The sequence below is a fragment of the Pseudomonas sp. KBN12P06040 genome (assembly GCF_037574965.1).
Lineage (GTDB): Bacteria > Pseudomonadota > Gammaproteobacteria > Pseudomonadales > Pseudomonadaceae > Pseudomonas > Pseudomonas aeruginosa.
Genome location: NZ_JBBELS010000001.1, coordinates 5,792,653 through 6,023,338 on the forward strand (window position 1 = coordinate 5,792,653; position 230,686 = coordinate 6,023,338).

General features: G+C 65.9%; 192 protein-coding genes, 2 tRNA genes and 2 pseudogenes (2 of these 196 running past the window's edge). 96 read left to right on the forward strand and 100 right to left on the reverse strand.

Annotated elements, in window-relative coordinates; all coding sequences use genetic code 11:
* Nucleotides 1–671, reverse strand: the 5' portion of a protein-coding gene (locus tag VQ067_RS27330; RefSeq protein ID WP_003109888.1) for a LysR family transcriptional regulator. The gene continues 214 nt to the left of window position 1, outside the view; the window shows 671 of its 885 coding nt (coding positions 1–671); its start codon is at nt 669–671; its stop codon lies off the left edge, out of view.
* 84 nt (nt 672–755) lie between these two features.
* Here VQ067_RS27330 and VQ067_RS27335 point away from each other — a divergent pair, with 84 nt between their 5' ends.
* The 4 genes from VQ067_RS27335 (at nt 756) to VQ067_RS27350 (ending at nt 4,222) form a co-directional block, all read left to right on the forward strand.
* Entirely contained in the window at nt 756–1,088 is a 333-nt protein-coding gene (locus VQ067_RS27335; RefSeq protein ID WP_003095735.1) for a DMT family transporter, read from the forward strand.
* Between the two features lie 60 nt (nt 1,089–1,148).
* Nucleotides 1,149–2,324: an NAD(P)/FAD-dependent oxidoreductase gene (locus VQ067_RS27340; RefSeq protein ID WP_003109889.1), complete on the forward strand. Its 1,176-nt coding sequence runs from the start codon at nt 1,149–1,151 to the stop codon at nt 2,322–2,324.
* A complete protein-coding gene (locus VQ067_RS27345) occupies nt 2,321–3,133 on the forward strand; it encodes an aldo/keto reductase (RefSeq protein WP_003095738.1) in 813 nt (270 codons plus the stop codon). Before VQ067_RS27340 ends, VQ067_RS27345 begins: the two co-directional genes overlap by 4 nt.
* A gap of 168 nt (nt 3,134–3,301) precedes the next feature.
* Nucleotides 3,302–4,222 (forward strand): hypothetical protein, encoded by a 921-nt coding sequence (locus VQ067_RS27350; RefSeq protein WP_003114542.1) that lies wholly within the window; start codon nt 3,302–3,304, stop codon nt 4,220–4,222.
* A gap of 24 nt (nt 4,223–4,246) precedes the next feature.
* On the opposite strand, the gene VQ067_RS27355 is transcribed toward VQ067_RS27350, so the two are convergent.
* The 4 genes from VQ067_RS27355 to msbA form a co-directional block, all read right to left on the reverse strand.
* Entirely contained in the window at nt 4,247–5,455 is a 1,209-nt protein-coding gene (locus tag VQ067_RS27355) for an acyl-CoA dehydrogenase family protein (protein ID WP_003095742.1), read from the reverse strand.
* Nucleotides 5,456–5,503: 48 nt separating this feature from the next.
* Nucleotides 5,504–6,793 (reverse strand): acyl-CoA dehydrogenase family protein, encoded by a 1,290-nt coding sequence (locus VQ067_RS27360; RefSeq protein WP_074241111.1) that lies wholly within the window; start codon nt 6,791–6,793, stop codon nt 5,504–5,506.
* A gap of 127 nt (nt 6,794–6,920) precedes the next feature.
* Nucleotides 6,921–8,345 carry a bifunctional D-glycero-beta-D-manno-heptose-7-phosphate kinase/D-glycero-beta-D-manno-heptose 1-phosphate adenylyltransferase HldE gene (gene hldE, locus VQ067_RS27365; protein ID WP_003095747.1) on the reverse strand — a complete coding sequence of 475 codons (1,425 nt, stop codon included), beginning with the start codon at nt 8,343–8,345 and terminating at the stop codon, nt 6,921–6,923.
* Between the two features lie 40 nt (nt 8,346–8,385).
* Nucleotides 8,386–10,197, reverse strand: coding sequence for a lipid A export permease/ATP-binding protein MsbA (gene msbA / locus VQ067_RS27370; protein WP_003095749.1), 1,812 nt, complete (start codon nt 10,195–10,197; stop codon nt 8,386–8,388).
* Nucleotides 10,198–10,304: 107 nt separating this feature from the next.
* Between msbA and VQ067_RS27375 the strand changes: the two genes are divergently transcribed.
* Nucleotides 10,305–10,955: a hypothetical protein gene (locus VQ067_RS27375; RefSeq protein WP_003109893.1), complete on the forward strand. Its 651-nt coding sequence runs from the start codon at nt 10,305–10,307 to the stop codon at nt 10,953–10,955.
* Between the two features lie 7 nt (nt 10,956–10,962).
* A complete protein-coding gene (locus VQ067_RS27380) occupies nt 10,963–12,162 on the forward strand; it encodes an O-antigen ligase family protein (RefSeq protein WP_003109894.1) in 1,200 nt (399 codons plus the stop codon).
* Between the two features lie 24 nt (nt 12,163–12,186).
* On the opposite strand, the gene wapR is transcribed toward VQ067_RS27380, so the two are convergent.
* The 15 genes from wapR to glnE all read right to left on the reverse strand — a co-directional run bounded on the left by wapR (nt 12,187) and on the right by glnE (nt 30,527).
* Nucleotides 12,187–13,071, reverse strand: coding sequence for an alpha-1,3-rhamnosyltransferase (gene wapR / locus VQ067_RS27385; RefSeq protein WP_003095756.1), 885 nt, complete (start codon nt 13,069–13,071; stop codon nt 12,187–12,189).
* Between the two features lie 160 nt (nt 13,072–13,231).
* A complete protein-coding gene (locus VQ067_RS27390) occupies nt 13,232–14,188 on the reverse strand; it encodes a glycosyltransferase family protein (protein ID WP_003114548.1) in 957 nt (318 codons plus the stop codon).
* Between the two features lie 72 nt (nt 14,189–14,260).
* Entirely contained in the window at nt 14,261–15,679 is a 1,419-nt protein-coding gene (locus VQ067_RS27395) for a PIG-L deacetylase family protein (protein ID WP_033989924.1), read from the reverse strand.
* Nucleotides 15,680–15,682: 3 nt separating this feature from the next.
* Nucleotides 15,683–16,579 (reverse strand): antimicrobial resistance protein Mig-14, encoded by an 897-nt coding sequence (locus tag VQ067_RS27400; RefSeq protein WP_023092698.1) that lies wholly within the window; start codon nt 16,577–16,579, stop codon nt 15,683–15,685.
* Nucleotides 16,573–17,709, reverse strand: coding sequence for a glycosyltransferase (locus VQ067_RS27405; RefSeq protein ID WP_023096227.1), 1,137 nt, complete (start codon nt 17,707–17,709; stop codon nt 16,573–16,575). Before VQ067_RS27405 ends, VQ067_RS27400 begins: the two co-directional genes overlap by 7 nt.
* Nucleotides 17,693–19,450 (reverse strand): carbamoyltransferase family protein, encoded by a 1,758-nt coding sequence (locus VQ067_RS27410; RefSeq protein ID WP_003095766.1) that lies wholly within the window; start codon nt 19,448–19,450, stop codon nt 17,693–17,695. The genes VQ067_RS27405 and VQ067_RS27410 overlap by 17 nt, the downstream gene beginning before the upstream one ends.
* A gap of 103 nt (nt 19,451–19,553) precedes the next feature.
* Nucleotides 19,554–21,032 (reverse strand): lipopolysaccharide kinase InaA family protein, encoded by a 1,479-nt coding sequence (locus tag VQ067_RS27415; protein WP_023096228.1) that lies wholly within the window; start codon nt 21,030–21,032, stop codon nt 19,554–19,556.
* Nucleotides 21,029–21,787: a lipopolysaccharide kinase InaA family protein gene (locus VQ067_RS27420; RefSeq protein ID WP_003095770.1), complete on the reverse strand. Its 759-nt coding sequence runs from the start codon at nt 21,785–21,787 to the stop codon at nt 21,029–21,031. The genes VQ067_RS27415 and VQ067_RS27420 overlap by 4 nt, the downstream gene beginning before the upstream one ends.
* A complete protein-coding gene (locus VQ067_RS27425) occupies nt 21,784–22,518 on the reverse strand; it encodes a lipopolysaccharide kinase InaA family protein (protein WP_003095773.1) in 735 nt (244 codons plus the stop codon). Before VQ067_RS27425 ends, VQ067_RS27420 begins: the two co-directional genes overlap by 4 nt.
* A complete protein-coding gene (gene rfaP, locus VQ067_RS27430; protein WP_003095775.1) occupies nt 22,518–23,324 on the reverse strand; it encodes a lipopolysaccharide core heptose(I) kinase RfaP in 807 nt (268 codons plus the stop codon). The genes VQ067_RS27425 and rfaP overlap by 1 nt, the downstream gene beginning before the upstream one ends.
* Nucleotides 23,321–24,442, reverse strand: a complete 1,122-nt coding sequence (locus VQ067_RS27435) for a glycosyltransferase family 4 protein (RefSeq protein WP_003109903.1) — start codon at nt 24,440–24,442, stop codon at nt 23,321–23,323. Before VQ067_RS27435 ends, rfaP begins: the two co-directional genes overlap by 4 nt.
* A complete protein-coding gene (waaC, locus tag VQ067_RS27440; protein ID WP_003095779.1) occupies nt 24,439–25,506 on the reverse strand; it encodes a lipopolysaccharide heptosyltransferase I in 1,068 nt (355 codons plus the stop codon). The genes VQ067_RS27435 and waaC overlap by 4 nt, the downstream gene beginning before the upstream one ends.
* Complete coding sequence (gene waaF / locus VQ067_RS27445) at nt 25,503–26,540, reverse strand: lipopolysaccharide heptosyltransferase II (protein ID WP_003109905.1); 1,038 nt, start codon at nt 26,538–26,540, stop codon at nt 25,503–25,505. Before waaF ends, waaC begins: the two co-directional genes overlap by 4 nt.
* A gap of 59 nt (nt 26,541–26,599) precedes the next feature.
* Entirely contained in the window at nt 26,600–27,523 is a 924-nt protein-coding gene (ilvE, locus tag VQ067_RS27450; protein WP_023096229.1) for a branched-chain-amino-acid transaminase, read from the reverse strand.
* A gap of 55 nt (nt 27,524–27,578) precedes the next feature.
* Nucleotides 27,579–30,527: a bifunctional [glutamate--ammonia ligase]-adenylyl-L-tyrosine phosphorylase/[glutamate--ammonia-ligase] adenylyltransferase gene (gene glnE, locus VQ067_RS27455; protein ID WP_003109906.1), complete on the reverse strand. Its 2,949-nt coding sequence runs from the start codon at nt 30,525–30,527 to the stop codon at nt 27,579–27,581.
* A gap of 281 nt (nt 30,528–30,808) precedes the next feature.
* On the opposite strand from glnE, the gene aceE reads away from it, so the two are divergent.
* The 4 genes from aceE to msrA all read left to right on the forward strand — a co-directional run bounded on the left by aceE (nt 30,809) and on the right by msrA (nt 39,104).
* The gene (gene aceE, locus VQ067_RS27460) at nt 30,809–33,457 is read left to right on the forward strand and encodes a pyruvate dehydrogenase (acetyl-transferring), homodimeric type (protein WP_003114556.1); all 2,649 of its coding nucleotides are present in this window, start codon (nt 30,809–30,811) and stop codon (nt 33,455–33,457) included.
* 144 nt (nt 33,458–33,601) lie between these two features.
* Nucleotides 33,602–35,245, forward strand: a complete 1,644-nt coding sequence (aceF, locus tag VQ067_RS27465) for a dihydrolipoyllysine-residue acetyltransferase (RefSeq protein WP_033989919.1) — start codon at nt 33,602–33,604, stop codon at nt 35,243–35,245.
* 417 nt (nt 35,246–35,662) lie between these two features.
* Nucleotides 35,663–38,362, forward strand: a complete 2,700-nt coding sequence (dipA, locus tag VQ067_RS27470; RefSeq protein WP_003110189.1) for a phosphodiesterase DipA — start codon at nt 35,663–35,665, stop codon at nt 38,360–38,362.
* 94 nt (nt 38,363–38,456) lie between these two features.
* Nucleotides 38,457–39,104, forward strand: coding sequence for a peptide-methionine (S)-S-oxide reductase MsrA (gene msrA / locus VQ067_RS27475; RefSeq protein WP_003095789.1), 648 nt, complete (start codon nt 38,457–38,459; stop codon nt 39,102–39,104).
* 3 nt (nt 39,105–39,107) lie between these two features.
* Here the strand turns inward: msrA and VQ067_RS27480 are convergent, their stop codons facing one another.
* Complete coding sequence (locus VQ067_RS27480; RefSeq protein WP_003095790.1) at nt 39,108–39,944, reverse strand: 23S rRNA (adenine(2030)-N(6))-methyltransferase RlmJ; 837 nt, start codon at nt 39,942–39,944, stop codon at nt 39,108–39,110.
* Between the two features lie 301 nt (nt 39,945–40,245).
* On the opposite strand from VQ067_RS27480, the gene VQ067_RS27485 reads away from it, so the two are divergent.
* The 8 genes from VQ067_RS27485 to VQ067_RS27520 all read left to right on the forward strand — a co-directional run bounded on the left by VQ067_RS27485 (nt 40,246) and on the right by VQ067_RS27520 (nt 53,052).
* The gene (locus VQ067_RS27485; RefSeq protein WP_340080948.1) at nt 40,246–42,048 is read left to right on the forward strand and encodes an acyl-CoA dehydrogenase; all 1,803 of its coding nucleotides are present in this window, start codon (nt 40,246–40,248) and stop codon (nt 42,046–42,048) included.
* A 292-nt stretch (nt 42,049–42,340) separates the two neighbouring features.
* Nucleotides 42,341–44,083 (forward strand): potassium/proton antiporter, encoded by a 1,743-nt coding sequence (locus VQ067_RS27490; RefSeq protein ID WP_033989917.1) that lies wholly within the window; start codon nt 42,341–42,343, stop codon nt 44,081–44,083.
* Nucleotides 44,084–44,174: 91 nt separating this feature from the next.
* Complete coding sequence (gene mscK, locus VQ067_RS27495; protein ID WP_003095799.1) at nt 44,175–47,531, forward strand: mechanosensitive channel MscK; 3,357 nt, start codon at nt 44,175–44,177, stop codon at nt 47,529–47,531.
* Between the two features lie 66 nt (nt 47,532–47,597).
* On the forward strand, nt 47,598–49,058 hold the full coding sequence (selO, locus tag VQ067_RS27500) for a protein adenylyltransferase SelO (RefSeq protein WP_003116144.1): 1,461 nt from the start codon (nt 47,598–47,600) through the stop codon (nt 49,056–49,058).
* A 150-nt stretch (nt 49,059–49,208) separates the two neighbouring features.
* Entirely contained in the window at nt 49,209–50,183 is a 975-nt protein-coding gene (locus tag VQ067_RS27505; protein ID WP_003095804.1) for a sulfite exporter TauE/SafE family protein, read from the forward strand.
* A gap of 120 nt (nt 50,184–50,303) precedes the next feature.
* On the forward strand, nt 50,304–51,581 hold the full coding sequence (locus VQ067_RS27510; RefSeq protein ID WP_033989916.1) for a bifunctional O-acetylhomoserine aminocarboxypropyltransferase/cysteine synthase: 1,278 nt from the start codon (nt 50,304–50,306) through the stop codon (nt 51,579–51,581).
* A 90-nt stretch (nt 51,582–51,671) separates the two neighbouring features.
* Nucleotides 51,672–52,124, forward strand: a complete 453-nt coding sequence (locus tag VQ067_RS27515; protein ID WP_003114565.1) for a YiiD C-terminal domain-containing protein — start codon at nt 51,672–51,674, stop codon at nt 52,122–52,124.
* Nucleotides 52,125–52,236: 112 nt separating this feature from the next.
* Nucleotides 52,237–53,052: a universal stress protein gene (locus tag VQ067_RS27520; protein WP_003095811.1), complete on the forward strand. Its 816-nt coding sequence runs from the start codon at nt 52,237–52,239 to the stop codon at nt 53,050–53,052.
* A 21-nt stretch (nt 53,053–53,073) separates the two neighbouring features.
* Here VQ067_RS27520 and VQ067_RS27525 read toward each other — a convergent pair whose 3' ends face one another.
* Both VQ067_RS27525 and VQ067_RS27530 read right to left on the reverse strand, forming a co-directional pair.
* The gene (locus VQ067_RS27525; protein WP_003103688.1) at nt 53,074–53,841 is read right to left on the reverse strand and encodes a ParA family protein; all 768 of its coding nucleotides are present in this window, start codon (nt 53,839–53,841) and stop codon (nt 53,074–53,076) included.
* A 90-nt stretch (nt 53,842–53,931) separates the two neighbouring features.
* Nucleotides 53,932–54,837 carry a LysR family transcriptional regulator gene (locus VQ067_RS27530; RefSeq protein ID WP_003095817.1) on the reverse strand — a complete coding sequence of 302 codons (906 nt, stop codon included), beginning with the start codon at nt 54,835–54,837 and terminating at the stop codon, nt 53,932–53,934.
* Nucleotides 54,838–55,012: 175 nt separating this feature from the next.
* Here VQ067_RS27530 and VQ067_RS27535 point away from each other — a divergent pair, with 175 nt between their 5' ends.
* The gene (locus VQ067_RS27535) at nt 55,013–56,329 is read left to right on the forward strand and encodes an MFS transporter (RefSeq protein ID WP_003103690.1); all 1,317 of its coding nucleotides are present in this window, start codon (nt 55,013–55,015) and stop codon (nt 56,327–56,329) included.
* Nucleotides 56,330–56,356: 27 nt separating this feature from the next.
* Here the strand turns inward: VQ067_RS27535 and VQ067_RS27540 are convergent, their stop codons facing one another.
* On the reverse strand, nt 56,357–57,286 hold the full coding sequence (locus tag VQ067_RS27540) for an oxidoreductase (RefSeq protein WP_019486040.1): 930 nt from the start codon (nt 57,284–57,286) through the stop codon (nt 56,357–56,359).
* A gap of 111 nt (nt 57,287–57,397) precedes the next feature.
* Between VQ067_RS27540 and VQ067_RS27545 the strand changes: the two genes are divergently transcribed.
* Together VQ067_RS27545 and VQ067_RS27550 are read left to right on the forward strand one after the other, a co-directional pair.
* Nucleotides 57,398–58,471 (forward strand): AraC family transcriptional regulator, encoded by a 1,074-nt coding sequence (locus VQ067_RS27545; protein WP_021263522.1) that lies wholly within the window; start codon nt 57,398–57,400, stop codon nt 58,469–58,471.
* Nucleotides 58,472–58,544: 73 nt separating this feature from the next.
* Nucleotides 58,545–59,525, forward strand: coding sequence for a hypothetical protein (locus VQ067_RS27550; RefSeq protein WP_031636802.1), 981 nt, complete (start codon nt 58,545–58,547; stop codon nt 59,523–59,525).
* 120 nt (nt 59,526–59,645) lie between these two features.
* Here VQ067_RS27550 and hemE read toward each other — a convergent pair whose 3' ends face one another.
* From hemE to pilM, 11 genes are all read right to left on the reverse strand, one after another.
* Nucleotides 59,646–60,713 carry a uroporphyrinogen decarboxylase gene (gene hemE / locus VQ067_RS27555; protein ID WP_010793690.1) on the reverse strand — a complete coding sequence of 356 codons (1,068 nt, stop codon included), beginning with the start codon at nt 60,711–60,713 and terminating at the stop codon, nt 59,646–59,648.
* A gap of 176 nt (nt 60,714–60,889) precedes the next feature.
* On the reverse strand, nt 60,890–62,323 hold the full coding sequence (locus VQ067_RS27560; RefSeq protein WP_003095829.1) for an FAD-dependent oxidoreductase: 1,434 nt from the start codon (nt 62,321–62,323) through the stop codon (nt 60,890–60,892).
* Between the two features lie 28 nt (nt 62,324–62,351).
* Nucleotides 62,352–66,797 carry a glutamate synthase large subunit gene (gene gltB, locus VQ067_RS27565; protein ID WP_019486036.1) on the reverse strand — a complete coding sequence of 1,482 codons (4,446 nt, stop codon included), beginning with the start codon at nt 66,795–66,797 and terminating at the stop codon, nt 62,352–62,354.
* 224 nt (nt 66,798–67,021) lie between these two features.
* The gene (locus VQ067_RS27570) at nt 67,022–68,683 is read right to left on the reverse strand and encodes an AAA family ATPase (protein ID WP_023083248.1); all 1,662 of its coding nucleotides are present in this window, start codon (nt 68,681–68,683) and stop codon (nt 67,022–67,024) included.
* Between the two features lie 6 nt (nt 68,684–68,689).
* Complete coding sequence (gene aroB / locus VQ067_RS27575) at nt 68,690–69,796, reverse strand: 3-dehydroquinate synthase (protein WP_033989914.1); 1,107 nt, start codon at nt 69,794–69,796, stop codon at nt 68,690–68,692.
* Between the two features lie 49 nt (nt 69,797–69,845).
* Complete coding sequence (aroK, locus tag VQ067_RS27580; protein WP_003095833.1) at nt 69,846–70,364, reverse strand: shikimate kinase AroK; 519 nt, start codon at nt 70,362–70,364, stop codon at nt 69,846–69,848.
* Between the two features lie 11 nt (nt 70,365–70,375).
* Complete coding sequence (gene pilQ / locus VQ067_RS27585) at nt 70,376–72,508, reverse strand: type 4a pilus secretin PilQ (RefSeq protein ID WP_033989912.1); 2,133 nt, start codon at nt 72,506–72,508, stop codon at nt 70,376–70,378.
* 53 nt (nt 72,509–72,561) lie between these two features.
* Nucleotides 72,562–73,086 (reverse strand): type 4a pilus biogenesis lipoprotein PilP, encoded by a 525-nt coding sequence (gene pilP, locus VQ067_RS27590; protein WP_003116136.1) that lies wholly within the window; start codon nt 73,084–73,086, stop codon nt 72,562–72,564.
* On the reverse strand, nt 73,083–73,706 hold the full coding sequence (pilO, locus tag VQ067_RS27595; RefSeq protein WP_003116135.1) for a type 4a pilus biogenesis protein PilO: 624 nt from the start codon (nt 73,704–73,706) through the stop codon (nt 73,083–73,085). The genes pilP and pilO overlap by 4 nt, the downstream gene beginning before the upstream one ends.
* The gene (gene pilN / locus VQ067_RS27600) at nt 73,703–74,299 is read right to left on the reverse strand and encodes a type 4a pilus biogenesis protein PilN (RefSeq protein WP_003141783.1); all 597 of its coding nucleotides are present in this window, start codon (nt 74,297–74,299) and stop codon (nt 73,703–73,705) included. Before pilN ends, pilO begins: the two co-directional genes overlap by 4 nt.
* Entirely contained in the window at nt 74,299–75,363 is a 1,065-nt protein-coding gene (gene pilM / locus VQ067_RS27605; protein WP_003110888.1) for a type IV pilus assembly protein PilM, read from the reverse strand. Before pilM ends, pilN begins: the two co-directional genes overlap by 1 nt.
* A gap of 184 nt (nt 75,364–75,547) precedes the next feature.
* Here pilM and VQ067_RS27610 point away from each other — a divergent pair, with 184 nt between their 5' ends.
* Nucleotides 75,548–78,019 (forward strand): penicillin-binding protein 1A, encoded by a 2,472-nt coding sequence (locus VQ067_RS27610; RefSeq protein WP_003095841.1) that lies wholly within the window; start codon nt 75,548–75,550, stop codon nt 78,017–78,019.
* Between the two features lie 95 nt (nt 78,020–78,114).
* On the opposite strand, the gene VQ067_RS27615 is transcribed toward VQ067_RS27610, so the two are convergent.
* From VQ067_RS27615 to rpmE, 4 genes are all read right to left on the reverse strand, one after another.
* Nucleotides 78,115–79,383: a malic enzyme gene (locus tag VQ067_RS27615; RefSeq protein ID WP_003095842.1), complete on the reverse strand. Its 1,269-nt coding sequence runs from the start codon at nt 79,381–79,383 to the stop codon at nt 78,115–78,117.
* Between the two features lie 102 nt (nt 79,384–79,485).
* The gene (locus VQ067_RS27620) at nt 79,486–80,925 is read right to left on the reverse strand and encodes a M48 family metalloprotease (RefSeq protein ID WP_003095844.1); all 1,440 of its coding nucleotides are present in this window, start codon (nt 80,923–80,925) and stop codon (nt 79,486–79,488) included.
* A complete protein-coding gene (locus VQ067_RS27625) occupies nt 80,922–81,674 on the reverse strand; it encodes a thermonuclease family protein (protein ID WP_020750880.1) in 753 nt (250 codons plus the stop codon). Before VQ067_RS27625 ends, VQ067_RS27620 begins: the two co-directional genes overlap by 4 nt.
* 74 nt (nt 81,675–81,748) lie before the next feature.
* Nucleotides 81,749–81,964 carry a 50S ribosomal protein L31 gene (gene rpmE / locus VQ067_RS27630; RefSeq protein WP_003095846.1) on the reverse strand — a complete coding sequence of 72 codons (216 nt, stop codon included), beginning with the start codon at nt 81,962–81,964 and terminating at the stop codon, nt 81,749–81,751.
* 175 nt (nt 81,965–82,139) lie between these two features.
* Between rpmE and VQ067_RS27635 the strand changes: the two genes are divergently transcribed.
* From VQ067_RS27635 to VQ067_RS27680, 10 genes are all read left to right on the forward strand, one after another.
* The gene (locus tag VQ067_RS27635) at nt 82,140–84,359 is read left to right on the forward strand and encodes a primosomal protein N' (protein WP_003110891.1); all 2,220 of its coding nucleotides are present in this window, start codon (nt 82,140–82,142) and stop codon (nt 84,357–84,359) included.
* A 248-nt stretch (nt 84,360–84,607) separates the two neighbouring features.
* Nucleotides 84,608–86,371, forward strand: coding sequence for an arginine--tRNA ligase (gene argS / locus VQ067_RS27640; protein ID WP_003110892.1), 1,764 nt, complete (start codon nt 84,608–84,610; stop codon nt 86,369–86,371).
* Nucleotides 86,372–86,405: 34 nt separating this feature from the next.
* On the forward strand, nt 86,406–87,101 hold the full coding sequence (locus VQ067_RS27645) for an SPOR domain-containing protein (protein ID WP_003095850.1): 696 nt from the start codon (nt 86,406–86,408) through the stop codon (nt 87,099–87,101).
* A 118-nt stretch (nt 87,102–87,219) separates the two neighbouring features.
* On the forward strand, nt 87,220–87,753 hold the full coding sequence (gene hslV / locus VQ067_RS27650) for an ATP-dependent protease subunit HslV (protein WP_003095852.1): 534 nt from the start codon (nt 87,220–87,222) through the stop codon (nt 87,751–87,753).
* 28 nt (nt 87,754–87,781) lie between these two features.
* Nucleotides 87,782–89,125 (forward strand): ATP-dependent protease ATPase subunit HslU, encoded by a 1,344-nt coding sequence (gene hslU / locus VQ067_RS27655; protein WP_003095854.1) that lies wholly within the window; start codon nt 87,782–87,784, stop codon nt 89,123–89,125.
* Nucleotides 89,126–89,219: 94 nt separating this feature from the next.
* Entirely contained in the window at nt 89,220–89,591 is a 372-nt protein-coding gene (locus VQ067_RS27660; RefSeq protein WP_003095857.1) for a gamma-butyrobetaine hydroxylase-like domain-containing protein, read from the forward strand.
* Between the two features lie 418 nt (nt 89,592–90,009).
* Nucleotides 90,010–91,689, forward strand: coding sequence for a class II poly(R)-hydroxyalkanoic acid synthase (gene phaC, locus VQ067_RS27665; RefSeq protein ID WP_003095864.1), 1,680 nt, complete (start codon nt 90,010–90,012; stop codon nt 91,687–91,689).
* A 152-nt stretch (nt 91,690–91,841) separates the two neighbouring features.
* Nucleotides 91,842–92,699 carry a poly(3-hydroxyalkanoate) depolymerase gene (gene phaZ / locus VQ067_RS27670; RefSeq protein ID WP_340080949.1) on the forward strand — a complete coding sequence of 286 codons (858 nt, stop codon included), beginning with the start codon at nt 91,842–91,844 and terminating at the stop codon, nt 92,697–92,699.
* A 303-nt stretch (nt 92,700–93,002) separates the two neighbouring features.
* On the forward strand, nt 93,003–94,685 hold the full coding sequence (gene phaC, locus VQ067_RS27675; protein WP_003116130.1) for a class II poly(R)-hydroxyalkanoic acid synthase: 1,683 nt from the start codon (nt 93,003–93,005) through the stop codon (nt 94,683–94,685).
* 55 nt (nt 94,686–94,740) lie between these two features.
* Nucleotides 94,741–95,358 (forward strand): TetR/AcrR family transcriptional regulator, encoded by a 618-nt coding sequence (locus tag VQ067_RS27680; RefSeq protein ID WP_033953304.1) that lies wholly within the window; start codon nt 94,741–94,743, stop codon nt 95,356–95,358.
* Between the two features lie 43 nt (nt 95,359–95,401).
* Here VQ067_RS27680 and VQ067_RS27685 read toward each other — a convergent pair whose 3' ends face one another.
* From VQ067_RS27685 to VQ067_RS27695, 3 genes are all read right to left on the reverse strand, one after another.
* Nucleotides 95,402–96,331 (reverse strand): phasin family protein, encoded by a 930-nt coding sequence (locus VQ067_RS27685; RefSeq protein WP_033991486.1) that lies wholly within the window; start codon nt 96,329–96,331, stop codon nt 95,402–95,404.
* A gap of 10 nt (nt 96,332–96,341) precedes the next feature.
* On the reverse strand, nt 96,342–96,758 hold the full coding sequence (locus VQ067_RS27690; RefSeq protein WP_003103463.1) for a phasin family protein: 417 nt from the start codon (nt 96,756–96,758) through the stop codon (nt 96,342–96,344).
* 143 nt (nt 96,759–96,901) lie between these two features.
* Nucleotides 96,902–97,177 (reverse strand): polyhydroxyalkanoic acid system family protein, encoded by a 276-nt coding sequence (locus VQ067_RS27695; RefSeq protein WP_003095874.1) that lies wholly within the window; start codon nt 97,175–97,177, stop codon nt 96,902–96,904.
* 135 nt (nt 97,178–97,312) lie between these two features.
* Between VQ067_RS27695 and ubiE the strand changes: the two genes are divergently transcribed.
* The 11 genes from ubiE to VQ067_RS27750 all read left to right on the forward strand — a co-directional run bounded on the left by ubiE (nt 97,313) and on the right by VQ067_RS27750 (nt 106,113).
* Nucleotides 97,313–98,083, forward strand: a complete 771-nt coding sequence (gene ubiE / locus VQ067_RS27700; RefSeq protein ID WP_033991488.1) for a bifunctional demethylmenaquinone methyltransferase/2-methoxy-6-polyprenyl-1,4-benzoquinol methylase UbiE — start codon at nt 97,313–97,315, stop codon at nt 98,081–98,083.
* Nucleotides 98,084–98,097: 14 nt separating this feature from the next.
* Entirely contained in the window at nt 98,098–98,724 is a 627-nt protein-coding gene (locus VQ067_RS27705) for a ubiquinone biosynthesis accessory factor UbiJ (protein WP_003110866.1), read from the forward strand.
* Entirely contained in the window at nt 98,721–100,322 is a 1,602-nt protein-coding gene (gene ubiB / locus VQ067_RS27710; protein ID WP_003116128.1) for a ubiquinone biosynthesis regulatory protein kinase UbiB, read from the forward strand. The genes VQ067_RS27705 and ubiB overlap by 4 nt, the downstream gene beginning before the upstream one ends.
* Before the next feature lie 115 nt (nt 100,323–100,437).
* The gene (gene hisI, locus VQ067_RS27715; RefSeq protein WP_003110867.1) at nt 100,438–100,842 is read left to right on the forward strand and encodes a phosphoribosyl-AMP cyclohydrolase; all 405 of its coding nucleotides are present in this window, start codon (nt 100,438–100,440) and stop codon (nt 100,840–100,842) included.
* Nucleotides 100,835–101,170 (forward strand): phosphoribosyl-ATP diphosphatase, encoded by a 336-nt coding sequence (locus VQ067_RS27720; RefSeq protein WP_019486260.1) that lies wholly within the window; start codon nt 100,835–100,837, stop codon nt 101,168–101,170. Before hisI ends, VQ067_RS27720 begins: the two co-directional genes overlap by 8 nt.
* A gap of 25 nt (nt 101,171–101,195) precedes the next feature.
* Nucleotides 101,196–101,444, forward strand: coding sequence for a twin-arginine translocase TatA/TatE family subunit (locus VQ067_RS27725; RefSeq protein ID WP_003095893.1), 249 nt, complete (start codon nt 101,196–101,198; stop codon nt 101,442–101,444).
* Nucleotides 101,445–101,457: 13 nt separating this feature from the next.
* Entirely contained in the window at nt 101,458–101,883 is a 426-nt protein-coding gene (gene tatB, locus VQ067_RS27730) for a Sec-independent protein translocase protein TatB (protein WP_033991491.1), read from the forward strand.
* Entirely contained in the window at nt 101,880–102,683 is an 804-nt protein-coding gene (tatC, locus tag VQ067_RS27735; RefSeq protein ID WP_003095896.1) for a twin-arginine translocase subunit TatC, read from the forward strand. The genes tatB and tatC overlap by 4 nt, the downstream gene beginning before the upstream one ends.
* Nucleotides 102,680–103,387, forward strand: coding sequence for a 16S rRNA (uracil(1498)-N(3))-methyltransferase (locus VQ067_RS27740; protein WP_003095898.1), 708 nt, complete (start codon nt 102,680–102,682; stop codon nt 103,385–103,387). Before tatC ends, VQ067_RS27740 begins: the two co-directional genes overlap by 4 nt.
* Nucleotides 103,388–103,598: 211 nt before the next feature.
* Nucleotides 103,599–105,542 (forward strand): methyl-accepting chemotaxis protein, encoded by a 1,944-nt coding sequence (locus VQ067_RS27745; RefSeq protein ID WP_033991492.1) that lies wholly within the window; start codon nt 103,599–103,601, stop codon nt 105,540–105,542.
* 109 nt (nt 105,543–105,651) lie between these two features.
* Nucleotides 105,652–106,113, forward strand: a complete 462-nt coding sequence (locus tag VQ067_RS27750; RefSeq protein WP_003135810.1) for a UPF0158 family protein — start codon at nt 105,652–105,654, stop codon at nt 106,111–106,113.
* A 7-nt stretch (nt 106,114–106,120) separates the two neighbouring features.
* On the opposite strand, the gene VQ067_RS27755 is transcribed toward VQ067_RS27750, so the two are convergent.
* The 7 genes from VQ067_RS27755 to pip all read right to left on the reverse strand — a co-directional run bounded on the left by VQ067_RS27755 (nt 106,121) and on the right by pip (nt 114,930).
* On the reverse strand, nt 106,121–106,855 hold the full coding sequence (locus VQ067_RS27755) for an amino acid ABC transporter ATP-binding protein (RefSeq protein WP_003095906.1): 735 nt from the start codon (nt 106,853–106,855) through the stop codon (nt 106,121–106,123).
* The gene (locus tag VQ067_RS27760; protein WP_003103450.1) at nt 106,848–107,810 is read right to left on the reverse strand and encodes an amino acid ABC transporter permease; all 963 of its coding nucleotides are present in this window, start codon (nt 107,808–107,810) and stop codon (nt 106,848–106,850) included. The genes VQ067_RS27755 and VQ067_RS27760 overlap by 8 nt, the downstream gene beginning before the upstream one ends.
* A gap of 65 nt (nt 107,811–107,875) precedes the next feature.
* Nucleotides 107,876–108,676 (reverse strand): transporter substrate-binding domain-containing protein, encoded by an 801-nt coding sequence (locus VQ067_RS27765; RefSeq protein WP_003095910.1) that lies wholly within the window; start codon nt 108,674–108,676, stop codon nt 107,876–107,878.
* Nucleotides 108,677–108,913: 237 nt separating this feature from the next.
* Nucleotides 108,914–111,499, reverse strand: a complete 2,586-nt coding sequence (gene mdoH, locus VQ067_RS27770; protein WP_003135824.1) for a glucans biosynthesis glucosyltransferase MdoH — start codon at nt 111,497–111,499, stop codon at nt 108,914–108,916.
* Nucleotides 111,492–113,069, reverse strand: a complete 1,578-nt coding sequence (locus VQ067_RS27775) for a glucan biosynthesis protein G (RefSeq protein ID WP_033991493.1) — start codon at nt 113,067–113,069, stop codon at nt 111,492–111,494. Before VQ067_RS27775 ends, mdoH begins: the two co-directional genes overlap by 8 nt.
* 455 nt (nt 113,070–113,524) lie before the next feature.
* Nucleotides 113,525–113,962, reverse strand: coding sequence for a D-aminoacyl-tRNA deacylase (dtd, locus tag VQ067_RS27780; RefSeq protein WP_003095916.1), 438 nt, complete (start codon nt 113,960–113,962; stop codon nt 113,525–113,527).
* The gene (gene pip / locus VQ067_RS27785) at nt 113,959–114,930 is read right to left on the reverse strand and encodes a prolyl aminopeptidase (RefSeq protein ID WP_003095918.1); all 972 of its coding nucleotides are present in this window, start codon (nt 114,928–114,930) and stop codon (nt 113,959–113,961) included. Before pip ends, dtd begins: the two co-directional genes overlap by 4 nt.
* Before the next feature lie 181 nt (nt 114,931–115,111).
* Here pip and VQ067_RS27790 point away from each other — a divergent pair, with 181 nt between their 5' ends.
* Nucleotides 115,112–115,588 (forward strand): NUDIX domain-containing protein, encoded by a 477-nt coding sequence (locus tag VQ067_RS27790; RefSeq protein WP_003095920.1) that lies wholly within the window; start codon nt 115,112–115,114, stop codon nt 115,586–115,588.
* Between the two features lie 4 nt (nt 115,589–115,592).
* On the opposite strand, the gene VQ067_RS27795 is transcribed toward VQ067_RS27790, so the two are convergent.
* The 3 genes from VQ067_RS27795 to VQ067_RS27805 are packed head-to-tail and all read right to left on the reverse strand — an operon-like array spanning nt 115,593 to nt 118,160.
* Nucleotides 115,593–116,492 (reverse strand): transporter substrate-binding domain-containing protein, encoded by a 900-nt coding sequence (locus tag VQ067_RS27795; protein WP_003115039.1) that lies wholly within the window; start codon nt 116,490–116,492, stop codon nt 115,593–115,595.
* Nucleotides 116,493–116,534: 42 nt separating this feature from the next.
* Complete coding sequence (locus tag VQ067_RS27800) at nt 116,535–116,885, reverse strand: RidA family protein (protein WP_003095925.1); 351 nt, start codon at nt 116,883–116,885, stop codon at nt 116,535–116,537.
* A gap of 24 nt (nt 116,886–116,909) precedes the next feature.
* On the reverse strand, nt 116,910–118,160 hold the full coding sequence (locus VQ067_RS27805; RefSeq protein ID WP_003135827.1) for a D-amino acid dehydrogenase: 1,251 nt from the start codon (nt 118,158–118,160) through the stop codon (nt 116,910–116,912).
* A 64-nt stretch (nt 118,161–118,224) separates the two neighbouring features.
* Here VQ067_RS27805 and VQ067_RS27810 point away from each other — a divergent pair, with 64 nt between their 5' ends.
* Nucleotides 118,225–119,184 carry a LysR family transcriptional regulator gene (locus VQ067_RS27810; protein WP_074241107.1) on the forward strand — a complete coding sequence of 320 codons (960 nt, stop codon included), beginning with the start codon at nt 118,225–118,227 and terminating at the stop codon, nt 119,182–119,184.
* A gap of 62 nt (nt 119,185–119,246) precedes the next feature.
* Here the strand turns inward: VQ067_RS27810 and VQ067_RS27815 are convergent, their stop codons facing one another.
* The 20 genes from VQ067_RS27815 to hutC all read right to left on the reverse strand — a co-directional run bounded on the left by VQ067_RS27815 (nt 119,247) and on the right by hutC (nt 143,995).
* A complete protein-coding gene (locus tag VQ067_RS27815; RefSeq protein WP_073662715.1) occupies nt 119,247–120,116 on the reverse strand; it encodes a tetratricopeptide repeat protein in 870 nt (289 codons plus the stop codon).
* Between the two features lie 8 nt (nt 120,117–120,124).
* A complete protein-coding gene (locus tag VQ067_RS27820) occupies nt 120,125–120,946 on the reverse strand; it encodes a tetratricopeptide repeat protein (RefSeq protein ID WP_049862400.1) in 822 nt (273 codons plus the stop codon).
* 59 nt (nt 120,947–121,005) lie between these two features.
* Nucleotides 121,006–121,878: a tetratricopeptide repeat protein gene (locus tag VQ067_RS27825; RefSeq protein ID WP_003110163.1), complete on the reverse strand. Its 873-nt coding sequence runs from the start codon at nt 121,876–121,878 to the stop codon at nt 121,006–121,008.
* A gap of 3 nt (nt 121,879–121,881) precedes the next feature.
* Nucleotides 121,882–124,119, reverse strand: coding sequence for a type VI secrection system-dependent phospholipase D effector PldB (pldB, locus tag VQ067_RS27830; protein ID WP_033991494.1), 2,238 nt, complete (start codon nt 124,117–124,119; stop codon nt 121,882–121,884).
* The gene (locus VQ067_RS27835) at nt 124,116–126,488 is read right to left on the reverse strand and encodes a type VI secretion system Vgr family protein (RefSeq protein WP_021263509.1); all 2,373 of its coding nucleotides are present in this window, start codon (nt 126,486–126,488) and stop codon (nt 124,116–124,118) included. Before VQ067_RS27835 ends, pldB begins: the two co-directional genes overlap by 4 nt.
* Before the next feature lie 270 nt (nt 126,489–126,758).
* A complete protein-coding gene (gene hutG / locus VQ067_RS27840; RefSeq protein ID WP_003117997.1) occupies nt 126,759–127,559 on the reverse strand; it encodes an N-formylglutamate deformylase in 801 nt (266 codons plus the stop codon).
* Nucleotides 127,552–128,760: an imidazolonepropionase gene (hutI, locus tag VQ067_RS27845; RefSeq protein WP_033991495.1), complete on the reverse strand. Its 1,209-nt coding sequence runs from the start codon at nt 128,758–128,760 to the stop codon at nt 127,552–127,554. The genes hutG and hutI overlap by 8 nt, the downstream gene beginning before the upstream one ends.
* Nucleotides 128,757–130,289 carry an HAL/PAL/TAL family ammonia-lyase gene (locus VQ067_RS27850; RefSeq protein ID WP_003101754.1) on the reverse strand — a complete coding sequence of 511 codons (1,533 nt, stop codon included), beginning with the start codon at nt 130,287–130,289 and terminating at the stop codon, nt 128,757–128,759. Before VQ067_RS27850 ends, hutI begins: the two co-directional genes overlap by 4 nt.
* A complete protein-coding gene (locus tag VQ067_RS27855; protein ID WP_003101756.1) occupies nt 130,286–131,116 on the reverse strand; it encodes a quaternary amine ABC transporter ATP-binding protein in 831 nt (276 codons plus the stop codon). Before VQ067_RS27855 ends, VQ067_RS27850 begins: the two co-directional genes overlap by 4 nt.
* A complete protein-coding gene (locus VQ067_RS27860; RefSeq protein WP_003095946.1) occupies nt 131,113–131,964 on the reverse strand; it encodes an ABC transporter permease in 852 nt (283 codons plus the stop codon). The genes VQ067_RS27855 and VQ067_RS27860 overlap by 4 nt, the downstream gene beginning before the upstream one ends.
* 24 nt (nt 131,965–131,988) lie before the next feature.
* Entirely contained in the window at nt 131,989–132,957 is a 969-nt protein-coding gene (locus VQ067_RS27865; RefSeq protein WP_021263291.1) for an ABC transporter substrate-binding protein, read from the reverse strand.
* 117 nt (nt 132,958–133,074) lie between these two features.
* On the reverse strand, nt 133,075–134,478 hold the full coding sequence (locus VQ067_RS27870; RefSeq protein WP_015503788.1) for an amino acid permease: 1,404 nt from the start codon (nt 134,476–134,478) through the stop codon (nt 133,075–133,077).
* A gap of 62 nt (nt 134,479–134,540) precedes the next feature.
* On the reverse strand, nt 134,541–136,070 hold the full coding sequence (hutH, locus tag VQ067_RS27875) for a histidine ammonia-lyase (protein WP_033991499.1): 1,530 nt from the start codon (nt 136,068–136,070) through the stop codon (nt 134,541–134,543).
* 96 nt (nt 136,071–136,166) lie between these two features.
* Nucleotides 136,167–137,609, reverse strand: a complete 1,443-nt coding sequence (locus VQ067_RS27880) for a purine-cytosine permease family protein (RefSeq protein WP_031640881.1) — start codon at nt 137,607–137,609, stop codon at nt 136,167–136,169.
* A gap of 107 nt (nt 137,610–137,716) precedes the next feature.
* Nucleotides 137,717–139,396 (reverse strand): urocanate hydratase, encoded by a 1,680-nt coding sequence (gene hutU, locus VQ067_RS27885; protein WP_003095958.1) that lies wholly within the window; start codon nt 139,394–139,396, stop codon nt 137,717–137,719.
* Nucleotides 139,397–139,721: 325 nt separating this feature from the next.
* A complete protein-coding gene (locus VQ067_RS27890) occupies nt 139,722–140,519 on the reverse strand; it encodes a phosphate/phosphite/phosphonate ABC transporter substrate-binding protein (protein ID WP_003095961.1) in 798 nt (265 codons plus the stop codon).
* Nucleotides 140,520–140,537: 18 nt separating this feature from the next.
* Nucleotides 140,538–141,476 carry a fatty acid desaturase gene (locus VQ067_RS27895; protein WP_023096252.1) on the reverse strand — a complete coding sequence of 313 codons (939 nt, stop codon included), beginning with the start codon at nt 141,474–141,476 and terminating at the stop codon, nt 140,538–140,540.
* Nucleotides 141,477–141,491: 15 nt separating this feature from the next.
* Entirely contained in the window at nt 141,492–142,514 is a 1,023-nt protein-coding gene (locus VQ067_RS27900) for an ABC transporter substrate-binding protein (protein WP_003101766.1), read from the reverse strand.
* Between the two features lie 141 nt (nt 142,515–142,655).
* Complete coding sequence (locus VQ067_RS27905; RefSeq protein WP_024947545.1) at nt 142,656–143,246, reverse strand: HutD/Ves family protein; 591 nt, start codon at nt 143,244–143,246, stop codon at nt 142,656–142,658.
* On the reverse strand, nt 143,243–143,995 hold the full coding sequence (gene hutC, locus VQ067_RS27910) for a histidine utilization repressor (protein ID WP_003095970.1): 753 nt from the start codon (nt 143,993–143,995) through the stop codon (nt 143,243–143,245). Before hutC ends, VQ067_RS27905 begins: the two co-directional genes overlap by 4 nt.
* 100 nt (nt 143,996–144,095) lie before the next feature.
* On the opposite strand from hutC, the gene VQ067_RS27915 reads away from it, so the two are divergent.
* Complete coding sequence (locus VQ067_RS27915; protein ID WP_033991500.1) at nt 144,096–145,457, forward strand: formimidoylglutamate deiminase; 1,362 nt, start codon at nt 144,096–144,098, stop codon at nt 145,455–145,457.
* A gap of 142 nt (nt 145,458–145,599) precedes the next feature.
* On the opposite strand, the gene VQ067_RS27920 is transcribed toward VQ067_RS27915, so the two are convergent.
* The 9 genes from VQ067_RS27920 to VQ067_RS27960 form a co-directional block, all read right to left on the reverse strand.
* A complete protein-coding gene (locus VQ067_RS27920) occupies nt 145,600–146,169 on the reverse strand; it encodes a lipocalin family protein (protein WP_003110174.1) in 570 nt (189 codons plus the stop codon).
* A complete protein-coding gene (gene bamE / locus VQ067_RS27925) occupies nt 146,166–146,423 on the reverse strand; it encodes an outer membrane protein assembly factor BamE domain-containing protein (RefSeq protein WP_003095983.1) in 258 nt (85 codons plus the stop codon). Before bamE ends, VQ067_RS27920 begins: the two co-directional genes overlap by 4 nt.
* Before the next feature lie 71 nt (nt 146,424–146,494).
* Entirely contained in the window at nt 146,495–147,097 is a 603-nt protein-coding gene (locus tag VQ067_RS27930; protein ID WP_003101790.1) for a DUF924 family protein, read from the reverse strand.
* Between the two features lie 4 nt (nt 147,098–147,101).
* Nucleotides 147,102–148,112: a class 1 fructose-bisphosphatase gene (locus tag VQ067_RS27935; protein ID WP_003110175.1), complete on the reverse strand. Its 1,011-nt coding sequence runs from the start codon at nt 148,110–148,112 to the stop codon at nt 147,102–147,104.
* A 139-nt stretch (nt 148,113–148,251) separates the two neighbouring features.
* A complete protein-coding gene (gloA, locus tag VQ067_RS27940) occupies nt 148,252–148,782 on the reverse strand; it encodes a lactoylglutathione lyase (protein WP_003141835.1) in 531 nt (176 codons plus the stop codon).
* A 153-nt stretch (nt 148,783–148,935) separates the two neighbouring features.
* Nucleotides 148,936–150,876, reverse strand: coding sequence for an esterase EstA (gene estA, locus VQ067_RS27945; protein ID WP_003115524.1), 1,941 nt, complete (start codon nt 150,874–150,876; stop codon nt 148,936–148,938).
* A gap of 108 nt (nt 150,877–150,984) precedes the next feature.
* A complete protein-coding gene (locus VQ067_RS27950; protein WP_031636826.1) occupies nt 150,985–152,379 on the reverse strand; it encodes a DUF3999 domain-containing protein in 1,395 nt (464 codons plus the stop codon).
* On the reverse strand, nt 152,376–155,981 hold the full coding sequence (locus tag VQ067_RS27955; RefSeq protein WP_033991501.1) for a DUF2339 domain-containing protein: 3,606 nt from the start codon (nt 155,979–155,981) through the stop codon (nt 152,376–152,378). Before VQ067_RS27955 ends, VQ067_RS27950 begins: the two co-directional genes overlap by 4 nt.
* A 138-nt stretch (nt 155,982–156,119) precedes the next feature.
* On the reverse strand, nt 156,120–156,704 hold the full coding sequence (locus VQ067_RS27960; RefSeq protein WP_033991502.1) for an SAM-dependent methyltransferase: 585 nt from the start codon (nt 156,702–156,704) through the stop codon (nt 156,120–156,122).
* Between the two features lie 83 nt (nt 156,705–156,787).
* Between VQ067_RS27960 and VQ067_RS27965 the strand changes: the two genes are divergently transcribed.
* A complete protein-coding gene (locus tag VQ067_RS27965; protein WP_003114472.1) occupies nt 156,788–157,213 on the forward strand; it encodes a helix-turn-helix domain-containing protein in 426 nt (141 codons plus the stop codon).
* Between the two features lie 83 nt (nt 157,214–157,296).
* Here the strand turns inward: VQ067_RS27965 and typA are convergent, their stop codons facing one another.
* Both typA and thiI read right to left on the reverse strand, forming a co-directional pair.
* On the reverse strand, nt 157,297–159,114 hold the full coding sequence (gene typA, locus VQ067_RS27970) for a translational GTPase TypA (protein WP_003096009.1): 1,818 nt from the start codon (nt 159,112–159,114) through the stop codon (nt 157,297–157,299).
* A gap of 216 nt (nt 159,115–159,330) precedes the next feature.
* Nucleotides 159,331–160,785 carry a tRNA uracil 4-sulfurtransferase ThiI gene (gene thiI, locus VQ067_RS27975; RefSeq protein ID WP_019485018.1) on the reverse strand — a complete coding sequence of 485 codons (1,455 nt, stop codon included), beginning with the start codon at nt 160,783–160,785 and terminating at the stop codon, nt 159,331–159,333.
* Nucleotides 160,786–161,121: 336 nt separating this feature from the next.
* Between thiI and glnA the strand changes: the two genes are divergently transcribed.
* On the forward strand, nt 161,122–162,531 hold the full coding sequence (gene glnA / locus VQ067_RS27980; protein WP_003096016.1) for a glutamate--ammonia ligase: 1,410 nt from the start codon (nt 161,122–161,124) through the stop codon (nt 162,529–162,531).
* Between the two features lie 147 nt (nt 162,532–162,678).
* The gene (locus VQ067_RS27985) at nt 162,679–163,083 is read left to right on the forward strand and encodes a hypothetical protein (RefSeq protein ID WP_023876104.1); all 405 of its coding nucleotides are present in this window, start codon (nt 162,679–162,681) and stop codon (nt 163,081–163,083) included.
* Here VQ067_RS27985 and VQ067_RS27990 read toward each other — a convergent pair.
* A complete protein-coding gene (locus VQ067_RS27990; protein WP_003096022.1) occupies nt 163,080–165,287 on the reverse strand; it encodes a mechanosensitive ion channel family protein in 2,208 nt (735 codons plus the stop codon). The two genes, VQ067_RS27985 and VQ067_RS27990, sit on opposite strands and share 4 nt — an antisense overlap.
* A 287-nt stretch (nt 165,288–165,574) precedes the next feature.
* Between VQ067_RS27990 and VQ067_RS27995 the strand changes: the two genes are divergently transcribed.
* The 4 genes from VQ067_RS27995 to ntrC all read left to right on the forward strand — a co-directional run bounded on the left by VQ067_RS27995 (nt 165,575) and on the right by ntrC (nt 169,445).
* Nucleotides 165,575–166,096, forward strand: coding sequence for a DUF4124 domain-containing protein (locus tag VQ067_RS27995; RefSeq protein ID WP_021204967.1), 522 nt, complete (start codon nt 165,575–165,577; stop codon nt 166,094–166,096).
* Complete coding sequence (locus tag VQ067_RS28000) at nt 166,093–166,665, forward strand: DUF4124 domain-containing protein (RefSeq protein ID WP_003096027.1); 573 nt, start codon at nt 166,093–166,095, stop codon at nt 166,663–166,665. The genes VQ067_RS27995 and VQ067_RS28000 overlap by 4 nt, the downstream gene beginning before the upstream one ends.
* Before the next feature lie 270 nt (nt 166,666–166,935).
* Nucleotides 166,936–168,012: a two-component system sensor histidine kinase NtrB gene (ntrB, locus tag VQ067_RS28005; RefSeq protein WP_003096033.1), complete on the forward strand. Its 1,077-nt coding sequence runs from the start codon at nt 166,936–166,938 to the stop codon at nt 168,010–168,012.
* Between the two features lie 2 nt (nt 168,013–168,014).
* Nucleotides 168,015–169,445, forward strand: coding sequence for a two-component system response regulator NtrC (gene ntrC, locus VQ067_RS28010; RefSeq protein ID WP_003104661.1), 1,431 nt, complete (start codon nt 168,015–168,017; stop codon nt 169,443–169,445).
* Nucleotides 169,446–170,256: 811 nt separating this feature from the next.
* On the opposite strand, the gene VQ067_RS28015 is transcribed toward ntrC, so the two are convergent.
* Nucleotides 170,257–170,724, reverse strand: coding sequence for a hypothetical protein (locus VQ067_RS28015; RefSeq protein ID WP_003096038.1), 468 nt, complete (start codon nt 170,722–170,724; stop codon nt 170,257–170,259).
* On the opposite strand from VQ067_RS28015, the gene trmL reads away from it, so the two are divergent.
* A complete protein-coding gene (trmL, locus tag VQ067_RS28020) occupies nt 170,723–171,184 on the forward strand; it encodes a tRNA (uridine(34)/cytosine(34)/5-carboxymethylaminomethyluridine(34)-2'-O)-methyltransferase TrmL (protein ID WP_019485014.1) in 462 nt (153 codons plus the stop codon). The two genes, VQ067_RS28015 and trmL, sit on opposite strands and share 2 nt — an antisense overlap.
* Nucleotides 171,185–171,242: 58 nt before the next feature.
* On the opposite strand, the gene secB is transcribed toward trmL, so the two are convergent.
* From secB to VQ067_RS28035, 3 genes are read right to left on the reverse strand one after another with little or no spacing between them, the layout of a single operon-like run.
* Entirely contained in the window at nt 171,243–171,734 is a 492-nt protein-coding gene (gene secB / locus VQ067_RS28025; RefSeq protein ID WP_003096050.1) for a protein-export chaperone SecB, read from the reverse strand.
* A gap of 36 nt (nt 171,735–171,770) precedes the next feature.
* Nucleotides 171,771–172,025, reverse strand: a complete 255-nt coding sequence (gene grxC, locus VQ067_RS28030; protein WP_003096057.1) for a glutaredoxin 3 — start codon at nt 172,023–172,025, stop codon at nt 171,771–171,773.
* A gap of 1 nt (nt 172,026) precedes the next feature.
* Nucleotides 172,027–172,446: a rhodanese-like domain-containing protein gene (locus VQ067_RS28035; RefSeq protein WP_003096058.1), complete on the reverse strand. Its 420-nt coding sequence runs from the start codon at nt 172,444–172,446 to the stop codon at nt 172,027–172,029.
* A gap of 324 nt (nt 172,447–172,770) precedes the next feature.
* Between VQ067_RS28035 and gpmM the strand changes: the two genes are divergently transcribed.
* The 6 genes from gpmM (at nt 172,771) to VQ067_RS28065 (ending at nt 180,548) form a co-directional block, all read left to right on the forward strand.
* Nucleotides 172,771–174,318, forward strand: a complete 1,548-nt coding sequence (gpmM, locus tag VQ067_RS28040; RefSeq protein ID WP_003096060.1) for a 2,3-bisphosphoglycerate-independent phosphoglycerate mutase — start codon at nt 172,771–172,773, stop codon at nt 174,316–174,318.
* Nucleotides 174,319–174,631: 313 nt separating this feature from the next.
* Nucleotides 174,632–175,450, forward strand: coding sequence for a CPBP family intramembrane glutamic endopeptidase (locus tag VQ067_RS28045; protein WP_003096062.1), 819 nt, complete (start codon nt 174,632–174,634; stop codon nt 175,448–175,450).
* Nucleotides 175,451–175,599: 149 nt separating this feature from the next.
* A complete protein-coding gene (locus VQ067_RS28050) occupies nt 175,600–176,886 on the forward strand; it encodes a murein hydrolase activator EnvC family protein (RefSeq protein ID WP_023876105.1) in 1,287 nt (428 codons plus the stop codon).
* Nucleotides 176,887–176,914: 28 nt separating this feature from the next.
* Nucleotides 176,915–178,225: a proteolytic complex protein CptA gene (gene cptA, locus VQ067_RS28055; RefSeq protein WP_003096067.1), complete on the forward strand. Its 1,311-nt coding sequence runs from the start codon at nt 176,915–176,917 to the stop codon at nt 178,223–178,225.
* Complete coding sequence (locus tag VQ067_RS28060) at nt 178,225–178,998, forward strand: divergent polysaccharide deacetylase family protein (RefSeq protein WP_003096069.1); 774 nt, start codon at nt 178,225–178,227, stop codon at nt 178,996–178,998. Before cptA ends, VQ067_RS28060 begins: the two co-directional genes overlap by 1 nt.
* A gap of 68 nt (nt 178,999–179,066) precedes the next feature.
* The gene (locus VQ067_RS28065; RefSeq protein ID WP_020750962.1) at nt 179,067–180,548 is read left to right on the forward strand and encodes a hypothetical protein; all 1,482 of its coding nucleotides are present in this window, start codon (nt 179,067–179,069) and stop codon (nt 180,546–180,548) included.
* A 37-nt stretch (nt 180,549–180,585) separates the two neighbouring features.
* Here VQ067_RS28065 and VQ067_RS28070 read toward each other — a convergent pair whose 3' ends face one another.
* The 8 genes from VQ067_RS28070 to hisB all read right to left on the reverse strand — a co-directional run bounded on the left by VQ067_RS28070 (nt 180,586) and on the right by hisB (nt 186,314).
* Complete coding sequence (locus VQ067_RS28070) at nt 180,586–181,341, reverse strand: substrate-binding periplasmic protein (protein WP_003096075.1); 756 nt, start codon at nt 181,339–181,341, stop codon at nt 180,586–180,588.
* A gap of 149 nt (nt 181,342–181,490) precedes the next feature.
* A complete protein-coding gene (locus VQ067_RS28075; RefSeq protein ID WP_003106330.1) occupies nt 181,491–182,243 on the reverse strand; it encodes a substrate-binding periplasmic protein in 753 nt (250 codons plus the stop codon).
* A 90-nt stretch (nt 182,244–182,333) separates the two neighbouring features.
* On the reverse strand, nt 182,334–183,080 hold the full coding sequence (locus VQ067_RS28080; protein WP_003111636.1) for a substrate-binding periplasmic protein: 747 nt from the start codon (nt 183,078–183,080) through the stop codon (nt 182,334–182,336).
* A gap of 171 nt (nt 183,081–183,251) precedes the next feature.
* Nucleotides 183,252–184,022 (reverse strand): imidazole glycerol phosphate synthase subunit HisF, encoded by a 771-nt coding sequence (hisF, locus tag VQ067_RS28085; protein ID WP_003106334.1) that lies wholly within the window; start codon nt 184,020–184,022, stop codon nt 183,252–183,254.
* Nucleotides 184,023–184,032: 10 nt separating this feature from the next.
* On the reverse strand, nt 184,033–184,770 hold the full coding sequence (gene hisA / locus VQ067_RS28090; RefSeq protein WP_003106336.1) for a 1-(5-phosphoribosyl)-5-[(5-phosphoribosylamino)methylideneamino]imidazole-4-carboxamide isomerase: 738 nt from the start codon (nt 184,768–184,770) through the stop codon (nt 184,033–184,035).
* 48 nt (nt 184,771–184,818) lie between these two features.
* Nucleotides 184,819–185,079 (reverse strand): DUF2164 domain-containing protein, encoded by a 261-nt coding sequence (locus VQ067_RS28095; RefSeq protein ID WP_033991503.1) that lies wholly within the window; start codon nt 185,077–185,079, stop codon nt 184,819–184,821.
* Between the two features lie 3 nt (nt 185,080–185,082).
* The gene (gene hisH, locus VQ067_RS28100; RefSeq protein WP_023092720.1) at nt 185,083–185,721 is read right to left on the reverse strand and encodes an imidazole glycerol phosphate synthase subunit HisH; all 639 of its coding nucleotides are present in this window, start codon (nt 185,719–185,721) and stop codon (nt 185,083–185,085) included.
* On the reverse strand, nt 185,721–186,314 hold the full coding sequence (hisB, locus tag VQ067_RS28105; protein WP_003096088.1) for an imidazoleglycerol-phosphate dehydratase HisB: 594 nt from the start codon (nt 186,312–186,314) through the stop codon (nt 185,721–185,723). The genes hisH and hisB overlap by 1 nt, the downstream gene beginning before the upstream one ends.
* Before the next feature lie 160 nt (nt 186,315–186,474).
* On the opposite strand from hisB, the gene VQ067_RS28110 reads away from it, so the two are divergent.
* The 8 genes from VQ067_RS28110 to VQ067_RS28145 all read left to right on the forward strand — a co-directional run bounded on the left by VQ067_RS28110 (nt 186,475) and on the right by VQ067_RS28145 (nt 193,274).
* Entirely contained in the window at nt 186,475–186,873 is a 399-nt protein-coding gene (locus VQ067_RS28110) for an acetyl-CoA sensor PanZ family protein (RefSeq protein ID WP_003135903.1), read from the forward strand.
* A gap of 36 nt (nt 186,874–186,909) precedes the next feature.
* Entirely contained in the window at nt 186,910–187,146 is a 237-nt protein-coding gene (locus tag VQ067_RS28115) for a hypothetical protein (RefSeq protein WP_011666785.1), read from the forward strand.
* Entirely contained in the window at nt 187,143–188,249 is a 1,107-nt protein-coding gene (locus tag VQ067_RS28120) for an NAD(P)/FAD-dependent oxidoreductase (RefSeq protein ID WP_023876106.1), read from the forward strand. The genes VQ067_RS28115 and VQ067_RS28120 overlap by 4 nt, the downstream gene beginning before the upstream one ends.
* Before the next feature lie 93 nt (nt 188,250–188,342).
* The gene (locus VQ067_RS28125) at nt 188,343–190,595 is read left to right on the forward strand and encodes an AsmA family protein (protein ID WP_023876107.1); all 2,253 of its coding nucleotides are present in this window, start codon (nt 188,343–188,345) and stop codon (nt 190,593–190,595) included.
* Complete coding sequence (gene mutY, locus VQ067_RS28130; RefSeq protein WP_003096098.1) at nt 190,592–191,659, forward strand: A/G-specific adenine glycosylase; 1,068 nt, start codon at nt 190,592–190,594, stop codon at nt 191,657–191,659. The genes VQ067_RS28125 and mutY overlap by 4 nt, the downstream gene beginning before the upstream one ends.
* A 43-nt stretch (nt 191,660–191,702) precedes the next feature.
* Nucleotides 191,703–191,975 (forward strand): oxidative damage protection protein, encoded by a 273-nt coding sequence (locus VQ067_RS28135; RefSeq protein ID WP_003096100.1) that lies wholly within the window; start codon nt 191,703–191,705, stop codon nt 191,973–191,975.
* 27 nt (nt 191,976–192,002) lie between these two features.
* On the forward strand, nt 192,003–193,085 hold the full coding sequence (locus VQ067_RS28140; RefSeq protein WP_003096102.1) for an oxidoreductase: 1,083 nt from the start codon (nt 192,003–192,005) through the stop codon (nt 193,083–193,085).
* A gap of 113 nt (nt 193,086–193,198) precedes the next feature.
* Nucleotides 193,199–193,274, forward strand: a tRNA-Phe gene (locus VQ067_RS28145).
* A 56-nt stretch (nt 193,275–193,330) separates the two neighbouring features.
* Here the strand turns inward: VQ067_RS28145 and VQ067_RS28150 are convergent.
* On the reverse strand, nt 193,331–194,068 hold the full coding sequence (locus VQ067_RS28150) for an SDR family NAD(P)-dependent oxidoreductase (RefSeq protein WP_003096148.1): 738 nt from the start codon (nt 194,066–194,068) through the stop codon (nt 193,331–193,333).
* A 157-nt stretch (nt 194,069–194,225) separates the two neighbouring features.
* Here VQ067_RS28150 and VQ067_RS28155 point away from each other — a divergent pair, with 157 nt between their 5' ends.
* From VQ067_RS28155 to VQ067_RS28220, 14 genes and pseudogenes are all read left to right on the forward strand, one after another.
* Nucleotides 194,226–194,915, forward strand: a complete 690-nt coding sequence (locus VQ067_RS28155) for a DUF502 domain-containing protein (RefSeq protein WP_009314455.1) — start codon at nt 194,226–194,228, stop codon at nt 194,913–194,915.
* A gap of 248 nt (nt 194,916–195,163) precedes the next feature.
* Nucleotides 195,164–195,937 (forward strand): ABC transporter ATP-binding protein, encoded by a 774-nt coding sequence (locus VQ067_RS28160; protein ID WP_003096153.1) that lies wholly within the window; start codon nt 195,164–195,166, stop codon nt 195,935–195,937.
* A 14-nt stretch (nt 195,938–195,951) separates the two neighbouring features.
* A complete protein-coding gene (locus tag VQ067_RS28165) occupies nt 195,952–196,704 on the forward strand; it encodes an ABC transporter substrate-binding protein (RefSeq protein WP_003096156.1) in 753 nt (250 codons plus the stop codon).
* 61 nt (nt 196,705–196,765) lie between these two features.
* Nucleotides 196,766–197,461 carry an ABC transporter permease gene (locus VQ067_RS28170; protein ID WP_003105543.1) on the forward strand — a complete coding sequence of 232 codons (696 nt, stop codon included), beginning with the start codon at nt 196,766–196,768 and terminating at the stop codon, nt 197,459–197,461.
* Nucleotides 197,458–198,150, forward strand: a complete 693-nt coding sequence (locus VQ067_RS28175; protein ID WP_003096163.1) for an ABC transporter permease — start codon at nt 197,458–197,460, stop codon at nt 198,148–198,150. Before VQ067_RS28170 ends, VQ067_RS28175 begins: the two co-directional genes overlap by 4 nt.
* Nucleotides 198,151–198,218: 68 nt before the next feature.
* The gene (locus VQ067_RS28180; protein WP_010792271.1) at nt 198,219–199,439 is read left to right on the forward strand and encodes a methyltransferase; all 1,221 of its coding nucleotides are present in this window, start codon (nt 198,219–198,221) and stop codon (nt 199,437–199,439) included.
* Between the two features lie 398 nt (nt 199,440–199,837).
* Entirely contained in the window at nt 199,838–200,308 is a 471-nt protein-coding gene (locus VQ067_RS28185; RefSeq protein ID WP_003110596.1) for a MarR family winged helix-turn-helix transcriptional regulator, read from the forward strand.
* Nucleotides 200,309–200,311: 3 nt separating this feature from the next.
* Nucleotides 200,312–201,790 carry an efflux transporter outer membrane subunit gene (locus VQ067_RS28190; RefSeq protein ID WP_033991293.1) on the forward strand — a complete coding sequence of 493 codons (1,479 nt, stop codon included), beginning with the start codon at nt 200,312–200,314 and terminating at the stop codon, nt 201,788–201,790.
* Between the two features lie 14 nt (nt 201,791–201,804).
* The gene (locus VQ067_RS28195; protein WP_003110594.1) at nt 201,805–202,989 is read left to right on the forward strand and encodes an HlyD family secretion protein; all 1,185 of its coding nucleotides are present in this window, start codon (nt 201,805–201,807) and stop codon (nt 202,987–202,989) included.
* A 10-nt stretch (nt 202,990–202,999) separates the two neighbouring features.
* Nucleotides 203,000–204,529 carry a DHA2 family efflux MFS transporter permease subunit gene (locus VQ067_RS28200; protein ID WP_003096173.1) on the forward strand — a complete coding sequence of 510 codons (1,530 nt, stop codon included), beginning with the start codon at nt 203,000–203,002 and terminating at the stop codon, nt 204,527–204,529.
* A gap of 73 nt (nt 204,530–204,602) precedes the next feature.
* Nucleotides 204,603–204,678 (forward strand) — tRNA-Thr (locus tag VQ067_RS28205).
* 162 nt (nt 204,679–204,840) lie between these two features.
* A pseudogene (locus VQ067_RS28210) lies at nt 204,841–206,085 on the forward strand (tyrosine-type recombinase/integrase).
* A gap of 928 nt (nt 206,086–207,013) precedes the next feature.
* A complete protein-coding gene (locus VQ067_RS28215; protein WP_033991292.1) occupies nt 207,014–207,994 on the forward strand; it encodes an integrase domain-containing protein in 981 nt (326 codons plus the stop codon).
* Nucleotides 207,991–208,264 (forward strand): annotated as a pseudogene (locus tag VQ067_RS28220) (hypothetical protein). The gene VQ067_RS28215 and the pseudogene VQ067_RS28220 overlap by 4 nt, the downstream one beginning before the upstream one ends.
* A gap of 450 nt (nt 208,265–208,714) precedes the next feature.
* On the opposite strand, the gene VQ067_RS28225 reads toward VQ067_RS28220, so the two are convergent.
* Both VQ067_RS28225 and VQ067_RS28230 read right to left on the reverse strand, forming a co-directional pair.
* Nucleotides 208,715–210,271, reverse strand: a complete 1,557-nt coding sequence (locus tag VQ067_RS28225; protein ID WP_125093635.1) for a P-loop ATPase, Sll1717 family — start codon at nt 210,269–210,271, stop codon at nt 208,715–208,717.
* An 843-nt stretch (nt 210,272–211,114) separates the two neighbouring features.
* Nucleotides 211,115–212,271 (reverse strand): IS3 family transposase gene (locus VQ067_RS28230; protein WP_105446839.1). Its coding sequence is split into 2 segments (ribosomal slippage): nt 211,115–212,013 and nt 212,013–212,271, totalling 1,158 coding nucleotides; the frame shifts between segments, so codons are not numbered across the junction.
* Between the two features lie 414 nt (nt 212,272–212,685).
* On the opposite strand from VQ067_RS28230, the gene rfbB reads away from it, so the two are divergent.
* The 14 genes from rfbB (at nt 212,686) to fabY (ending at nt 230,450) form a co-directional block, all read left to right on the forward strand.
* Complete coding sequence (rfbB, locus tag VQ067_RS28235; RefSeq protein WP_003096179.1) at nt 212,686–213,744, forward strand: dTDP-glucose 4,6-dehydratase; 1,059 nt, start codon at nt 212,686–212,688, stop codon at nt 213,742–213,744.
* Nucleotides 213,741–214,649: a dTDP-4-dehydrorhamnose reductase gene (gene rfbD, locus VQ067_RS28240; RefSeq protein ID WP_003110592.1), complete on the forward strand. Its 909-nt coding sequence runs from the start codon at nt 213,741–213,743 to the stop codon at nt 214,647–214,649. Before rfbB ends, rfbD begins: the two co-directional genes overlap by 4 nt.
* Nucleotides 214,646–215,527: a glucose-1-phosphate thymidylyltransferase RfbA gene (rfbA, locus tag VQ067_RS28245; RefSeq protein WP_003096181.1), complete on the forward strand. Its 882-nt coding sequence runs from the start codon at nt 214,646–214,648 to the stop codon at nt 215,525–215,527. The genes rfbD and rfbA overlap by 4 nt, the downstream gene beginning before the upstream one ends.
* A complete protein-coding gene (gene rfbC / locus VQ067_RS28250) occupies nt 215,527–216,072 on the forward strand; it encodes a dTDP-4-dehydrorhamnose 3,5-epimerase (RefSeq protein WP_003105520.1) in 546 nt (181 codons plus the stop codon). The genes rfbA and rfbC overlap by 1 nt, the downstream gene beginning before the upstream one ends.
* Nucleotides 216,073–216,131: 59 nt before the next feature.
* Nucleotides 216,132–217,970: a two-component system sensor histidine kinase DctB gene (gene dctB, locus VQ067_RS28255; RefSeq protein WP_003141891.1), complete on the forward strand. Its 1,839-nt coding sequence runs from the start codon at nt 216,132–216,134 to the stop codon at nt 217,968–217,970.
* A complete protein-coding gene (gene dctD / locus VQ067_RS28260) occupies nt 217,967–219,355 on the forward strand; it encodes a two-component system response regulator DctD (RefSeq protein WP_003096187.1) in 1,389 nt (462 codons plus the stop codon). Before dctB ends, dctD begins: the two co-directional genes overlap by 4 nt.
* A 240-nt stretch (nt 219,356–219,595) precedes the next feature.
* Nucleotides 219,596–220,591 carry a C4-dicarboxylate TRAP substrate-binding protein DctP gene (gene dctP, locus VQ067_RS28265; protein ID WP_003105525.1) on the forward strand — a complete coding sequence of 332 codons (996 nt, stop codon included), beginning with the start codon at nt 219,596–219,598 and terminating at the stop codon, nt 220,589–220,591.
* Nucleotides 220,592–220,609: 18 nt separating this feature from the next.
* The gene (gene dctQ / locus VQ067_RS28270) at nt 220,610–221,242 is read left to right on the forward strand and encodes a C4-dicarboxylate TRAP transporter small permease protein DctQ (RefSeq protein ID WP_003096191.1); all 633 of its coding nucleotides are present in this window, start codon (nt 220,610–220,612) and stop codon (nt 221,240–221,242) included.
* On the forward strand, nt 221,239–222,522 hold the full coding sequence (gene dctM, locus VQ067_RS28275) for a C4-dicarboxylate TRAP transporter large permease protein DctM (RefSeq protein WP_003096192.1): 1,284 nt from the start codon (nt 221,239–221,241) through the stop codon (nt 222,520–222,522). Before dctQ ends, dctM begins: the two co-directional genes overlap by 4 nt.
* Before the next feature lie 798 nt (nt 222,523–223,320).
* A complete protein-coding gene (gene arcD, locus VQ067_RS28280; RefSeq protein ID WP_003141893.1) occupies nt 223,321–224,769 on the forward strand; it encodes an arginine-ornithine antiporter in 1,449 nt (482 codons plus the stop codon).
* A 21-nt stretch (nt 224,770–224,790) separates the two neighbouring features.
* Entirely contained in the window at nt 224,791–226,047 is a 1,257-nt protein-coding gene (arcA, locus tag VQ067_RS28285) for an arginine deiminase (protein WP_003111744.1), read from the forward strand.
* A 79-nt stretch (nt 226,048–226,126) separates the two neighbouring features.
* Nucleotides 226,127–227,137 carry an ornithine carbamoyltransferase gene (locus VQ067_RS28290; RefSeq protein WP_003096197.1) on the forward strand — a complete coding sequence of 337 codons (1,011 nt, stop codon included), beginning with the start codon at nt 226,127–226,129 and terminating at the stop codon, nt 227,135–227,137.
* A 60-nt stretch (nt 227,138–227,197) separates the two neighbouring features.
* Nucleotides 227,198–228,130, forward strand: coding sequence for a carbamate kinase (gene arcC / locus VQ067_RS28295; RefSeq protein WP_003100033.1), 933 nt, complete (start codon nt 227,198–227,200; stop codon nt 228,128–228,130).
* 415 nt (nt 228,131–228,545) lie between these two features.
* Nucleotides 228,546–230,450 carry a beta-ketoacyl-ACP synthase FabY gene (gene fabY / locus VQ067_RS28300; protein WP_003114068.1) on the forward strand — a complete coding sequence of 635 codons (1,905 nt, stop codon included), beginning with the start codon at nt 228,546–228,548 and terminating at the stop codon, nt 230,448–230,450.
* A 49-nt stretch (nt 230,451–230,499) separates the two neighbouring features.
* Here fabY and cysQ read toward each other — a convergent pair whose 3' ends face one another.
* Nucleotides 230,500–230,686 carry the final stretch of a 3'(2'),5'-bisphosphate nucleotidase CysQ gene (cysQ, locus tag VQ067_RS28305; protein WP_031686198.1) on the reverse strand. Its footprint extends 635 nt past the window's final position, so the window shows 187 of its 822 coding nt (coding positions 636–822); the start codon falls outside the window, past its right edge; its stop codon occupies nt 230,500–230,502.

Here is a 230,686-nt window from a genome sequence, read left to right on the forward strand (position 1 = left end):
ATGGAATAGAAGCTGTCCAGCCGCCACACCTGCGGGCTGATCTGCTCGCCGCCCGGATAGCCGCTCTGCTGGGGCACGATCAAAAGTTGCCGGTGCTGTGCCAGCTCGCGGCGACTGACCCGTTGCAGCCCGGCCAGCGGGTGGCCGGCGCCGCACACCGTGACCATCTCGACGCTGCCGAGGCGCCGCCGCTCCAGCGACTCAGGCATGCGCTCATGGTGGAACAGCAGGCCGAGGTCAGCCTGCTCCTCGAGCAAACGACGGGTCACGTCGCCCTGGCCGCCGCTGGACACCTGCACCTCCAGACTGGGAAAGCGCTGCGCCAGCGCTTCCAGGCTGTCCAGCACCGGCTGGTAAGGCATCGCCTCGTCCTGGGCCAGGCGCAGCCGCGGCTCCTCGCCGCGCGCCAGGCCCAGCGCGCGCCCCTGCAGGCGCTCGCACTGGCGCAGCACCTCGCGCGCCTCCGCCAGCAGCACCCGGCCCTCGTCGGTCAGGCGCGGCTGACGTCCGCTGCTGCGTTCGAACAGGGTGACGCCGAGGTCCGCCTCCAGCAGCGCGATGCCGTTGCTCACCGCCGATTGCACCCGCTTCAGTTCGCGGGCGGCGGCAGAGAACGACTGGCGCTCGGCGACGCTGACGAACAGGCGGATCTGCTCCAGGTTCCACTGCATAACCTATCTCCAATACAGATAGGTAAAGACTTTATCCCATCCGCCGGCTCCCTAGAATGGCCGCAGTTTCCGGAGGACCCCACCATGACCAACTATCTCTACCTCGCCATCGCCATCGCCGCCGAAGTGGTCGCCACCACCTCGCTGAAAGCCGTCGCCGGATTCAGCAAGCCACTGCCGCTGCTGCTGGTGGTGGGCGGCTACGTGCTCGCCTTCAGCATGCTCGTGCTGGTCATGCGCACCCTGCCGGTCGGCGTGGTCTACGCCATCTGGTCCGGACTGGGCATCGTCCTGGTCAGCCTGGTGGCGATGTTCGTCTACGGCCAGCGCCTGGACCCCGCGGCCCTCCTCGGTATCGGCCTGATCATCGCCGGCGTGCTGGTGATCCAGTTGTTCTCCCGCGCTTCGGGGCACTGAACGACCGTCGCGGGCTCAGGTTGTATACTGCGCCCTTTCCGTTCCCGATAAGGCAGCCCCATGCCCCAAGCCCTTTCCACCGACATCCTCATCGTTGGCGGCGGTATCGCCGGCCTCTGGCTGAACGCCCGCTTGCGCCGGGCCGGCTACGCCACCGTGCTGGTGGAAAGCGCCAGCCTCGGCGGCGGACAGAGCGTGAAGTCGCAGGGGATCATCCACGGCGGCGCCAAGTACGCCCTGCATGGCGCCCTGACCGGCGCCTCCGAAGCCATCGCCGACATGCCGCGGCGCTGGCGCGCCTGTCTCGGCAGCGACGGCGAACTCGACCTGCGGGGCGTACGCCTGCTTTCCGAGGCGCACTACCTGTGGTCGCCGGGCGGCCTGGCCGGCAGCCTTACCAGCTTCTTCGCCAGCAAGGCGGTGCGCAGCCGGGTCGAGCAGGCCAAGGGCGAGGATTTGCCTCCGGCGCTGCGCGACAAGGGGTTCAAGGGCAAGGCCTACCGCCTCACGGAAATCGTCTTCGACGTCCCCGACCTGATTCGCCGCCTGGCGGAACTGGCCGGTGACAGCCTGCTCGCCGGCGAGCGCATCGAACCGCTGCGCGAAGGCCGGGAACTGGCCGGCCTGTGCGTCGACGGCCGGGAGATCCGTGCCCAGCGCGTGGTGCTCAGCGCCGGTGCCGGCAACGAGGCGCTGCTCCGCGAACTGGGCCTGGAACAACCGGCCATGCAGCGGCGGCCGCTGCACATGGTGATGGTCAAGGCGGCGACCCTGAAACCGCTGTACGCCCACTGCCTGGGGGCCGGGCCGAAGCCACGGATCACCGTGACCACCCATCCGACCCGCGACGGCCAGTCGGTCTGGTACCTCGGCGGCGACATCGCCGAAGCCGATGGCGTGGCCCGCGACGAAGCCGCGCAGATCGCCGAAGCACGTCGCGAACTGGCAAAGCTGCTGCCCTGGATCGACCTCGGCCAGGCGCAGTGGGCCACCTTGCGGGTGGATCGCGCCGAGCCGGCACAGTCCAACCTGTTGCGCCCGGACAACGCCTTCCTCGCCGAACAGGGACGCCTGCTGGTCGGCTGGCCGACCAAGCTGGCGCTGGCCCCTGACTTCGCCGACCGGGTCTGCGCCCGCCTGGAAGAAGACGGCATCCGCCCCAGCGAACATGCCGCGCTGCCGCAACTGCCGCGTCCGCCGCTCGCCGAACCGGCCTGGGAGGTAGCCTTCGCATGATCAGGGATACCCTCCACGACCTGCACCGCCCGCTGGGCGACACCGGCCTGGCCGTTTCGCCGCTGGGCCTGGGCACCGTCAAGTTCGGCCGCGACCAGGGAGTGAAGTACCCTTCCGGCTTCACCATCCCCGACGACCGCGAAGCCGCCGACCTGCTGGCCCTGGCCCGCGACCTCGGCATCAACCTGATCGACACCGCCCCGGCCTACGGCCGCAGCGAGGAACGCCTCGGCCCGCTGCTGCGCGGCCAGCGCGAGCATTGGGTGATCGTCAGCAAGGTCGGCGAAGAGTTCGTCGACGGCCAGTCAGTCTTCGACTTCTCCGCCACGCATACCCGGCGCTCCGTCGAACGCAGCCTGAAGCGCCTGGAGACCGAGCGGATCGAGCTGGTGCTGGTGCATTCCGATGGCAACGACCTGGATATCCTCGAGAACAGCGAGGTCTACCCGACTCTCGCCGCGCTCAAGCGCGAGGGCCTGATCGGCGCCTACGGACTCTCCGGCAAGACCGTCGAAGGTGGCCTGCGCGCCCTGCGCGAGGGCGATTGCGCGATGGTCACCTACAACCTGAACGAGCGCGCCGAGCGCCCGGTCATCGAGTACGCCGCGGCCCATGCCAAGGGCATCCTGGTGAAGAAGGCGCTGGCCAGCGGGCATGCCTGCCTGGGCGCCGGACAGGACCCGGTGCGCGCCAGCTTCGAACTGGTCTTCGACCAGCCGGGCGTCGCCGCCGCCATCGTCGGCACCATCAATCCGCTGCACCTGGCCCATAATGTCGCGATGGCCGCGCAAGCCCTGAAAAAGGCCTGAACCATACATCGGCTGCAACATCCGCGGGTTGACACCCGCGGTGCATTCCGCTGCCATGTTCCTCCCGAACGAGCCGTATCCTGCCTGCCGCCCTCGCCTCCGGTGGCCGGTGCATCGAACGTGAGCCTCCGTCCCGCCCCGGCGCGATGACCCGACAAGGAGCCCCGTATGCCCCGTATGCTCGCCCGCAAGGATCCGTCCGCCTTCAAGACCCTGCCGCTGCTGGTGGAGGCCTCCCCGGACGGGCTGGTCTACCAGGCCCTCGGCCTGCCGCTGAACTTCCAGCAGATGCTCGTACGCCGCCGCCGCATGGAGGTAGCCGACCCGCAGCGCTTCGTCGCCGAGCTGGCCAACCTGGGGGTCTCGGTGCGCTTGACCCTGAACTGGCAGGGCCGCGACTACTGGGTGCTGGTCCGTCAGCGCCGGCTGGACCGCGGCGATACCGTGCTCAAGCTGATCTCCGGCTACGTACCGGCCCACGAACTGAACCTGCCGCTGCTCACGGCGATCCAGGAAGTCGCCGAGGAATGCCTGGTGGAGACCGCCGGCGGCTGGCTCGGCGGGCGCTTCGGCGACACCTGGCTGCCGACGCCCTACCAGGGTTCGCTGCGCTACCGGGAGAACAGCCACTTCGTCCTCACCCCGCTGTCCGGCGCCGCCCGTCCGGTGCAAGCCGGCAGCCTGCGCTTGCTGGAGCGCCCACGCGCCTACGTACACCTGCCCACGGCCTCGCTGCAACTGGTCTACGACATGCGCCTGGAGCTGCCGCGCGATGCGCGCGAGCCGAGCCTCTACCATGTCGACGAGCGGCTCGAGAGCGGTCCGCTGGTGGCGCGCCTGGACCGTCGGCGCCCCGATCTCTACCTGCTGCCGCTGGACCAGGGGCGCCCCACCGGCGACCTGTTCACCCTGCGCAAGGGCCAGTTGCGCCCTGCGGCCACCCGCGGCCTGTGGTTGGCCGAGAGCTTTGCCGTACAGGACGGCTGGCTGGTGCATGAGGAACGCATCCGTTTCCGCGACTGGCTGGCACTGTGGCCATCCAGCAACGGCGACCAGGCCGGCGGTGGGCGCGACCGCGCCAGCGCCTGAACCGGGCGGGCTTTGCCGCCCTTTCTACTTCAACTGGCTGGAAGACTTGCCGAGCAGGCGGCGAGCGACGATGAGCAGCTGGATCTGCTGGGTGCCCTCGAAGATGTCGAGGATCTTCGAGTCCCGCGCCCACTTCTCCAACAGCTCATCCTCGGCGTAGCCGAGGGCGCCAGCCAGCTCCACGCACTTCAGGGTGATCTCGTTGGCCACCCGTCCAGCCTTGGCCTTGGCGATGGACGCTTCCTTCGAGTTGGGCAGCTTGTTGTCGGCCATCCATGCCGCCTTCAAGGTCAACAGGCGCGCTGCCTCCCACTCCGCCTCCAGGCGATAGAGAGTGGCCTCGGCGTGGCTGACGGTGAGCAGCGGTTTCCTGTAGTCGAACTTGCAGCCAGCCTTCTTCAGCAATTCGCGGGTCCGGTCCAGCGCCGCCTTGGCCACCCCGACGGCCATGCCGGCCACCAGCGGGCGGGTATTGTCGAAGGTCTCCATGACCCCGGCGAAACCCTTCTGCACGTCGACCTCGGCGTTGCCCAGCAGGTTCGCGGCCGGCACCCGGCAATCATTGAAACTGATCGAAGCGGTATCCGAAGCCTTGATCCCGAGCTTCTTCTCCAGGCGCGTCACGGTCATCCCCGGCGTGCCCTTCTCGACCACGAAGGACTTGATCGCCGCCCGCCCCAGGTTGCGGTTCAGGGTGGCCCAGACCACCACGGCATCGGCCCGCTCGCCGGAAGTGACGAAAATCTTCTCGCCGTTCAGTACATAGTGGTCGCCATCCTGGGTCGCGGTGGTGCGAATCGCCGCCGAGTCCGAGCCGCAGCCCGGCTCGGTGATCGCCATCGCCGCCCAGGTGCCGCCGAACCGCTGCAACTGCTCCTCGTTGGCCACCGCGGCGATCGCCGCGTTGCCCAGCCCCTGGCGCGGCATGGCCAGGAGCAGGCCGACGTCGCCCCAGCACAGTTCCATCACGCCGAGCAATGCCGACAGGTTGCCGCCGTTCTTGATGCCCTCCTCTACCTGCTTGCCGGCGCGCTTGCTCGCCGAGGTCGCGCCGACAGCCTCGGGCGAGCCGCTGTTCATGCCGTCCAGCAAGGCCGCGAGCAGGTCCAGCTCCTTCGGATAGGCGTGTTCGGCCTTGTCGTACTTGCGCGAGATCGGCCGGAAATAGTTTTCCGCGACCTGATGCGCCTGGTTAGCCAGGCTGCGGAATTTCTTCGGGGTTTCCAGGTACATGTCGATTCCTCGTTCACTCGTCGCGGCGGACCGCGCACTCGCTGGGGTTCACAGGTGCAGGCCGCCGGCCATCAGCGCTACCGCGCGCAGGTCGCGGTACCAGCGCTCGGCCGGATGCTCCTTGGTGAAGCCGTGGCCGCCGAGCAGTTGCACGGCGTCGGTGCCGATCTTCATCGCCTTCTCGGCGCACAGCAGACGCGCCAGGTAAGCCTCGCGCTGGAACGGCTGGCCGCGCTCGGCCAGGGCGCAGGCGCGCCAGACCATCAGGCGCATGGCGTCCAGTTCGATGGCGATGTCGGCGACCATGAAGGCGACCCCCTGGCGATGGCTGATCGGCTCGCCGAAGGCCTCGCGCTCGTTGCAGTAGGCGATCACGTAGTCCAGCGCCGCCTGCCCGGTGCCCAGCGCCAGGGCACACCAGGCCAGGGCCGCGTGATCGAGGAAGGCCCGGTAGTCGAAATGCTCGGCGGCCAGGCGGTTGTCCGCCGGCACCTTGACGCTCTTCAGGCGCAACCGGGCGGTGCCGCCGGCCTTCAGTCCCATCGCCGGCTCGGCACGTCGCTCGACGCCCTTGGCGGAGGCTTCCACCAGGAACAACGCAGGCCCCTCGTCGGTCTTCGCCGCGACGATCAGGCGGCTGGCCTCCAGGCCGCGCAGGACCAGGCATTTCTCTCCGGAAAGCAGGTAGTGACTGCCCTTGCGCCGGGCGCGGGTCGCCAGTTTCTGCGGGTCGAACAGCAGACTCGGCTCGTTGACCGCGATGGCGGTGAGCGGCGCCCCCTCTTCGCTGACGAACGCCGGCAGCCACTGCGCCTGCTGCGAGGGGCTGCCCCAGCGGCGGATGCAGTTGGCCGCCGACAACGGCACCAGCAGGGCCGCCGCCAGCGACAGATCGCCCTTGGCCAGGGCCTCGGCGATAAGGGCAGTGGTCACCGTGGTGCGCTCACCGGCCATGCCGCCGTGCACCTCGCCGACCCCATAGTGGGTCAGGCCCAGCTCCAGCGCCTGGTTGAGCAGTTCCGCCGCCAGGCTGGCCTCGGCATCCGCGTCATGAGCCCGCGGACGCAACACCTCCAGGGCGAAGCCTTCGAGCATGTCCACCAGCATCTGCTGGTCGTCGGAGAACGACAGGTCGAACAACCCGTCCGGATCGGCCTTGCGCGGTCCCTTCGCTTGCTTCGCCGAACGCTCGCTGGCCAGGCGGAAGCCGGTACGGCTGCCGCTGTAGAGCAGCTTCTCGAAGGGTTTGCGAAGATTGAAGCGATCCGGCCAGTCGGCCTGGGCGACACGGTTCAGTACAGCCAGGGCACGGCCCTGTACATCGGTGCTCATGGGCATCTTGCTCCACGCAGGATGGGATGCCCGGATCATGCGCCGCCGCATGGGCAGCGCCTATGACCGTCTCGCCGAAGGGAGTTGTCAGACCAGCCAGTCATCCGCCAGGGGCGACCGGCCGGGGAAAGGCTCAGCCTTTCTGGCGGATCTTCTCGACGATGGCGGTGGTGGAGCTGTTCTCCACCAGGCCGAGCACCCGTACCTCGCCGCCGTAAGCCTTGACGATCTGCGCGCCGACCACCTGCTCGACGCCGTAATCGCCGCCCTTGACCAGCACGTCCGGACGCACCTGCTCGAGCAGGCGCTCGGGAGTGTCTTCGGCGAAGCTCACCACCCAGTCCACCGCGCCGAGCCCGGCGAGTACCGCCATGCGCCGGTCCACCGAGTTGATCGGCCGGCCAACGCCCTTCAGGCGAGTGACCGAGGCGTCGTCGTTGACCCCGACGATCAGGCGGTCGCCCTGGGCGCGCGCCTGTTCGAGGTAGGTCACGTGGCCGGCGTGAAGGATGTCGAAGCAGCCATTGGTGAAGACGATCTTCTCGCCGTGGGCGCGGGCGTCTTCGATTGCCAGCAGCAGTTGCTCCAGGCCCAGCACGCCACGCTCGGAACCCTGCTCGCGCTGCACCGCGCGACGCAGTTCGGGCGCGCTGATCGCCGCGGTACCCAGCTTGCCGACCACGATGCCGGCGGCCAGGTTGGCCAGGCCCACCGCGGACGGCAGCTCCTCGCCGGCGGCAAGCGCCGCGGCCAGGGTGGAGATGACCGTATCGCCGGCACCGGTGACGTCGAACACTTCCCGCGCCCGCGCCGGCAGGTGCAGGGCCGGCTGGCCATGGCGGAGCAGGGTCATGCCATGCTCGCCGCGGGTCACCAGCAAGGCGCCGAGGTCGAGTTCGCTCATCAGCGCCTGGCCCTTGGCGACCAGTTCGGCTTCGTCGGCGCAACGGCCGACGATGGTCTCGAATTCGGACAGGTTCGGGGTGATCAGGCTGGCGCCGCGATAGATGGCGAAGTCCTTGCCCTTGGGATCGGCCAGTACCGGAATGTTGCGCGCCCGTGCCGCCTGGATCAGCACCTGGTGGTTCTGTAGCGCGCCCTTGCCGTAGTCGGACAGCACCAGCACCTTGACCTTGGCCAGCAGCGACTCGACGTCCACGGCCAGGGCCGCCGCGTCGGTGCGGAACGGTTCCTCGAAGTCGACACGCAGCAGTTGCTGGTGACGACTCATGACCCGCAGCTTGACGATGGTCGGCTGGCTATCGATGCGCTGGAAGCGCGCGTCCACTCCAGCGGCCTTGAGGCTGTTGGCCAGGCTGTCGGCGGCCTCGTCGCGGCCGGTGACGCCGACCAGCAAGGCCTGTGCGCCCAGCGCGGCGATGTTCAGCGCGACGTTGGCGGCGCCGCCGGGGCGGTCCTCGTGCTGTTCGACGCGGACCACCGGCACCGGGGCCTCCGGCGAAATGCGCGAAGTCGCGCCATGCCAGTAGCGGTCAAGCATCACATCACCGACCACCAACACCGGGGCCTGGTCGAAACGGGGCATGGACAACTTCATGGGAACTCCAAACAACCTCTCGGGGCAGACGCCCAGTTTATCAGCCGACAGGCGCCGGCGCCTGCTCATCCAGTCCCATCGCGTGCAGCCGCGCATAGTGGCCGTTCTGCGCCAGCAGCTCGGCGTGGCTGCCGCGCTCGACGATCTGCCCCTGGTCCATCACCAGGATCAGGTCGGCCTTCTCGATGGTCGACAGGCGGTGGGCGATCACCAGGGTGGTGCGCCCTTTCATCACTTCGTCCAGCGCCGCCTGGATATGCCGCTCCGACTCGGTGTCCAGCGCCGAGGTCGCCTCGTCGAGGATCAGCAGGGGCGCGTCCTTGAGCAGCGCCCGGGCGATCGCCAGACGCTGGCGCTGGCCGCCGGAAAGCAGCACGCCATTCTCGCCGACCTCGGTGTCGAAGCCTTGCGGCAGGTTGTCGATGAATTCCTTGGCGTTGGCAGCCTTCGCCGCCCGCTCGATTTCCTCGCGCGGCGCGCCAGCCAGGTCGCCGTAGGCGATGTTGTTGGCCACGCTGTCGTTGAACAGCGTGACCTGCTGGGTCACCAGGGCGATGTGGCGGCGCAGGTTACGCAGGCGATAATCCTCGACCTCAACGCCATCAAGCATGATCTTGCCGTCATTGTGCTGATAAAAGCGCGGAACCAGGTTGGCCAGGGTCGACTTGCCGCTACCGGAACGGCCGACCAGGGCGATCATCTGCCCGGGTTCGGCGACGAAACTGATGTCATCCAGCACCTGCTTGTCGGTTCCGGGATAACGGAAGCTCAGGTTGCGTACTTCCAGGCGCCCGCTGACCCGCTCCTTCTCGACGCTCCCCTGGTCTTCCTCCGCCGCTTCGTCGAGCTGCTCGAAGATGCTCTCGGCGCCGGCGACGCCGCGCTGGACCGTGGAACTGACCTCGGAAAGCTGGCGGATCGGTTTGGGCAAAAGGCCCGCCGCGGTGATATAGGCCACCAGGTCGCCGGCCGAGGCGTCCCCGCGCAGCCACAGCACGAGGAACATCAGTATCGCCATGGCGACGTAGATCACCAATTGCAGCATCGGCGTGTAGACCGCGCCGGTCTTGGTCATCCGCAACTGCTTGTCGGTATTGCTCTGGCTGGCGTCGTGGAAGCGCTTCTCTTCATAGGCTTCGCCGCCGAAGCTGCGCACCACCCGGTAGCCCTGGATAGTTTCCGAGGCGACGTGGGTGACGTCGCCCATGGCCACCTGGATCTTCTTGCTCTGCTTGCGGAACTTGCGGCTGGCAGTAGTCACCATCACCGCGATGACCGGCAGGATCGCCAGCATCACCAGGGTCAGCTTCCAGTTCATCCACAGCAGGTAGAGGAACAGGAAGACCACGGTCAGGCCTTCACGGATCACCACCTTGATGGCATCCGTGGCCGCTCCGGTAACCATGGTCACGTTGAAGGTGATGCGCGAGATCAGGTGGCCGGAGCTGTGCGTGTCGAAATAGCGGTTCGGCAGCACCAGCAGCTTGTTGAACAGGGCGACCCGCAGGTCATGCACCAGCCCCAGGGAAACCTTGGCCAGGAAGAAGTTGCCGAGGAACGAGCCCAGCCCCTGCCAGGCAGCGATCAGGATGATCAGCAACGGCACCGCGTAGACCAGGTGCAGGTCGCGCAACCAGGGCCACTGCACATTCGGAAACAATGCCGCGTCAGGATTGGAGAGGCCGTCGACGAAATACTTGAGGATGCCCGCCAGCATCGGCTGGGTCGACGCGAAGATCAGGAAACCGACGATGCTGAGTAGGAACATTCCGATGTAGGGCTTCACGTAGCCCAACAGGCGGAAATAGATCTTGAGACTGGAAGGTCCGGGATTCTGAGGACTATCGCTCATGGTTTCTTACATGCTGAAAAGGTCCCGGAGTGTAGCACAGGACCTCCATCACTCTGCCTGGAAGGCGTGTTGGGGTAAGATGGCGGGCCGTTCGTTCAGGAGCTCGCATGCGAGTCATAGACTACCCCTCCTACTTGCAGTTGCGTGACAACGCAGAAGTGCTGGAAGCCGATGGTCATGGGGACAAGGTACTGCGTCTGCGCGACGGGTCCTTCCTCAAGCTGTTTCGCCGCAAGCGCCTGATTTCCTCCGCAGCCCTGTTCCCCTATGCGGAGCGCTTCGCCCGCAATGCCAGCGAACTGGCGCGGCGCGGCATCGTCTGCCCGAAGGTGCTGGACGTACTGCGGATCCCACATATCCAGCGCGACGCGGTGCACTACGAGCCGCTACCGGGGCAGACCCTCCGCCAACTCGACCGCAACGACCCGGAGTGCGGCGATACAGTCCGGACGCAACTGGGCGAGCTGATCGCCGCGCTGCACGCCAAGGGGGTGTACTTCCGCTCGCTGCACCTGGGCAACGTGGTGCGCACGCCGGAAGGCCGGATGGGCCTGATCGACATCGCCGACCTGCGGGTCCAGCGCTCGGCGCTCAGCGCCGCCCAACGCATTCGCAACTTCAAGCACCTGCTGCGCTACGAACAGGATCGAACCTGGTTCCTCGACGACAGCGAGCACCTGGTGCTCAAGGCCTATCTCCGCAGCAGCCAGGTCCACTGGACACTCGAGCAGCTCCTCAAGCAACTGCAACTGGATTGAGCAAGGAATGTTCGCAGCTACCCGACTGACCCGTCTTCGCCACGATACCAGCCACATCCTCAGCCACTGGATCCTGCCGCTGGGCTGGCTGGCCCTGCTCACCGGAATGTTCTGGGTCGGCGACCGCTCCGACTATCACCGGCTTTTCTACATCCTGCTTGCAGCCCCGACGCTGCTTTTCGTGATTATCCAGCCGCAACTGTTACGTCCACTGACCCGCTCGCCGCTGCTCATCGCCATTCTGGCCTTCAGCGCTTACATGATGCTCAGCCTGCTCTGGTCAACGCCGGAAAACTCGGCGGGTTCGCTGTTCAAACGGCCGCTGTACATCGTTCTACTGCTCTTCTGTGTGGGGATACTGGCGCTACAGGCACCCGAACGCCTACGCAACATTACTTGGCTGGCGGCACTGGGAGCAGTTTTCGCCGCCGCGGTCACGGTGGTCCACTACCACCTCCAGACACATCCTGCATGGATGCGCTTGTCCGGATACGGGGCTCTCTACAACCCACTGCTGAGTGCCCATGTATATGGCGCATTCACTGTGGTCTGGCTGGTTTACTGGATGCAATCACGCCATCTTCTTGCGCCACTGCCGCTGCTGTCCTTGGCGATACTATGCTGCCTGTTGCTGTCGACCGGCTCACGCACCCCATTGATCGCAATCACCGCCTGCCTGGGCTGGCTGTTGATCGCCGGCAATCAGAAAAAGACCCTGATCGTCATAGGGTTGGCAGCGCTGGGCATGATCGTGGCTTATATCTTCAATCCAGAGCTGCTCACCCAGCGTGGCGTCTCCTTCCGCCCGGAAATCTGGAGCGAATCCCTGCGCCAGATCGGCGAGCACCCCTGGCTTGGCCATGGCTACGATCACCCGATGCGGATCAAGCTGGCCAACGGCATGCTGCTGGCCGATCCGCACAACATCGAGTTGGGCGTGCTGTTCGCCGGCGGGATCGTCGGCCTGCTGCTATGGTCTGCGATCTACGCCCTGGCCTTCATCTTCGCCTGGAAGAACCGTCGCGACCCCATGGTGCTGCTGGCGTCTACCTGGCTGGTCTTCGGACTGGCTTCCGGCCTCACGGAAGGCAACGCGTTCATGTCCCGCCCCAAGGAGCACTGGTTCCTGATCTGGATTCCATTGGCCCTGCTGTACGCCCTGTGGGTGCAGAAAAGCGCCCGCGACAAAAACGAAACCGCCTCCTGAGGAGGCGGTCCGGGTTCATCCGAGCTAGGAGAAAAACAGCCGCGCAATGCCGCGGAAGGTCTTCTCGTTCCAGTACTTCAGCGGCAAGCCGGAGAGCAGCTCCCGGGCCAGCACCTTGTCCCGGTTCGAGCACTTGAGGAACATCGAATTGCGGAAGCGCATGATCACCTGCTCGTAATCGGGGTGATCGCTGAACTGGCTGTACGTCTTGAATACGTTGTCCACCATGAAACGGGCGTTCTTGTACGTATTGGTGGGATGCTTGCGGTACTGGGCGAGGACCTCGCCAAGAATGTCGATGACGTAGCCAGCCTTGGTCACCGCCAGTTCGATATAGACATCTTCCAGGCGTATGTCCGGATCGAAACCGCCGACCTTCTCCAGGGCTTCCCGGCGGAACATCAGGGTGGGCGCCATCGGGCCCGGCTTGCGGTCCAGGAACAGGTCATCGAAGTCGAGGCGGCGGAAAGGCAGGTCGCGTTTGCGCTGCTCCTTACCCGGCATGACCCGGCCATTGGAGTCGATGATCTCGATATTGCCCGCGCAGATACCTACCTCGGGCTTGTCCCACATGTGTGCCACCTGTTTCTCCAGGCGTTGCGGCAACATGATGTCGTCCGAACCGAAAGGCACGATGAGATTTCCCCGGGCCCTGGCGATCGCCTCGTTGAGCGTTTTCGACAGTCCCTGGTTCTGCTGGACCCTGAGGTCGAAGCCGTACTTCGCCTGGAGCCCGCGCAAAAGCTCGACGCTGCCATCGCTGGAACCATCGTCCACCACCAGCAGTTCCACGTTGCGGTATGTCTGCGCAGCCACGCTGGCGATGCTCGCTTCTATATACTTTTCGTGGTTATAGGAAGCGATGATCACGGAAACCAATGGCTGCGAACCATCATCGACGAGCGCCATAGCTACAACCTTACCTGTCCTTCACGTCCTCATTCAAAGCGCCAGACATGCATGAGCGATCCTGCGATCTTCATCGGTCCTACACCTCCCCCCAGCCCGGAAAAACAAGCTGAACAATAGCAAACACGCCTGAAGCCCCAGCTCTTTTCGGCTGCTACTCTCAGGTAAAAATACGTCGCCAGGTCTTCTCCAGCCATCCGGGACGCTCCGGCTCGCGCAACGCGGGCCGCATGGCCTCGACGATACTCTGACCGACAGCGGCGAAGCTGAATCGTTCGATGGCCAGCGCCTGGCCGCTTCGCGCGATCCGCTCGGCGAGGGCCGTATCGAGGCGCAGGATCGCGAGCTTTTCCTGGATGTCCGCCACCGAGCGATACAGCACGATATTCTCCATGTCCCGGAAACCCAAGGCCTCGTTTTCCCGCTCGCCCTGGTCGTAGGCCAGCAGTACGCAACCGCAGGCCATCGCCTCGAAATTCTTGATCATGTATTCGCCCATGCCGACATCCGCGCTGACGAAGAAACGGATGCGGTTGAGCGTACGCAGGTACTCCTCGCCGGACTTGGTCTTGGTCACCAGCAGGTTCTCCACTCCGCCCAACTCGTCGAGCAGCGCCTTGCGTCCACTGTAGGCCACGCTGCCGGTACTGCCGACGAAGCCCAGCTCGATATCGCGCGCCAGGCCGAGGTCATGCAACAGGGTCTGGTCGTAGCCCTTGGGCACGAATACCGCGTCGAATCCCTCCTGGCGCAGGCGTTCGCTGACCGTATGGCCCGAACTGATCACCCGTGCCCAGGGCAGGCGCCGGTAATGGGCGCTGAACTTGCCGGTGTACTTGCAGGGAATGTAGTTCTGGTAGGCATCGTGCTCGAGGATCACCAGGTTGGGCACGCTGCGGATGAAACGGACCTGGCGCATTTCCTTCTTGAAGCGGAGGAAGAACAGGATGCGGTCGTAGCGCGAGACATCCACGTGCTTGCGGAAGTAGCCGCGCAGGTCGGCCTGCTCCTCGCTGCTCAGCCAGCGAGTATCGCACTCGCAGTGGGCGGCGATGCCGTCGTACAGGCGATCCAGGATCGCGCGCTGCTCTTTCTGGACCAGAAACAGAACTTTCATCAGACCTTCATCCTCGCGGCTGCTCCGAAGCAGCATGGCGGCTCGAACCTTGCCGAACGCTCGACCCAAGCATCACGCCTCCCCATCCAGCGACTCCACCCAGAACAACTCGTGCCGACGCACCGCCTTGCGCATGAACTCGTCCTCGCCGTATGCCGGCCAGCGACGACCGGCGAGCCAGCCCTGCAGACGGCGGCGCAGACGGCGCTTGAACGGCGGCCTGGGTTGCAGGTCGTGCATCATGCCCAAGGCCATGGCCTTGTCCACTTGGCGCGTGCGCTCCAGCGCCAGCGTCCATGGCAGCAACGGCGAGCATTCTTCGGTCAGCGGCGGCAGGCTGACCCCCATGTGCGCATCGCCCATCGGCCAGCGATCGTTGTCGTGCAGGTGATTGGCATAGTGCAACAATGCCTGCGGCTGCCAGTCCAGACCCTGGAGCGCCTCGCGCACGGCCTCCTGGGCGCGGACATGGTCCGGGTGCGGATCGAAATGCGGATGAGGCAGGACGATGACCTCGGGACGTGCCAGCAGGATCAGCTCGCGGAGATCGGCCAGCAGATTGTTCCAGGTCGACAGGCCGTCGGCATCGCTGGCCAGGCGCAGGCGGTTGAACTGGCGGAACGGACGGATATCGGCGAGATCGGCCTCACGGGACGGCACCACCTCGCCCGGGTTCGCCTGCATGGCAGGCAATTGCAGGCAGAAATAACCCAGTTGCACGCAGCGCTCGGCCGGCACCCCACCCCACGCCGGCACGGCCTGGCTATCCCAGGCGCGCAGGCGGCCCTTCAGGCGCGCCGCAGCTATTCCGTCGAGGCCCATGCGGCGGTAATGCTCGGTTTCGATCTCGCCGGCGGTCAGGGTCACGATCCAGGCCTCGCGTGCCTGGCTGTAGAGGCCGAAGGCGGCCAGCTCGGCGTCGTCGGCATGCGGAGCGATGACCATCACCCGCCGGTCACGGTAGTCGGGATGGCGCGCACGCCACAGGGTCGGTTCGCCGACCAACCGGCAATGCCGGCCGCGCAGGCGAATCCGGCCCTCGCCCAGCGGCCCGGCCAGTCCCGTCAGGTTCAGGTAGCGCAAGCCGTTCACCCCACGTTCGAAAGCCTGGGCATCGGCCTCCGCGCCACCTTCCAGCAGTACCGAGGGTTCGAGGAAACGCCCCAGCCAGCCAGCGCGCACGCCGATGCCAAGCACCAGCGTATCGCCTTCGCGCAGCTCGCCGTCGACTCGCAGACGGCCATCCGCCAGGCGTACCGGCAGCGACTCGACCCCTTCCGCGAAACGGTAGCGGTAGTCCTCGCCCGGCGAATAGAACAGGTGATCGGCGAACCAGGCTTCGTGGGCGACCCACAGGGCCACGAGGAGGATCGGCAACAACCAGGGGCTGACCAGCAGACCGACGGCCAGCAATGCCAGCAGCGCAACCAGTAGGCCGATCCGCTTGTTGCGTCGATGACGCTTGAGCAACTGCTGCTTGCGTGCGCTCATGCTTCAGACCTGGAAGACCGGAGAAGGATGGCACCAGCGATCCTTGTATTCGCGGTCGGCGCGACCGAACGAATAGCGCAGGGGTTTGCCCAGCGCTCGCGCATCCTCCCAGGCGGCCTGGGTGTTCAGGTAACTGAGCACGCTGCCAGGGCTGAACTCGCGGGTCTGCGGATCGACGCCGCCGTTGATGTACTCGACGCTGAGCCAGCCCGGCGCTTCGGCGCGATACAGTACCTGGACCGCGATGGGCTGGTCGTTGAGCAGCAGGACCGAGCCGCGCAGCAATTCGCGCAGCCGCTCGAAGACCTCGGCCATGCGCTCCGCGCCGGTGGCCGGGAAACCCCAGCGACGCTGGAACAGTTCGAGATAGATGGCGGCGAACTCGGCCGGGGCGAAGCTGTCTGCCTGGCGCACCTGGCCACCGGCCTCCTCCACCAGGCGCACTTCGCGCCGCTGGTTGTAGCGGAACTTCTTGGAGAAATCCTCGGGGGCGCGAGCGAAAGCCAGTTGCTCGGCCTGCGGGCGCAGCGTGACGATGTTCCGCTCATGCAGCACCGACAGGTAGCGTCCCCCATGGCGGAGGGCGATGCGGGCATCGCCAGCCACCGGCAGGATCAGTTCGGCGTTGCCCAGGTCGTACAGGCCCTTCTTGCCGCGCCGCTTGAGCACGTCCTTGGACAACGCCAGGTGGCGGCCCCAGGTCGGGATCGCCGCAACCAGTTCGCCAGCGCTCTCCCAACCCAGGTAACGCACCGGGATTCCAGCCATTTCGGCGAGCTGCTCGACCACCAGCGGGTGGGTCGCGACGCTGCCGCCGAAACGCTGCCAGGCCTGGGCGTAGGTCAGCGCATCCACTTCGCGCCAACCGCGTTCGCGGAAGGCGCGCAACCTGTTCAGCATGCAGACTCCGAAGCGAAGCCGGCAATCGTCGGCAGGCGCCAGAATTCGCGGCGCACCGCGGCGTCGGAGAAGCGTGTCTCCAGGCGCTCGAGCATGAGCCGCGCACAGGCCTCGCGCTGGCGGCGGTCGAGCGCTGCCAGGTGGGTCAGACCCTCGGCCAGGGCCGTCTCGTCGCCCAGCGGGAAGAGGATGCCGACCCCCTCCACCACTTCGCGGGCGCCGCCACAGGCGGTGGCGATCAGCGGTACGCCGGCGACCATGGCCTCCAGCAGGACCATGCCGAACGGCTCGTGGTCGGAACTCAGGGCGAAGGCGTCGAACGCCTTGAAGTAGCGCCGTGCCTCTTCGACCTGGCCGAGGAACAGCACGCGCTCGCCGATGCCCAGTTCGCAGGCCAGGTCCTTGAGCTGCTCTTCCAGGCGGCCGCTGCCGAGGATCGCCAGCAGGCTGTTCTGTGGCAGGCGCGGCAGCGCGGCGGCGAAGCCGCGCAGCAGAGTAGCCTGGTCCTTGTCCGGATGCAGGCGGCCAACGTTGCCGACCACCCAGGCCTCGTCGGGCAGGCGCAGTTGCCGGCGCGCACTCAGGCGCTCGACCTGCTCGGCCTGCAGCGCAGCGACGTCGATGCGGTTGTAGAGCGTCTCGACCCGCTCCGCCGGCCACTTCGGCAGGCAACGGCGGATATCGTCGCGCACCGCGTCGGACACCGCCAGCAGGCTCAGGCGCTTGCTCATCAGGCCGGCGAAGACCTTGCGCGACAACCGCTGGTAATCGCCGAAGGCGTGGTGCACGCCAACGATCGGCAGACGAGTGGCCAGGCTGGCGATCCAGATCGGCTTGAAGCGGTGCGCGATGCAGAAGCGGAAGTCGCGCGAACGGGCGATCTCGCGCAAGTCGCGGATCGCCTTCAGCTTGAGGCCACGGATGTCCCTGGAGCCGTACTCGAGGAACAGTACCTCGTCGGAGGCGCAACGCGCCGCCACCTCAGGATCGGAACGCCCGGTGAGGAACACCGTGGTGACCTTGTACGGGGTTCCGGCGAACAGGCTGGCGTACTGACGGGCACAGTCGAGGAAAGGCCCGTCGTAGCCGTGACAGAACTGCAGGACGCGAGGTTCAGCCGACCGAGTCATACCAGTCCACGCCCTCCTTCACGACCAGGATGTCCTCCATGATCAGGTACTGCAGATCGGAGCCGAAGAACATGTTCAGAGCGTCGGTCGGCGAGCAGATCATCGGTTCGCCACGACGATTGAGCGAAGTGTTCAGGGCCACGCCGTTGCCGGTGAGGTTCTCCAGTTCCTTCATCAGGTCGTAGTAGCGCGGGTTGTACTCGCGCTTCAGCACCTGGGCGCGGGAGGTGCCGTCCTCGTGCACCACTTCCGGCACTCGCTCCTTCCACTCTTCGTTGACTTCGAAGGTGAAGGTCATGAACGGGGCCGGGTGGTCGATCTTGAACATCTGCGGGCCGACGGTATCCAGCATCGACGGGCAGAAGGGTCGCCAGCGCTCGCGGAACTTGATCTGCGCATTGATCCGGTCGGCCACGCCCGGCACGCTCGGGCAGCCGAGAATGGAGCGGCCACCGAGGGCACGCGGACCGAACTCCATGCGTCCCTGGAACCAGGCCACCGGGTTGCCGTCGGCAAGGATCCTGCCGATACGCCGGCTGCGGTTGTCGATCTTCTGCCACTGCGGCCTGGCCTCGTGACGGGCGCAGGCGGCGATGACGTCCTCGTTGGAATACTCCGGGCCGAGGTAGACGTGCTCCATCTTCTCCACCGGCACGCCGCGCTGGTGCGACACGTAGGCCGCCGCGCCGACCGCGGTGCCGGCGTCGCTGGCCGCCGGCTGGACGAACAACTCCTTCACTTCGGGGCGGGAGATGATCTTCTGGTTGAGCTTGACGTTCAGCGCGCAGCCGCCGGCGAAAGCGACCTTGCCGGTCTCGCGGATGATATCGCCGAGGTAGTAGTCCATCATCTCCAGCGCGAGCTTCTCGAACAGCGCCTGGATGCTCGCGGCGTAATGGATGTAGGGATCGTCGGCGATATCGCCTTCGCGCTTGGGCCCCAGCCACTCGATCAGCTTGGGCGAGAAGTAGTAGCCCTTGCCTTTCTCCTTGTAGCGGCGGAAGCCGATGACGTTGGCATAGTCGGTGTTGATCACCAGTTCGCCGTTCTCGAACTTGGCGAGACGGGAGAAATCGTACTTGCTGGCGTCACCGTAGGGCGCCATGCCCATGACCTTGAACTCGCCGTCGAGCATGTCGAAGCCGAGGTACTCGGTGATCGCGCCGTACAGGCCGCCCAGCGAATCCGGATCGTAGAACTCCTTGATCTTGTGGATCCGACCGTTCTCGCCCCAGCCGAAGAAAGTGGTGGCGTACTCGCCCTTGCCGTCGATGCCGAGGATCGCGGTCTTTTCCTTGAACCCCGAGCAATGGTAGGCGCTGGAGGCGTGGGCAAGGTGGTGCTCGACCGGCTGGATCTTGATTTTCTTCAGGTCGAAGCCGAGTTGTTGCAGGCACCACTCGATGCGCTTGTAGTAACGCTTGTAGCGGCGGTTGCCGAGCAGGATCGCATCCAGCGCGCGATCCGGCGCGTAGGCGTAGCGCTTGGCGTAGTGCCAGCGGGCCTTTTCCATGATGCTGATGGGAGCGAAGGGAATCGCCACCACGTCGACATCGGCCGGCTCGATCCCTGCCTGCTCCAGGCAGAACTTCGCCGATTCGTAGGGCATGCGGTTCTTCGCGTGCTTGTCGCGCACGAAGCGCTCTTCCTCGACGGCCGCGACCAGCTTGCCGTCGATGTACAGGGCGGCGGACGGGTCATGGCTTACGGCGCCAGACAGGCCTAGGACGGTCAATGCCACGGTAGAACCTCTTCAAAGCAGCTCGCGGTTGCGGAGTGGGACCGACAACCGCGGCTTTCGTTTAACTCGTCGACCGCCGCAGGCGGTGGTCGTCGCTTGTCGTTCAAGCCCCGGCGGCGTCGCCGAGGCGGGGAATCCGTTGCTCCAGCAGCCGGTAGAGGCCGCTGTCCTGCGGCCAGTTGCGCAGGAAGCGCGCGCGGTCGCGGGCGTAGGCGCGGGCAAAGGACACCTGGCTGTGATGCTTGCGCATCGCGTCCAGGTCGATCAGCGCCCATTCGCCGCCTTGTTCATGGGCCTGCCAGAACAGGTTGTGTCCCTTCAGGTCGCCGTGGCTGATGCGTTCGCGGATCAGCGTCGAAAACAGCCGATCCAGTGCCGCCAACTCGGCTTCCGGTGGCGAAACGGCGCCATCGGGCATGTCCAGGCAAGGCTTAAAACGAGCGATTATATCCTGACCGCCGAGATAATCGGTAATCAGGTAGGCGCGCCCGCGCAGCCAGCACCAGCGCCGCTCCAGCATCGCCAGCGGACGGGCGGTGGCGATGCCGAGGAATTCCAGGCGGTTGCCTTCGCGCCAGGAGGCCCAGGCCCGGCTCGGCCGCCAGAAGCGCTTCAGCCAATGGACCCAGCCCTTGATGTTGTAGCGCTTGATGATCAGCGTGCGGCCGTTCGCTTCGACCCGGGCGACGGTGGCCGCGCCGCCGTCCTTGTAGACGTGGCCGGCGGCGATCAGGCGGTCCGCGTCCGCCAGCAGGGGCGCCATCGTCTCGGCCTCGCTGCGGCGGGCGGCGAACAGGCGGAACGGACCGCGCACGACGCTGAACAGGCTACAGTCGCGACCGACCTTCCTCAGCAGGTCGCGCACCCGCCAGCGGCGAACCTTGGCGATTTCCTTCTGCAAGGCTTCGAGCGGCAGCGCATGCTCGCCGTTGGCCAGCAGGTAATGCACCAGCAACTCCTCCAGGAAAGGATCGAGGAGCGCCGGCAACTGGGCGAAGAACACCCCGAGGTTTTCCAGCACTTTCTGTCGCGACAGCGGCTGGCCGGGAGTTTCCGCACGCACGCCGCCACCGTCGATGAGATACAGGCGGCCGGCGTGGCGCAACAGGTTGCCCAGGTGCAGGTCGTCCTGCCAGAGGCCCTTTGCATGCAGCTCGCCAATGGCTGCCAGGGCTTCGCCGAGCACCGCTTGCTGGGCATCGCCCAGCGGCGCCTGTGCCTCCACCGCACGCCAGGCGTCACCGAGGCTCTGCGCCGCGTCGAGGTAGTCGAACAGCAACCAGCCGCCCTCGCCCTCCTGCAGCCCGTCGGCCAGCAGCGCCGGGGTGGTCAGCCCCTGGGCCGCGAGCAGACGCGCCCCTTCCAGTTCGCGCTGGAAATGCCGTGCGGCCTTGCCGCCCACCAGCAGCTTGGCCAGCACCTTGCGCCCACGCCATTCGCCGGCACCGACGTAGCGCTGCCCGGGCAGCACCCGCAGCAGACTGTCCAGGCGCAATTCGGCAGCGCCAGCGCCATCCGCCAGGGTCACCCGCAATGGCAGTTGCGGGTGGCGCCCGGCGGCTTGCAGTTCGGCCAGTCTCATCGGCGCGACTCCTTGCGCCGACGGCGCTGGTCGAGAAGGCGATACCACTGCTCGACCTCGGCCGAGTCGAGGGGTTCGTCGACATAGGCGGAGATGAATTCGTGCACGTCCGCTTCGCTCCAGTCCGGGGCGCGGCGCAGCATCGGCTCCAGGTCCTTGACCTGGTCGCGGCGGCCGAACCAGATCGGGCGGGTCTTCTCCAGGTCGATCAGGCAGGCCTCGAAGACACCATCGGCCCCCTCGCGGAGGAATACATGCTTGGGATAGAAGCAACCATGCATCTGTCCGGCCGCGTGCAGCTGGCGCGCCAGCCTGCCAACCGCCCGGAGAATCGCCCGGCGCCGCTCTTCGGCCAGGTCGTGCCAGGACGCCAGCCAGGTGTCCAGGTCCTGCCAACCGTCCAGGGCACGGGTCAGGAGGATCGCCTGGCGCTCTCCGCCGACCGCCTGCTGGGCGAAGAACGCCGCCTGCAGGGCGGGAATGCCCAGCGCCCGGTAGCGCTCGATGTTGCGGAACTCGCGGGCGAAGGTCGGCTCGCCCAGCGGATGGCGCAGGCTGCGGGTCAGGTGGTTGCTCTGGCGCTTCAGGTAGTAGGCGGAGTCGCCCAGGTCGAGGCGGTAGACGCTGCTCCAGCCACCCCGCTCGGTATTCGGTTCGTCCACGGCGTCCAGCTGCAAGGCCCACAGGGCGTCGAAGCTGTCCAGACGGTTGCGCTGGAGCAGGTCGTGGTCCTGCGCGGCGATGAAAACGCTCATTCGCGCCCCTCGAAGAAAGCCACCACCTGGCGAATACGCTTCTTGTCGGATTCGTTCAGGTGCCGGCGACGGCGATATTGCAGGTAGAAGCGCAGGCGCTGGGTGCGCGACAGGTGGTACTTGGCCACCTTGTCCAGGCAGGCCAGGTCCTTGGTGATCCGGTAGCGCAGCATGAAGCTCCACCAGAACGCGCCGTTCGGGCAGTCGATGAAATACACCAGCGGCTGGTCGTCCACCAGCAGGTTGCGCCACTTCAGGTCGTTGTGGGTGAAATGCTGGTCGTGCATCAGGCGCGTAGCCTTGGCGATCTGCCGGCTGACGCCGTCCACCCAGCGCGGGTCCTTCAGGCGCGGATCCCGGTTGCAGGCGAGCACCGACAAGTCCTCGGTGCCCGGCAGCTCGCGGGTGATCATGGCGCCGCGCTGGAAGGCGCCGGCCTTGCGCTCCAGCCCCCAGGCGACCACTTCGGCGGTGGGAATGCCCCACTTCTCGAAGCGCTTGAGGTTCTGCCACTCGGCCTTGATCCGCGGTCGCGCCAGGTAGCGGCGCAGGCCCTTGCCGGCGCTGCGGTAGCGCTTGACGTAGTAACGCACGCCGTCGCGCTCGATGCGGATGACCTCGGACAACGGGTCGCGGGTCAGGCGCTCGCCCTCCAGGGCGAACACGCTATCGAGGCTACCGAAGTCGGCGGCCAGGTGACGGTAATCGGGCTCGAGGGTCCACCCCGCCATCAGAGCAGGTCTCCGTAACGCTGCTTGCGTTCGTAGAGTTTTTCCGCCTTGCGTTCCATCCAGGCCAGCAGGCCGGCCTCGTCGCGCAGTATCTCGCGCAACGGCCGGCGGAAATAGGTGCGCAGGAAGCGTAGCTTGTCGCGACGCGTCAGTCCGATGTCCAGCGCAGAGAAATACAATGCCGCCAGATCCTTGTTACGCCAGCGTTTCGGCGTGGCGTCGCGGGTCTGGGCACGGTGCAGGTCGATCACCGAGAGGCGGAAATCGTCCGCGCTCACCGGCTTGTCGGTGTGCAACAGGAAATGACAGATGTAGCAGTCGCGATGGTTGACTCCGGCACGGTGCATGTCGCCGACCATCCGCGCCACCGCCTCGACCAGCGCGCGCTTGAGCCGCGGCGGTGGAGGACGTTCGCGCCAGTCCTGGGAGAACACCTCGAGGTCCACGGTCGGCGCCAGTTCCTCGGTGACGATGAAGGAATGCTGCCGCGCCGGATCGCTGCCGCGCTCGCCGTAGGCGACCGCGGTCATGGTCGCTACGCCGGCCTCGTGCAGGCGCCGGATGGCCTGCCACTCCTGGCGCGCGCCGAGCACCGGGAGCTTGGCGGTGAGCAGGTTCTTGGCGATCTCGCCCCAGCCGATGCCACGGTGGATCTTGACGAAGTAGCCGCGCCCGTCGACCTCGGTGCGCAGGGTGCGGCGCCCCTCCAGTTCGCGGTAGACCTTGCCTTGCAGCGCCTCCACCGCCTCGAACGGATCGCGCCCGCTCCACAGGCGCTTGAACGGCTCTTCCAGCACCAGCCTCATGAGGCCTCCTCGAGGATCAGGTCGGCGGCGCGCTGCGGCATGCTGTAGAGGTCGGCGTGATCGGCGTAGGCCAGGCCATTGCGCGACCAGGCGGCGCGCGCCGGAGCGTTCTCCAGCATTTCCGCGAGCAGGCGGTTGAGACTGTCCTGCTCGAACGGACTCGGCAGCACCCGCCCGGCGTCGGCCTCGGCGATGTAGTGGGCATAGCCACAGACATCGGTCACCAACACCGGCAGGCCGGAGACCAGCGCCTCCAGCAGCACCGTACCGGTGTTCTCGTTGTAGGCTGGGTGGATCAGCAGGTCGGCGCCGAGCAGGAAGCGCGGGATATCGCTGCGCCCCTTGAGGATCTGTACCTGGTCGTTGAGACCGAGGGCGGCGATCTGTAGCAGGAACGGCTTGGGATCGTCCTGGCCGATGGCGATCAGCCGGGTACGCCTGCGCAACGCCTTGGGCAGCGCGGCCAGCGCCTTCAGGCTGCGATCCAGGCCCTTGGTCTTGAAGCCGGAACCGATCTGCACCAGCAGCAGGTCGTCCTCCTCCAGGCCGAACTCGCGGCGGAATTCCGCACGCACGTCCGCGGCGTTGGCCGGCGCCCGGCGATCCTGGCTGATCCCCGGCGGCAGCAGATGGAAACGCTCGGCCTGGGTGCCGTAGTGCTTGACGAAGAGCGGCTGCTGCACCTCGGAGATCATCAGGATCTCGGTCTTCGAGGCCGGGTCGAACACTGCCCGTTCGTAGCCGGCGAAGTGGCGGTAGCGGCCCCACTGGCGGTACAGCGGGTTGCGCAAGGTCTGGGCCTTTTCCTCGAAACAGGCGTCGGCGGCGTAGTAGACATCCAGTCCGGGCATCTTGTTGAAGCCGATCACCCGCTGCACCGGGCGCCTGGCCAGGTCGGCGCGGACCCACGCGGTGAACTTCTCGTTGCGCCGGTGGTTGAAGATCGAGCGCACCGGGGCCACCAGCACTTCGAAGCCGTCCGGCACGTCGCCCTCCCAGATCAGCGTATAGACGCGGATGTCGTGCCCGCGCCGCTGGCATTCCAGGGCGATGCGCATGAAGTCACGCTGCAGGCCGCCGAAGGGGAAGTATTTGTAGAGGATGAACGCCAGGGTCATCGGAGGGTCTCCGGGGCCAGCAGCATGGCCTCCAGCTGGGTGGCCACGCGCTGGGGATTCAGCCGGGTGAAGCACAGCGGCTGCTCACGCTTGAGATCGAACAGTTTGCGATCCTCTTCGGTCGGCTGGTAGGTACAGGTCTTCTTCAGGCACGGCGCACAGGGGAAGTCGCTGCCCAGGTGGACCTGGGAGCGCCCGTAGGCGCCGGTGAAGCCAGGATTGGTCGGGCCGAACAGCGACAGCGTCGGCACGTCCAGCGCCGCCGCCAGGTGACCGAGGCCGGTATCCACCGCCACGCAGGCGCGCGCGCCGGCAAGCACCTTGGCCATGCCGGCCAGGGATAATCTGGGGAGTACCGCGGCATTTTCCAACCCCGCCGCCAGGCGCCCGGCCCGCTCCCGCTCGGCGGCGCTGCCCCAGGGCAGGCGCACCGACCAGCCGCGCTCGCACATGCGCTCGGCCAGTTCGCGCCAGTAGGCTTCCGGCCAATGCTTGGTGACCCAGGTAGTACCGTGCAGGAACACCAGGTACGGCGCTCCAGGGTCGGCGTCGGCCAACTGCTCGCGGTCCAGGCCATAGTCACCGACCGACTCGGGCAACGGGTAGTCCAGCGCCTGGGCGAACAACTGGCGCGTGCGCTCCACCGCATGCTGTCCCCAGGCGACCGGATAGGCACGGCGATAGAAGCGGCTGGCGAGCGGCTCGCGCGCCGAATCGCGATCGAGACCGGCGACCGGCGTCTTGCCCACGTAGCGGGTCAGCCAGGCACTCTTCAGCAGCCCCTGGGCGTCGATCACCAGGTCATAGTCGACTTCCTTCAGGCGCTGCTTGAAGCGCCGCCATTCGCCGTTGCGCAGGGTCTGCCAGAGGTTCTTGCGCCAGCGCCGGATCGCCACCGGGATCACCCGCGCCACCGCCGGATGCCAGGCGGGAATCTCGGCGAAACCTTCCTCCACCACCCAGTCGAACTGGATGCCGGGAATCGCCCGGGCGGCGTCGGTAAGCGCCGGCAGGGTGTGGATCACGTCGCCGAGGGACGAGGTCTTGACCAGCAGTACCCTCATCCGGCGACCTCGGCAGGGTCGCCGACCAGCCGCTCCAGGGCTTGCAATACCAGGCCAGGCGGCAGCTCGCGGAGGCAATTGTAGTGGCCGAAGCGACAGGTGCGCTCGAAGCACGGGCTGCACTCGAGACCGAGGCGGACGATCTCCACCCGGTCCGCCAGCGGCGGGGTGAACTGCGGCGAGGTGGAGCCATAGACGCCCACCAGCGGGCGATCCAGCGCGGCCGCCACGTGCATCAGGCCGGAATCGTTGGACACCACCGCGCCAGCGCAGGACATCAGGTCGATGGCCTCGGCCAGCGAAGTCTCCCCGGCAAGATTGAAGGACTCCTCGCGCAACCCCGGAATCAGGCGCTGGCGAATCTCCTCTCCACCGGGATGGTCGTTCTTCGAGCCGAACAGCCAGACCTGCCAGCCGGCACGGATCTTCGCCTCGGCGACCGCGGCGTAGTGTTCCGCCGGCCAGCGCTTGGCCTCGCCGAACTCGGCGCCGGGACAGAGCGCCAGCACCGGGCGGTCCAGGCTCAGGGCGAACTTGTCGAGCGCCGCCTGGCGGCTGCCGTCGTCGATCCGCAGGCGCGGCTGCGGATAGGGCTTCGGCAACTCCACGCCCGGCTCGAAGGCCAGGGCCATGAAGCGTTCGATCATCAGCGGATAGCGCTGCTTGTCGAGCTTGCGGATGTCATTGAGCAGCCCGTAGCGCATCTCGCCGCGCCAGCCGGTGCGCTTCGGTATTCCGGCGAACCAGGGCACCAGCGCCGACTTCAGCGAGTTGGGCAGCAGGATCGCCTGCTCGTACTGACCGCGCAGGCCGCGTCCGATCCGGCGCCGGGTGGCGACGTCCATCACCCCGTGGCCGAGCGGGAAGCTCAGGGCCTGGCGCACCTCGGGCATGCGCTCGAGGATCGGTCGGCTCCATTCGGGCGCCAGCACGTCGATCACGCACTCGGGATGCCGCTGGCGCAGACACTGGAACAGGGTCTGCGCCATCACCATGTCCCCCACCCAGGAGGGACCTACGATCAGAATTCTCATTCAGGCTCCGGAAATGATCAGGGAGGCTTTCGCCTCCCTGTCACACCCTTCTTCGGTGCTTACTTGACCAGGGTACGCCACTCGGCGTGGGCCTCGGTCTTGCCGCTGACCAGGTCGAAATAGGCTTTCTGCAGCTTTTCGGTGACCGGGCCACGGCGGCCGGCGCCGATCTTGCGCCCGTCCACTTCGCGGATCGGCGTGACTTCCGCGGCGGTGCCGGTGAAGAAGGCCTCGTCGGCGATGTACACCTCGTCGCGGGTGATGCGCTTCTCGACCAGTTTAAAACCGTGTTCGGCGGCCAGGGCCAGGATAGTGTTACGAGTGATGCCGTTCAGGCAGGCGGTGACTTCCGGGGTGTAGATCACGCCATCCTTGATGATGAAGATGTTCTCGCCAGAGCCTTCGGCCACATAGCCTTCCGGATCGAGCATCATGGCCTCGTCGGCGCCGCCGGAGATCGCCTCCTGGAGGGCCAGCATCGAGTTGATGTAGGCACCGTTGGACTTGGCGCGGGTCATCGAGATGTTGACGTGGTGGCGGGTGAAGGAACTGGTGCGCACCTTGATGCCTTGCTGCAGGGCTTCCTCGCCCATGTAGGCGCCCCAGCTCCAGGCGGCGATGATCACATGGACCTTCAGGCCGCTGGCGCGCAGGCCCATGCCTTCGCTTCCGTAGAACACCATCGGGCGGATATAGGCGCTTTCCAGGTTGTTCTCGCGCACGGCGGCGCGGGTCGCCTCGTTGATCTCGTCGCGGCTGTACGGGATCTGCATGTTCATGATGTGCGCGGAGTCGAACAGCCGGTCAGTGTGCGCCTGCAGGCGGAAGATCGCCGTGCCCTGCGGGGTGTCGTAGGCGCGCACGCCCTCGAACACGCCCATTCCATAGTGCAGGGTATGGGTCAGCACGTGCGTGGTCGCGTCGCGCCACTGCACCAGTTCACCGTCATACCAGATCACGCCATCACGATCGGCCATCGACATAGTTGCCAGCTCCTTCAGATATTCGTTACGTACTTGCGTTACGTGCCTGAGTGGATCAGCCGAGCCGCAGCTCGCGCCAGATCCTGATCACTTCTCGCCGCTCCGTCTGGAAGTGCTCGCCGCTCACGACCCCGGCCTCCTTCTGTAGTGCCAGGCGGTGTGCGGCTGCGCGATAGGCCTTGTAGGCCTCCTGCAGGAGACGGACGTCCTCGCTGGCGATCAGGCCAGCCCGTTCCAGTCCTTCCAGAATGCGGATGTTATCGGTGAATTCGAGCAGCGCCGGGTGTTCTCCGGACCAAGCTAGAACCGCATATTGCACCATAAATTCGATATCGACGATACCACCGGCATCGTGCTTGAGATCGAAGGCTGCCGTGGCCTCGAAGGCATTCGAGGCGGTGCCGGCGGCGGTCGCGCGGGTTCCCAGGTTGTCGCGCATCTTGGCGCGCATTTCGCTGACTTCGGTGCGCAACGCGTCGAGATCGCGCGGCCTCGCCAGCACCTCGGCACGTACCGCCTCGAAGCTCGCCTGCACCCGCCGGCAACCGGCCAGCACCCGGGCGCGGACCAACGCCTGGTGCTCCCAGGTCCAGGCCTCCTGCTCCTGGTAGCGCTGGAAGGCGCCCAGCGAACTCACCAGCAGGCCGGCCGCGCCGCTCGGACGCAGGCGCATGTCGACCTCGTAGAGGGTGCCGGATGGCGTCTGCGCGGTGAGGAAATGGATGATCTTCTGCCCCAGGCGGGTAAAGAACTGCGCGCCATCGATGGATTTGCCGCCATCGGTCTCGCAGTGGGGGTCGCCGTCATGGATGAACACCAGGTCGAGGTCCGAGCCATGACCGAACTCCAGCCCGCCGACCTTGCCGTAGCCGACGATGACGAAGTCCGGATCGCACGGCGTGCCGTCGGCGCGCAACGGCCGGCCGTGACGCTGCACCAACTGCCGCCAGGCCAGTTCGAGGACCTCGACGAGGATCGCCTCGGCCAGCCAGGTCAGGTAGTCGCTGACCTTCATCAACGGCAGCGTGCCGGCGATCTCCGAGGCCGCCACCCGCAGCCCGTGGGCCAGCTTGAAGTGACGAAGGGTCTCCATCTGCTGCTCGAGGTCGTCCTCGGGAATCCGCATCAGCCGTTCGCGCAGCTCGGCGGCCAGCTCGGCGGCCTGTGGAGGACGGAACAGGCGCCCCTCGTTGAGCAGTTCGTCGAGCAGGATCGGGAACCGCGCGATCTGCTCGGCAACCATCGGGCTGGCCGCGCAGAGGGTCAGCAGGCGCTCCAGCGCGCCAGGGTTCTCGGTCAGCAACACCAGGTAGGCGGAACGCCGCGCCACCGCTTCCACCAGCGGCAGGACCCGCTCCAGCACCAGGTCCGGCTGGGGGTTTTCCACGGTCATCGCCAGCAGGCGCGGAACGAAGGCATCCAGGCGCTCCCGGCCGAGACGCTGCATCGCTCGCACCTGGGGGCCGTGGCGCAGATCGCTGAGACGCTTCCAGGCCGCCTCGGCATCGACGAAGCCGGCGTCGGCCAGTTGCCGGCTGGCCGACTCCTCGTCCAGCGCCTCCTCCCACAGCGGGATCCACTCGGCGCCGACGCTGCCGCAGGCCGCCTCGCCGCTTTCGTCCTCGTCCGGGTCGGCGATCACCTGGCGGAAGTGCCAGTCGATGCGCGCCCGCCAGTGGCTCAGGCGCTCGTGGAATGCGGCCCAACTGGCGAAGCCCATGATGAAGGCCACGCGGATGCGGTCGTATTCGTCGCTGGGCAGCATTTGCGTCTGCCGGTCGGCCAGCGCCTGGATGGCATGCTCGGCGTAGCGCAGGAACTCGTAGCCGCCGCGCAGCTCCTCGACCACCGCCGGCGGCAGGTAGCCCTGCCCCTCCAGGGTCGCCAGCACCTTCAGCAGCGGTCGTTGCTGCAAGCTCAGGTCGCGCCCGCCATGGATCAACTGGAAGGCCTGGGCGATGAACTCCACCTCGCGGATACCGCCTTCGCCCAGCTTGATGTTTTCCGACATCCCCTTGCGCCGGACCTCCTGCTGGATCAGCTGCTTCATGGTGCGCAGCGCCTCGATGGCGGAGAAGTCCAGGTAGCGCCGATAGACGAACGGCCGCAGCATGCCGAGCAGTTGCTCGCCTGCCTGCTGGTCGCCGCCGACCACCCGCGCCTTGATCATCGCGTAGCGCTCCCAGTCGCGCCCCTGGTCCTGGTAGTACTGCTCCAGCGCGGCGAAGCTGTAGACCAGCGGTCCGCTGGAGCCGTAGGGACGCAGGCGCATGTCGACGCGGAAGACGAAGCCGTCGACGGTGATCGCATCCAGCGCCTTGATCAGCTTCTGCCCCAGGCGGGTGAAGAATTCCTGGTTGTCCAGCGAACGCTTCGCCCCCTCGGTCTCGCCGCCCTCCGGGTAACCGAAGATCAGGTCGATGTCCGACGACAGGTTGAGCTCCACCGCGCCCAGCTTGCCCATGCCGAGGACCACCATCCGCTGCGGTTCGCCGGAGCGCCGGCCGATCGGCGTGCCGAACTGCTCGCACTGGCGCCGATGGAGCCACTCGCAAGCCAGGTCGATGCAGGCGTCGGCCAGGGCCGACAGGTCGCGACAGGTTTCCGCCAGCGCGGCGCGGCGGGTCAGGTCGCGCCAGATGATGCGCAGTTGCTGGCGTGTGCGGAAACGTCGCAGGCGCCGACCGAGTTCGTCCTCGTCGGCGCAATCCTCCAGCCGCGCCTGCAACTGGCTGCGCAATTCGCCGGGCGCGTGGGGGTTCTCCAGCTCGCCGCGTTCGGCCAGATCCAGCAGCATCGCCGGGTCGCGCACTGCCTGCTCGGCGACGAAATCGCTGGCCGCAGCGACCCGTCGGAAATCCTCCAGGCGCTCCTCGGGCCAGGCCTCCAGGCGGGCCAGGGCGGCGGCATCGAGGGCGGCGACAGCGGAGCGGAGGGCAGTCCCGGCGCGTTCGGCGGCGGGCAGCAGGGTGGCCGGCAGATTCGCCAGCGAAGGCAGGCTCATGGTCTATCCTGTTTGGGCTTCCGACCGAAGACCACAGGCTCGACGCACAACGTCGAAAAGGCTCTACATCGGGCCTTATAGCCTGACAGCGACAATCGAAATGTAGTTTTACTACTAAAAATTGTATCCAGAGGGCTGTTTCTCAGACTGATCTGTAGTAAAACTACAAGTCGCCGGGTACACCCCCGGAGAACATCCAAGAATTAGCTGCGGTCGCCCACGAGGCCGGCCGCTCACCTATGGCATCCGATTCTGGAAGCCTTTCCGCCCTGGAGCAAGCCATGCAAGACCTCGATCCCGTCGAAACCCAGGAATGGCTGGACGCCCTGGAGTCCGTACTCGACCGCGAAGGTGAAGACCGCGCTCATTACCTGATGACCCGCATGGGCGAGCTGGCCAGCCGTAGCGGCACCCAACTGCCCTACGCGATCACCACGCCCTATCGCAACACCATTCCGGTAACCCACGAAGCACGCATGCCCGGCGACCTGTTCATGGAGCGCCGGATCCGCTCCCTGGTGCGCTGGAACGCCCTGGCGATGGTGATGCGGGCGAACAAGCACGACCCGGACCTGGGCGGCCACATCTCCACCTTCGCCTCCTCGGCGACCCTCTACGACATCGGCTTCAACTATTTCTTCCAGGCTCCCACCGACGAACATGGCGGCGACCTGGTGTTCTTCCAGGGCCACGCGTCCCCCGGCGTCTACGCCCGCGCCTTCCTCGAAGGCCGCATCAGCGAGGAACAACTGGAGAACTTCCGCCAGGAAGTGGACGGCAACGGCCTGTCCTCCTATCCGCACCCCTGGCTGATGCCAGACTTCTGGCAGTTCCCCACCGTATCCATGGGCCTTGGCCCGATCCAGGCGATCTACCAGGCACGCTTCATGAAGTACCTGGAAAGCCGCGGCTTCATCCCCGCCGGCAAGCAGAAGGTCTGGTGCTTCATGGGCGACGGCGAGTGCGACGAGCCGGAATCCCTCGGCGCGATCTCCCTGGCCGGCCGCGAGAAACTCGACAACCTGATCTTCGTCATCAACTGCAACCTGCAGCGCCTCGACGGCCCGGTCCGCGGCAACGCCAAGATCATCCAGGAACTGGAAGGCGTGTTCCGCGGCGCCGAGTGGAACGTCAACAAGGTCATCTGGGGTCGCTTCTGGGACCCGCTGTTCGCCAAGGACACCGCCGGCCTGCTGCAGCAGCGCATGGACGAGGTCATCGACGGCGAATACCAGAACTACAAGGCGAAAGACGGCGCCTACGTGCGCGAGCACTTCTTCGGCGCGCGTCCGGAACTCCTGGAAATGGTCAAGGACCTTTCCGACGAGGAAATCTGGAAGCTCAACCGCGGCGGCCACGACCCCTACAAGGTCTATGCGGCCTACCACCAGGCGGTCAACCACAAGGGCCAGCCGACCGTCATCCTGGCCAAGACCATCAAGGGCTACGGCACCGGCAGCGGCGAAGCGAAGAACATCGCGCACAACGTGAAGAAGGTCGACGTCGACAGCCTGCGCGCGTTCCGCGACAAGTTCGACATCCCGGTCAAGGACGCCGACCTGGAGAAGCTGCCGTTCTACAAGCCTGAAGAAGGCAGCGCCGAGGCCAAGTACCTGGCCGAGCGCCGCGCCGCGCTGGGCGGCTTCATGCCGGTGCGCCGGCAGAAGAGCATGAGCGTGCCGGTTCCGCCGCTGGAAACCCTGAAGGCCATGCTCGACGGCTCCGGCGATCGCGAGATCTCCACCACCATGGCCTTCGTGCGGATCATCTCGCAGCTGGTCAAGGACAAGGAACTCGGCCCGCGCATCGTCCCGATCGTCCCGGACGAGGCCCGTACCTTCGGCATGGAAGGCATGTTCCGCCAGCTCGGCATCTACTCCTCGGTCGGCCAGCTCTACGAGCCGGTGGACAAGGACCAGGTGATGTTCTACCGCGAGGACAAGAAGGGCCAGATCCTCGAGGAAGGCATCAACGAGGCCGGCGCCATGTCCAGCTGGATTGCCGCCGGTACCTCCTACAGCACCCACAACCAGCCGATGCTGCCGTTCTACATCTTCTATTCGATGTTCGGCTTCCAGCGCATCGGCGACCTGGCCTGGGCCGCCGGCGACAGCCGCGCGCACGGCTTCCTGATCGGCGGCACCGCCGGTCGCACCACGCTGAACGGCGAAGGCCTGCAGCACGAGGACGGCCACAGCCACCTGCTGGCCTCGACCATCCCGAACTGCCGCACCTACGATCCGACCTACGCCTACGAACTGGCGGTGATCATCCGCGAAGGCTCGCGGCAAATGATCGAAGAGCAGCAGGACATCTTCTACTACATCACCGTGATGAACGAGAACTACGTCCAGCCGGCCATGCCGAAGGGCGCAGAGGAAGGCATCATCAAGGGCATGTACCTCCTCGAGGAGGACAAGAAGGAAGCCGCTCACCACGTGCAACTGCTGGGCTCCGGCACCATCCTGCGCGAAGTCGAGGAAGCGGCCAAGCTGCTGCGCAACGACTTCGGCATCGGCGCCGACGTCTGGAGCGTGCCGAGCTTCAACGAGCTGCGTCGCGACGGCCTTGCCGTCGAGCGCTGGAACCGCCTGCATCCGGGCCAGAAGCCGAAGCAGAGCTACGTCGAGGAGTGCCTGGGCGGCCGTCGCGGCCCGGTGATCGCCTCCACCGACTACATGAAGCTCTACGCCGAGCAGATCCGCCAGTGGGTTCCCTCCAAGGAGTACAAGGTGCTCGGCACCGACGGCTTCGGCCGCAGCGACAGCCGCAAGAAGCTGCGCAACTTCTTCGAAGTGGATCGTCACTGGGTGGTGCTGGCCGCGCTCGAAGCGCTGGCCGATCGCGGCGATATCGAGCCGAAAGTGGTGGCCGAGGCCATCGCCAAGTACGGTATCGATCCGGAGAAGCGCAACCCGCTGGATTGCTAATTCGCTCCATACTCCCCTCGGCAGCGAGGGGTTTCGAGCACGCCGGCGCCGCCAACGGGCGGCGCCGGCTCACAACGAACCAAGGACCAAAAGTCTTTGTTTTGCGCGCCGCACAGCGGTGGTGGCACGTAAAAGGAGAGGAATGTGAGCGAACTCATTCGCGTACCCGACATCGGCAACGGTGAGGGTGAAGTCATCGAGCTGCTGGTCAAGCCCGGCGACAAGGTCGAGGCCGATCAGAGCCTGCTGACCCTGGAATCCGACAAGGCCAGCATGGAAATCCCCAGTCCCAAGGCCGGGGTAGTGAAAAGCATCAAGGCGAAGGTCGGCGACACCTTGAAAGAAGGTGACGAAATCCTCGAGCTGGAAGTGGAAGGCGGCGAACAGCCTGCCGAAGCCAAGGCCGAGGCAGCGCCCGCCCAACCGGAAGCGCCGAAAGCCGAAGCGCCTGCTCCCGCCCCGAGCGAGAGCAAGCCGGCCGCCCCCGCCGCAGCCAGCGTCCAGGACATCAAGGTCCCGGACATCGGCTCGGCCGGCAAGGCCAACGTCATCGAAGTGATGGTCAAGGCCGGCGACACGGTCGAGGCCGACCAGTCGCTGATCACCCTGGAATCCGACAAGGCCAGCATGGAGATCCCCTCGCCGGCCTCCGGCGTGGTGGAAAGCGTCTCGATCAAGGTCGGTGACGAAGTCGGCACCGGCGACCTGATCCTCAAGCTGAAGGTGGAAGGCGCCGCTCCGGCAGCCGAAGAGCAGCCGGTAGCCGCTCCGGCCCAGGCCGCGGCGCCCGCCGCCGAGCAGAAGCCCGCCGCGGCGGCCCCTGCGCCAGCCAAGGCCGATACCCCGGCTCCGGTCGGCGCACCCAGCCGCGACGGCGCCAAGGTCCACGCCGGCCCGGCGGTGCGCATGCTGGCGCGCGAGTTCGGCGTCGAGCTGAGCGAAGTGAAAGCCAGCGGTCCCAAGGGCCGCATCCTCAAGGAAGACGTCCAGGTCTTCGTCAAGGAGCAACTGCAGCGCGCCAAGTCCGGCGGTGCCGGCGCCACCGGCGGAGCCGGCATCCCGCCGATCCCGGAAGTCGACTTCAGCAAGTTCGGCGAAGTGGAAGAAGTGGCGATGACCCGCCTGATGCAGGTCGGCGCCGCCAACCTGCATCGCAGCTGGCTGAACGTGCCGCACGTGACCCAGTTCGACCAGTCGGACATCACCGACATGGAAGCCTTCCGCGTTGCCCAGAAGGCCGCGGCGGAGAAGGCCGGGGTCAAGCTGACCGTACTGCCGATCCTGCTCAAGGCCTGCGCCCACCTGCTCAAGGAACTGCCGGACTTCAACAGTTCGCTGGCCCCCAGCGGCAAGGCGCTGATTCGCAAGAAGTACGTACACATCGGCTTCGCCGTGGACACTCCGGACGGCCTGCTGGTCCCGGTGATCCGCGATGTCGACCGGAAGAGCCTCCTGCAACTGGCCGCCGAGGCCGCCGAGCTGGCCGACAAGGCCCGCAACAAGAAGCTCTCGGCCGATGCCATGCAGGGCGCCTGCTTCACCATCTCCAGTCTCGGCCACATCGGCGGCACCGGCTTCACGCCGATCGTCAACGCGCCGGAAGTGGCGATCCTCGGTGTGTCCAAGGCGACCATGCAGCCGGTATGGGACGGCAAGGCCTTCCAGCCGCGCCTGATGCTGCCGCTGTCGCTGTCCTACGACCATCGCGTGATCAACGGCGCCGCCGCGGCGCGCTTCACCAAGCGCCTGGGCGAGCTGCTGGCGGACATCCGCACCCTGCTCCTGTAATACCTGCGCCGCTCCCCACGGAGCGGCCAGCCCCTCTCGCGAGCATGCCACGCTCGTCTCTCGGCCCCACCGGATGGTGGGGCTTTTTTTGCCTGCCTGACGGCTCGGCGAAACTGCGTCCCGTCGTACCGCCAGCGAATGCCACAGGACCCGCAGGCGCGAGTTCGGCGCGCACGATGACAGGCGCTCGACGCCAACCCTCCCGGCGAAGCCAACCCTACGAAAAACAGGGCTTTTCCAGCGGCGCCGCAGACCTCCGACCGTCCAGCGGTTTTTTCCCGGATACGCTTAACTTGGGCCCTGCCGGGCCGATACAGAGTTACTTGTCAGACCAATCGGCATAATGCACCCTTTGCCTGCACCCCATCGAAACGGGTCGAGGCCTCCCCCTCGCTCAGTACCTGGAATCAGCCTCGCATGAAAAGTCATCCCGATGCCGCCAGCCGTTCGGCGGCCGAGGTTGTCACGCAGCTACCCGTGCCGTCGCGGCTCGGGCTGCTGCGTTTCGAGCGGCTGAACGAGCCGAGCTGGGCACTGCTGTTCCTCGATCCTGCCTGCGAGCGCCAGCTCGGGCTGCCGGCGACTACCCTCTGCGCACTGCTCGATGCGCCTTACGCCAGCCTGATGGAACCCGAGGCCCGCCACCGCCTGCACGAGCAGATCCAGCAGCAACTGGTGAAGCGCCCGCACTACCAGGTGAGCTACAAGCTGCACACACCCAACGGCGTGCTGACCATGCTGGAGTTCGGCGAAGCCTTCCAGCAGCATGGCCGCCAGTTGCTGCACGGCTACCTGATGGTCGAGGAGCGACAGGAGAGCGCCGAGCGCAGCGAACAGTTGCTCGACCTGGAATCGCAGAACCTGCGCCTGAAGGCGTCCCTGGACCTCTACCAGCGCTCCCAGGACGACCACCTGCAACACCTGCTGCGCTCGCGCACCCAGCAGAACCTGATCGTCCGCCTGGCCCGCCATCGCTACCTGTCCAGCGACCCGCTGCTGGAAGCCGCGCAACTGATCACCCAGGCCGCCTGCGAAGCCTACGGCACCGCGCGCGCCGGCATCTGGCGCCTGCTCGACGACCAGCGCCTGGAAGCGGTGACCGTCTACCGCCGCGACCTCGACCAGTACGAGAAGCCCCAGAGCATCGACGCCAGCCGCTACCCCGCCTACCTCGAGGCGGTACACAGCGGGCGCGCCATCGACGCCCACAACGCCCAGCGCGACCCACGCACCCAGGAACTCTACAAGGACTACCTGAAGCCGCTGGGCGTCAACGCCCTGCTCGACGCCACCATCCGCATCGGCGGCGAGGTGGTCGGCGTGCTGTGCCTGGAACACGCCGGCGAGAACCGCATGTGGCAGAGCGACGAGATCGCCTTCGCCGGGGAACTCGCCGACCAGTACGCGCAGGTCCTGATGAACCACGAGCGACGCAATGTCTCCAGCGCCCTGCACCTGTTCCAGCGCGCGGTGGAACAGAGCGCCAGCGCCTTCCTGCTGATCGACCGCGACGGCGTGGTGGAATACGTCAATCCGAGCTTCACCTCGATCACCCAGTACAGCGCCGACGAAGTGCGTAACCGACGCCTGTCCGAGCTTCCGGCGCTGGAGAACCTCAGCGAGCTGCTGTTCGACGCGCGTTCCGCGCTGACCCAGCAGAACAGCTGGCAGGGCGAGTTCCGCAGCCGCCGCAAGAACCACGAGCCTTACTGGGGCCAGTTGTCGCTGTCGAAGGTCTACGACGATCTCGGCGAGCTGACCCACTACATCGGCATCTACGAAGACATCACGCAGAACAAGCTGGCCCAGCAGCACATCGAGAAACTCGCCTACCGCGACAACCTCACCGGCCTGGCCAACCGGCACTATTTCATCGGCGCCCTCGAGGAACGCCTGGAAAGCAGCGGCGACCGCCCGCTCAGCCTGCTGCTGGTGGACATCGACAACTTCAAGCGGATCAATGACAGCCTCGGCCACCAGACCGGCGACAAGCTGCTGGTCAGCCTGGCCCGGCGCTTGCGCAGTTGCCTCGGCGACGGCGCCACCCTGGCGCGCTTCGCCAGCAACGAGTTCGCCGTGCTGCTCGACGACACCGCGGTGGAAAAGGGCGAAAGCATTGCCGCGCAGGTCCTGCACATGCTCGACAAGCCGCTGTTCGTCGACAACCAGTTGATCAACATCACCGGCTCCATCGGCCTGGCCAGCGCCCCGCAGCACGGCTGCGACCCGCAGACCCTGATGAAGTACGCCGGCCTGGCGCTGCACAAGGCCAAGGCCAACGGCAAGCACCAGGTCCAGGTGTTCACCGAGGCGCTGACCGCCGAGGCCAGCTACAAGCTGTTCGTCGAGAGCAACCTGCGCCGCGCCCTGGCGCAGAACGAACTGGCGGTGCACTACCAGCCCAAGCTGTGCCTGCGCAGCGGCCAGTTGCTCGGCCTGGAAGCCCTGCTGCGCTGGCAGCATCCGGAAAAAGGCATGATCCGCCCGGACCGCTTCATCAGCGTGGCCGAGGAAACCGGGCTGATCGTGCCGATCGGCAAGTGGGTGATCCGCGAAGCCTGTCGCCAGGCCCGCGAGCTGGCCGAGGCCGGGCTGGGCGAGCTGCAGATCGCCATCAACCTGTCGCCCAAGCAGTTCACCGACCCGGACCTGGTCGGCTCGATCGCGGCGATCCTCCACGAAGAGAACATCCCGGCCAGCCAGCTGGAACTGGAGCTCACCGAAAGCCTGCTGCTGGACGCCACCGACGATACCCGCCAGCAACTCGAACGCCTGAAGAGCCTCGGCCTGACCCTGGCGATGGACGACTTCGGCACCGGCTACTCGTCACTGAGCTACCTGAAGAAATTCCCCATCGACGTGATCAAGATCGACCGCAGCTTCATCAAGGACATCCCGGACAGCCAGGACGACATGGAAATCACCTCGGCGGTGATCGCCATGGCCCACAACCTCAAGCTCAAGGTAGTCGCCGAAGGCGTGGAGAGCGCCGAGCAACTGGCCTTCCTCCGGCGCAACCGCTGCGACATCGGCCAGGGCTACCTGTTCGACCGGCCGATCCCCAGCGACCTGCTCAATACCAGCCTGCTGCGCTATCCCTGCCGCACCCTGCACTGATCGCCCCAGGCCTCCCCCGCCGGCGCGGAAAGGCTGTACTCTCTGTGCTCATCCGCGAGTCATTCGCCTACCCCCTGAGCAGGAGACGAGAGCCATGGTTCTGCGTTCTGAAATCCTCACCAAGAAAAGCGAGCTGCCCACGCCGGACCAGGCCCTGCCGGGTCGCGAAAGCGCCATGCCGGTGCCCGAAGCGCACTTCGTCAACGGCCGCCCGCTGACCGCGCCATTCCCCGCCGGCCTGCAACAGGTGCTGTTCGGCATGGGCTGCTTCTGGGGCGCCGAGCGTCGCCTCTGGCAGCAACCGGGCGTCTGGGTGACCGCGGTGGGTTATGCCGGCGGCTACACGCCGAACCCGACCTACGACGAAGTCTGCTCCGGCCTGACCGGCCACAGCGAGGTCGTGCTGGTGGTCTACAACCCGCAGGAGACCAGCTTCGAACAGCTGCTCAAGGTATTCTGGGAAGCCCACGACCCGACCCAGGGCATGCGCCAGGGCGGCGACATCGGCACCCAGTACCGCTCGGTGATCTACACCTTCGACGCGGCCCAGAAGGCCGCGGCCATGGCCAGCCGGGAGAGCTTCCAGGCCGAACTGGCGAAAGCCGGCTACGACCGCATCACCACCGAGATCGCCGACGTCCCGCCCTTCTACTACGCCGAGGCCTACCACCAGCAGTACCTGGCGAAGAACCCCAACGGCTACTGCGGCCTGGGCGGCACCGGGGTGTGCCTGCCGGCCTGACGACTATTCCGCCACCAGCCAGTCGAGACGCCAGCCGCCCTGGCTCTGGGCCATGACCTCGGCCAGCCAGGGCAGCAGGTCGCGCAGTTCGTCCTCCAGCGGCCACGGCGGATTGACGATGGCCAGCCCGGAGCCGTTGAAACGCTCGGCGTCGTCGATCGGATGCACGTGCAGCTCGGCACGCAGCAGCTTCGGCGCGACGCTACGTTCCAGGGCCTGGTAGAAACGCTTGAGCTGGCGCTCGTCCTTGATCGGATACCAGATCACCACCACCGTCTGGCGCATCCGCCCGATCGCCTCGTCGAGCGCAGCGACACAACGCTGCAATTCGTCGGCCTGCTCGAACGGCGGATCGATCAGCAGCACCGCGCGCTTTTCCGGCGCCGGCAGGAACGCCCGCGGCAGCAGCCAACCGTCGCCCTGGTGCACGGCGACCCGCCGTTCGCCAGCCATGTTGGCCTTGAGCAGGCGGCCGTCCTCGGGATGCAGTTCGTTGAGCAGCACGCGGTCCTGGGCGCGGGTCAGGCGCCGCGCCAGTTCCGGCGAGCCCGGGTAATAGCGCAGGGAGCCGTCCGGGTTCAGGTGACGGATCACGTCCAGGTAATCGTCCAGTTGCTCAGGCAGGCCTTCGCGCTCCCACAGGCGGGCGATGCCCTGCTCCCACTCGCCGGTGCGGCTGGCCTCGTCACCCTGCAAGTCGTAGAGGCCGACCCCGGAATGGCTGTCCAGGTAGGCGTACGGCGTGTCCTTGCGCCCCAGCAGGGCGAAGATCCGCGCCAGCACCAGGTGCTTGAAGACATCGGCATGGTTGCCGGCGTGGTAAGCGTGACGATAGTTCATGATGACTGCTCCTTGGACAGCGCCAGGCAGCGCTGCTAGCCGGACCGCCCGGCCCCGGCGGATTCGCGCCGACCCCGCGTCGGCACAGGCCCTCGCCCATGGGCGAGGGGCGCGGATTCTACCAGCCTCCCGAGGCTTCGGCAGCGGTCTCGCCGTCGCAGGTTTGGCCCTTGTATCACGCATATCGATGTTGGTTGGCGACCTTCATTCACCAGCCTAGACTCGCTGGCACCCTGGCACCGCCTGCGACGGTCGATGCCTTCGCCGCGCCGCCCCACGATCCCCTTTCGCCGAGGTCGTCATGTCCGAAACCCTGCTCAGTTCCCGCAACCTGGCGTTCGAGCTGTACGAAGTCCTCGATGCCGAAGCCCTGACCCAGCGCCCGCGCTTCGCCGAACATAGCCGCGAAACCTTCGATGCCGCCCTCGGCACCGCGCGGAGCCTGGCGGAAAAGCTGTTCGCCCCGCACAACCGCAAGGGCGACGAACACGAGCCGCTCTATGAGAATGGCTCAGTCACGCTGATTCCGGAAGTGAAGCCGGCAGTGGATGCCTTCCTCGACGCCGGCTTCCTCAACGCCACCCGCAGCTTCGAGCAGGGCGGCATGCAGTTGCCGACCCTGCTGTCGCAGGCCTGCTTCGCCCACTTCCAGGCGGCCAACGTCGGTAGCTCGGCCTATCCGTTCCTGACCATGGGTGCCGCCAACCTGATCGAGAGCTTCGGCAGCGAGGAGCAGAAGCAGCGCTTCCTGCAACCGATGATCGAGGGCCGCTTCTTCGGCACCATGGCCCTCACCGAGCCGCACGCCGGCTCCTCCCTCTCCGACATCCGCACCCGCGCCGAACCGGCTGCCGACGGCAGCTATCGGATCAAGGGCAACAAGATCTTCATCTCCGGCGGCGACCACCCGCTCTCCGAGAACATCGTGCATATGGTCCTGGCCAAGCTGCCGGATGCACCGCCGGGGGTGAAAGGCATCTCGCTGTTCATCGTGCCGAAGTTCCTGGTCAACGCCGACGGCAGCCTAGGGCCGCGCAACGACGTGATCCTCGCCGGCCTGTTCCACAAGATGGGTTATCGCGGCACCACCTCCACCGCGCTGAACTTCGGCGACAACGGCGCCTGCGTCGGCTACCTAGTGGGCAAGCCGCACCACGGCCTGGCCTACATGTTCCAGATGATGAACGAGGCGCGCATCGGCGTCGGCATGGGCGCGGTGATGCTTGGCTATGCCGGTTACCTCTATTCGCTGGAGTACGCCCGCGAACGCCCGCAGGGCCGCCTGCCGGACGGCAAAGACCCGAGCGCGCCACAGGTGGCGATCATCCGCCACGCCGACGTGCGGCGCATGCTGCTGACCCAGAAGGCCTATGTCGAAGGCGCTTTCGACCTGGGCCTGTACGCCGCGCGCCTGTTCGACGACAGCCAGACCCTGGAGGACGACGAACAGCGCCGCCAGGCCCACGAACTGCTCGACCTGCTGACCCCGATCGTCAAGTCCTGGCCCTCGGAGTTCTGCCTGAAGGCCAACGAGCTGGCGATCCAGATCCTCGGCGGCCACGGCTACACCCGCGAATACCCGGTGGAACAGTACTACCGCGACAATCGCCTGAACCCGATCCACGAAGGCACCCACGGCATCCAGTCCCTCGACCTGCTGGGACGCAAGGTCGGGCAGAACAACGGCGCCGGCCTGCGCCAGCTGACCCGCCTGATCCAGGACGCCTGCCGGCGCGCCGAAGCCCATCCATCCCTGGCCGCCCTGCGCCAGCCGCTGGAACGGCTGGTGGCGCGGCTGTCCGAGGTGACCCTGGCACTGCTCGGCGACCTGATGCAGGGCCAGGTCAACCAGGGCCTGGCCAACTCGGCGCTGTACCTGAAGGTGTTCGGCCATGCGGTGATCGGCTGGCGCTGGCTGGAGCAGGCGATCCGCGCCGAGGAAGGGCTGGCTCGCGGCGACTGCGCCGACGCCGACTTCTATCGCGGCAAGTTGCAGGCCGCTCGCTACTTCCTGACCTGGGAAGTGCCTGGCTGCCACCACGAACTGGCGCTGCTGGAGGCCCGCGACGACGTGTGTTCGAGCATGCAGGAAGAATGGTTCTGATCCTGCCTGCCCTTTCCCGCCCCGGTCACGTCCGGGGCTTTTTTATGTCCGGGCATGAACGCCGGGTTGCCGTTGCCTGGCGGCCACGCCAGCGAGTTCGCGCGCACTCGCCCGGACAACGCGAAAGCCTCGGAATTCCTTCGAAAAAAACCGCCGACGCCCCTTTACAGTCCGCCAAATCCGCAGGTTAGAATCACTTGGCATGCGGCCTGCATCCTGTCTACGTAATTCCCCTACGTAAAACCGACCCGTAGCGTCGCCTTCCCCCTGTCCCGCCGCGAGGAGGCCGACCTTGGACGCCGTCACCGTCAATAATTTCTTCCTGATCGGGGCGGTGCTGGTCGGCATGAGCATCCTCGTCAGCTCGCTGTCCTCCCGCCTGGGCATCCCGATCCTGGTGATCTTCCTCGCCGTCGGCATGATCGCCGGCAACGATGGGGTCGGCGGCATCGTCTTCGACAACTATCCGGTGGCCTACCTGGTGGGCAACCTGGCGCTCGCCGTGATCCTCCTCGACGGCGGCCTGCGCACCCGCGTCTCCAGCTTCCGCGTGGCGCTCTGGCCGGCATTGTCGCTGGCCACCCTGGGCGTGTTGGTGACCACCGGCCTGACCGGCATCGCGGCGGCCTGGCTGTTCGACCTGCACTGGATGGAAGGCCTGCTGATCGGCGCCATCGTCGGCTCCACCGACGCCGCCGCGGTGTTCTCCCTGCTCGGCGGCAAAGGTCTCAACGAGCGGGTCACCGCGACCCTGGAGATCGAATCGGGCAGCAACGACCCGATGGCGGTATTCCTCACCGTGACCCTGATCGAGATGCTCGCCAGCGGCCAGACCGGCCTCAGTTGGGGCTTCGTCCTGCACCTGGTGCAGCAGTTCGGTCTCGGCGCCCTGCTCGGTCTCGGCGGCGGCTGGTTTCTGCTGCAACTGATCAACCGCATGCACCTGGCCGGCGGCCTCTACCCGCTGCTGGTGATCAGCGGCGGCCTGCTGGTGTTCGCCCTGGCCAACGCCGTCGGCGGCAGCGGCATCCTGGCCATCTACCTGTGCGGCCTGCTCCTCGGCAACCGGCCGATCCGCAGCCGCCACGGCATCCTGCACATGCTCGACGGCATGGCCTGGCTGGCGCAGATCGGCATGTTCCTGGTCCTCGGCCTGCTGGTCACCCCCCACGACCTGTGGCCGATCGCCCTGCCGGCACTGGCCCTGGCGCTGTGGATGATCCTGGTGGCACGACCGCTGTCGGTACTGATCGGACTGATCCCGTTCCGCGCCTTCCACGACCGCGAGAAAGCCTTCATCGCCTGGGTCGGCCTGCGCGGCGCGGTGCCGATCATCCTCGCGGTGTTCCCGCTGATGGCCGGCCTGCCGAACGCCCAGCTGTTCTTCAACGTGGCCTTCTTCATCGTCCTGGTCTCGCTGCTGGTGCAGGGCACCAGCCTGCCCTGGGCGGCCAGGCTGCTGCGGGTGGTGGTGCCGCCGGACCCGGCACCGATATCCCGCGCCGGCCTGGAGATCCACCCGACCAGCGAGTGGGAGCTGTTCGTCTACCACCTGAACAAGGAAAAGTGGTGCATCGGCGCCGCCCTGCGCGAGCTGAAGATGCCCGGCGGGACCCGGATCGCCGCGCTGTTCCGCGGCACCGAACTGCTCCACCCGTCGGGCAGCACCATCCTCGAGGCCGACGACATCCTCTGCGTGATCGGCCACGAACACGACCTGCCGGCCCTCGGCAAGCTGTTCAGCCAGGCGCCCGACCGCGGCCTCGGCGCGCGCTTCTTCGGCGACTTCGTGCTGGAAGGCGATGCCCAGCTGTCGGCGGTGGCCTCGCTCTACGGCCTGAAGCTCGACGGCATCGACGGCGAGCAAGCGCTGGGCCGCTTCATCGCCCACGAGATCGGCGGCGAAGCGGTGATCGGCGACCAGGTGGAGTGGAACGGCCTGACCTGGACCGTGGCCGCCCTGGAAGGCAACCGTATCCGCAAGGTCGGCGTGAAGTTTCCGGAAGGCCGCCCAGGGCCCGGACTTTTCCTCTGATTTCCTGTCGAATCCCCGTTCCGTGACGCCTTGCGGCGTCCCGGAGCCACCACTAACCTGCATTCACCCTTCTTCGAGTCTCTTCTCGACCATGCCTGCCCTCCGCTCCCTGATCGCTACTCTTTTCCTCGGCCTCTGCCTTGCCAGTCCGCCGCTCCTCGCCCAGTCCGAGCCGCCCTCGGCCGAAGCCGTCCAGCAAAGCCTCGACAAGCTGGCCGAACGCAAGCTCGCCGAAGCCGACCAGAAGGTCGTCAAGGCCAGACTCGAACAGACCCTCAAGTTCCTCGCCGCGCGCGACGAAGCGCTGCAGAGCCTGGAAGACCTGAAAAAGCGCCTGAGCGACGCGCCCCGGCAGATCGAGGATAACCAGCGCGAACTGGAGCGCCTGAAGAAGACCCGCGAACGCCCGGTCAGCGAGCGCTACAGCGGCGAGAGCGTGGCCCGCCTGGAGATGCTGCTCAACGACCGCACCACCCAGCAGGCCGAGTGGCAGAAGGCCCTGGGCGAGGCCAACAGCCTGTCGATCACCGCCGAGACCCGCCCGGAACGAGCCCAGGCCGGCATCAGCAGCATGCAGGCACGAATCCTGGAGATCGGCTCGCTGCTCAAGGCCGGCAAGGAAAGCGGCAAGGCGATCAACGCCGACCGTCGCGGCGAGCTGCTCGCCGAGCAGGCCGCGCTGACCGTGCAGAGCCAGCTGTTGCGCCAGGAGCTGGCCGGCAACAACCTGCTGCAGGACCTCGGCAAGAGCCAGCACGATCTGCTCACCGAGAAGATCTCGCGCCTGGAAAAGGAAACCCTCGACCTGCAGGCGCTGATCAGCGAGAAGCGCCGCGAGCAGTCGGAAAAGACCGTCGCCGAGCTGTCCAAGGAAGGCGCCCAGGGGGCCGGCACCGACAGCCTGCTGAGCCAGGAGAACGCCAAGAATCTGCGTCTCTCCGACTACCTGCTGCGCGCCACCGACCGCCTCAACGTGCTCACCCGGCGCAACCTCGAGACCAAGCAGCAACTGGACAACCTGACCCAGTCCAACCAGGCCCTCGAGGAACAGATCAACGTCCTGCGCGGCAGCCTGCTGCTGTCGCGCATCCTCTACAAGCAGAAACAGGCGCTGCCGAAGATCAAGACCGACCAGAGCCTGGCCGACGAGATCGCCGACCTGCGCCTCGGCCAGTTCGAACTGAACCAGGAACGCGACAAGCTGGCGACCCCGCAGCAATACCTGGACGACCTGCTCGCCCAGCAGCCCAGCGAGCAGGTCACGCCGGAACTGCGCAAGGATCTCGACACCCTGCTGGCAACCCGTTCCGAGCTGCTCGAACGGCTCAACCACGAACTCAACGCGCTGCTCAACGAAGCGATCACCTTGCAGTTGAACCAGAAGCAGTTGCTTTCCACCAGCGAGAGCCTGCGCACCACCCTCGACGAGCAGATGTTCTGGATTCCCAGCAACCAGCCGCTCGACCTGTCCTGGTTCAAGATGACCCCGACCCTGCTGAAGAACCAGCTCACCGAGATCCCCTGGGGCTCCGGGGTGCGTGAACTGGGCGAAGGCCTGGTCGATCGGCCGCTGCTGTTCTTGCCGCTGTTCCTGCTGATCGCCGCGCTGCTGTGGAAACGCCGCTACCTGTACGACAAGCTGGCGGAGCTGAACGACGACATCGGCCACTTCAAGCGCGACAGCCAGCTGCATACCCCGCTGGCGATCCTGATCACCATCCTCCTCGCCCTGCCCGGCACCCTGACCTTCGCCGTCGCCGGCCTGGCCCTGCTGCTGGACGCCCGCGGCCAGAACGCCACCCTCGGCAGCGCCCTGCTGGAAATGGCTCAGGTCTGGCTGCTGTTCTACACCGCCCATCGCATCCTCACCCCGGGCGGCATCGCCGAGCGGCATTTCCACTGGAGCCGCGAACAGGTCGGCTTCCTCGACAGGCACCTGGTCCGCCTCGGCGTTGTGGTCCTGGCGCTGGTCGGCGTGGTGACGGTGGCCGAGCACCAGCCGGCGAGCCTGGCCGACGACGTGATCGGCATCGCCGTGGTCCTGCTCGGCTACGCGGCCATGGCCTGGCTGCTCAGCCGCCTGCTGTTCAGCAGCCCCGGCGACGAGCGTCCGTCGCTGATCAAGATGATCGTCGGCCTCCTCTTCACCGCGCTGCCGCTGGTGCTCTTCGTCGCGGTCTGCTTCGGCTACTACTACACCTCGCTGAAGCTCACCGACCGTCTCATCGATACCCTCTACCTGCTGCTGCTCTGGTTCGTCATCGAAGCCGCCTTCGTCCGCGGCCTGGGCGTGGCGGCCCGGCGCCTGGCCTACGCCCGGGCCCTGGCGAAACGGCAGAACGCGGCGAAGGAAGGCGTCGACGGCGAGACCAACGTCGAGGAGCCGACCCTCGGCATCGAGCAGATCAACCAGCAATCGCTGCGGCTGATCCGCCTGGCCCTGCTGATCGGCTTCATCGTCTGCCTGTACTGGGTCTGGGCCGACCTGATCAGCGTGATCTCCTACCTCGACAACGTCACCCTGTACCAGTACACCGCCGGCACCGGCGAAGCGGCCACCAGCGTGCCGATCAGCCTGCGCGACTTCCTCGCGGCGCTGGCCATCGCGGTGGTCACCGTGGCCCTGGCGCGCAACCTGCCCGGCCTGCTGGAGGTATTGGTGCTACAGCGCCTGACCCTGGCCCAGGGCAGCGCCTACGCCACCACCACCCTGCTTTCCTATGCCATCAGCGGCATCGGCATCGTCAGCGCCCTGTCCACCCTCGGGGTCAGCTGGGACAAGCTGCAATGGCTGGTGGCGGCGCTCTCGGTAGGCCTCGGCTTCGGCCTGCAGGCGATCTTCTCCAACTTCGTCTCCGGCCTGATCATCCTTTTCGAGCGTCCGGTGCGAATCGGCGACGTGGTGACCATCGGCAACCTGTCCGGCACGGTCAGTCGGATCCGCATCCGCGCCACCACCATCACCGATTTCGACCGCAAGGAGATCATCGTCCCGAACCAGACCTTCATCACCGGGCAGTTGGTGAACTGGTCGCTGAGCGATACCGTGACCCGGGTCACCATCAAGATCGGCCTGGCCTACGAGACCGACCTGCCGCTGGCGCGCAAGCTGATGATGCAGGCGGTCAAGGAAAACCCGCGGGTACTGCGCGACCCGGAGCCGCTGCTGTACTTCCTGACCATCAGCGCCAGCACCTTCGACTACGAGCTGCGCTTCCACGTCCGCGAACTGGGCGACCGCAACCCCTCTACCGACGAGATCCTGACGAAGATCGCTACCAGCTTCCGCGAACACAAGATCGACATGGCTTTCAACCAGGTCGATGTGTTCGTCAAGAACCTCCAGGGCCAGCAGGTCCAGCTGTTCGTCGGCGAGCCGCAGCACAGCGGCGTCGGCAATCCGCCCGCGCTCAAGGGCCAGGACGGTCCCGCCGAACCGACCCGCTGAACCTCCGGGCCTGGACGCCCTCCGGCAATTCCCAGCACAATGCTCGGGAATTGCCGGAGGCCTCTCTTGAAATCACTCGACGACCTCGACTTCGACAACCGCTTCGCCCGCCTGGGCGACGCCTTCTCCACCGAAGTCCTGCCCGACCCCATCGCCGAGCCGCGCCTGGTGGTAGCCAGCCCCGCCGCCCTGGCGCTGCTCGACCTGCCAGCGGAAACCAGTGACGAAGCGCTGTTCGCCGAGCTGTTCGGCGGGCACAAGCTGTGGTCGGAGGCCGAGCCGCGGGCGATGGTGTATTCCGGCCACCAGTTCGGCTCCTATAACCCGCGCCTGGGCGACGGCCGCGGCCTGCTGCTCGGCGAGGTGATCAACCAGGCCGGCGAGCACTGGGACCTGCACCTCAAGGGCGCCGGCCAGACCCCCTACTCGCGGATGGGCGACGGGCGCGCCGTGCTGCGCTCGTCGATCCGCGAGTTCCTCGCCTCCGAAGCCCTTCCGGCACTGGGCATTCCCAGCAGCCGGGCGCTCTGCGTGATCGGTTCGAGCACGCCGGTCTGGCGCGAGAAGAAGGAAAGCGCGGCGACGCTGCTGCGCCTGGCGCCCAGCCACGTGCGCTTCGGTCACTTCGAATACTTCTACTACACCCGCCAGCACGACCAGTTGAAACAGTTGGCGGCGTTCGTCCTGGAACACCACTTCGCCGACTGCAACGCAGCCGAGCGGCCGTACGCGGCGATGTTCCGCCAGGTCGTCGAGCGCAACGCCGAACTCATCGCCCGCTGGCAGGCCTATGGCTTCTGCCACGGGGTGATGAACACCGACAACATGTCGATCCTCGGCATTACCTTTGACTACGGGCCCTACGCCTTCCTCGACGATTTCGACGCCAATCACATCTGCAATCACTCCGACGACGCCGGCCGCTACTCCTTCAGCAACCAGGTACCGATCGCCCATTGGAACCTGGCCGCCCTGGCCCAGGCGCTGACGCCACTGGTGGAAGTGGACGAACTGCGCGCCAGCCTCGACCTGTTCCTGCCCCTCTACCAGGCCCACTACCTCGACCTGATGCGCCGGCGCCTGGGCCTGGGCGTCGCCGCGGAGAACGACCAGGCCCTGGTCCAGGAACTGTTGCAGCGCATGCAGGGCAGCGCGGTGGATTACTCGCTGTTCTTCCGCCGACTCGGCGAGGAGACTCCGGAGCGGGCGCTGGCCAGCCTGCGCGACGACTTCGTCGACCGCGAGGCCTTCGACCGCTGGGCCGAGGCCTACCGCCGGCGCGTCGAGGAAGAAGGCGGAGACCAGGAGTCGCGGCGCCGGCGCATGCACGCGGTCAATCCGCTCTATGTGCTACGCAACTACCTGGCACAGCAGGCTATCGAAGCGGCCGAGCAGGGCGACTACACGGAAGTCCGCTTGCTGCACCAGGTGCTGAGTCGCCCGTTCGAGGAACAGCCGGGCATGGAGCGCTTCACTCGGCGCCCACCGGACTGGGGGCGGCACCTGGAAATCAGTTGCTCCTCCTGACGGGATGCCCTGACAGAACGGCGGCCGATAATGCCGCAATGGAATAAATACCTTCGGAAAACTTCTTAGACGCACTAAGAAAAGCCGATTATCTTCGCCGCCACACTTATTCCAGCCTGTTCTACCACCTCCTGTCAGGCGCCTTGCCGCATGAAGATACGCGACCTCGATCTCAGCCAGAGTTCGATCAACACCGAACACCAGGCGCTAGGTCTGCCTCCTGTCGAAGATTTCGTCACCCATCCGGACGACCACCCGGTACTGCGCGCCGCCATGTGGGCGGCGGTGCTGATCCTGGTCGGCCTGCTCGCCTTCCTGGCCTGGCGCCTGTTCTTCGACAACGGCGGCAGCAACGGCTTCGAGATCATCGAGCAGGCCCTGACCAGCCGGGGTTTCTGGAGCGCGGTGGCGGTGGGCTTCTTCGCCCAGGTGATCGACGGTGCGCTGGGCATGGCCTATGGCATCACCGCGACTACCTTCCTGCTCAGCGCTGGTGCCACGCCGGCCGCTGCCAGCGCCAGCGTGCACATCGCCGAAGTGTTCACCACCGGCTTTTCCGGGATTTCCCACGTCAAGCTCGGCAACGTCAACAAGTCACTCTTCCTCCGCCTGCTGCTGCCGGGAATGATCGGCGCGGTGCTCGGCGCCGTGCTGATCACCCGCTTCGACGGCCACCAGCTCAAGCCCTTCATCTCCGCCTACCTGCTGCTGATGGGCCTGTACATCCTGAGCAAGGCCTACCGCCACGTGATCAAGCGCCGGGCACCGCGCCACGTGGCCAAGCTGGCACTCTTCGGCGGCTTCGTCGATGCTGCCGGCGGCGGCGGCTGGGGCCCGGTGGTCACCAGCAGCCTGATCGGCTCGGGTAGCGACCCGCGCACCACCATCGGCTCGGTGAACTTCGCCGAGTTCTTCCTGACCATCGCCAGCGCCACCTCCTTCATCCTCCTCGCTGGCCAGCCGGACACCTGGAAGATGGTCGCCGGGCTGGTCTTCGGCGGCCTGTTCGCCGCACCGTTCGCCGCCCTGCTGTGCAAGAAGCTTTCGCCGCGCACCCTGCTGGTCATCGTCGGCACCCTGATCACCCTGATCAGCGCCTACAACATCTACATCGGCCTGCGCTGACAGGCATAAGCGGCGAACACAACGGTCTAACCAGGCACGCTTTTCCTTGCCCGGGCGCATTGACCCGCCCGGCGCGCTTTCCCATGCTGCGTCCTTCCAATCTGCCCGAAGGAACGCTGCATGAAACTGGAAACCCTGGCCGTCCACGCCGGCTACAGCCCTGACCCGACCACCCGCGCGGTGGCGGTGCCGATCTACCAGACCACCTCCTACGCTTTCGACGACACCCAGCATGGCGCCGACCTGTTCGACCTGAAGGTACCGGGCAACATCTACACACGGATCATGAACCCCACCAACGACGTACTGGAACAGCGCGTCGCGGCGCTGGAAGGCGGGGTCGGGGCGCTGGCGGTGGCCTCGGGGATGGCGGCCATCACCTACGCGATCCAGACCGTCGCCGAGGCCGGCGACAACATCGTCTCGGTGGCCAAGCTCTACGGCGGCACCTACAACCTGCTGGCCCACACCCTGCCACGCATCGGCATCCAGGCGCGCTTCGCCGCCCACGACGACATCGCCGCCCTGGAAGCGCTGATCGACGAGCGGACCAAGGCCGTGTTCTGCGAAACCATCGGCAACCCGGCGGGCAACATCATCGACCTGCAGGCACTGGCCGACGCCGCTCACCGCCACGGCGTACCGCTGATCGTCGACAACACGGTAGCCACCCCAGTGCTCTGCCGGCCGTTCGAGCACGGTGCCGACATCATCGTGCACTCGCTGACCAAGTACATGGGCGGCCACGGCACCAGCATCGGCGGGATCGTGGTCGACTCCGGCAGATTCGACTGGGCGGCGAACAAGTCGCGCTTCCCGCTGCTGAACACGCCCGATCCGTCCTACCACGGCGTCACCTACACCGAGGTCTTCGGACCCGCCGCCTTCATCGGCCGCTGCCGGGTGGTACCGCTGCGCAACATGGGCGCGGCGCTCTCGCCGTTCAACGCCTTCCTCATCCTCCAAGGCCTGGAGACCCTGGCGCTGCGCATGGAGCGCCACTGCGACAACGCCCTCGCCGTGGCCCGCTACCTGCAGCAGCATCCGCAGGTGGCCTGGGTGAAATACGCCGGCCTCGCCGACAACCCCGAGCACGCCCTGGCCCGGCGCTACCTGGGGGGCCGCCCGGCGGCGATCCTGTCTTTCGGCATCCAGGGCGGCAGCGCCGCCGGCGCGCGCTTCATCGACGCCTTGAAGCTGGTGGTGCGGCTGGTCAACATCGGCGACGCCAAGTCCCTGGCCTGCCACCCGGCGAGCACCACCCACCGCCAGTTGAACGCGGAGGAACTGGCCCGCGCCGGAGTCTCCGACGACATGGTGCGGCTGTCGATCGGCATCGAGCACATCGACGACATCCTCGCCGACCTCGACCAGGCCCTGGCCGCCGCCGCACGCTGAGCGGATCGGTCAGTCCGGGCGAGCGTTTCGGTCCTTGCCCGGCCTGGCCGGCCGGCTAGTCTGGCTGGGATCCCCGACATGGAGAGCGCCATGCCACTGCCCACCGAACTCGCCAGGCACCTGACCGAAGAAAAGATCGCCTTCGTCCAGCGCAGCGGACTCAGGGCGGAAGTCCTCGAACCCGGCTACGTGCGCCTGCGCATGCCGGGCGCCGGCAACGAGAACCACATCGGCAGCATGTACGCCGGGGCGCTCTTCACCCTCGCCGAACTTCCCGGTGGCGCGCTGTTCCTGACCAGCTTCGACAGCGCCCGCTTCTATCCCATCGTCAAGGAGATGACCTTGCGCTTCCGCCGTCCGGCCAAGGGCGACATACGCGTCGAGGCACGCCTGGATGCCGAGCGCATCCGCCAACTGGAAACCGAGGCCGGGGAGCGCGGCAAGGCCGAATACAGCCTCGAACTGCAACTCACCGACGAGCAGGGCGAGGTAGTGGCGGAAAGCGCCGCGCTGTACCAGCTACGCAGCCACGCGCGACCCTGACTGGCAGATTTCGCAGGGCCCGGCGAAGGTTTTTTCTGCCGTGGATCAAGGTCCGTAGCGAGTTGCGGCGCGACAGTGGGGAAGCCAGCGTAGCCATCCCACGGAGTCCGCCATGATCCGCCACCTCCTGGTCGCCCACGACCTCACCCCGGAAGCCGACGTCGCCCTCGCCCGCGCCGCCCAGTTGGCCCGCCAGCACGATGCGCGGGTCAGTCTGCTGCACGTGTACGACCCGGGGCTATCGGCGTCGGCGGTGAAGACCGTCAGCGCCATGCTGCAACTCAAGCGCAAGGAGGCCGGCCTCGACGAGGACAGCGCCATCCACCTGTTCAGGGGCCAGCCGATCGACGGCATCCTGCAGCAGACCCGGGCGCTCGAACCGGACCTGCTGCTGATGGGCGCACACCACCAGAAGACCTTCGAACGCTTCGGCAACACCACCCTCGACCAAGTGGTGCGGCGCAGCCGGGTGCCGGTGCTGCTCGCCGTGCGCGAGGCGGACGAACCCTACCGCCAGGCGCTCAGCGCCCTGGACTTTTCCCAGTGCGCCTGTACCGCGCTGCGCCAGGCCTACCGCCTGCTGCCGGTGGAAGCCGACCTGCACGCCCTGCACGTGTTCGAGTCCCCCGACGACGGCGTGCTCGGCCTGCCCCGGCAGAATGCCGCGCACCTAGCCACCCAGGCCGGGCTGATCGAACAATTGCTGAGCGACGAGCAGGAGCGCCTGCCGGGCGTCGGGCCGCAGCTGAGCCACGAAGTGGTTCCCGGCGTGCTGCCGTACAGCCTGGACGCCGCGTTGAAGCAGCGCCAGCCGGAGCTGCTCGCCCTCGGCCGGCACAGCCGAAACGCGCTGATGCAGGCGCTGCTCGGCAACCTGGCGCAGCGTTACCTGCGCCAGCCGAGCTGCGACGTCCTGGTTACCTCGTAGAAGCGCTGCCGCAGAGGCTGCTCAGCTTTCGAGCAGCCCGTGCAACTCGACGAACTGCTGGGTCAGCTTGTGCCGCGGTTCGAGGAAGATCAGCGGGGTGCAAGCCTGGTGCGACTCGCGCATCTTCACCGAACTCATCAGGTACACCGGCAGCACCGGCAGTTCCTCCGCCACCAGCTCGTCGAGCAGTTGCTGCGGCAGGCTGGCGCGCGGCTGGAACTGGTTGACCACGATGCCCTCGACCTGCAGGTCTTCGTTGTGGTCGTCGCGCAGTTCCTCGATCTCCTGGAGAAGGCCATACAGCGCCTGGCGGGAGAAGCTGTCGCAATCGAAGGGAATCAGGCAGCGATCGGCAGCGATCAGCGCAGATACCGTGTAGAAATTCAGTGCCGGCGGGGTATCCAGGTAGATCCGGTCGTAGTCTTCGTCCAGTTCGTCCAGCAATTTGCGCAGCTTGTTGATCTTGTGCTTCGACTCCAGCTTCGGCTGCAGGTCGGCCAGTTCGGGGCTGGAGGTGACGATGTGCAGGTTGTCGAACGGCGTCTCGTAGATCTCGACCCTGCCCTTCTTGCTGAAGGGCCCGGAAGACAAGGTCTGCTTGAAGAAGTCGGCGATCCCCACCGGCAGGTCCTCGCCGGTCAGTCCGGTCAGGTAGTGCGTGGAGTTGGCCTGGGCGTCCAGGTCCACCAGCAGGGTGCGATAGCCCTCCGCCGCGCTGACCGCCGCCAGGTTGCAGGCGATGCTGGACTTGCCTACCCCGCCTTTCTGATTGAACACCACGCGCCGCATGGGAAATCTCCGTGAGCCGAGCCTGATCCCGGATGATAGGCAAAGCCGCGGGCAAGCGCGAGCGCCGTCTCGGTCCTGACATAGAGCGGTTCAGCGCCGGCGCAGGCTGGCCGCCTCGCGGGTCACCAGGTCGATGAAGGACAGCGCCAGCGGCGAGCCCTCGTTCTGCCGGCGGACCAGCCATACCGCAGTCGTCGCCTCGGGATCGCTCAGGGTGCGGTAGACCACGCCGTCGACCCGGGTGCGGCGGAACGACGCCGGCAGGATCGACACCCCCAGTCCGGCCGAGACCAGGCCGATGATGGTCATCGCCTCGCTGGCCTCCTGGGCGATGCGCGGGCTGAAGCCGGCCTGTCGGGTCAGGGCGATGACCTGGTCGTAGAGCCCGGTGCCGTAGCTGCGCGGGAAGAACACGAAGGGCTCCTCGGCCAGGGCGGCGATGGCCAGGCCATCCTCGCTGCCGGCCGCCAGCGGATGGTCGGCCCGCAGCACCGCCACCAGCGGTTCGCGGAACAACTCCACCCAATGCACCGCATCCGGCAGCGCCAGCGGGCGGATCACGCCCACCTGCAGGCTTTCCTCGAGCAGCGCCTTGAGTACCTGGCGGCTGCTCATTTCCTGCAGGTCGAGGTGTACGTCCGGATAGGCCTTGCGGAAGGCATGGATGCTGCTGGGTATGGTCGAGGTGAAGGGTGCCGAGGAAGTGAAACCGATCTTCAGCTCGCCCAGTTCCCCCAGGTGGGCGCGACGCGCCAGCAGCACCGCCTTGTCTACCTGGGCCAGCACCTGGCGGGACTCGTCGAGGAACAGCCGGCCGGCGTCGGTGAGTTCGACGCGGCGGTTGGTGCGCTCGAACAGGCGCGCACCGATTTCCTCCTCCAGCGCCTGGATCTGCTGGCTCAACGGCGGCTGGGAGATCCCCAGGCGCTCGGCGGCGCGGCCGAAGTGCAGCTCCTCGGCGACGGCGATGAAATAGCGCAGGTGCCTGAGTTCCACGCGGCCCCTCCAATTAGGTCTTTTTACATATCAATCGTGTCGATCAATATATTGGAAATCATATAAACCTATCTATATCCTTTGCCACATAACCTCCAACAACGACCCCTTGTCCCTGAAATCCAGGTGGCGCGGCCTCGTTGTGCCTGCTCGCCACCGTCCCCAGAGGTGCCCCGTGAGCAATCCGCAAGTCCGGCCACAGGCCGAAGAAGAACCCGCGTTAATCGAGGCGGCCCGCGAAGCAGCCAACGAGGTGCTGGAAGCCGCCACCGAAGTCGAACGCTATATCGAAAAAGGCACCCCGCAGTTCATGCGCACCTCGCTGGCGCTGTTCTCCGGCGGTTTCGCCACCTTTGCCCTGCTCTACTGCATCCAGCCGATGATGCCGGTGCTGTCCAAGGCGTTTTCCATCAGCGCCGCGGAAAGCAGCCTGGCATTGTCCGTCGCCACCGCCATGCTCGCCCTTGGCCTGCTGGTCACCGGCCCGATCTCCGACGCGATCGGCCGCAAGCCGGTGATGGTCGTCTCGCTGCTGGCCGCCGCGCTGTTCACCCTCGGCAGCGCGGTGATGCCCACCTGGCATGGCGTGCTGCTGATGCGCGCGCTGGTCGGGCTGTCCTTGAGCGGCCTGGCCGCGGTGGCGATGACCTATCTCAGCGAAGAGATCCATCCGCAGCACATCGGCTTGTCGATGGGCCTGTACATCGGCGGCAACGCCATCGGCGGGATGAGCGGACGCCTGATCAGCGGCGTCCTGGTCGATTTCATCTCCTGGCATGCCGCACTGGCGGTCCTCGGCGGCCTGGCCCTGGTCGCCGCGCTGGTGTTCTGGCGCGTGCTGCCCGAGTCGAAACACTTCCGGCCGGCACCGCTGAAGCCGGCGACCCTGCTCAACGGCTACCGCTTGCACTTCCGCGACGCCGGACTGCCCTGGCTGTTCCTGATCGGCTTCCTGCTGATGGGCAGCTTCGTCACCCTGTTCAACTACATCGGCTACCGCCTGCTGGCCGAGCCCTACCACATGAGCCAGGCGGTGGTCGGCGTGCTCTCGGTGGTTTACCTCTCGGGCATCTACAGCTCGGCCTGGGTCGGTTCGCTGGCCGACAAGCTGGGGCGACGCAAGGTGCTCTGGGCGGTCATCCTGCTGATGCTCGGCGGCCTGCTGCTGACCCTGTTCGAGCCGATCCCGCTGATGCTCGCCGGCCTGTTGCTGTTCACCTTCGGCTTCTTCGGCGCGCACTCGGTGGCGAGCAGCTGGATCGGGCGCCGCGCCCTGCGCGCCAAGGGCCAGGCCTCGTCGCTCTACCTGTTCAGCTACTACGTCGGCTCGAGCCTGGCCGGCACCCTCGGCGGGGTGTTCTGGCATTACTACGGCTGGAACGGCATCGGACTGTTCATCGGCTCGCTGCTGGTGGTCGCGGTATTGGTCTCGCTGCACCTGGCGCGCCTGCCGGCCCTGCCTGGCAACACTCTGGCGCAGGCCGCCCACTGAGTTCGAGGCGCCGGTCTCCCGGCGCCTTCACTCCGACCAGAAGCGTACTCCGGTCAGTTCTTCCGATAGCGCCCACAGCCGCGCGGCCAGCCCCAGGTCGCGCGCATTCCGCGGAATCCGCGCCGCCGCCGGATAACCGCGGGTTTCCAGCCAGCGATCTGGGCCGACATAGGCGCCGCCATACCAGCGCTGTTCGGTCAGCGCGGAAAGTGCCGGCAGCGCCCCCATCTCAGCCGATTGCGCGAACGCTCCGTTGGCCACCTTCATCGCCCAGCGTCCCAGGCGCGAACCAGACATCGCCGGCGCCGCGTACTGCAGGTTGGTCGCCGCGTAGCCCGGATGCGCCGCCAGGCTCTGCAGAAGCACGCCCCGCTGGCCGGCGCGGCGCTGCAACTCCAGGCTGAACAGCAGATTGGCCTGCTTGCTGTGGCAATAGGCGAGATAGCGGTTGTAGCCGCGCTCGGCGTTGAGGTCGTCGAGCGGCAGCCGGCCGAACTGGTTGAAACCGCTGGTCATGCCCACCACCCTGGGCCGTGGAGCGGCCAGCAACGAGTCCAGCAGCAGTCCCGTAAGCGCGAAGTGGCCAAGGTGATTGGTGCCCATCTGCATCTCGAAACCGTCGCGGGTACGCCGCAGGGGCAGGAACATCACTCCGGCGTTGTTGAACAAGAGATCGAGGCGTTCGTGGCGCTGGCGGAAACCGGCGGCGCAGGCGCGGATCGAGGCGAGGTCGGCCAGGTCGAGATCGGCCAGCTCCAGGCGTGCCTGGGGATACTCGTCGAGGATCGCCCGCCGCGCCCGCTCCGCCTGTTCGCGATTGCGGCAGGCCATCACCACGGTCGCCCCTTTGCCGGCCAGCGTGCGCGCCGCCTGCCAACCCAGGCCGCTGTTGGCGCCGGTGACCAGCGCCAGGCGCCCGGCCAGTTGCGGAATGTTGCGTCGTACCCAGGGATGCATCGCTCGTTCTCCGCTTGACTGCGTTGCCGGGCAGTATCGCGGCGCCAGCCAATGCAGCGGCAGACGCGCTCGCGCCAGACTGCCGATCATTTCGGGCCAGGACACGCCAGCATGAGCCGCCGCACGGACTCCGACGCACCGACCATCACCGCCGCCTATCCGCGCCTGCTGCTCGGCCTGCTGGAGGAACGCGGCCTGGACGGACGCGCGCTGCTGCGGGAAATCGGTCTGTCGACGCTGCGACTGGAAGAGCCGGAAGCACGCGTAACATCGCAGCAGTACCAGGCGATCGCCGCCACGGCGCTCGCGCTGAGCGGCGACCCCGGCCTGGGCGCACAGCTCGCCTTGCGCACGCCTCCCACCGCCCATGGCAGCCTGGGCTACGCGATGATGGCCTCGGCGACGCTCGGCGATGCCTTGTGCCTGGCGCTGCGCTACATGCCGCTGCTGCAGGGCAACGTCGAAATCAGCCTGCTGCGCGAGGACGAGCAGGTGATCCTGCGCCTGCTGCCAGGCCCTGCGCTCCCGCCGGCGCTGCACCGGTACTTCAGCGAAGCCCTGCTGATCGGCCTGTATCGCTCCGGCGCCTGGCTGCTCGGCGAACCGGCCCTGGCCGGCAGGCTCGACTTCGACTATCCCGAACCTGCCGTGCCTGTGCCGCTGCCGCAGTGCCGCTACGACCAGGCCCACGTCCAACTGGTGTTCCCCGCCATCCTGCTCGCCCGCTCGCTACCGATGGCCGATCCGGCTGCATTGCGCCGCGCCCGCGAACACTGCGAACGCGAACTGGCGCTGCTCGATGCCGGCCGCCGGGACATCTGCGCCCGCGTGCGGCTGGAGCTGGAACGGCAGGAACAGCGTTTCCCCAACCTGGAGGAAGTAGCCACGCGCCTGCACCTGTCCAGCCGCAGCCTCAAGCGGCATCTGCATGACGCCGGCACCAGCTTTCGCCAGTTGCTCGGCCAGGCTCGCCAGCGCCAGGCCTTGCGATTGCTGCGGCGTCCCGAGGTGTCGTTGCAGCGTATCGCCCTGTACCTGGGCTACAGCGATCCAACCAACTTCACCCGCGCCTTCAAGCGCTGGACCGGCGAGCCGCCGAGCGACACCCGCGCCCGCCTGCTGGGCGGGCAACCAGTTTCACGAACAAATGCCAAGCGCTCGACAAATCCCTCGCGTTTCCCTTGAGCGCGGCAAGCGCTGTCCTATGCTGCTGCGGCCGGCATCCGGCCGGCCTCGACAGCGATATGAAAGGGACTTTATGAAACCAGCGATCAAGCGCGCCTGCCTGCTCGGCACGGCACTGTTCTCCCTCTGCGCCAGCGCAGCCCAGGCGGCCGGCGTTCTGGTAGGAACCTGGGACCTGCGGGGCAACGGCCAGCTCGCCGCGGTCTACCGCGACGGCGCCAACCTGCAGGTGGTGGAAGGCGGCAGCACCCGCAACTACAGCTTCGGCAACGTGGTCTGGTCGGTCTTCGGCGCCACCGATACCGACGGCCAGCCCGGCGCGGAAATCCTGGTCAAGGCCGGTCCCGACCTGGTGATCGTCTCCCACGCCAGCACCACCCAGCGCAAGTACCCGGTAGGCAACGTCTCCTGGGCGATCATGCGTGCCACCGACGTCGACAACGTCGCCGGCGACGAAGTCATCCTCAGCATCGGCAACGGCGTGCGCACCGTATTCGATCGCACCCGTACGCAACGCGACGCCACCTTCAGCTACAACGGCACCTGGGGCCTGTTCGACGTCGCCGACGTGGACGGCGCGCCGGGCAAGGAACTGGTGCTGAACATGGGCAACGGCGTCAAGGTCATCGACCCGCGCACCAGTGGCGCCAAGGACTTCACCTTCAGCGGCTACCACGCGCTCGCACAGATCGCCGACCTCGACGGCCAGCCCGGCGCGGAGATCATCGGCCGCACCAGCACCGGCATCTACGTGATCAGCAACGCCACTTCCCGCAAGGAATACAGCATCGGCGCCAGCGCCTGGGCACTCTATGGCGGCACCGCGGACACCGACGGCAAGCCGGGCAACGAGCTGATCGTGGTGATGCAGGGCAAGGTGCGGGTCATCCACCACGCCAGCGGCGCCAGCAACGACTACCGCATCGGCGACGTCAACTACAGCATCGATTCGGTGGCCGACATGGATGGCCAGCCGGGCGCGGAAATCCTCGTGCGCGACGCCAACGGCAAGCTGTTCGTGATCAACGACCGCACCGGCAAGGTAAGCAGTTGAGCCGGGCGGGTTGCGTAGGGCGGGTACGCCACCGGCGCGACCCCGCCAACCAACGCGCCGGAGGGCCGTCGGCCCGCGCATGAAAAAGGGGAGCCTCGGCTCCCCTTCTTTCGTTCCGGCTCAGCCGTGGTACTGCGCCGACAGCTCGTGCACCGCCTCGAAGAAGGCGCCGGCATGGGCCGGGTCGACTTCCGGGGTGATGCCGTGGCCGAGATTGAACACATGCCCCGTACCCTTGCCGTAGGCCGCCAGGATCCGCGCGACTTCGGCGCGTATCGCCGCCGGATTGGCGTAGAGCACCGAGGGATCCATGTTGCCTTGCAGGGCTACACGCTCACCGACACGGGCCCGGGCGCTGCCGATGTCGCAGGTCCAGTCCAGGCCCAGCGCCTCGGCGCCGACCTCGGCCATCGACTCCAGCCACAGGCCGCCTCCCTTGGTGAAGAGGATCACCGGCACCCGGCGTCCGTCGTGCTCGCGGATCAATCCATCGACGATCTTGCGCATGTAGGTCAGGGAGAACTCCTGGTAGGCCGCCGCCGACAGGCTGCCGCCCCATGAGTCGAAGATCTGCACCGCCTGGGCGCCGGCGCGGATCTGCCCGTTGAGGTAGCTGGTCACCGATTGCGCCAGCTTGTCCAGCAGAGCGTGCATGGCCTTCGGGTTGTCGTAGAGCATCGCCTTGGATTTGCGGAAGTCCTTGCTCGAGCCGCCCTCGACCATGTAGGTGGCGAGGGTCCAGGGGCTGCCGGAGAAGCCGATCAGCGGTACGCGGCCGTTCAGCTCGCGGCGGATGGTGCGCACGGCGTCCATCACATAGCCCAGGTCCTGTTCCGGATCGGGAACCGGCAGCGCCTCGATGTCGGCCAGCGACGAGACCACCTTGCGGAAGCGCGGGCCTTCGCCGGTCTCGAAGTACAGGCCCTGGCCCATGGCATCGGGAATGGTCAGGATGTCGGAGAAGAGGATCGCGGCGTCCAGCTGCGGGTAACGGTCCAGCGGCTGCAGGGTCACTTCGCAGGCCAGCTCCGGGTTCATGCACAGGCTCATGAAATCGCCGGCCTTGGCACGGGTGGCACGGTATTCCGGCAGGTAACGACCGGCCTGGCGCATCATCCAGACGGGGGTGACATCGACGGGCTGCTTGAGCAGGGCACGGAGGAAGCGGTCGTTCTTCAGGGCAGTCATAACGGCATCCGATCAAAGGCTGCTGGCTTCACGCGGGCACGTGCGGAAGAGGGTTATCCACAGGCCGGCGGGCGAAAAGGGCCGCTATTGTCGCAAAGCACAAAACAAAAGGCACGGCGGGGGCCGTGCCTTTTGTCTATCGCGGTGATTTGTCGCAGCACCGGTGGCGCCGCGGGTCAGACGCCAAGGTAGTCGAGGATGCCTTCGGCCGCGGTACGTCCTTCGAAGATCGCCGTCACCACCAGGTCGGAACCACGGACCATGTCGCCACCGGCGAAGATCTTCGGGTTGCTGGTCTGGTGCTTGAACTGCGCCTGCGCCGGAGCCACCACGCGGCCCTGGCTGTCGGTGGCGATCTCGAAGCGCTCGAACCACGGCGCCGGACTCGGCCGGAAGCCGAAGGCGATCAGCACGGCTTCCGCCGGGATGATCTCCTCGGAACCGGGGATCGGTTCGGGGCTGCGGCGTCCGCGGGCGTCCGGCTCGCCGAGACGGGTCTCGACCACCTTCACGCCTTCCACCCGGTCCTCGCCGACGATGGCGATGGGCTGGCGGTTGAAGAGGAACTTCACGCCCTCTTCCTTGGCGTTCTTCACTTCCTTGCGCGAGCCCGGCATGTTTTCTTCGTCACGGCGATAGGCACAGGTCACCGACTTGGCGCCCTGGCGGATCGAAGTGCGGTTGCAGTCCATCGCGGTGTCGCCGCCGCCCAGGACCACCACGCGCTTGCCCTTCATGTCGACGAAGTCCTCGGCCGACTTCTCGAAGCCGAGGTTGCGGTTCACGTTGGCGATCAGGAAGTCCAGGGCGTCGTGTACGCCCGGCAGGTCCTCGCCGGGGAAACCACCCTTCATGTAGGTGTAGGTGCCCATCCCCATGAACACGGCATCGTACTCATCGAGCAACTGCTCCATGGTCACGTCCTTGCCGATCTCGGTGTTCAGGCGGAACTCGATGCCCATGCCGGTGAACACCTCGCGGCGACGGCTGAGGACGTGCTTCTCCAGCTTGAACTCGGGAATGCCGAAGGTCAGCAGGCCGCCGATCTCCGGGTTGCGGTCGAACACCACCGGGGTCACGCCGTTGCGCACCAGCACGTCGGCGCAGCCGAGGCCGGCCGGGCCGGCACCGATCACCGCGACGCGCCTGCCGGTCGGCTTGACCTTGGACAGGTCCGGGCGCCAGCCCATGGCGAAGGCCGTATCGGTGATGTATTTCTCCACCGAGCCGATGGTCACCGCGCCAAAGCCGTCGTTGAGGGTACAGGCACCCTCGCAGAGGCGGTCCTGCGGGCAGACCCGGCCGCAGACTTCCGGCAGGGTGTTGGTCTGGTGCGACAGTTCGGCGGCGGCCAGGATGTTGCCTTCGGAAACCAGCTTCAGCCAGTTCGGGATGAAGTTGTGCACCGGGCACTTCCACTCGCAGTAGGGGTTGCCGCAGCCCAGGCAGCGGTGGGCCTGGTCGGCGGCCTGCTGCGGCTTGAACAGGTCGTGGATCTCCACGAACTCGCGCTTGCGCTGGCGCAGCAGCTTCTTCTTCGGGTCCTTGCGCCCGACTTCGATGAACTGGAAGTCGTTGTTCAGGCGGTCGGAATTCAGACGTTCAGACATATCGAAACCTCATCACAACTTCGGGCGCTTATTGCGGGTTGGCACGGGTGCTGGTCAGCAGCGAACCGAGGCTGGCCGCCTTCGGTTTCACCAGCCAGAACCGACGCAGGTAGTCATCCAGGTTTTCCAGGATGTTCGCGCCCCACTCGCTTGCCGTTTCGTTCACGTACTCGACCAGGACCTTGCGCAGGTGGCTGCGATAGGCCTCCATCGCCTCGCCGCTGATCCGCTGGATTTCCACCAGCTCGTGGTTCACGCGGTCGACGAAAGTGTTGTCCATGTCGAGGACGTAGGCGAAGCCCCCGGTCATGCCGGAGCCGAAGTTGTAGCCGGTCTTGCCCAGCACGCAGACGAAACCGCCGGTCATGTATTCGCAGCAGTGGTCGCCGGTACCTTCCACCACCGCATGGGAACCGGAGTTGCGCACGGCGAAGCGCTCGCCGGCGGTTCCGGCGGCGAACAGCTTGCCGCCGGTGGCGCCGTACAGGCAGGTGTTGCCGACGATGGCCGATTCCTGGGTCTTGAACGGACTGCCCTTGGGCGGGGTGATCACCAGCTTGCCGCCGGTCATGCCCTTGCCTACGTAGTCGTTGGCGTCGCCTTCCAGGTACAGGTGCAGGCCACCGGCGTTCCACACGCCGAAGCTCTGTCCCGCGGTGCCCTTGAAACGGAACACCACCGGTGCCTTGGCCATGCCCTGGTTGCCGTGCAGGCGGGCGATCTCGCCGGATACCCGCGCGCCGATGGATCGGTCGCAGTTGCAGATGTCCAGCTCGTACTCGCCGCCGCTCAGGCCTTCGATGGCGGCCTTCGACAGCTCGACCATCTTCTCGGCCAGCAGGCCCTGGTCGAACGGCGGGTTTTTCTCCACCTCGCAGAACTGCGGCTTGTCGGCCGGGATCAGCTCACTGCCCAGCAACGGAGCGAGATCCAGGTTCTGCTGCTTGGCGGTCTCGCCGGGGAGGATCTCCAGCAGGTCGGTGCGGCCGATCAGCTCGCCCAGGCTGCGCACGCCGAGGCGCGCCAGCCACTCGCGGGTTTCCGTGGCGATGAAGGTGAAGAAGTTGATCACCATCGCGGTGGTGCCGATGAAGTGGTCCTTGCGCAACTTGTCGTTCTGCGTCGCCACGCCGGTGGCGCAGTTGTTCAGGTGGCAGATGCGCAGGTACTTGCAGCCCAGGGCGATCATCGGCGCGGTGCCGAAGCCGAAGCTCTCGGCGCCGAGAATGGCCGCCTTGATCACGTCCAGGCCGGTCTTCAGGCCGCCATCGGTCTGCACCCGGACCTTGCCACGCAGGTCGTTGCCGCGCAGGGTCTGGTGGGTTTCCGCCAGGCCCAGTTCCCAGGGCGAGCCGGCGTACTTGATCGAGGTGATCGGCGAGGCGCCGGTACCGCCGTCGTAGCCGGAGATGGTGATCAGGTCCGCATAGGCCTTGGCCACGCCGGCGGCGATGGTGCCGACGCCCGGCTCCGACACCAGCTTCACCGATACCAGCGCCTGCGGGTTGACCTGCTTGAGGTCGAAGATCAGTTGCGCCAGGTCTTCGATGGAGTAGATGTCGTGGTGCGGCGGCGGCGAGATCAGGGTCACGCCGGGCACCGCATAGCGCAGGCGGGCGATCAGGCCGTTGACCTTGCCGCCCGGCAACTGGCCGCCCTCGCCGGGCTTGGCGCCCTGGGCCACCTTGATCTGCAGGACCTCGGCGTTGACCAGGTATTCCGGGGTCACGCCGAAGCGGCCGGTAGCCACCTGCTTGATCTTCGAACTCTTCAGCGTGCCGTAGCGCGCCGGGTCCTCGCCGCCCTCGCCGGAGTTGGAGCGACCGCCCAGGGTGTTCATCGCCTCGGCCAGCGCCTCGTGGGCCTCCGGCGACAGCGCGCCGAGGGAAATCCCGGCGGCATCGAAGCGCTTGAAGATGGCTTCCAGCGGCTCCACCTCGTCGAGCGCCAGCGGCTGCGCGGCGGTCTTCACCTGCAACAGGTCGCGGATCATCGACACCGGGCGCTGGTCCACCAGCGCGGTGTATTCCTTGAACTTCTCGTAGTCGCCCTGCTGCACGGCAGCCTGCAGGGTATTCACCACATCCGGGTTGTAGGCGTGGTATTCGCCGCCATAGACGAACTTCAGCAAGCCGCCCTGCTGGATCGGCTTGCGGTTGCTCCAGGCCTCGGCGGCCAGGAGCTTCTGCTCGTTCTCGATATCGACGAAGCGCGCACCCTGGATGCGGCTGGCGACTCCGGTGAAGCACAGGTCGGTGACCTCGTCGGACAGGCCCACCGCCTCGAACAGCTGCGCGCCACGGTAGGACGCGACGGTGGAGATGCCCATCTTCGAGAGAATCTTCATCAGGCCCTTGGAGATCCCCTTGCGGTAGTACTTGAACACCTCGTAGAGATCGCCCAGCACTTCACCGGTGCGGATCAGGTCGGCCAGCACCTCGTAGGCGAGGAACGGATAGACCGCCGAGGCGCCGAAGCCGATCAGCACCGCGAAATGGTGCGGATCGCGGGCGGTGGCGGTCTCCACCAGGATGTTGGAGTCGCAGCGCAGCCCGGTCTGCACCAGGCGGTGATGCACCGCACCGACGGCCAGGGCAGCATGCAACGGCAGTTTGCCGGGAGCGATATGGCGGTCGCTGAGGATCAGCAGCACCTTGCCGCCGCGCACGGCCTCCTCGGCCTGGTCGGCGATGTTGCGCACCGCGGCCTCCAGGCCCATCGACTCGTCGTAGTTGAGGTCGATGAAGTGGCGGTCGAAGCCCGGGCGGTCCAGGGTCATGATGGTCCGCCACTTCGCCGGCGAGATCACCGGAGTGGTGAGGATCGCCTGGTTGGCATGGTGCGGGGCTTCCTCGAAGATGTTCTGCTCGACGCCCAGACAGGTTTCCAGGGACATCACGATGGCTTCGCGCAGCGGGTCGATCGGCGGGTTGGTGACCTGGGCGAATTGCTGGCGGAAGTAATCGTACGGAGAGCGGATGCGCCGGGAGAGGATCGCCATCGGCGTATCGTCGCCCATGGAGCCTACCGCTTCCTGGCCCTGCTCGCCGAGCGGACGCAGCACCTGGTCACGCTCCTCGAAGGTGACCTGGAACATCTTCATGAATTGCTTGAGCTGGTCGGCGTCGTAGCTGGCCACGCCATGGTCGTCGTCCAGGGTCGCCTGGATGCGCAGGGCATTCTGCCGCAGCCATTGCTTGTAGGGATGGCGCGACTTCAGGCGGTTGTCGATGTCGTCGCTGTGCAGGACCTGGCCGGTCTCGGTGTCCACCGCGAGGATCTGCCCCGGACCGACGCGACCCTTGGCGATGACGTCCTCGGGCTTGTAGTCCCAGACGCCGATTTCCGAGGCCAGGGTGATGTAGCCGTTCTTCGTGGTGACCCAGCGCGACGGGCGCAGGCCATTGCGGTCGAGCAGGCAGACGGCATAGCGACCGTCGGTCAGCACGACGCCGGCGGGGCCATCCCAGGGCTCCATGTGCAGCGAGTTGTACTCGTAGAACGCGCGCAGGTCGGCGTCCATGGTCTCGACGTTCTGCCAGGCCGGCGGGATGATCATGCGCAGGCCGCGGAACAGGTCCATGCCGCCGGTGACCATCAGTTCGAGCATGTTGTCCATGCTCGACGAGTCGGAGCCGACGCGGTTCACCAGCGGGCCTAGCTCTTCCAGGTCGGGGATCAGTTCGTTGGTGAACTTGGTCCGCCGTGCCTGGGCCCAGTTGCGGTTGCCGGTGATGGTGTTGATCTCGCCGTTGTGGGCGAGGAAGCGGAACGGCTGCGCCAGCGGCCATTTCGGCAGGGTGTTGGTGGAGAAGCGCTGGTGGAATACGCAGATCGCGGTCTGCAGGCGCTCGTCGCCAAGGTCCGGATAGAAGGCGGCCAGGTCGGCCGGCATCATCAGGCCCTTGTAGATGATGGTCTTGTGCGAAAAGCTGCAGATGTAGTGGTCGCTGTCGGCGGCGTTGGCCACCGACGAGCGGCGCCGTGCGCTGAACAGCTTGATGGCGAAGTCCTGGTCGCTCAGGCCGGCGCCTCCGATGAACACCTGTTCGATCTGCGGCAGGCGCTCCAGCGCCAGGCGGCCGAGAACGCTGGTATCGATCGGCACCTTGCGCCAGCCGACCAGCTCCAGTCCGGCGGCGACGATCTCGCGATTCATGTTCTCGCGTGCCGCCTCGGCTTTCACCGGGTCCTGGTTGAAGAACACCATGCCCACCGCGTATTGCTCGGGCAGGTCGACAGAAAAGGCTTCCCTGGCGACGGCACGCAGGAACAGGTCGGGCTTCTGGATCAGCAACCCGCAGCCGTCCCCGGTCTTGCCATCGGCATTGATCCCACCGCGGTGGGTCATGCAGGTCAGTGCTTCGATTGCGGTTTGCAGAAGTTGATGGCTCGGCTCGCCCTGCATATGGGCGATCAGGCCAAATCCGCAGTTATCCTTGAACGTTTCAGGATGGTACAGACCTGCTTTCATAAGGAACTCTCACCGGCAAAACTTTTTTAGTCATCTACTTCGCCTGTCACCCGCTCATGCGGCGAGTTTTCGACAGGCAAAGGGAGGCCATTGTACATAGGTGCACAAGGCCTCACAAATTTTGCGGCGAGAAAATGAAATTCAATGTCGCCAAAATGAAAGACGAAACCCACCAGTCATGCTAACGACTAGCGAGTTTCGTCAAGAGGCGACGACAGGTCGGATCAATGCGCCTGGCCGATCTCCTGCTGGATGCTGGCGAAGGTACGCGGCCACGGCTTGCCGGCCTGCACCTTGGACGGCAGTTTTTTCACTGCGGCCAGGGCGGCGGCACGATTCGGGAAGCTGCCATAGGTGACGACGTAGAACGGCTTGCCTTGCAGGGTTTTCTTGAAGTAGCGGAAATCGCCGCCGCCCTGCTGGCGAATGAACGCCTGGGCATTGGCTTCGGAGCCGGTACCGAGGATCTGCAGGGCGAAGTTACCACCAGACTGGTTGCGATACCACTGGCTTCCCGCACCGCCACCGCTGGCCGGCTTGGCGGCCGGAGCCGGGGCCGGCTTCGCCGCGGCGGTGGTGGCCGGCTTGCTCGCCGCCGGCTTGGCCGGAGCGGGGGCCGGGGCCGGCTTGCTGGCCGGGGCGCTGGCGACCGGCGCGGCCGGTGCCGGGGTCTGCGCCGGAGTCGGAGTCGGGGTCGCCGCAGGCGCGGTCGGTTCGGTCGGCGCCGGCGGCACCGGATGCATCGGCGTGACGCCGTTGTTGGCCAGCGGCGTCACCGGAGGAGCCGAGCTGGAAACGGTAGGCGGCACCGCGGCGGACGGCAGGCCGCCTTCGTCGTCGCCACCTTGCCCGGCGGCCTGGGCCAGCGGCTCGCGAATGACCGGCTGCGACTCGCCGACCAACGGTAGCGGCAACGGCTGGCTGGAGCCGTTGAACTCCACGGCCGGGCCGCTGCCCGGCTGCTGGGCCTGGGCCGGCGTAGCGCCATTCATGGACAATTCGGTAGAGGCGGTCTGCGGCGCCTCCGGCTTGCTCTTGCCTTGCATGAACCAGGCGGCGATCACGCCGATGGCCACGACCGCAAGAATCACCAGATGCTTCTTGGGCAAGTTGAAAGACCCTCCGGTTGCCTTGCGCGCTGCGCCACGATTGGCCAGCATCGCTTCGATCAGGGCATCGCGGGCGACCTGGTTGATCGCTCCCGGCCAGCCTTCCGACTGCTCGTGGATGTCCACCAGCAGGTCGTTGGAAATCAGCTCGATGCCCTGCCCGGCGCCCTCGAGACGCTGGGCCAGGTAGTCGCGGGTTTCCTCTTCGCTGTATGGCTGCAACTCGATGGCATGGAAGCGCTCCTCACCCTCGGAAAACACCTCCAGGCGCGGCAGCAACGACGGCTCACCGAACAGGAATACATGCAGGCGTCCCTCGTTGGTGCCGGAAGCCAGCAGCAACAGCACTTCCAGCGCGCTGTCCTGGAGCTGCTCGGCATCGTCCACCATCAGGTAGACGTCCTGCCCGGTGATCGCCAGCTGCGCCACCTTGGTCAGGATCGCCTCCAGGCTCGCCTGGTTGATGCTCAGGCCCTGCGCCACCTGGCGCAGCAACGAAGTCTCGTCGGCGGCGGTGCGCGCCGAGATCACCACGCTGAGGACCGCATCCTTGTTGGTGCTGGCCACCAGCGCCTGGCGCAACAGGGTCTTGCCGCTGCCCAGGGGCCCGGTGACCAGCAGCAGGAGCTGGCTGTAGCGGGCCAGATGGTGCAACTGGCCGAGCACCGGCTTGCGCTGCGCCGGGAAGAACTTGAAACCCGGAACGCGCGGCGCGAACGGGTCGTGACTGAATTGGTAGTGGCCCAGGAAGGCCTCATCGGCATGCAAGCTGGTCATGGGACCTCATTCATCTCCAAGCTGGTCGGCCAAGGCCCGATAGTCGGTGCGCAGGGTCGCGTCCAAGATCTCACGGGGAAAATCGCCGGTGACCACGGCATTCCCCAGTCCTTGCAGCAAAACCAGACGCAGGCGGCCATCGAGCACTTTCTTGTCGACGGCCATGTGTTCCATAAAATCTTCCGCCGTCATCTCGGCTGGCGGTACCACGGGCAGGCCAGCCCGGCGCAGCAGACGGATACCGCGATCGCGCTCGGCGACGCTCAGCCAACCCAACCGATGCGACATCTCGAGTGCCATCACGGTTCCCGCCCCTACCGCTTCGCCGTGCAACCAGACGCCGTAACCTTGCTGGGTCTCGATCGCGTGACCGAAGGTATGGCCGAGGTTCAGCGTGGCACGCACGCCCGACTCGCGCTCGTCGGCGCCCACCACGCGGGCCTTCGCCGCGCAAGAGCGCTCGATGGCCTCGGTGACAACGGTCGGCTCCAGTGCCAGCAAGGCATCCATGTGCTCTTCCAGCCAGGTGATGAACGGTTCGTCGCAAATGAAACCGTACTTGATCACCTCCGCCAGCCCGGCGGACAGCTCGCGGGACGGCAGCGTCTTCAGCGACGCGGTGTCGATGACCACCGCCTGGGGCTGGTAGAACGCACCGATCATATTCTTGCCCAACGGATGGTTGATCCCGGTCTTGCCGCCCACCGAGGAGTCGACCTGGGACAACAGGGTGGTCGGCACCTGGATGAAGTTGACCCCACGCTGGTAGCAGGCCGCGGCGAAACCGGCCATGTCACCGATGACGCCGCCACCCAGGGCGATCAGGGTAGTCTTGCGGTCATGCCGCTCCTTCAGCAGGGCATCGAAGATCAGTTGCAGGGTTTCCCACTGCTTGTAGGCCTCGCCGTCGGGCAGCACCACAGGGGTGACCTCGTGGCCTTGCAGTGCCTTGAGCAGGGTTTCCAGATAGAGAGGAGCGACCGTTTCGTTGCTGATCACCGCGACCCGGCGACCGACGATATGCGGCGCGAACCAGCGGGCGTCGCCCAGCAGGTTTTCACCGATGTAAATGGGATAGCTACGCTCGCCTAGATCGACGTGAAGTGTGCGCATGAGGCCCCCAGACAGGAAAGGGCAATAGGATAACGCAATTCGCCGCGCCTCAGCGGGGCGGCAACTTGCGCAGGCGTTCGAGAATTTCCTGGACGACCAGGCGCGGCGGCCTTTCGTCGGTCTCCACCACCACATCGGCGATTTCGCGGTAGAGCGGGTCGCGCAGCGCCATCAGGTCGCGGAGGATCTGTCCCGGGTTGGGCTTCTGCAACAAGGGGCGGTTGCGGTCCCGCGCCGTGCGCGCGATCTGGTGCTCGACCGAGGCATGCAGGTACACAACCCGGCCACCGGCGCGCAGCACCTGGCGGTTACCGTCGCGCATCACCGCCCCGCCGCCGGTGGCGATCACCATGCCGTCGGCGGCGCAGAGTTCGGTGAGCATGGCCTGCTCGCGCTCGCGGAAACCGACCTCGCCCTCGACATCGAAGATCCATGGGATATTCGCGCCGCACCGCTGTTCGATCTCCTTGTCGGAGTCCTTGAACGCGAGATGCAGCTCCTTGGCGAGCAGGCGCCCGATGGTGCTCTTTCCAGCACCCATCGGGCCGACGAGGATCAGGTTGACCACGTTGTTCGATATCAGCGACCGATTGCGATGGCCTGATTATTCATGATCCGCGGTGTCAGGAAAACCAGAAGTTCGTTTTTCGTGTCGGAGACCGTATCGCGGCGGAACAAACGGCCCAAGTAAGGCAGGTCACCGAGGAAGGGTACCTTGTCGACAGCCTTTGTCTGGGTGTTGCTGAATACACCGCCGATAACGATGGTTTCACCATCGTTGACCAGAATCTTGGCGTTAACCTCGTTCTTGTTGATCGGAGGAACTCCATTCAAAGCATTCTGGAAGTCGGGAGCATCCTTGGTCACCTTCACCTCAACGATGATCCGATTGTCTGGAGTGATCTGCGGCGTCACCTCCAGAGAAAGAGCGGCCTCCTTGAACGAGGTGCTGGTCGCACCACTGGAACTGGCCTCCTGATATGGGATCTCCGATCCCTTTAGGATCTTCGCGGTTTCCTTGTCAGAAGTTACGACCTTGGGTTGCGAAACCACTTCGCCGTTCCCGGTTTTCTCCATGGCCGATAATTGCAAGTCAAGAATGATGTTATCGGTGATAAAGCCAATACCGATACCGGAAGTAGCATCCTTGGCCCCCATATCCACAAATGGGGTCGGAGAATTATCTCTGGTCGGGAACGTACACTGCCCCTGGAACGGCCCGCAGTTGTAACCTTCCTTATCCTTGATGCCCATGTTGCCGTTCTTGCCGTAGCTGTTCCAGTTGCCATTGTGGTAGGCACCACCCCAACGCACACCAAGACTCTTGTCGTACCCCACGTTGGCCTCGACGATACGGGCCTCGATCATCACCTGACGAACCGGGATGTCCAACTGGGAAACGATTCGGCGTAGCTCGTCCAGCCGCTCCTGCGGCTGATAGGCAATGATGCTGTTGGTACGGTCATCTACGGTAATCGAACCACGAGAATTTTCTTTCTCTTCGCCACTACTAGTAACCGACTGGAACAGCTTGGCAATGTCCGCGGCCTTGGCGTAGTTCACCTGGATCAGTTCCCGACGCAGTGGCGCCAACTCGGCGATCTGCTTCTGCGCTTCCAGCTCCTGGCGCTCACGGGCGGCGATCTCGTCGGCCGGGGCCACCAGCAGCACGTTGCCGAGCTTGCGCTTGTCCAGGCCCTTGGTCTTCAGCACCAGGTCCAGCGCCTGGTCCCACGGCACGTTCTGCAGGCGCAGGGTGATATTGCCCTGCACGGTATCCGAGGCCACCAGGTTCAGGTCGGTGAAGTCGGCGATCAGCTGCAGTACCGAACGCACGTCGATGTCCTGGAAGTTCAGCGACAGTTTCTCACCGGTATAGGCGAAATTGTCCTTCTTGCGCCGCTCGGCGTCTTCCGTGGTCATCGGCTTGATGCTGACGGTCAGGCGATTGTCGGTCTGGTAGACCAGATAGTCGTAGAGCCCGCTCGGTTCGATGGTGATGCTGGTACGGTCGGATTGCGCGCTGGCGTTGACGAACTGCACCGGCGTGGCGAAGTCCTTGACGTCCAGGCGAACCCGCAGCGCATCCGGCAGCTGGGTCTTGGCGAAGTCCAGGCGGATCTTGCCGCCCTGTTCTTGAATATCCGGGCTCAAGGTCGGGTCGGACAGGTCGATGACCACGTTGCCCTCGCCCTTTTCGCCACGCTGGAAATCGATGTTGCGGATGGCACGACCCGCCGGCACGTACGGCTTGGGCTTGATCGGCTGGGCATAGCTGGCCGGAGCCGGGCTTGCCTTGACCGGAGCGGCGGAAGCGACGCTGGCGCCGGCCGGCGAATTGCCGACCACCACGAAGAGGTTGTTGCCTTCCACCCGGGTGGTGTAGGACGACAGCGTGGTCAGGTTGATGATCAACCGTGTGCGATCCTTCGCCTCGACCACCGTGACGCTGCGCGTATTGCCCACGCTCAGCTCGCGATTCTTGGTGCCGAGTTTGTTCTGCACCCCCGGCAGATCGAGGGCGATTCGCGCCGGCTGCTCGATGGTATAGCCACGCGGCGCGGCGACGGGCTCGTCGAACTGCAGCTTTAGCTCGACCCGGTCGCCAGGCAGTGCCGCCACGTCGAGTTTCTCCAGGTCCGCGGCGAGCAATGCCGGCGCGAACATGGCAGCCAGCAAAGCGATCCCGAGGCGCGAGAGGCCACTGTTCATCGTCCGACTCCGTTGTACAGACTGCTGTTGGTTATGCATGTTTTTCCCCGCCCTCAGGAGCGTTCCTTGAGAGTCAGGCTGCGCGGACGCTCCAGCCAGTTCCCCTCTCCGTCAGGAACGATTTCGATCACGTCTATTTTTCCTTCGCTGATGCCGACGACCTTGCCGTCGTTGCGCCCCAGGTAGTCCCCGACCCTCACCCGGTGCACGCCACCCGCGCCCTTCACCAGGGCGAAGGTGCCCTGGGCGTTGGACAGGGTGCCGACCATCTCGAAGGTTTCGATGTTGAAACCTTCCAGGAACTGCTTGACCCGTGTCTCGTCGGGTTTAACCACCTTGTTGCCTTTCTGCCGCACGGTCAGGTCGATCTTCACCGGCGGCTGGAACGGACTACGCAGGTTCGAAGCGCTATAAGTAAAAGCTTCATATGGCTGAAACTTCGGCAGAGGCTCGATATTGCCCTTAGGTCGAGCACGTACCTCGTTCATATAGGCTTGAAGATCGCCGAACTCGGAATTCGCGCCGCAACCGGCAAGCATGGTGAGCAGCAAGCTGCTCAGAATCAGGCGGGCTCTCATTTCTTCAGCCCCTTGTCGTTGTAGCGGTAGGTCTTGGCCAAGATGCTCATGCGCAGCTTCGAGGTGTTATCGGGCGAAGCCGGCTTGATCTCGAAGTCATGCAGGGTAACGATCCGCGGCAGGCTGGACACGCCGCTGACGAAGGTCGCCAGGTCGTGGTAGCCGCCGACCACGCTGATCTGGATCGGCAGCTCGATATAGAACTGCTGAGTGACTTCAGGGAGCAGCTTGATCTCCTCGAACTCCAGGCCGCTGCCCAGACCGGTACGAGTGATGTCCTCGAGCAGCCCGGGTACCTCGGTGTCGCTGGGCAACTGCCGCAGCAAGGCGCCGAAGGACTCCTCCATCTCCTTCATCTGTGCCTTGTAGGCTTCCAGGTTCGCGGCCTGGAACGCTTTGGTAGCAAATTGCTGCTTGAGCGATTCTTCTTGCGCAGCCTGCTGTTCGAGCTGTGTTTGCAAGTCACGGAGATGGAAGTTGTAGCCCAGCGCCAGGACCGCCGCGGTCAGCAGCACGCAGACGATGACCTTGACCGCCGCCGGCCAGGAACCGATGTTGTTCAGATCGAGGTCGTTTACGTCGATCTTGCGCAGACTTTCCAGGGAACTGGCCAGACTCATTTCTTGGCTCCTTGCGCAACCCCATGCTTCGCCTTGGCGTCTTCCTCGCCGGGCTGCGTCTGCTGCACGGTCAGTTGGAACACGTTGGCCTGGTCCACCGCGCCCTGGGTCACCGCCTTGACCTCGTTCAGGGTCGGAGCGGTCAGCCACTCGGACGCGTCCATGTTGCGCATGAGATTGGAAACGCGGTTGTTGGACTCGGCCGCGCCGGCGATGGCGATGTTCTTGCCGGTCATCTTCAGGTCGGTGAAATACACACCGTCAGGCAAGGTGCGCACCAGTTGGTCGAACACCCGACCAATGATCGGGCGGTTGCCCTGCAGGTCCTGAATGATCTTCATCCGCTCGAGCAACTGCTGGCGCCGCGATCTCAACTCGCTGATTTCCTTGATCCGCGCATCCAGCACAACGATCTCCTTGCGCAGGAAGTCGTTGCGCGCGCCCTGATGCTCAATTGCAGTGTTGAGATATTGGCCACCAAGAAACACCAGTGCGCCGGAAACCAAAAGGACGCCGCCAAGAATCACCAGGAACTGCTGCTTGCGCTGCTCGCGCAGCTCTTCGCGCCAGGGTAGAAGGTTGATCCGTGCCATCAGTCGAAACTCCTCAACGCCAGGCCGCAGGCGATCATCAACGCCGGAGCGTCGCTGGCCAGGGCGCCGGCATTCACCTTGCCGTTCAGCGCCATGTCGGCGAACGGGTTGGCGACCAGGGTCGGGGTGCCGATCTTCTGCTGGATCAACCGATCGAGATCCTGGATAGACGCCGTACCGCCCGCCAGGACGATGTAGTCGACGTCGTTGAACTGTCCGGCGGCGAAGAAGAATTGCAGCGAGCGGGAAACCTGCTGCACCACGGCGTCCTTGAACGGACGCAGAACTTCGCTGTCGTAGTCATCCGGAAGACCACCCTGCTTCTTGGCGAGACCGGCTTCCTCCACCGAGAGTCCGTAACGCCGCTGGATCTCCTCGGTGAGCTGGCGACCGCCGAACAGCTGTTCGCGGGTATAGATGGTGCGTCCGTTGTGCAGGACGCTCAGGGTGGTCATGGTCGCGCCGATGTCCACTACCGCCACGGTCAACTGGTCGGTGTCGGCACCCAGCTGGCTGCTCAGCAGCGCATAGGAGCGCTCCAGCGCGTAGGCCTCGACGTCGACCACCTTGGCGGTCAGGCCGGCCAGCGCCAGGGCCGCTTCGCGAACCTCGACGTTCTCTTTCCGACAGGCGGCCAGGAGTACGTCCACGCGCTCGGGATTGCGCGCGGAGAGCCCCTGGACCTCGAAGTCGATGGCGACTTCCTCCAGCGGATAGGGGATGTACTGGTCGGCCTCGATCTTCAGCTGGTTTTCCAGTTCATCCTCGGAAAGCCCGGCCTCCATCTCGATGGTCTTGGTGATCACCGCCGAACCGGCGACGGCGACCACGGCCGACTTCAGGTTGGTTTTCGCCTTGACCAGCACCCGCGACAACGCCTGGCCGACCCCTTCCAGCTCGACGATGTTCTTTTCCACGACTGCATTCGGCGGAAGCGGCTCGACGGCATAGGCCTCCACTTTGTAGCGGCCTCCGGAGCGGCTCAACTCAAGGAGCTTTACCGAGGTCGAGCTGATGTCGATCCCCAGCAAGGTGTTCGCTTTCTTCTTTATGAGCCCTAGCACGACCAATTCCCTATTAGCGTTCAATACTTACGAACGATTCTTCTTTTTTCACATTAGATACCAGAGCCGAAGGCCAGGCAAATGGCTAGGTCACAGAAAAATTGCTTATAATGTGAACAGCTTTTGCCTTTTTCCTGTCCTATTCGCTTAACTCTTTCTTTTTCCTGGAAATCCGAAACTACCCATGCGCCTGCTGAAGTTCCTGTGGTGGACTTGCGTCACCCTGATTTGTGGAGTGCTGCTCAGTTTCAGCGGCGCCTATCTCTATCTGAGTCCCAGCCTGCCCTCGGTGGAAGCTCTGCGTAACGTCCAGCTGCAGATCCCCCTCAAGGTCTACAGCGAGGACGGCAAGCTGATCTCCGAGTTCGGCGAGATGCGCCGGACACCAATCCGCTTCGCCGACATCCCGCAGGACTTCATCCATGCCCTGCTGTCCGCCGAGGACGACAATTTCGCCAACCATTATGGCGTCGATGTGAAAAGCCTAATGCGCGCCGCCGCGCAATTATTGAAAAGCGGTCACATCCAGACTGGCGGCAGCACCATCACCATGCAGGTAGCGAAGAACTACTTCCTTACCAATGAAAGAAGCTTCTCGCGAAAGATCAATGAAATCCTCCTGGCTCTGCAGATCGAGCGACAGCTGACCAAGGACGAGATCCTCGAGCTTTACGTCAACAAGATCTACCTGGGCAACCGTGCCTATGGCATCGAGGCTGCCGCACAGGTCTATTACGGCAAGCCGATCAAAGACTTGAGCCTGGCCGAGATGGCGATGATCGCCGGACTGCCGAAAGCGCCCTCGCGCTACAACCCGCTGGTCAACCCGACCCGCAGTACGGAGCGGCGCAACTGGATCCTCGAGCGCATGCTCAAGCTCGGCTTCATCGACCAGCAGCGCTACCAGGCCGCCGTCGAGGAGCCGATCAACGCCTCCTACCACGTGCAGACCCCCGAACTGAATGCGCCCTACATTGCCGAGATGGCACGTGCCGAGATGGTCGGCCGCTACGGCAGCGAGGCCTATACCGAGGGCTACAAGGTCATCACCACGGTCCGCAGCGACCTGCAGAACGCCGCCAGCCAATCGGTCCGCGACGGCCTCATCGACTATGACCAGCGCCACGGCTACCGCGGCCCGGAGACCCGCCTGCCGGGCCAGACCCGCGACGCCTGGCTCAAGCACCTGGGCCAGCAGCGCAGCATCGGCGGCCTGGAGCCGGCGATCGTCACCCAGGTGGAAAAGAGCGGGATCATGGTGATGACCCGCGACGGCAAGGAAGAAGCCGTGACCTGGGACAGCATGAAATGGGCACGCCCCTTCCTCAGCAACAACAGCATGGGCCCGATGCCGCGCCAGCCCGCCGACGTGGCCCAGGCCGGCGACCAGATCCGCGTGCAGCGCCAGGAAGACGGCACCCTGCGCTTCGTACAGATTCCCGCCGCACAGAGCGCGCTGATCTCCCTCGACCCGAAGGACGGGGCGATCCGCTCGCTGGTCGGCGGCTTCTCCTTCGAGCAGAGCAACTACAACCGCGCGATCCAAGCCAAGCGCCAGCCGGGCTCCAGTTTCAAGCCGTTCATCTACAGCGCGGCCCTGGACAATGGTTTCACCGCCGCCAGCCTGGTCAACGATGCGCCGATCGTGTTCGTCGACGAGTACCTGGACAAGGTCTGGCGACCGAAGAACGACACCAACACCTTCCTCGGCCCGATCCCGCTGCGCGAAGCCCTGTACAAGTCCCGCAACATGGTCTCGATCCGCGTCCTGCAGGGCCTGGGCATCGAGCGGGCGATCAGCTACATCACCAAGTTCGGCTTCCAGCGCGACGAACTGCCGCGCAACTTCTCCCTGGCCCTGGGTACCGCGACAGTCACACCGATGGAAATCGCCGGCGCCTGGAGCGTATTCGCCAACGGCGGCTACAAGGTCAATCCGTACGTCATCGAACGCATCGAGAGCCGCGACGGACAGGTGCTGTACCAGGCCAATCCGCCCCGCGTGCCGGTGGAAGAACAGGTCGCTGCGCCGGATGCGGAAGACGCCGGGAATCCTGGCGACCCCGAGCATCCGGAGAGCGCCGAAGGCGAAGGTTCGATCGAAGCCCAGCAAGTCGCCGCCAAGGCCCAGACCACCTTCGAGCCGACCCCGGCCGAACGGATCATCGATGCCCGTACCGCCTATATCATGACCAGCATGCTGCAGGACGTGATCAAGCGCGGTACCGGGCGCCGCGCCCTGGCGCTGAAGCGCACCGACCTGGCCGGCAAGACCGGCACCACCAACGATTCCAAGGATGGCTGGTTCTCCGGCTACAACTCCGACTACGTGACCAGCGTCTGGGTCGGCTTCGACCAGCCGGAGACCCTGGGTCGCCGCGAGTACGGCGGTACCGTCGCGCTGCCGATCTGGATCAGGTACATGGGCTTCGCCCTCAAGGACAAGCCGATGCACACCATGGCCGAGCCGCCAGGCATCGTCAGCCTGCGCATCGACCCGGTAACCGGCCGTTCGGCCGCGCCGGGCACTCCCGGCGCCTATTTCGAGATGTTCAAGAACGAGGACACCCCGCCCTCGGTCAACGAACTGCCGCCGGGCAGCTTCCCTGGCAGCCCGCTGCCGGATGACGAAGGCGCGCCGATCGACCTATTCTGAACCGGCGCCTGCGCTTCGTCGACGACGACGGAGCGCGAGGCGCAGGCAAAAAGAAACCCCGCCAAGGCGGGGTTTCTTTTTATCCGGCGGATCGATCAGCCGTTGAAGACTTCGTCCACCGATTTCAGCGGATAGTTCTTCGGATACGGCAGGGTAGCCACGCCGGTCTCGATGGCAGCCTTGGCCACGGCATCGGAAACCACGGTGATCAGGCGCTTGTCCATCGGCTTCGGAATGATGTACTCGCGACCGAATTCCAGCTTGTCCACGCCATAGGCGGCGCAGACGTCCTCCGGGACCGGCTGCTTGGCCAGGTCGCGCAGGGCCAGGGCGGCGGCGATCTTCATCTCTTCGTTGATGCGCGTGGCACGTACGTCCAGGGCACCGCGGAAGATGAAGGGGAAACCGAGCACGTTGTTGACCTGGTTCGGATAGTCGGAACGTCCGGTAGCCATGATCACGTCGTTGCGGGTGGCATGGGCCAGTTCCGGCTTGATCTCCGGGTCCGGGTTCGAGCAGGCGAACACGATCGGGTTCGGCGCCATGCGCTTGAGGTCTTCCGGCTCCAGCAGGTTGGCGCCGGACAGGCCGACGAACACGTCGGCGCCCTCCAGGGCGTCGGCCAGGGTACGCTTGTCGGTCTCGGTGGCGAACACCGACTTGTACTGGTTCAGATCGTCGCGACCGGCGTGGATCACGCCCTTGCGGTCGATCATGTAGATGTTCTCGACCTTGGCGCCCATGCTCACCAGCAGCTTCATGCAGGAGATGGCGGCAGCGCCGGCGCCGAGGCAGACGATCTTCGCTTCTTCCAGCTTCTTGCCGGCCAGTTCCAGCGCGTTGAGCATGCCCGCCGCGGTAACGATGGCGGTGCCGTGCTGGTCATCGTGGAACACCGGGATGTCGCACTGTTCGATCAGCGCGCGCTCGATCTCGAAACACTCGGGAGCCTTGATGTCCTCGAGGTTGATACCGCCGAAGGTGATGGAAATACGCTTGACGGTATCGATGAAAGCCTGCGGGCTCTCGGCGTCGACCTCGATGTCGAACACGTCGATGCCGGCGAAGCGCTTGAACAGCACACCCTTGCCTTCCATCACCGGCTTGGAGGCCAGCGGGCCGAGGTTACCCAGGCCGAGAATCGCGGTGCCGTCGGAAATCACTGCCACCAGGTTGCCCTTGCCGGTGTACTGGTAGGCCAGCTCGGCATCGCGGGCGATTTCACGCACCGGCTCGGCGACACCCGGGCTGTAGGCCAGGGACAGGTCCCGGGCGGTAGCGGTGGGTTTGGTCAGCTCGACACTCAGTTTTCCCGGACGGGGTTGTGCGTGATATTCGAGGGCAGCGGTTTTAAGATCGGACATTTGGGCACTTCCGCTTTATTGCTTGTTGGACAGACGGGGCGACCGAGCATACGCAAGAAGACGACGCCCCACAAGATCGTCAGGACCCGGCTGTCAAGACCTCTAGCGTACGACTTTAAGCCAATCGCCCGGACGGGGTTCACCGCTCGGATAAAGGTCATTCAGCAGACGCAGACGAGCCACGGAGTCACTCAATGACCCCTCGCCGCCAGCCGCCAATTGCTCCAGCGTCTGCCCCGCCTTGACCTGCACCAGATGCAGGCGTCGCGGCTGCGCCAGGGCCCGCTCCTTGTCGCGCAGCGGACGGAAGCTGCGGATCACGCTGAGGAAGCGGTCGTCCTGGGTCTCCAGGGAACCGACCTTGACCACGCCGACGAACAGGTAGGCGCGGTCGCCCTGGTAGATCACAGCAACCCGTCGCGCCGGGTTGCCTGGCACCACCGCCGTGTAGCCGTTCAGCCCGGCCTGCTTCAGCGACTCTTCCTGGGCCAGCCGTTGCCCGGCGTTCTTGCGCAGGAACTCCGCGGGCGTCAGGCGGGAATCATGGGGCACCAGCTTCATGCCGATGAACGACTGCTCGTCCGCCGGATAGCCAAGCAGGGCGCTGGGCTGGTTGAGGATCTTCCAGCCCGCCGGATAGCTCAGGGTGAAGTCCAGCTCGGCATGGTAGAAGTTCTGCCCGCGACGCACCCCGGCCGATGCCGAGTCGCCGAACGGCATGCCTTCCAGATGGCGAAGAAAGACCTCGCGCCCCACTTCCTGCTGTCCGTTGGCCAGCTGCCGGGCCGGGCCGACCACTTCCTGCAGGCGCCGGTCGTTGTCCGGATGGGTATCGAACAACCCGTGGTAGCCGCCGGCCTGTACCGCCTGGCCATTACGCGCGGCCTCTTCGCGAGCGAAGTCCTCCTGGTTCTTCAGCACCCGCACCACCTGGATCATCGCCGTCGGATCGTAGCCGGCGCGGGCCAGGTACTGGGCGCCGAGACCATCGGCCTCCAGTTCCATGTCACGCCCGTAGCCGCGGACGAAGGCCGTGCCGAGCACGTTGGCCAGGTCGCCGGCGGCGCCGACCCCGGTGCCGATCGCCACCGCCTGGCCAAGGATGTTCCAGGCGCTGGCCTGACTCTGCTGGCGCACGCTGTGGCGCGCCGTGACATGGCCGACCTCATGACCGAGCACCGCGGCCAGTTCGGCCTCGGAGCCAAGGTAGGCGATCAGTCCGCGATGGATATAGATGTAGCCGCCCGGCAGGGCGAAGGCGTTGATGTCCGGCGAATCGATGACGGTGAAATGATATTGCAGGTTGCTGCGGTGGCTGCTGCGGGCGACCCGCTCGCCTACCCGTTGCACGTAGGCCTGGAGCTTTTCATCGTTGTAGCGGGGGAACTGCTTGAGGATTTCCTGGTTGTAGCGAGCGCCCATGCCGAGTTCCTGCTGCTCGCTCATCATCACGAAATCGCTCTTGCCGGTGGCCGGGTTCACCGCGCAGCCGCCCAGCGCGCCGACTCCCAGCAACAGCAGCAGGAGCCAGGCGGTCTTCATGGCAACCATTCCAGCATCGCCGGATCGGTCACCGACATCTGCCAGCGCGCCTTGCCGGCCGGCACAGCGCCACGGCGGGAACGATCGACCACCCAGCCACGCACTTCCAGCGAACGTCCCGCCATCTGCATCACCCGTTTCGCATCGAACGCCTTGAGCACCTTCGGCTCGATCCGCAGGACCAGCGGACCGTCCATCTCCAGCCAGATACCGCCCCGGTTGCGTTCGACCTCGAGCACCCGCCCGCGGACCACGGCGAAGCCGCTCTGCGCCAGTCGATCGAGCGAAAGCACCGGCGAACGCTTCCATACACCCAGATTAGCCGAACGCGCTGCACGTTCCGCCGCTTGCTGACAGGCCGTCAGCTCGGTGTTCGGCGCGACCGCCACCAGGTAGCCCAGGCCCTCGCCGAGCAGGCGCGCCTCGAGGTTGGCGCCGCTGGCATCGAACAGGTGCGCCAGGGTCCGCCCGTAGTGATCGCGGGGCTGGCGGCCCGGCTGCAGGGCGAGACGCCCGTCGCTGGCCGATACCAGCGCCTGCAGCCGCTGCTTCGCGGCTTCGGCGAAGGGCTCGGTGGTGCGGCCGTTGTGCGCCAGTTCAGGTGCATTGATACCGATCAGCCGCACGCTGCGGCCATCGCGCAGGCGCACGGTATCGCCGTCCACCACCCGCGCCACCTCGACGTTCTGCAAGGCACCGGTAGGCCGGCAGGCCTCCGCCGCACCGGCGAAGGCGGAAACCACGGACATGAAAAAGGCGCCCACCAGGGACGCCTTTCTCGGTACAGCGACAAGTAGCATTGCGCGCGTTCGCGGCAAGCGGCTTACTTGGTGGCGCCGAATACGCCGAAACGCTGCTTGAAGCGGTCGATACGGCCGCCGGTGTCCAGCACCTTCTGCTTGCCGGTGTAGAACGGGTGGCATTCGGAGCACACGTCCAGGTGGATCGGCTTGCACAGGGTGGAACGGGTCTTGATGACGTTACCGCAGCTGCAGGTAGCTTCGATAGCTTCGTAAGTCGGATGGATGTCCGCTTTCATGATTCAATCCTCGAGGCGTTGTGTGCCGCCACCCAGCGCGTTTACCAGGCACCGCACGTAATTAAGGGCGTGGATCATACCAGACCGATTCATCTATGCAAGCGACCCCGCCCGCCGGTCGTCTGCTAACATCGCCGGCCCAGTCCTCGTTTCCTTCATCCCCGGAAGCCGCTGAGTGTCAGACCTGATCCTACGCCTAGCCCTGCCTTCGCCACTCCGCCGCCTGTTCGACTACCGCGCGCCCCGCGGCATTCCGCGCAGCGCCCTACAGCCGGGGATTCGCCTGCTGCTGCCGTTCGGGCGCCGGGAGCTGGTTGGCGTTCTGATAGAGGTGACGGACCGTTCCGAAGTACCCGAAGACAAGCTCAAGCCTGCCCTCAGGGTACTCGACGCCAAGCCGCCGATGCCGGCGCACCTGCTCGAACTCTGTCGCTGGACCGCCCAGTACTACCAGCACAGCCTCGGCGACACCCTGTCCTGGGCGCTGCCCAACCTGTTGCGCCAGGGCGAGCCGGCCGAGGCGCGCCAGCAGCGCTTCTGGCATGCCACCGCGCAATCCAGCCTCGACGATCCGCGCCTGGCCCGGGCGCCGCGCCAGCGCCAGGCCCTGGCGATTCTCAAGCAGCATCCGCACGGGGTTTCCCATGAGTTGCTGAACCAACTGGAAATAAACAAGGACAGCCTCGACCTGCTCAAGGAAAAAGGCCTGGTCGAACTGGAGGTGCGGCGCCACAGCACCCCGCCGCGCGAAGGCGGCTGGCTGGCCCAGGCGGAGTTGCCGCTGAACCCCGAGCAGCGCGCCGCCTTCGAGGCGGTTCGCGCCAGCCACGGCGGTTTCCATTGCTTCCTGCTGGCCGGGGTCACCGGCAGCGGCAAGACCGAGGTCTACCTGCAACTGATCCGCGAAACCCTGGCCGCAGGCCGCCAGGCCCTGGTGCTGATTCCCGAGATCAACCTGGGCCCGCAGACCCTGGCGCGTTTCGAACGCCGCTTCAACGCGCGCATCGCCCTGCTGCATTCGGCCCTGACCGACCGCGAGCGCCTCGACGCCTGGCTCGCCGCCCGGGATGGCGAGGCCGACATCGTCATCGGCACCCGCTCGGCACTGTTCACGCCGCTGAAGCGGCCGGGACTGATCATCGTCGACGAGGAACACGACGCCTCCTATAAACAGCAGGACGGCCTGCGCTACCACGCCCGCGACCTGGCACTGGTACGCGCGCGCCTGGAGAACGTGCCGATCCTGCTCGGTTCGGCCACGCCCGCCCTGGAAAGCCTGCACAACGCCCAGGCCGGCCGCTACGGCCTGCTGCGCCTGACCCAGCGCGCCGGTGGCGCGCACCCGCCGAAGTTCATCCGCCTCGACGTGAAGAGCATGCCGCTCGACGCCGGCCTTTCCCGCCCGCTGCAACAGGCCATCGGCGATACCCTGGCGGCCGGCCAGCAGGTCCTGGTGTTCCTCAACCGCCGCGGCTTCGCTCCGACCCTGCTTTGCCACGACTGCGGCTGGATCAGCCAATGCCCGCGCTGCGACGCGCGGATGACCGTGCACCAGGGCAGCGGCGAGTTGCGCTGCCACCACTGCGACCACCGCCAGCGGCCGCCGATGAACTGCCCGCAATGCGGCAAGCTCGACCTGCGTCCGGTAGGCGCCGGCACCGAGCGCGCCGAGGAACGCCTGCGGATTCTCTTCCCGAACCATCCGGTGCTGCGCATCGACCGCGACAGCACCTCGCGCAAGCACGCCATGCGCGACCTCTTCGCCACCATCAACAGCGGTGAGCCATGCATCCTGGTCGGCACCCAGATGCTCGCCAAGGGGCACCACTTCCCACGGGTCACCCTGGTGGCGATCCTCGATGCCGACGGCGGCCTGTTTTCCGCCGACTTCCGCGCCAGCGAACGCATGGCCCAGCAGATCGTCCAGGTCGCCGGCCGCGCAGGACGCGCCGAGGAGCCCGGGCGGGTACTGATCCAGACCCACCTGGCCGATCACCCGCTGCTGGTCCAGCTCACCGAGGACGGCTACTTCGCCTTTGCCGAACAGGCCCTCAGCGAACGCCGCGCCGCCGGCCTGCCGCCCTTCGCCCACCTCGCCCTGCTGCGCGCCGAAGCGCACAAGCCGGGCCAGGCGGAAGCCTTCCTCGACAGCGCCTGCAGTGCCGCCGAGCAATTGCTCGAGCAGATGGGCGGACCGGAGGTGGAACTGCTCGGGCCGGTGCCCGCGCCCATGGAGCGGCGTGCCGGCAAGCACCGCGCGCAACTGCTGCTGCAGTGCATGAGCCGGGCGCCGCTGCATCGCCTGCTGACGCCCTGGCTGCAGAGCCTCGAACAGTTGCCCGGCGGGCGCCAGGTGCGCTGGTCGCTCGATATCGATCCGATCGACCTGTTCTGAGCGCCTTCCAGGAAGACGCCCCGCTTGACTGGGGTCAGCCGGAATCCGCGATGTCCGGCGCAAACTGTCGGCTAATCGCCGCAACGGTTGGCAACGCCTGTCCGCCCACGGATAATGCGCGGTTCTGAGCCTCGACCGGCCACCCCGCGCACATCGCGGGGAGTGAACTTCGGAGCGCCGCATCCGCCGGCCCTTCCCCTGCCCGACCGTCGCGCGCCGCCCCTCTGCCCGCGAGCACGGAGAGAACGATGAAAGACACGATTCGCCAGCTGATCCAGCAAGCCCTCGACCAACTGACCGCGGACGGCACCCTGCCCGCCGGCCTGACCCCGGACATCCAGGTGGAGAACACCAAGGACCGTAGCCACGGCGATTTCGCCAGCAACATCGCCATGATGCTGGCCAAGCCGGCCGGGATGAAGCCGCGCGACCTGGCCGCCAGGCTGGTCGAGGCAATCCCCGCCCACGAGCAACTGGCCAAGGTGGAGATCGCCGGCCCCGGCTTCCTCAACTTCTTCCAGGATCACGTCTGGCTCGCCGCCAGCCTCGACCGCGCCCTCGCCGACGAACGTCTCGGCGTGCGCAAGGCAGGCCCGGCGCAGCGCGTGGTGATCGACCTGTCCTCGCCGAACCTGGCCAAGGAGATGCACGTCGGCCACCTGCGCTCGACCATCATCGGCGACGCCGTCGCGCGCGTCCTCGAGTTCCTCGGCGACACGGTGATCCGGCAGAACCACGTCGGCGACTGGGGCACCCAGTTCGGCATGCTGCTCGCCTACCTGGAAGAGCAACCGGTCGACGCCGAGGCCGAGCTGCACGACCTGGAGGTCTTCTACCGCGCGGCGAAGAAACGCTTCGACGAGTCTCCCGAATTCGCCGACCGCGCCCGCGAACTGGTGGTCAAGCTGCAGGCCGGCGACCCCGACTGCCTGCGCCTGTGGACCCGCTTCAACGAGATTTCCCTGTCGCACTGCCAGAAGGTCTACGACCGTCTCGGCGTGAAGCTGAGCATGGCCGACGTCATGGGCGAGAGCGCCTACAACGACGACCTCGCCCAGGTGGTCGCCGACCTGACCGCCAAGGGCCTGCTCACCGAAGACAACGGCGCGCTGTGCGTCTTCCTCGAAGAGTTCAAGAACGCCGAGGGCAATCCGCTCCCGGTGATCGTGCAGAAGGCCGGCGGCGGCTACCTCTACGCCACCACCGACCTCGCCGCCATGCGTTATCGGCACAACGTGCTGCACGCCGACCGCGTGCTGTACTTCGTCGACCAGCGCCAGGCCCTGCACTTCCAGCAGGTCTTCGAAGTGGCGCGGCGCGCCGGTTTCGTTCCGGCCGGCATGGAGCTGGAGCACATGGGCTTCGGTACCATGAACGGCGCCGACGGCCGTCCGTTCAAGACCCGCGACGGCGGTACGGTGAAGCTGATCGACCTGCTGGAAGAGGCCGAGAGCCGCGCCTATGCGCTGGTCAAGGAACGCAACGAGCAGCGCGCCGAGCGTGGCGAGGAGCCGTTCGACGAGGTCCAGCTGCGCGAGATCGGCCGGGTGGTGGGGATCGACTCGGTGAAGTACGCCGACCTGTCCAAGCACCGCACCAGCGACTACAGCTTCAACTTCGAACTGATGCTCAGCTTCGAAGGCAACACCGCACCCTACCTGCTCTACGCCTGCACCCGCGTGGCCAGCGTCTTCCGCAAGCTCGGCCAGGGCCGCGAGCAACTGGGCGGGAAGATCGTCCTCGAGCAGCCCCAGGAGCTGGCCCTGGCCGCACAGCTGGCGCAGTTCGGCGACCTGATCAACAACGTCGCGCTCAAGGGCGTGCCGCACCTGCTCTGCGCCTACCTGTACGAGTTGGCCGGGCTGTTCTCCAGTTTCTACGAGCACTGCCCGATCCTCACCGCCGAGGACCCGGCGCAGAAGGACAGCCGCCTGCGTCTCGCCGCGCTGACCGGCCGTACCCTGGAACAGGGCCTGGAGCTGCTCGGTCTGAAGACTCTGGAACGCATGTAATCGAACCCGCCCGAACAGGAGTCCGGGAACCCCCATGGCAAAGAAGAAACCCGCCCCCAAGCGCGGCGCCAGCCGCTACCAGGCGCCCGCCGCGAAGAACGGCGTTCCCGGCTGGGTCTGGCTGGTCGCCGGCCTGGCCATCGGCGGCTTCATCATGTTCCTGATGAAGCTCGAACCCGGGCGCAAGGACGTCCAGCGCGAACGCCCGGACGCCCAGCGCCCAGCCGCCGTGCAGGGCAAGCAGCCGCAGCAGAACGGCCAGGCCCAGCAGCCCGCGCAAACGCAGACGCCGGCCCAGGCCAAGCCGAAGTACGAGTTCTACACCCTGCTGCCGGAGTCCGAGGTCGTGGTGCCGCCGGAAGCGGTACCGGAGAAGGCCCCGCCGCCGCCCACCCCCGCCGAGCTGGCCAAGGCCGACGAAGCGCGGGCCAAGGCCGCACTCGCCGGGCAGGTGCCACCGCCGCTGCCGAAAGCGGTGGTCGCCGCCAGCACGCAGTTCTTCCTGCAGGCCGGCTCGTTCCGCAAGCAGTCCGACGCCGACCGCGTGCGCGCGCAGATCATCCTGCTCGGGCAGTCGGTGAACGTCGAGGCCGGCAACGTCCGCGACGAGACCTGGTACCGGGTGATGGTCGGCCCGTTCAACAGCCGCGACCAGTTGTCCCAGGCGCAGAAGACACTGTCCTCCAACGGCTTCAGCAACCTGCTGTTACAGCAACGCAAGGCCCGCTGAACGCGGGCCACGCCGTGCGTTCCGACGCACGGCGGTGCGTGCGGTTGAAAAGCCGCGGATCGCCCCTATATCTCCCAGCATTCCGGGCATTCGGCCCCGCAGTGTGGAGATTTCCCCCTTGACCACCATCGTATCTGTCCGCCGCAACGGCAAAGTCGTCATGGGCGGCGACGGCCAGGTTTCCCTGGGCAACACCGTGATGAAAGGCAACGCCAAGAAGGTCCGGCGCCTGTATCACGGTCAGGTACTGGCCGGTTTCGCCGGCGCCACCGCCGATGCCTTCACCCTGTTCGAGCGCTTCGAGCAGCAACTGGAGAAACACCAGGGGCACCTGGTCCGCGCCGCCGTCGAACTGGCCAAGGACTGGCGCACCGACCGCTCCCTGAGCCGCCTCGAAGCCATGCTCGCGGTCGCCAACAAGGATGCCTCGCTGATCATCACCGGCAACGGCGACGTGGTCGAACCCGAACACGGCCTGATCGCCATGGGCTCCGGCGGCGGCTTCGCCCAGGCCGCGGCCCTGGCCCTGCTGCAGCACAACGCCGAGCTGAGCGCTCGGGAAGTCGCCGAGACCGCGCTGAACATCGCCGGCTCGATCTGCGTCTTCACCAACCAGAACCTGACCATCGAGGAGCTGGACAGCGCCGTCTGAAGCGCTCGTCCCCCGCTGGAGTAAACGAATGTCCATGACGCCCCGCGAGATCGTCCACGAACTCAACCGCCACATCATCGGCCAGGACGACGCCAAGCGCGCCGTCGCCATCGCCCTGCGCAACCGCTGGCGACGCATGCAACTGCCGGCCGAGCTGCGCGCCGAGGTCACGCCGAAGAACATCCTCATGATCGGCCCCACCGGCGTCGGCAAGACCGAGATCGCCCGCCGCCTGGCGCGCCTGGCGAACGCGCCGTTCATCAAGGTCGAGGCGACCAAGTTCACCGAGGTCGGCTATGTCGGACGCGACGTCGAGTCGATCATCCGCGATCTCGCCGACGCCGCGGTGAAGATGCTCCGCGAACAGGAGATCCAGAAGGTCAAGTATCGCGCCGAGGACGCCGCCGAAGAGCGCATCCTCGATGCCCTGCTGCCGGCCGCGCGTCCCGCCATGGGCTTCGGCGACGAGCCGGCACGCGAGGACAGCAACACCCGCCAGCTGTTCCGCAAGCGCCTGCGCGAAGGCCAGCTGGACGACAAGGAAATCGACATCGAGGTGGCCGACAACCCGGCCGGCGTGGAGATCATGGCCCCGCCCGGCATGGAGGAGATGACCAACCAGTTGCAGAACCTGTTCTCCGGCATGAGCAAGGGCAAGAAGAAGACCCGCAAGCTGAAGGTCGCCGAGGCCCTGAAGCTGATCCGCGACGAAGAGGCGGTGCGCCTGGTCAACGAGGAAGAGCTCAAGGCACGCGCCCTGGAGGCGGTCGAGCAGCACGGCATCGTCTTCATCGACGAGATCGACAAGATCGCCAAGCGCGCCAACGCCGGCGGCGCCGACGTCTCCCGCGAGGGCGTACAGCGCGACCTGCTGCCACTGATCGAGGGCTGCACGGTGAACACCAAGCTGGGCATGGTCAAGACCGACCACATCCTGTTCATCGCCTCCGGCGCCTTCCACCTGAGCAAGCCGAGCGACCTGGTTCCCGAGCTGCAGGGCCGCCTGCCGATCCGCGTGGAGCTCAAGGCCCTCAGCCCGAACGATTTCGAGCGCATCCTCACCGAGCCGCATGCCTCGCTCACCGAGCAGTACCGCGAGCTGCTGAAGACCGAGGGACTGGCCATCGAGTTCGCCGAGGACGGCATCAAGCGCCTTGCCGAGATCGCCTGGCAGGTCAACGAGAAGACCGAGAACATCGGTGCCCGCCGCCTGCATACGCTGCTCGAGCGGCTGCTGGAGGAGGTCTCGTTCAGCGCAGCCGACCTGGCCAGCGAGCATAGCGACAAGCCGATCCTGATCGATGCCGGCTACGTCAACAGCCACCTCGGCGAGCTGGCCGAGGACGAGGACCTGTCCCGCTACATCCTTTGACCACCGCCGCCGCCACGGCCAGCACCGTGGCGGCGGGCCGCGCGGTCCCGAACCGGGGTATCCTTGTACTCCGCCCTTCCGCGAGTCCGATGCGATGCGTATCCCTTCCGCCATCCAGCTGCACAAAGCCTCGAAGACCCTGACCCTGCGCTACGGCGAGGACAGCTACGACCTGCCCGCCGAGTTCCTCCGCGTGCATTCGCCCTCGGCCGAGGTCCAGGGCCACGGCAACCCGGTATTGCAGTACGGCAAGCTGAACGTCGGCCTGGTCGGCGTCGAGCCCGCCGGCCAGTACGCACTGAAGCTGAGCTTCGACGACGGCCACGACAGCGGCCTGTTCACCTGGGACTACCTGTACGAGCTGGCGACCCGCAAGGACCAGCTATGGGCCGACTACCTGGCGGAGCTGGCCAGCGCCGGCAAGTCGCGCGACCCCGACGAGTCGGTCGTCAAGCTGATGCTCTGAAGCGCCGGGCCGAGTGCCCCTTCGCGGCACACGGCATCCAGGCGATTTTTCCCCGCTGCCCCGAACGAGGGCACGTCATTTGCAACATTCGCCCCGCAGACTGCCAGACCAGACATCCGGTCGGCGCGGTCGCCACGGCGAATGTCCTACCCTGCACGGCAGCAACGCTCTAGTCCGCAGGTCGGCCGCTCGCCGGGCCAGCCACGCCGGCCACCGATGCTTCTGCCAGCTTGCACGCCAGCGGAAACTCGCGTAACCAAGGCGGTGCAGCCCCTTGTCCGGGTTCCCTTCCCTGACGTGCGTCCGCCCCGCCCTGAAACGTGCGGGTGGGCTGGTAGTCGAGCAGTAGCCGGCCGGACACCTGGTCCCCGGTTTCGTTGCGGTCCCCTGTTTCGCCTCGAACAATGGAGCGTTGCCGATGAGTCAAAAGAACAATAACGAGCTTCCCAAGCAAGCCGCGGAAAACACGCTGAACCTGAATCCGGTGATCGGCATCCGGGGCAAGGACCTGCTCACCTCCGCGCGCATGGTCCTGCTCCAGGCGGTGCGCCAGCCACTGCACAGCGCCAGGCACGTGGCGCATTTCAGCCTGGAGCTGAAGAACGTCCTGCTCGGCCAGTCGGAGCTGCGCCCAGGCGACGACGACCGGCGCTTTTCCGACCCGGCCTGGAGCCAGAATCCGCTGTACAAGCGCTACATGCAGACCTACCTGGCCTGGCGCAAGGAACTGCATAGCTGGATCAGCCACAGCGACCTGTCGCCGCAGGACATCAGTCGTGGCCAGTTCGTCATCAACCTGCTGACCGAGGCGATGTCGCCGACCAACAGCCTGAGCAACCCGGCGGCGGTCAAGCGCTTCTTCGAGACCGGCGGCAAGAGCCTGCTGGACGGCCTCGGCCACCTGGCCAAGGACCTGGTGAACAACGGCGGGATGCCGAGCCAGGTGGACATGGACGCCTTCGAGGTGGGCAAGAACCTGGCCACCACCGAGGGCGCCGTGGTGTTCCGCAACGACGTGCTGGAACTGATCCAGTACCGGCCGATCACCGAATCGGTGCACGAACGCCCGCTGCTGGTGGTGCCGCCGCAGATCAACAAGTTCTACGTCTTCGACCTGTCGCCGGACAAGAGCCTGGCGCGCTTCTGCCTGCGCAACGGCGTGCAGACCTTCATCGTCAGCTGGCGCAACCCGACCAAGTCGCAGCGCGAATGGGGCCTGACCACCTATATCGAGGCGCTCAAGGAGGCCATCGAGGTAGTCCTGTCGATCACCGGCAGCAAGGACCTCAACCTCCTCGGCGCCTGCTCCGGCGGGATCACCACCGCGACCCTGGTCGGCCACTACGTCGCCAGCGGCGAGAAGAAGGTCAACGCCTTCACCCAACTGGTCAGCGTGCTCGACTTCGAACTGAATACCCAGGTCGCGCTGTTCGCCGACGAGAAGACCCTGGAGGCCGCCAAGCGTCGCTCCTACCAGTCTGGCGTGCTGGAGGGCAAGGACATGGCCAAGGTGTTCGCCTGGATGCGCCCCAACGACCTGATCTGGAACTACTGGGTCAACAACTACCTGCTCGGCAACCAGCCGCCGGCGTTCGACATCCTCTACTGGAACAACGACACCACGCGCCTGCCCGCCGCGCTGCACGGCGAGTTCGTCGAACTGTTCAAGAGCAACCCGCTGAACCGCCCCGGCGCCCTGGAGGTCTCCGGCACGCCCATCGACCTGAAGCAGGTGACTTGCGACTTCTACTGTGTCGCCGGTCTGAACGACCACATCACCCCCTGGGAGTCGTGCTACAAGTCGGCCAGGCTGCTGGGCGGCAAGTGCGAGTTCATCCTCTCCAACAGCGGCCACATCCAGAGCATCCTCAACCCACCGGGCAACCCCAAGGCACGCTTCATGACCAATCCGGAACTGCCCGCCGAGCCCAAGGCCTGGCTGGAACAGGCCGGCAAGCACGCCGATTCGTGGTGGCTGCACTGGCAGCAATGGCTGGCCGAACGCTCCGGCAAGACCCGCAAGGCGCCCGCCAGCCTGGGCAACAAGACCTATCCGGCCGGCGAAGCCGCGCCCGGAACCTACGTGCATGAACGATGAAAAGCGACCAGCCTGAAGAACTGCCGCAGGAGCGATCCGCGGCCTCCGCCGACGAAACCCCGCCAGCGCCTCCGGCGCGGCCCCGCGCCGCGCGGAAGCCGGCCAGGCCCCGTATCGCCGAGCCCGCGGCTGCGCCGCCGAGGACCCCGAGCATGCCCCAGCCCTTCGTCTTCCGGACCATCGACCTCGACGGCCAGACCATCCGCACCGCAGTGCGGCCGGGCAAGGAAGGAAGCACTCCGCTGCTGATCTTCAACGGCATAGGCGCCAACCTGGAACTGGTATTCCCCTTCGTCCAGGCGCTCGCCCCGGAACTGGAGGTGATCGCCTTCGACGTTCCCGGCGTCGGCGGTTCCTCGACGCCCAGCGTGCCCTACCGCTTTCCCGGCCTGGCCAAGCTGGCGGCGCGGATGCTCGACTACCTGGACTACGGCCAGGTCAACGCGATCGGCGTGTCCTGGGGCGGCGCGCTGGCCCAGCAGTTCGCCCACGACTATCCGGAACGCTGCAAGAAGCTGATCCTCGCCGCCACTTCGGCTGGCGCGGTGATGGTGCCAGGCAAGCCGAAGGTACTGATGCGCATGGCCAGCCCGCGGCGCTACATCCAGCCCTCCTATGGCGTACACATCGCACCGGACATCTACGGCGGGGCCTTCCGCCGCGACCCCAAGCTGGCCATGGCGCATGCCAGCAAGGTGCGTTCGTCGGGCAAGCTGGGCTACTACTGGCAACTGTTCGCCGGGCTCGGCTGGACCAGCATCCACTGGCTGCATAGGATCCGCCAGCCGACCCTGGTGCTGGCCGGCGACGACGACCCGATCATCCCGCTGATCAACATGCGCGTGCTGGCCTGGCGCATTCCCAACGCCGAACTGCACGTGATCGACGACGGCCACCTGTTCCTGGTGACCCGCGCCGAATCGGTGGCGCCGATCATCATGAAGTTCCTCGCCGAGGAGCGCCGCCGCGCCGTCATGCACCCTCGTCCGTTCCTGCCCAAGACCGGCTGAACTGCTGCGCGGGCAACACCAGGGCAGCAGACACTGCTTCGTCATGGTGCAGGTGCATAGTCAATGTTCCGTAACGGCGCATGGCGCCTGGCTTCGCCGCGACAGCGCAAGCTCTGCGACGCCCCTCCCGGCGTTGTGGTACAGCGCTTGCTGCCCCACTGTCGGGCGGCATCCTCCCTGTTCAGGCAGGTGTGCGGTTCTGCCCCGGGTGAAACGGAATTCACAGGCTATAACTGAGTATTCCGAGCCAGGGGACTATCGCCCATGGCATCCAGACTGTGGTCCTACGACGGAGTGTGGTCCATGCGAGAAAAACAGGAATCGGGTAGCGTGCCGGTGCCCGCCGAGTTCATGAGTGCGCAGAGCGCCATCGTCGGCCTGCGCGGCAAGGACCTGCTGACGACGGTCCGCAGCCTGGCCGTCCACGGCCTGCGCCAGCCGCTGCACAGTGCGCGGCACCTGGTCGCCTTCGGAGGCCAGTTGGGCAAGGTGCTGCTGGGCGACACCCTGCACCAGCCGAACCCTCAGGACGCCCGCTTCCAGGATCCATCCTGGCGCCTCAATCCCTTCTACCGGCGCACCCTGCAGGCCTACCTGGCGTGGCAGAAGCAACTGCTCGCCTGGATCGACGAAAGCAACCTGGACTGCGACGATCGCGCCCGCGCCCGCTTCCTCGTCGCCTTGCTCTCCGACGCCGTGGCACCCAGCAACAGCCTGATCAATCCGCTGGCGGTAAAGGAACTGTTCAATACCGGCGGGATCAGCCTGCTCAATGGCGTCCGCCACCTGCTCGAAGACCTGGTGCACAACGGCGGCATGCCCAGCCAGGTGAACAAGACCGCCTTCGAGATCGGCCGCAACCTCGCCACCACGCAAGGCGCGGTGGTGTTCCGCAACGAGGTGCTGGAGCTGATCCAGTACAAGCCGCTGGGCGAGCGCCAGTACGCCAAGCCCCTGCTGATCGTGCCGCCGCAGATCAACAAGTACTACATCTTCGACCTGTCGCCGGAAAAGAGCTTCGTCCAGTACGCCCTGAAGAACAACCTGCAGGTCTTCGTCATCAGTTGGCGCAACCCCGACGCCCAGCACCGCGAATGGGGCCTGAGCACCTATGTCGAGGCCCTCGACCAGGCCATCGAGGTCAGCCGCGAGATCACCGGCAGCCGCAGCGTGAACCTGGCCGGCGCCTGCGCCGGCGGGCTCACCGTGGCCGCCTTGCTCGGCCACCTGCAGGTGCGCCGGCAACTGCGCAAGGTCAGTAGCGTCACCTACCTGGTCAGCCTGCTCGACAGCCAGATGGAAAGCCCGGCGATGCTCTTCGCCGACGAGCAGACCCTGGAGAGCAGCAAGCGCCGCTCCTACCAGCATGGCGTGCTGGACGGGCGCGACATGGCCAAGGTGTTCGCCTGGATGCGCCCCAACGACCTGATCTGGAACTACTGGGTCAACAACTACCTGCTCGGCAGGCAGCCGCCGGCGTTCGACATCCTCTACTGGAACAACGACAACACGCGGCTGCCCGCGGCGTTCCACGGCGAACTGCTCGACCTGTTCAAGCACAACCCGCTGACCCGCCCGGGCGCGCTGGAAGTCAGCGGGACCGCGGTGGACCTGGGCAAGGTGGCGATCGACAGCTTCCACGTCGCCGGCATCACCGACCACATCACGCCCTGGGACGCGGTCTATCGCTCGGCCCTCCTGCTGGGCGGCCAGCGCCGCTTCATCCTGTCCAACAGCGGGCACATCCAGAGCATCCTCAACCCTCCCGGAAACCCCAAGGCCTGCTACTTCGAGAACGACAAGCTGAGCAGCGATCCACGCGCCTGGTACTACGACGCCAAGCGCGAAGAGGGCAGTTGGTGGCCGGTCTGGCTGGGCTGGCTGCAGGAGCGCTCGGGCGAGCTGGGCGACCCTGACTTCAACCTTGGCAGCGCCGCGCATCCGCCCCTCGAAGCAGCCCCGGGCACCTACGTGCATATACGCTGAAAGACCCGGCCCGGGCGCCTGGAGCCGGGCACCTCGATCCCCAGAAGAAGTCCGGATGAAGACACGCGACCGTATCCTCGAATGCTCGCTGTTGCTGTTCAACGAACAGGGCGAACCCAACGTCTCGACACTGGAAATCGCCAACGCACTGGGCATCAGCCCGGGCAATCTCTACTACCACTTCCATGGCAAGGAACCGCTGGTGATGGCGCTGTTCGAGCGGTTCCAGGCCGAGTTGGCGCCGCTGCTCGATCCGCCCGAGGAGGTGCGCCTGGGCGCGGAGGACTACTGGCTGTTCCTGCATCTGATCGTCGAGCGCCTCGCCCACTACCGCTTCCTGTTCCAGGACCTGTCCAACCTGACCGGGCGCCTGCCACGGCTGGCTCGCGGCATCCGTACCTGGCTCGGCGCGCTGAAGCGGACCCTGGCCACCCTGCTGGCCCGCCTCAAGGCCGACCGGCAGTTGCGCAGCGACGCGCCGGCACTCGGGCAACTGGTCGAACAGATCACCCTGACCCTGCTGTTCTCCCTGGATTACCAGCGGGTACTGGGCAGCAAGGGCGAGGTGCGCACGGTGGTCTACCAGATCATGATGCTGGTCGCCCCGCATCTGCGCAGCGAGGCCCAACGCTCGGCGGAAAGCCTGGCGCAGCGCTACCTGGGACCGGAATGAAAAACGCCCGGCGAGTGCCGGGCGTGTGCGTTGCCGCCAGGACTCAGCCCTGGCTGCTCGGCGTCGCCGGAGCGTTCGCTGCCGGAGCGCTGGCAGCCGGTGTGGCGGCGGGGGCAGCGGGCGCGCCCGAAGACGCGGCGGGAGCGGCCGGTTTCGCCGCGGCGGGCTTGGCGGCCGGCTTCTTCGCCGCAGGCTTTTTCGCAGCCGGCTTGGCGGCAGGTTTCGCCGCGGGCTTGGCGGCGGTCGCAGCGGCCGGCTTGGCTGCCGGCTTCGCGGCGGGCTTGGCTGCGGCAGGTTTCGCAGCAGGCTTCGCCGCAGCCTTGGCTGCCGGCTTGGCCGCCGGTTTCGCGGCGGCCTTCGCAGCCGGTTTGGCGGCGGGCTTGGCTGCCGGCTTGGCGGCCGCGGTCTTCGCTGCAGGTTTTTTCGCCGCGGGTTTCGCCGCAGGCTTGGCGGCGGCCTTGGCTGCCGGTTTAGCTGCCGGCTTGGCCGCTGCGGTTTTCGCCGCGGGCTTGGCAGCCGGTTTCGCCGCAGGCTTGGCCGCTGCCTTCGCCGCCGGCTTGACGCTGACGCCGGTGAGTTTCTCGATCTGTCTGGTCAGCGTATCGACCTTGCCGTGCAGCTCCTTCACCTCGTTGCGGCTCGGCACGCCGAGACGCGAGATGGCGCTGTTCAGGCGCTTGTCGAAAGCTTCCTCGAGCTCGCTCCACTTGCCGAGCGCACGGTCCCGAACCTCGTCGACCTTGCTCTTCGCAGAGCGGGCGGAAGCCTTCGCCGCACCGACCTGCGCGTCCACATCGGACTTCGCTTCTTTTTCAGCCTTCTCGCCGTCTTTCACCAAGGTCTCGAACAGCTTGCTGCCGTCCTTGCTGACCTTCGAGTAGGCCCCCAGACCAGCCAGCCAGATCTGCCGCGAGTATTTCTCGATCTCGCCGATCCAACTGGACTCTTTTTCGCTCTTCTTCTTGCCAGCCATCCTGCTCTCCTTATTGGGTTCTCGCGACACGCTCGAGCACTGCGCTCAGCTCATCCAGCTTAGCAGAGAGTGCTTCGACATCGTTCCGGGAAGGTATGCCTATCCGGTTCAACGTGCTAGCGACACGGCTGTCGAATGCCTGCTCGATCCTGTCGAGCTGGTCTTCGACTTTTCCCTTCACCGAAGAGAGGCCGGTCTTGACACTGTCATTGGCCGAATCGACCTGACTTGTGACCAGCGATTTGCCTTTTTTCTCCAGGGCTTCGCCAGCTTTCACCAATTCCTTGAAGTAGTCGCTGCCTTCGGTGCCCAGGCGGGAATAGGCACCCAGGCCGGCAAGCCAGATCTGGCGGGCATAGTGGCGGATCTCGGAGACCAGGGAAGTGGATTCGGAAACGGTCTTTTTCTTCAGGGCAATCTTGGCCATGGGGCACCTCACGCTCGTTGGGTTGAAGAAACCGCAGGCGCCGCCGGAACGCTGGCAGCGTGAGAGCAAGGTATCGGGGAAAATTAGAAACCGCATACTAAGCGGAAGATGGGCGCCGCCAGGACGGCGAACGCCCGGCGGGATCAGGCCAGCGCCTTGTCCAGCGCCTTCTCGATCTCGCCCTTGAGCAGGCCGCTCATGGCCGACAGCATCAGGCCGAGCTTGACGTCCACCGCGACCTTGTCCGCCCCCACCGCGATCCTGCCGTCGACGCCGCTGCGCTTGAAGGTCAGCTCGTCGCCCTGCCATTCGCACTGCACGCCGTGCTCCTTCGCCAGACGTTCGGCCAGTTTCTCCGCCTTGGCCCGTGCGGCGTCCAGCCCCAGGCTGTGCGGACGTTCGATGTGGATACGCGACATGGATCGACTCCTGATTGCAGATCGGAAAACTATACTCGGCCAGACAAAACACCGCACCCGCGCCGTCGGACGGCGGCACAGCACTTTCCCCACATCCTGTTAGAATGCCCGGCATTCTTTCCAGGTGAGAACGTCATGAACGATCCCCGCAAAGGCGCCGACGCCGAACCCACCACCCACTTCGGCTACCAGAACGTTCCGGAAAGCCAGAAGGCGAAGAAGGTCGCCCAGGTATTCCACTCGGTGGCAGCCAAGTACGACCTGATGAACGACCTGATGTCCGGTGGCATCCATCGCCTGTGGAAGCGCTTCACCATCGAGCTGTCCGGCGTGCGCAGCGGGAACCGCGTGCTCGACATCGCCGGCGGCACCGGCGACCTGACCCGGCAGTTCTCGCGCCTGGTCGGCCCGACCGGCGAGGTGGTGCTGGCCGACATCAACGCCTCGATGCTCAAGGTCGGCCGCGACAAGCTGCTCGACAAGGGCGTCTCCGGCAACGTCAGCTTCGTCCAGGCGGACGCCGAGAAGCTGCCCTTCCCGGACAACCACTTCGACTGCGTGACCATCGCCTTCGGCCTGCGCAACGTCACCCACAAGGACGAAGCGATCCGCTCCATGCTACGCGTGCTCAAGCCCGGTGGCCGCCTGCTGGTGCTGGAGTTCTCCAAGCCGAGCAGCAACCTGCTGTCCAAGGCCTACGACGCCTATTCGTTCAGCCTGCTGCCGCTGATGGGCAAGCTGGTCACCAACGACTCCGAGAGCTATCGCTACCTGGCCGAGTCGATCCGCATGCACCCCGACCAGGAAACCCTGAAGGCGATGATGGTGGAAGCCGGCTTCGACCGCGTGACCTACCACAACATGACCGGCGGCATCGTCGCCCTGCACCGCGGTATCAAGCCTTAACCGGGGGCGCGCCGATGAGCTCGCTGCTGATCCAGGCCGTGCTGGCCGCCGCCGAAACCGGCATCAATCGCGTCCTGCGCCTCGACGGGACAGCGCTGCCGCGCCTGCGCAGGCTTTCCACCAAGGTCATCGAGGTCGACTGCTTGAGCCCGCCGCTGCGGGTCTTCATCCTGCCCGCCGGCGACGGCCTGCACTTCGCCGCGCAGCATGAGGCGGAGGTCGACTGCACCTTGCGTGCGCCGGCCGGCAACCTCCTGCACCTGGCCCTGGCGCGCGACAAGACCCGCGTCCTGCACAGCCCGGAAGTCAGCATGGACGGCGACAGCGCGGCCCTGCTGGAACTGGCCGGCATCCTGCAAAGCCTGGAGCTGGACTGGGAGTACGAACTGTCGCGCTGGCTCGGCCCGCTCGCCACCCAGGTGCTCGGCAGCGGCCTGCGCGACGCTTCGCGCTGGAGCGCGCAGAGCCTGCACAGCCTGCGCCTGAACCTGGCCGACTACCTTGCCGAGGAAAGCCGCACGCTGGTCGGCCAGCACGAAGCCGAAGCCCGCTTCGCCGAACTGGACCAGCTGAAGCTGGCCCTCGATCGTCTCGACGCGCGCGTCGGACGCCTCAGCCAAAAGACCAAGCCCGACGCATGAAGCTCCTCGCTTTCCGCCGCCTCCTGCGCATCCAGCGCGTCGTCATCCGCTACCGCCTGGACGACCTGATCCTCGAACTGCCGATGCTGCCCTGGTGGCTGCGCCTGCTCGGTGCCACCCTGCCCTGGCGCTGGCTGCCGCGGCGCAAGCTGGAACTGACCCGCGGCGCGCGCCTGCGCCTGGCGCTGCAGGACCTCGGACCGATCTTCATCAAGTTCGGCCAGATTCTCTCCACCCGCCGCGACCTGCTGCCCGACGACATCGCCAACGAACTGGCCTGGCTGCAGGACAAGGTGCCGCCCTTCCCGCCGGAGCTGGCGGTCAAGCGCATCGAGGAACAACTGGGCGCGAAGATCGAACAGGTCTTCGCCCGCTTCGAACGCGAACCGCTGGCCTCTGCCTCGGTGGCCCAGGTCCACGCCGCGCGGCTGAAGAGCGGCGAGGAAGTGGTGGTGAAGGTGATCCGGCCGAACCTGGAACCGGTGATCCGCTCCGACATCGCCTGGCTGTTCATCCTCGCCCGCCTCGCCGAGCGGGTCTCCAGCGAGGCGCGGCGCCTGCACCCGGTGGAAGTGGTCAGCGACTACGAGAAAACCATCGTCGACGAACTCGACCTGCTCCGCGAGGCAGCCAACGCCTCGCAGCTGCGGCGCAACTTCGAAGGCTCGCCGCTGCTCTACGTGCCACAGGTCTACTGGGACTGGTGCCGGCCCAAGGTGCTGGTGATGGAGCGCATCTACGGCATCCCGGTGACCGACCTGGAAACCCTGCGCGACCAACGCACCGACTTCAAGGCACTGGCCGAGCGCGGCGTGGAGATCTTCTTCACCCAGGTGTTCCGCGACAGCTTTTTCCATGCCGACATGCACCCCGGCAACATCTTCGTCAGCACCCGCGCGCCCTGGAGCCCGCAATACATCGCGGTGGACTGCGGCATCGTCGGCAGCCTGACCGACGAGGACCAGGACTACCTGGCGCGCAACCTGATCGCCTTCTTCAAGCGTGACTACCGCAAGGTCGCCCAACTGCATATCGACTCCGGCTGGGTCCCGGCGGAAACCAAGGTCAACGACTTCGAGGCGGCGATCCGTACCGTCTGCGAACCGATCTTCGAGAAGCCGCTGAAGGACATCTCCTTCGGCCAGGTCCTGCTGCGCCTGTTCCAGACCGCGCGCCGTTTCAACATGGAGATCCAGCCGCAACTGGTGTTGCTGCAGAAGACCCTGCTGAACATCGAAGGCCTCGGCCGCCAGCTCTACCCGGAACTCGACCTGTGGGCCACCGCACAGCCGTTCCTGGAGCGCTGGATGCGCGAACGGGTCAGCCCGAAGCAGTTGCTGCGCAATTTCCAGCAACAGGTCGAGCAGGTGCCGCACCTGTCGCAAATGGCCCGCGACACCCTCGAACGCCTGTCACAACCGCACGCCCACAATGCGCCGCCGCCGGAGTGGAAAGGTTCCCGCCACGACTGGCTCGGGCGCCTGGTGGGCGCGGTGCTGCTGGTCGGCGCCGCCGAGGTCGGCCTGGGTCAGCAGCTGGAAGCCTGGCCGGCGTGGGTGATGCTGGCCGGCGGGGTGTTCCTGATCCTGCGCCGCTAGCGCCGCGCACGGCCACTAGGCCCGCGCCGATAGCCAGTCGCGCTCCCGGCTGGCACACTACTCCCATTTCCGCCGGAAACGCACGCAACGTACCGGCAACGAACGTGGAAAGACCATGAAAGACTGGCTGGATGAGATTCACTGGAACGCCGACGGCCTGGTCCCGGCGATCGCCCAGGATCACGAGACCGGGCGCGTGCTGATGATGGCCTGGATGAACCGCGAGGCGCTGGCCCTGACCGCCAGCGAGAACCGTGCAATCTATTGGTCGCGTTCGCGTGGCAAGCTGTGGCGCAAGGGCGAGGAGTCCGGGCATGTGCAGAAGCTGCACGAACTGCGCCTGGACTGCGACGCCGACGTGGTCATCCTGATGGTCGAGCAGGTCGGCGGGATCGCCTGCCATACCGGCCGGGAAAGCTGTTTCTACCGCGTCTTCGAGAACGGCGCCTGGAAGACCGTCGATCCGGTGCTGAAGGACCCGGACGCTATCTACGAACACGCAGGACACCACCATGACTGACACCCTGACCCGCCTGGCGGCGGTGCTCGAGGAGCGCAAGAACGCCGCGCCCGACAGCTCCTACGTGGCCAGTCTGTACCACAAGGGCCTGAACAAGATCCTGGAGAAGGTCGGCGAGGAGTCGGTGGAAACCATCATCGCCGCCAAGGATGCCGCGGCCAGCGGCGACTGCCAGGACCTGATCTACGAAACCGCCGACCTCTGGTTCCACTCGCTGGTGATGCTCTCGGCCCTCGGCCAGCATCCGCAAGCCGTGCTGGACGAACTGGAGCGCCGCTTCGGCCTTTCCGGCCACGCCGAGAAAGCCGCCCGCCAACCATCGGCCTGAACCTACACATTGCGAGGAATACGACATGGGCATTTTTGACTGGAAACACTGGATCGTCATCCTGATCGTCGTGGTACTGGTGTTCGGCACCAAGCGCCTGAAGAACCTCGGTTCCGACGTCGGCGAAGCGATCAAGGGCTTCCGCAAGGCGGTGAACACCGAGGAAGACGACAAGAAGGACCAGCCCGCCGCCCAGCCGGCCCAACCGCTGAACCAGCCGCACACCATCGACGCCCAGGCGCAGAAGGTCGAAGAGCCGGCGCGCAAGGACTGACGGGTAGCCATCGATGTTCGGAATCAGCTTCAGCGAACTGTTGCTGGTCGGGCTGGTCGCCCTGCTGGTGCTCGGCCCCGAGCGCCTGCCGGGCGCCGCACGTACCGCCGGCCTGTGGATCGGCCGCCTGAAGCGCAGTTTCAATACCATCAAGCAGGAAGTGGAACGGGAAATCGGTGCGGACGAGATCCGCCGGCAACTGCACAACGAGCACATCCTCTCGATGGAGCGCGAAGCGCAGAAGCTGCTGGCCCCGCTGACCGGCCAGAATCCCCAGCAGGAAACCCCGCCGCCGGCGGCCGAGAGCCCGGCGCCAAGCGTACCCACGCCGCCGCCGCCCAGCACGCCTGCGGTTCCGCCCGCGGACGCCGCGGCACCGCCGGCAGTCGCTACCTCCACTCCCCCTTCGCCACCGTCCGAGACGCCGCGTAATCCATGAGCGCCGATAAACCCGAGCAGCCCGAGCACGACCAGGAAATGCCCCTGGTCTCGCACCTGACCGAACTGCGTACGCGCCTGCTGCGCAGCGTGGCGGCGATCTTCCTGATCTTCGCCGGCCTGTTCTACTTCTCGCAGAAGATCTACACCCTGGTCTCCGAGCCGTTGCGCCGCTTCCTTCCGGAAGGCACCAGCATGATCGCCACCGACGTCGCCTCGCCGTTCCTCGCGCCGTTCAAGCTGACCATGGTGGTGGCTCTGTTCCTCGCCATGCCGGTGATCCTCGCGCAGGTCTGGGGCTTCATCGCGCCCGGCCTGTACAAGCACGAGAAGCGCGTGGCGCTGCCGCTGCTGGTGTCCAGCATCATCCTGTTCTACGCCGGGATGGCCTTCGCCTACTTCCTGGTGTTCCCGATGATCTTCCACTTCTTCGCCAGCGTGACGCCCGAGGGCGTGGCGATGATGACGGACATCAACAGCTACCTGGACTTCGTCCTGACCCTGTTCTTCGCCTTCGGCGTCGCCTTCGAGATCCCGGTGGCCACGGTGCTGCTGATCTGGATCGGGGTGGTCGACGTCGAGTACCTGAAGAAGATCCGCCCGTACGTGATCATCGGCTGCTTCGTGGTCGGCATGGTCCTGACCCCGCCGGACATCTTCTCCCAGACCATGCTCGCGGTGCCGATGTGGCTGCTGTTCGAGATCGGCCTGCTGTTCGGCCGCCTGGTACGCAAGCGCGGCGAGCATCCGGACGACCAACCGGCCAGCGACGGCGACCAGCCTCCGGCCACCCGCCAGTGAACCTGCTGCTCCTCGACGACGCCGACTTCGTGTCGGCGGATCGTGCGGTCCTGCACGATCGCCGCCTCAAGCACCTGCACGAAGTGCACCGCGCCGAGAACGGCGACACCCTGCGGGTCGGCCGCCTCGGCGGCTGGATGGGCGAAGGCCGCCTGCTGAAGCTCGACGCCAGCGAGGCGACCCTGGAGGTGCGCTTCGACCAGCCGCCGCCGGCCAAGCTGCCGATCACCCTGCTGCTGGCCTTGCCGCGACCGAAGATGCTCCGCCGGGTGTTGCAGACCATCGCCGCGATGGGCGTACCGAAGCTGGTGCTGCTGAACAGCTACCGCGTGGAAAAGAGCTTCTGGCAGACCCCGTTCCTCGACCCGGCGGCGATCCGCGAGAACCTGGTCCTCGGCCTGGAGCAGGCCCGCGATACGGTGCTGCCGGAAATCATCGTCGAGAAGCGCTTCAAACCCTTCGTCGAAGACCGCCTGCCGGCCCTGGCCGCCGGCAGCCTCGGCCTGGTCGGCCATCCCGGCCCCTGGCCGGCCTGTCCGCGCGCGGTGGAGAAGCCGGTGACCCTGGCGATCGGCCCGGAAGGCGGCTGGATTCCCTACGAGGTCGACAAGCTGCGCGAAGCCGGACTGCATCCGGTGCAGCTCGGCGAACGTATCCTGCGCGTGGAAACCGCGGTCAGCGCCTTGCTTGCGCGGTTGTTCTGAAAAAACTCCGGTAAAAGACTGAAGGTTTTCCCCGCCCGGCCGACATCCTCTGTCGCGCAGGGCTCCGCATGACAACCATAAGACCTCGCCCGCCGGCCACGTACCGGCCCTCCGCGCCCGCACGCCGGACGCGACGACGCTGAGCCATTACCTGTTCCGCCACGCCATGGGGCTGTCAACCCAGGGTGTCGCACTGCCTGGAGTAATGACGATGTACGATTGGTGGGTTCTCCAACTGGCCAAGCTGAGCGTCAGCCGCAAGCTGATGGTCGGTTTCGGTGTCCTCCTCGCGCTGCTTCTGCTGGTGGTGATCAGCAGCAACCGCACCCTCACGCACCAGACCGCCCTCAGCGAGCAGCTCGCCGAAGTCGCCAGCCTGATGGAACAGGCCCAGCAAGCCGAACAAGGCCGCCTGGCATTCGAAGCCGGCAGCGACCCGCGCCAGGCCGAGCAGGTCCGCCAGACCCTGGCCGGGATGCTCCAGCGCCTGCAGGCGCTGCGCCACAGCGAGCTTGACCCGGCCGCCCTGGCCCACCAGGCCGAAGCCATCGAAGCCTACCGCAAGGCCTTCGACGACCTCGCCGCAGCCGATCAGCAACGCAGCGCCGCCCGTGGTGTGCTGGTGGGCACTGCACAGCAGGCGCTGGACAGCTTCGCCCGCCTCGAGGAACTGATGGACGCCAGCCTCGCGCAGCAGGCCGGCGACCCGCAGGCCTTGCAACGCAGCCGTGCGGTGGCCGACCTGCACCAACAGTTGCTCATGGTGCGTTACCAGGTGCGCGGCTACGTCTTCGAGCGCAGCGACAAGGCCGAGCAGGCCGCGTTCGCCGCGTTCGACGCCCTCCGCCAGGCCGGCACGACGCTGCGAGGCCAATTGCCCGGCGAGGCCGATGCGGCGCTGGAACAGGCCATGCGCAGCCTCCAGGGCTATCGTGGCGGCATCGAGCAGTTCCGTGCCGGCGTCGTCCGCACGCGCCAGGCGCAGCAAGCGATGCAAAGCAGCACCCAGGATATGGCCCGGGCCGGCCGGACCCTCACCGAAGCCGGTCGCCAATTGCGCGAGAGCACCGCCAGCCGCGACCGCGCCAGCCTCTGGCTGATCGCCGCGCTGGCCCTGGCCTTCGGCTGCGTCGCCGGCTGGGCGATCAACCGGCAGATCGTCCGGCCGCTGGACGAAGCCCTCGCGCAGGCCGAGGCCATCGCCGCCGGCGACCTCGGCAAGCGTCCGCAGAATCCCCTGACCCTCCAGCGCCGCGACGAACTGGGCCAGTTGCAGCGAGTCATGCAGCGCATGGGTGACAGCCTGCGCGAGCTGGTCGGGCGGATCGGCGACGGCGTCAGCCAGTTGGCCAGCTCCGCCGAGGAACTCTCGGCGGTCACCGAGCAGACCCGCGCCGGGGTCAACAGCCAGAAAGTGGAGACCGACCAGGTCGCCACCGCCATGCATGAGATGGCCGCCACCGTGCAGGACGTCGCGCGCAACGCCGAGCTGGCCTCCCAGGCCGCTCGCCAGGCCGATGAAGAGGCGCGCCAGGGCGACGCGGTGGTCGACCAGGCGGTGACCCGCATCGAGCGCCTGGCTACCGAAATGGACGTTTCCAGCGAAGCCATGGCGCGCCTGAAGAACGACAGCGAGCAGATCGGCAGCGTCCTCGACGTGATCAAGTCGGTGGCCGAGCAAACCAACCTGCTGGCGCTCAACGCCGCCATCGAAGCGGCACGCGCCGGCGACGCCGGACGCGGCTTCGCGGTGGTCGCCGACGAGGTCCGTGGCCTGGCCCAGCGCACCCAGCAGTCCACCGCCGAGATCGAGGGCCTGATCCAGCGTCTCCAGCAGGGCGCCGGTGAAGCCGCCGAACGCCTGGAGAACAGCCGCTCGCTGACCGCCAGCACGGTGGAACTGGCGCGCCGCGCCGGCGCCGCGCTGGACAGCATCACCCGCACCGTCTCCGACATCCAGAACATGAACCTGCAGATCGCCACTGCCGCGGAGCAACAGAGCACGGTGGCCGAGGAGATCAACCGCAGCGTCCTCAGCGTGCGCGACGTCGCCGAGCAGTCGGCCGCCGCCAGCGAGCAGACCGCCGCCTCCAGCGGCGAGCTGGCGCGCCTGGGCACGCAGTTGCAGGCGCAGGTGGGACGCTTCCGCCTGTAACATCCCGAGAGGATCCTCCTTGCATCGGCAGCCCCTCCCGTCCATCGAAAGCGGACAGGAGGGGCACCTTTGCGTAGGATCAGGCTTTCGCCTTTTGGGAGATGACGCCATGCGCCCGATGACCATCGATATCGACGAACTGGCCTTCGCCCTGGATACCCCGGGAATCGACCACTACCTCGACCTGCACAGCGGCAAGGTGCTGCTGATCTCCGCCGAGGCGCCCGATCCCGAACTGGACGCATTGCTGGAAAACGAGCCGGAACGCCTGCTGCTGATCGACCCGCTGAGCACCACCCAGTCGCTGGGACTGATGCAGGATTTCCTCCGCGAGGTGGAAGAGCCGCACGCCTATGCGACGCTCGCCAACGCGCTGCAGAGCCGCAAGCCGTTCAAGGCCTTCAAGCACTCTCTGATGGAGTACCCGGAACTGTTGCAGGACTGGTACCGCTACCAGAACGAGCGCCTGCGCGAATGGGCGCTGGACTGGCTGGAGGACAACGATATCCAGCCGGCCGCGCGGCAGAGTCCGACGTCGCTCCTGCCGCCGCCGGGCAAGCCGTTCGCCTAGCGCGGTACTAGAGGACCTGGCGAAGGAAGGCCTGGGCCCGCGGGTCCTGCGGATTGTCGAAGAACTGCGCCGGCGGCGCGTCCTCCAGCAGCTTGCCGTGGTCGAAGAACAGCACGCGGTCGGCCACTTCGCGGGCAAAGCCCATCTCGTGGGTCACGCAGACCATGGTCATGCCTTCCACGGCCAGGGTCTTCATGACGTCGAGGACTTCGCCGACCATCTCCGGATCGAGCGCCGAGGTCGGTTCGTCGAACAGCATCACCTTGGGGTCCATGCACAACGCGCGAGCGATCGCCACGCGCTGCTGCTGGCCGCCGGACAGGCGCGAGGGATATTCGTCGGCCTTCTGCCCGATACCGACCTTGGCCAGCAGCGCCCGCGCCTTGGCCTCGCGCTCGGCCTTGCCGCGTTTGCGCACCACGCGCTGGGCCAGGCAGAGGTTTTCGAGCACGGTCATGTGCGGGAACAGGTTGAAATGCTGGAACACCATGCCGACTTCGCGGCGGTAGGCATTGATGTCGGTCCTCGGGTCGGCCAGGTCGACGCCGTCGATGCTCACCGAGCCTTCGTCGAACTCCTCCAGGCCGTTCAGGCAGCGCAGGAAGGTCGACTTGCCGGAACCGGACGGACCAATCACCACCAGCACCTCGCCCCTGGCCACGCGGGTACTCACGTCGTCCACCGCGCGCACTACCTGGCCGCGGGTATCGAAGACCTTCAGCAGGTTGCGTACTTCAATCACTTTGTCCGAGCCTCCGCTCCAGTCGGGATGCCATGTGCGAAAGGGGCAGGTTCAACAGCAGGTACAGCGCGGCGACGCAGAACCAGATCTCGAAGGTGGAGAACGAGGTGGTGATCGCCTCGCGGCCGCTCTTGGTCAGTTCGGTGATGGCGATCACCGAGACCAGCGAGGTGTCCTTGACCAGGCTGATGAACTGCCCGGCCAGCGGCGGCAGCACGCGCTTGAAGGCCTGCGGCAGGATCACGTAGCGCATCGACTGGCCGGCGTTCAGGCCCAGGGAGCGGGCGGCCTCGTTCTGTCCGCGGGCGATGGACTGCACGCCGGCCCGGATGATCTCGGCCACGTAGGCGCCGGTGAACAGCGCCAGCGCCGCGACCCCGGCAAACTCGCGGGACAGGTTGAGCACGGTGCCGATGAAGAAGTAGAAGATGAAGATCTGCACCAGCAACGGCGTGCCGCGCACCAGTTCGACGTAGATCGTCGACAGGTCGTGCAGGGTCGGGTTCTTCGACAGCCGGCAGAGGCCGGCAACCAGGCCGATCGCCAAGCCGATGGCACCGGACACCAGCGATAGCCAGAGGGTGGTCCACAGGCCCCAGAGCAGTGGGCCGGCGGCCCAGTGGCGGGTCACCCCGACCGCGTCGCCCTCGGCCACGTCGTCGCCTTCGGAGAATTGCAGGCTGTCCTGGGCGACGGTCACGACCTGCTTCTCGCCGCTCTCGCCAAGCAGCGTGACGCGCGCGTCCCTGCCCTGTTCCTCGATAGCCTCGACCCGGCCGATCTCGTTGGCCCGCAACGGCTCCTCGGCCTGGTAGGCGAAGTACTGCGGAACGCGGTTCCAGCGCCATTCATAGGAAATCAGCGAGGTGGAGAACCACAGCGCCCAGGCCAGGACCAGCAGGATCAGCCCGGTCAGCAGGTGCCAGGGCCAGACGGAACGTTTCTTCTTGGTCACGGAAACTCTCTCGAACGATGGAATGCGCAGGTACGACGGCCCCCTTCGCGGGGGCCGTCAGCGGTTCATTCCATTTCCTTCAGCCACTCGGTGTTCTTGAACCACTTGTCGTGGATGCGCTGATAGGTGCCGTCTTCGCGGATCTGATGGAGGAAGTTGTTGATGAAATTGATGCTGTCGTAGTCGCCTTTCTTCAGGCCGAACGCCAGCGGCTCGTAGGTGAACGGCTGGTCGAGGTAGACCAGCTTGCCGGCGCCGAACTTGCTCACCGCCACCACGTTGTAGGGCGAGTCGTAGATGAAGGCGTCGGCCTTGCCGTTGACCACGTCCATCACCGCTTCCGGCTCGTTGTCGAAGCCGTGGTACTTGGCCTTGCTGATCAGCTTGCGGGCAACGATCTCACCGGTGGTGCCGATCTTCGAGGTGATGCTGTACTGCGGATCGTTCAGGTCCTTGTAGGACTTGATCTTGCCTTCCAGCTCCTTGCGCACCAGCAGGGTCTGGCCGACCACGATGAAGGGCTCGGAGAAGTTCAGGCGCAGGTTGCGCTCCTGGGTCAGGGTCATGCCCGAGCCGATCATGTCGAACTTGTCGGTCAGCAGCGCCGGAATGATGCCGTCGTAGCTGGTGGAGACCAGCTCCAGCTTGACGCCCATGGACTTGGCCATGGCCTTGAGCAGGTCGACTTCGAAGCCGATGATCTGGCCGCGCTTGTTGGTCATCTCGAAGGGCATGTAGGTCGGGTCCATGCCGACCCGCAGGGTGCCGCGCTTGACCGCGTCCTCCACCGCGCCGGCCGCCTGGACCGAAGCCACGCCCACCAGGGCGCAGACGCCCAGAACCAATGAAGCAAGATACTTTTTCATTCCCCAATCCCCAGCAGTCTTAGAAACACAGTCGTCGAACGGATGCTCTCGTCGTGTCGCCGTCCCGGGCGGGCAGCAGGCCATGACCGGCTGCGCAAAAGGCGGCCGATAGTACCTCAGCTGGCGAACGATACGAGACTTTCTGGATTGCCGGCGCAGGGTAACAGCAGCGCCGCACGGGGAAAACAGGCAAGAAACAGACCATGCCCCCGGCGGCGTTCCGCCGGGGGCATGGGATCAGGACTGGGCGGCGGGCAGCAGGCCGGCGTCGCCGGGCACTACCTGGGCCAGCGGTACGCTGGCGGCGTGGGGGTCGTCCGCCTCGGCCTTGCGCCAGCGGCCGAGCCAGTCGTCGCGGTCCTCTTCCCAGACCCGCGTATGCAGGCGCGAAAGTGCTACCGGGTCACTCAACAGGGCCAGGCGCGTGGCGCCGTCGAGCTGTTCCGGGCCCTTCTCGATGGCCTTGCCGATACGCTCGCCGCGCACCGTCTCGATGGCTTGCGCACGGTTGTGGCGAGCCGTGCCCATGGCGCAGGCCAGGGCGTTGAGCAACGGATCGACGGCGGCCTTGAGGAAGCCATCCTTGAGCGCATGCCAGCGGTTCTCGTAGGTGTACTCGTCGGTGGCGCGCAGCTCGCGCGGCGTGTCGTACTCCTCCGGGATCAGGAACAGCTTTTCATCGCGGGCGCGCAGGCCCAGCTTCACCCGGCTGGAGATCACCGATACCGGGATAGACAGGATCAGCGAACCGACGATCGGCGACAGCCACCACAGGAAGCGCGGGTTGAGCCAGGCCACCAGCAGGGTCCAGGCGATACCTAGCAGGGTCTGCATGCCGTGCCGGCGGATCGCCTCGCTCCAGGGCGTGGCGTCGTCGTCGCGCTGCGGCGAGTTCCACTGCACCGACCAGCCGAGGAAGGCGGCCAGCACGAAGCGGGTGTGGAAGAGCATGCGCACCGGCGCCAGCAGCACCGAGAAGAACATCTCCAGGAGCATGCTCAGGGTCACTCGGATCACCCCGCCGAAACCCTTGGCGCCCTTGGCCCAGATCAGCATTACGCTGAGCAGCTTGGGCAGGAACAACAGGGTCAGGGTGGTGGAAAACAACGCGATGGCCTTCTCCGGATGCCACTGCGGCCAGATCGGGAACAACTGCCGCGGTTCCAGGAAGTACTGCGGCTCCATCAGCTGGTGCACCGCCAGCAGCGCGGTGGAAAGCACCAGGAAGAAGAACCACAACGGCGCCGACAGGTAGGACATGACCCCGGTGAGGAACACCGCGCGGTGCACCGGGTGCATGCCCTTGACCAGGAACAGGCGGAAGTTCATCAGGTTGCCGTGGCACCAGCGGCGGTCGCGCTTGAGTTCGTCGAGCAGGTTCGGCGGCAGTTCTTCGTAGCTGCCGTCGAGGTCGTAGGCGATCCACACGCCCCAGCCGGCACGGCGCATCAGCGCAGCCTCGACGAAGTCGTGGGACAGGATCGCGCCGGCGAACGAGCCCTTGCCCGGCAACGGCGCCAGGGCGCAGTGGTCGATGAAGGGCTGCATGCGGATGATCGCGTTGTGGCCCCAGTAGTGCGACTCGCCGAGTTGCCAGAAGTGCAGGCCGGCGGTGAACAGCGGGCCGTAGACGCGGGTGGCGAACTGCTGCATGCGCGCATACAGGGTGTCCATGCCGGACGCCTTCGGCGCGGTCTGGATGATCCCCGCCTCAGGATTGGCCTCCATCAGGCGCACCAGCTTGGCTAGGCAGTCGCCGCTCATCACGCTGTCGGCGTCCATCACCACCATGTAGCGGTAGTCGCCGCCCCAGCGCCGGCAGAAGTCGTCGATGTTGCCGCTCTTGCGCTTCACCCGGCGCCGGCGGCGACGGTAGAAGATCTTGCCGAAGCCCTTGGTCTCGCGGCACAGCTCGAGCCAGGCCTGCTGCTCGGCGACGGCGATATCCGGGTCGTTGGTGTCGCTGAGGACGAAGAAGTCGAAGCGCTCCATCTCGCCGGTGGCGGCCATCGACTCGACGGTCGCCCGCAGGCCGGCGAATACCCGCGGCACGTCTTCGTTGCAGATCGGCATGACGATCGCCGTGCGGGCGTCGGCGGCGATCGGCTCGCTGCCGGCGCTGCTGCCGGAGATCCGGTAGCGGTCGCGCCCGGTGAGCAGCTCCCAGAAGCCCATCAGCGCGGTCCAGAAGCCGGCCGAGACCCAGCAGAAGAGGATCGCGAAGAGCGCCAGGATGCCGAACTGGATGACATAGGGCAGCACCTGCTGGACGGTATCCAGCAGGCTCTGCTGGGCCAGTTCCTCCAGGTCGACGAAGGCCCAGCCCTGGTAGGGCAGGATGCCTTTCATGTAGTAGGTGGCGACCGAGGTCTGCGCCAGCATCAACAACAGCAGGATGAACCGGCGCAGCGAGCCGACCCGCTGCCAGCGGGCCCGCGGCAGGGCACGCTTGGGCTTGGGCGGGTTGCTGCGTCCGGTCAGCCGACGCCAGCCGCGCACCAGGATGTTGGTGCGCCAGGGCTCGGGAATCACCTTGGTACGGCGGATCGGCGGGGAAATCTTGAGGAAGGTGCGACCCTGGGCGTCGACGCCGAACATCTCGGCGTCGTCCAGCTCAGGGGTGCCCAGCTGCAGGCGGGCGCGTACCGAGGCCAGGGCGGGATCGCCCCCGGCATCGGCAGCGGCGCCTTCCGCTCCCGCCAGGCGAGCGTGCAGCTCGGAGAAGGAAGCGGACTCGCCAAGTCGCTCCCGCTCCTCTTCCGCCAGGGGAAGATGAGCGAGGTAGTCGGCCAGCGGTGCTTTCGTAGTGGATGGGTTATTCATCGGCAGGCAGCTGATAGCTCCAGGTTTCGCTCAGTGGCTTCTGCGCCTCGTCGACCAGCGCCGCGCGCATTTCCACCGGCTTCTTCGGATCCTTGACCTTGATCCGCAGCGTCAGGCGCCAGCCTTTCAGGACCGGGTTGTAACGCAGGCTGTTCTCCACCACCTCGGCGTTGCTGTCGGTGCTGACCTGGGTAGTCACCGGCGCGTCCGGCGCCAGGTCCTTCAGGGCCGGCCCGTCGAAGTCGACGACCAGGGCGGTGCTGCCGTCCTGCTGGCGGATCAGGTTCTTCTGCTTCACGTCGCCGACCGAGCGCATGGTCTGCTTGACCCAGGAGGATTTCGGGTCGTGCAGCTCGTCTTCATCCATGGTCCAGTGCAGGCGGTAGGCGAAGTCCAGCGGCTTTCCGACCTCAGGCTGGGTCTCGGGGTTCCAGAACGCGACGATATTGTCGTTGGTTTCGTCCGGGGTCGGGATTTCCACCAGTTCCACGGTGCCCTTGCCCCAGTCGCCCTTCGGCTCGATCCAGGCGCTCGGACGCAGGTCGTAGCGGTCGTCCAGGTCTTCGTAGCGGGAGAACTCGCGGCCGCGCTGGAGCAGGCCGAAGCCTTTCGGGTTCTCCACGCTGAAGGTGCTCACCGACAGGTGCTTCGGATTGTTCAGCGGACGCCACAGCCACTCGCCGTTGCCGGCATGGATCTGCAGACCGCTGGAGTCATGCAGCTCGGGCCGGAAGTTGTGCTGCTCGGACGGCTGGTTGGAGCCGAACAGGTACATGCTGGTCAGCGGCGCCAGGCCCAGTTTGCTGACCTTGTCGCGGAGGAACACGCGGGCCTGGACATCCATCACCGCATCCTTGCCCGGACGCAGCACGAAGCGGTAGGCGCCGGTGGCCCGCGGCGAGTCGAGCAGGGCGTAGATCACCAGTTGCTTGTCCTGCGCCTTCGGCCGCTCGATCCAGAATTCACGGAAGCGCGGGAACTCTTCGCCCGAAGGCAGCGCGGTATCGATCGCCAGGCCGCGCGCCGACAGACCGTAGACCTGGCCCTTGCCGACCACGCGGAAGTAGCTCGCGCCGAGGAAGGTGGCGATCTCGTCCTGCTTGTCGGCCTTGTTGATCGGATAGAGCACGCGGAAACCGGCATAGCCGAGATCCTTGGTGGCATTCTCGTCGAACTTCAGGGATCCGAAATCGAACTTGGTGCGATCGTACTTGATCGGCTTGACCGTGGTAGCGGTCACCTCGTTGATCTTCACCGGCGTGTCGAAGTGCATGCCCTGGTGATAGAAGCTCAGCTTGAACGACGTCTTCAGCTTGCCCCAGTAGGCGCGCTCGTTGATGAAACGGATCTGCTGGTAATCGGCGAATTTCATTTCGCTGAATTCCGATGGCAGGTTGCTGGTCGGCGCGGAATACTTGTCGCCGGCCAGGTCCTTGGCCTTGCTCGCCACGTCGTCGATGCTGAACGCCCATACCGGGGCGGCGACGAATGCCAGCGCGGTCGAGCCGGCAAGCAGCAGGGTGCGCACGCGGGCGCGGAAATCGGTGTTTGAAACGGAACGGAAAATCACGAGGCCCCCTCGTCCGTGAACATGAATTACTGAAGACGCCCTGACCGTTCAGGGGTCTCCGACGGCACCGGAGTGCCGGTCGAACATGGTTTCGCCACATTCGCTGCCAAACCCGATAGATAGCCAGATTTGGCGCGATCTGACAAAAAGAATGCCTGTTTCCAGTCATTCGCGTTACGTGCACCGGGCCTGGAAGACCAGGGGGCATGCCGCTCGTCGGCTAGCGACCCCAGAGGTTCCGACCCTGCCCGGGCGGAATGATTCCCGTCCATTGGGTTGCAGGACGCCCCGCCCGGCATCGGGATGCCGGCCGGCCTGTCCTGTACAGCATGAAATCGGCGTGCGGATGATGCACCGAGGTTGTGACAAAAGGCCATGTATCTGTCACAAAAATTCACCGTTCCGGCCCCGCATCCCTCCCTGAAGCACCTTGGGGACAATCCCCTCGACGCCGATCAACTCTCCAGCAGGAAGGTCACCGGCCCGTCGTTGACCAGGTGCACCTGCATGTCGGCGCCGAAACGCCCGGTCGCCACCTGCGGATAGGCCTCCCGCGCCAGTTTCACCAGGTGCTCGAACACCGTCTCTCCTTGCGCCGGCGGCGCCGCGCTGGAGAAGCTCGGACGCAGTCCGCTGCGGGTGTTCGCCGCCAGGGTGAATTGCGAGACCAGCAGCAAGCCGCCCTGCACGTCCAGCAAGGACCGGTTCATCTTGCCCTCGTCGTCGCCGAACACCCTGTAGTTGAGCAGCTTGTGCAGCATCTTCGCCGCGCAACGCTCGCCATCCTCGGGCTCGACCCCGACCAGCACCAGCAGGCCGCGATCGATGGAGCCGACGATTTCGCCGCCAACCTCCACCCGCGCCGCGCCGACGCGCTGCAGCAATGCCTTCATTCGGCCTCCGGCGGCAGGTCGAGCAGTCGCCGGCCGATCTCGTTGGTGGCGCGCACCAGCGCATCGACTATCCCCGGCTCGCTGGCGGTGTGCCCGGCGTCGCGGATGATCTGCAGTTCGCTGTTCGGCCAGGCCTGGTGCAGGGCCCAGGCATTGTCCAGGGGACAGATGGCGTCGTAGCGGCCATGCACGATCACGCCAGGCAGATGGGCGATGCGGTGCATGTCCTCGAGCAACTGGTTGGGCCTGAGGAAGCCCTGGTTGACGAAGAAGTGGTTCTCGATGCGCGAGATCGACAGCGCCCTGCCTGGCTCGGTGAAGCGGTCCACCACCATGGGGTTGGGGCGCAGCGTGGCGGTGCGGCCCTCCCAGGTCGACCAGGCCTTGGCGGCGTGCATCTGGGCGATCTGGTCGCTACCGGTCAGGCGCTTGTGGAAGGCCGCCAGCAGGTCGCCGCGCTCTTCCGGCGGGATCGGCGCGACATAGTCTTCCCAATAGTCGGGGAACAGGCGGCTGGCGCCTTCCTGGTAGAACCAGTGGATGTCCTGCGGACGGCAGAGGAAGATGCCGCGCAGGATCAGCGCATGGACCCGCTCGGGATGGGTCTGCGCGTAGGCCAGCGACAGGGTCGAGCCCCAGGAACCGCCGAACAGCACCCACTTCTCGATACCCAGGTGCTCGCGCAGGCGCTCCATGTCCGCCACCAACTCCCAGGTGCTGTTCTTCTCCAGGCTGGCGTGGGGCGTGGAACGGCCGCAACCGCGCTGGTCGAAGGTGACGATACGGTAGAGGTTGGGATCGAAGAAGCGACGCGACAGGGCATCGCAACCAGAGCCGGGGCCGCCGTGGACGAAGACGACCGGCAGTCCGTCCGGCGAACCGCTTTCGTCGGCATACAGCACATGCGGTTCGTCGACGGCCAGCTCGTGGCGAGCGTAGGGTTTAATTTCCGGATACAGAACTAGCATGATGCGCTCCCGAGGCGATGTGTTCGGCCCCCGGCGCAAACGTCGACAGCGGGGCCCGTCCTTTGCTCTGCCGCGCATGATACTTCGGCGCCGGGAAAAAAACCGAGCGGCTTTCATGTCCGCCCCGGTAGACAGGAAACCATCAATCCAAGCAACGGCGCCTGGCGCCGGGAGAACGAGCATGGCCGAGGCCTTGCGACACCGTATCCGCGCCGCCGGCCTGCTGGTGGTGGAGCAACGCATCCTGCTGGTCCGCCACGAGGTCGGCGGCGACATCTACTGGATTCCGCCCGGCGGCGGCTTCGAGTCGGAATGCGACGAATCGACGAAGGATACCGTCCGGCGCGAGTTTTTCGAGGAGACCGGCCTGCGGGTGGACGTCGGCCCGCTGGTCTACGTGCGCGAATTCGCCGAACCCGCCGCCGGGCGCTTCCACATGGAGCTGTTCTACCGCATCGACGCCTGGCGTGGCGAGCCGACCCTGGCCAACCTGAAGGGCCTGGGCGGCGACGAGTTCGATATCCGCGAGGTCGGCTGGATCGCCCGCGACGAACTGCCTGGCCTGCCGTCTTTCTATCCGGCCGAACTGGCCGACGACGTCTGGTCGCGCCTGGACGCGCCGACGCCATCGATCCGCCACCTCGGCCTGCAGCGCTAGACGCTCACTGCACCGGATCGCTGGTGGGGTTCTCGAGGATCGCCTTCAGCTCCGCGGTCATGGGGAACTCCAGGTTCAACCCCTTGGGCGGGATCGGCTGCTGGAACCAGCGCTGGTAGATGCCCTGTATCTCGCCCGAGCGATACAGCCCGGCCAGGGTCTCGTTGACCAGAGCAAGGAACTGCGGGTCGTCCTTGCGCACCATGCAGCTGTAGATCTCCCGCGATTGCGGCTCGCCGACCACCACCCAGTCGTGCGGCTGGCGCGCCTTGGCGCGTTCGCCGTAGAGCAGCGCATCGTCCATGTAGAAGGCCACCGCGCGACCCGATTGCAGCATCTGGAAGGCTTCGCCGTGGTCCTTGGCGCTGACCACGTTCATCCCCAGCTTGTGTTCGGCGTTGTAGTTCTTCAGGTAGCGCTCGTTGGTGGTGCCGGCGGTGGTCACCACGTTCTTGCCCTTGAGGTCGTCGAAGTGGGCGATGCCGCTGTCCTTGCGGGTCAGCAACTGGCCCTTGACGTAGATGAAGCCGTAGGAGAACGCCACCTGTTTCTGCCGCTCGGCGGTGACCCCGGTGGAGCCGCACTCCAGGTCGACGGTGCCGTTCTGCACCAGCGGGATGCGAGTCTGCGAAGTGACCAGGTTGTACTTCACCTTGAGTTCCGGCTTGCCGAGGGTGCTTTTGAGCCGTTCCACCACCTTGCCGGCCAGTTCCACCGAATAGCCCATGGGCTGGCCGCTGTTATCGCCAAGGTAGGAGAAAGGCACCGAGGCATCGCGATAACCCAGGGTTATCGTGCCGTTGTCGGCAACCTTCTTCAGGGTGCCGCTGAGTTCCTCGGCCTGCGCGGCGCCGATGGCGAGCGACAGGGAGAGTGCGAAAGTGCTGGATACAAGGGTTTTCATCGGAGGTTCTGCCTCTTTTTTCTTATGGCTATGGAAAGTAAGTCAGCCCCTGGCCGCCACCACGGTGATCTCCACCAGCACCGACGGACGCGCCAGCTCCGCCTGGACGGTGGTCCGGCTGGGCGCCTGGCCGGTCGGCAACCACTGGGTCCAGACCTCGTTCAGGGCGGCGAAATCGCGGGCGATGTCCTTCAGGTAGATGGTCGCGCTGAGGATACGCTCCTTGCGCGACCCGGCCTCGGCCAGCAGCGCGTCGATCTTCGCCAGCACCTCGCGGGTCTGGCCATGGATATCCTCGGCCTGGCCCGGCACCTGGCCGGAAAGAAATACCAAGGCGTCGAAGCAGACCGCGGCGGACAGGCGGTCGTTGGTGGCGATACGGGTCGGTTCCATGGGAGTGCTCCAGTCGAGGGGGGATCAGCCAGCCAGCGCGCCGCGCGGCAGCAGGCCAGTGGTATCGATGCTCGGCGGGCGGCGGCCGATCTGCTCGGCCAGCAGGCGCGCGCTGCCGCAGGCCAGGGTGAAGCCGAGCGCGCCGTGGCCGAGGTTGAGCCAGAGGTTGCGGTAGCCGCCGTTGCCCACCAGCGGTACCCCGGTGGGCGTGGCCGGGCGCATGCCGGCCCATTCGACGGCGGCGTCGAAATCGCCGCCCTGCGGGAACGTGTCCCGCGCCTGCTGGCGCAGCAGTGCCAGGCGCGCGGGCTCGAGGCCGGGGTCGAAGCCGACGATGTCGACCATCGCGGCGATCCGCAGCCGCTCGCCGATCCGCGCGTAGACGATCTTGCGGTCGTAATCGGTGATGCTGGTATCCGGCGCGCGGTGCTGCGCGCCGACCGGTAGGGTCAGGCTATAGCCCTTGAGCGGGTATAGCGGCAGGCGCAGGCCCGGCAGCATCAATTCGGCGCTGCGGTAGCCGGCGGCCAGCACCACATGATCGGCCTCGATGAGATCGCCGCCGACCTCGACGCCACGCACCGCCGCGCCGCCCTCGACGATCTTCGTCACCCTGCGGCCATGCAGTTGCCGGCAATGTCCGGAAGCCTGCAGGCGCTCGGCAAGTTGCACGCAGAAGGCATGGCAGTCGGCGACCTCCTCGTCCGGCGTGTGGATGCCGCCGACGAAGGGCGCGGCGGACAGGGCCGGCTCCAGCGCGAGGCACTCGGCGGCGGTCAGGACGAATTGCGCCGAAGGATCGGCCAGGCCCTGGCGGGCCCGCGCAAAGCTGGCCGGTTGGCGAAACGCCACCAGCTTGCCGTTGCGCCGCCAGTCGAAGCCATCGAGGCCATCCTCCTCGCGCCAGGCCTGCAGGGTGCGCTGGCTGAGCAATGCCAGGCGCAGCAGGTGCGCGGCATTGCGGCGGTTCAGCGAGCCGCGGCAGGCCGCGAGGAAGCCCAGCAGCCAGCGCCACTGCGCCGGATCAAGGCGCGGCCGCAGGCGCAACGGCGCATCGTTGCGCAGCAGCCAGCCGAGCGCCTGGGCCGGCACGCCGCTGTCGGCCAATGGCGCCACGTAGCGATAGGACAACTGCCCGCCATTGGCGTAGCTGGTTTCCAGCCCGCCCCGCTCGCGCGCTTCCACCAGGGTCACGTCGAACCCTTCGCGAACCAGGGCGTAGGCCGTGGCCAGGCCGACCACGCCGGCGCCGATGATGCAAACCCGCTGAGCCATGACAATCGTTATCCAGGCGTTTTCCAGGGCTTCGACGATAGGCGCGGATGACAGCGGTAGGACAATGAATAAAGATGGCCAGGGTATAAATCCAGGTTATGGGTTCGCGCCGATGATGAAGCTCCGCCATATCGAAGTGTTCCAGGCGATCCGCCAGGCTGGCTCGGTCAGCGGCGCCGCGCAGTTGCTGCATGTGTCCCAACCGGCGGTGAGCAAGGTCCTGCAGCACGCCGAGCAGCAACTGGGCTTCCCGCTGTTCTTGCGAGTGCGCGGCAAGCTGCTGGCGACTCCGGAAGCGCTGGAACTGGAGCGCGAAGTGGCCAAGCTCAGCGATAGCCTGCAGGCGGTGCGGCGCCTGGCGCAGAACCTGCGGCGCCAGCCGGGCCACAGCCTGCGCATCGGCGCCACCCCGGCCCTGGCGCTGTCGCTGCTGCCGCGGGCGATCGGCGAATGGAGCGCGCGCTATCCGCAGAGCGGCTGCGAACTGGCCACCTTGCATTCGCGCGAGCTGGTGCAGGGCCTGCTGATGCGCGAACTGGACCTGGCCCTGAGCCTGAAGCAGCCGGAACACCCCGGCCTGCGCGGCGAAGCCATCGCCAGCGGCGTATTGGTGGCCCTGGCGCCGCGCGAACACTGGCCCGAAGCGGAACGCCGGCAGCCGCTGAGCCTGGCCGGGCTGGCCGGCGAAGCGCTGATCGGGCTGTCCACCGCCGACCCGCTGTTCGCCCGCCTGGAGGATTACCTCAGCGCCGTGGAGCCACCGCCGCAGGTGAAGATCGCCGTGCAGACCTACGCCCTCGCCCGCGCCCTGGTGGAGGCTGGGGCGGGCCTGGCGCTGGTCGATCCCTTCACCGCCCTCGGCGCCGACCCGCACAGCACCGCGATCCGCCCATTGAGCCCGGCCTTCCCGGTCACCCTCTACGCCATCACCCGCGCCGACGAAACCCCGCCGCACACCCTCGCTCCGCTGCTGCGGATGCTCGCCCGCCAGGCCGAGGAGCGTTTGCGGGCCGTGCAGATGTAGCATTTGCCGCCTGGCCTGCCGCTGGAAACCTTGGACGTCGTTCTGGCCCACGCCTCGCGTACTTACCGCTCCGGCTTCCAGTCTGGGCGGTCCACGTCGTAGCCTTGGGTCGGGTGAGGAGGCAGAGGATGGTCCTTTATCAAATTGGGAAAACGCAAATCAGGATCAGCGGCAAGTTGATCGTAAATACCATCATATAGTTTGTGCAGCTTCTCATCGGGGGCGTACCACATTCTATCGACATCAGGACTGGCTTTATCAAAAACACCGGAGATAAATAAAGCCGCACTCTTTCCGCCCTGAGAGACTGACGTCTGATAATAACCCAATGCTTTTGGAAAATTATGCTCTACTATCTTGTAATACGCCCCCAACTCATAACTAGCCGGCGCATGGCCCTGGCTAGCAGCACAGTGAGTATACGCCAACCCCAAATCCTTTTTTTTGGCCACATATATATAGAGCTTACCTAGCTCGGTTAGTGCCGGCGGATTTCCTAGGCTAGCAGCCTTATCAAGAAAAGTAAGTCCGTCAGTTGCAGGGTTTTTAACCCCGGCGCGATTTCCAATCATTGCTCCCATATTATAGAACCCCTGAGGCACATCCAGATCTATCATCTTTTGATAGAGATCCAATGCCTTCTGCGTATCTTTTTCTACTCCTCCGGGCCACCCTGTACGATAAAGATTCGCCAGGTTGTGCATGGCCTTCCAGTGGCCGCGCTCGGCCGCCTTGCTGTACAACCCGACGATACGAGGCCACGGACGCAAGGTATCGGGCTTGGCCAGGGTCGCCGCTTCGCGATACCAAGCATCGGCCTGCGGGTCCAGGGGGGGTAGATGGTCCTTTTCGTTAACGCAGACAAAAGGCTTGCTGTCAGCCATAGCGGGAACTGCTGCGAGACAAAGTACAGCCCATATTCCAATAGCCATTATCCGAATCACTGACCCGGCTTCCAGTCGGGTCGAGCTGCGTCGTAGCCCTGGACGGGGTGGGGTGGCAAGGGGTTATCTTTTACCAAATTGGGAAAACGAAGATCGGGGTCGGCATCAATTTGCAGATAGAGGGAGTAGTAGAATTTCTCAAGCTTTTCATCCGGCGTATACCACATTGCACTTGAAGGAGGCGTCCTCTTTCCGAAGACGCGCGAGAGAAAAAAGGCTGCGCTCCTGCCGCCTTGAGAGACGGAGACTTGATAGTAGCCAAGTGCCTTTGGATAATTATGCTCAACCAACTCATAGTAGCTTCCAAGCTCATAGCTCGCCGGAGCATAACCTTGACTGGAAGCACAACTGGTATACACCACCCCCAATTCCTTTTCCTTGGCCACATAAATATAGAGTTTACCCAACTCGGTCAGTGCTGGCGGGTTCCCCAAACTAGCGGCTTTATCCAAGAAGGTCAGACCATCGGTAGCAGGGTTCTTAACACCGGCACGATTACCAATCATTGCCCCCATATCATAGAACCCCTGAGGCACATCCAGATCTATCATCTTTTGATAGAGATCCAATGCCTTCTGCGGATCTTTTTCTACTCCTCCGGGCCACCCTGTACGATAAAGATTCGCCAGGTTATGCATCGCCTTCCAGTGGCCGCGCTCGGCCGCTTTGCTGTACAACCCGACGATACGAGGCCACGGACGCAAGGTATCGGGCTTGGCCAGGGTCGCCGCTTCGCGATACCAAGCATCGGCCTGCGGGTCCAGAGGGGGTAGATGGTCCTTTTCGTTAACGCAGACAAAAGGCTTGCTAACAGCCATGACAGGAACCGCTGCGAAGCAGGATGCGACCAACGCACCAATAATCCACCGCACAGTTGTCACTCTGGCTTCCAGTCAGGCCGATCGGCATCATAGCCTTGCGTTGGATGTGGAGGCAGAGGATGGTCTTCTATCAGATGGGGGAAACGTAAGTCAGGGTCGGCCTCAAGCTTTTTGTAGATTGAATAATACGCTTCTTGCAACTTTTCGTCGGGGGCGTACCACATTGCACTTGCAGGAGGAGTCTCACTTCCGAAGACTCGTGATAGGAAAAAAGCCGCGCTCTTGCCCCCCTGAGAGACTGACGCCTGATAATAAACCAGTGCCTTTGGGAAATTGTGCTCCACTATCTTGTAATACGCTCCCAACTCATAATTAGCCGGCGCATAGCCCTGGCTAGCAGCACAGTGAGTATACGCCAACCCCAAATCCTTTTTTTTGGCCACATATATATAAAGCTTACCTAGTTCGGTTAGTGCCGGCGGATTTCCTAGGCTAGCAGCCTTATCAAGAAAAGTAAGCCCGTCAGTTGCAGGATTCTTGACCCCTGCACGATTGCCGATCATTGCTCCCATATCATAGAACCCTTGGGGTACCTCCAGATCGATCATTTTTTGATAGAGGTCCAGTGCCTTCTGCGTATCTTTTTCTACCCCTCCGGGCCACCCCGTGCGATAAAGATTCGCCAAATTATGCATCGCCTTCCAATGCCCACGCTCAACTGCCTTACTGTATAAGTCCACAATACGTCCCCAAGGACGCAAGGTGTCAGGCTTAGCTAGCGCAACTGCTTCCCGATACCAGGTATCGGCCTGGGGATCGAGAGGTGGTAAATGGTCTTTCTCATTAACACAGACGAACGGCTTACTGTCGGCCATAGCAGGAACTCCGAAACTCAACAGGAAAATGAATAGACCAATAGAGCTTCGCATTACTCAGTCCACCGTAAGATTGGGACTATAGGGCGTGGTGACATCCCAGAAACGCAGCAAGTGCGAGGTAAAAGGCTCATCTGCCACTTGGGCCTTCCAGTTATCATCCATCTTCTGACTCCACAGTTCGAAGTTGTCTTCGATCGTTTTGGCAACTTCATAAGCATGTGCCCCCCACAACTCCTCCCGCATCGCCCTCGCCAAATCCGGATTGGGCTGGGCAATCCCCAACTCGCTGTCGCCATGCATGCTGCGGACATTGATATTGGCCGAGCTGAGCAGGGTATAGAGGTCGTCCACCAGCAGCAGCTTGGAGTGCACGTAGATGTGTTTGTAGCGCGCCTTCAGCGGCGGCGCCCCGAGGGCGGCCTCGGCTTCGGCGGACAGGCGCGCTGGCGGCGGGCTGCCGGGGGCAGGGTCACTGGTGGCCAGGGTGGCGACGACCACCTTGAGGCCGGGTACTTCGGCGAGTTGATAGGGCTTGTCGTCCTCGCCGGTGTTCTTCGCCAGTCCGGGAATCTCCTGCGCGCCGAGATCGCCGAGGCGTTGCTCGACTTCCGGCGTCACGCCTTTCTCTTCGAGCGCCTCGATCTTGCGCTCCAGCCGTTCGATGTTGTTTTCCTGGCCGCGCCGGACATAGGGATCGGGATGTAGGTTTTCCCTGACCTGCTTCAACTGCTCCCGCTTTTCCCTCAAGTCATGCGCCAGGTCGCGCTGTACCTGCGGCATCAGTTGCTCCTGGCCCAGGCCCTTCATCATGTCGTAGGTGGTCTTCGAGGCGTCGCTGGAGTCGGGGGTGTTGGTCACGACGAACAGGTACAGGTCGCCAGGCACGCCCCGGGCCTTGCGCACCTGCGCAGTCTTCCGCAGGCGCTCGGCGAAGCCGGCATAACGGAAGTACTGGTTTTCCATGTAGACGTAGTCGGTGGCATTGCCCAGGGCCTTGAGATAGTGCTCCAGGATCGAGCGCTCGTCGTCCTGCGGCTGGGTCCGGCAAATCTGCGCGACGCTGTTGCTGGCGGGCGTGGCGATCTTCGGCAGCGGCAAGGCGTCGCGCTCGGCGGTCAGCGATGGCGTCGAGAACCAGCGCTTGTACCACGGCGTCTCGAGGTCCCAGGCCTCGCTGAAGTTGCGGCTGAGGTCGGCCAGCACCGGTCCCTGGACCTGCATGGAGATATCCTGCCAGGGCCCGAACCCGGGATCGCGACCGGCGGCGCGGTCGTCGAACAGGTGGGCGCTGGTGTCCCAGTAGTTGCGGTGCATGTTGTGACCCATGACGAAGCCGATGGCCTGCGGGCTGCCATAGTCGACCAGGACCATCTTCTGGTGATGGCTGGCGAACTGGGTGAGTACCAGCAACTGGCCGATGCCCAGGTCGTCGATGCCATCGGCGCGCAATAGGTGGATCAGGCTTTGCAGCCGCCCGTTGACGAGGCGCACTTGCTCGCCGTTCATCACCGGCCTGGCCGTCTGCTCGAAGTCGCGGGTACGGAACTCGACGTTCTGCAACCCACCGCCGCGTACCGCCTTGAACCAGTCGCGGGTGAATATCTGCCCCCAGGGATCCTGGCGGGTGCCGCCGGAACCGCGCTTGCCGCCGTAGCCCTGGGCCTCGCTGCTGTCGAGAGTGCGCTGGATCTCGGCGTTCTCCGCCTCCAGCTCGGCGATGCGCGTCCGCGCGTGGGCGGCGCCCCGCGGGTCGAAGCTCGGCAGCCTGCCTTCGCGGTGCAGCCGTTCCGAGCGCTCCAGGGCTTCCTTCTGCCGCGCGATGAGGTTGAGGTTATGCTGGCGCCGCTGCTCCAGTCGCAGCACCTCGTTGTCCACCGCGCTGCCGCTGGCGACGCCCGAGCCCGCCCAGGTGCCGCCGGAACCGCCGACGCCGGCCCCGGGGATGGTGTTTTCCTTGAGCCTGGCGAGTTGGTTGCTCCAGACCAGCACTCGCGCCTGCACTCCTTCGCGGCCCTTCGTCTGCAGCAATTCGCCGATTCGCGGTCCGTCGGGGCGTTTGAAGCGCATGGCCGGGTCGAAGCCCCAGGTGATGATGTCGATGCTGTGCCGGGCCGCTTCCATCGCCGCATGCACCGCGTCGAAGGCCGCCTGGCCATTGATCAGCGGCTTGATGTGCACACCCGCGCGCGGCGGGTAGAAAGCCTTGTTGGCGAACCAGTCGAGGGTCAGCCGGACGCTGCCGGCCTGTTGCGCGTACAGTTTGAGGGTCTGCGGTTTGTACAGGTCGCTCATGGCGTGGGGTCATCCTTGTCGGCGGCGCCGGGCCGCGAGGCGTCGCGCCGGTAGGCGTCCGGGGCGGAACGCGGCTTGTGCTGGGGCATTTCCGCCCGGTAGTCGCGGAACCCCTGCTGGGCGAGCCGATCGTCGACCTGCAGTGCGTCCGGCTGGTCGACCATCTCCACTTCGTAGGCGTGGCCATTGGCGGTCTCGATGCGATAGGTGCGTTCGCCCGGCAGCGGTTCGAAGCTGATTGCGCCGCCTTCGTCGGCGATGCCCTCCTCCTTGAAGGCACCGTTGGCGTAGAGCCGATACGGTTGCCTGGCCGCCGATGGCACGCCGGGCAACGGACTGAGTTCGAAACGCAGGAGTTTCTGCGGCGCTTCGCCGACCTTCTGGGCGATGGCTCCCAACAAGGCGCCTCCCGCCGCCGCGGCGTCGGCCGCGAGCGGTTGCAGCGGCGACAGCGCGCGAACGCCGCTACCGATGCCGGGGCTGCCGCCGCTGTTGATCATCACCTGGGCGCCGTCGAGGGTGACACCGCCCGGGTCGAGCCTGGCGAAGCTGCCACCGCCCTTTAGGGTCAGCTCCATGCCTGCCTCGATCACTACCTTGTCGCCGGCCTTGAAATGGATCTCGTCGCCCGCCTCGACGAACTGGCCGGTACCGATCCTCAGGTGCAACGCGTCGGCGACGCTGAGGTGGTCGGCCGCCTTCAGTTCGACCTTGCGGTCGGCATGGACCGTGCGCTGTTCCTCGGCCCTGAACTCGCTGTAGCTATCGCCCTCGACCGTGTCGTGGCGCTCGTGGCCGACGCGGATCTTCTGGTCGTGCTCGATGTTCTCGTCCCAGTCGCGCTGGGCGTGGACGAAGATCTGTTCCTGGCCCTTGCGGTCCTCGATGCGCAGTTCGTTGAAACCGCCGCCGCCGGGGTAGCTGTCGGTCTTGAAAACGCTGCGGGTCTTGTTCTGCGGCAGCTCGTAGGGCACCCGGTTTTCGCTGTGGTAGAGGCAGCCGGTGACCAGCGGCTGATCCGGATCGCCCTCCAGGAAACCCACCAGGACTTCCATGCCCACCCGCGGGATGGCGACGCCGCCATAGCGCTTGCCCGCCCAGTTGGAGGCGACGCGCAACCAGCAACTGGTGTTGTCGTCGGCCTGGCCGAGGCGATCCCAGAAGAACTGCACCTTGACCCGGCCGTATTGGTCGCAGTGGATGGTCTCGCCGGCGGGGCCGGTCACGACCGCTGTCTGGCAGCCCAGCACGTGTGGCCTGGGATGCTCCAGCGGGGGCCGGAAATGCGCGCTCCAGGGAGTGGCGACGAAACGGTTGCGATAGCCCTGGCGGAAATCGCCCCGGCCCTGCGCGACGTCGCTGTCGATCGACTCTTCCAGTACCTGCGGCTGCCGCCCTTCGTGGAGAACCTCGGTAAGCAGCCAGAGATCGTTCCATTCGCCGCGGGGATGCGCGGACAGCGTCAGGAAGTGTCCGCTGAGCAGCGCCGGTTCGTCGCTTTCGCCCCTGGCCTGTAGGTAGTCGGCGCGATGCCGTTCCAGCGCGCGCCGGCTCAGGTGCTTGCCGCGCTCGCGGTGGGTGAAGCGGCCGGGATAGTCGTAGTCCTCCAGGTCCGGTTGCTGCGCCCCGGGCTGCGGGCCATGGGCGGCCTGCATCTGCAACGCGGGTTGCTCGAAGTCGTAGTCGCGCCGGGTAACCCGGCTGGCACGGGTGTCGAAGCGCACGCCGAAGCGCTTGACCACCGGCTGGTCGGCGACCAGCCCGGCGTCCTGCACGTAGGCGACGGGGCGTTGCAGCCGCGGAAAGGAGGTCTGGTCGTCGCCGAAGACCAGCATATGGCCCTGGGCAGAAAACTCATGGTGGTAATGGATGCCTTCCTCCTCGCAGAGCCTGCTGAGGAACGCCAGGTCGGTTTCGTCGTACTGCGTGCAGTATTCGCGGGCCGGGTACGGCGTCGGGCCCAGCTGGAAGCGGTAGGCGTCGGCGAGAATGCCGTGGCCCTCCAGCACCCGGCCGATGATTTCCGGCACGCTGAGGCGCTGGAAGATGCGTTGGTCGCTGCACAGCCCCAGGTAGGCCAGGCGCGGCTCCAGGGTCGCGCGATAGCCGGTCAGGCGCTTGCCGGAGTCCCCCTGGGCGATGCTGGTGAGCTGTCCGTGGACCCCTTGCCCGCTCGGCGAGAGGATCAGGAAGGCCGGCTGGTGCAGCAGCGCGTCGAGGTCCAGATCGGATCGCTCGCTGACCAGCTCCAGGTCGAAGCGAAAGGGCTGGCTGATGGCTTCGCGACCGCGGAAGGCGAGTACCTGGAAGTCGTGCCGGAGGTTTTCGATGCGAAGGCTGAAGTGCGTCTGGTTGGCGGGGGCGAACATTCACTGTCCTCTTGGAAACGCAGCCGTGCGTTCCTGGCGTATTCGGTTCCGGGCGCGACGCGCCTGCGCCCGCGTGATGGAAATGCTGGCCAAGAGGATAGAGGAGAACAGTTGTGCAACTCTTTGCGCACTCGGCCTCCCGGCCGCATCAACGCTGACCTCAATAAACTTGTAACAGAAAATTTCCAGAATGCCGACGCGGACGCCCCACCCCATCCGCGGCATTCACGTCCGCCAGGACGGGCCAGGCGTCCGCCGCCTCCGAGCACCTCAGGCGTAGCGCTCGTGCCCCCAGGCGAGGAGGCTTTCCAGCAGTTCGCGGATGACCGCGCGGGTCGCTTCGGCGAGGTCCGCGCGGTAAGCGAACGGGGCCTGCTCGTCCATGTAGGTGCACTGCGCCAGCTCCAGCTGGACGGCATGGACGTGCTGCTCCGGCTGGCCGTAGTGGCGGGTGATGTGGCCGCCCTTGAAGCGCCCGTTGAGCACATGGCTGTAGCCTTCGGCGGCAGCGCAGACCGCCTCCAGGCGGGCCGCCAGCGCTGGATCGCAACTGGCGCCGGCGTTGGTGCCGAGATTGAAGTCGGGCAGTCGGCCGTCGAACAGGTGCGGCACGTGGGAACGGATCGAGTGGGCGTCCCAGAGCAGCGCGTAGCCGAACTCGGCCTTCAGCCGCGCCAGTTCCTCGGCGATGGTCCGGTGGTAAGGCGTCCACACTTCGGCCAGGTAGCGCATGCGTTCCTCGGCGGACGGCGCCATGCCTTCGCGGTAGAGCGGCCGGCCGTCGAACAGGGTGTCCGGATACAGGCCGGTAGTGGCGGTGCTGTACAGCGGCTTGTCGTCGGAAGGGCGGTTGAGATCGACTACATAGCGCGAATAGTGGGCAGCCAGGGTGCTGGCGCCCAGTTCCTCGGCGAAATCGTAGAGCCGGGGAATGTGCCAGTCGGTATCGGTCAGCGCCCGCGCCTCCTCCACCAGGCCGGCGTCCACCGCCGGGGTCAGGCGCGTGCCGGGGTGCGGCATGCTGATCAGTAGCGGCACGCGGCCGCGCTTGAAACTCAGGACTTCATCCACGGTATACCTCCTCGGCGTGGCGAATGACGCGTTTCGGCAGATCGCCGCCCAGCCAGTAGGCCAGCTCCGCCGGACGCTCGATGTCCCAGGCGACGAAGTCGGCCAGCTTGCCAACCTCCAGGCTGCCGTGGCGGGCTTCCAGCCCCAGCGCCCGGGCGGCGTGCAGGGTGACGCCGGCCAGCGCCTCCTCCGGGGTCAGGCGGAACAGGGTACAGGCCATGTTCAGCATCAGGCGCAACGACAGCGCTGGCGAGGTGCCGGGATTGAGATCGCTGGCAATGGCCATGGCCACGCCGTGCCGGCGCAGGGCATCGATCGGCGGCAGCTGGGTCTCGCGCAACAGGTAGAAGGCGCCCGGCAGCAGCACCGCGACGGTGCCCGCCTCGCCCATGGACCGGGCGTCGTCCTCGGTCATGTACTCCAGATGGTCGGCCGACAAAGCCCGGTAGCGCGCCGCCAGGCTGGAACCGTGCAGCGAGGATAGCTGCTCGGCGTGCAGCTTCACCGGCAGGCCCAGCTCTCGGGCGGCGATGAATACCCGCTCGACCTGCGCCGGGGAAAACGCCAGGTGCTCGCAGAAGGCGTCCACCGCGTCCACCAGTCCCTCTCCGGCCAGCGCGGGGAGCATCGTCGAGCAGATATGCTCGATGTAGTCGTCGGCGCGTCCGGCGTATTCCGGCGGTAGCGCATGGGCGGCCAGGCAGGTGCTGCGCACGGTCACCGGCAGGCGTTCGCCGAGGCGGCGGATGACCCGTAGCATCTTGCGCTCGCTGGCCAGGTCGAGGCCGTAGCCGGACTTGATCTCCAGCGCCGTCACGCCGTCGCGCAGCAAGGGCTCCAGGCGCTTGCGCGCGCTGGCCAGCAATTCTTCCTCGCTGGCCTCGCGGGTGGCGCGTACGGTGCTGGCGATGCCGCCGCCGGCGGCGGCGATCTCGGCGTAGCTGACGCCCTCCAGGCGCTGCTCGAATTCGCCGCTGCGGTTGCCGCCGAACACCGCGTGGGTGTGGCAGTCGATCAACCCCGGGGTCAGCCAGGCGCCATCGAGGTCGATGCGTTCGGCGTAGTCGTCAGGCGGCAGTTCGGCGCGCGGGCCGATCCAGTGGATCAGCGGACCGTCGGTGACCAGGGCGGCGTCCTCGACGATCGAGTACTTGCCGCCCTTGAGGGTGGCGGCATGGCAATGCTGCCAGAGTCGTTTCATTGCAGGTCTCCTATGCTCGCGGCCAGCCGGGCGAGACTCTTCCGCTCGCCGAGGATGGCCGCCGCGCTGGCGATGTCGGGAGCCAGCCAGCGGTCGGTGTCGTACGCGGGCACGCGCTCGCGCAGGATGCCCCAGGCCGCCGCGGTGCCCTGGCCGAAGCGTTGCGGGGCGAGGAATTCGAAGGCCTGGGCGGCCAGCAGGTACTCGATGGCGAGGATCCGCCGGAGGTTCTCCAGGGCCCTGCCAAGCTTGAGCGCGGCACTGGTGCCGAGGCTCAGGTGGTCCTCCTGGAGCGCCGAGGTGACGAAGTTGTCGACCACCGCCGGCTGCGCCAGCTGGCGGTTCTCGCCGGCCAGGGAGGCGGCGACGTACTGGGTGATCATCATCCCCGAGTTGACTCCCGGCTTGCCCACCAGGAACGCCGGCAGGCCGCTGACCAGCGGGTTGACCAGGCGATCCAGGCGCCGCTCGGCGACCCCGCCCAGCTCGGCCACGGCGATCGCCAGCAGGTCGGCGGCCATCGCCACCGATTCGCCGTGGGGATTGGCCTGGGATACCACCCGGTAGGCCTCCGGCGTACCCAGCAGCAGCGGGTTGTCGGTGGCCGAGTTGAGTTCGGTCTCTATCTGCCGCGCCGCGTGGGCCAACTGGTCACGGCAGGCGCCATGGATCTGCGGTATCGAGCGGATGCTCAGGGCATCCTGGGTGCGGATGCCGCGGGCGTTCTCCAGTACCTGGCTGCCAGCCAGCAAGGCTCGCAGATTGGCGGCGACCCGCTGCATCCCGGGATGCGGCTTGAGCGCAACGATCTCGGCGTCGAACGCCGCCAGTTGGCCGCGCAGGGCCTCGAAGCTCATCGCCCCGATCACGTCGGCCCACTGCGCCAGGCGCTGCGCGTCGTCCAGGGCCAGGCAGGCGAGGCCGGTCATGCACGGCGTGCCGTTGACCAGGCAGAGCCCGTCCTTGGCTCCCAGGCGCACCGTCGCCAGGCCTTCCGCCGCCAACGCGGCGGCGGCCGGCACGACGCTGCCGCGGTAGCTGACCTCGCCGATGCCGAGCAGGGCGATGCCGACGTGCGCCATGTGGGTCAGGTAGCCCACCGAGCCCTGGGCCGGCACCTGCGGGGTAATCCCGTGGTTGAGCAGCGCCAGCAGCCCTTCCACCAGCGAACGGTCGAGCCCGGACTTGCCCTGGCTGTAGTTGGCGACGGCGGCACAGATGATCGCCCGGGTCTGTTCGTCGCGCAGCGGCTCACCGACCCCGCAGGCATGGCTGAGCAAGGTGTTGCGCGACAGCTCGGCGAGCTGCTCGCCTTCCAGCAGGACGTCGCACAGCGCGCCGAGGCCGGTACTGATGCCGTAGGCACGCTCGCCATTGGCGACGATACGGCAGACGATGGCGCGGGCATTGTCGATCCGTGCCCAGGCCGCCGCCGACAGTTCCAGGCGCGCACCGTGCCGGGCCACCGCGACCAGTTCCTGCCAACGCAGCGGACCGTCGCCGAACACGACGCTCGGTAGGTCGCTCATAGGTTCGCCACCCGCCGCTGGACGAAGCGGTCGACGTAGTCGTCGGCCGGCTGGTGGAGGATTTCCCGTGGTGTGCCGACCTGGATCAGTTGGCCGTCCTTGAGGATCGCGATGCGGTTGCCGATGCGTACCGCCTCGTCGAGGTCGTGGGTGATGAAGACGATGGTCTTGTGCAGGGTTTTCTGCAGTTCCAGCAACTGGTCCTGCATGTCCGCGCGGATCAACGGGTCGAGGGCGCTGAAGGCCTCGTCCATGAGGATGATCTCAGTGTCGGCGGCCAGCGCGCGGGCCAGGCCGACACGCTGGCGCATGCCGCCGGAAAGCTGGTGCGGATAGGACTTCTCGTAGCCCTTCAGGCCCACCGTGGCGATCCAGTGCAGGGCCCGCTCGTGGCACTGCGCCCGGCTTTCGCCGCGAACCTTCAGGCCGTAGGCGACATTGTCGAGCACGCTCTTGTGCGGCAGCAGGCCGAAACTCTGGAACACCATGCTGATCTTGCGCCGGCGGAATTGCCGGAGGGCTTCCATGTCGTAGCGCAGGATGTCCTCGCCATCCACCAGGATCTCGCCGCTGGTGGGGTCGATCAGGCGGTTGAAGTGGCGCACCAGGGTCGACTTGCCGGAACCCGACAGGCCCATGATCACGAAGATCTCGCCAGCACCGATGGTCAGCGACAGGTCGTTGACGCCGACCACGCAGCCGGTCTGCGCCAGCACTTCGCCCTTGCTGCGTCCCTGGCGGATAAGAGCCAGCGCGGCATCGGCGCGCGGGCCGAAGATCTTGAACACGTTCTTCACTTCGATCTTGTTCATCTGCGCACCGCTCATTTGCTCGTCTCGTGCCGGGAACGGCCATAGGCCTGGGTGATGCGGTCGATCACCACCGCGAGGATGACGATCGCCAGGCCGGCTTCCAGGCCCTTGCCCACGTTCAGCGTCTGGATGCCCACCAGTACGTCTTCGCCGAGGCCGCGGGCGCCGATCATCGAAGCGATCACCACCATCGACAGGGCCATCATGGTGGTCTGGTTGATCCCCGCCATGATGCTCGGCAGGGCCAGCGGCAACTGCACGCCGAACAGCTGCTGCCAGCGGTTGGCGCCGAAGGCGTTGACCGCCTCCATCACCTCGCTGTCGACCTGGCGGATGCCCAGGTCGGTGAGGCGGATCAGCGGCGGCGCGGCATAGATCACGGTGGCGAAGATCGCCGGCACCTTGCCCAGGCCGAACAGCATCAGCACCGGGATCAGGTACACGAAGCTGGGCATGGTCTGCATGATGTCCAGCAGCGGCATCAGTACCGCGCGCAGGCGGTTGCTGCGCGCGGCGAGGATGCCCAGGGGGATGCCGATCAGCACCGAGATGAAGGTCGCCACCAGCATCAGCGCGAGGGTCTGCATCAGCTTGTCCCAGAGGCCGACGGCGCCGACCAGGAACAGCAGGCCGGTGATCACCAGGGTCGGCAGCAGGCGCCGGGTGGCGTGCCAGGCGATCGCCGCGACGATCGCCAGCAATAGCCACCAGGGCGTGGCGCGGAGCAGCCCTTCGAGGTTGACGATGGCCCACAGCAGGGTGTCGGAGATCTTGCGGAACAGGTCGCCGTAGTTGGTCACCAGGGCGTCGACCCAAGCGTTGACCCAGTCGGCGATGGAAAATGTCAGGCGTTCGGGAAACATGGTCTGCTCTCGTCGGTCGTGGGTTCAGAGTGCCGCTTCGATCTTCTTCGCCGCGTCCTCGTCGACCCAGGCGTGCCAGACCTCGGGGTGCTCCTTGAGGAACTCGCGCGCCAGGCGCGCTGCATCGATCCTGTCCTTGGCCATCCGCGCCAGGTCGCTGTTCAGCAGCTCCGCCGGCAGGTTGACCTTCTCCAGCACCGCCACCAGCTCCGGCGCCTGGTCGTGGAAGGTCCGCGACAGGCCGACCTGGATCCTGATGCGCTTGTCGACGCCGGGCCTTTCCTCCAGGCGCACCAGGTCGGCACGGCCCATCAGCGGCGTCGGCGACCAGTAGTAGAACAGGATAGGCTCGCCGCGCCGATAGCTCGACAGCACCGCCGCGTCCAGTGCCGGGCCGGTGCCCGGACGGAAATTGGTGAACGTCTCCTCCAGGCCGTAGCTTTTCAGCATCTCGCTGTTCTCCAGCTCGCAGGTCCAGCCGGCCGGGCAATTGTAGAAGCGCCCCTTGCCCGGTTCTTCCGGGTCGCGGAAGACCTCGGCGTACTGCGCCAGGTCGGCGATAGAGCGCAGCTTCGGCGCCTTCGCCTCGAGCTTGCGCTGCGGGTCGCCCTCGATCACGTAGCGCGGCACGTACCAGCCCTCCACCGCGCCGACGATGGGTTCGCCGACGCCGACCACCTTGCCGGCCGCGGCGGCCTTGTTCCAGGCGTCGCTGCGGCCGATCCACTCCTCGGCGAAGACCTGGATGTCATTGGTGCTCAGCGCCTGCTCCATGGTGATCGAGTTGCCCGGCAGGCTGTCGGTGGTACAGCCGTAGCCCTTGGCCAGGACGAACTGCATCAGTTCGGTGAGCAGCGTCCCGCTCTCCCAGTTCAGCCCGGCGAATTTCACCGCCTTGCCGGACTCGCACCAGCCTTCCGCCTGGGCGCCCGCCGCGGCGGCGAGCAGGCCGAGGGCACAGAGAATACTCAACATCGACTTCTTGTATCGCATGGTTCGACGCTCCAGATGCACGATTGGGAAAGGCAGTTGGAAAACCTGCGGGCCGCGCCCGGGGGAACGGCCTCGATCATTGTTATTGGCCGGCGGCTCAGGCCGCCGTCGGTTCCGTCACAGCCCTCCCTGGGCCTGAAGCACGCCATGCGCGGCATCGCCCTTCGGCCTGACCCAGCGCCGGTAGGCGATCACCAGCAAGGCGATCCAGATAGCCCCGACCCACAGGGCCGGGCGGGTGTCCGGGAAATAGCCGAGCACCACGAAGATGAACAGCATGAAGACGATCGCCGCCGCCGGCGCGAATGGCCACAGCGGCACCGGGAACTTCAGCGCGGCGACCTGGCGCGGCCCCATGCGCCGGCGCATGCCGACCTGGGCCAGGAGGATCATCAGCCAGACCCACACGGTGGCGAAGGTGGCGATGGAAGCGATCAGCAGGAATACGCTCTGCGGGATCAGGTAGTTCAGCGCCACGCCGAGCAGCAGGGCCACCGCCATCAGCAGCACGGTCATCCACGGCACGCCGTGCCGCGACACCCGCGAGAAGCCGACCGGCGCCTGGCCCTGGCGGGCCATGCCGTAGAGCATGCGACCGGCGCCGAAGATGTCGCTGTTGATCGCCGAGATCGCCGCGGTGATCACCACGACATTGAGGATCGCCGCGGCCGACTCGATCCCCAGGCCGTCGAAGATCTGCACGAAGGGACTGCCGTTGCTGCCGATCTGCTGCCAGGGGAAGATCGCCATCAGCACGAACAGGGTCAGCACGTAGAACAGCAGGATGCGCAGCGGCACCGCATTGATCGCCCGCGGGATCACCCGCTGCGGGTCCTGCGCCTCGCCGGCGGTGATGCCGATGATCTCGATGCCGCCGAAGGCGAACACCACCACCGACAGCGAGGCGACCAGCCCGGCCCAACCGTTGGGCAGGAAGCCGCCGTGCTGCCACAGGTTGTGCACGCCGGTGGCGGACGTCGCCGCGCCGTCCAGGCTGAAGCCGAAGAACATGATGCCGAGCCCGGCGAGGATCATCGCGACGATGGCGCCGACCTTGACCAGCGACAGCCAGAACTCCAGCTCGCCGAAGACCTTGACATGGCAGAGGTTCAGCCCGCCGATGAACAGCACGATGGACAGTACCCAGATCCAGCGCGGCACGTCGGGAAACCAGAACCCCATGTAGATGCCGAACGCGGTGACATCGGCGAGGCAGACGATGATCATCTCGAAAGCGTAGGTCCAGCCGGTGACGAACCCGGCCAGGGGGCCGAGATAGCTGCTGGCGTAATGGCCGAACGAGCCGGACACCGGCTCGTGCACCGCCATCTCGCCGAGCGCGCGCATCACCATGTACACCGCCGCGCCGGCGACCAGGTAGGCCAGCAGCACCGCCGGCCCGGCCATCTGGATGGCCGATGCGGAACCGTAGAACAGGCCGGTGCCGATCGCCGACCCCAGTGCCATGAAACGAATATGACGGGCGTTCAGCCCGCGCCGAAGCCCCGTGTCGTGCGTCATCCCTCGGCTCTCCTGTTGTTGTTCTTGCTGGAGCGCCCCGGCCGAACGGCCGGGGGCGGGTATCAAAGGCTCGGCAACAGCCGGGCCGGCAGCAGCGCATTCAGGCAACCGCTGGCGAGCAACTGGCTGGCGGCCTCGATATCAGGGGCGAAGAAGCGATCCTCCTGGTAGTACGGCACCTTGTCGCGCAGCAGGCGGCGAGCCTGCTCCAACTTCGGCGAACTCTTCAGGCCCTCGCGGAAGTCCAGGCCCTGGCAGGCGCCCAGCCATTCCACGGCGAGAATCCCGCGGACGTTCTCGGCCATCGCCCAGAGCCGTTTGCCGGCGTTCGGCGCCATCGACACGTGGTCTTCCTGGTTGGCCGAGGTCGGCAGGCTGTCGACGCTGGCCGGATGGGCCAGGGCCTTGTTGTCGCTGGCCAGCGCGGCGGCGGTGACCTGGGCGATCATGAAGCCGGAGTTGACCCCGCCGTTGGCCACCAGGAACGGCGGCAACTGCGACATGTGCATGTCCATCATCAGCGAGATGCGCCGTTCCGACAGCGAACCGATCTCGGCCAGCGCCAGGGCCAGGTTGTCGGCGGCCATCGCCACCGGTTCGGCGTGGAAGTTGCCGCCGGAGATCACGTCGCCCTCGGCGGCGAATACCAGCGGGTTGTCGGACACCGCGTTGGCTTCGATCTCCAGCACCTCGGCGGCCTGGCGCATCTGGGTCAGGCAGGCGCCCATCACCTGCGGCTGGCAACGCAGCGAATAGGGGTCCTGGACCTTGTCGCACTTCTCATGGGAACGCGCCACCTCGCTGCTGGCGGTGAGCAGGTCGCGATAGGCCGCGGCCACGTCGATCTGCCCACGCTGGCCGCGCGCGGCGTGGATGCGCGCATCGAACGGCGCCCGCGAACCGAGCATGGCCTCGACGCTGAGCCCGCCGCAGACGGTGGCGGCGGCGAACAGGTCCTCGGCCTCGAACAACCCGCGCAGCGCGTAGGCGGTCGATACCTGGGTGCCATTGAGCAGGGCCAGGCCTTCCTTCGCCGCCAGGGTCAGCGGCTCCAGCCCGGCCACCGCCAGCGCTTCGGCGGCCGGCAGCCACTCACCGCGATGGCGCGCCCGGCTTTCGCCGATCAGCACCAGCGACATGTGCGCCAGCGGCGCCAGGTCGCCGGAGGCGCCCACCGAGCCTTTCAGCGGGATGTGCGGATAGACCTCGGCGTTGATCAGCGCGATCAGCGCGTCGATCACCTTGCGGCGGATGCCGGAGAACCCGCGAGCCAGGCTGTTCACCTTGAGCAGCATGACCAGCCGCACCATGGCGTCGTCCAGCGCCTCGCCGACGCCGGCGGCATGGGACAGGACGATGGAACGCTGGAGCTTCTCCAGGTCGGCCGGGGAGATCCGCGTCGAGGCCAGCAGGCCGAAGCCGGTGTTGATGCCGTAGGCGGTGCGGCCCTCGGCGATGATGTTCTCGACACAGGCGACGCTGGCGGCGATCGGCGCGTCGGCGCTGGGATCCAGGCTCAGGCGCACGGGGGCCAGGTAGGCTTGGCGCAGGTCGGCCAGGGTCAGCTGGCCGGGTTTCAGATACAGGCTCATCGAAGGCTCCTTGTTCGGTTCGGCGGGCTCGGCAGCGCCGTCCGCCGGCGGCGTTTCATGGGATTGAAGGCGGCCGCGCCGCCCTGGAAATTCGTCTCAGGCCCCGTGCGCGGGACGTTCGAAGGCGCCGGGATCGGCCGGCAGGATCATTCGCGCCGGGGCCTGGCGCGTGGCCTTGCGCCGCGCCACCAGGTAGTAGAGGACCGCCGGCACCAGCAAGCCGATGATCCAGGAGATATCCACGCCGCCAAGGTGCTCGACCATCGGTCCGGTGTACAGCGTGGTCGCCAGGAACGGCATCTGCACCAGCACGCCGAGGGTATAGACGGCGATTCCCGGCAGGTTCCAGCGACCGTAGCGGCCGTCGGGGTCGGCCAGCGCGGGCACGTCATAGCGCTCGCGGGTGATGAAGTAGTAGTCGACCAGGTTCACCGCGCTCCACGGGGTGAAGAAGGTCAGCAGGAACAGGATGAAGGACTTGAACGCAGCGAGGAACGAGTGCTGGCCGAGCAGCGCGATGAGCGTCGAGGCGCCGACGATCACGAGGACGAAGAACAGGCGTTGCAGGCGGGTGATCTCCAGCTGACCGCGTACGCTGCTGATGATGGTCGCGATGCACATGAAGCTTCCGTAGGAGTTCAGCGTGGAAATGGTCACCTTGCCGAAGGCGATGCTGAAGTAGAGCAGCGCGGCGACGGTCCCGCTGCTGCCCAGGCCGACGATGTAGGCCACCTCGCGGCCGGCGAACTGACCGTTGGCCAGGGCTGCGGAGAACACCCCGAGGACCATCGAGGCCTGGGCGCCGAGCACCGAGCCGAGGCCGACGGCGAGGAAGGTCTTCCACGACGAGGTGGACGCCGGCAGGTAGCGTGAATAGTCGGCCACGTAGGGGCCGAAGGCGATCTGCCAGGACGCCGCCAGGGACACCGCGAGGAGGAACGAGGCCCAGCTGAAGTGGCGGATGGCGAGCAGATCGCCGATGTCGCTGAGCAGCATCAGGCGGCTGAACAGGTAGACGAAGGCGATGATGCCGAGGACGCTGGCGATCCGCCCGATGATGTGGATGACGCGATAGCCGAGCACCGTCACCAGGACGATGAAGGCGGCGAAGATGAAGATCCCGGCGCTGTCGCTGAGCCCGGTGAGCTGGCCGATGGCCTGGCCGGAAAGCACCGTGCCGGTGGCGGTGAAGCCCAGGTACATCAGGCACACCAGGGCGATCGGGATGCAGGCGCCGTAGACGCCGAACTGCACCCGGCTGGAAATCATCTGCGGCAGCCCCAGGCGCGGCCCCTGCGCGGCGTGCAGGGCCATCACCGCGCCGCCGAGGAGCTGGCCGATGAGCAGGCCGACCAGCGACCAGAACACGTCGCCGCCGAGGACCACGGCGAGGGCGCCGGTGACGATGGCGGTGATTTGTAGGTTAGCCCCCAGCCAGAGGGTGAACTGGCTGTAGAGGCGGCCGTGGCGCTCGTTCGCCGGGATGTAGTCGATCGAGCGCCGTTCGATCAGTGGCTTGCTGTCGCTGCCCTGGGTCATGCTGCTGTACTCCGCTGCGGCTCGCGCGCCGCCATTCTTGTTGTGGCCTGGTCGGGACAGTGGGCGACCGCCCCCACGCCCCGCCGGCGTGGAGGCGGTTTCCGAGGTCAGCGCTGGGCGGTGATCATCGGCAGGTTCAGGCCCTGCTCCTTCGCGCAATCGATGGCGACCTGGTAGCCGGCGTCGGCGTGCCGCATCACCCCGGTCCCCGGGTCGTTGGTCAGCACGCGGGCGATGCGTTCGGCGGCCTCGTCGCTGCCGTCGCAGACGATCACCATCCCGGAGTGCTGGGAGAAGCCCATGCCCACGCCGCCGCCGTGGTGCAGCGAGACCCAGGTGGCGCCGCTGGCGGTATTCAGCAGGGCATTCAGCAGCGGCCAGTCGGACACCGCGTCGGAGCCGTCCTGCATGGCCTCGGTCTCGCGGTTGGGGCTGGCCACCGAGCCGGAGTCGAGGTGGTCGCGGCCGATGACGATCGGTGCGGACAGCTCGCCGCTGCGCACCATCTCGTTGAAGGCCAGGCCGAGCTTGGCGCGCAGCCCCAGGCCAACCCAGCAGATGCGCGCCGGCAGGCCCTGGAAGCTGATGCGCTCGCGGGCCATGTCCAGCCAACGGTGCAGGTGGGCATCGTCGGGGATCAGTTGCTTGACCTTGGCGTCGGTCTTGTAGATGTCCTGAGGGTCGCCCGACAGCGCGGCCCAGCGGAACGGACCGATGCCGCGACAGAACAGCGGGCGGATGTAGGCCGGGACGAAGCCGGGGAAATCGAAGGCATTGGCCACCCCCTCTTCCTTGGCCATCTGGCGGATGTTGTTGCCATAGTCGAAGGTCGGCACGCCCTGCTGCTGGAACGCCAGCATGGCCCGCACGTGTACCGCCATGGACTGCTTGGCGGCCTTGACCACGGCGGCCGGGTCGGTCTGCGCGCGGTCGCGGTACTCTTCCCAGCTCCAGCCGGCCGGCAGGTAGCCGTTGAGTGGATCGTGGGCGCTGGTCTGGTCGGTGACCATGTCCGGGCGTACGCCGCGGCGAACCAGTTCCGGAAGGATCTCGGCGGCATTGCCCAGCAGGGCGATGGAGATGGCCTTGCCTTCGGCGGTGTAGCGCTGGATCCGCGCCAGGGCGTCGTCCAGGTCCTTGGCCTGCTCGTCGACGTAGCGACTGCGCAGGCGGAAGTCGATGCGGCTCTGCTGGCACTCGATGTTCAGCGAACAGGCGCCGGCCAGGGTCGCCGCCAGCGGCTGGGCGCCGCCCATGCCGCCAAGGCCGGCGGTAAGCACCCAGCGGCCCTTGAGATTGCCGTCGTAATGCTGGCGGCCAGCCTCGACGAAGGTTTCGTAGGTGCCCTGGACGATGCCCTGGCTGCCGATGTAGATCCACGAACCGGCGGTCATCTGGCCGTACATCGCCAGGCCCTTGGCGTCCAGTTCGTTGAAGTGTTCCCAGGTCGCCCAGTGCGGCACCAGGTTGGAGTTGGCGATCAGCACCCGCGGCGCGTTGGCGTGGGTCTTGAACACGCCGACCGGCTTGCCGGACTGTACCAGCAGGGTCTCGTCGTCGTTCAGTTGCTTGAGGGTCTCGACGATCCTGTCGTAGCACTCCCAGTTGCGCGCGGCACGGCCGATGCCGCCGTAAACCACCAGTTCCCTGGGGTTCTCCGCGACCTCCGGGTCGAGGTTGTTCATCAGCATGCGCAGCGGCGCTTCGGTCAGCCAGCTCTTGGCGGTCAGCGTAGTGCCGCGCGGGGCGCGGATTTCAATATCGCGGAATTTGCTCGGGGTGGTCACGGCAGGCTCCTGGGCGTGGCGTTCAACGGGCGGCGACCCGCGAGGGTGCGCCTGAATTCGGGGACGAAGCAGAGGTCGGGCTGGGTCTACCGAACACATCTATGCTTGTACATACAAGTATAAGCAAAGGAAGGGCCAATTCTGCCGCCACGCCCTCCGGCGATATCTCCACATTCCCGTGAATTTCATTCAACCCGTTGATTTTTATGTAGTTAAGAATTAGCGAAGGTAGCCTCTCCCCCGGGAGAAGGAGCCTGCCGGAACGGCCCTGGGTGCACGTGATCGAAGCGTGCGCGCACCGGTTTGGGGCCTTCGGTAACACCGTTCAGCGCAATTGCGGGTAACCCCAGCCCTGCGCCTGACGCTCGTAGTCGAGGAGAATCCGGTAATGCTCCTCGCCGGCCGGGAGGAAGCTTTTCAGCGCCAGTGTCGCGGCCAGGTGCGGGCACTCGATCAGCGTCAGGTTCAGCGCTTCGAACAGTTCGCGGCGTTGCGCCGCACTCCAGTGCAGCGAGGTGATCAGCGGCAAGGCCGGGCTCGGCGCGCTGCGCCCGAGCACGCGCAGGCCGGCCAGGCGCTCCGGTGCGTGGCGTTGCAGGTAGCCGAAGGTCACTGCATCCACCGAGGTCAGCTCGACCTCACCCGCCGCCACCATCGCCAGGCTGCGCAGGTGGCCGCCGCTGATGCGCACTTCGGCGAAGAACGCCGAGTCTCGCCCCAGCGGCGCCAGCGCATGGCGCAGCAGGTTCATGCCGCTGTTGGAGTCGCGGTCGTTGAGCGCCAGGCGGGTATTGCGGAAGTCGCCGAGGCGCTGGCGCGCCTGTCCTTCGGCGGCGACGAACAGACTGCAATGCTCGCCGGGAGCGCAATCGGGCAAGTCGTAGCTGGGCACCGCGAGCACCGCCACCTGGCCGCGCAACTGGGTCATCAGCGGATAGCCGCAGGTCTGCGCGAACAGCAGGTTAGGCTGTCGCCACTGCACCGCCAGATCGGCGGCGGCCGGCGCGTAACGGCGCACGCCCAGGCGCCGGCAGACCTCGCCGATGAAGGTTGCGCCGGCCTGCCTGACGCAGTCCGGCTCGACATACATGTCCAGCGCCGCCACCACCGGGGTATCGATCATGCTCTCGTCCGCCTGCCTTCAATGCTCGGGATGCACCGGCGCATCCACCGGCCGCCAACCGTGGCGCCGCCATAGACGACCATAGCCGGGCAGGTGGAAATCGCCACTGCGTCGCCGGTAGGCACGGCGGCTTGCGTTATACACGCGCGGCAGCAGGTACCAGGGCAGGCCCGGCAGATCGTGGTGGACCAGATGCAGGTTGTTGTTGAGGAACAGCAGCCGCCACGGCCACCCCGCCTCGACCAGCACGCTGCGCTGCGCCGGCTCGCGGGCCGGACGGTGCTCGTAGAAAGAGCGCAGCATGCTCAGGCCGAGGGCCGGATAGGCCACCGCCGGCAGGTACAACCAGGGCGGGATGCCCGCCCAGCGCCAAAGCCCGGCCAGCAACCCGCCCAGCAGCACGGCATGCAGGCCCCACAGGCGCCAGGCGGCGCCCTCTCCCTGGCGCAACCGCGAACCCTCCAGGCGCGCCATCGCCGCCAGGGCCAGCAGCGGGCCGAGGGTGGCGCGACCGAGCAGGGTCTTGTCCAGGCAGAGCCAGCGCCGCCGCCAGGAGCCCAGGCGCGGCCATTCGGACAGACTGACGTAACGACTCTCGGGGTCCAGCCCCGGGTAGGTCAGTTGCTCGTCGCGGTGGTGCCGCAAGTGGCTGTCACGGTACAGCGGATAGGGATACCAGACGGCCAGCGGCAGGTAGCCGAGCACGGCGTTGAACCTCGGCCAGCGGGTCGGGTGGCCATGGATCAGCTCATGCTGCAACGACATGTAGAGGGAGGCGAACGGCACCAGCCCCGCCAGCACCGGCCAGCCCCAATGCCGATACTGGCTGGCGAGCAGTGCCCAACCGCCGTACAGGCAGGCGACCAGCAGCCAGGTCGGCCATTCGCTGCGCGCCTGGAAGGTATCCTGGAGCCGCCGCACCAGGGTGCGCTGACGCCCGCTCAGGTAGTGCGCCATGAAGGCTGGCGAGGCTTACTTCAGGGAGGTATCGAGGCGCGCGGCGACTTCGGCCGGCACCCAGTGGCTCCAGATTTCGCGATGCTGGCGAAGGAACTGCGCACGCACCTCGCCGACCTCGCGATGATTCTGCGCCATGTCGGCGAGCAGCTCGTTGAACAGCGGCAAGGGGATCTCGACCTTGCGGAACAGCTCGACCAACGCCGGCGCCTTGTCATGGAAATCGCGGGAAACGCCAATGGTGATCTTCGCCGGCAACGAGCGGGAACCGATGGGGTCGGGGTTCTTCGGATCGGACAGGGTGGCCCAGGCCTTCTCGCTGAACGGCGGCTCTTCCAGTTGCACCAGCTTGAAACGGCCCATCAACGGAGTCGGCGACCAATAGTAGAAAAGCACCGGCTCACCGCGCCGGAAGGCCGCACTGATCGCCGCATCCAGCGCCGGGCCGGTGCCGGTGCGGAAGTTCGTGTAGCTGTCCTGCAACCTGTAGGCCTTGAGCTTCTGGCTGTTGACGATCTCGCAGGTCCAACCGGTCGGGCAGTTGTAGAAACGCCCCTTGGCGGGCTCCTCGGGATCGCGGAACAGCGCCTTGTAGCGCGGCAGGTCGGCGACCGACCTCAACTCCGGCGCCTTCGCCTCGATGCCTCGTTGCGGGTCGCCCTTGACCAGGTACTCCGGCACCCACCAGCCCTCGGTGGCGCCCTTCACCGTCTCGCCGACGGAGAACACCTCGCCCGCCTCCTCCGCCGCGCGCCACACCGGGCTACGCCCGGCCCATTGCTCCCCGGTGACCTGGATATCGTTCTGGCGCAGGGCGTTTTCCATGGTCACGGTATTGCCTGGCAGCGCGTCGGTCTCGCAGCCGTAGCCTTTTTCCAGTACGTAGCGCAACAGGTCGGTGGTGAACATGCCGCTTTCCCAGTTCAGCCCGGCGAACACCACTTTGCCCGGGTACGGGCATTCCGCCGCGACGGCGGTCTGGCTGGCGAGGCTGGCGCCCAGGGCGAGGACGGCGAGGATCTGGCGAAGCGGGGGCATGCGGGTCTCCCGGTTGGAGTCGGACGGCATGCAGAACTATATAGGCATTAAAAATATTGGATTAATAACGTTTGGTTCTTTGGATAGACAAAAGCGCCTACCCTTTCGGTGTAGACGCTTTTTCCTGGCGGCGCCGGCAAATCACAGCGAATCGAGTTCCACCGCACAGACCCACGCCGGCTCGTGTGCCGTCAGGCGCCAATACTGCAAGCCCTGCAGTCCCTCGGCGCACAGGCAGTCGTGGGCAGCCAGTTGCCCGCGAGGTTGCCCTTGCAAGGAAATCGCTACCCCGCCCTGCTGGGCGAACAGCAGCAGCGTGCTCGCCGTGCCGTGCCAGTCCAGCTCGCCCTCGACCCGCAGCCATTGCAGGCGCGCGCGATGGCGCCGGGGCGCATAGATCAGGTTGAAGTCGCGGATAGCTCCATCGAGCAGGGTGCAGTGCACCTCGCTGTCGCCGGAAAAGGCGAAGGCCTGCCGCGCGCGTAGCGGCGCGGATTCCGCGCCATCCACCCGCAGGCGCATGCCGCCGCCCTCCAGCACGCTGATGATCCGCTGGTAACCGGCGAAGCGGGAGAAGCCGCCGGACTCGCCGACATCGGCGATCGACAGGCGCCAGCCGAAGCCGTCCAGGCCGTCGCCGCCGTCGCGGGCGATCTCCTCGGTGGAGCCGGCGCCGTTCTTCCACGGCATTCTCGGGTAGTCGACGGCGCGCAGGATGCGGAATTCGCTCATGAGCTGAAGCGTCCTTCCAGACGGTGGCGGGAACCCGGGTGCAGCAGCCGCGCGGCGGTCACCGCGACACGCCCGGACCAGGTGCGGCGGCGGATCAGCAGGCACGGCTCGCCGCGTTCGATCTGCAACAGCTTGCACTCGGCCGGCTCGGCGAGGATCGCCTCGACCACATGCTCGCCCTCGGTGAGCGGCGCCACCTGGGTCAGGTAGGCATAGGGCGTTTGCCGGGTGAAATCCTGCTTGAGGTAGTCCGGCGCCACCGCGGCGTTCACGTAGCGGTCCTCGATCTGCACCGGGATATCGTTCTCGTAGTGCACGATCAGCGAGTGGAACACCCGCTGGCCTTCGCGCACGTCCAGTGCCAGGGCGCGCTCGGGGCCGGCGACCTCCTCGCCGAGGGTGATCACCTGGCAACGATGGCGATGCCCGCGGGCCGCGATCTCGTCGGCGATATTGTGCACCTCGAACAGTGCCGACTGGCCCTTGGGCTCGGCGACGAAGGTACCGACCCCCTGCATGCGCACCAGCAGGCCGTCGCTGGTCAGTTCGCGCAGGGCGCGATTGATGGTCATGCGACTGAAGCCGAGCTGGCTGACCAGTTCGCTCTCGGAGGGCACCCGGTGGTGCGGCGGCCAGGCGCCCGACTGGATCTGGCTGACGATCATCTGCTTGACCCGCGCGTAGAGCGGCGCCGGTACCTCGCCGAGTTGCGAGGCCAGCGGGGAACGATCGGAAGAAGAGGACGTCACGGAGAGACTCCTTGTCGAGGCGTCGATGAAGTGAGTTTACGCACCGCTTAATCGTCTGTATATGTATATACAAATAAAACAGACTGCGTGTGAGCTGATTATGTCCGCAATTTTCGCTGAACGTGCGTTGCTGCCGGAAGGCTGGGCGCGAAATGTCCGTTTCGAGATTTCCGCGGACGGAGTTCTCGCCGAGATTCGTCCCGACGCCAACACCGACGGCGCCGAACGCCTCGGCGGCGCCGTGCTGCCGGGGATGCCCAACCTCCATTCGCACGCGTTCCAGCGCGCCATGGCCGGGCTCGCCGAAGTCGCCGGCAATCCCAACGACAGTTTCTGGACCTGGCGCGAGCTGATGTACCGGATGGTCGCTCGGCTGTCGCCGGAACAGATCGAGGTCATCGCCCGCCAGCTCTATATCGAGATGCTCAAGGCCGGCTACACGGCGGTGGCGGAATTCCACTACGTCCATCACGACCTCGACGGCCGCTCCTACGCCGACCCCGCCGAACTTTCCCTGCGCATCTCCCGCGCCGCCAGCGCCGCCGGCATCGGCCTGACCCTGCTTCCCGTGCTTTACAGCCACGCAGGCTTCGGCGGCCAGCCGGCCAGCGAGGGCCAGCGGCGCTTCATCAATGGCAGCGAGGCCTACCTGGAACTGCTCCAGCGCCTGCGCGCGCCGCTGGACGCGGCAGGCCACTCCCTGGGCCTGTGCTTCCACTCCCTGCGCGCGGTGACTCCGCAGCAGATCGCCACGGTCCTCGCCGCCGGCCACGACGACCTGCCGGTCCACATCCATATCGCCGAACAGCAGAAGGAAGTCGACGACTGCCTGGCCTGGAGCGGACGCCGGCCGTTGCAATGGCTGTACGAGAACGTCGCGGTCGACCAGCGCTGGTGCCTGGTCCATGCGACCCACGCCGACCCCGCCGAGGTGGCGGCGATGGCGCGTAGCGGCGCGGTGGCCGGCCTGTGCCTGAGCACCGAGGCCAACCTCGGCGACGGCATCTTCCCGGCGACGGACTTCCTCGCCCAGGGCGGGCGCCTGGGCATCGGCTCGGACAGCCACGTCTCGCTCAGCGTGGTCGAGGAACTCCGCTGGCTGGAATACGGCCAGCGCCTGCGCGACCGGAAACGCAACCGGCTGTACCGCGACGACCAGCCGATGATCGGCCGCACGCTCTACGACGCTGCGCTGGCTGGCGGCGCCCAGGCCCTTGGGCAGCCGATCGGTAGCCTCGCCGTGGGCCGTCGCGCCGACCTGCTGGTGCTCGACGGCAACGACCCCTACCTGGCCAGCGCCGAGGGCGACGCCCTGCTCAACCGCTGGCTGTTCGCCGGCGGCGACCGCCAGGTGCGCGACGTGATGGTGGCCGGCAGATGGGTGGTGCGCGACGGCCGGCATGCCGGGGAAGAACGCAGCGCCCGGGCATTCGTCCAGGTGCTGGGAGAACTGCTCGACTGACCCTGCGCAGCGGCGGACAACCGCGTTGCGCTTATCCGCCCGACTCGTTCGAGCCGTCGGGCGCTAAACGCCGATACTTCCCACGCCAGCCGCCAGGCGTGAACGGCGCTGGAAAGAAAAAACGCCCCGGCGGGGCGTTCCTTCACTGGCTCCGCTTCAACTGGCCGTCGGGTACCCGCCAGATCAGCTCGTCCACCGCGTAACCGCGGCTGCGCGCTTCTTCCAGCAGACGCTCGCGGGTCTGCTGCGAAACCTGCGGGGTACGCGACAGCAGCCACAGGTATTCACGGTTCGGATTGCCCACCAGCGCGGTGCGGTAGTCGTCGTCCACCGCCAGCACCCAATAGTCGCCGCGCGCCACGTTGGGGAAGAGATTGGCGAACCAGTTGTCGAAGCGCACCCACAACTTGTCGGTGCGTCCCGGCTGCTGGGCGACCGCCCGCCCCTCCACCTGCTCCCACTCGCCATCCAGGGTCAGGCAGCGATTGATCACCTGGATGCTCTGGTCTTCCTGCAAGCGGTAATGCGCCTCCGATTGCGCGCAGTTGCGCTGGAAGAACATCGGCAAGCGCGCCAGTTCGTACCAGGTGCCCTGGTAGCGCTGGAGGTCGACCTGCTCGGTGGCCGGCGGATTCTTCGGCGAGCCCGCGCAACCGACCAGCAGCAAGCCCAGCCACAGGGTGCAGAGCACCCGGATCGGCAGACCGATCACTTGAGCCCCTGGCCGGAGAAGAGCAGCGCCTTGTCGGCCGCGTACTGCACGCTGATGAAAGCCTTCTCGTCGCCCCAGGTGCAACTGGACATGCCCAGCGCGCCGGAGCACTCGGTGGGCTTGCCGAGGATCGCCTCGACCTCGGCCTTGCTCATGCCGGCCTTGAGCTTGGAATAGTTTTCCTGGTTGATCTTGCTGCAGGCGGCCAGGACGACGCAGAAAGCGACCACGGCCAGGGTACGGAACGACGCCATGAGGAACTCCTTGTTCGGGGAAGCGCTGCCCTACAGCTTGGCACACGCGGGGGAAATCCGGAGCCTTGGAGTCAGAAACGCGAACCGGGTTCCCTGAGGAACGCCGTCTCCTCCTCGCTGGAGGGGCGGCCGAGAATGGCGTTGCGATGGGGAAAGCGACCGAAGCGGGCGACTACCGCATGATGCCGCTCGGCATAGTCGTAGAAATCGTCGAAGGGCTTGCGCACGCTGCCACCGACCTGATCGCGCAGGTCGCGGAAGCAGGCTACCGCCCGCTCCTGGCTGGGCAGGTCCTCGGCGTGCTCCAGGACCAGGTAGGCGAACACCCGGCGCACCGGCGGCAACTGGCGGTCGAAGCCTTTTTCCAGGCCCTCGCGCACCACCCGTTGCGCCCGGGCGTCGCCGGCGTAGGCGCGCGGCGTGTCGCGGTAGATCATCCGCGGCAACTGGTCGAGCAACAGGATCAGCGCCAGCCAGCCATCGGCCTCGGCCGTCCACTCCTGCAAGCCGCCGTCCAGCGCCTGGTTCACCAGGTCGCCGAAACGGCCGCCGGCATCGGCGTCCTGGCAGACGTTCTTGCCGAACCACAGGCCGTTGCGCTGGGCAACCACCTCGGCGGCATCGCTGGAGGTGCCGAACCACCAGTCGAGCAAGGTCTCCCAGGGCGCGCTCATCGGCCTACTCCGCGTGGTAGCCGGTGATGCGCTCGACTTCCTGCTTCGAGCCGAGGAACACCGCGACACGCTGGTGCAGGTTCTCCGGCTTGATGTCGAGGATGCGCTGGGTGCCGTTGGTGGCGGCGCCGCCGGCCTGCTCGATGATGAACGACATCGGGTTGGCTTCGTACATCAGGCGCAGCTTGCCGGGCTTCTCCGGCTCGCGGGCGTCGCGCGGGTACATGAAGACGCCACCACGGGTCAGGATGCGGTGGACGTCGGCGACCATCGAGGCGATCCAGCGCATGTTGTAGTTCTTGCCCAGCGGGCCTTCCTTGCCGGCCAGCAGTTCTTCCACGTAGCGTTTCACCGGCGCTTCCCAGTGGCGCTGGTTGGACATGTTGATGGCGAACTCGGCGGTGCTTTCCGGCACGCTGATGTTGTCGTGGGTGAGGACGAAGCTGCCCAGCTCGCGGTCCAGGGTGAAGCCCTTGACGCCGTTGCCGAGGGTCAGCATCAGCATGGTCTGCGGGCCGTAGATGGCGTAGCCGGCGGCGACCTGGGTGGTGCCCGGCTGGAGGAAGGCCTCCTCGCGCAGGGTATCGTTCTGGTTCAGGTACTCGCTGGGGCAGCGCAGCACCGAGAAGATGGTGCCGACCGAGACGTTGACGTCGATGTTGCTGGAGCCGTCCAGCGGGTCGAAGACCAGCAGGTAGGCGCCTTTCGGGTAGCGCCCCGGAATCTGGTAGGGGTGGTCCATCTCCTCGGAGGCCATGCCGGCCAGGTTGCCGGCCCATTCGTTGGCTTCCAGCAGGATCTCGTTGGACATCACGTCCAGCTTCTTCTGCACCTCGCCCTGCACGTTCTCGGTGCCCATGCTGCCGAGTACGCCGCCCAGCGCGCCCTTGGACACCGCATGGCTGATTTCCTTGCAGGCACGCGCCACGACCTCGATGAGGAAGCGCAGGTCGGCCGGGGTGTTGTGGCTGCGGGTCTGCTCGATCAGATAGCGGCTCAGGGTAACGCGGGACATGGATGGCTCCGGAGAGAGGAAAAAACCCGCGCAGTTTAACGCGGAATTGGCGGTCACGCTTGACTCCGCGCAACCGCCGGTTGGAGATCGGCGGCGGTGGCGCGGTTCATTTCCGCGGCGCGCAGCCGATCGACGGTCGTCAGCCGCGTCCCATCTCGCCGTTCAGGCTGGCCTGGACGATTTCCACCCAGTAGCCGTCGGGATCGCTGATGAAGGCCACGTTCTTCATGCCTCGGTCCAGCGGCTTGACGAAGTTCACCCCGAGCGTCTCGAAACGCTCGCAGGCCGCCACCAGGTCGGGCACCGAGAAGCAGATGTGGCCGAACCCGCGCGGGTCCTGGTTGCCGTTGTGGTACTGGCTGTCGTCGCTCTCGCTGCCCCAGTTGTGGGTCAGTTCGAGGACCGACTGGCGTCCGAAGGTGTAGCGCTGGCGTTCGTCGAGCGCGTCGGGCACCTCTTCGCCACGGGTCATGGCGAGGAAATACAGGGAGAAGCGGCCTTCCTCGAAATCCAGGCGACGCAGCAGGCGCATGCCGAGCACCCGCGAGTAGAAGTCGAGCGAGCGCTTCGGATCCTTGACCCGCAACATGGTGTGGTTGAACACGTATTCCTGGGTAATGGCGTCCGGCTCCATGCAGATGCCGGGCTGTACTTCGGTGTTGAAACTCATCGGGCGATTCCCTCGAACGAAACGGATCGGCAGTGTATGGCGGTCGACCGGGCGGCGAGTAACAGCGGGGTACTACTCTCTTGATGCCGGCGCGCGCCGATCGTTCCGTCGACGGGAAACGCGACCGGCGCCGCCCGGGCGCCGGCCGCCGTTTCAGAAGTCCAGGCTCAGCGCCAGGCTGACGCTCTGCTGGGTATCGTCCTCGCCCTTGCGCCAGTTGTAGCCGCCGCGCAGCGACAGCTCCGGCGCCAGCTTCTGGCTGAAGCCGAGGGAGACGCGGTTGAGGTGGTCCTGCGGGGTGTAGCCTTCGAGGGTGAAGCGATTGCCCGGCAGGCTGTTGAGGGACATGGTCAGGTCCTGGGTGTCGTCCTCGTACTCGCGTTCGTGGGCGTACTCGGCGAACAGCTGGGTATCGCTGCCGAACGCGTACTTGCCTTGCAGGCCGGCGCCCAGGCGCTTCGAGCTGCGCTTCTGGTCGTCGTAGTCGAGCGCGGTGGCGCTGGCGCCCTTCTCGGAATAGCCGTCGACCTCGACCCGCGCGTAGTCGGCGCTGACGAACGGCGACAGGTGCCAGGGACTGTCGGCCTGCTGGGCGATGTCGTAGCCCAGGCGCGCGCTGAACGCCCAAAGGTGGCCGTTGGTGTCGCCTTTCTCGCTGCGCTCGCCGCCGCCCAGGGCGAACTTGCGCTTCAGGTCGTCGTAGTCGAGGTAGCCGCCGGTCAGCGCCGCGTCAGCCCACCAGCGGTTTTCCTGGTACTGCACGAAGGCGCTGGCCATGTAGCTGTTCATCCGGTAGTCGGAATCCTTGGCGCCGGCTTCCAGCTTCTGCCGGTAGAAGCCGGCGGCGACCCCGGCCCGCCAGGCCTCGTCGATGCGGTAGCTGCCGCCAAGGGTCAGGTTGTAGCCGTTGCCGTCGCCGCTGGCGGCGCTGTCCTGGGAGTCGAAGTCCAGGCGCTGGCCACCGCCGCCGACGAAGCCGCGCCACTGGCCGACGTTCTGCCAGTTCTCCCAGTCCGCCTGCCACTGGCTGCGCAGTTCATCCTGGTAGGCACGCAGGGTGCCGTGGGCCATTTCCGGCAGCAGGGTCAGCTCCCAGGGCGCCGACAGCAGCGAATAGGTGTAGTCGGCGATCAGGCGCTGGCCGGTGATGGTCGGGTGCACGCTGTCGTTGAACAGCAATTTGCTCGGGTCGGGCGTGCTGCCGTTGATCCCGTAGGTCGGGTTCATGGTGCAGCCGTTGCCGCTGAAACAGGTGCCGATCAGGTTCTGGTCGGCGGCCAGGCCGAAGGAAGCCGGGTTGGCCATGCCTTCCTTGAGCAGCAGCGGGATGTTCAACGGAATGACGTTGGCGCCGGCCTGGCTCAACTGGGCGGTCAGCTCGGCGTTGAACGTGCCGCTGAGTTGGCTGGCGAAAGGCTGCAAGGGACCACCGAAGGTAGCCGGGGTCAGGCCCAGGTCGGGCAACAGCCAGACCACGATGTAGCGCGCGCCGGCCTGCTGCAGGGCCTGCACGCTATCCACCAGGCGACCGGCGGCCTGTTGGGCCTGGACGTCGTTGAGGATGCGCCCCTGGAGGAAGTCGTTGCCGCCGCCGGTGATGTAGTACAACGCGTTCGGATCGGCACCCAGGCCCTGGCGGGCACGGTCCACCAGGTAGCCATCGCGGCTGCGCAGGAGGGTATTGTCGCGCTCGATCAGCGAGCCGTTGGCCGCGGTGATCGAGTCGTAGATCTGATCGGTCCGGTAGCCGCCCACCGCCCAGTTGTTGCCGTCGGCGATGCCCTGCTGGGCGTTGACCGGCGAGGTCGAGGCAGCCAGGTCGCCCGGGGCGATGCCGAGCTGATTGCCGAGCAGCATGGGCGCGGTCGGTCCGAAGATCTCGCCGCTGCCGTTCTGGTAGGTCGGGCCGACCCGGTTGGTGAAACGCGAGGTGCTTCCGGCGGGGCCGGCAGGATCGGGGAACTGCCCGGCATCGCTGAGGCTGTCGCCGAACACCACCAGCGTCGAATAGGGCGAAGGAGCAGCCTGCGGGGCGGTGGACAGCGAAGCCAGCAGGCAGGCCGCTACCAGTGGCTTGAGCGCCATTCTGATCATTCTCTTACTCCGTGATTTGTTTTTATTGTCGGGCCGCCGCGTCGTCGGCATGCGCCCCGGGGCCCGTCGTAAAGCCTCCTCAGCCGAACAGCATAGCGCGGAACCGGCTCATGGCTTGTTCGGCGAGGAACGCAGCAGGCTCATTGCCATTATTACCAGCAGAGCGACCCCCAGCAGAAGTACCGCCCACAGGCCGATCTTCTTCCAGTCGCTACCCGGTGCCGGCGCCGCGGCCGCCATGGCCACCTCCAGCGGTTCGCCCAGGCTGGCGCTACCCAGGGTGGCGCGCTTGCTCTCGGTATAGCCGGGAATCAGTACGCCGAGCGGCAGCGCCGCCGACTGCGCGCCGGGCTTGCCGAACGCCAGCCGGTACGGCGGGCTGCCGCGCACCAGGAACACCAGTTCGCTGGCCGGCAGGCCGACACTCAGGGACGGGACCTCCGGGCCCAGGCCAGTACCTCGTTGGTCCACCTGCAGACGCAGCTCGCGCACCGCCCAGCCCGGCAGTTCCAGCTCGTTCTGCTGTACGTTGCGGCCGTCGATCGGCAGCCGGTAGAGGACCCCGCGTGCCAGGCTGCTCCAGGCGGCCTCCCGGCGCGGCGAAGCGTTCTCCGTACGATCACGGCCGGACAGTTCCACCGGGACGATGGTGTGGGTCAGCGCCTGCTCCAGGGACACCCGCACCCGCTGCAACGGCAACGCCAGCGGCAACTGCCAGCGGTACTCGCCGTCCCCCGCCTGGCGCCCGGCCAGCGGCTCGGACCAGATCATCGGCGCCGGCTCGGTGCTCCGCGTGCTGCCTTGCAGGCGGGCGCCATGGAGGTCTGCCGCGGTTGCCCCGGCCGGCCAGGCCAGACGCAGGTAGCGGGCCTGGCGGCCGGGAAGCTTGACCTCGCTGACGTCGATGCGTTCGCCGTTGAAGGTCAAGCGGGCGATCTGTCCGTCACCCCAGGCCTGCCAATGCTCGAGGTCGTCGCTGGCTTCCACGGAGAAGCGCTGGAAGCCCTCCTCCGGGCTGCTCCAGTCCAGCCGCAGGCGCTCCAGGGGGAACGTCACCGCGCTCGCGTCGATCAGCCAGCCGCGCAGGGTCTCGGCAGCCGGCCCGGCGTTGCCCGGCAGCACCTCGACTATGGTGCCGCTGGTGTTGCGCTGCACCCGCAGGTTCGGTTGCGTCGCGTCGGCGGCGGACGTGCCTCGCAACGGGAACAGCCGCACCTCGGCCTCATGCGGCGTGCTGGCCTGGCGTTCGCTGCCGGCCACCAGGGCGTAGGGCAAGGCCTCGCCTTCGGCATCGAAGACCCGCAGGTCGCGCAGGTCGGCATGGGCAGCCGACAACTGCACGCTCATCGGGATGCTCAGGCGATACCAGGGACCTTCGCCCTGCAGCGACAGCGCCACCTGGCGGCTGAAACCTTCGGCAGACTCCTTCGCCGACAGCGGCAGGGACAGGCAGGCGCCCAGCAGGAGCAGGCCGGCGGTTCTGAACGAAAAGGAGCGCGTCATGGCTGCTCGGCCTCCGATGCGACCTCGGCACGACGCGGAGGCAAGGGTGAGAAGTAGCCGACGACCAGCAACAGGACGCCGACCCCGATGAAGGAGATGATTCGCTCCAGGCTGCCGCTGTTGCCCAGCTCGACGAAGAACAGCTTGACCACCACGACGCCGACCAGCGCCGCGCCGACCATCCACAGGTCGCGCCGGCCGAGACGGGTACCGGCGATGGTCAGGCCCAGCGCGCAGAGCGTCCAGACCAGCGACAGCCCCGCCTGCACCAGCATCGACGCGGCCAGCGCCTCGGCCTGGAACGGCACGCCGGCCAGGTGGTTCGCGGCGCGGCACACCGCCAGGGTCAGCAGGGCGAACAGCGAGGCGCCGGCCAACGCCTGGCGCCCCAGGCGCGCGCTGGCATTGCCATCGACGAGCGAGGCCAGGCTGGCGTCGCTCCAGCGGTAGAGGGCGAACAGCACGATCAGCAGCCCCAGTTCCAGCGGGTTGGCCAGCGGCAGGTAAGGCAGCGGCTCGGCGGCGCCGTCGCTGAGCAGGTTGGCGCTCCAGAACCAGCCGAGCAGCAACAGCGCCACCGGCGCAGCGGCGAGCAGCCGATACTCCCGCGGGAAGTCGCGCAGCGGCCAGGGCAGGCTCCGCCCGCCAGCCACCAGCAGCAGGTAGGCGCTCGGGACCAGCGCCCAGCCCAGCCAACGCCAGGCGTTGTACTGTTCGGCGAGCAGGGCGAACAGGTAGCGCAGCTCCAGCGCCAGCACCCCTAGCAACAGCCAGCAACCGAGCACATGGGCAACGCTCAGGGCCTTCGCCGGCAGCAACGGGGCAAGGCGTCGCAGCGACAGCAGGTGCGTGGCGAACAGCAGCGGCCAGGCCAGCCAGCCGAATTCGCCGAACGGCTGGTAATCGAAACGCCAGGCACTGGCCAGGGCCAACAGCGCCACCGGGACCAGCGCCAGGCACAGCAGGGCCAGTTCGCGCCAGCGCTCGCGCAGCGCCAGCAGCATCCACGACGCCACTGTCGCCGCGGCCACCAGCAGCAACGCATGCTCGCGCAGGCCATAAGGCACGAAGCGGACGGTTTCGCACAGCGCGGTCAGCGCCCACCAGCCGGCTCCCCAGAGCAGCAGCAGGTGCGACAGCTCGGCCAGGCCGAGGGTACCGATACCCAGCGCCCGCTCGCGCTCGCCGGCGCGGCGCAGCCGCCAGGCGCCGACCAGCGCCGCCAGGGCCAGCACTGCCGGCGTCCAGAACCCGGAATGGGCCAGGGGCCGCAGGCCTTCGCCGCTCAGCGAGCCGAACAGCGACGGCCCGGCGAGGAGGAACGCCAGGCCGCCCACTACCTGCAAGGCGAGGCCGAAGTAGAAGCTCAGGCGCTGGCGCAGCACCAGGCTCAGCCAGATGATCAGCAGCCCGCTACCGGCCCATACCGCGCTGGCGCTGCGCCAAGGCAGGACGAACAGCACTGCCAGGTTGACGAACGCCAGACCGGCCAGCAGCACCAGGCTCAAGCCCATGAGCAGCCGACTGTCGTCCTTCACCAGCGGGTCGCGCGCCGCCAGCAGCATGCCGCCGATCAGCGCCAGGCCAATCAGCGAGGCGGTCATCAAGCCACGCCAGCCCGAGTCGAATACCCCACCCTGGCCATCGCCGCCCTGCAAATGCAGGAGGAACAGCGCACCGCCCAGCAGTTGCACGGCGAAGGCGCAGAACAGGAAGGTACGCGAGCCCAGGCGCAAGCCGGCGAACAAGCTCGCCAGGCCGGCCACGGCCCAGGCGATGGCGGTGCCGTCGACGGCCAGGCAGAGCGGTGCGACCAGGTAGAGGAAGGCCAGGCCGGCGGCCGCCAGCAACGGCCGGCAGGCCGGCTCCCAGTCGGCCAGCGCTTTCGCCGGCGCGCGACGCAGCTGCCAGAAGCTGAACAGCGCCGCCGCACCGAGCATCAGCGCGCCCAGCGGCGAACCCTCCAGCAACGTCGTCTCACCCGGCCGCACGCCATTCAGGTAGGCCAACGCCGCACCGCCCTGCAACAGCAGGGCGAAGATCCGCGCCAGGCGGCGTTGCTGGTGCAGGCCGAGCCAGTAGATGCCGGCGCCCTCGACCGCCCAGGCGGCCGAGGTCCAGCGCGCGTCCAGGCCGAGCGGAATGGCCAGGGTGCCGAAGACCACCCCCAGCGCCAGGCAGATTTCCACCAGCAGGCTGGTGCGTCCGGCCGAAGCATGGCCACGCAGCGCCCGCGCCAGGACCATGTAGAAGAGGCCCAGGGCCAGGGCGCTGAAGGCCATGCCAAAATCGATGTGGCCGATCACCGCGCATTGCAGGCCGAACCCCACCAGTGGCGGGCCGAACAGCACGGTGGCGTCGATGTAGTCGGCCTGTCGCGCCGACCAGCGCAGCAGTTCGCCGCGCTCGGCAGGCGCCTGCGCGGCCTCCAGCAGCTTGCGGCGGGCAAAGAGCAGGCCGATCCCGACGTACATCAGGAAGAACAGGGCCAGGAACGGCTCGGTGCTGGCGAACAGCTCCGGTGTATAGGAGCGCAGTCCCCAGGCGAAACCGATGCCGAAGGTGCCGACGAAGCCGACCAGGTTGAGCGGCCGCCAGGCGCGGAACCAGGCGATGGCGAAGATGCCGGCGTTGAGCAGGGCGAAGTAGCTGAACAGCGCTACATGGTTGCCGCTGCCGGTGGAGGTCAGGATCGGCGCGGCGAAGCCGCCGAGCGCCGCCACCACCGCCAGGCCCATGGCGTTCTGCAGCACGGCGAGGATCGCCGAGCAGATCGTCACCACCACCAGCAGGGCCAGCGCCGCGCCGGGAGAGATCAGCGGATGCAGGCGCATGGCGGCGAAGATGGTCAGGTACAGCACCGCGATACCGGTGCCTTGCAGGATCAGGCCGTAGGCGGCGCGCCGCTCGCGCAACCACCAGCCGACGCCGAGCAGCGCCATCGCTGCCAGCGCCACCCCGGCGTAGCGGTACTCCACCGGCACCGCCACCCGTTCCGAGGCGTAGCGCAGGAGGAAGGCCAGGCCGATGAACAGCAGCACCACGCCGATGCGCAATACCGTGTTGCCGCCGAACAGCCAGCCCTTGGCCGCGGCGAAGCCACGCTCGACCAGCGAGGGTTCGCGTGGAGGCGCCGGAGGGGCGGGGCGGCGCGGCGCTGGCTGGGCGTCAGGCTGGAACGCCGGCTGACGCTCGATGGGCTGGACGGGCTCGGGGGGACGAGGCGGAGGCGGCGCAGCCTCGACGGGCGGCAGCTCGATGTCCCAGTCCAGCGGCGGGGCAACCTCGGCGGGAGGAGCGGGAGGCGTGTCTGCGAGCGGCTGGTCGATGCCGGCGGCCGGCTCGGGAACGCTTTCGGGAAGGTCCTGCGCCTGGCGCTCCACACGCAGCAAGCGCTGGTGGATGACCTCGGTGCCGCGCTCGAAGCGTTCGGCGAATTCGCTCATCTGCTTGCGCAGGCGCTCGTTCTGTTGCGCCAGGTTCTGCAGCGAGACGGCCTGTCCCAGGGCCAGGCCGGAGAGGCCGCCGAGGAGTGCGCCGACCAGCGATTCCCCGGCGAAGCCGCCGAGGATCAGGCCCACCAGCATGAAAATCCATTGCATGCGTCGAATCCTTGATCAAGAGGTACCACGATCCACTGATACCTGCCCTGGCCATCCTGCCAGAGCGGAACCCGCGCCGGGAGTATACAGCCCGCATTCCCGAGATTCGACGCATTCCGACGCCCGCCCCGTGGCGAGCTACCTCTTCCTGGCGATGAACTGGACCACACAGGCCGCGCCGGTGTGGAAACGGCCCTCGACCACCTCGCGCTCGATTTCCCGCGCCAGCAGCACCTCGCACTCCGGCAGCTCCGCCTCCAGCGCCGCGCGGCTCACCAGCATGTCGACGTCCGCCGGGCCGCCGGTGCCGCGGCCGAGCTGTTCCGGCCGATAGGCCTCCAGCAGGAAGAGACCGCCCGGTCGCAGCGAACGCTCCAGCAGGCGGTTGAGTCTGCCGCGCACGCGACTGGGCAGGTGCGCGAAGATCGACACCACCGCGCCGAACGCCGCTGCCGGCGGTTCGTAGTCCGCCAGGTCGACCACCAGGGTGTCGATCGACACGCCTTTCGCCTCGGCCAGCCGGCGCGCCTTGGCCAGGCCAACGGCGGAGCCATCCACGCCAAGCACCTCCAGCCCCAGCGAAGCGAGGAACACCGCGTTGCGCCCCTCGCCCTCGGCGACGCTCAACACCGGCCCGGCCAGCCGCTGCGCATTTTCCTTCAGGAAAGCGTTGGGTTCGGTTCCGTAGACATACTCTTCGGCGGCATAGCGTTCGTCCCACATGAGGTTCACCTCGTCTGTATTTCGTCACGGCCCAGGTGCCGAAACGCTAGTCTTCCACTTCAAGTCGACTTGAGGTCAAGGGCATGCGGCAACTGGACATAGGCGAGGTCGCGCGACGATCCGGGGTACCGGCCTCGACCCTGCGCTACTACGAGGAAAAGGGACTGATCGCCTCCAGCGGCCGGCACGGCCTGCGCCGGCTGTTCGATGCAGGCGTGCTGGAGCGGCTGGCGCTGATCGGGCTGGGCCGCGCCGCCGGGTTGTCGCTGGACGAGATTGCCGGCATGGGCGCAGCCGACGGCGCGTTGCGGATCGACCGCGCGGCGCTGGCGGCCAAGGCCGACGAACTGGACCGGACGATCCGCCGCCTCGCCGCCATGCGCGACGGCCTGCGGCATGCCGCGGCCTGTCCGGCGCGCGAACACATGGACTGCCCGACGTTCCGCCGCCTGCTGCGGGCCGCTGCCGCGGGGGCCATCAAGCCACGCCGGAAAGCGCCCGGCGCATAGCAAAACGGCCGGCAGGCCGGGCACCCCTGCCCTGCCTGCCGGCCGCGAGGCACGCCGTTGCGGCGCGCCGGTACGGCAACGGTTTAGACCTTGCTGCGCTCGTAGCGCTTGCGGTCGTTCTCGTTGAGCATCTTCTTGCGCAGGCGGATCGACTTCGGCGTCACTTCCACCAGCTCGTCGTCGGCGATGAACTCCAGCGCCTGCTCGAGGGTGAAGCGGATCGGCGGAACCAGGGCGATGACTTCGTCCTTGCCGGAAGCGCGCATGTTGTCGAGCTTCTTGCCCTTGGTCGGGTTGATCACCAGGTCGTTGTCACGGCTGTTGATGCCGGCCAACTGGCCTTCGTAGATTTCGTCGCCCGGGCCGAGGAACAGCTTGCCGCGGCTCTGCAGGGTCTCCAGCGAGTAGGTCAGCGCGGTGCCGGTGGCCATGGAGACCAGTACGCCGTTCTGGCGGTTGCTGACTTCGCCGGCCTTGATCGGACCGTAGTGGCTGAAGGTCGAGGTCAGGATGCCGGTGCCCGAGGTCAGGGTCAGGAAGTTGTTGCGGAAGCCGATCAGGCCGCGCGCCGGAATGGTGTACTCCAGGCGCACTCGGCCCTTGCCGTCGGGAATCATGTTGCTCAGGTCGCCCTTGCGCAGGCCCATCTGCTCCATCACCGAGCCCTGGTGCTGCTCCTCGATGTCGATGGTGACGTTCTCGTAGGGCTCCTGCTTCTCGCCGTCCTTCTCGATGATCACCACTTCCGGGCGGCCCACGGCCAGCTCGAAGCCTTCGCGGCGCATGGTCTCGATCAGTACCGACAGGTGCAGTTCGCCACGGCCGGAAACCTTGAACTTCTCCGGGCTGTCGCCCGGCTCGACGCGCAGCGCCACGTTATGCAGCAGTTCCTTCTCCAGGCGCTCCTTGATGTTGCGGCTGGTGACGAACTTGCCTTCGCGGCCGGCGAACGGCGAATCGTTGACCTGGAAGGTCATGCTCACGGTCGGCTGGTCGACGGTCAGCGGCGGCAGCGCCTCGACGTTCTGCGGGTCGCACAGGGTATCGGAGATGAACAGCTCCTCCATGCCGCTGACGCAGACGATGTCGCCGGCTTCCGCCTCGGCCACCTCGACGCGCTGCAGGCCGTGGTGGCCCATGATCTTCAGGATGCGGCCGTTGCGCTTGCTGCCGTCGTCGCTGATGGCCACCACCGGGGTGTTGGACTTGACCTTGCCGCGGGTGATGCGGCCGATACCGATCACGCCGAGGAAGCTGTTGTAGTCCAGCTGCGAGATCTGCATCTGGAACGGACCCTCGGTGTCCACCACCGGGGCCGGGACGTGGTCGATGATCGCCTGGAACAGCGCGTCCATGTTGTCGTCCATCTTCTCGTGGTCGAGGCCGGCGATACCGTTCAGGGCGCTGGCGTAGACGATCGGGAAGTCGAGTTGCTCGTCGGTGGCGCCGAGGTTGTCGAACAGGTCGAAGATCTGGTCGATGACCCAATCCGGACGCGCGCCCGGGCGGTCGATCTTGTTCACCACCACGATCGGACGCAGGCCGGCCTTGAAGGCCTTCTGGGTCACGAAGCGGGTCTGCGGCATGGGGCCGTCCTGGGCGTCGACCACCAGCAGCACGGAGTCGACCATCGACATCACGCGCTCCACCTCGCCGCCGAAGTCGGCGTGACCGGGGGTGTCGACGATGTTGATGTTGTAGCCGTTCCACTTGATCGCGGTGTTCTTCGCCAGGATGGTGATGCCACGCTCTTTTTCCTGGTCGTTGGAGTCCATCACCCGCTCGCTTTCCGCTTCTTTGCGGTCGAGGGTGCCGGACAGCTTCAGCAGCTTGTCCACCAGGGTGGTCTTGCCATGGTCGACGTGGGCGATGATGGCGATGTTGCGCAGATTTTCGATCACAAGTCTTGTCTCGTTTAACGCCCGAAGCGCGGCTTCGCGGCGGTGGTGGGGTCGGACAGGGCGGCGCCCGACACGACAGGCTTCTTCAATTAAGGGGCGGGCAGCAGGCGGACGCTGCCCCGGTCCGGCCGGCACGCCGAAGGGCGGGCATCGGCCTAGGCGGCGGACGTGTCGGGAGGACGGTGGCGGATGCTGCCGCCGAACAAGCCCGGCTGCTTAAGCCGGACGATAAACACGCACATTGGTGTGCCCCTCGTTGAGCAGGTGATGGGCATGCAGGCGGCTCATCACCCCTTTGTCGCAATACAGGAGGTACTGGCGGTTGGCGTCCAGTTCCTTGAAGCGGCTGTTGATCGCGTAGAACGGCAGCGCCTGGACTTCGACGCCTTCCAGGGCCAGGGGTTCGTCTTCCTGGGCATCAGGATGGCGGATATCGATGACAATCTGACCGGGCAGCACCTCGCCGACCTCTTCCACCTGCAGGTCCTGGCCGAGTTCGTCGATCACCCGGTCGACGGTGCGCTGGGTGGCGCGCTCCAGGGCGCGCTCGAGCACCGCCATGTCGAATTTCGACTCTTCGTGCTCGACGCGGTAGGGCTTGGCCTGGGTGGTCGGGTTCACCGAGATCACCCCGCAGTATTCCGGCATGTGCCGGGCGAACTCGGCGGTGCCGATCTGCCGGGCGGTGTCGATGATGTCCTGCTTGTGGCTGACGATCAGCGGGCGCAGCACCAGGGTGTCGGTAACCCGGTCGATCACCGAGAGGTTCGGCAGGGTCTGGCTGGACACCTGGGAGATCGCCTCGCCGGTCACCAGCGCGTCCAGCTCCAGGCGCTCGGCCACGCGGCTGGCGGCGCGCAGCATCATGCGCTTGAGGGTCACGCCCATATAGCTGTCGTCGACCTTGGTAAGGATCTCGCCGACCACTTCCTCGAACGGCACGCTGACGAACAGCACGCGCTGCGAGCGGCCGTACTTCTCCCACAGGTAGTGGGCGACTTCCATCACCCCCAATTCGTGGGCGCGCCCGCCGAGGTTGAAGAACACGAAGTGGCTGATCATCCCGCGACGCATCATCTGGTAGGCCGCCACGGTCGAGTCGAAGCCGCCGGACATCAGCACCAGCACCTGCTCCAGCGCGCCCAGCGGATAGCCGCCCAGGCCCGGATGCTGGCGATGGATGACGAACAGGCGGTCGAGGCGGATTTCCATCCGCACCTCGACTTCCGGCTGCTTCAGGTCGATCCCGGCAGCCCCGCATTCGCGGCGCAGGCCGCTGCCGACGTAACGTTCCACCTCCATCGAGGTGAACGCGTGCTTGCCGGCGCGCTTGCAGCGCACGGCGAAGGTCTTGCCGGCCAACTGGTCGCCGAAGTGCGCCTTGCACTTGGCGAGGATGTCGTCGAAATCGCCCAGCGGATACTCGTGGACCTCGAGGAAATGACCGATGCCCGGGGTGCAGGTCAGGCGCTCGATCATCTCGCGCCTGACCTTGGCGTCGAGCACGGCGGTCTCTACCTCCAGGTTGTCCCACTCGCCCTCGACCTTCAGCTCCGGGTCCAGGTCGCGCAGCACCGCGCGGATGTTCTTCGCCAACTGCCGGATGAAGCGCTTGCGCACCGGCCGGCTCTTGATGGTGATTTCCTGGAAGGTCTTGACGATGAGTTTCATGCGAGGGACGCGAACGCGCGGGGCGACGGAAAAAAAGGGGCGGAATTATATCTGAAATTGCTCACGTATTGAGCAGAAATATGCACAGTTATTTTTGCTGCACCAAAATGGAATGATGCACCAACATGGAGCACCATAACGGTGCGCCCGAAGGCCACCCAGCTACCCTGAAGAAGACCTGGCCCCGCCAAACATGGGGCCCTGCCCGATTCCGGGCACTGGCACGCAACTTGCTCACTTGTGAGGCAGGTTGCCCTGGCGGAGTATTCCGGCCGGCATCACCCGATACTGGGGCACAGAAAAAGCTCCCAGCTCTAATCCCTCCTGGAGGACAGCATGTCGTACAAGTCGCACCAACTGATCAAAGACCATGACGTGAAGTGGGTAGACCTGCGCTTCACCGATACCAAGGGCAAGCAGCAACACGTCACCATGCCGGCTCGCGACGCGCTGGACGATGAGTTCTTCGAAGCCGGCAAGATGTTCGACGGCTCCTCCATCGCCGGCTGGAAAGGCATCGAAGCCTCCGACATGATCCTGATGCCGGACGACAGCACCGCCGTCCTCGATCCGTTCACCGAAGAGCCGACCCTGATCCTGGTCTGCGACATCATCGAGCCGAGCACCATGCAAGGCTACGAGCGCGACCCGCGCAACATCGCCAAGCGCGCCGAGGAGTACCTGAAGTCCACCGGCATCGGCGACACCGTGTTCGTCGGCCCGGAGCCGGAGTTCTTCATCTTCGACGAAGTGAAGTTCAAGTCCGACATCTCCGGCTCGATGTTCAAGATCTTCTCCGAGCAGGCTTCCTGGAACACCGACGCCGACATCGAGTCCGGCAACAAGGGCCATCGCCCGGGCGTGAAGGGCGGCTACTTCCCGGTACCGCCGGTCGACCACGACCATGAAATCCGCACCGCCATGTGCAACGCCCTGGAAGAAATGGGCCTGGTGGTCGAAGTCCACCACCACGAAGTGGCAACCGCCGGCCAGAACGAGATCGGCGTGAAGTTCAACACCCTGGTCGCCAAGGCCGACGAAGTGCAGACCCTGAAGTACTGCGTGCACAACGTCGCCGACGCCTACGGCAAGACCGTGACCTTCATGCCGAAGCCGCTGTACGGCGACAACGGCTCGGGCATGCACGTGCACATGTCGATCTCCAAGGACGGCAAGAACACCTTCGCCGGCGAAGGCTATGCCGGCCTGTCCGAGACCGCCCTGTACTTCATCGGCGGCATCATCAAGCACGGCAAGGCCCTGAACGGCTTCACCAACCCCTCGACCAACTCCTACAAGCGCCTGGTCCCGGGCTTCGAAGCTCCGGTGATGCTGGCCTACTCGGCGCGCAACCGCTCCGCCTCGATCCGTATCCCCTACGTATCCAGCCCGAAGGCCCGCCGTATCGAAGCGCGCTTCCCGGACCCGGCAGCCAACCCCTACCTGGCCTTCGCCGCGCTGCTGATGGCCGGCCTGGACGGCATCCAGAACAAGATCCACCCCGGCGATGCCGCCGACAAGAACCTGTACGACCTGCCGCCGGAAGAGGCGAAGGAAATCCCGCAGGTTTGCGGCAGCCTGAAAGAGGCGCTGGAAGAACTCGACAAGGGCCGCGCGTTCCTGACCAAGGGCGGCGTGTTCACCGACGAGTTCATCGATGCCTACATCGAGCTGAAGAGCGAAGAAGAGATCAAGGTGCGCACCTTCGTGCACCCGCTGGAATACGACCTGTACTACAGCGTCTGATCCAACGTTTCCTATAACAACGAGTCACCCTCTTGAGGCCTCCTTCGGGAGGCCTTTTTTATGGGCCGGCCCATGGAGAAACGCAAAGTTCGCCGCGCCGTTCGGTTAGACTTGCCGCGCTCCCCGCCCCAAGGATAAGGACCGTCCATGCGTCACTCTCTCTGGCTCCTGCTCGCCGTCGTCCTCAGCCTGCCCGCCCAGGCCGCCACCGAATGCCGCGATATCCACGACCGCGACCTGCGGCGCATGTGCAACGCCCTGGAGCGCGGCGACAGCGGGGATTGCGGCGACATCGACAGCCGCGACCTGCGGCGTTACTGCGGCGCGCTGCTGGCGCCGGGACAGCGCTACGACTGCGACGACATCCGCGACGGCGACACGCGCCGCCAGTGCCGCGCCATCGTCCGCGGCGACCGCAAGCGCTGCGACGACATCGACAGCCGCGACCTGCGCCGCCAGTGCCGAGCCGTGGTATCGCGTGCGCCGTGGCAGTGCGACGGCATCGACGACCGCGACATGCGCCGCATCTGCCGGGTCATCCTGTCGCGCTAGATGCCGCCGTCCGCCGGCGTGCCCTGCTCGTCCGGTTCCGCGGATTTCGCCTTGGGCGCCCGGCTCAACTGTACGTTGAGACGCGGCATGGACAGTTCGAGGCCGGCCTGGTCGAGGCGCCGACGCAGGCGCAGGTTGAACGCCCGCTGGACCTCCCACTGCTTGATCGGCGCGGTCTTGAAGCGGAAGCGCAGGATCGCCTGGCCGTTGTCGAAACTCTCCACGCCCTGCAATTCCATCGGCGACCACAGGTTGCGGTAGACCGCCGGGTCGCTGCGCAGCTCCATCGCGACCTCGCGCACCAGCGCCACCGCGTCGTCGATCGGCATGCTCGCCGGCACCGGCCAGCGGAACATCGCGTAGCCGAACTGGCGCGAGTAGTTCTTGATGCTCTTGATCTCGCTGAACGGGATGGTATGCACCACGCCGTCCAGGTCGCGCAGGCGCACGGTACGGATAGTCAGGCCCTCGACCGTGCCAAGGTGGCCGCCGACGTCGACGTAGTCGTCGATCGACAGCGAGTCCTCGATGATGATGAACAGGCCGGTGATCAGGTCCGCCACCAGCGACTGCGCACCGAAGCCGATGGCCAGGCCGATCACGCCGGCACCGGCCAGCAGCGGGGTGACGTTCATGCCCATGTTGGCCAGGGCGACGATCAGGGCGATCACCGCGATGGTGGCGAACAGCACGTTGCGGATCAGCGGCAGCATGGTCAGCGCGCGGGTGTTCGGCCGGCTCTTGCCGCCCAGGCCGAGGCTGTGCTGGATCGCGGTATCGGTGAGGATCCAGATCAGCCAGGCGACCAGCAGGGTGGTGCCGAAGCTGACCACCTTCATGCTGATCTGCTCGCCCTCGCCTTCCGCATAGCGAATCAGCGACATGCCCCAGACGCGCAAGGCGACCTCGATGAAGAACAGCACCACGAAGATGTGCAGCAGGGTGTAGCCGAAGCTTTGCAACTGCTCGATGTACGGCGCGCTGCGGCGCGGGCCGGCGCCGACCCGACTGGAACGGCGGCGGATCAGCCCGATCACGGTCATCGCCACCACCGCCAGCACCGCGCAGACCAGCGCCCGGCGCAACGCCGAACTGCTGTCGCCGGCGGAAACGAAGGTGGCGAACAGGGAAATCCCCACCAGCACCAGCACCGGCACGAACCACAGCGAGCCGACCAGTTGCACCAGGTCGTGCAGGCTACGGCGCTTGAGGCGGCGCTCCAGCGGCTGGTTGCGGATCAGGTGGGCGATCGGCCGGCGGAAACGCATCACGAATAGCGCGGTGAACAGCGCGGCGCTGGCGTTGGCCAGGGTACTCAGGCAGATCGAGGTGTGCTCGCCGAGGCCGGCGATCAGCCGCGGATCGTGGGCGACCTCGCCCAGCGCGGCGAGGCTGCCGATCAGCCACAACGGGCGGAACGCCTGGCGCCGCAGGATATCCAGGGCGCGCTGGCGGTGCGGGCCACTGAGCAGCGAGAGGGAAATCACGCACAGCGCGGAGAACAGCGTGCCGCAGACCAGCACATAGGCCATGACCATCGCCAGGGTCTTGCTCAGGGAGTCCGGCAGCACCACCGACAGGTACAGGGTGATGAGGAAGGCCACCAGCCAGGGCCCCAGCTTGCGCAGGGAAAACAGCAGCAGGTCGCGGGTCTTCGGATGCTGCGGCAACTCCGCCGACAGGCCGAAGCGCTCGCGCATGCGCCGGCTGAGCCAGAGCAGCGCGCTGGCCAGGCAGGCCCAGAGGAGGATCACCACCGAAAAATCGAAGACCATCGCCGGCAGGTCGCGCCAACTGGGAAAACGCTCCTCGAGTTCGGCACGCGCCAGCTGGAACTGGTTGCCCCATAACGCGACCGGGCTGTTCGCGCCCTGGAACTGCTTTTCCAGGCTGGTCAGGGTATCGCCGATCAGCCCCAGCACCCCACCCTCGCTTTCCTTGCCTTTCTTGGTCACGTCGCGCAGCTGTTTCAGCTTTTTCAGCAGGTCGGCGCGCTGCCTGTCGTTCTCCAGGGTCTGGATGACCTGGTTCAGCGATTGTTCCAACTGCGCATCGCTGACCTTCTCGCCACCGGAGGAACTCCCCGCCAACGGGTTCGGCAGCGCCGCGGCGCCCGGCGGCGAGTAGAACAGGGCCGCGCAGAGGCACAGCAGCAGGGCCGCCAGGACGCGGGAGCGAAGGGTGAAGCGGGCGAAGATCGGCACGAGAAAGGCAGTCCCCAAGGTGAGAAACCGAAACAGCCGCATCATACAAGCCGGACACCCGCCGTTTCGAACGGGGCCGCCGGCCGGCGGCGCAAGCACAGACACTCTGGCGCAACGAGGGTTCGCCCCGCCAGTGCCGGCTGAGACGAACGCAGCCGCGCGGCGGGGCACAGCGACCGCCAACGTGCCCCAGCGCACACCTTCGAATACCCGCATGCCGCACAATGCACGGCTTGCCAGCGCGCCGATGCGGTGCAACGCTTGGCAGGTTCACCCGGAGACCGTCCATGCGCCTGATCACCAGCTGCCTGCTCCTGGCCGCCGCCCTGCCGGCCATGGCGCAGATCTACCAATACACCGACGCCAACGGCAACAAGGTATTCACCAACCAGCCGCCAGACGGGGTGCAGGCGCAGACCGTCGAACTGCAGCCGACCAATACCGTAGGAATCGACACGCCGGAAAAGTCCTCCGCGGGCAATGCCCCGGCCGCCGATAGCGAGGCTGCCACCTACGAGATCCTTGCCCTCAGCGACCTCCCCACGGAAGAGGCGCTGCGCGCCAACAACGGCACCTTCAACGTCAGCGTCAGCATCCGCCCGGCCCTGCACAGCGGCCACCAGTTGCAACTGGTGCTGGACGGCAAACCCTACGGCACGCCCAGCGGCGGCACCCGCTTCACCCTGCACGAGATCGACCGCGGCGACCACAGCCTCGCGGTACAGGTACTCAACGGCGAACGGGTGCTGCAATCCAGCCCGCCGGTGACCTTCACCGTGCAGCGCGTGCACCTCGGGAAGAAGCGATGATCCCGCGCATTCTCGGCGCCCTCCTGCTGTGCCTGGCCTGCGCCGCGCAAGCGGGGGTCTACACCTACATCGACGCCGAGGGCAACCGCGTCTACACCGACCAGCCCCCCAGCGGGCGCAAGGCCCAACGCGTCGAACTGGCGCCGGGCAACAGCGTGGCGCCGCCGGGCATACGCTATCGTCCGCCCGCCGCGCCGCTGGAGGTGAAGCCGCCGGCCTACCAGCTACTGCGCATCCTCTTCCCCGAACCGGACGCAACCCTGCGCGCCAACAGCGGCGACGTCATCGTCACCGTCACCAGCGAGCCGGCGCTGCTGCCCGGCCATCGCTATCGCCTGCTGCTCGACGGCAAGCCTGCCGGAGCGCCGGGACGCAGCCCGGTGTTCCCGTTGAAGAACCTCGATCGCGGCACCCACCAGGTCGCAGTGGAAATCATCGATGGCGACGGCATGACCGTCGAAAGCACCCCGAGCCAGCCCTTCCACCTGCATCGAGTGAGCATCGCCGGGCAACCCCTGCCGGAGGTCGATACGCCGCTGGTCAGCGCGGTACAGCCGAGCGAGCGCTAGCCGAACTTCCCCTGCCCACTCCGCCGTGGGCGGGATTTTCCGGTTTTTTTCCCGACTCTCCTGGCGAAAACGCCGCCGGCCACGTCAACGCACCAGATTGGTGCGATTACCCGCACCACTTTCTATACTGTCCCCATTTCGGGTCACCGCTCGTCGCCGAAAACCTTCCCGGCGCACCTCTAGCCAGCGCCTCGGCAGAAAAAACGCGCCTTTTCGGCGCCTGGTTTGCTTTTTGCATTTTCCTGCCCAACCTTGGAACAGCTGCCCGCCATGCCGACCGATACCCTGCACCGACTGTTGCTCGACAATCTGACCACCGCGGTGATCCTGCTCAACGGCGAACTGCGCCTGGAGTACATGAACCCGGCAGCGGAGATGCTCCTGGCCGTGAGCGGCCAGCGCAGCCACGGGCAATTCATCAGCGAGCTGTTCACCGAATCGCCGGAAGCCTTGAACTCGCTGCGCCAGGCGGTGGAACAGGCGCATCCGTTCACCAAGCGCGAAGCGACCCTGACCTCTATCACCGGCGTCAGCATCACGGTCGACTATGCGGTGACGCCCATCCTCAACCGCAACGAGACGCTGCTGCTGCTCGAGGTCCATCCGCGCGACCGGCTGATGCGGATCACCCGCGAAGAAGCACAGCTGTCCAAACAGGAGACCACCAAGCTGCTGGTGCGCGGGCTCGCCCACGAGATCAAGAACCCGCTCGGCGGCATCCGCGGCGCAGCGCAACTACTATCCCGCGAGCTGCCGGAAGAGTCGCTGAAGGACTACACCAACGTCATCATCGAAGAAGCCGACCGGTTGCGGAACCTGGTGGACCGCATGCTCGGCTCGAACAAACTGCCGAACCTGGCGCCGACCAACATCCATGAAGTGCTGGAGCGGGTCAGCAGCCTGGTGGAAGCGGAGAGCCAGGGCAGCATCACCCTGGTCCGCGACTACGACCCGAGCATCCCCGACCTGCTGCTCGACCGCGAGCAAATGATCCAGGCCGTGCTCAACATGGTACGCAACGCCATGCAGGCGATCGCCGGGCAGAACGACCTGCGCCTCGGTCGCATCACCCTGCGCAGCCGTACCCTGCGCCAGTTCACCATCGGCCACACGCGTCACCGCCTGGTGTGCAAGGTGGAGATCATCGACAACGGCCCGGGCATTCCGGCCGAGCTCCAGGAAACCATCTTCTACCCCATGGTCAGCGGCCGTCCGGACGGTACCGGACTCGGCCTGGCCATCGCCCAGAACATCATCAGCCAGCACCAGGGGCTGATTGAATGCGAGAGCCACCCCGGCCATACCGTGTTCAGTCTGTTCCTGCCCCTGGAACAAGGAGTGCATTGACCATGAGCCGATCAGAGACCGTCTGGATCGTCGACGACGACCGCTCCATCCGCTGGGTACTGGAAAAGGCCCTGCAACAGGAAGGCATGACCACGGTGAGCTTCGACAGCGCCGACAGCGTGATCGGCCGCCTCGGCCGGCAGCAGCCGGACGTGATCATCTCCGATATCCGCATGCCCGGCGCCAGCGGCCTCGACCTGCTGGCGCAGATCCGCGAACTGCATCCGCGCCTGCCGGTGATCATCATGACCGCGCATTCCGACCTCGACAGCGCGGTGGCCTCCTACCAGGGCGGCGCCTTCGAATACCTGCCCAAGCCGTTCGACGTCGACGAGGCGGTCTCCCTGGTCAAGCGCGCCAACCAGCACGCCCAGGAGCAGCAGGGCCTGGAGCTGCCGGCGAACCAGGCGCGCACGCCGGAGATCATCGGCGAGGCGCCGGCGATGCAGGAGGTATTCCGCGCCATCGGCCGCCTCAGCCATTCCAACATCACCGTGCTGATCAACGGCGAATCGGGTACCGGCAAGGAGCTGGTCGCCCATGCCCTGCATCGCCACAGCCCGCGCGCAGCCTCGCCATTCATCGCGCTGAACATGGCGGCGATCCCCAAGGACCTGATGGAGTCCGAGCTGTTCGGCCATGAGAAGGGCGCCTTCACCGGGGCCGCCGCCCAGCGCCGCGGACGCTTCGAGCAGGCCGATGGCGGCACCCTGTTCCTCGACGAGATCGGCGACATGCCGGCCGACACCCAGACCCGCCTGCTGCGCGTCCTGGCCGACGGCGAGTTCTACCGGGTCGGCGGGCACACGCCGGTGAAGGTCGACGTGAGGATCATCGCCGCCACCCACCAGAACCTGGAAAGCCTGGTGCGCGACGGCAAGTTCCGCGAGGACCTGTTCCATCGCCTGAACGTGATCCGCATCCACATCCCGCGGCTGGCCGACCGCCGCGAGGACATCCCGGCGCTGGCCCGGCACTTCCTCAGCCGCGCCGCCCAGGAGCTGGCGGTGGAACCCAAGCTGCTGAAGGCGGAAACCGAGGAGTACCTGAAGAACCTCGGCTGGCCGGGCAACGTCCGACAACTGGAGAACACCTGCCGCTGGATCACCGTGATGGCCTCCGGCCGCGAGGTGCACATCGACGACCTGCCGCCGGAGCTGCTGACCCAGCCGCAGGACAGCGCGCCGGCGGCGAACTGGGAACAGGCTCTGCGCCAGTGGGCCGACCAGGCGCTGGGCCGCGGCCAGTCGAACCTGCTGGACAGCGCCGTGCCGGCCTTCGAACGGATCATGATAGAAACCGCCCTCAAGCACACCGCCGGCCGCCGCCGCGATGCCGCCGTGCTGCTCGGCTGGGGCCGCAATACCCTCACCCGCAAGATCAAGGAGCTGGGGATGAACGTCGATGGAGCCGACGACGAAGGCGACGACTGAAGCGCCACTGCTCCCATGAGCGACCCAACGGGGCCTTCGGGCCCCGTTTTTCATGGTCCGTCGCGCGCCCCTGCCAAGCGAGACGCCGCCCCGGCCTCGGCAGGGCGCCCGCCCGATACCGTCGGTCAAACCGTGGCGTAGAGCGAATAACCGCATCGCGGTTATCCGCCGGTTGTGCAGAGCCGCGGCGGATAACGCCTATGGCGTTATTCGCCCTACCGTCCGCAGCACAGCCCCAGCCTCGGCAGAGCGCCCGCCCGGCACCGTCGATCAAACCGTGGCGTAGGGCGAATAACCGCATCGCGGTTATCCGCCGGTTCGGCGGGGCAGCGGCCCTTGCCCGGATTTTGGGCAGCGTGCACCAGCAGGCGACAAATCGGCATCAATCGCTGGCGGAAAAGCCCGCTCCGTCATTTTTCCGCAATCGACTTCCCACAAACCCCTGGGATGCCGCCAAGCCCTTGATCCACGGGCCTCCAGAGGCATTCATCACCAGCTCGCCCACAGACTTATCCACAACCCTTCAGGAAAGCGAGCGCGCCGCCAGCGTCTCATGAGAATTGGCACAGCCCCTGCATTGGAGCAGATAACGAAGATTTCGGGGGCCTCGGTACAGGCAGGCTGGGGAATCCCCTCTTTTACACCCGGCGGCAGACGCAGCATCCGCGCGCAACCGCCACACCCGTTTCGGGGACCTCGGTACAGGCAGGCTGAGAACTCCCCTCTTTTATGCCCGGCGGCAGCGCAGCGATCCGCGCCTCCGCCCTCCCGTTTGGGGACCTCGGTACAGGCAGGCTGAGAATTCCCCCTTTTATTCCCGGCCGTCGCGCTCCTGCAGTTCGACGACCAGGCGCCAGCCCTCGCCGTCCTCCGACCACTGCCAGCGCCCCTGCAAGGGGCGGGTCGAGACCAGGCTCAACAGCAGCGCCTTTCCCTCCTCGCGGACGCGCCAGCGCAACGGCTGGCCCAGCCATCGCCCGTCTCCCTGCTGCGCCGCGCCCCGGGCGACGATGCGCAACGTCAGGGCACCCTCCACCCGTGCCGCCGTAACCGCAGCCTGGCGATCGAAGCGCAGGACCAGGCCCTGCTCGCTCTCCCCGACCGCCAGCAGTTGCGGCGCAGACGTCGGCAGCGAAGCGGGACCGAACAACCTGCCGAGCATCAGCCCGAACAACAACCCGGCAAGCACCAGCGCACCCCAGACTTTCCAGCGCTGGCGCCGCAGATCGTCGATGGCGGAGGTAGAATGCCGCCCGTTATCTGCTCCGGAGCCCTGCATGTTCCACGTCATCCTGTTTCAACCGGAGATTCCTCCGAATACCGGCAACATTATCAGGCTCTGCGCCAACACCGGATGCAGTCTGCACCTGATCGAGCCGCTCGGTTTCGAACTGGACGACAAGCGCTTGCGCCGTGCCGGCCTCGACTACCACGAATACGCCAGCGTACGCCGCTACCCGGATCTGCAGAGCTGCCTCGAGGCCCTCGGCCAGCCACGCCTGTTCGCCTTCACCACCAAGGGGTCGCGGGCCTTCCACGAAGTGGCCTACCAGCGCGGCGATGCCTTCCTCTTCGGCCCGGAAAGCCGCGGACTGCCGGAGGACGTGCGCAACGCCCTGCCAACCGATCGGCGCCTGCGCCTGCCGATGCGCGAAGGCTGCCGTAGCCTGAACCTGTCCAACACGGTGGCGGTGACCGTCTACGAAGCCTGGCGCCAGCTCGGCTTCGCCATGGACTGAGCCGGCCGGCAGGCATGAAAAAGCCCGCGCAAGGCGGGCTTCTTCGCAAGCGCTGGGCTTACTGGACCGACGGCGTCGGGATCTCGCCGGAGGCCTGCATGCGGGCGATTTCCTGGGCGTAGAGGGCGTCGAAGTTCACCGGCGACAGCATCAGCGCCGGGAACGAACCGCGTACCACCAGGTTGTCCAGGGCTTCGCGAGCGTACGGGAAGAGGATGTTCGGGCAGAACGCGCCGAGGGTATGGCTCATGCTCGACGGATCGAGGTTCTTGATCAGGAAGATGCCGGCCTGCTGCACTTCGGCGATGAAGGCAGTGGTGTCCTCGCCGTTCTTCACGGTCACCGATACGGTCAGGACCACTTCGTAGAAGTCGCCGTCCAGCTGCTTCTGGCGAGTGTTCAGGTCCAGGCTGATGGACGGGTTCCATTCCTGGCGGAAGATTTCCGGGGACTTCGGCGACTCGAACGACAGGTCGCGCAGGTAGATGCGCTGCAGGGAGAACTGGGGTTGCTGCTCGTCGGCAGCGCCGTTGGTAGCTTGCTCGGTCATTTTCGGGCCTTCCCTTGGGTCAATTCATGAATGGTTTCAGGCAGACAGCAGCGCGTCCAGCTTGCCGGCGCGCTCCAGTGCATGAAGGTCGTCGCAGCCGCCGACATGGGTCTCGCCGATCCAGATCTGCGGCACGGTGGTCGATCCCGCCTTGCGTGCCAGCTCGGCGCGCAGTTCGGGCTTGCCGTCGCAGGCGATCTCCTGGAAGTCCACGCCCTTGCGTTGCAGCAACTGCTTGGCGCGGATGCAGTACGGACACCAGGCGGTGGTGTAGATCACGACGGGCGGCATGTCACTTCACCAGCGGCAGGTTGTCGCCGCGCCAACTGCCGATCCCGCCGGACAGCTTGGCGGCGTTGAAGCCGGCCTTCTTCAGGACGCCGCCCCAGGTACCGGAGTGCTGGCCCATGGCGTCGACCAGGATGATGGTCTTGCCCTTGTACTTTTCCAGCTCGGTCATGCGGCTGTTCAGCTTGTCGGCCGGGATGTTCAGCGCGTCGACGATGTGCCCGCTGGCGAACTCCTTGGCCGGACGGATATCCAGGACCACCGCCTGGTCGGCATTGACCAGCGCGGTCAGCTCGCGGGTCGACAGGCTCTTGCCGCCCTTGCGCAGCTCGTGCAGCAACAGCAGGACCAGCAGGACCAGCAGCGCCGCGACCAGCAGGTAGTGGTTGGTGGCGAACTCGATCAGACGGGAAACGAATTGCATGGTGACGGATATCCAGGGCGTAAAAATGCCGGCCAGTATACAGACCGCGCCGGCCAGGGGGGAACCCGCCGGGCGGCGCCCCGCTCGGCTCCAGGAAATGGCGTCGCGGGAAACTTCACGGTTAGAATGCCGGTCCTTTTCTGTGAAGCTGGCCAGTTCCGGCCCGGGCACGGCTCGGGCAGGACAGAGGGAGCGAGGATAGCGGCATTCGGTTGCGGATCGGCGTCATCGGTTTAATCAATCAGCCTCTTCCTACGTCTTGAACGACAATGTTCCCACTAAATTTGGTCAGTTTCTGAACCCCGCGGAAATAGAGCCGGACATATGACTGCCACGCCCAAACCCCTGGTCCTGATCATCCTGGACGGCTTCGGCCACAGCGAAAGCCCTGACTACAACGCCATCTACGCCGCGAAGAAGCCGGTCTGGGATCGCCTCCTGGCGACCCAGCCGCACGGCCTGATCTCCGGCTCCGGCATGGACGTCGGCCTGCCCGACGGCCAGATGGGCAACTCCGAGGTCGGCCACATGAACCTCGGCGCAGGCCGCGTGGTGTACCAGGACTTCACCCGCGTCACCAAGGCCATCCGCGACGGCGAATTCTTCGAAAACCCGGTGATCGCCGGGGCGGTCGACAAGGCCGTCGCCGCCGACAAGGCGGTGCACATCCTCGGCCTGCTCTCTCCGGGCGGCGTACACAGCCATGAAGACCACCTGGTGGCGATGGCGCAGATGGCCGCCAGGCGCGGCGCCGGCAAGATCTACCTGCATGCCTTCCTGGATGGCCGCGATACCCCGCCGAAAAGCGCGCAACCGTCGCTGGAGCGTCTCGACGCCACCTTCGCCGGGCTCGGCAAGGGCCGCATCGCCTCGATCATCGGCCGCTATTTCGCGATGGACCGCGACAACCGCTGGGACCGCGTCCAGGCCGCCTATGAACTGATCGTCGACGGCAAGGCCGAGTTCACCGCCGACTCCTCGGTGGCAGCCCTCGAGGCCGCCTACGCCCGCGGCGAGAGCGACGAATTCGTCAAGGCCACCGCGGTGGTCCCGGCCGGCGCCGAAGCGGTGCGGGTCGAGGATGGCGACGCGGTGATCTTCATGAACTTCCGCGCCGACCGCGCCCGCGAGCTGAGCCGCGCCTTCGTCGAGCCGGCATTCAATGAGTTCCCCCGCGAACGAGCCCCGCAACTGGCAGGTTTCGTCATGCTGACCCAGTACGCGGCGAGCATCCCGGCGCCCTGTGCCTTCCCGCCGGAGCCGCTGACCAACGTCCTCGGCGAATACCTGGCCAAGCATGGCAAGACCCAGCTGCGCATCGCCGAGACCGAGAAGTACGCCCACGTGACCTTCTTCTTCTCCGGCGGCCGCGAGGAACCCTACGAAGGCGAGGAGCGCATCCTGATCCCCTCGCCGAAGGTCGCCACCTACGACCTGCAGCCCGAGATGAGCGCGCCGGAAGTCACCGACCGTATCGTCGAGGCCATCGAGCAACAACGCTACGATGTGATCGTGGTCAACTACGCCAACGGCGACATGGTCGGCCACACCGGCGTGTTCGAGGCCGCGGTCAAGGCCGTGGAGTGCCTGGACACCTGCATGGGGCGCATCGTCGAGGCGCTGGACAAGGTCGGCGGCGAAGCCCTGATCACCGCCGACCACGGCAATGTCGAGCAGATGGAAGACGAGTCCACCGGCCAGGCGCACACCGCGCACACCTGCGAACCGGTGCCCTTCGTCTACGTCGGCAAGCGCAAGCTGAGCATCCGCGAAGGCGGCGTGCTGGCCGACGTGGCGCCGACCATGCTGACCCTCATGGGGCTGGAGCAGCCGGCGGAAATGACCGGTCGCAGCATCGTCATCCTCGGCTGATCCGCGAACGACGAACTCCCGCGCAGGGCGGATAACCGCGTCGCGGTTATCCGCCGCTTCTGCAGGCCATCGGCGGAGAACGCCTGCGACGTTATCCGCCGTAGCGGGCCGGGCGCCGCGCCCCGTTTCCACGACGTCACCTTCCCCGCTTTAACGCTGCCGATCGGCCGACAGGCCTGGCCACGCGACCTCGAGACGTGTGCCGCGGTTTTCATTTTCCGCGTCTTCCCCCCTGCCTCCCGCTACGTCGCCGAGGCCCGTGCTAGCCTTGCCCGCGCTGTCTTTTCCATCTGCCCTACAAGGATTTCCGCCGATGTGGTTCCTCCTCGCCACCTCGCTCCTCGCCCTGTCCTTCCAGCGCCTGCTGGCTCTCGCCTTGCTGCTCGCGACCTGCTGCCTCGCCTTCTACGACGGAGTTCTCGCTCCGCCTGCGGTCGCCGCCCTGGCTGTACTGGGCGTCCTCGCCCTGTTGCGCCGGCGCCTGGCGGCACGCCGCGCCTGGGCCCTGGGCCTGGAGCTGCTGCTGGTCGCCGGCGCGGTGGGCCTGTTCCTGCACCTGCTACCCGGCTTCGCCAACCCCAAGGTCCTGGACAAGGCGGTGGTCGGCCCGCAGAGCCTGCCGTTCACCATGTACTTCAACTTCGACAAGGCACTGGTGCCGTTCCTGCTACTGGCCTGCCTGCCGAGCCTGTTCCGCGACGAAGCCCGCGCTCCCGGCCGCCCCTGGCACTGGCTGCTGCTCGTGGCGGCGGTGCCGGCGCTGCTTCTGCTGGCTGTCGGCGTCGGCCTGCTGCGGCCGGAACTCCACGCGCCGGCCTGGCTCTGGCAGTTCGTCCTGGCCAACCTGTTCTTCGTTTCCCTTGCCGAGGAAGCGCTGTTCCGCGGCTACCTGCAGCAACGCCTGGGCCAATGGCTGGGCCCCTGGCCCGCCCTGGCGCTAGCCTCGGCGCTGTTCGGCCTGGCGCACTTCGCCGGCGGCCCGCTGCTGATGCTGTTCGCCGGCCTCGCCGGGCTGATCTACGGGTTGGCCTGGCTGTGGAGCGGCCGCCTGTGGGTGGCGACGCTGTTCCACTTCGGGCTGAACCTGACGCATCTGCTGCTGTTCACCTACCCGCTCTACAGACCCGCCTGATGTCCGTGGCCTTCGTCGTCGACGACATCCGCCGCTGCCATCCGGCTGAAATACGTGGAAGCGCCCCACAGCGCGCGGTGCGGGGCGTTTTTTTTAACGGCGGCCACGGGCATACTAGGCCGGTCCAATTCCCAGGTGCCCGCCACCCCATGCTCCGCCTCCTTCCTCTCCTGCTATCCCTCGCCTGTCTCGCTCCGGCCTTCGCCGACGAGCGCGCCGACACCCAACGCCAGCTGGAACAGACGCAGAAGGACATCGGCGAGCTGAAGAAGCTGCTGGACGGCATCCAGCAGGAAAAGAGCGGCGTGCAGAAGCAGCTGAAGTCCACCGAGACCGAGATGGGCGACCTGGAAAAACAGATCAAGGCCCTGCAGGACGAGCTGGACAAGAGCGAAGCCGAGCTGAAACGGCTGGATGGGGAGAAAAAAAAACTCCAGGACGCGCGCATTGAGCAGCAGCGCCTCCTCGCCATCCAGGCCCGCGCGGCCTACCAGAGTGGACGCGAGGAGTACCTGAAGCTGCTGCTGAACCAGGAACACCCGGAAAAATTCAGCCGCACCCTCACCTACTACGACTACATCAACAAAGCCCGTCTCGAACAGCTCGCCAGCTTCAACGAAACCCTCCGCCAGTTGGCCAACGTCGAGCAGGACATCTCTGCGCAGAAAGCCGAACAACTGAGCAAGCAAGGCGAGCTGGACAGCCGCCGCGAGGCGCTGGCAGCGACCCGCAAGGAGCGCCAGCAAGCCCTGGCCAAGCTGAACAGCGACTACCGCGAACGCGACCAGAAGCTCAAGTCCCGCCAACAGGACCAGGCCGAGCTGGCCAAGGTGCTGCGGACCATCGAGGAAACCCTGGCCCGCCAGGCCCGCGAAGCCGCCGCCGCGGCGGAGCGCGAGCGCCAGCGCGCGCTGGCCGCCGAACGCGAGCGTGCGCGCCAGCAGCAGGCCTCCCCCGGACGAGTCACCAGCCCGCCGCGCGAACCTGCGCCGGGCCCGCTGGTCTCAAGCACTGGCGCGGTCTACGGCGGCGCGTTCGGCTCGGCCCGCGGCAAGCTGCCGTGGCCGGTGAATGGCCGCGTCGTGGCGCGCTTCGGCAGCCAGCGCGGCGACGATCCGCGGGCGAAATGGGACGGCGTACTGATTTCGGCGAGCGCCGGCAGCACCGTCCGCGCGGTGCACGGCGGACGCGTGGTATTCGCCGACTGGTTGCGCGGAGCCGGCCTGTTGGTCATCCTCGACCACGGTGGCGGCTACCTCAGCCTTTATGGCCATAATCAAAGCCTGCTGAAAGACGCCGGCGACACCGTGAAGGCCGGAGACCCGATCGCCACCGTTGGAACCAGCGGCGGCCAGAGTAGCCCGGCCGTGTACTTCGCCATTCGCCATCAGGGCCGCCCGGCGGACCCTACTACCTGGTGCCGCGCGCAGGGATAGGCGCCGAACTCGTGATTAGGAGCTGAACATGCTGCATTGCTTCCGTCCCACCACCCTGGCGCTGGCCCTGCTGCTCGGCGCGGGCGCGGCCCAGGCTGCCGACGCCCCGGCCGACGCCGCGCCACTGGCCAACGGTAGCAGTGCCCCGCTGCCCCTCGACGAGCTGCGTACCTTCGCCGAGGTTCTCGACCGGGTGAAGGCCGCCTACGTCGAGCCAGTGGACGACAAGACCCTGCTGGAGAACGCCATCAAGGGCATGCTCAGCAACCTCGACCCGCACTCCGCCTACCTCGGCCCGGAGGACTTCGCCGAGCTGCAGGAAAGCACCAGCGGCGAGTTCGGCGGTCTGGGCATCGAGGTCGGCAGCGAAGACGGCTTCATCAAGGTGGTCTCGCCGATCGACGACACCCCCGCGGCCCGCGCCGGCATCCAGCCCGGCGACCTGATCGTGCAGATCGACGGCAAGCCGACCAAGGGCCAGTCGATGACCGAAGCGGTCGACAGCATGCGCGGCAAGGCCGGCTCCCCGATCACCCTGACCATCGTCCGCGATGGCGGCAGACCGTTCGACGTCGAACTCAAGCGCGCCATCATCAAGGTCAAGAGCGTCAAGAGCCAGGTCCTAGAACCCGGCTACGCCTACCTGCGCATCACCCAGTTCCAGGTCAACACCGGCGAGGAAGTGGTCAAGGCGCTGAACCAGCTGCGCAAGGACAACAAGGGCCGTCTCAAGGGCCTGGTCCTGGACCTGCGCAACAACCCCGGCGGCGTGCTGCAGTCCGCCGTCGAGGTAGCCGACGCCTTCCTCACCAAGGGCCTGATCGTCTACACCAAGGGCCGCATCGCCAACTCCGAGCTGCGCTTCAGCGCCGACCCGGCCGATCCCAGCGACAAGGTTCCGCTGGTGGTGCTGATCAACGGTGGCAGCGCCTCGGCGGCGGAAATCGTCGCCGGTGCCCTGCAGGACCAGAAGCGCGCGATCCTGATGGGCACCGACAGCTTCGGCAAGGGCTCGGTGCAGACCGTGCTGCCGCTGAACAACGACCGCGCCCTGAAGCTCACCACCGCGCTCTACTACACCCCCAACGGGCGCTCCATCCAGGCCCAGGGCATCGTTCCGGACATCGAGGTCGGACGCGCCAAGGTGACCCAGGAGCGGAGCAGCTTCGAGGGCTTCAAGGAAGCCGACCTGCAGGGCCACCTGGCCAACGGCAACGGCGGCGCCGACCGCCCCACCGGCAAGCGTGCCGCGCCGAGCGAGCGCCCGCAGGATTCCGACTACCAGCTCAGCCAGGCCCTTAGTCTGCTGAAAGGCCTGAGCGTCACCCGCGGCAACTGATGTCGGCGTTCCGCGTTGCCCTGCTGGGCCTGTGCCTGCTGTTCAACCAGGCCCAGGCCCGCCAGGACCCCGTCCCCTACCAGCGCCCGCCGCTGCTGACCGTGGTCATCGATGACCTCGGGCAAAACCTGGCGCGCGACCGCCGGGTCCTCGACCTGCCCCCCGGCGTAACCCTGGCGATCATCCCGGAAACCCCGCATGCCGCCGAACTGGCCCGCGAGGCGCACCAGCGCGGGCGCACGGTGATCCTGCACATGCCGATGGACCCAGCCGGCGGTCCCTACGCCTGGCGGCCGGAGCTGACCCAGGAAGAGCGTGCGCGGCGGCTGGACGCGGCGCTGGCCAAGGTGCCGTTCGTGCAGGGCCTGAACAACCACGAGGGCAGCCGCATGACCGCGGTGCGCCCGGCGATGGCCTGGCTCGCCGAGGAACTCCAGCGTCGCGGCCTGTACCTGGTCGACAGCCGCACCAGCGCCGCCACCGTGGCCGCCAGCGAGGCGCAGCGGATCGGCCTGGCGAGCGTCTCGCGCGATGTGTTCCTCGACAACGAAGCCACACCGGAAGCGGTCTCCGCACAACTGCAGGCCGGCGTCGCCCTGGCCCGCAAGCAGGGTTCGGCGTTGCTCATCGGCCACCCGCACAAGGCCACCCTCGACGTGCTGGCGCGGGAGCTGCCGAAGCTGCGCGCCCAGGGCATCGAGCTGGTACCGCCGCAGATGCTCATCGGCGAGCGCGGCAACCGCAACGTCAACCCACGCCAGGCGCCGCACTGAACCCGGGTTTACCGGCGTCGCGGCAGCGGTTAAGGTGACGCCCTCGTCATTCCTGCACGGACGCACCGATGGCCCGCCCCTCCCCTCCCATGCCCCTGCTCGCCGCCGCCCTGCTGGTCGCTGGCGCGATTCCCCTCGGTTTCATCTGGATCCTCACCAGCGCCAAGTTCGAGATAGGCGGCGCCAGCCCCGGCGAGAGCACCGTCGGCAAGGTCGAGAACATCGACCAGCGCGCCATGGAGCAATTCTGCACCGGCGTGCGGGCGACGCCCGCCGGCACCTGGCTGGTAGGCCGGCGCGAGGTCGGCCGCGACGAGCAGGCACTGCCCGAGGGCGTCATCGACCTGGACCTGGTGGCGGCCGCCCAGCCCAGGGAAGAAGAGTCCGAACCCCACCTCTTCAACTTCCTCAACGGCATGCTGCTATCCGGCGGCGATCCGGAAACCACCTATGTCTCGCGCCTGGGCGCGGACGGCGTGTTCCACGAAGTGGCGCGGCTCGGCGAGACCGCCTGCCTGGAAGTCACGCCGGACGGTTCCAGCGTCTTCCTGCTCACCGGCCTGCGGCGCCCGGGCAAGGACAACGGTCAGCGCGAGCAGACAGTGGTGCTGCGCAGCGACGACCAGGGCAAGAGCTGGCGGCGGCTCGAGGAAGGCTTCATGGCCGAGGCGAATCGACTGGGCTGGGCTCTCGCACCGCGCTTCCACGGCAAGGACGAAGTCTGGGTCTGGGGTGATTTCGAATACGGCGGTGCCGATGGCGGCCGGGAACCCGGCCAGCCGAGCGGGCTGTTCTATTCGCCCGACCGCGGCGCCAGCGTCGAGTCGATCGCCACCTCCGCGCCGCTGCTGGTCGACCTCGCCTACGCCCGCGAGTTGGCGCCGAACGGCGTCAGCTGGGGCGATTACAACGGCAAGCACGGGCAGATCAAGGCACACGTCGCCCAACTGGACGCGGAGCGCGCCGCGATCTGGGTAAGCCAGACCTTCCGCTATGGCCCGCCCGAAGGGCGCTACCTGACCAGCTCGGTATTGGTCACCACCCAGGCCGAACTGCGCCGCGAGGGCGGACGCTGGCAGATGGGCGCGATCCGGCGCACCGACGGCGTGGCCGTCGAGCGCCTGGAACAGAACACGGACGGTCGGGTGATCGCAGTGCTCGACCACCCGGACGAATCGCGCTCGCTGATCGCCGAGCTCGATCGCGACGCGCTCGAATGGAAGATCACCGGCAAGCTGCCCAGCCCGTTCTGGCCCCTGCCGTCCAGTTCCGGGCTGCGCGAGTTCTACATGGGCAGGAATGTGCTGCTGGCCAACACCATGAGCCACTACGAAGTGCCGCTGTGGCTGTATCCCGACGAGGAGCCGGCGAGCGTCTCCGCCAACGCGGTGTACTACTCGGACGACTGGGGATCATCCTGGCGCCGCCTGGACATCGCCGGCTACCTCGGCGTGCTCGGTTTCGACGAGGCGCACGACCGGGTGTTCTGGGCCCGCGGCAACTGGTACGACAGCCGCGACCTCGGCGTCCAGGCCTACGACCTGGACTGAGCCCCCCTCGCCGCACCGGCGGAGGGGCGCCCGCCAGTCAGAGGTAGTTGGCGACGGCTTCGTCGACGAAGCCTTCCTGGCGCATCTGCTCCAGGGCCTTTTGCAGGCGCTCCACCACCTCGTCCGGAGTGTCCTTGTTCAACGCCAGGTAGAGCTTGGCCTCGTTGAAACGCAGCACCGTCTGCAGGCCGGACACGCCTTCCTGCTTGGCCAGGTAGCGACCGACCGGATCGGTGGTGGCCCACAGGTCGATCTGCCCGCCGGTAAGCTTCTTCACGTTTTCCTGGTCGCGCAGGGCGTTGATCACCGGGATGCCCTGGGCTTCCAGGTGCTGGCTGACCGCGTCGTTCTTGTAGGCGCCGAGCTTGTAGCGGGCGGCGTCCTTGAGATTCTTCACGGCGATCTTGCTGCCGGCCGGCGCCAGCAACACCCAACTGGTGTCGGCCAGCGGGCCGACCCACTTGAACTGCGGCACCCGCTCGGGGGTGTAGGTCATGGAGAACAGCCCGTAGCCGGGCTTGTCCAGGGTCAACCGGTACAGGCGGTCCCAGGGGAAGCGCAGGCTCAGGGAATAGCCGATGCCGGCGCGCCTGAACATCTCCCGGACGATGTCGGCACTGATGCCGTCGATGCCGTCGTCGCGGGCGAAGTTCTTGTCATCCACCGCCATGTTGAAGGGCGGGAAGTTCTCGGTCAGCAGCACCACCTTGTAGTCGGCGGGCAATTCGGCACGGGCCGCGGAGGCCCCCAGCAACACCCCCAGGATCAGGGTCTGGATCAGGACTTTCAGCATGGTCACACCGCTCGCTTGGTTATCGTTATTGGCTAGCGGCATCCCTGCGTCAGGACGAAATACCTGGCTCGTCGGCCTTCCATGGCATTGCCGGCGGGGCCGGCAAAGGCGTTTCCCCGCCCGGCCCCCTGTCGGCCGGACGGAGCGAATCAGAGATAGCTGTTGAGGATGTCCTCGACGAAGCCTTCCTTGCGCATGCCGTCCAGGGCTGCCTGGAGCTTCTGCACCACTTCGTCGGGAGTCTCGCGGTTGAGCGCCAGGTACAGCTGGTCGCTGTTGAAGCGCAGCACCGTCTTCAGGCCGGTCACGCCTTCCTGCTTGGCCAGGTAGCGCCCGGCGGGATCGCCGCTGGCCCAGAGGTCGATCTGGCCCTTGACCAGCTTCTGCGCGTTTTCCTGGTCGCGTAGCGCCAGGTCGGCCTCGAAACCGTTCTTGCCGAGGAACTCGGCGATGGCATCGCCCTTGTAGGCGCCGATCCGGTATTTCTTCGCCTCGTCCAGGCTGCCCAGGGTGATCGGGCTGTCGCCCTTGGCCAGCAGCACCCAGTCGTCCGGGCCGATCGGACCGACCCACTTGAACTTGTCCTCGCGCTCGGCCAGGCGGGCGGTGACGAACACCCCGTAGCCGGGCTTCTCCAGCGCCAGCTTGTAGATGCGGTCCCAGGGGAAACGCAGGGTCAGGCTGTACTTGATGCCGGCGCGCTTGAACATCTCGCGGACGATATCCACGGCGATGCCGTCGATGTTGTCTTCCTGGGCGAAGTTCTTGCCGTTGATCGCCATGTTGTACGGCGGGAAGTTCTCCGTGAGCAGGACCATGCTGTAGTCGGGATCGGTTTCGGCGCGCGCGCCGCCGACCAGCAGCAGGGTTGCGAGCAGCGCGAAGAGCAGGCTTCTTTGCATTGTTGTCATCCTGTCAGGGGCCTGGAGCGAGGCAGAATAACCAGCGCCGCGCCGCCAGGCCAGCCTTTTGCCAGCATCGCCGGCGAGGCGTCAGTAGCGCTCGCGGATCTGCTTCAACAAGCCTTCGCTGCGCAGCGCGTCGACCGCCGTTTGCAACTTCTGCACCAGCTCGTCCGGGGTGTCCTTGTTCAGCGCCAGGAACAGCTCGGCGGTATGGAAACGCTGGACCACCTTCACCTCCTTGAGGCCCTCGCGCTGGGCGACGTAGCGCCCGCTCGGATCGGCGGTGACCCAGAGATCGATCTGCCCGCTGGCCAGCTTGTCGACGTTCTCGTTGTCGCGCAGCGCCAATTGCACCTGCAGGCCGCGGTCGACCAGGTGCTGGCTGATGGCGTCGTTCTTGTAGCCGCCGATGCGATAGCGCGCGGCGTCTTCCAGGCTGTTCAGGTGGATGCTGCTGTCGCCGCGGGCCATCAGTACCCAGTCGTTGACCGCCAGCGGGCCGACCCACTTGAACTTGTCCTCGCGCTCCGGCGTACGGGCGGTGGAAAACACGCCATAGCCGGGCTCGCTCAGCGCCTGCTGGTAGACCCGGTCCCAGGGGAAACGCAGGATCAGCTGGCACTCGATCTGCGCGCGCTCGCAGGCGGCGCGCACGGTATCGGTGCTGATGCCGCTGATGCCATCGTTCTTGGCGTAGTTGCCGCCGTTCACCGCCATGTTGAACGGCACCAGGTTCTCGGTCAGCAGGACCAGGGTTTCGGCGCGCGCCAGGGCGCTAGCGCATAGCAGGGCCAGGCTGCCGACGCAGCCGAGAGCCAGACGGAAGATGGACATGGAGGACTCCCTGTCGGTCGCAATGTTTGTCGTTATGGCAGGGCATCGGCGCTCTAGCGGCACCTGATGCGGGGGGCGTGACTGTACCTGAAAGAAAGCCGCGCGAGTGTCGACTCGCGCTCAGGAATGGCTAGCCGATCACCGGCCCTGTGCGCTGCGGCGCAACGTGCCTCAGCGCACCACGATACCGCGGCTGGCGAGGTAGGCCTTGGCTTCCGGCACGGTGTACTCGCCGAAGTGGAAGATGCTCGCCGCGAGCACCGCGTCGGCCTTGCCCTCGAGGATGCCGGCGGCCAGGTGCTCCAGGTTGCCGACGCCGCCGGAAGCGATCACCGGTACGTTCACCGCCTCGCTGATGGCGCGGGTCACGCCCAGGTCGTAACCGCTCTTCACGCCGTCCTGGTCCATGCTGGTCAGGAGAATCTCGCCGGCGCCCAGGTCTTCCATCTTCTTCGCCCAGAGCACGGCATCCAGCCCGGTGGGCTTGCGCCCGCCATGGGTGAAGATTTCCCAGCGCGGCGCCTCGCCCGGGGCGGAAACCTTCTTCGCATCGATGGCGACCACGATGCACTGCGAGCCGAAGCGGTCGGCGGCCTCACCGACGAACTCGGGGTTGAACACCGCGGCGGTGTTGATCGAGACCTTGTCCGCGCCGGCATTCAACAGGTTGCGGATGTCCTGCACGCTGCGTACGCCGCCGCCCACGGTCAGCGGAATGAACACCTGGCTTGCCATGCGCTCGACGGTATGCAGGGTGGTGTCGCGCCCGTCGACGCTGGCGGTGATATCGAGGAAGGTGATCTCGTCGGCACCCTGCTCGTCGTAACGGCGGGCGATCTCGACCGGGTCGCCGGCGTCGCGGATGTTCTCGAACTTGACGCCCTTGACCACTCGACCATTGTCCACGTCGAGGCAGGGGATGATGCGTTTTGCCAGTGCCATGCGGTTCGCCTCAGGCCTTGAAGTTGTCGCACAGCGCCTGGGCTTCGGCCACGTCCAGGGTGCCTTCGTAGATCGCCCGGCCGGTGATGGCGCCGATGATCCCCGGGGTGCGGGCGTCCAGCAGCTTCTGGATGTCGCCGAGATTGTGGATGCCGCCGGAGGCGATCACCGGGATCCGCGTGGCATTGGCCAGCGCGGCGGTAGCCTCGACGTTGCAGCCCTGCATCATGCCGTCCTTGGAAATATCCGTGTAGACGATGGCGGACACCCCGTCGGCCTCGAAGCGACGAGCCAGGTCGATCACCTGGACTTCGCTGACCTCGGCCCAGCCGTCGGTGGCGACGAAACCGTCCTTGGCATCCAGGCCGACGATGACCTTGCCCGGGAAGGCGCGGCAGGCCTCGCCGACGAACTCAGGCTGCTTGACCGCCTTGGTGCCAATGATGACGTAGCTGACGCCGGCGCGAACGTAATGCTCGATGGTTTCCAGCGAGCGGATGCCGCCACCGATCTGGATCGGCAGGTCCGGGTAGCGACGGGCGATGGCGGTGACCACCTCGCCGTTGACCGGCTTGCCTTCGAAAGCGCCGTTCAGGTCCACCAGGTGCAAGCGGCGGCAACCGCCATCGACCCATTTGGCGGCCATCGCCACCGGATCGTCGGAGAAGACCGTGGCGTCTTCCATCAGGCCCTGGCGCAGACGCACGCAGGCGCCGTCTTTCAAGTCGATCGCGGGAATGATCAGCATCGGTGAACCCTGTTCAAGTCTGTATTCGGTGGGCAGGCGCGCGGAAACTCAACTCTTTTCCAGCGCCCAGACATCGCTCTCGATGCTGTCGAACCGTTCCTTCAGGTACGACTGCACGTCGAGGATGGCCTTGTTGTAGAAGTACGGGGCGAACTCGCGGGCGAAGAAATCGAGCAGTTCCTCGGCTTCGAAGGAGCCCAGCTCCAGTTCGAAGCGGTCCTCCATGAAGCGCTTGATCGCCAGTGCCGCGTCCTGGGTCTGCGCGGCGTCCAGCTGGAGGATCGGCGTCTTGCTCTTCGCCCTGGCCATGGCCTACCAGCGCCCGTCCCAGGCCACGAAGTTCTGCAGCAGTTGCAGGCCGTGGGTATGGCTCTTTTCCGGGTGGAACTGCACGGCGAAACGCGAGCCTTCGGCCAGCGCGGCGGCGAAATCGACGCCGTAGTGCCCGTGCCCCACCACCTGGCGCGGATTGCCGGCCTCGATGTAGTAGCTGTGCACGAAGTAGAAGCGCGCCTGGTCGGGAATCTCGTGCCACAGCGGGTGCTCCACCGCCTGGCTCACCTGGTTCCAGCCCATGTGCGGCACCTTCAGGTGCTCGCCGGCTTCGTGCAGGTCCTTGCCGAAGAAGCGCACCTGGCCGGGGAACAGACCGATGCAGTCGACCCCGTCGTTCTCCTCGCTGCACTCCAGCAATGCCTGCATGCCGACGCAGATGCCGAGGAACGGGCGGTCCTGGCTGACCTCGCGGACCAGGGCGTCGAAGCCCAGGCGGCGGATCTCGGCCATGCAGTCGCGGATCGCGCCGACCCCGGGGAACACCACCCGGTCGGCCTCGCGGATCACTGCCGCGTCGCTGCTCACCAGCACCCGGCCGGCACCGACGTGCTCGAGGGCCTTGGCCACCGAGTGCAGGTTGCCCATGCCGTAGTCGATCACGGCTACCGTCTGCATCACAGGCACCCTTTGGTCGACGGCATCTGCCCGGCCATCCGCTCGTCCAGCTCGATGGCCATGCGCAGCGCGCGGCCGAAGGCCTTGAACACGGTCTCGATCTGGTGGTGGGTGTTGTGCCCGCGCAGGTTGTCGATGTGCAGGGTCACCTGGGCGTGGTTGACGAAGCCCTGGAAGAACTCCATGAACAGGTCGACGTCGAAGCCGCCGACGCTGGCACGGGTAAAGGGAACGTGCATCTGCAGGCCGGGCCGCCCGGAGAAGTCGATGACCACCCGCGACAGCGCCTCATCGAGGGGCACGTAGGCGTGGCCGTAGCGGCGGATGCCCTTCTTGTCGCCGATGGCCTTGGCGAAGGCCTGGCCGAGGGTGATGCCGATGTCCTCGACGGTGTGGTGATCGTCGATATGCAGGTCGCCCTTGCACTCGATGTCCAGGTCGATCAGGCCGTGGCGGGCAATCTGGTCCATCATGTGGTCAAGGAAGGGAACCCCGGTATCGAACCGGGCCTTGCCGGTCCCATCCAGGTCGATGGAGACCTTGATCTGGGTCTCCAGGGTGTCGCGCGCGACGGATGCCTTGCGTTCGGCCATCACCAGCTCCACAGCTAACACTGCACGTAATTATAAGAGGGCCAGCATTATAGGCAGGCCCGGGCTGGCGCTGCCAGCCGCGACCGTCGGCGCGAATCGCCCCACGGGCGGCGGGCCAGGCCTTACACTGCGCTCCTTTCATCCCGCCGCGGAGAGCCGCATGCCCGTGATCGTCGAAACCCTCGCCCAACCCAGCGCCCAGGATCGCCTGGACCTGGCGAAGATCTACGCCGACGCACCGGACTGGCTGTTCGCCCCGCATGCCGACGGCGCGGCGCTGGTCGCGGCCGGGCTGGCCGCCGGCGAGCTGATCGCCGGGCGCTTCAACGACCGCCTGCTGGGTGCCGCCCTGCTGCGGCGCGGCGGCGACGCCTGGCAGCTGTCGCACCTCTGCGTGCGCGGCATCACCCGCGGCCGCGGGGTCGGCCGACGCCTCCTCGACGAAGCCCGACGCCTGGCCGCCGAAGCCGGCAAGCCGCTGCGCCTGGTCGCCCCGGACGGGCACCTGGAATCCCGCGCCCTCGCCGCGCGCCACGGGCTGCCGCTGGACAGCCTCTGATATGCTCGGCGGCGGTCCCCGCCACGGAGCTTCGCCATGTCCTTTTCCTCCGCCGAACGCGCCGCCCTGCTTGCCCTCAAGGGAGTCGGCCCGACCGTGCTGCAACGCCTGGAACAGATGGGCCTGGACAGTTTCGTCCGGCTGCGCGATTGCGATGCCGCAAGTATCCTCGCCCAAGGCGCGGTCCTGACCGGCTCCAGTTGCTGGAAGAACAGCCCGCAGGCGCGGGCAGCGATCGTCACCGTGCTGCAGCGCGCAGCCAGCGACGCATGAACGACGTCGACGTACTGGTAGTCGGCGCCGGCGCCCTCGGCCTGGCCTGCGCCGCGCGCCTGGCCGAAGCCGGCCACGGCGTACTGGTGGCGGAGCGCGAACGGCTGGTCGGTAGCCACACCTCCAGTCGCAATTCCGAAGTGATCCACGCCGGCCTCTACTACCCGCCCGGCTCGCTCAAGGCCGATCTCTGCCTGGAAGGCCGCGAACGCCTGTACGCCTGGTGCGCCCGCCACGGCGTCGGCCACCGGCGCATCGGCAAGCTGCTGGTGGCGGTGGAGGAAAACGAGCGCGAGAAGCTCCAGGCCCTGGCGGCCAACGCCCGCGCCTGCGGGGTCGACGACCTGATGCCGCTGGACGGCACCACGCTGCGCGCGCTGGAGCCCCAGGTCCGCGGGGTCGCCGCCCTGCTCTCGCCGAGCACGGGAATCATCGACAGCCACGCCTACCTGCAATCGCTGCAGGCCGTCGCCGAGCGCCACGGCGCACAACTGGCGCTGGACACCCGGGTCGACCGCCTGGAGCGCCACGCCGGCGGCTGGCGCGCCGAAGGACAGAGCGTCGGCGAAGCGTTCCGGTTGCGCGCGGGCTGGGTGGTCAATGCCGGCGGCCTGTTCGCCCAGGCGCTGGCGCAACGCACCGAAGGCCTCGATCCGCGCCTGGTGCCGGCGCTGCACCTGTGCCAGGGGCGCTATTTCTCCTACAGCGGCCGCTCGCCGTTCCGCCACCTGGTCTACCCGATGCCCGAGGCGCGCACCGCCGGGCTCGGCATCCACGCCACCCTCGACCTCGGCGGCCAGTTGCGCTTCGGTCCCGACGTGAATTACGTGGACAACCTCGACTACCGCGTCGACGAATCCCTCGGCCCCGCCTTCGCCCAGGCCATCTCGCGCTACTTCCCCGGCATCGACCCTCGGCGCCTGGCCGCCGGCTACGCCGGCATCCGGCCCAAGCTCGGCGGGCCGGGGGAACCCGCCGCCGACTTCATCATCCAAACCCCTGCCGAACACGGCCTGCCCGGCCTGGTCAACCTGTTCGGCATCGAGTCGCCCGGCCTCACCGCCAGCCTGGCGCTCGCCGAACGGGTCGCCCGAGCACTCTGAGACGAGGTTTCGCCGCGCGCAGGGTCGGCCTGGCAAAACGGCGTTGTTATACTCGCCCGCACATTCACCGCTGCCAGCACAAAGGATTCGTCCATGAAAGCATTCGGCAAGGTCCTGGGGCTGTTCTTCCTGGGACTCTTACTGCTCGTCGTGGCCCTGGGCTTCGCCCTGACCCACCTGTTCGATCCCAATGACTACAAGGACGAAATCCGCCAGATCGCCCGCGACAAGGCCAACCTGGAGCTGGACCTGAAGGGCGACATCGGCTGGAGCCTGTTCCCCTGGCTGGGCCTGGAACTGCACGACACCAGCATCGCCAGCGCCGCCACGCCGACCAAGCCGTTCGCCGACCTGCAGATGCTCGGCCTGTCGGTGCGGGTCCTGCCGCTGCTGCGCAAGGACGTACAGATGAGCGCGATCCGCGTCGAAGGCCTGAGCCTGGACCTGGTCCGCGACAAACAGGGCAAGGGCAACTGGGAAAACATCGGCAAGCCGGCCCAGCCCCAGGCCTCGGTCGCTCCTTCCGCCACCCCGCCGGCAGCGGACGGCAAGGGCGCCCAGGCGCAGGCACCGGAGCAGGCGCCGCAGAACGACAGCCCGCGCACCCCGATCAAGCTCGACATCGACAGCCTCAACGTCAACAACGCCCGCGTCACCTACACCGACGAAGCCAGCGGCAAGCAGTACAACGTCGAGGGCATCGAGCTGAGTACCGGCGCCATTCGCGAAGGCAGCAGCATTCCGCTGAAGCTCAACGCCTACCTCGGCACCAACCAGCCGGTGGTGCGGGTCAAGACCGAGCTGACCGGCAACCTGCGCTTCGACACCGCGCTCAGACGCTACCAGTTGGAAGACGCCAGGCTCTCCGGCGAGGCCTCGGGCGAGCCGCTGCAAGGCAAGACCGCCACCTTCTCCGCCCAGGGCCAGTTGCTGCTCGACCAGTCGGCGCAGATCGCCGAGTGGAACGGCCTGAAGCTGAGCGTCAACCAGTTGCGCGCCCTCGGCGAACTGAAGGCCCGCGAGCTGGACAAGGACGCCAAATTCAGCGGCGGCCTGTCGATCGCGCCGATGAACCTGCGCGAGTTCCTCGCCGGCATCGGTGTGACCCTGCCGGCCATGGCCGACGCCAACACCCTCGGCAAGTTCGAGCTGAACACCCGCCTGGCCGGCAGCCGCAACAGCCTGAATCTCGAAGACCTCAAGCTGGGCCTGGACGACACCGCCTTCAGCGGCCGCTTCGGCATCGCCGATTTCGCCAGGCAATCGCTGCGCGCCCAGCTCAAGGGCGACAAGCTCGACCTCGACCGCTACCTGCCGGCCAAGGCCAAGCAGGCCCAGGATGCCGCCAGCGCCACGCGCAAGGCGGAAGTCGACGCCACCGTGGCCAGTGCCGCCCAGGGCAACACGCCGCTACCGGAAAAACCGACCAGGCAGGCCTGGAGCGACGCGCCGTTGCTGCCCATGGCGACCCTGCGCAAGCTCGACCTGGACGTGGCGCTGAACTTCGGTCGGCTGACCGTCGAGAAGCTGCCGATCGACGACGCCAGCCTGAAGCTGCGTGGCCAGGGCGGCGTGATCAGCCTCGACGACATGCGCGGCGGGCTGTACAACGGCCGCTTCAACGCCAAGGCCAACCTCGACGTACGCCAGGACAGCGCCGTGTTGACCGCCACCAAGCACATCGCCAACGTGCCGGTGGAGCGCTTGCTCGAAGCCCAGGGCAAGAAACCGCCGGTGAAGGGGCTGCTCGACCTCGACGCCGACATCCGCACCAGCGGCAACAGCGAGAAGTCCTGGATCGACCATCTCAACGGCAGCGCACGCTTCAGCCTGATCAACGGCGTGCTGCTCGACGCCAACCTGGAGCAACAGCTCTGCCAGGGCATCGCTACCCTCAACCGCAAGGCCCTTGCCGGTACCCACGGCGGCAAGGACACGCCTTTCCGCGAGCTCAAGGGCAGCCTGAACTTCACCAACGGCGTGGCCAGCAACCCTGACCTGAAGGTCGCCATTCCCGGCCTGGCGGTCAGCGGCCACGGCGATATCGACCTGCGCGTGCTGGGCATGGACTATCGCATCGGCGTGGAGATCCAGGGCGACAAGAGCGACATGCCGGACCCGGCCTGCCAGGTCAACCAGCGCTACGCCGGCATCGAATGGCCTCTGCTCTGCCGCGGCCCGCTGGAACTCGGCGCCAAGGCCTGCCGCCTGGACAAGGAAGGCCTGGGCAAGGTCGCCGCGAAACTGGCCGGCAATCGCCTCAACGAAAAACTCGAAGAGAAGCTCGGCGACAAGGTCAGTCCGGAGCTGAAAGACGCACTCAAAGGGCTGTTCAACCGCAAATGACACCTGAAGGCTTCAACGGCGCGGTCCTCGACTGGTACGACCGTCACGGTCGCAAGGACCTGCCCTGGCAGCAGGGCATCACCCCCTACCGGGTGTGGGTCTCGGAAATCATGCTGCAACAGACCCAGGTCAGCACCGTGCTCGGTTACTTCGACCGTTTCATGGCAGCGTTGCCCGACGTCGAGGCACTGGCCGCGGCGGCCGAGGACGAAGTCCTGCACCTGTGGACCGGGCTCGGCTACTACAGCCGTGCGCGCAACCTGCACAAGACCGCGCAGATCGTGGTCGAGCGGCATGCCGGGGAGTTCCCCCGCGACGTCGAGCAACTCGCCGAACTGCCCGGCATCGGCCGCTCCACCGCTGGAGCCATCGCCAGCCTGTCGATGGGCCTGCGCGCACCGATCCTCGACGGCAACGTCAAGCGCGTACTGGCGCGCTACCTGGCGCAGGACGGCTATCCCGGCGAACCGAAGGTGGCCAGGGCGCTGTGGGAGGCCGCCGAACGCTTCACCCCGCACGCACGGGTCAACCACTACACCCAGGCGATGATGGACCTCGGCGCCACCCTCTGCACGCGCAGCAAGCCCAGTTGCCTGCTTTGCCCGCTGGTCTCCGGCTGCCGCGCGCACCTGCTCGGCCGCGAAGCCGATTATCCGCAGCCCAAGCCGCGCAAGGCGTTGCCGCAGAAGCGCACGCTGATGCCGATCCTGGCCAACCGCGACGGCGCCATACTGCTCTACCGGCGGCCTTCCAGCGGACTCTGGGGCGGGCTCTGGAGCCTCCCCGAACTGGACGACCTCGACGGCCTCGAACCGCTCGCCGCGCGCCATTCCCTGGCCCTCGGCGAGCGCCGCGAACTGAGCGGCCTGACCCATACCTTCAGTCATTTCCAGCTCGCCATCGAGCCCTGGCTGGTGGCGGTGGAAGGCGCTCCGCGCGCCGTGGCCGAGGGCGACTGGCTCTGGTATAACCTCGCCACCCCGCCGCGCCTGGGTCTCGCCGCTCCGGTGAAGAAGCTGCTCAAGCGCGCAGAACAGGAACTCGGACGCGGCACGACCGCGTGAATGCCGGGCCCGCGGGCCCGGCGGCAACTGCAGGAGAACGACCATGAGCCGCACCGTGATGTGCCGCAAGTACCACGAAGAGCTGCCCGGCCTCGACCGCCCGCCGTATCCTGGCGCGAAGGGCGAGGACATCTACAACAACGTGTCGCGCAAGGCCTGGGACGAGTGGCAGAAGCACCAGACCATGCTGATCAACGAGCGTCGCCTGAACATGATGAACGCCGAGGACCGCAAGTTCCTCCAGCAGGAGATGGACAAGTTCCTCTCCGGCGAGGACTACGCCAAGGCCGACGGCTACGTGCCGCCATCCGCCTGACCCCCACCCCGCCCGACGGAGGCCGCCATGACCCCATCCCTCTCTGGCCTGCCTCCGATCCGCACCGCGCTGATCGGCTACGGCTTCGCCGGCAAGACCTTCCACGCCCCGCTGATCCGCGCGGTACCGGCGTTGTGCCTGGAGCACGTGGTCTCCCGCGACCCTGGGCGGGTGCACGCCGACCTGCCCGAAGCCCGGGTCAGCGCCGATCCGGATGAGGCCATCGAGGCCGCCGACATCGACCTGGTGGTCATCGCCTCGCCCAATGCCACCCACGCCAGCCTCGCCGAACGGGCCTTGCGCGCCGGCAAGCACGTGGTGGTGGACAAGCCGTTCACCGTCACCCTGGCCGAAGCCCGGCGCCTCGCCGACCTCGCCCGCGAACGGCCTGGCCAGGTCCTCTCGGTGTTCCAGAACCGGCGCTTCGACAGCGACTTCCTCGCCGTGGAGGCCGCCCTGCAGGCCGGCAGCATCGGCCCGGTGCGCTACTTCGAGTCGGCCATCGAGCGCTTCCGTCCGCAGGTCCGCGACCGCTGGCGCGAACACGACCTACCCGGCTCCGGGCTGTGGTTCGACCTCGGCCCGCACCTGCTCGACCAGGCACTGTGCCTGTTCGGCATACCGCAGCGTATGCACGGACACCTGCGCCGGCTGCGCGAGGGCGCGCTGACCGACGACTGGTTCGAGGTCCTGCTCGACTATCCGCACTGCCAGGTGGCGCTGCGCGCCAGCATGCTCGCTGCCAATCCGGCGCCACGCTTCAATGTGCACGGCGACCACGGCAGCCTGCTAAAGGCCGGCGCCGACATCCAGGAAGCGCAACTGCTCCAGGGACTGCACCCCGGTTCCGCCGGCTGGGGCCGCGATCCCGACCTGCTGCAGCATATCGACGGCCAGGGCCTGCGCCAGTCGCTGGTCACCCCGGCTGGCGACCAGAGCCGCTACTACCAGGCGCTAGCCGCCGCCATCCGCGGTCAGTCGCGCAACCCGGTGTCGGCGCAACAGGCCTGCGCGCTGATGGCCCTGCTGGAGTTGGCACGACGCTCCGCCGAGGAAGGCCGGAGCCTGCCGGTGGAGCTGCGCGACGAGGAACGCCAGGCCTGGAACTGAGGCATGGCAGTCCGGCGGAAACCGCGAGGGGATCGTAAGGCGTTAAAAAACAAAAAAAATTTCTTCGCCGGTGTTGACACTGCCGCGCTAAACCCGTTTAATTGCGCCCCGTTGCCCAGGTAGCTCAGTTGGTAGAGCAGGGGATTGAAAATCCCCGTGTCGGCGGTTCGATTCCGTCCCTGGGCACCATGAATACGACGAAAAGGCTCACCTCCGGGTGGGCCTTTTTGCTTTCCGCCGTTCGCCTAGACATGCTGCCCGCCGTTGACGTGGATTTCCGCGCCATTCACGTAGGATGCGCCGCTGGTGCAGAGGAAGTAGATCAGCGAAGCGATCTCCTCCGGCCGGCCGAGGCGGTGCAGCGGGATGCTGCGCTCGACGATCTCCTCGGTGCCCGGCGACAGGATCGAGGTGTCGATCTCCCCCGGCGCGATGGCGTTCACCCGCACCCCATGCGGGCCGAAGTCGTGGGCCATCTCGCGGGTCAGCGCGGACAACGCCGCCTTGGAAGTGGCGTAGGCCACCCCGGCGAACGGATGCACCTTCGAGCCAGCGATGGAGGTCACGTTTATCACCGTTCCCTGCGCCGCCTTCAGCTCGGCGAACAGGCCGCGCGCCAGCAGCGCGGTGGAGAACAGGTTGACGTTGAACACCCGCAGCCAGGTGGCGTAGTCGGTTTCCAGCACACCGAGGCGCTCGCCGCCTTCGCCCTTGGGCGAGATGCCGGCATTGTCCACCAGCGCGTGGAGCCGGCCGTCGCCGAGCTTCTCGCGGATCAGTTCCAGGCTGGCCTCGACGCCGGGAATGTCCTCCAGGTCCAGGTGGATGTGGTTTTCCTCGCCGTCCGCCCAGGGACATTCGCTGGCCCAGCTCTGCCGCGACGCGGTGAACACCCGCCAACCCGCGGCATTGAAGTACTTCACCGTGGCATGCCCGATACCGCGGCTCGCCCCGGTCAGCAACAGGGTCTTTCTCTCCGCCATACGCCCTCCGTGAAGGCCTGCTGGAATGAACGCGACTCGCACAGCCTACAAGGAATGACGAATCGCCGCGGCGGATCTTTCGCCCATCCCGGCGAACGGCCGAGCGTGAGCCAGGCAGTGCCGATAGACTAGGCGGACCCTGTCAGGACCCCGATCGATGCTGAAGAAAAGCTTCAACTCCCTGCTCGCCACCTGGCTCGCCGGCCTGCTGGTGATGCTGCCGCTGGTACTCACCCTGGCCTTGCTGGCCTGGGTGGTCAGCTTGCTGAACCGCTTCGTCGGTCCATCCAGCCTGATCGGTCGCGGCTTCGCCGCCATCGGCCAGCCGCTCGCCGGCGACTCGCCACTGGCCTACCTGCTCGGTACCGCGCTACTGCTGGTAGCCATCTACCTGCTTGGCCTCGGCGTACAGCTAGGCCTGAAGCGGCCGCTGGCCAACCTGTTCGACCTGACCCTGCGGCGCACCCCGCTGATCGGCAACCTGTACAACCTGGCCGACCGTTTCGTCGGCCTGCTGGACAAGAAGCAGGACGCCGACATCGCCGCGATGAGTCCGGTGTGGTGTTTCTTCGGCGGCGACGGCGCCGCCGTGCTGGCGCTGATGCCCAACCCCGAAGCGGTGGAACTGGACGGCCGCGCGCACTACGCGATCCTGGTGCCGACCGCGCCGATCCCGGTGGGCGGCGGCCTGCTCTACGTTCCGGTGGAATGGGTGAAACCGGCACAGATCGGCATGGACACCTTCACCAGCATCTATGTGTCGATGGGCATCACCCCACCGCCGCCGCTGGCCGCCGCCAAGGTGCTGGCGGAGCCGTGCGCGGAGCAGCCGCCGGCGGCTCCATAGGCGGTCCTGCGTGCCCGGGAACGGGGCGCGCACCGACCTCCAGGCTCTGCTTCAGGTCAGGGTTCGCCAGGAGTTTTCTTCGAAAGCCGACAGTTTTGTTCCTACGCGACAGCGCACTGCAGCGATGCGACAAGATGCCGCCAACCCCGCTCCAGAGGCACGCAGCCTGCTTGGCTCCGGTTGAAGCGCTGTGCTAGCTTGCCTTCGCCAGGAAGGCCCTTCCAATCCGAATAACAAGAGGAAAATCCATGGCCGAGGCCACCCCCGCACTGGAAATCCGTAACCTGCACAAGCGCTACGGCGACCTCGAAGTGCTCAAGGGCATCTCCCTCACCGCCCGCGACGGCGACGTGATCTCCATCCTCGGATCGTCCGGCTCGGGCAAATCCACCTTCCTGCGCTGCATCAACCTGCTGGAGAACCCGCACCAGGGCCAGATCCTGGTCTCCGGCGAAGAGCTGCGCCTGAAGAAGAGCAAGAACGGCGACCTGGTCGCCGCCGACAGCCAGCAGATCAACCGGCTGCGCAGCGAACTCGGTTTCGTCTTCCAGAATTTCAACCTGTGGCCGCACATGAGCATCCTCGACAACGTGATCGAGGCGCCACGTCGCGTACTGGGCAAGAGCAAGGCCGAAGCGATCGAGATCGCCGAGGGCCTACTGGCCAAGGTCGGCATCGCCGACAAGCGCCACAGCTATCCCGCGCAACTTTCCGGCGGCCAGCAGCAACGCGCGGCCATCGCCCGGACCCTGGCCATGCAACCCAAGGTGATCCTGTTCGACGAGCCCACCTCGGCGCTCGACCCGGAAATGGTACAGGAAGTGCTTAACGTGATCCGTGCGCTCGCCGAAGAGGGCCGGACCATGCTGCTGGTCACCCACGAAATGAGCTTCGCCCGCCAGGTTTCCAGCGAGGTGGTATTCCTCCACCAGGGCCTGGTAGAAGAGCAGGGAACGCCGCAACAGGTTTTCGAAAACCCCCAGTCGGCGCGCTGCAAACAGTTCATGTCCAGCCACCGCTAACGGAGCAACACCGCATGAAGAACTATAAGAAGATCCTGCTGGCCGCCGCTGCAACCCTGGCCTTCGCCCTCGACGCCAGCGCCGCCGACAAGCTGCGCATCGGCACCGAAGGCGCCTACCCGCCCTTCAACGGCATCGATGCCAGCGGCCAGGCGGTCGGCTTCGACCTCGACATCGGCAAGGCGCTGTGCGCCAAGATGAAGACCGAGTGCGAGGTGGTGACCTCCGACTGGGACGGCATCATCCCGGCGTTGAACGCCAAGAAGTTCGACTTCATCGTCGCGTCCATGTCGATCACCGACGAGCGCAAGCAGGCGGTCGACTTCACCGATCCCTACTACACCAACAAGCTGCAGTTCGTCGCGCCGAAGAGCGTCGACTTCAAGACCGACAAGGACTCCCTGAAGGGCAAGGTGATCGGCGCCCAGCGCGCCACCATCGCCGGCACCTGGCTGGAAGACAACATGGCCGACGTGGTCACCATCAAGCTCTACGACACCCAGGAGAACGCCTACCTCGACCTCTCCTCGGGGCGCCTGGACGGCGTGCTGGCCGACAAGTTCGTGCAGTACGACTGGCTGAAGAGCGACGCCGGCAAGGAGTTCGAGTTCAAGGGCGAACCGGTGTTCGACAACGACAAGATCGGTATCGCCGTGCGCAAGGGCGACCCGCTGCGCGAGAAGCTCAACGCCGCGCTGAAGGAAATCGTCGCCGACGGTACCTACAAGAAGATCAACGACAAGTACTTCCCCTTCAGCATCTATTGATGCCAAGCCAGGCCACCGCCGGGCGCGTCCCGGCGGTGGCCGCCTTCAGGCCTGACTTCTCATGATTCTCGACCTGCATGGGTTCGGCGAGCAACTGCTCGCCGGTACCTGGATGACCCTCAAGCTGTCGCTGGCGGCGGTCTGCGTGGGGCTGTTGCTCGGCCTCCTCGGCGCCATCGCGAAGACTTCGAAGTACGCGGCCCTGCGCTTCCTCGGCGGCACCTACACCACCATCGTCCGTGGCGTGCCGGAAACGCTCTGGGTACTGATGATCTATTTCGGCACGGTGAGCGGCCTGAACGCCCTCGGCGACCTTTTCGGCAAGCCGGACCTGGCACTCTCGCCGTTCGCCGCCGGCACCCTGGCCCTCGGCCTGTGCTTCGGCGCCTACGCCACCGAGGTGTTCCGCGGCGCGCTGTTGTCCATTCCGCGCGGCCATCGCGAGGCCGGCCAGGCGCTCGGCCTGTCGCCCGGACGGATCTTCTGGCGCATCGTCCTGCCGCAGATCTGGCGGGTCGCCCTGCCCGGCCTCGGCAACCTGTACCTGATCCTGCTGAAGGACACCGCGCTGGTGTCGCTGATCACCCTCGACGAGATCATGCGCAAGGCGCAGGTCGCCTCCAACGCGACCAAGGAACCCTTCACCTTCTACATGACCGCGGCCGCCATCTACCTGAGCCTCACGGTCGTCATCATGGTCGCCCTGCACTTCCTCGAACGTCGCGCCGGCCGTGGTTTCGTGAGGAACGAGCTATGAGCGAGTGGGAGCTGATCCTCAAGTGGATGCCGAAGATGCTCCAGGGCGCGGCGCTGACCCTGGAGCTGCTGGCGATCGCGGTGGTCGCCGGGCTCGCCCTGGCCCTGCCGCTGGGCATCGCCCGCGCCTCGCGGCACTGGTACGTGCGCGCGGTGCCGTACGCCTACATCTTCTTCTTCCGCGGCACGCCGCTGCTGCTGCAACTGTTCATCGTCTACTACGGCCTGGCGCAGTTCGAGGAAGTGCGCAAGAGCGCCTTCTGGCCCTACCTGCGCGATCCGTACTGGTGCGCGCTGCTGACCATGACCCTGCACACCGCCGCCTATATCGCCGAGATCCTCCGCGGCGCGATCCACTCGGTGCCGGTCGGCGAGGTGGAGGCCGCCCGCGCCCTCGGCATGTCGCGGCGCCAGGCGCTCTGGCACATCATCCTGCCGCGCGCGGTGCGCATCGGCCTGCCGGCCTACAGCAACGAAGTGATCCTGATGCTCAAGGCCAGCGCGGTGGTCTACACCGTGACCCTGTTCGACATCATGGGCATGGCCCGGACCATCATCGCCCGCACCTACGAATCGATGCTGTTCTTCTGCCTGGCCGGCGCGCTGTACCTGGTGATCACCATCGTGCTGACGCGGATCTTCCGCCTGATCGAACGCTGGTTGCGGGTCGACGCCACCCAGGGCCGCTGAGCGGGCGCTTTCCGATGCCTGCGGGGCGGCTATAATCGCCGCCCCGTTTTCCCGCTGCCGCTCGCATCGTGTCCGAAACCTTCCCGTTCCTCACTGGCGACGCCCTGTCGCAGCGCTTCCTCGCGCTGGACGCGTTCCTCCTCGAACACCAGCGGCTCTGGCGACCCCGCCCGTTCAGCGAACCGACCCTGGCGTGGGAAGCCGAACACGCCGAGCTGGCGTCCTGGCTGCGCGGGCGCAGCCTCGAACAGGCCGACGCGGAGCACAACCAGCCCACCCGCCTGGCCGCGCCCGCGCCTTATCCGCAGCTCGCCGCCCAGGCCGCAGCGCTGGGCGCGGTCGGCGAACTGCCATTGGCGGAACGCCCGCAGGCACCGAACCGCTTCAATGTCGACGTACCGGGACGCAAGTGGCAGCAGATCGGCCTGTTCGCCGGGCGCCTGCAGTTCGCCAGGCCGGTCGTCCACTGGCTCGACTGGTGCTCCGGCAAGGGCCATCTGGGCCGCCTGCTGGCCCATGCGGGGCAACCGCTGACCTGCCTCGAACACGATCCCGCGCTGGTCGCCGACGGACAGCGCCTGAGCGACCGCCTGGGGCTCTCCGCCCACCACCTCCGCCAGGATGTGCTGGCCGCGGACTGCGCCGAGCGCCTGCTTCCCGGGCATACGCCAGTGGCCCTGCACGCTTGCGGCGAACTGCACCTGCGCCTGCTGCGCCTGGCCAGCCAGGCCGGCTGTCGCCAACTGGCGGTGGCGCCATGCTGCTACAACCGCATTCCGGGGCCTTTCTACCAGCCACTCTCGCAAGCAGCAGGCCGATCGCTGCTCGCGCTATCGCTTGACGACCTGCGCCTGCCCCTGAGCGAGACCGTCACCGCCAGCCAACGGGTCCGTCGCCAGCGCGACCAGTCGATGGCCCGGCGCCTGGGTTTCGACCTGCTGCAGCGCGAGCTACGCGGAATCGACCAGTACCTCAGCGTGCCTTCCCTTCCGGTGGCCTGGCTGGAACGTCCATACGCCGACTACTGTCGCGAACTCGCCGCCCTCAAGGGACTTCCCGAACCGGCCGCGCGCGACTGGCAGGCGCTGGAAGCGGCCGGCTGGAAGCGCCTGGCGATGGTTCGCAACCTGGAACTGGTGCGCGCCCTGTTCCGCCGCCCGCTGGAACTCTGGCTGCTGCTGGACCGCTGCCTGTATCTGGTCGAACAGGGCTATAGCGTCCGCCTGGGCGAGTTCTGTCCGACCTCCCTGTCTCCGCGAAACCTGCTGATCCTTGCGGAGCGCAGCTGATACGGGTGTTCCGGATGGTTGCCCACACAACCTGTGGATAAGTCTGGTGACAAGTTCTGGGAAACATCTGCCGAGGGGCCCGTATCCAGGGGCGGGCAATGCTGTTCAAAAAATGAACAGAAAAAATAAAATCCATATAAAACAATATCTTGATAACAACCGAAATAACCGCAGCGACTCTTAGAGCGTTTCCTTCCTATCCCTTGCCCGCTTGTGCATAAGCCTGGCTTTCCGGTTAATCCGAAAGTGGACTTCGGCACCGGCAATAGTTGCAAAACGGCATCGTATGACGTTCGAAGGAACGGATTGTTCTTTTATTGCAACGGTTGACCTCTTGTTAATCGCTGCCTAGGCAGTATTATTTTGAAACACTTTCCCTGCCTAGACAGCGATCCCCCATGGGTCACTACAGCGCTTCCGACTTTCCCTTCAAGGGCTCCATTGGCCAGCTCATCGGCGTCAGTGCCGCGACCAAGGACCGCATCCTCGAGAAGCACCTCGCCGCGCTGGACATAACCGCCGCCCAGTTCAAGGTGCTGATCTTCGTCGGTCTCAACCGTGCCAACAGTCCGGTCGAACTGTGTCGCGAGCTGTCGGTGGACAGCGGCTCGATGACTCGCATGCTGGCGCGCCTGGAGAAAAAAGGGCTGCTGCTGCGTGGTCGCTGTCCCGAAGACCGCCGTTGCCTGCGCCTGGATCTCAGCGAAGCGGGACGGAAGGTCCAGGAGCAGCTTCCGCTTATCGCCTCGGCGGCGATGAACGAGCTGGTCGCCTGCCTGAGCACGGAAGAATTGCAGACGCTGACCCATCTGCTGACCAAGGTTCTGCTACACGCCGGCTGCCCGCGGGCCAGCCTGCAGGAGTCCTGATCCATGCCGTTCCCTCTTCTCCATCCCTGGCCGCAGCGATTGGCGCTGGCCTCGGCGATACTGCTGGCCGCCGGCTGCGTCACTTCCGAAGGCCTGGAACCGAACGCCCGACTGCAACCGGCAGGCGCCCTCCAGGCGGGCAGGAGCCTGGACGGCGTAGCCCTTTCACCAGCGGCCTGGCCGCGCCAGGACTGGTGGACCGGGCTCGGCGACCGGCAGCTCGACCAACTGATCGGCGAAGCCCTGCAAGGCACCCCCGACCTGCAGATCGCCGAGGCGCGTGCGCGCCAGGCGGCGGCAACGGCCCAGGCGCAAGATGCCGCGCGCCAGCCGACGCTGGACGCCAAGGCCAGCTACTCCGGCATCCGCGCGCCGACCAGCGTGGCCCCGGCACCGCTCGGCGGCCGCTATTCGGCGATCAAGTACCTGTCGCTCGGCTTCAATTACGACTTCGACCTCTGGGGCGGCGAGCGCGCCGCCTGGGAAGCCGCCCTCGGCCAGGCCAATGCCGCGCGGATCGACAGCCAGGCCGCGCGCATCGGCCTCTCGGCGAGCATCGCCCGCGCCTACAGCGACCTCGCCCACGCCTTTACCGTGCGCGATCTCGCCGAGGAAGAACTGAAGCGCTCGCAGCGCATGACCGAGCTGAGCCAGAAGCGCATGAGCGCCGGACTCGACAGCAAGGTCCAGCTGCAACAGACGCAGACCCAGCTGGCCACCGCCCGCCAGCAGCTCAGCGCCGCCGAGCAGGACATCGCCAGCGCCCGCATCGCCCTCGCCGTGCTGCTGGGCAAGGGGCCCGATCGCGGTCTCGAACTGCAGCGCCCGCAACCGCTGAACCCGGCCAGCCTGAGCCTGCCCTCGGTGCTCCCGGCGGAACTGCTCGGCCGCCGCGCCGACATCGTTGCCGCGCGCTGGCGGGTCGAGGCGGCGCGCCGCAACATCGACTCGGCGAAGACCGAGTTCTATCCCAACCTCAATCTCGGCGCGATGGCCGGCCTCGCCGCCCTGCACACCAACGACGTGTTGCAGGCGCCGAGCCGCTTCTTCCAGGTGGCGCCGGCGATCTCCCTGCCGATCTTCGACGGTGGCCGCCGCCGCGCCAACCTGGCCGAACGCGACGCCGACTACGACCTGGCCGTCGGCCAGTACAACAAGACGCTGGTCCAGGCCCTCGGCGAGGTCAGCGACGACCTCGGCAAGTTGCGCTCGCTGGCGCAGCAGGTGATCGACCAGCGCCAGGCCCGCGATATCGCCAGGTCCAACTTCGACCTGGCCATGCGTCGCTACGGCGAAGGCGTCGGCAGCTACCTCGACGCCCTCAGCGTGCAACAGCAACTGCTGGTCGCCGAACGCCAGCTGGCCAGCCTGGAGAGCCAGCAGATCGATCTTTCCGTCCAGCTGGTCCAGGCCCTGGGCGGCGGTTTCCAACCCGATTCCCGCTCCGCTGCGCTCGCTACCGCGAAAGCGCCGGCAGAATGAACGAGGCACCCACCATGACTACCGCCAACAGCGAAACCCCCGCCGGCAACCCGAAGCGCAAGCGCTGGTTGCTGATCCTGCTCGCCGTGATCGTCCTCGCCACCCTGGCCAGCGTGGCCTGGGAGTTCTTCTACGGCCGCTGGCACGAGGACACCGACGACGCCTACATCAACGGCAACGTGGTACAGATCACCCCGCAGATCGTCGGCACCGTGGTCAGCATCGGCGCCGACGACGGCGACCTGGTGCGCAAGGGCCAGGAACTGGTCAGGTTCGATCCCAGCGACGCCGACATCGCCCTCCAGCGCGCCGAGGCCAACCTGGCCCACACCGTGCGCCAGGTACGCGGGCTGTTCAGCAACGTCGACGGCTATCGCGCCGAGGTCGCCACCCGCAAGGTCGCGCTGGCCAAGGCCGAGGCCGACTACAAGCGGCGCAAGAACCTCGCAGACGACGGCGCCATTTCCCAGGAGGAACTGGCCCACGCCCGCGACGCCCTGGACAGCGCGAAAGCCTCGCTGACCAGCTCGGAACAGCAGTTGAACACCAATCGCGCGCTGGTCGACGACACCCAGATCACCTCCCATCCGGACGTCAAGGCCGCCGCCGCGCAACTGCGCCAGGCCTACCTGGACGACGCCCGCTCGACCATCGTCGCGCCGGTCACCGGCTACGTCGCCAAGCGCAGCGTACAGGTCGGCCAGCGCGTGCAACCGGGCAATGCGCTGATGGCCGTGGTCCCGCTGGACCAGATCTGGATCGACGCCAACTTCAAGGAAACCCAGCTCAAGCACATGCGTATCGGCCAGCCGGTGGAGATCCGCTCCGACCTCTACGGCAGCGACGTGCGCTACAGCGGCACCGTCGACAGCCTCGGCGTGGGCACGGGCAGCGCGTTCTCCCTGCTGCCGGCGCAGAACGCCACCGGCAACTGGATCAAGATCGTCCAGCGGGTGCCGGTGCGCATCCATATCGATCCGCAAGAATTGCAGAAGCATCCGCTGCGCATCGGCCTGTCGATGGACGTCAAGGTCGACCTGCACGACCAGAGCGGCCCGGCCCTGGCCCAGCAGCCACCGCGCGAAGCGCTGTTCTCCACCGATGTCTACCAGCAGCAACTGGCCTCGGCCGACAAGCTGATCGAACGCCTGATCGAAGCCAACCTCGCCGAAGACCACGGCAAGACCGCCCAGCGTTGAGCCCGCCAGCATGAGCGAAAGCAGCAGCTTCTCCCCGCCCAGCCTGGTGATGGCGACCATCGGCCTGTCCCTGGCGACTTTCATGCAGGTGCTCGACACCACCATCGCCAACGTCGCCCTGCCGACCATCTCCGGTAACCTCGGGGTGAGTTCGGAACAGGGCACCTGGGTGATCACCTCGTTCGCCGTGAGCAACGCCATCGCCCTGCCGCTGACCGGCTGGCTGGCCCGGCGGGTCGGCGAGGTGCGCCTGTTCATCGCCGCCGCGCTGCTGTTCGTACTCGCCTCGTTCCTCTGCGGCATCGCCCAGTCGATGCCTTCTCTGGTCGGCTTCCGCGCCTTGCAGGGCTTCGTCGCCGGGCCGCTGTATCCGATCACCCAGACCCTGCTGATCTCCATCTACCCACCGGCGAAGCGCGGCATGGCCCTGGCCCTGCTGGCGATGGTCACGGTGGTGGCGCCGATCGCCGGGCCGATCCTCGGCGGCTGGATCACCGACGACTACAGCTGGCCGTGGATTTTCTTCATCAACGTGCCGGTCGGCCTGTTCGCCGCTTTCGTCGTCTACCAGCAACTGAAGGCACGCCCGGTGGTGATCAAGAAGGCGCCGATGGACTACGTCGGCCTGATCGCCCTGGTGATCGGCGTCGGCGCCCTGCAGATCGTCCTCGACAAGGGCAACGACCTGGACTGGTTCGAGTCGAACTTCATCGTCGGCGGCGCGCTGATCGCGGCGATCGCCCTGGCCTTCTTCATCATCTGGGAATTCACCGACCGCCATCCGATCGTCAACCTGCGCCTGTTCGCCCACCGCAACTTCGCCGCCGGCACCCTGGCGCTGGTGCTGGGCTATGCCGCGTTCTTCGGCATCAACCTGCTGCTCCCGCAATGGCTACAGACCCAGATGGGCTACACCGCCACCTGGGCCGGGCTGGCCGCCGCGCCAATCGGCATCCTCCCGGTGTTCCTCTCGCCGCTGGTCGGCCGCTACGCCAACCATTTCGACCTGCGCATGCTCGCCGGCCTGTCGTTCCTGGCGATGGCCATCACCTGCTTCATGCGCGCCAACTTCACCACCGAGGTCGACTACCAGCACATCGCCATCGTGCAGTTGATCATGGGGCTCGGCGTGGCGTTCTTCTTCATGCCGATCCTGAGCATCCTGCTCTCCGACCTGCCCCCCGACCAGATCGCCGACGGCTCCGGCCTGGCCACCTTCCTGCGCACCCTCGGCGGCAGCTTCGCCGCCTCGCTGACCACCTGGATCTGGAACCGCCGCGCCACCCAACACCACGCCTATCTCAGCGAAAACATCAGTCTCTACGACCCGGCCACCCACGAAACCCTCGCCCAGCTCGGCGGCAACACCCAGGCGAACGCGGCGCTGCTCGACCGGATGGTGCAGAGCCAGGCCTACATGATGTCCACCATCGACTACTTCACCATGCTCGGCTGGCTGTTCCTCGCCCTGCTGGTGATCATCTGGCTGGCCCGCCCGCCGTTCGGCGCCAAGCCCGGCGCGGCCGCCTCCGGGCACTGAGGACGAACGGCATTCGGGCAGGAAAATCAGTGGTTTACTCCTGGCGGCGGCTGGCTATAATGTCGCCCTCTTCGCCGGTATAGCTCAGCTGGTAGAGCAACTGACTTGTAATCAGTAGGTCCCGGGTTCGACTCCTGGTGCCGGCACCATTCAAGGTTCCATAGAAAGCTTTCAAATCTCTGGAACCCCCGAAAAACCCGCCTTCTGGCGGGTTTTCTCGTTTTGGCGTTCCGTCGGATTCCGAGGGTAGCCAGCGCTAATAAGGGTAGTTCTAAGGATAGAGGTCCGTTTCGATATCGGAGACTACCCTTATGGCCCGCACCACTGCCCCGCTTACAGACACCACCTGTCGCACGGCAAAGCCCAGAGAGCGCGAGTACAAGCTCTTCGACGGCAACGGTCTTTACCTGCTTGTGCAACCCAACGGCCGCAAAGGCTGGCGACTCAGGTAAGTGAAACCCGATGGCCGCGAAGGCCTGACCGCCCTCGGCAGCTATCCGGTGGTCGGGCTGGGCGACGCACGCCGCAAGCGCTTCGAGATCAAGCAGCAGCTCGCCAATGGCATAGACCCCATCCAGTACAAGCAACAAACCAAGACCCAAGCCGTGATCAACGGCCACACCTTCGAAAGCGTTGCGCTCGACTGGCATGCGAGCATGGTGCCGAAGTGGGCGCCCGGCCACGCCAAGACTGTGCTCAGCCGGTTGAAGACTCACGTATTCCCTTTGCTTGGTGCCAGGGCAATCGTTGAGTTGGACACCCACGATCTCATGCAGCCACTGGAAGCCGTGACGAAGCGCGGCACCATCGACGTGGCGCTCAGGATCAAGAACTACCTGCAAAGCATCATGCGTGAAGCCAAACGGCTGCGACTGATCACGGCGAACCCGGCTCACGACCTCGATGGCTCGATCAAGACACCACGGGTAACTCACCGACTCGCACTACCCTTATCGCGGCTGCCAGAGCTACTGGCATGCATTGAGGACTACAGAGGTCGCCCGCTCACGCGCCTCACGGTGATGCTGTCGTTGCATGTATTCGTACGCTCCAGCGAACTGCGCTTCGCCCGCTGGAATGAATTCGACCTAAAGCGAGGTATCTGGGAGATCCCCGATACCCGCCCGGCGCTGGACGGCGTGCCCTTTTCCACAAGGGGTACAAAGATGGCCGGGGACATTCACGTTGTACCTTTATCGCCGCAGGCCGTGGACTTGCTTGAGCAGATCCACGCGATCACCGGCAAATTCGAGCTGGTGTTCGCGGGAGATGCCAAACCGTGGAAACCGATGTCCGAGAACACGGTGAATGCCGCGCTCAGGACGATGGGCTACGACACCAAGGTGGATATCTGCGGCCACGGGTTCCGAGCCATGGCGTGCAGTGCGCTGGTCGAGTCCGGGCTGTGGTCAGAGATAGCGATCGAACGCCAGATGAGCCACAAGGAACGCAACAACGTGCGCGCCGCCTATACCCACAAGGCCGAGTTCCTCGAAGAGCGCACGCAGACAGGCGAGAACGTCACGCGCCTTCGCAGTGCCAAAAGGACCGAGTAGCCCGCCGCACCACCACCTCAACCTCGCGGTGAAGTTACCCACAGCACCGCATGAAGCTCCTCCACGCGGGTCCATTGAAACGAGGCGGCGTAGCCGCCCCGTTTCAATGGACCTAACCTTATCAAAAGCGACTGGCACAGTAATCGTCTGTGGAAAACCACTGATGTCCACCGGGGGATAGTTTTATCCACAGGCGCTAACCACCTGAAATCGCTTTGCTTGACGAATATTGTCCACAAGCGTAGACCGGTAGGTGCAAGCGCTGCCGAGGCAGCTGAATGTGGCCAGAAACCTGAAAGGTCACGCCGCAACCGCGGTGGTTCAACCCCCAAGTACGATTCGCGTCCGGTAGCTCGTACGGTCACTACCCATGTGATGGATGCCAACTAAACATCGTTGCCCCTGCGGCAGCCACCCTACCCTCCTGCCCAGCAGCAATCTATCCGCTTGGCCATTTCGTATGCGCCAACCTGCGCCCGTCTCTTTCTCTGGAAAGAGACGGGCGCTCCTACCACTGCTGCAGCCCTTATCGCACATGGCTTTGCGGCAATTCCCCTCGTGACAATCGGCGTGACAAACGCCGATGTCACCAGCAACAGCGATGTAGATGATGGTGCCGCAGACCAGGGAATGGACTGCACCTGACTGACAGTCAGGCATGCCCCGGTCATCGCATTGCTGCGTTCACCCGGCTCAGAATCTTCAGGCGCTGGTCTCGTCAGCCAGTGCTGCCTCCACCCGCCCACCGGTAACGGTGTTTAGGAGGCCAGATCATGAGATGCCCTTGCTCCCGGTCGTAAGGAGCCGCCAGTCCCGCGTAGTGGACATTCCCCACAGGTCGCAGGGGCCTTGATCCCTGATAACACTCAGCATTCTTGGCGGGATGACGTGGGGCGAGGATCGGAGATCGGCTGATGAGGTGACTGACATGGCATTGGTGGGTAGACGCGATGGTCGTAATTTCGGTTACGGCAGACAATTGAGCTACGCAGGCCCGCAAGCGCTGAAAGACACGTTCGGTGGCGGTCATTACGGCACGGTCAAAGCACACTGTGATCGGTGGCAGGCATTCGTCAGATGGTGCCGTTCCGAACAGGGGCCGGGTATCAATGATGCGCGGCAGATTGATCGGAAGGTGTTGGCCGACTATGCAGCATATCTGCGCGACACGGTTGAGCGCGGTGACCTCGCCGTCAGCACCGCGCAAAATCGGCTTTCCAGCGTCAACAGGACCATGGCGGCGCTTCGCGGTGATCAGTACGTGAAGTTACGAAGTCCGAGCAAGGCACTGGGCATGCAGCGCACCGGGATTCGCCAGTCGGTGCCGCAAGGCCAAGACCGCGAACAGGTTAAACAGATTGTCGATGCGCTTTGCCGTGATCATCAGCAGCGGGTCGCCGCGATTGTTCTGTTGACGCGCGCCACCGGCATGCGCTTGCGTGAAGCCATCTTGGCTGACCTGCCACGGCTAAGCCGTGAGGCTAACGATCTAGGCGAGATAAACATTCAGGATGGCACCAAAGGTGGCCGCGCGGGTGCCTCAGCGCCACGTTGGATTGCGGTGGATGACCATATTCGAGGTGCGCTTGGATTTGCACGGCAGATGTCGCCTACAGGTAGCAGCAACCTAATAGCGCCACATGAAAGCTATCTGAATGTTCTGCAAGAAATCATTCGCCCCGCGCGGGCCATCCTGCATGCACACAACCTCAGAGGCTTCCATGAGCTCCGTGCGGCGTACGCATGTGAGCGCTATGAGCAAATCACCCAGCACCGGGCGCCTATCAACGGCGGCCAATGTTGCCTGGTAGATAGATACCTTGATCGTGAAGCTCGGAGGCAGATCAGCAGTGAGCTAGGGCACGGTCGGATCGATGTGGTCGCGGCATACATTGGAGGACGGACATGAGCAAGCCATTCGATATGGAGCTGTTCTTAGCTGGCGTGCTGATCGGATCGCGCGCGACGCGGCAACGTCATTTGCGGCAGGCGAAGCTTATCCAAGCTGAGATTGCAGATCGCTGGCAGCGAGAGACGCCTTGGGCCTGGCAAAAAAACACTTATCTTGGTTTCTTGAACATCGCCTATGTAGACACAGTGAGGCGACGCGATATTACTACGCACTGACTGTACGGCTGATCGTTCGCCGCTTAAAAAAACATGGAATTTCAACCTCTGATCGAGTGCGTTGCATGAGTGACTCAGCAATTTGCTCTCAAAGGCTTTCGCTCTATTTAATGAAGAAGAAACTAAGAACAATTTAATTATTCTGACAAGTCGAACAATATCAAATAGCTTTAGCACCTAAAGCTTACGCACCTGGATTACTCTCAATTCCGCCAAGGCGCACATTATAATCAGAAATAGACTAATCACCCAAAAATTAAGAGCAACGCTGAAGTACCAGGCAACAAACGGAAACTAGCCAGCCACTAGCACCTTAAAGCTTCCATACCAAGATCGGCCGAACTCTGCGCCCGGCCGATTCGCAGGCTTATCGGAACTGAAAAACCTACATCACTTGGAAAGAGAGCAGTCAGAATATCTCAATCCATAGATTCCCTAAGCGGCACTGACCTAAAAACAAAGCACCGAATACATTTCGATTCTCTTGGACCGCCAGCATCGATCATCCAAAGCATGACAAATGAGCCTTTAATGCATTATGAACAAAGACTTTATTCTGGAAGAGAATCTCATCATCACCCCTGAAGGAAAAACGCATCCTTTCATGGTTCTCATCTATATTCCCTATAATTCCAACACGGAAAAGATCCTTTAGCACCTCACGAAGTGAAACTCGCTCCAGCAGCTTTTTCGTTTCATCATGTTCCAGCACTACAAGATCTGCCCTCTCACTTAACTCAGCAAATGTAGCTATTTGTTTGTATCCATAGAAAAGATATTTAATCCCTTCAACTTCAGCAGCCTTATATTTTGCCTTCAGTTCTTCTGCGAGCTCTACCCAAGATGCAGTGGAATACGCTTTGCGTATAGCTTCGAGAGCTTGCAAAGAAAAAGTTTCATCATCTGGATATTGGTCTTGCACAGTAATTAGCAAGCGCACTACATCACGAGGACGATACCATGAATTATGAAGAATGTAGACTTGCGGATTTTGATTATTTATTTTTCGTGGGAAATACTGACTCCACAACTCTTGAGATGATAAGTCTACAAGTCCTGCTTTCTCGCGCGCATTGTTTATGCGCTGCCAGATAATATTCAATAGCGGCTGCTGTGTGGCATCAAGCCCGGGTCTATTCCATGATATTACAGACCCGAAGTCAGCAATCGGCTTATTGATTTCCTTTCCCAATGCGTCCACAGCACTCAAGACTTCTGATCTGATGGCTGCATAGAGGCAGATTGGATAGCCTCTCGACTTACAAGTCGCGTTCAATCGCTCAATCGAGACAATCAGATCCCTAACTAAGCGAGCATCACGCTGGTACTGCTTGTTGCTAGCGTAATTCAGCTCGAGCTCGTCAAAAAAAACGTTCAACCGTCTTGCATCAGGCTCTAATTTCTGGAAGGCTTGATCGGCTCTACGTACGAGGTCGTTGAAATTAACCTTTGCTCGACCAGAGTCATCCCAATCAAACTCCAAACCTAACTTCGGCGACTGGCTTATTTCAACCGTACCTTTTCGGATATTAGGCACCAATCGCATAAGTCCAGATTTCTCTGCCTTAGCATCTGCTTCAGAAGTGACCAATGCAACAAACGTATTGAGCAATTCGTTATTCTGGAATGGTGAGCTGCCTTCTTGTATTAGAGAGGCAATTTTTCTATAGATAAACCAACGCCATACGGTCTCAAAATCATCGCCGTCATAAGCATCACTATTTTCTGCCACCACTTGAACCCTGGCTGCGCGAGCAAAATCCTTTCTCAAGTCTTCATCTACGTCTGATTTAAACAAAACGAAACTTGAATCTGAGTCGCCGGATTCCTCAAGCTTTAATGAGACATAGCGCAGAAGAGCTGTTTTTCCTGTGCCTTTTAATCCCACTATGTAATATTTTTTCTTATCGTAAAATTTTTCTATCGATAGCGCTGGCGGAACAACAAATGAGTTAACGAAACGTACGATTTCTTCAGGACTATTACTCAGCACCTCATTCTTAGCGTCTGTGCTACCAAGAGGAATATCCTTTAATTTTAGTACACCTGGAGTAGTCATCAAAAAACTTCCTGTATATCCGATTTTAACTTACTGTAGAAAATAGGTTATTGCCAAAACTGAGCAGCACTTTACTCGCAGCGCGCCTGAGCTATAAGAAACCATTTACCACACATCCACCCTCGGTGCCAAGCATGCAGGAGAAATATTCCTGTTATTAATGTCTAATTGCTCTTCGCGACGCTGCGGATAAACCTTCGACAAGGAGGACAGGTGAGGTCGAGCTTGTTCGCAATTGGCATTGCGTCTCCCATGCTCTATAAAATTGTTCATACCCGTCGCTCCGAGGCAACGCTGTTTATTCTTCTATTGATGGAACTACATTGAGAGTAATTGCCGTACATAGAGGTATTGCTCTCGCCTCACTAACAAGAGCATGAGCCAATGAAAGTAAGCGGCGACTACAAAGGTCCGTTACTGAAATAATACAGGCGCACTGATACAGCCGGACAGTAAACCTCTGACCTTTGATATAATCCCACTTGAGGACGAAGATAACTTTTCTCGAAAGCTCACTGAAAATGTTAAGCAGTATAAATAACGGTTCGCCTGTGCCTCTAAAAAATTACGATTACATATTATTCAATCTGACGGGGATATCTTCACTCAAGCAGCCTAATTAGATGCGGGTGGACTTTTCACTCTCCTGCGAGCCAATGCAGATAGCTGTAATGCAGTATTCTCTGTTAACTCTGAAAATAGTTGCATTGGGCGCGGGACGCCGACTGCAGAGCGGACCCCTACGGCTTCGGATAAGCCACATAGAGGATTGGCAGATGAGCTTGAAGTTCGAGAACACAGACAGCGTGAGGCTGATCTTGCCCAGCAGCCGTGGACACGGGTTTAAGCACACATCCTGGCCTCGAAGGCCTCTGGGCTGATGTGCCCCAGCGTGCTGTGTCGCCGCTGGCGGTTGTAATCGGTTTCGACGTATTCAAACACGGTTTCACGCATCTGGGCGCGGCTCGTGAAGCGCTCGCCGTGGATGCACTCGACCTTCAGGCTGTGGAAGAAGCTCTCTGCACAGGCATTGTCGTAGCAGTTGCCTTTGGCGCTCATGCTGCATCGCAAGTGATGGGCGCGGATCAGCTCCTGGTAAGCCGCTGAGCAGTACTGGCTGCCGCGGTCGCTATGCACGATCACGTCATTAGGCTGCCTACGTCGCCACAGCGCCATGTGCAAGGCATCGCAAACCAAGTCGGCCGTCATGCGTTCGTTCATGGCCCAGCCGATCACCATCCGTGAATACAGATCGATGACCACTGCCAGATACAGCCAGCCTTCCTCCGTATACAGGTAGGTGATGTCACCCACCCATTTCTGATTTGGCGCAGATGCCTTGAAATCCTGCTTGAGCAAGTTCTCTGCCACTGGCAGGGAGTGCTGAGAATTGGTCGTGGCCTTGAACTTCTTGGCGGCCTTGGCACGCAGTCCTTGCCGTTGCATCGAGGCGGCTACCGTCTTGCGATTGCAGGGTAGGCCGGCTTCCCGCAGGTCGTGGCAAAGCCGTGGAGCCCCGCTGCGGCCCTTGCGTGCGCTGTATGCCTGAGCGACCTGCCGATCCAGTTCGGCTCTTCGCCGCTGGCGCATTGACGGCCTGCGAGAGCACCAAGCGTAGTAACCGCTGCGGGCAACGCCCAACACGCGACACATGGCCTGGATCGAGAAATGCGCGGTATGAGTCCTCATGAAGGCGTACTTCACTTGAGGCTCTTGGCAAAGTACGCGGCGGCCTTTTTTACGATGGCCAGCTCCTCGGCGTGCTCGGCCAACAGCCGCTTGAGTCGGGCATTCTCGTCGGCCAGCGACTGCTCGCGCTCGCTGCCGGACTGAGTCTGGTGCTTCTTGCTCCGCCAGCCGTAGAGCTGGGAAGCATGCAGGCCGAGCTGTTCGGCAGCCTTGCTGACGCCAATGCGCTCGGCCAAAGCCAGCGCTTCGTCCTTGTAGGCTTGGGAATGGCGGGTGCGGGTCTGTTTCATTGGGGTTGCTTGTCTTGCCATGATTCACCTCGTTGCAGTTTATCGCTTAACGGGGTGTCCACTGGGACTGGGCAAGATCAGGCTGAGCCTACTGCTATAAAGATAAATCCATGGGGATATTTTTAGGGGTAGAAATAGGTAACCGAATGATAAAAAACATTATAAATCAAATAGTCACAACTATTTTCGACTCCTGGTGCCGAATCCCCGAAAAGCCCCGCCTCGCGCGGGGCTTTTTTGTTTTATCCTCCTACCTGCCGCCCGATGATGGCACTTCGCATAGAATGCCGGGTCAGATGCACCTACCAGATCTGGGGTTGGCAGGATCGCCATTTTTCCCGTACTAATCGTCGTCTTCACGATCGATTGGTACACCTTGGCGGGACGTGTCGAAGCAGCCCTACGGACAACCACTGCTTGAACAAGGTATGACTCATGACGATTCTCGTGACCGGCAGCGCCGGCTTCATCGGCGCCAATTTCGTGCTCGACTGGCTGGCCCTGCATGACGAGCCGGTGGTCAGCCTCGACAAGCTCACCTACGCCGGCAACCGGCAGAACCTCGCCAGCCTCGACGGCGACGCCCGGCACACCTTCGTCGCCGGCGATATCGGCGATAGCCAGCTGGTAGCCCGCCTGCTCGCCGAGCACCAGCCGCGGGCGATCCTCAACTTCGCCGCGGAATCTCATGTGGACCGCTCGATCCACGGCCCCGAGGACTTCATCCAGACCAACATCGTCGGCACCTTCCGCCTGCTGGAAGAAGTGCGCGCCTACTGGGGCGCGCTGGAGCCGGAAGCGAAGGCGGCATTCCGCTTCCTCCACGTCTCCACCGACGAAGTCTATGGCTCGCTGGCACCGAGCGATCCGGCCTTCACCGAGAACAACCGCTACGAGCCGAACAGTCCCTACTCGGCGTCCAAGGCGGCCTCCGACCACCTGGTGCGGGCCTATCACCACACCTACGGGCTGCCGGTGCTGACCACCAACTGCTCGAACAACTACGGCCCGTACCACTTCCCGGAAAAGCTCATCCCACTGGTGATCCACAACGCCCTGGCCGGCAAGCCGCTGCCGATCTACGGCGACGGCCAGCAGATCCGCGACTGGCTCTACGTCAAGGACCATTGCAGCGCCATCCGCCGGGTCCTCGAAGCCGGGCAACTGGGCGAGACCTACAATGTCGGCGGCTGGAACGAAAAGGCCAACCTCGACGTGGTCGAGACCCTCTGCGCCATCCTCGACCAGGAGCAGCCGCGCGCCGACGGCCGCAGCTATCGCGAGCAGATCACCTTCGTCAAGGATCGTCCGGGCCATGATCGCCGCTACGCCATCGATGCCACGCGCCTGGAGCGCGAGCTGGGCTGGAAGCCGGCGGAAACCTTCGAGACCGGCATCCGCAAGACCGTGCGCTGGTACCTGGACAACCAGGACTGGGTGGCCAACGTAACCAGCGGTGCCTACCGCGAGTGGGTGGGTAAGCAGTACGCATGAACCGGATCCTTCTCCTCGGCGCCAACGGCCAGGTCGGCTGGGAGCTGCAGCGCGCCCTGGCGCCGCTGGGCGAACTGCTGGTCTGTGACCGCCGGCGCGCCGATCTCGCCGACCCCGAAGGCCTGGCGCGACTGATTCGCGCCGAGCGGCCGCAGTTCATCGTCAACGCCGGCGCCTACACCGCGGTGGACAAGGCCGAGAGCGATGCCGACAACGCCCGCCTGATCAATGCCCGCGCCGTCGCGGTACTGGCCGAGGAGGCCGCGGCCTGCGGCGCCTGGCTGGTGCATTACTCCACCGACTACGTGTTCGACGGCGCGGGCAGCGCGCCTTTCGCCGAGGACGCGCCGACCGGCCCGCTGAGCGTCTACGGGCAGACCAAGCTGGAAGGCGAGCAGGCCATCCGCGCCAGCGGCTGCCGCCACCTGATCTTCCGCACCAGCTGGGTCTACGCCGCGCGCGGCGGGAACTTCGCCAAGACCATGCTGCGCCTGGCCGGGCAACGCGACGAACTCAAGGTCGTGGCCGACCAGTTCGGCGCGCCGACCAGCGCCGAGCTGATCGCCGACGTCACCGCCCAGGCCCTGCAGCGTCTGCGCTGGGATGCCGAGCTGGCAGCACGGGCCAGCGGCACCTACCACCTGGTCGCCAGCGGCGAGACGTCCTGGCACCTCTATGCGCGCTTCGTCATCGAACAGGCGCTGGAGCGGGGCTGGGAGTTGCAGGCGACGCCGCAGCGGGTCCTGCCGATTGCCACCGAGGATTACCCGGTGCCGGCGAAGCGCCCGGCCAATTCGCGCCTCGACAACCACAAGCTGCAACAGGTCTTCGGCCTGGTACTGCCCGACTGGCGCTACCATGCCGGACGCATGATCCAGGAACTGAGCGAGCAGGGACCACTATGAAACGCAAGGGCATCATCCTCGCCGGAGGCTCGGGCACCCGCCTGCACCCGGCAACGCTGGCCATCTCCAAGCAGCTGCTGCCGGTGTACGACAAGCCGATGATCTACTACCCGCTCAGTACCCTGATGCTGGCGGGCATCCGCGAGATACTGATCATCTCGACCCCACAGGACACCCCACGCTTCCAGCAGTTGCTGGGCGACGGTTCGAACTGGGGCCTGGACCTGCAATATGCCGTGCAACCGTCGCCGGACGGCCTGGCCCAGGCCTTCCTGATCGGCGAGTCGTTCATCGGCAACGACCTCAGCGCGCTGGTCCTGGGCGACAACCTCTATTACGGCCACGACTTCCACGAGTTGCTCGGCAGCGCTTCGCAGCGCCAGACCGGCGCCAGCGTCTTCGCCTACCACGTGCTGGACCCGGAGCGCTACGGCGTGGTCGAGTTCGACCAGGGCGGCAAGGCCATCAGCCTGGAAGAGAAGCCACTGAAGCCGAAGTCGAACTACGCGGTCACCGGCCTGTATTTCTACGACCAGCAGGTGGTGGACATCGCCAGGGACCTGAAGCCTTCACCGCGCGGCGAGCTGGAGATCACCGACGTCAACCGCGCCTACCTGGAGCGCGGCCAGCTCAGCGTGGAGATCATGGGCCGCGGCTACGCCTGGCTGGATACCGGCACCCACGATTCGCTGCTCGAGGCCGGCCAGTTCATCGCCACCCTGGAGAACCGCCAGGGACTCAAGGTGGCCTGCCCGGAAGAGATCGCCTACCGGCAGAAGTGGATCGACGCCGCGCAACTGGAAAAACTCGCCGCGCCGCTGGCCAAGAACGGCTACGGCCAATACCTCAAGCGCCTGCTGACCGAGACCGTGTACTGATGAAAGCGACCCGCCTGGCAATCCCCGACGTCATCCTCTTCGAACCCCGGGTGTTCGGCGACGATCGCGGATTCTTCTTCGAAAGCTACAACCAGCGCGCCTTCGAGGAGGCCTGCGGTCATCCGGTCAGCTTCGTCCAGGACAACCATTCGCGTTCCGCCCGTGGCGTCCTCCGCGGCCTGCACTACCAGATCCGGCAAGCCCAGGGAAAACTGGTGCGCGCCACCCTCGGCGAGGTATTCGACGTGGCCGTCGACCTGCGTCGCGGCTCGCCGACCTTCGGCCACTGGGTAGGCGAACGCCTGAGCGCGGAGAACAAGCGCCAGATGTGGATTCCGGCCGGCTTCGCGCACGGCTTCGTGGTGCTCAGCGAATACGCCGAGTTCCTCTACAAGACCACCGACTTCTGGGCGCCGGAACACGAACGCTGCATCGTCTGGAACGATCCCGAGCTGAAGATCGACTGGCCGCTGCAGGATGCCCCCCTGCTTTCGGAGAAGGACCGCCAGGGCAAGGCATTCGCCGACGCCGACTGCTTCCCCTGAACGGCAGGGAGCGACCGGACTCGGCGCAAGGCGTGATAATTTAGGGCATCCCGTCCGGGATGCCCCGGATACTCGCAGCCACGGCAGGTTCGTTCGTCTTGAAAGCCTATTTCCATCGCTGGCGCTCGCTGGTCATCCTCGCCCTGCTTCTCGCGCCGCTGCTCTGGCCCCTGCAATATTTCGCCGAGCGCTACTACAGCGAGCAGTTGGCCGAGCAGAACCGCCAGACGCTCGACCTCTACGTCGCCAACCTGCTCGGCACGCTGCGCCGCTACGAAGAACTGCCGCAGATCCTCGGCGGCCTGCCGGTGCTGCGCCAGGCCCTGCAACAACCTGGCGACCCGCTGCTGCAGAAGATCGCCAACGAGGCGCTGGCCGACATCCGCCGACGCACCGGCGCCGACGTGATCTACCTGCTGCAACCGGACGGCACCACCCAGGTCGCCTCCAACTGGGCCCAGGCGGACAGTTTCGTCCACCGCAACTTCGCCTTCCGCCCCTATTATCGCGAGGCCATGCAGGGCCGCCTGGCGCGCTTCTTCGGCCTGGGCACCACCTCGATCAAGCGCGGCTACTACTTCGCCAGTGCGGTGAAGGAAGGCTCGCGGATCATCGGCGTGCTGGTGGTGAAGGTCGATCTCGAACACATCGAACGGCTCTGGGGCAATTCCCCGGAGCAACTGCTGGTGATAGACAACTACGGCGTGGTGATCCTCTCCTCGCGCGAGGATTGGCGCTTCCATGCCAGTCGGCCGCTGAGCGCGGCGGAGCGCGACGAGATCCACGCCAACATCCCCTACCCGGTGCAGGACCCGAAGCCCCTGCGCCTGCAACAGAGCGCCTGGCTCAGCCAGAGCCGGACGCTGCCGGAAACCGGCTGGACGGTGAGCATCTACGCCCCCCGCACCCTCATCGAACGGCCGGTGCGCAGCGTCCTGCTGATCGGCGGCGCGACCCTGCTCGCCCTGCTCCTGCTGCTTACCCTGCTGACCCTCAGCCGCCGTCACTACTTGGACCGCATCGCTCTCGAGGCCGAGGCCAAGCGCCAGTTGGAAGAGCGCGTACTGGAACGCACCCGCGAGCTGGAGAACGCCAACGCGCAGTTGCAGCAGGAAGTCCACGAACGCGAGCAGGCCCAGCGCGAGCTGATGCGCGCCCAGGACGAAGTGGTCCAGGCCGGCAAGCTCACGGCCCTCGGCACCATGTCGGCGAGCATCAGCCACGAACTCAACCAGCCGCTGGCGGCGATCCGCAGCTACGCCGACAACGCCCGGGTGCTGCTCGACCACCAGCGCACCGAGGACGCCCGCGGCAATCTCGAGCAGATCAGCGACCTCACCACCCGCATGGCCTCGATCATCGCCCACCTCAAGGCCTATGCCCGCGGTGCGCGCCGGGCGCCGGAGAACGTGCAGTTGCAGCCGGCGATCGAGGACGCCCTGTCGATGCTCGCCAGTCGGCGGCGGGCGATGAACGTCGAACTGCTGCGCGACGTGCCGGACGCCCCGCTGTGGGTCCAGGCCGGCGAGACCCGCTTGCGGCAGATCCTCGGCAACCTGCTCACCAATGCCCTCGACGCGCTCGCCGAGAAAGCTCCGCCGCGGCGCCTGTGGGTGATCGCCAGCCAGGACCAGCACGGCGTGATCCTGACCCTGCGCGACAACGGCCCGGGGTTTTCCGAGGACGCCCTGGCCCACGCCCACGAACCCTTCTTCACCACCAAGACCACCGCCAAAGGGCTCGGCCTCGGCCTGGCCATCTGCGATAACCTATTGCGCGCCCTCGGCGGCCGCCTGGAAATGGGCAACCATCTCGAAGGCGGCGCCGTGGTGCGCCTGCACTTGCTGCCGGGAGTTCCCGGCGTCGCCGCCATGCCCCAGGAGGAAACCCGCGCATGAGTCCCTTCGCGCCATTCGATGCCCAGACCCAGGTCCTGCTGATCGACGACGATCCGCACCTGCGCCAGGCCCTGCGCCAGACGCTCGACCTCGCCGGGCTCAAGGTCGCGACCCTGGACGACGCGCGCCAGCTGGATACCGCGCAGTGCAAGGACTGGCCCGGGGTGGTGGTCAGCGACATCCGCATGCCCGGCATCGATGGCATGGAACTGCTCCGCCAATTGCACGAACAGGACGCCGACCTGCCGGTGATCCTGATCACCGGCCACGGCGACGTGCCGCTGGCGGTCCAGGCCATGCGCGGCGGCGCCTATGACTTCCTGGAAAAGCCCTTCCCCAGCGACGCCCTGCTCGACAGCGTGCGCCGCGCCCTGGAGGTGCGCCGGCTGGTCCTGGAGAACCGCACCCTGCGCCTGGCCCTGGCCGAACGCCACGAACTGCATGGGCGCCTGATCGGACGCTCGGCCGGCATGCAGCGCCTGCGCGAGCAGGTCGGCTCGCTGGCGGCGATCCAGGCCGACGTGCTGGTCCTTGGCGAAACCGGCGCCGGCAAGGAGGTGGTCGCGCGGGCCCTGCATGACCTGTCGAGCCGGCGCGACGGACCGTTCGTCGCGATCAACGCCGGCGCTCTCGCCGAATCGGTGGTGGAGAGCGAACTGTTCGGCCACGAGGCCGGCGCCTTCACCGGCGCGCAGAAGCGCCGCATCGGCAAGTTCGAGTACGCCAATGGCGGCACCCTGTTCCTCGACGAGATCGAGAGCATGAGCCTGGACGTGCAGGTCAAGCTGTTGCGCCTGCTGCAGGAACGGGTAGTCGAGCGGCTCGGCTCCAACCAGCTGATCCCGCTGGATATCCGCATCATCGCGGCAACCAAGGAAGACCTGCGCCAGGCCGCCGACCAGGGCCGCTTCCGCGCCGACCTCTATTACCGCCTCAACGTCGCCAGCTTGCGCATCCCACCGCTGCGCGAGCGCGGCGAGGACATCCCGCTGCTGTTCCGCCATTTCGCCGAAGCCGGCGCCATGCGCCATGGCCTGACGCCACGCGAACTGGACGCCGGCCAGTCGGCGCGGCTGCTGGCCTACGACTGGCCGGGCAACGTGCGCGAATTGCAGAACGCCGCCGAGCGCTTCGCCCTGGGCCTCGGCCTGAGCCTGGACGACGGAGTCCTGCCCGACGCCGCCGACGAGCCGCACAACCTCAGCGCCAAGGTCGAGGCCTTCGAACGCTCGCTGATCGCCGCCGAGCTGGAACGCCCGCACAATTCGCTGCGCAGCGTCGCCGAGGCCCTCGGTATCCCGCGCAAGACCCTGCACGACAAGCTGCGCAAGCACGGCCTGCCGTTCAACACGCCTGGCGAGAATCCGCCAGATGATGGCGAATGAATGGCGGAATACCGCCAGCCGTTCGCCATTCGCGCCCGCAGCATCTCCCCTGCACGCCCTTGCCCGACTGGCACAGGGCTTGCTCACTGCTTCCCGAGCGTTCCAACAAGCAGAAGACCAGGCGCTTTTCCGATTCACGCAGCATCTGCCGCTGCGCTGCCTAGACTTCCCTTGTTCGGCCACGCCGAGAGGACATCTGTCCTCTTCATAAAAGACAGACAAGAACAAAGAGGAAGTCTCATGCTCAAGCACACCGCGAAGGCGCTCGTCTGCGCACTTTCCCTGACCGTCGCCGGAATCGTCCAGGCGGCCGACCCGATCGTCATCAAGTTCTCCCACGTCGTCGCCGAGCACACGCCCAAGGGCCAGGGCGCGCTGCTGTTCAAGAAACTGGTGGAGGAACGCCTGCCGGGCAAGGTCAAGGTGGAGGTCTACCCGAACTCGTCGCTGTTCGGCGACGGCAAGGAAATGGAGGCCCTGCTGCTGGGCGACGTGCAGATCATCGCGCCGTCGCTGGCCAAGTTCGAGCAGTACACCAAGAAACTGCAGATCTTCGACCTGCCGTTCCTGTTCGACAACATCCAGGCGGTCGACCGCTTCCAGCAGAGCCCGCAGGGCAAGGAGTTGCTGACCTCGATGCAGGACAAGGGCATCACCGGCCTCGGCTACTGGCACAACGGGATGAAGCAACTGTCCGCCAACAAGCCCCTGCGCGAGCCGAAGGACGCCCGCGGCCTGAAGTTCCGCGTGCAGGCCTCCAAGGTGCTCGAGGAACAGTTCAAGGCGGTGCGCGCCAACCCGCGCAAGATGAGCTTCGCCGAGGTCTACCAGGGCCTGCAGACCGGCGTGGTCAACGGTACCGAGAACCCCTGGTCGAACATCTACTCGCAGAAGATGCACGAAGTGCAGAAGTACATCACCGAATCCGACCACGGCGTGCTGGACTACATGGTGATCACCAACACCAAGTTCTGGAACGGCCTGCCGGAAGACGTGCGCGGCGTTCTGGCCAAGACCATGGACGAGGTGACCGTGGAGGTGAACAAGCAGGCCGAGGCGCTCAACCAGGGCGACAAGCAGCGCATCGTCGAGGCCAAGACCAGCGAGATCATCGAACTCACTCCCGAACAGCGGGCCGAATGGCGCAAGGCCATGCAGCCGGTGTGGAAGAAGTTCGAAGGTGAGATCGGCGCCGACCTGATCAAGGCCGCCGAAGCCGCCAACCAGGCTCAATAAGAAGAAGAGGGAAAGCCCATGCACGCGCTCGCGCGCGTCTGGGCGCGCCTGGAGGAAGGCCTGATCGCCTTCCTCCTCGCCGCCATGACGCTGGTTACCTTCGTTTATGTAGTCCTCAATAACCTCTACACGCTGTTCTACGATCTCGCCGACCTCTGGGAGGGCGGCAACGAGACGCTGCTCGCCATCGGCGACGCCATCCTCAGCCTGGCCCAGGAGATGACCTGGAGCAACGCCCTGACCAAGGCCCTGTTCGCCTGGCTGATCTTCCTCGGCATCGCCTACGGCGTACGCACCGCCGGGCACCTCGGCGTGGACGTGCTGGTGAAGCTGGCTTCGCGGCCGGTACAGCGGGTCCTCGGCGTGATCGCCTGCCTGGCCTGCCTCGGCTACGCCGGCCTGCTCTGCGTGGCCAGCTACGACTGGGTGAAGACCCTGTTCATCGCCGGCATCGGCGCCGAGGACCTCGACCACTTCGGCATCCGCCAATGGCACATCGGCCTGATCGTGCCGGTCGGTTTCGCCCTGGTGTTCATCCGTTTCGCCGAGATCCTCGTGCGCATCCTGCGCAACCGTCAGACCGGCCTGGGCCTGGCCGACGAGGCCGCCGACGCGCTGAAGCTGACCGAGCACGAGGAGCCGAAAGCATGACCATCCTGTTCCTCTTCCTGCTGCTGTTCCTGCTGATGTTCATCGGCGTGCCGATCGCCGTCTCCCTGGGGCTCTCCGGTGCGCTGACGATCCTCCTGTTCAGCCCGGACTCGGTACGCTCGCTGGCGATCAAGCTGTTCGAGACCTCCGAGCACTACACCCTGCTGGCGATCCCGTTCTTCCTGCTCTCCGGCGCGTTCATGACCACCGGCGGGGTGGCGCGGCGCCTGATCGACTTCGCCAACGCCTGCGTCGGGCATATTCGCGGCGGCCTTGCGATCGCCGCGGTGCTCGCCTGCATGCTCTTCGCCGCGCTGTCCGGTTCCTCGCCGGCGACGGTGGCGGCGGTCGGCTCGATCGCCATCGCCGGCATGGTCCGTTCGGGCTACCCACAGGCGTTCGGCGCCGGGATCGTCTGCAACGCCGGCACCCTGGGCATCCTCATCCCACCGTCGATCGTCATGGTGGTCTATGCCGCGGCGACCGAAACCTCGGTCGGCAAGCTGTTCATGGCCGGCGTGGTCCCCGGACTATTGCTGGGCCTGATCCTGATGGTGGTGATCTACATCGTCGCCCGGGTCAAGAAGCTGCCAGCCATGCCGAGAGTCAGCCTTCGCGAATGGATCGCCAGCGCGCGCAAGGCGCTCTGGGGCCTGCTGCTGATGGTGATCATTCTCGGCGGCATCTATTCGGGCGCCTTCACCCCAACCGAGGCTGCCGCCGTCGCGGCCGTGTACTCGGCGTTCGTGGCGCTGTTCGTGTACAAGGACATGCGCCTGAAAGAGTGCCCGAAGGTGCTGCTGGAGTCCGGCAAGCTGACCATCATGCTGATGTTCATCATCGCCAACGCCATGCTCTTCGCCCATGTGCTGACCACCGAGCAGATTCCGCAGAGTATCGCCGCCTGGGTCACCGACCTCGGGCTGTCGCCGTGGATGTTCCTGCTGGTGGTGAACATCGTGCTGCTGATCGCCGGCAACTTCATGGAGCCCTCGGCGATCATCCTGATCCTGGCACCGATCTTCTTCCCCATCGCCATGGAGCTGGGTATCGATCCGATCCACCTCGGCATCATCATGGTGGTGAACATGGAGATCGGCCTGATCACCCCGCCGGTCGGCCTCAACCTGTTCGTCACCTCGGCGGTCACCGGCATGCCGCTGGGCGCGACCATCCGCGCGGCGCTGCCGTGGCTGATGATCCTGCTGGTGTTCCTGATCATCGTGACCTACATCCCGGCGGTATCCATGGCATTGCCGAACTGGCTGGGGATGAGCTGACGGAACGGTAACGACGGCGGAAAACCCCGCCCTGCGCTCGGGCCTTCGGCAAAAATCCGCTCATGCCGCAGGCCCGTGTCCCGCAGTTGACGGGCCGGGCCACCTGTCGATGGCTGGCACGCCGCTTGCTCAATCGCTCGCAGTGCCCCTGGCACCGGCTTTCGGTTCGCCCGGCGAACCGCGCCCTTCGGCCACGAACCGGATGGCGGCCCCTTCCCCCTGTGCCGACGTGCGCCAGCACGCGCGGCGGGTGGGCGGCGATCCCGTCCCCCCAGCGGTCTTCATACCCTGAAGCCCAAATGAAGAAGCCCGGCGAACGCCGGGCTTCTTCATTTCTGTCCTTGTGCTTTTTCGTTCTTTGATGAGAGCGGAAAATTATTTTTACTTATAAATAAAAAAGCACCTACACCGAAATACTGAAACACTTCTCTGGCAAACCGTGGCGGTTTTTCGGCGGACCGCCAACAAGCTGGCGAGCCCCCCTCCAAAAGTCAGAATACCGTCTCGCGAAATTCATTGATCGGCATCAACGATCCGGCTTGATCCGCGGCTTATAGCCCGATTTCGAGCAATTTCAAGCTTTCCCCGTAGCGGATGGCAAGACTTCCCTTATCACATGAAAAAACCGCCCGATTGCGGGCAGGTCTTAGATTCCTCTTCTATCTTTGGCACTCGCGACTTACAGGAATGCGTCATCTAATTACTTTGAGTAGGAAGCTATTGACGTGGATCAGCATTCAACAATAGCCGCTGCCGCCTAATGGCTTCACTCTCAATTCCTATAGGGAGATTCCGAAAATGTCCCAAGAATCCAGCCAAAAACTCCGACTAGGAGCGCTAACGGCTCTGGTTGTCGGCTCGATGATCGGAGGGGGCATCTTCTCCCTTCCGCAAAACATGGCAGCCAGCGCCGACGTCGGCGCCGTCCTGATCGGATGGGCGATCACCGCCGTCGGCATGCTCACCCTCGCTTTCGTCTTCCAGACCCTCGCCAACCGCAAGCCCGAACTCGACGGCGGCGTGTACGCCTACGCCAAGGCCGGCTTCGGCGACTACATGGGTTTCTCCTCGGCCTGGGGCTACTGGATCAGCGCCTGGCTGGGCAACGTCGGCTACTTCGTCCTGTTGTTCAGCACCCTCGGCTACTTCTTCCCGATCTTCGGCAAGGGCGACACCGTCGCCGCGATCGTCTGCGCCTCGGTCCTGCTCTGGGCCCTGCACTTCCTGGTGCTGCGCGGGATCAAGGAAGCGGCGTTCATCAACACCGTCACCACCGTGGCCAAGATCGTGCCGCTGTTCCTGTTCATCCTGATCTGCCTGTTCGCCTTCAAGCTGGACATCTTCACCGCCGACATCTGGGGCAAGAGCAACCCGGACCTGGGCAGCGTGATGAACCAGGTGCGCAACATGATGCTGGTCACCGTCTGGGTGTTCATCGGCATCGAGGGCGCGAGCATCTTCTCCTCCCGCGCGGAAAAACGTTCCGACGTCGGCAAGGCCACCGTGATCGGCTTCATCACCGTCCTGCTCCTGCTGGTGCTGGTCAACGTGCTGTCCATGGGCGTGATGACCCAGCCGGAACTGGCCAAGCTGCAGAACCCGTCGATGGCGCTGGTACTCGAGCATGTGGTCGGCCACTGGGGCGCCGTGCTGATCAGCGTCGGCCTGCTGATCTCGCTGCTGGGCGCGCTGCTCTCCTGGGTGCTGCTGTGCGCCGAGATCATGTTCGCCGCGGCCAAGGACCACACCATGCCGGAGTTCCTGCGCCGCGAGAACGCCAACCAGGTGCCGGCCAACGCCCTGTGGCTGACCAACATCTGCGTACAGGTGTTCCTGGTGGTGGTGTTCTTCACCTCGGGCGACCCGGACGGCATGGACCCGTACACCAAGATGCTGCTCCTGGCCACCTCGATGATCCTGATCCCGTACTTCTGGTCCGCCGCCTATGGCCTGCTGCTGACCCTGAAGGGCGAGACCTACGAGAACGATGCCCGCGAACGCAGCAAGGACCTGGTCATCGCCGGCATCGCTGTGGTCTACGCGGTCTGGCTGCTCTACGCCGGTGGCCTGAAGTACCTGCTGCTGTCCGCCCTGCTGTATGCGCCCGGCGCGATCCTCTTCGCCAAGGCCAAGCACGAGGTCGGCCAGCCGATCTTCACCGGAATCGAAAAACTGATCTTCGCCGCAGTCGTCATTGGCGCCCTGGTGGCTGCCTACGGCCTCTACGACGGTTTCCTCACCCTCTGATTACTCCACTGGAGACGTGAAATGAGCACGGAAAAAACCAAACTTGGCGTCCACTCCGAAGCCGGCAAACTGCGCAAAGTGATGGTCTGCTCGCCCGGACTCGCCCACCAGCGCCTGACCCCTAGCAACTGCGACGAGTTGCTGTTCGACGACGTGATCTGGGTGAACCAGGCCAAGCGCGACCACTTCGACTTCGTCACCAAGATGCGCGAGCGCGGCATCGACGTCCTCGAGATGCACAACCTGCTGACCGAGACCATCCAGAACCCGGAAGCGCTGAAGTGGATCCTCGATCGCAAGATCACCGCCGACAGCGTCGGCCTGGGCCTGACCAGCGAGCTGCGCTCCTGGCTGGAGAGCCTGGAGCCGCGCAAGCTGGCCGAGTACCTGATCGGCGGCGTCGCCGCTGACGACCTGCCCGCCAGCGAAGGCGCCAACATCCTCAAGATGTACCGCGAGTACCTGGGCCATTCCAGCTTCCTGCTGCCGCCGTTGCCGAACACCCAGTTCACCCGCGACACCACTTGCTGGATCTACGGCGGCGTGACCCTGAACCCGATGTACTGGCCGGCGCGACGACAGGAAACCCTGCTGACCACCGCCATCTACAAGTTCCACCCCGAGTTCGCCAACGCCGAGTTCGAGATCTGGTACGGCGACCCGGACAAGGACCACGGCTCCTCGACCCTGGAAGGCGGCGACGTGATGCCGATCGGCAACGGCGTGGTCCTGATCGGCATGGGCGAGCGCTCCTCGCGCCAGGCCATCGGTCAGGTCGCCCAGTCGCTGTTCGCCAAGGGCGCCGCCGAGCGGGTGATCGTCGCCGGCCTGCCGAAGTCCCGCGCCGCGATGCACCTGGACACCGTGTTCAGCTTCTGCGACCGCGACCTGGTCACGGTCTTCCCGGAAGTGGTCAAGGAAATCGTGCCCTTCAGCCTGCGCCCCGATCCGAGCAGCCCCTACGGCATGAACATCCGCCGCGAGGAGAAAACCTTCCTCGAAGTGGTCGCCGAATCCCTCGGCCTGAAGAAACTGCGCGTGGTCGAGACCGGCGGCAACAGCTTCGCCGCCGAGCGCGAGCAATGGGACGACGGTAACAACGTGGTCTGCCTGGAGCCGGGCGTGGTGGTCGGCTACGACCGCAACACCTACACCAACACCCTGCTGCGCAAGGCCGGCGTCGAGGTCATCACCATCAGCGCCAGCGAACTGGGTCGCGGTCGCGGCGGCGGCCACTGCATGACCTGCCCGATCGTCCGCGACCCGATCGACTACTGACAGACAACCCTCTCTCGAGCTGAACGGCGGCGTCCCCAGGAGGGGCGCCGCCCACCGACTTCCCACAAGGAGATCAATCATGGCTTTCAACATGCACAACCGTAACCTGCTCAGCCTGATGCACCACAGCACCCGCGAGCTGCGTTACCTGCTCGACCTGTCCCGCGACCTCAAGCGCGCCAAGTACACCGGCACCGAGCAGCAGCACCTGCAACGCAAGAACATCGCCCTGATCTTCGAGAAGACCTCCACCCGCACCCGCTGCGCCTTCGAGGTGGCCGCCTACGACCAGGGCGCCAACGTCACCTACATCGACCCGAACTCCTCGCAGATCGGCCACAAGGAGAGCATGAAGGACACCGCGCGGGTCCTCGGCCGGATGTACGACGCCATCGAGTACCGCGGCTTCAAGCAGGAAATCGTCGAGGAACTCGCGAAGTTCGCCGGCGTTCCGGTGTTCAACGGCCTGACCGACGAATACCACCCGACCCAGATGCTCGCCGACGTGCTGACCATGCGCGAGCACAGCGACAAGCCGCTGCACGACATCAGCTACGCCTACCTGGGCGACGCGCGCAACAACATGGGCAACTCCCTGCTGCTGATCGGCGCCAAGCTCGGCATGGACGTACGCATCGCCGCACCGAAGGCGCTCTGGCCGCACGACGAGTTCGTCGCCCAGTGCAAGAAATTCGCCGAGGAAAGCGGCGCCAAGCTGACCCTCACCGAGGATCCGAAGGAAGCCGTGAAGGGCGTGGACTTCGTCCACACCGACGTCTGGGTGTCGATGGGCGAGCCGGTGGAAGCCTGGGGCGAGCGGATCAAGGAACTGCTGCCCTACCAGGTCAACATGGAGATCATGAAGGCCACCGGCAACCCGCGGGCCAAGTTCATGCACTGCCTGCCGGCGTTCCACAACAGCGAGACCAAGGTCGGCAAGCAGATCGCCGAGCAGTATCCGAACCTGGCCAACGGCATCGAGGTGACCGAGGACGTCTTCGAGTCGCCCTACAACATCGCCTTCGAGCAGGCCGAGAACCGCATGCATACCATCAAGGCGATCCTCGTCTCGACCCTCGCCGACATCTGACCGCGCTCCTGCGCCCCGGCCCACGCGGCCGGGCGCAGCCGCCTTCCGGAGGTAACCGATATGCGTATCGTCGTCGCATTGGGCGGTAATGCCCTGCTACGCCGTGGCGAACCCATGACCGCGGACAACCAGCGGGAAAACGTGCGGATCGCCGCCGAACAGATCGCCAAGGTGGCGCCCGGCAACGAGCTGGTGATCGCCCACGGCAACGGCCCCCAGGTCGGCCTGCTGGCCCTCCAGGGTGCCGCCTACGACAAGGTCTCGCCCTACCCGCTGGACGTCCTCGGCGCGGAAACCGAGGGCATGATCGGCTACATGATCGAACAGGAAATGGGCAACCTGCTGCCGTTCGAAGTGCCGTTCGCCACCATCCTCACCCAGGTCGAGGTGGACGGTAAGGATCCGGCGTTCCAGAACCCGACCAAGCCGATCGGCCCGGTCTACTCCAGGGAAGAAGCCGAGCGCCTGGCCGCCGAGAAGGGCTGGAGCATCGCCCCGGACGGCGACAAGTTCCGCCGCGTGGTGCCCAGCCCGCGGCCGAAGCGGATCTTCGAGATCCGCCCGGTGAAGTGGCTGCTGGAGAAAGGCACCATCGTCATCTGCGCTGGCGGCGGCGGTATCCCGACCATGTACGACGAGGCCGGGAAGAAGCTCAGCGGCGTCGAGGCGGTGATCGACAAGGACCTCTGCTCCTCGCTGCTGGCCCAGGAGCTGGTGGCCGACATCCTGATCATCGCCACCGACGTCGACGCGGCCTACGTCGACTGGGGCAAGCCGACCCAGAAGGCCATCGCCCAGGCCCACCCGGACGAACTGGAGCGCCTCGGCTTCGCCGCCGGCTCCATGGGTCCGAAGGTCCAGGCCGCCATCGAGTTCGCCCGCGCCACCGGCAAGGACGCGGTGATCGGTTCGCTCGCGGACATCGTCGCAATCACCGAGGGCAAGGCGGGAACACGGGTCAGCACGCGCAAGGCGGGCATCGAGTACCGCTGATACACCACCCACAGGGCCGCTTCGCGGCCCTTCTTCATTCTCCTCTGCCGGCATCGGGCGAAAGGTGGATAGCGCCACGCCTCTGCGCGCGGACTTTCAAGCAAGTCCCGCAACACTCGCCTACGCCCCACCTCTGCCAACAGCCCGGCCATGGGCGTCAATCCCCCCACGGCAGACCGCCAGCACTTGTGGAAAGCCCACGCAACGCGGTATTCAGTAGGAAAATACGTGACTCGATAGTCATGATTCACGTCAGCATAGTCACCCTGATCATTTCAACGGCCACTGGCTCGTGCCCGGGTCCGTGAAGCTCGCCTCGCCGACGGGAAAGGCCGCCATCGCCGCCACGCGCTTCCCGCTCCGGACCAGGCAGCAGCCCGGCACGCGAACGACTATTCGAAGGAGTTTCTGAGTGATGTCTCGACTACCGGTCATTGTTGGTTTCGGTGGCTACAACGCAGCAGGCCGTAGTTCCTTCCACCACGGCTTCCGTCGCATGGTCATCGAATCGATGGACCCGCAGGCGCGCCAGGAAACCCTAGCCGGCCTGGCGGTCATGATGAAACTGGTCAAGGCCGAAGGCGGCCGCTACCTGGCCGAAGACGGCACGCCGCTGTCCCCGGAGGACATCGAGCGGCGCTACGCCGAACGCATCTTCGCCTCTACCCTGGTGCGACGCATCGAACCGCAGTACCTCGACCCGGATGCAGTCCACTGGCACAAGGTCCTCGAGCTGTCCCCTGCCGAAGGCCAGGCGCTGACCTTCAAGGCCTCGCCCAAGCAACTGCCCGAGCCGCTGCCGGCCAACTGGTCGATCGCTCCCGCGGAGGACGGCGAGGTGCTGGTGAGCATCCACGAGCGCTGCGAGTTCAAGGTGGACAGCTACCGTGCGCTGACGGTGAAGTCCGCCGGCCAGTTGCCCACCGGTTTCGAACCGGGCGAGCTGTACAACTCGCGCTTCCACCCGCGAGGCCTGCAGATGTCGGTGGTCGCCGCGACCGACGCGATCCGCTCCACCGGCATCGACTGGAAGACCATCGTCGACAACGTCCAGCCCGACGAGATCGCGGTATTCTCCGGCAGCATCATGAGCCAGCTCGACGACAACGGTTTCGGCGGCCTGATGCAATCCCGCCTGAAGGGCCACCGGGTCTCGGCCAAGCAACTGCCGCTGGGCTTCAACAGCATGCCCACCGATTTCATCAATGCCTACGTGCTCGGCAGCGTCGGCATGACCGGCAGCATCACAGGCGCCTGCGCCACCTTCCTCTACAACCTGCAGAAGGGTATCGACGTCATCACCAGCGGCCAGGCCCGGGTGGTCATCGTCGGCAACAGCGAGGCGCCGATCCTGCCGGAGTGCATCGAGGGCTACAGTGCCATGGGCGCGCTGGCCACCGAAGAAGGCCTGCGCCTGATCGAAGGCCGCGACGACGTGGACTTCCGCCGCGCCAGCCGGCCGTTCGGCGAGAACTGCGGCTTCACCCTGGCCGAGTCCAGCCAGTACGTAGTGCTGATGGACGACGAACTGGCCCTGCGTCTGGGCGCGGATATCCACGGCGCGGTAACCGACGTGTTCATCAACGCCGACGGTTTCAAGAAGTCCATCTCCGCCCCCGGCCCGGGCAACTACCTGACGGTAGCCAAGGCGGTGGCCAGCGCGGTGCAGATCGTCGGCCTGGACACCGTGCGCCACGCCAGCTTCGTCCACGCCCACGGCTCCAGCACGCCGGCCAACCGGGTCACCGAATCGGAAATCCTCGACCGCGTGGCCAGCGCCTTCGGCATCGACGGCTGGCCGGTCACCGCGGTGAAGGCCTACGTCGGCCACTCCCTGGCCACCGCCAGCGCCGACCAGCTGATCTCCGCCCTAGGCACGTTCAAGTACGGCATCCTCCCTGGGATCAAGACCATCGACAAGGTCGCCGACGACGTCCACCAGCAGCGCCTGAGCATCTCCAATCGCGACATGCGCCAGGACAAGCCGCTGGAGGTATGCTTCATCAACTCCAAGGGCTTCGGCGGCAACAACGCCAGCGGCGTGGTGCTGTCGCCGCGAATCGCCGAGAAGATGCTGCGCAAGCGCCATGGCCAAGCGGCCTTCGCCGCCTACGTCGAGAAGCGCGAGCAGACCCGCGCCGCCGCCCGCGCCTACGACCAGCGCGCGCTGCAGGGCGACCTGGAGATCATCTACAACTTCGGCCAGGACCTGATCGACGAGCACGCCATCGAGGTCAGCGCCGAACAGGTGACGGTGCCCGGCTTCAGCCAGCCGCTGGTATACAAGAAGGACGCGCGTTTCAGCGACATGCTCGACTGAGCGCCGCCACAACGGCAAAGGCCCGGCTAGAAGACCGGGCCTTTTCGTTTCAGTGCAGCGCGCGCGCCAGTTGGATCAGTTCGCTGCGCCACTCGGCAGCGCGCGGCAGGGCCAGGAAGGAGCCGTTGAGGTAGTCCTCGCGCGGCTCGTAGGTGAATGGCGCGCCATGCAGGTCGAGCACCTCGCCGCCGGCGCCTTCCAGCACACCCTGGGCGGCGGCCGTGTCCCATTGCGAG

Bases quoted from the DNA above. Each gene is read 5' to 3' on its own strand.
- VQ067_RS27335 (WP_003095735.1), top strand. From the start codon at position 756: ATGACCAACTATCTCTACCTCGCCATCGCCATCGCCGCCGAAGTGGTC.
- VQ067_RS27340 (WP_003109889.1), top strand. From the start codon at position 1,149: ATGCCCCAAGCCCTTTCCACCGACATCCTCATCGTTGGCGGCGGTATC.
- VQ067_RS27345 (WP_003095738.1), top strand. From the start codon at position 2,321: ATGATCAGGGATACCCTCCACGACCTGCACCGCCCGCTGGGCGACACC.
- VQ067_RS27350 (WP_003114542.1), top strand. From the start codon at position 3,302: ATGCCCCGTATGCTCGCCCGCAAGGATCCGTCCGCCTTCAAGACCCTG.
- VQ067_RS27355 (WP_003095742.1), bottom strand. From the start codon at position 5,455: ATGTACCTGGAAACCCCGAAGAAATTCCGCAGCCTGGCTAACCAGGCG.
- VQ067_RS27360 (WP_074241111.1), bottom strand. From the start codon at position 6,793: ATGCCCATGAGCACCGATGTACAGGGCCGTGCCCTGGCTGTACTGAAC.
- hldE (WP_003095747.1), bottom strand. From the start codon at position 8,345: ATGAAGTTGTCCATGCCCCGTTTCGACCAGGCCCCGGTGTTGGTGGTC.
- msbA (WP_003095749.1), bottom strand. From the start codon at position 10,197: ATGAGCGATAGTCCTCAGAATCCCGGACCTTCCAGTCTCAAGATCTAT.
- VQ067_RS27375 (WP_003109893.1), top strand. From the start codon at position 10,305: ATGCGAGTCATAGACTACCCCTCCTACTTGCAGTTGCGTGACAACGCA.
- VQ067_RS27380 (WP_003109894.1), top strand. From the start codon at position 10,963: ATGTTCGCAGCTACCCGACTGACCCGTCTTCGCCACGATACCAGCCAC.
- wapR (WP_003095756.1), bottom strand. From the start codon at position 13,071: ATGGCGCTCGTCGATGATGGTTCGCAGCCATTGGTTTCCGTGATCATC.
- VQ067_RS27390 (WP_003114548.1), bottom strand. From the start codon at position 14,188: ATGAAAGTTCTGTTTCTGGTCCAGAAAGAGCAGCGCGCGATCCTGGAT.
- VQ067_RS27395 (WP_033989924.1), bottom strand. From the start codon at position 15,679: ATGAGCGCACGCAAGCAGCAGTTGCTCAAGCGTCATCGACGCAACAAG.
- VQ067_RS27400 (WP_023092698.1), bottom strand. From the start codon at position 16,579: ATGCTGAACAGGTTGCGCGCCTTCCGCGAACGCGGTTGGCGCGAAGTG.
- VQ067_RS27405 (WP_023096227.1), bottom strand. From the start codon at position 17,709: ATGACTCGGTCGGCTGAACCTCGCGTCCTGCAGTTCTGTCACGGCTAC.
- VQ067_RS27415 (WP_023096228.1), bottom strand. From the start codon at position 21,032: ATGAGACTGGCCGAACTGCAAGCCGCCGGGCGCCACCCGCAACTGCCA.
- VQ067_RS27420 (WP_003095770.1), bottom strand. From the start codon at position 21,787: ATGAGCGTTTTCATCGCCGCGCAGGACCACGACCTGCTCCAGCGCAAC.
- VQ067_RS27425 (WP_003095773.1), bottom strand. From the start codon at position 22,518: ATGGCGGGGTGGACCCTCGAGCCCGATTACCGTCACCTGGCCGCCGAC.
- rfaP (WP_003095775.1), bottom strand. From the start codon at position 23,324: ATGAGGCTGGTGCTGGAAGAGCCGTTCAAGCGCCTGTGGAGCGGGCGC.
- VQ067_RS27435 (WP_003109903.1), bottom strand. From the start codon at position 24,442: ATGACCCTGGCGTTCATCCTCTACAAATACTTCCCCTTCGGCGGCCTG.
- waaC (WP_003095779.1), bottom strand. From the start codon at position 25,506: ATGAGGGTACTGCTGGTCAAGACCTCGTCCCTCGGCGACGTGATCCAC.
- waaF (WP_003109905.1), bottom strand. From the start codon at position 26,540: ATGAGAATTCTGATCGTAGGTCCCTCCTGGGTGGGGGACATGGTGATG.
- ilvE (WP_023096229.1), bottom strand. From the start codon at position 27,523: ATGTCGATGGCCGATCGTGATGGCGTGATCTGGTATGACGGTGAACTG.
- glnE (WP_003109906.1), bottom strand. From the start codon at position 30,527: ATGAGCCTGCCTTCGCTGGCGAATCTGCCGGCCACCCTGCTGCCCGCC.
- aceE (WP_003114556.1), top strand. From the start codon at position 30,809: ATGCAAGACCTCGATCCCGTCGAAACCCAGGAATGGCTGGACGCCCTG.
- dipA (WP_003110189.1), top strand. From the start codon at position 35,663: ATGAAAAGTCATCCCGATGCCGCCAGCCGTTCGGCGGCCGAGGTTGTC.
- msrA (WP_003095789.1), top strand. From the start codon at position 38,457: ATGGTTCTGCGTTCTGAAATCCTCACCAAGAAAAGCGAGCTGCCCACG.
- VQ067_RS27480 (WP_003095790.1), bottom strand. From the start codon at position 39,944: ATGAACTATCGTCACGCTTACCACGCCGGCAACCATGCCGATGTCTTC.
- VQ067_RS27485 (WP_340080948.1), top strand. From the start codon at position 40,246: ATGTCCGAAACCCTGCTCAGTTCCCGCAACCTGGCGTTCGAGCTGTAC.
- mscK (WP_003095799.1), top strand. From the start codon at position 44,175: ATGCCTGCCCTCCGCTCCCTGATCGCTACTCTTTTCCTCGGCCTCTGC.
- VQ067_RS27505 (WP_003095804.1), top strand. From the start codon at position 49,209: ATGAAGATACGCGACCTCGATCTCAGCCAGAGTTCGATCAACACCGAA.
- VQ067_RS27510 (WP_033989916.1), top strand. From the start codon at position 50,304: ATGAAACTGGAAACCCTGGCCGTCCACGCCGGCTACAGCCCTGACCCG.
- VQ067_RS27515 (WP_003114565.1), top strand. From the start codon at position 51,672: ATGCCACTGCCCACCGAACTCGCCAGGCACCTGACCGAAGAAAAGATC.
- VQ067_RS27520 (WP_003095811.1), top strand. From the start codon at position 52,237: ATGATCCGCCACCTCCTGGTCGCCCACGACCTCACCCCGGAAGCCGAC.
- VQ067_RS27525 (WP_003103688.1), bottom strand. From the start codon at position 53,841: ATGCGGCGCGTGGTGTTCAATCAGAAAGGCGGGGTAGGCAAGTCCAGC.
- VQ067_RS27540 (WP_019486040.1), bottom strand. From the start codon at position 57,286: ATGCATCCCTGGGTACGACGCAACATTCCGCAACTGGCCGGGCGCCTG.
- VQ067_RS27545 (WP_021263522.1), top strand. From the start codon at position 57,398: ATGAGCCGCCGCACGGACTCCGACGCACCGACCATCACCGCCGCCTAT.
- VQ067_RS27550 (WP_031636802.1), top strand. From the start codon at position 58,545: ATGAAACCAGCGATCAAGCGCGCCTGCCTGCTCGGCACGGCACTGTTC.
- hemE (WP_010793690.1), bottom strand. From the start codon at position 60,713: ATGACTGCCCTGAAGAACGACCGCTTCCTCCGTGCCCTGCTCAAGCAG.
- VQ067_RS27560 (WP_003095829.1), bottom strand. From the start codon at position 62,323: ATGTCTGAACGTCTGAATTCCGACCGCCTGAACAACGACTTCCAGTTC.
- gltB (WP_019486036.1), bottom strand. From the start codon at position 66,797: ATGAAAGCAGGTCTGTACCATCCTGAAACGTTCAAGGATAACTGCGGA.
- VQ067_RS27570 (WP_023083248.1), bottom strand. From the start codon at position 68,683: ATGACCAGCTTGCATGCCGATGAGGCCTTCCTGGGCCACTACCAATTC.
- aroB (WP_033989914.1), bottom strand. From the start codon at position 69,796: ATGCGCACACTTCACGTCGATCTAGGCGAGCGTAGCTATCCCATTTAC.
- pilQ (WP_033989912.1), bottom strand. From the start codon at position 72,508: ATGAACAGTGGCCTCTCGCGCCTCGGGATCGCTTTGCTGGCTGCCATG.
- pilP (WP_003116136.1), bottom strand. From the start codon at position 73,086: ATGAGAGCCCGCCTGATTCTGAGCAGCTTGCTGCTCACCATGCTTGCC.
- pilO (WP_003116135.1), bottom strand. From the start codon at position 73,706: ATGAGTCTGGCCAGTTCCCTGGAAAGTCTGCGCAAGATCGACGTAAAC.
- pilN (WP_003141783.1), bottom strand. From the start codon at position 74,299: ATGGCACGGATCAACCTTCTACCCTGGCGCGAAGAGCTGCGCGAGCAG.
- VQ067_RS27610 (WP_003095841.1), top strand. From the start codon at position 75,548: ATGCGCCTGCTGAAGTTCCTGTGGTGGACTTGCGTCACCCTGATTTGT.
- VQ067_RS27615 (WP_003095842.1), bottom strand. From the start codon at position 79,383: ATGTCCGATCTTAAAACCGCTGCCCTCGAATATCACGCACAACCCCGT.
- VQ067_RS27620 (WP_003095844.1), bottom strand. From the start codon at position 80,925: ATGAAGACCGCCTGGCTCCTGCTGCTGTTGCTGGGAGTCGGCGCGCTG.
- VQ067_RS27625 (WP_020750880.1), bottom strand. From the start codon at position 81,674: ATGTCCGTGGTTTCCGCCTTCGCCGGTGCGGCGGAGGCCTGCCGGCCT.
- rpmE (WP_003095846.1), bottom strand. From the start codon at position 81,964: ATGAAAGCGGACATCCATCCGACTTACGAAGCTATCGAAGCTACCTGC.
- argS (WP_003110892.1), top strand. From the start codon at position 84,608: ATGAAAGACACGATTCGCCAGCTGATCCAGCAAGCCCTCGACCAACTG.
- VQ067_RS27645 (WP_003095850.1), top strand. From the start codon at position 86,406: ATGGCAAAGAAGAAACCCGCCCCCAAGCGCGGCGCCAGCCGCTACCAG.
- hslU (WP_003095854.1), top strand. From the start codon at position 87,782: ATGTCCATGACGCCCCGCGAGATCGTCCACGAACTCAACCGCCACATC.
- VQ067_RS27660 (WP_003095857.1), top strand. From the start codon at position 89,220: ATGCGTATCCCTTCCGCCATCCAGCTGCACAAAGCCTCGAAGACCCTG.
- phaC (WP_003095864.1), top strand. From the start codon at position 90,010: ATGAGTCAAAAGAACAATAACGAGCTTCCCAAGCAAGCCGCGGAAAAC.
- phaZ (WP_340080949.1), top strand. From the start codon at position 91,842: ATGCCCCAGCCCTTCGTCTTCCGGACCATCGACCTCGACGGCCAGACC.
- phaC (WP_003116130.1), top strand. From the start codon at position 93,003: ATGCGAGAAAAACAGGAATCGGGTAGCGTGCCGGTGCCCGCCGAGTTC.
- VQ067_RS27680 (WP_033953304.1), top strand. From the start codon at position 94,741: ATGAAGACACGCGACCGTATCCTCGAATGCTCGCTGTTGCTGTTCAAC.
- VQ067_RS27685 (WP_033991486.1), bottom strand. From the start codon at position 96,331: ATGGCTGGCAAGAAGAAGAGCGAAAAAGAGTCCAGTTGGATCGGCGAG.
- VQ067_RS27690 (WP_003103463.1), bottom strand. From the start codon at position 96,758: ATGGCCAAGATTGCCCTGAAGAAAAAGACCGTTTCCGAATCCACTTCC.
- VQ067_RS27695 (WP_003095874.1), bottom strand. From the start codon at position 97,177: ATGTCGCGTATCCACATCGAACGTCCGCACAGCCTGGGGCTGGACGCC.
- ubiE (WP_033991488.1), top strand. From the start codon at position 97,313: ATGAACGATCCCCGCAAAGGCGCCGACGCCGAACCCACCACCCACTTC.
- VQ067_RS27705 (WP_003110866.1), top strand. From the start codon at position 98,098: ATGAGCTCGCTGCTGATCCAGGCCGTGCTGGCCGCCGCCGAAACCGGC.
- ubiB (WP_003116128.1), top strand. From the start codon at position 98,721: ATGAAGCTCCTCGCTTTCCGCCGCCTCCTGCGCATCCAGCGCGTCGTC.
- hisI (WP_003110867.1), top strand. From the start codon at position 100,438: ATGAAAGACTGGCTGGATGAGATTCACTGGAACGCCGACGGCCTGGTC.
- VQ067_RS27720 (WP_019486260.1), top strand. From the start codon at position 100,835: ATGACTGACACCCTGACCCGCCTGGCGGCGGTGCTCGAGGAGCGCAAG.
- VQ067_RS27725 (WP_003095893.1), top strand. From the start codon at position 101,196: ATGGGCATTTTTGACTGGAAACACTGGATCGTCATCCTGATCGTCGTG.
- tatB (WP_033991491.1), top strand. From the start codon at position 101,458: ATGTTCGGAATCAGCTTCAGCGAACTGTTGCTGGTCGGGCTGGTCGCC.
- tatC (WP_003095896.1), top strand. From the start codon at position 101,880: ATGAGCGCCGATAAACCCGAGCAGCCCGAGCACGACCAGGAAATGCCC.
- VQ067_RS27745 (WP_033991492.1), top strand. From the start codon at position 103,599: ATGTACGATTGGTGGGTTCTCCAACTGGCCAAGCTGAGCGTCAGCCGC.
- VQ067_RS27750 (WP_003135810.1), top strand. From the start codon at position 105,652: ATGCGCCCGATGACCATCGATATCGACGAACTGGCCTTCGCCCTGGAT.
- VQ067_RS27765 (WP_003095910.1), bottom strand. From the start codon at position 108,676: ATGAAAAAGTATCTTGCTTCATTGGTTCTGGGCGTCTGCGCCCTGGTG.
- mdoH (WP_003135824.1), bottom strand. From the start codon at position 111,499: ATGAATAACCCATCCACTACGAAAGCACCGCTGGCCGACTACCTCGCT.
- dtd (WP_003095916.1), bottom strand. From the start codon at position 113,962: ATGAAGGCATTGCTGCAGCGCGTCGGCGCGGCGCGGGTGGAGGTTGGC.
- pip (WP_003095918.1), bottom strand. From the start codon at position 114,930: ATGCTAGTTCTGTATCCGGAAATTAAACCCTACGCTCGCCACGAGCTG.
- VQ067_RS27790 (WP_003095920.1), top strand. From the start codon at position 115,112: ATGGCCGAGGCCTTGCGACACCGTATCCGCGCCGCCGGCCTGCTGGTG.
- VQ067_RS27795 (WP_003115039.1), bottom strand. From the start codon at position 116,492: ATGAAAACCCTTGTATCCAGCACTTTCGCACTCTCCCTGTCGCTCGCC.
- VQ067_RS27800 (WP_003095925.1), bottom strand. From the start codon at position 116,885: ATGGAACCGACCCGTATCGCCACCAACGACCGCCTGTCCGCCGCGGTC.
- VQ067_RS27805 (WP_003135827.1), bottom strand. From the start codon at position 118,160: ATGGCTCAGCGGGTTTGCATCATCGGCGCCGGCGTGGTCGGCCTGGCC.
- VQ067_RS27810 (WP_074241107.1), top strand. From the start codon at position 118,225: ATGAATAAAGATGGCCAGGGTATAAATCCAGGTTATGGGTTCGCGCCG.
- VQ067_RS27815 (WP_073662715.1), bottom strand. From the start codon at position 120,116: ATGGCTATTGGAATATGGGCTGTACTTTGTCTCGCAGCAGTTCCCGCT.
- VQ067_RS27820 (WP_049862400.1), bottom strand. From the start codon at position 120,946: ATGGCTGTTAGCAAGCCTTTTGTCTGCGTTAACGAAAAGGACCATCTA.
- VQ067_RS27825 (WP_003110163.1), bottom strand. From the start codon at position 121,878: ATGCGAAGCTCTATTGGTCTATTCATTTTCCTGTTGAGTTTCGGAGTT.
- pldB (WP_033991494.1), bottom strand. From the start codon at position 124,119: ATGAGCGACCTGTACAAACCGCAGACCCTCAAACTGTACGCGCAACAG.
- VQ067_RS27835 (WP_021263509.1), bottom strand. From the start codon at position 126,488: ATGTTCGCCCCCGCCAACCAGACGCACTTCAGCCTTCGCATCGAAAAC.
- hutI (WP_033991495.1), bottom strand. From the start codon at position 128,760: ATGAAACGACTCTGGCAGCATTGCCATGCCGCCACCCTCAAGGGCGGC.
- VQ067_RS27850 (WP_003101754.1), bottom strand. From the start codon at position 130,289: ATGAGCGACCTACCGAGCGTCGTGTTCGGCGACGGTCCGCTGCGTTGG.
- VQ067_RS27855 (WP_003101756.1), bottom strand. From the start codon at position 131,116: ATGAGCGGTGCGCAGATGAACAAGATCGAAGTGAAGAACGTGTTCAAG.
- VQ067_RS27860 (WP_003095946.1), bottom strand. From the start codon at position 131,964: ATGTTTCCCGAACGCCTGACATTTTCCATCGCCGACTGGGTCAACGCT.
- VQ067_RS27865 (WP_021263291.1), bottom strand. From the start codon at position 132,957: ATGCGATACAAGAAGTCGATGTTGAGTATTCTCTGTGCCCTCGGCCTG.
- VQ067_RS27870 (WP_015503788.1), bottom strand. From the start codon at position 134,478: ATGACGCACGACACGGGGCTTCGGCGCGGGCTGAACGCCCGTCATATT.
- hutH (WP_033991499.1), bottom strand. From the start codon at position 136,070: ATGAGCCTGTATCTGAAACCCGGCCAGCTGACCCTGGCCGACCTGCGC.
- VQ067_RS27880 (WP_031640881.1), bottom strand. From the start codon at position 137,609: ATGACCCAGGGCAGCGACAGCAAGCCACTGATCGAACGGCGCTCGATC.
- VQ067_RS27890 (WP_003095961.1), bottom strand. From the start codon at position 140,519: ATGATCGATACCCCGGTGGTGGCGGCGCTGGACATGTATGTCGAGCCG.
- VQ067_RS27895 (WP_023096252.1), bottom strand. From the start codon at position 141,476: ATGGCGCACTACCTGAGCGGGCGTCAGCGCACCCTGGTGCGGCGGCTC.
- VQ067_RS27900 (WP_003101766.1), bottom strand. From the start codon at position 142,514: ATGCCCCCGCTTCGCCAGATCCTCGCCGTCCTCGCCCTGGGCGCCAGC.
- VQ067_RS27905 (WP_024947545.1), bottom strand. From the start codon at position 143,246: ATGAGCGAATTCCGCATCCTGCGCGCCGTCGACTACCCGAGAATGCCG.
- VQ067_RS27915 (WP_033991500.1), top strand. From the start codon at position 144,096: ATGTCCGCAATTTTCGCTGAACGTGCGTTGCTGCCGGAAGGCTGGGCG.
- bamE (WP_003095983.1), bottom strand. From the start codon at position 146,423: ATGGCGTCGTTCCGTACCCTGGCCGTGGTCGCTTTCTGCGTCGTCCTG.
- VQ067_RS27930 (WP_003101790.1), bottom strand. From the start codon at position 147,097: ATGAGCGCGCCCTGGGAGACCTTGCTCGACTGGTGGTTCGGCACCTCC.
- VQ067_RS27935 (WP_003110175.1), bottom strand. From the start codon at position 148,112: ATGTCCCGCGTTACCCTGAGCCGCTATCTGATCGAGCAGACCCGCAGC.
- gloA (WP_003141835.1), bottom strand. From the start codon at position 148,782: ATGAGTTTCAACACCGAAGTACAGCCCGGCATCTGCATGGAGCCGGAC.
- estA (WP_003115524.1), bottom strand. From the start codon at position 150,876: ATGATCAGAATGGCGCTCAAGCCACTGGTAGCGGCCTGCCTGCTGGCT.
- VQ067_RS27950 (WP_031636826.1), bottom strand. From the start codon at position 152,379: ATGACGCGCTCCTTTTCGTTCAGAACCGCCGGCCTGCTCCTGCTGGGC.
- VQ067_RS27955 (WP_033991501.1), bottom strand. From the start codon at position 155,981: ATGCAATGGATTTTCATGCTGGTGGGCCTGATCCTCGGCGGCTTCGCC.
- VQ067_RS27960 (WP_033991502.1), bottom strand. From the start codon at position 156,704: ATGTGGGACGAACGCTATGCCGCCGAAGAGTATGTCTACGGAACCGAA.
- VQ067_RS27965 (WP_003114472.1), top strand. From the start codon at position 156,788: ATGCGGCAACTGGACATAGGCGAGGTCGCGCGACGATCCGGGGTACCG.
- thiI (WP_019485018.1), bottom strand. From the start codon at position 160,785: ATGAAACTCATCGTCAAGACCTTCCAGGAAATCACCATCAAGAGCCGG.
- glnA (WP_003096016.1), top strand. From the start codon at position 161,122: ATGTCGTACAAGTCGCACCAACTGATCAAAGACCATGACGTGAAGTGG.
- VQ067_RS27985 (WP_023876104.1), top strand. From the start codon at position 162,679: ATGCGTCACTCTCTCTGGCTCCTGCTCGCCGTCGTCCTCAGCCTGCCC.
- VQ067_RS27995 (WP_021204967.1), top strand. From the start codon at position 165,575: ATGCGCCTGATCACCAGCTGCCTGCTCCTGGCCGCCGCCCTGCCGGCC.
- VQ067_RS28000 (WP_003096027.1), top strand. From the start codon at position 166,093: ATGATCCCGCGCATTCTCGGCGCCCTCCTGCTGTGCCTGGCCTGCGCC.
- ntrB (WP_003096033.1), top strand. From the start codon at position 166,936: ATGCCGACCGATACCCTGCACCGACTGTTGCTCGACAATCTGACCACC.
- ntrC (WP_003104661.1), top strand. From the start codon at position 168,015: ATGAGCCGATCAGAGACCGTCTGGATCGTCGACGACGACCGCTCCATC.
- trmL (WP_019485014.1), top strand. From the start codon at position 170,723: ATGTTCCACGTCATCCTGTTTCAACCGGAGATTCCTCCGAATACCGGC.
- VQ067_RS28015 (WP_003096038.1), bottom strand. From the start codon at position 170,724: ATGCAGGGCTCCGGAGCAGATAACGGGCGGCATTCTACCTCCGCCATC.
- secB (WP_003096050.1), bottom strand. From the start codon at position 171,734: ATGACCGAGCAAGCTACCAACGGCGCTGCCGACGAGCAGCAACCCCAG.
- grxC (WP_003096057.1), bottom strand. From the start codon at position 172,025: ATGCCGCCCGTCGTGATCTACACCACCGCCTGGTGTCCGTACTGCATC.
- VQ067_RS28035 (WP_003096058.1), bottom strand. From the start codon at position 172,446: ATGCAATTCGTTTCCCGTCTGATCGAGTTCGCCACCAACCACTACCTG.
- gpmM (WP_003096060.1), top strand. From the start codon at position 172,771: ATGACTGCCACGCCCAAACCCCTGGTCCTGATCATCCTGGACGGCTTC.
- VQ067_RS28045 (WP_003096062.1), top strand. From the start codon at position 174,632: ATGTGGTTCCTCCTCGCCACCTCGCTCCTCGCCCTGTCCTTCCAGCGC.
- VQ067_RS28050 (WP_023876105.1), top strand. From the start codon at position 175,600: ATGCTCCGCCTCCTTCCTCTCCTGCTATCCCTCGCCTGTCTCGCTCCG.
- cptA (WP_003096067.1), top strand. From the start codon at position 176,915: ATGCTGCATTGCTTCCGTCCCACCACCCTGGCGCTGGCCCTGCTGCTC.
- VQ067_RS28060 (WP_003096069.1), top strand. From the start codon at position 178,225: ATGTCGGCGTTCCGCGTTGCCCTGCTGGGCCTGTGCCTGCTGTTCAAC.
- VQ067_RS28065 (WP_020750962.1), top strand. From the start codon at position 179,067: ATGGCCCGCCCCTCCCCTCCCATGCCCCTGCTCGCCGCCGCCCTGCTG.
- VQ067_RS28070 (WP_003096075.1), bottom strand. From the start codon at position 181,341: ATGCTGAAAGTCCTGATCCAGACCCTGATCCTGGGGGTGTTGCTGGGG.
- VQ067_RS28075 (WP_003106330.1), bottom strand. From the start codon at position 182,243: ATGCAAAGAAGCCTGCTCTTCGCGCTGCTCGCAACCCTGCTGCTGGTC.
- VQ067_RS28080 (WP_003111636.1), bottom strand. From the start codon at position 183,080: ATGTCCATCTTCCGTCTGGCTCTCGGCTGCGTCGGCAGCCTGGCCCTG.
- hisF (WP_003106334.1), bottom strand. From the start codon at position 184,022: ATGGCACTGGCAAAACGCATCATCCCCTGCCTCGACGTGGACAATGGT.
- hisA (WP_003106336.1), bottom strand. From the start codon at position 184,770: ATGCTGATCATTCCCGCGATCGACTTGAAAGACGGCGCCTGCGTGCGT.
- VQ067_RS28095 (WP_033991503.1), bottom strand. From the start codon at position 185,079: ATGGCCAGGGCGAAGAGCAAGACGCCGATCCTCCAGCTGGACGCCGCG.
- hisH (WP_023092720.1), bottom strand. From the start codon at position 185,721: ATGCAGACGGTAGCCGTGATCGACTACGGCATGGGCAACCTGCACTCG.
- hisB (WP_003096088.1), bottom strand. From the start codon at position 186,314: ATGGCCGAACGCAAGGCATCCGTCGCGCGCGACACCCTGGAGACCCAG.
- VQ067_RS28110 (WP_003135903.1), top strand. From the start codon at position 186,475: ATGCCCGTGATCGTCGAAACCCTCGCCCAACCCAGCGCCCAGGATCGC.
- VQ067_RS28115 (WP_011666785.1), top strand. From the start codon at position 186,910: ATGTCCTTTTCCTCCGCCGAACGCGCCGCCCTGCTTGCCCTCAAGGGA.
- VQ067_RS28120 (WP_023876106.1), top strand. From the start codon at position 187,143: ATGAACGACGTCGACGTACTGGTAGTCGGCGCCGGCGCCCTCGGCCTG.
- VQ067_RS28125 (WP_023876107.1), top strand. From the start codon at position 188,343: ATGAAAGCATTCGGCAAGGTCCTGGGGCTGTTCTTCCTGGGACTCTTA.
- mutY (WP_003096098.1), top strand. From the start codon at position 190,592: ATGACACCTGAAGGCTTCAACGGCGCGGTCCTCGACTGGTACGACCGT.
- VQ067_RS28135 (WP_003096100.1), top strand. From the start codon at position 191,703: ATGAGCCGCACCGTGATGTGCCGCAAGTACCACGAAGAGCTGCCCGGC.
- VQ067_RS28140 (WP_003096102.1), top strand. From the start codon at position 192,003: ATGACCCCATCCCTCTCTGGCCTGCCTCCGATCCGCACCGCGCTGATC.
- VQ067_RS28150 (WP_003096148.1), bottom strand. From the start codon at position 194,068: ATGGCGGAGAGAAAGACCCTGTTGCTGACCGGGGCGAGCCGCGGTATC.
- VQ067_RS28155 (WP_009314455.1), top strand. From the start codon at position 194,226: ATGCTGAAGAAAAGCTTCAACTCCCTGCTCGCCACCTGGCTCGCCGGC.
- VQ067_RS28160 (WP_003096153.1), top strand. From the start codon at position 195,164: ATGGCCGAGGCCACCCCCGCACTGGAAATCCGTAACCTGCACAAGCGC.
- VQ067_RS28165 (WP_003096156.1), top strand. From the start codon at position 195,952: ATGAAGAACTATAAGAAGATCCTGCTGGCCGCCGCTGCAACCCTGGCC.
- VQ067_RS28170 (WP_003105543.1), top strand. From the start codon at position 196,766: ATGATTCTCGACCTGCATGGGTTCGGCGAGCAACTGCTCGCCGGTACC.
- VQ067_RS28175 (WP_003096163.1), top strand. From the start codon at position 197,458: ATGAGCGAGTGGGAGCTGATCCTCAAGTGGATGCCGAAGATGCTCCAG.
- VQ067_RS28185 (WP_003110596.1), top strand. From the start codon at position 199,838: ATGGGTCACTACAGCGCTTCCGACTTTCCCTTCAAGGGCTCCATTGGC.
- VQ067_RS28190 (WP_033991293.1), top strand. From the start codon at position 200,312: ATGCCGTTCCCTCTTCTCCATCCCTGGCCGCAGCGATTGGCGCTGGCC.
- VQ067_RS28195 (WP_003110594.1), top strand. From the start codon at position 201,805: ATGACTACCGCCAACAGCGAAACCCCCGCCGGCAACCCGAAGCGCAAG.
- VQ067_RS28200 (WP_003096173.1), top strand. From the start codon at position 203,000: ATGAGCGAAAGCAGCAGCTTCTCCCCGCCCAGCCTGGTGATGGCGACC.
- VQ067_RS28215 (WP_033991292.1), top strand. From the start codon at position 207,014: ATGGCATTGGTGGGTAGACGCGATGGTCGTAATTTCGGTTACGGCAGA.
- VQ067_RS28225 (WP_125093635.1), bottom strand. From the start codon at position 210,271: ATGACTACTCCAGGTGTACTAAAATTAAAGGATATTCCTCTTGGTAGC.
- rfbB (WP_003096179.1), top strand. From the start codon at position 212,686: ATGACGATTCTCGTGACCGGCAGCGCCGGCTTCATCGGCGCCAATTTC.
- rfbD (WP_003110592.1), top strand. From the start codon at position 213,741: ATGAACCGGATCCTTCTCCTCGGCGCCAACGGCCAGGTCGGCTGGGAG.
- rfbA (WP_003096181.1), top strand. From the start codon at position 214,646: ATGAAACGCAAGGGCATCATCCTCGCCGGAGGCTCGGGCACCCGCCTG.
- rfbC (WP_003105520.1), top strand. From the start codon at position 215,527: ATGAAAGCGACCCGCCTGGCAATCCCCGACGTCATCCTCTTCGAACCC.
- dctB (WP_003141891.1), top strand. From the start codon at position 216,132: ATGCCCCGGATACTCGCAGCCACGGCAGGTTCGTTCGTCTTGAAAGCC.
- dctD (WP_003096187.1), top strand. From the start codon at position 217,967: ATGAGTCCCTTCGCGCCATTCGATGCCCAGACCCAGGTCCTGCTGATC.
- dctP (WP_003105525.1), top strand. From the start codon at position 219,596: ATGCTCAAGCACACCGCGAAGGCGCTCGTCTGCGCACTTTCCCTGACC.
- dctQ (WP_003096191.1), top strand. From the start codon at position 220,610: ATGCACGCGCTCGCGCGCGTCTGGGCGCGCCTGGAGGAAGGCCTGATC.
- dctM (WP_003096192.1), top strand. From the start codon at position 221,239: ATGACCATCCTGTTCCTCTTCCTGCTGCTGTTCCTGCTGATGTTCATC.
- arcD (WP_003141893.1), top strand. From the start codon at position 223,321: ATGTCCCAAGAATCCAGCCAAAAACTCCGACTAGGAGCGCTAACGGCT.
- arcA (WP_003111744.1), top strand. From the start codon at position 224,791: ATGAGCACGGAAAAAACCAAACTTGGCGTCCACTCCGAAGCCGGCAAA.
- VQ067_RS28290 (WP_003096197.1), top strand. From the start codon at position 226,127: ATGGCTTTCAACATGCACAACCGTAACCTGCTCAGCCTGATGCACCAC.
- arcC (WP_003100033.1), top strand. From the start codon at position 227,198: ATGCGTATCGTCGTCGCATTGGGCGGTAATGCCCTGCTACGCCGTGGC.
- fabY (WP_003114068.1), top strand. From the start codon at position 228,546: ATGTCTCGACTACCGGTCATTGTTGGTTTCGGTGGCTACAACGCAGCA.